The organism is Streptomyces sp. NPDC023481 (genome assembly GCF_055560195.1).
In genome coordinates, this window is the sequence record NZ_JBVHJE010000019.1 from 1 (window position 1) to 190,641 (window position 190,641).

The 190,641-nt window shown below is 72.6% G+C and carries 170 protein-coding genes, 5 pseudogenes and 5 riboswitches; of the genes and pseudogenes, 97 read left to right on the forward strand and 78 right to left on the reverse strand.

The window, feature by feature from the left end:
• The first annotated feature begins 288 nt into the window (after positions 1–288).
• On the forward strand, positions 289–858 hold the full coding sequence (locus ACZ3ZD_RS30550; RefSeq protein WP_467404293.1) for an NUDIX hydrolase: 570 nt from the start codon (positions 289–291) through the stop codon (positions 856–858).
• Positions 859–947: 89 nt separating this feature from the next.
• On the opposite strand, the pseudogene ACZ3ZD_RS30555 reads toward ACZ3ZD_RS30550, so the two are convergent.
• Positions 948–2,393: pseudogene (locus ACZ3ZD_RS30555) on the reverse strand (NF041680 family putative transposase).
• A 442-nt stretch (positions 2,394–2,835) separates the two neighbouring features.
• Positions 2,836–3,651 carry a helix-turn-helix transcriptional regulator gene (locus ACZ3ZD_RS30560; protein WP_467404297.1) on the reverse strand — a complete coding sequence of 272 codons (816 nt, stop codon included), beginning with the start codon at positions 3,649–3,651 and terminating at the stop codon, positions 2,836–2,838.
• A gap of 72 nt (positions 3,652–3,723) precedes the next feature.
• Here ACZ3ZD_RS30560 and ACZ3ZD_RS30565 point away from each other — a divergent pair, with 72 nt between their 5' ends.
• The 3 genes from ACZ3ZD_RS30565 to ACZ3ZD_RS30575 all read left to right on the forward strand — a co-directional run bounded on the left by ACZ3ZD_RS30565 (position 3,724) and on the right by ACZ3ZD_RS30575 (position 7,276).
• On the forward strand, positions 3,724–4,440 hold the full coding sequence (locus ACZ3ZD_RS30565; RefSeq protein WP_467404300.1) for an SDR family oxidoreductase: 717 nt from the start codon (positions 3,724–3,726) through the stop codon (positions 4,438–4,440).
• 285 nt (positions 4,441–4,725) lie between these two features.
• A complete protein-coding gene (gene rsgA, locus ACZ3ZD_RS30570; RefSeq protein ID WP_467404303.1) occupies positions 4,726–5,835 on the forward strand; it encodes a ribosome small subunit-dependent GTPase A in 1,110 nt (369 codons plus the stop codon).
• 226 nt (positions 5,836–6,061) lie between these two features.
• Positions 6,062–7,276, forward strand: coding sequence for a GDSL-type esterase/lipase family protein (locus tag ACZ3ZD_RS30575; protein ID WP_467404305.1), 1,215 nt, complete (start codon positions 6,062–6,064; stop codon positions 7,274–7,276).
• Positions 7,277–7,297: 21 nt separating this feature from the next.
• Here ACZ3ZD_RS30575 and ACZ3ZD_RS30580 read toward each other — a convergent pair whose 3' ends face one another.
• Complete coding sequence (locus ACZ3ZD_RS30580; RefSeq protein ID WP_467404307.1) at positions 7,298–8,290, reverse strand: helix-turn-helix domain-containing protein; 993 nt, start codon at positions 8,288–8,290, stop codon at positions 7,298–7,300.
• Between the two features lie 412 nt (positions 8,291–8,702).
• Here ACZ3ZD_RS30580 and ACZ3ZD_RS30585 point away from each other — a divergent pair, with 412 nt between their 5' ends.
• Positions 8,703–10,040: a protein phosphatase 2C domain-containing protein gene (locus ACZ3ZD_RS30585; RefSeq protein ID WP_467404310.1), complete on the forward strand. Its 1,338-nt coding sequence runs from the start codon at positions 8,703–8,705 to the stop codon at positions 10,038–10,040.
• A 462-nt stretch (positions 10,041–10,502) separates the two neighbouring features.
• Positions 10,503–10,976: an ATP-binding protein gene (locus ACZ3ZD_RS30590; protein ID WP_467404311.1), complete on the forward strand. Its 474-nt coding sequence runs from the start codon at positions 10,503–10,505 to the stop codon at positions 10,974–10,976.
• A 66-nt stretch (positions 10,977–11,042) separates the two neighbouring features.
• On the opposite strand, the gene ACZ3ZD_RS30595 is transcribed toward ACZ3ZD_RS30590, so the two are convergent.
• Positions 11,043–12,083 carry a DUF2637 domain-containing protein gene (locus ACZ3ZD_RS30595; RefSeq protein WP_467404315.1) on the reverse strand — a complete coding sequence of 347 codons (1,041 nt, stop codon included), beginning with the start codon at positions 12,081–12,083 and terminating at the stop codon, positions 11,043–11,045.
• 246 nt (positions 12,084–12,329) lie between these two features.
• Positions 12,330–13,172 carry a (2Fe-2S)-binding protein gene (locus ACZ3ZD_RS30600; RefSeq protein ID WP_467404317.1) on the reverse strand — a complete coding sequence of 281 codons (843 nt, stop codon included), beginning with the start codon at positions 13,170–13,172 and terminating at the stop codon, positions 12,330–12,332.
• 179 nt (positions 13,173–13,351) lie between these two features.
• On the opposite strand from ACZ3ZD_RS30600, the gene ACZ3ZD_RS30605 reads away from it, so the two are divergent.
• The gene (locus tag ACZ3ZD_RS30605) at positions 13,352–14,134 is read left to right on the forward strand and encodes a GntR family transcriptional regulator (RefSeq protein WP_467404320.1); all 783 of its coding nucleotides are present in this window, start codon (positions 13,352–13,354) and stop codon (positions 14,132–14,134) included.
• 361 nt (positions 14,135–14,495) lie between these two features.
• Here ACZ3ZD_RS30605 and ACZ3ZD_RS30610 read toward each other — a convergent pair whose 3' ends face one another.
• Together ACZ3ZD_RS30610 and ACZ3ZD_RS30615 are read right to left on the reverse strand one after the other, a co-directional pair.
• Positions 14,496–15,260: a hypothetical protein gene (locus tag ACZ3ZD_RS30610; protein WP_467404323.1), complete on the reverse strand. Its 765-nt coding sequence runs from the start codon at positions 15,258–15,260 to the stop codon at positions 14,496–14,498.
• A 176-nt stretch (positions 15,261–15,436) separates the two neighbouring features.
• On the reverse strand, positions 15,437–17,110 hold the full coding sequence (locus ACZ3ZD_RS30615) for a PucR family transcriptional regulator (RefSeq protein ID WP_467404326.1): 1,674 nt from the start codon (positions 17,108–17,110) through the stop codon (positions 15,437–15,439).
• Between the two features lie 362 nt (positions 17,111–17,472).
• On the opposite strand from ACZ3ZD_RS30615, the gene ACZ3ZD_RS30620 reads away from it, so the two are divergent.
• From ACZ3ZD_RS30620 to ACZ3ZD_RS30645, 6 genes are all read left to right on the forward strand, one after another.
• A complete protein-coding gene (locus ACZ3ZD_RS30620) occupies positions 17,473–18,366 on the forward strand; it encodes an FAD binding domain-containing protein (protein ID WP_467404328.1) in 894 nt (297 codons plus the stop codon).
• The gene (locus tag ACZ3ZD_RS30625; protein WP_467404332.1) at positions 18,366–18,938 is read left to right on the forward strand and encodes a (2Fe-2S)-binding protein; all 573 of its coding nucleotides are present in this window, start codon (positions 18,366–18,368) and stop codon (positions 18,936–18,938) included. Before ACZ3ZD_RS30620 ends, ACZ3ZD_RS30625 begins: the two co-directional genes overlap by 1 nt.
• Positions 18,939–18,940: 2 nt before the next feature.
• Positions 18,941–21,322: a xanthine dehydrogenase subunit D gene (gene pucD, locus ACZ3ZD_RS30630; protein WP_467404335.1), complete on the forward strand. Its 2,382-nt coding sequence runs from the start codon at positions 18,941–18,943 to the stop codon at positions 21,320–21,322.
• Positions 21,323–21,474: 152 nt separating this feature from the next.
• Positions 21,475–22,929 (forward strand): NCS2 family permease, encoded by a 1,455-nt coding sequence (locus ACZ3ZD_RS30635; RefSeq protein ID WP_467404337.1) that lies wholly within the window; start codon positions 21,475–21,477, stop codon positions 22,927–22,929.
• A 49-nt stretch (positions 22,930–22,978) separates the two neighbouring features.
• Positions 22,979–24,130 carry an XdhC family protein gene (locus ACZ3ZD_RS30640; RefSeq protein WP_467404339.1) on the forward strand — a complete coding sequence of 384 codons (1,152 nt, stop codon included), beginning with the start codon at positions 22,979–22,981 and terminating at the stop codon, positions 24,128–24,130.
• 43 nt (positions 24,131–24,173) lie between these two features.
• Positions 24,174–24,812, forward strand: coding sequence for a LysE family translocator (locus tag ACZ3ZD_RS30645; RefSeq protein ID WP_467404342.1), 639 nt, complete (start codon positions 24,174–24,176; stop codon positions 24,810–24,812).
• 146 nt (positions 24,813–24,958) lie between these two features.
• On the opposite strand, the gene ACZ3ZD_RS30650 is transcribed toward ACZ3ZD_RS30645, so the two are convergent.
• Both ACZ3ZD_RS30650 and ACZ3ZD_RS30655 read right to left on the reverse strand, forming a co-directional pair.
• Positions 24,959–25,399 carry an SRPBCC family protein gene (locus ACZ3ZD_RS30650; RefSeq protein WP_467404345.1) on the reverse strand — a complete coding sequence of 147 codons (441 nt, stop codon included), beginning with the start codon at positions 25,397–25,399 and terminating at the stop codon, positions 24,959–24,961.
• 112 nt (positions 25,400–25,511) lie between these two features.
• Positions 25,512–26,279, reverse strand: coding sequence for a polysaccharide deacetylase family protein (locus ACZ3ZD_RS30655; RefSeq protein ID WP_467404739.1), 768 nt, complete (start codon positions 26,277–26,279; stop codon positions 25,512–25,514).
• 177 nt (positions 26,280–26,456) lie between these two features.
• Here ACZ3ZD_RS30655 and ACZ3ZD_RS30660 point away from each other — a divergent pair, with 177 nt between their 5' ends.
• From ACZ3ZD_RS30660 to ACZ3ZD_RS30690, 7 genes are all read left to right on the forward strand, one after another.
• Complete coding sequence (locus tag ACZ3ZD_RS30660; RefSeq protein ID WP_467404347.1) at positions 26,457–28,148, forward strand: trypsin-like peptidase domain-containing protein; 1,692 nt, start codon at positions 26,457–26,459, stop codon at positions 28,146–28,148.
• Positions 28,149–28,348: 200 nt separating this feature from the next.
• Complete coding sequence (locus tag ACZ3ZD_RS30665) at positions 28,349–30,610, forward strand: serine/threonine protein kinase (protein WP_467404349.1); 2,262 nt, start codon at positions 28,349–28,351, stop codon at positions 30,608–30,610.
• Between the two features lie 70 nt (positions 30,611–30,680).
• On the forward strand, positions 30,681–32,249 hold the full coding sequence (locus ACZ3ZD_RS30670) for a VWA domain-containing protein (RefSeq protein WP_467404351.1): 1,569 nt from the start codon (positions 30,681–30,683) through the stop codon (positions 32,247–32,249).
• Positions 32,246–33,475, forward strand: coding sequence for a hypothetical protein (locus ACZ3ZD_RS30675; RefSeq protein WP_467404354.1), 1,230 nt, complete (start codon positions 32,246–32,248; stop codon positions 33,473–33,475). The genes ACZ3ZD_RS30670 and ACZ3ZD_RS30675 overlap by 4 nt, the downstream gene beginning before the upstream one ends.
• Positions 33,472–34,782 (forward strand): ABC transporter substrate-binding protein, encoded by a 1,311-nt coding sequence (locus tag ACZ3ZD_RS30680; protein ID WP_467404357.1) that lies wholly within the window; start codon positions 33,472–33,474, stop codon positions 34,780–34,782. Before ACZ3ZD_RS30675 ends, ACZ3ZD_RS30680 begins: the two co-directional genes overlap by 4 nt.
• Positions 34,783–34,844: 62 nt before the next feature.
• Positions 34,845–35,960: a winged helix DNA-binding domain-containing protein gene (locus tag ACZ3ZD_RS30685; protein ID WP_467404360.1), complete on the forward strand. Its 1,116-nt coding sequence runs from the start codon at positions 34,845–34,847 to the stop codon at positions 35,958–35,960.
• A 98-nt stretch (positions 35,961–36,058) separates the two neighbouring features.
• Entirely contained in the window at positions 36,059–36,763 is a 705-nt protein-coding gene (locus ACZ3ZD_RS30690) for a DUF5701 family protein (RefSeq protein ID WP_467404362.1), read from the forward strand.
• A 94-nt stretch (positions 36,764–36,857) separates the two neighbouring features.
• Here ACZ3ZD_RS30690 and ACZ3ZD_RS30695 read toward each other — a convergent pair whose 3' ends face one another.
• From ACZ3ZD_RS30695 to ACZ3ZD_RS30705, 3 genes are all read right to left on the reverse strand, one after another.
• Positions 36,858–37,649, reverse strand: coding sequence for a S1 family peptidase (locus ACZ3ZD_RS30695; protein WP_467404365.1), 792 nt, complete (start codon positions 37,647–37,649; stop codon positions 36,858–36,860).
• 216 nt (positions 37,650–37,865) lie between these two features.
• Positions 37,866–40,718, reverse strand: coding sequence for an ATP-binding protein (locus ACZ3ZD_RS30700; RefSeq protein ID WP_467404368.1), 2,853 nt, complete (start codon positions 40,716–40,718; stop codon positions 37,866–37,868).
• Positions 40,719–40,862: 144 nt separating this feature from the next.
• Positions 40,863–41,693 (reverse strand): helix-turn-helix transcriptional regulator, encoded by an 831-nt coding sequence (locus ACZ3ZD_RS30705; RefSeq protein WP_467404372.1) that lies wholly within the window; start codon positions 41,691–41,693, stop codon positions 40,863–40,865.
• Between the two features lie 157 nt (positions 41,694–41,850).
• Between ACZ3ZD_RS30705 and ACZ3ZD_RS30710 the strand changes: the two genes are divergently transcribed.
• Both ACZ3ZD_RS30710 and ACZ3ZD_RS30715 read left to right on the forward strand, forming a co-directional pair.
• The gene (locus tag ACZ3ZD_RS30710; RefSeq protein ID WP_467404376.1) at positions 41,851–43,524 is read left to right on the forward strand and encodes an AMP-binding protein; all 1,674 of its coding nucleotides are present in this window, start codon (positions 41,851–41,853) and stop codon (positions 43,522–43,524) included.
• Positions 43,521–45,113, forward strand: coding sequence for an AMP-binding protein (locus ACZ3ZD_RS30715; RefSeq protein WP_467404379.1), 1,593 nt, complete (start codon positions 43,521–43,523; stop codon positions 45,111–45,113). The genes ACZ3ZD_RS30710 and ACZ3ZD_RS30715 overlap by 4 nt, the downstream gene beginning before the upstream one ends.
• A gap of 37 nt (positions 45,114–45,150) precedes the next feature.
• On the opposite strand, the gene ACZ3ZD_RS30720 is transcribed toward ACZ3ZD_RS30715, so the two are convergent.
• A complete protein-coding gene (locus ACZ3ZD_RS30720) occupies positions 45,151–45,939 on the reverse strand; it encodes a hypothetical protein (RefSeq protein WP_467404383.1) in 789 nt (262 codons plus the stop codon).
• A gap of 247 nt (positions 45,940–46,186) precedes the next feature.
• On the opposite strand from ACZ3ZD_RS30720, the gene gcl reads away from it, so the two are divergent.
• Positions 46,187–47,974 (forward strand): glyoxylate carboligase, encoded by a 1,788-nt coding sequence (gene gcl / locus ACZ3ZD_RS30725; protein WP_467404385.1) that lies wholly within the window; start codon positions 46,187–46,189, stop codon positions 47,972–47,974.
• Positions 47,975–48,245: 271 nt separating this feature from the next.
• On the opposite strand, the gene ACZ3ZD_RS30730 is transcribed toward gcl, so the two are convergent.
• The 4 genes from ACZ3ZD_RS30730 to ACZ3ZD_RS30745 form a co-directional block, all read right to left on the reverse strand.
• Positions 48,246–48,470: a hypothetical protein gene (locus ACZ3ZD_RS30730; RefSeq protein WP_467404388.1), complete on the reverse strand. Its 225-nt coding sequence runs from the start codon at positions 48,468–48,470 to the stop codon at positions 48,246–48,248.
• A gap of 408 nt (positions 48,471–48,878) precedes the next feature.
• The gene (locus ACZ3ZD_RS30735) at positions 48,879–50,357 is read right to left on the reverse strand and encodes a catalase (RefSeq protein ID WP_467404390.1); all 1,479 of its coding nucleotides are present in this window, start codon (positions 50,355–50,357) and stop codon (positions 48,879–48,881) included.
• A gap of 170 nt (positions 50,358–50,527) precedes the next feature.
• Complete coding sequence (locus ACZ3ZD_RS30740) at positions 50,528–51,418, reverse strand: 2-hydroxy-3-oxopropionate reductase (protein WP_467404393.1); 891 nt, start codon at positions 51,416–51,418, stop codon at positions 50,528–50,530.
• 40 nt (positions 51,419–51,458) lie between these two features.
• Positions 51,459–52,316 carry a TIM barrel protein gene (locus ACZ3ZD_RS30745; RefSeq protein WP_467404396.1) on the reverse strand — a complete coding sequence of 286 codons (858 nt, stop codon included), beginning with the start codon at positions 52,314–52,316 and terminating at the stop codon, positions 51,459–51,461.
• Positions 52,317–52,464: 148 nt separating this feature from the next.
• On the opposite strand from ACZ3ZD_RS30745, the gene ACZ3ZD_RS30750 reads away from it, so the two are divergent.
• The 8 genes from ACZ3ZD_RS30750 (at position 52,465) to ACZ3ZD_RS30785 (ending at position 59,740) form a co-directional block, all read left to right on the forward strand.
• A complete protein-coding gene (locus ACZ3ZD_RS30750; protein ID WP_467404399.1) occupies positions 52,465–52,728 on the forward strand; it encodes a YkoF family thiamine-binding protein in 264 nt (87 codons plus the stop codon).
• 47 nt (positions 52,729–52,775) lie between these two features.
• Entirely contained in the window at positions 52,776–53,087 is a 312-nt protein-coding gene (locus tag ACZ3ZD_RS30755; RefSeq protein ID WP_467404743.1) for a helix-turn-helix domain-containing protein, read from the forward strand.
• 209 nt (positions 53,088–53,296) lie between these two features.
• Positions 53,297–53,809 carry a 2-oxo-4-hydroxy-4-carboxy-5-ureidoimidazoline decarboxylase gene (gene uraD / locus ACZ3ZD_RS30760; protein WP_467404401.1) on the forward strand — a complete coding sequence of 171 codons (513 nt, stop codon included), beginning with the start codon at positions 53,297–53,299 and terminating at the stop codon, positions 53,807–53,809.
• Positions 53,810–53,812: 3 nt separating this feature from the next.
• Positions 53,813–54,220 (forward strand): hydroxyisourate hydrolase, encoded by a 408-nt coding sequence (uraH, locus tag ACZ3ZD_RS30765; protein WP_467404403.1) that lies wholly within the window; start codon positions 53,813–53,815, stop codon positions 54,218–54,220.
• A gap of 6 nt (positions 54,221–54,226) precedes the next feature.
• The gene (gene pucL / locus ACZ3ZD_RS30770; protein WP_467404405.1) at positions 54,227–55,150 is read left to right on the forward strand and encodes a factor-independent urate hydroxylase; all 924 of its coding nucleotides are present in this window, start codon (positions 54,227–54,229) and stop codon (positions 55,148–55,150) included.
• Between the two features lie 64 nt (positions 55,151–55,214).
• Positions 55,215–56,663, forward strand: coding sequence for a nucleobase:cation symporter-2 family protein (locus ACZ3ZD_RS30775; RefSeq protein WP_467404408.1), 1,449 nt, complete (start codon positions 55,215–55,217; stop codon positions 56,661–56,663).
• A gap of 78 nt (positions 56,664–56,741) precedes the next feature.
• Positions 56,742–58,127 carry an 8-oxoguanine deaminase gene (locus tag ACZ3ZD_RS30780; RefSeq protein WP_467404411.1) on the forward strand — a complete coding sequence of 462 codons (1,386 nt, stop codon included), beginning with the start codon at positions 56,742–56,744 and terminating at the stop codon, positions 58,125–58,127.
• A gap of 245 nt (positions 58,128–58,372) precedes the next feature.
• Positions 58,373–59,740 carry a nucleobase:cation symporter-2 family protein gene (locus ACZ3ZD_RS30785; RefSeq protein ID WP_467404414.1) on the forward strand — a complete coding sequence of 456 codons (1,368 nt, stop codon included), beginning with the start codon at positions 58,373–58,375 and terminating at the stop codon, positions 59,738–59,740.
• Positions 59,741–59,888: 148 nt separating this feature from the next.
• Here the strand turns inward: ACZ3ZD_RS30785 and ACZ3ZD_RS30790 are convergent, their stop codons facing one another.
• From ACZ3ZD_RS30790 to ACZ3ZD_RS30815, 6 genes are all read right to left on the reverse strand, one after another.
• Complete coding sequence (locus ACZ3ZD_RS30790; RefSeq protein ID WP_467404416.1) at positions 59,889–60,869, reverse strand: SDR family oxidoreductase; 981 nt, start codon at positions 60,867–60,869, stop codon at positions 59,889–59,891.
• Positions 60,870–61,013: 144 nt separating this feature from the next.
• Positions 61,014–61,436 (reverse strand): acyl-CoA thioesterase, encoded by a 423-nt coding sequence (locus ACZ3ZD_RS30795; RefSeq protein WP_467404418.1) that lies wholly within the window; start codon positions 61,434–61,436, stop codon positions 61,014–61,016.
• 52 nt (positions 61,437–61,488) lie between these two features.
• The gene (locus ACZ3ZD_RS30800) at positions 61,489–62,112 is read right to left on the reverse strand and encodes a hypothetical protein (protein ID WP_467404421.1); all 624 of its coding nucleotides are present in this window, start codon (positions 62,110–62,112) and stop codon (positions 61,489–61,491) included.
• Positions 62,113–62,201: 89 nt separating this feature from the next.
• A complete protein-coding gene (locus tag ACZ3ZD_RS30805) occupies positions 62,202–62,801 on the reverse strand; it encodes a histidine phosphatase family protein (RefSeq protein WP_467404424.1) in 600 nt (199 codons plus the stop codon).
• Positions 62,802–62,889: 88 nt separating this feature from the next.
• A complete protein-coding gene (locus ACZ3ZD_RS30810) occupies positions 62,890–64,716 on the reverse strand; it encodes a trypsin-like serine peptidase (RefSeq protein ID WP_467404426.1) in 1,827 nt (608 codons plus the stop codon).
• A 181-nt stretch (positions 64,717–64,897) separates the two neighbouring features.
• Positions 64,898–66,106 (reverse strand): pyridoxal phosphate-dependent aminotransferase, encoded by a 1,209-nt coding sequence (locus ACZ3ZD_RS30815; RefSeq protein WP_467404430.1) that lies wholly within the window; start codon positions 66,104–66,106, stop codon positions 64,898–64,900.
• A gap of 81 nt (positions 66,107–66,187) precedes the next feature.
• On the opposite strand from ACZ3ZD_RS30815, the gene ACZ3ZD_RS30820 reads away from it, so the two are divergent.
• The gene (locus tag ACZ3ZD_RS30820) at positions 66,188–66,814 is read left to right on the forward strand and encodes a winged helix-turn-helix transcriptional regulator (RefSeq protein WP_467404432.1); all 627 of its coding nucleotides are present in this window, start codon (positions 66,188–66,190) and stop codon (positions 66,812–66,814) included.
• A 143-nt stretch (positions 66,815–66,957) separates the two neighbouring features.
• On the opposite strand, the gene ACZ3ZD_RS30825 is transcribed toward ACZ3ZD_RS30820, so the two are convergent.
• The 3 genes from ACZ3ZD_RS30825 to ACZ3ZD_RS30835 are packed head-to-tail and all read right to left on the reverse strand — an operon-like array spanning position 66,958 to position 70,541.
• Entirely contained in the window at positions 66,958–67,758 is an 801-nt protein-coding gene (locus tag ACZ3ZD_RS30825) for a hypothetical protein (protein WP_467404435.1), read from the reverse strand.
• Positions 67,758–69,020 (reverse strand): VWA domain-containing protein, encoded by a 1,263-nt coding sequence (locus tag ACZ3ZD_RS30830; RefSeq protein WP_467404438.1) that lies wholly within the window; start codon positions 69,018–69,020, stop codon positions 67,758–67,760. Before ACZ3ZD_RS30830 ends, ACZ3ZD_RS30825 begins: the two co-directional genes overlap by 1 nt.
• Positions 69,021–69,029: 9 nt before the next feature.
• Complete coding sequence (locus tag ACZ3ZD_RS30835) at positions 69,030–70,541, reverse strand: IucA/IucC family protein (protein ID WP_467404747.1); 1,512 nt, start codon at positions 70,539–70,541, stop codon at positions 69,030–69,032.
• Between the two features lie 129 nt (positions 70,542–70,670).
• Between ACZ3ZD_RS30835 and ACZ3ZD_RS30840 the strand changes: the two genes are divergently transcribed.
• Together ACZ3ZD_RS30840 and ACZ3ZD_RS30845 are read left to right on the forward strand one after the other, a co-directional pair.
• Complete coding sequence (locus ACZ3ZD_RS30840; RefSeq protein ID WP_467404440.1) at positions 70,671–72,170, forward strand: IucA/IucC family protein; 1,500 nt, start codon at positions 70,671–70,673, stop codon at positions 72,168–72,170.
• A gap of 130 nt (positions 72,171–72,300) precedes the next feature.
• Entirely contained in the window at positions 72,301–73,215 is a 915-nt protein-coding gene (locus ACZ3ZD_RS30845) for a HipA family kinase (RefSeq protein WP_467404442.1), read from the forward strand.
• 27 nt (positions 73,216–73,242) lie between these two features.
• Here ACZ3ZD_RS30845 and aceB read toward each other — a convergent pair whose 3' ends face one another.
• Together aceB and ACZ3ZD_RS30855 are read right to left on the reverse strand one after the other, a co-directional pair.
• Complete coding sequence (aceB, locus tag ACZ3ZD_RS30850) at positions 73,243–74,868, reverse strand: malate synthase A (RefSeq protein ID WP_467404445.1); 1,626 nt, start codon at positions 74,866–74,868, stop codon at positions 73,243–73,245.
• 185 nt (positions 74,869–75,053) lie between these two features.
• Positions 75,054–75,662 carry a nucleotidyltransferase family protein gene (locus ACZ3ZD_RS30855; protein ID WP_467404448.1) on the reverse strand — a complete coding sequence of 203 codons (609 nt, stop codon included), beginning with the start codon at positions 75,660–75,662 and terminating at the stop codon, positions 75,054–75,056.
• Positions 75,663–75,805: 143 nt separating this feature from the next.
• Between ACZ3ZD_RS30855 and ACZ3ZD_RS30860 the strand changes: the two genes are divergently transcribed.
• Entirely contained in the window at positions 75,806–76,120 is a 315-nt protein-coding gene (locus tag ACZ3ZD_RS30860) for a DUF5955 family protein (protein WP_467404452.1), read from the forward strand.
• A 175-nt stretch (positions 76,121–76,295) separates the two neighbouring features.
• Here ACZ3ZD_RS30860 and ACZ3ZD_RS30865 read toward each other — a convergent pair whose 3' ends face one another.
• Positions 76,296–77,093, reverse strand: coding sequence for an IclR family transcriptional regulator (locus tag ACZ3ZD_RS30865; RefSeq protein WP_467404454.1), 798 nt, complete (start codon positions 77,091–77,093; stop codon positions 76,296–76,298).
• 273 nt (positions 77,094–77,366) lie between these two features.
• Between ACZ3ZD_RS30865 and allB the strand changes: the two genes are divergently transcribed.
• From allB to ACZ3ZD_RS30900, 7 genes are all read left to right on the forward strand, one after another.
• A complete protein-coding gene (gene allB / locus ACZ3ZD_RS30870) occupies positions 77,367–78,749 on the forward strand; it encodes an allantoinase AllB (RefSeq protein ID WP_467404457.1) in 1,383 nt (460 codons plus the stop codon).
• 5 nt (positions 78,750–78,754) lie between these two features.
• Entirely contained in the window at positions 78,755–79,870 is a 1,116-nt protein-coding gene (alc, locus tag ACZ3ZD_RS30875; protein ID WP_467404459.1) for an allantoicase, read from the forward strand.
• Positions 79,871–79,996: 126 nt separating this feature from the next.
• Positions 79,997–80,806 carry an AIM24 family protein gene (locus tag ACZ3ZD_RS30880; RefSeq protein WP_467404462.1) on the forward strand — a complete coding sequence of 270 codons (810 nt, stop codon included), beginning with the start codon at positions 79,997–79,999 and terminating at the stop codon, positions 80,804–80,806.
• A 74-nt stretch (positions 80,807–80,880) separates the two neighbouring features.
• Positions 80,881–81,507, forward strand: coding sequence for a dihydrofolate reductase family protein (locus tag ACZ3ZD_RS30885; RefSeq protein WP_467404464.1), 627 nt, complete (start codon positions 80,881–80,883; stop codon positions 81,505–81,507).
• 171 nt (positions 81,508–81,678) lie between these two features.
• A complete protein-coding gene (locus tag ACZ3ZD_RS30890) occupies positions 81,679–82,074 on the forward strand; it encodes a guanyl-specific ribonuclease (RefSeq protein ID WP_467404467.1) in 396 nt (131 codons plus the stop codon).
• 217 nt (positions 82,075–82,291) lie between these two features.
• Positions 82,292–83,551 (forward strand): sensor histidine kinase, encoded by a 1,260-nt coding sequence (locus ACZ3ZD_RS30895; protein WP_467404470.1) that lies wholly within the window; start codon positions 82,292–82,294, stop codon positions 83,549–83,551.
• 91 nt (positions 83,552–83,642) lie between these two features.
• Complete coding sequence (locus tag ACZ3ZD_RS30900) at positions 83,643–84,317, forward strand: response regulator (protein WP_467404474.1); 675 nt, start codon at positions 83,643–83,645, stop codon at positions 84,315–84,317.
• Between the two features lie 119 nt (positions 84,318–84,436).
• On the opposite strand, the gene ACZ3ZD_RS30905 is transcribed toward ACZ3ZD_RS30900, so the two are convergent.
• Entirely contained in the window at positions 84,437–85,459 is a 1,023-nt protein-coding gene (locus ACZ3ZD_RS30905; RefSeq protein WP_467404477.1) for a Gfo/Idh/MocA family protein, read from the reverse strand.
• Between the two features lie 130 nt (positions 85,460–85,589).
• On the opposite strand from ACZ3ZD_RS30905, the gene ACZ3ZD_RS30910 reads away from it, so the two are divergent.
• The 8 genes from ACZ3ZD_RS30910 (at position 85,590) to ACZ3ZD_RS30945 (ending at position 96,533) form a co-directional block, all read left to right on the forward strand.
• A complete protein-coding gene (locus tag ACZ3ZD_RS30910) occupies positions 85,590–86,327 on the forward strand; it encodes a GntR family transcriptional regulator (protein ID WP_467404750.1) in 738 nt (245 codons plus the stop codon).
• Positions 86,328–86,513: 186 nt separating this feature from the next.
• On the forward strand, positions 86,514–87,518 hold the full coding sequence (locus ACZ3ZD_RS30915; RefSeq protein ID WP_467404481.1) for a sugar ABC transporter substrate-binding protein: 1,005 nt from the start codon (positions 86,514–86,516) through the stop codon (positions 87,516–87,518).
• The gene (locus ACZ3ZD_RS30920; RefSeq protein WP_467404484.1) at positions 87,515–88,558 is read left to right on the forward strand and encodes an ABC transporter permease; all 1,044 of its coding nucleotides are present in this window, start codon (positions 87,515–87,517) and stop codon (positions 88,556–88,558) included. Before ACZ3ZD_RS30915 ends, ACZ3ZD_RS30920 begins: the two co-directional genes overlap by 4 nt.
• Entirely contained in the window at positions 88,555–89,325 is a 771-nt protein-coding gene (locus tag ACZ3ZD_RS30925) for an ATP-binding cassette domain-containing protein (protein WP_467404486.1), read from the forward strand. Before ACZ3ZD_RS30920 ends, ACZ3ZD_RS30925 begins: the two co-directional genes overlap by 4 nt.
• Positions 89,326–89,596: 271 nt before the next feature.
• A complete protein-coding gene (locus ACZ3ZD_RS30930) occupies positions 89,597–90,742 on the forward strand; it encodes an ROK family glucokinase (RefSeq protein ID WP_467404489.1) in 1,146 nt (381 codons plus the stop codon).
• The gene (locus ACZ3ZD_RS30935) at positions 90,739–91,320 is read left to right on the forward strand and encodes a sugar kinase (protein ID WP_467404492.1); all 582 of its coding nucleotides are present in this window, start codon (positions 90,739–90,741) and stop codon (positions 91,318–91,320) included. The genes ACZ3ZD_RS30930 and ACZ3ZD_RS30935 overlap by 4 nt, the downstream gene beginning before the upstream one ends.
• A gap of 96 nt (positions 91,321–91,416) precedes the next feature.
• Positions 91,417–94,314, forward strand: coding sequence for a DEAD/DEAH box helicase (locus ACZ3ZD_RS30940; protein WP_467404494.1), 2,898 nt, complete (start codon positions 91,417–91,419; stop codon positions 94,312–94,314).
• Positions 94,311–96,533, forward strand: coding sequence for an SWIM zinc finger family protein (locus ACZ3ZD_RS30945; protein ID WP_467404497.1), 2,223 nt, complete (start codon positions 94,311–94,313; stop codon positions 96,531–96,533). The genes ACZ3ZD_RS30940 and ACZ3ZD_RS30945 overlap by 4 nt, the downstream gene beginning before the upstream one ends.
• 7 nt (positions 96,534–96,540) lie before the next feature.
• Here the strand turns inward: ACZ3ZD_RS30945 and ACZ3ZD_RS30950 are convergent, their stop codons facing one another.
• From ACZ3ZD_RS30950 to ACZ3ZD_RS30970, 5 genes are all read right to left on the reverse strand, one after another.
• Positions 96,541–97,752, reverse strand: coding sequence for an LLM class flavin-dependent oxidoreductase (locus ACZ3ZD_RS30950; RefSeq protein ID WP_467404499.1), 1,212 nt, complete (start codon positions 97,750–97,752; stop codon positions 96,541–96,543).
• Positions 97,749–99,113, reverse strand: coding sequence for an NtaA/DmoA family FMN-dependent monooxygenase (locus ACZ3ZD_RS30955; protein ID WP_467404501.1), 1,365 nt, complete (start codon positions 99,111–99,113; stop codon positions 97,749–97,751). Before ACZ3ZD_RS30955 ends, ACZ3ZD_RS30950 begins: the two co-directional genes overlap by 4 nt.
• A 152-nt stretch (positions 99,114–99,265) precedes the next feature.
• Complete coding sequence (locus ACZ3ZD_RS30960; RefSeq protein ID WP_467404503.1) at positions 99,266–99,955, reverse strand: response regulator transcription factor; 690 nt, start codon at positions 99,953–99,955, stop codon at positions 99,266–99,268.
• On the reverse strand, positions 99,952–101,208 hold the full coding sequence (locus tag ACZ3ZD_RS30965; RefSeq protein ID WP_467404507.1) for an IS701 family transposase: 1,257 nt from the start codon (positions 101,206–101,208) through the stop codon (positions 99,952–99,954). The genes ACZ3ZD_RS30960 and ACZ3ZD_RS30965 overlap by 4 nt, the downstream gene beginning before the upstream one ends.
• Positions 101,209–101,606: 398 nt before the next feature.
• On the reverse strand, positions 101,607–102,842 hold the full coding sequence (locus tag ACZ3ZD_RS30970) for an MFS transporter (RefSeq protein ID WP_467404509.1): 1,236 nt from the start codon (positions 102,840–102,842) through the stop codon (positions 101,607–101,609).
• A 348-nt stretch (positions 102,843–103,190) separates the two neighbouring features.
• Between ACZ3ZD_RS30970 and ACZ3ZD_RS30975 the strand changes: the two genes are divergently transcribed.
• Positions 103,191–106,553 carry an AfsR/SARP family transcriptional regulator gene (locus ACZ3ZD_RS30975; protein ID WP_467404512.1) on the forward strand — a complete coding sequence of 1,121 codons (3,363 nt, stop codon included), beginning with the start codon at positions 103,191–103,193 and terminating at the stop codon, positions 106,551–106,553.
• Positions 106,554–106,843: 290 nt separating this feature from the next.
• Here the strand turns inward: ACZ3ZD_RS30975 and ACZ3ZD_RS30980 are convergent, their stop codons facing one another.
• A complete protein-coding gene (locus ACZ3ZD_RS30980; RefSeq protein WP_467404514.1) occupies positions 106,844–107,230 on the reverse strand; it encodes a MerR family transcriptional regulator in 387 nt (128 codons plus the stop codon).
• 103 nt (positions 107,231–107,333) lie between these two features.
• Here ACZ3ZD_RS30980 and ACZ3ZD_RS30985 point away from each other — a divergent pair, with 103 nt between their 5' ends.
• The 9 genes from ACZ3ZD_RS30985 (at position 107,334) to ACZ3ZD_RS31025 (ending at position 115,900) form a co-directional block, all read left to right on the forward strand.
• Entirely contained in the window at positions 107,334–108,074 is a 741-nt protein-coding gene (locus ACZ3ZD_RS30985; protein WP_467404517.1) for an SDR family NAD(P)-dependent oxidoreductase, read from the forward strand.
• 266 nt (positions 108,075–108,340) lie between these two features.
• Positions 108,341–109,492, forward strand: coding sequence for an isopropylmalate synthase (locus tag ACZ3ZD_RS30990; RefSeq protein WP_467404521.1), 1,152 nt, complete (start codon positions 108,341–108,343; stop codon positions 109,490–109,492).
• Positions 109,493–109,560: 68 nt separating this feature from the next.
• Entirely contained in the window at positions 109,561–109,746 is a 186-nt protein-coding gene (locus tag ACZ3ZD_RS30995) for a lysine biosynthesis protein LysW (protein WP_467404525.1), read from the forward strand.
• A 1-nt stretch (position 109,747) separates the two neighbouring features.
• Positions 109,748–110,596 (forward strand): ATP-grasp domain-containing protein, encoded by an 849-nt coding sequence (locus ACZ3ZD_RS31000; protein WP_467404528.1) that lies wholly within the window; start codon positions 109,748–109,750, stop codon positions 110,594–110,596.
• The gene (gene argC / locus ACZ3ZD_RS31005; RefSeq protein WP_467404530.1) at positions 110,593–111,651 is read left to right on the forward strand and encodes an N-acetyl-gamma-glutamyl-phosphate reductase; all 1,059 of its coding nucleotides are present in this window, start codon (positions 110,593–110,595) and stop codon (positions 111,649–111,651) included. The genes ACZ3ZD_RS31000 and argC overlap by 4 nt, the downstream gene beginning before the upstream one ends.
• Positions 111,648–112,451: an amino acid kinase family protein gene (locus tag ACZ3ZD_RS31010; protein WP_467404533.1), complete on the forward strand. Its 804-nt coding sequence runs from the start codon at positions 111,648–111,650 to the stop codon at positions 112,449–112,451. The genes argC and ACZ3ZD_RS31010 overlap by 4 nt, the downstream gene beginning before the upstream one ends.
• Positions 112,452–112,462: 11 nt before the next feature.
• Positions 112,463–113,026: a type 1 glutamine amidotransferase gene (locus ACZ3ZD_RS31015; protein ID WP_467404536.1), complete on the forward strand. Its 564-nt coding sequence runs from the start codon at positions 112,463–112,465 to the stop codon at positions 113,024–113,026.
• A gap of 61 nt (positions 113,027–113,087) precedes the next feature.
• Entirely contained in the window at positions 113,088–114,209 is a 1,122-nt protein-coding gene (locus ACZ3ZD_RS31020; protein WP_467404538.1) for a Glu/Leu/Phe/Val dehydrogenase dimerization domain-containing protein, read from the forward strand.
• Positions 114,206–115,900, forward strand: coding sequence for an AMP-binding protein (locus ACZ3ZD_RS31025; protein ID WP_467404542.1), 1,695 nt, complete (start codon positions 114,206–114,208; stop codon positions 115,898–115,900). Before ACZ3ZD_RS31020 ends, ACZ3ZD_RS31025 begins: the two co-directional genes overlap by 4 nt.
• A gap of 85 nt (positions 115,901–115,985) precedes the next feature.
• Here ACZ3ZD_RS31025 and ACZ3ZD_RS31030 read toward each other — a convergent pair whose 3' ends face one another.
• The 4 genes from ACZ3ZD_RS31030 to ACZ3ZD_RS31045 form a co-directional block, all read right to left on the reverse strand.
• Positions 115,986–117,029 (reverse strand): LLM class flavin-dependent oxidoreductase, encoded by a 1,044-nt coding sequence (locus tag ACZ3ZD_RS31030; protein WP_467404545.1) that lies wholly within the window; start codon positions 117,027–117,029, stop codon positions 115,986–115,988.
• 189 nt (positions 117,030–117,218) lie between these two features.
• Positions 117,219–118,112: a fumarylacetoacetate (FAA) hydrolase gene (locus tag ACZ3ZD_RS31035; RefSeq protein ID WP_467404547.1), complete on the reverse strand. Its 894-nt coding sequence runs from the start codon at positions 118,110–118,112 to the stop codon at positions 117,219–117,221.
• Positions 118,113–118,128: 16 nt separating this feature from the next.
• Positions 118,129–119,367 (reverse strand): MFS transporter, encoded by a 1,239-nt coding sequence (locus ACZ3ZD_RS31040; RefSeq protein WP_467404550.1) that lies wholly within the window; start codon positions 119,365–119,367, stop codon positions 118,129–118,131.
• 274 nt (positions 119,368–119,641) lie between these two features.
• Positions 119,642–120,904: a pyridoxal phosphate-dependent aminotransferase gene (locus tag ACZ3ZD_RS31045; RefSeq protein ID WP_467404752.1), complete on the reverse strand. Its 1,263-nt coding sequence runs from the start codon at positions 120,902–120,904 to the stop codon at positions 119,642–119,644.
• Positions 120,905–121,172: 268 nt separating this feature from the next.
• Here ACZ3ZD_RS31045 and ACZ3ZD_RS31050 point away from each other — a divergent pair, with 268 nt between their 5' ends.
• The 5 genes from ACZ3ZD_RS31050 to ACZ3ZD_RS31070 all read left to right on the forward strand — a co-directional run bounded on the left by ACZ3ZD_RS31050 (position 121,173) and on the right by ACZ3ZD_RS31070 (position 126,218).
• A complete protein-coding gene (locus tag ACZ3ZD_RS31050; RefSeq protein WP_467404553.1) occupies positions 121,173–121,940 on the forward strand; it encodes a maleate cis-trans isomerase family protein in 768 nt (255 codons plus the stop codon).
• Between the two features lie 183 nt (positions 121,941–122,123).
• Positions 122,124–122,879, forward strand: a complete 756-nt coding sequence (locus ACZ3ZD_RS31055) for an SDR family NAD(P)-dependent oxidoreductase (RefSeq protein WP_467404556.1) — start codon at positions 122,124–122,126, stop codon at positions 122,877–122,879.
• Positions 122,880–123,018: 139 nt separating this feature from the next.
• Entirely contained in the window at positions 123,019–123,714 is a 696-nt protein-coding gene (locus ACZ3ZD_RS31060) for a GAF and ANTAR domain-containing protein (protein ID WP_467404756.1), read from the forward strand.
• Positions 123,715–123,815: 101 nt separating this feature from the next.
• Positions 123,816–125,666, forward strand: a complete 1,851-nt coding sequence (locus ACZ3ZD_RS31065) for an ABC transporter ATP-binding protein (protein ID WP_467404561.1) — start codon at positions 123,816–123,818, stop codon at positions 125,664–125,666.
• 63 nt (positions 125,667–125,729) lie between these two features.
• Entirely contained in the window at positions 125,730–126,218 is a 489-nt protein-coding gene (locus tag ACZ3ZD_RS31070) for a GNAT family N-acetyltransferase (RefSeq protein WP_467404565.1), read from the forward strand.
• Positions 126,219–126,263: 45 nt separating this feature from the next.
• On the opposite strand, the gene ACZ3ZD_RS31075 is transcribed toward ACZ3ZD_RS31070, so the two are convergent.
• The 3 genes from ACZ3ZD_RS31075 to ACZ3ZD_RS31085 form a co-directional block, all read right to left on the reverse strand.
• Complete coding sequence (locus ACZ3ZD_RS31075) at positions 126,264–127,496, reverse strand: metallophosphoesterase (RefSeq protein ID WP_467404568.1); 1,233 nt, start codon at positions 127,494–127,496, stop codon at positions 126,264–126,266.
• A 252-nt stretch (positions 127,497–127,748) separates the two neighbouring features.
• A complete protein-coding gene (locus ACZ3ZD_RS31080; RefSeq protein WP_467404572.1) occupies positions 127,749–128,588 on the reverse strand; it encodes an MBL fold metallo-hydrolase in 840 nt (279 codons plus the stop codon).
• Between the two features lie 183 nt (positions 128,589–128,771).
• Positions 128,772–129,980 (reverse strand): flavin-containing monooxygenase, encoded by a 1,209-nt coding sequence (locus tag ACZ3ZD_RS31085; protein ID WP_467404574.1) that lies wholly within the window; start codon positions 129,978–129,980, stop codon positions 128,772–128,774.
• A 289-nt stretch (positions 129,981–130,269) separates the two neighbouring features.
• Between ACZ3ZD_RS31085 and ACZ3ZD_RS31090 the strand changes: the two genes are divergently transcribed.
• Together ACZ3ZD_RS31090 and ACZ3ZD_RS31095 are read left to right on the forward strand one after the other, a co-directional pair.
• Positions 130,270–130,905, forward strand: a complete 636-nt coding sequence (locus ACZ3ZD_RS31090; protein ID WP_467404577.1) for an ABC transporter ATP-binding protein — start codon at positions 130,270–130,272, stop codon at positions 130,903–130,905.
• Complete coding sequence (locus ACZ3ZD_RS31095) at positions 130,902–131,693, forward strand: hypothetical protein (protein ID WP_467404580.1); 792 nt, start codon at positions 130,902–130,904, stop codon at positions 131,691–131,693. The genes ACZ3ZD_RS31090 and ACZ3ZD_RS31095 overlap by 4 nt, the downstream gene beginning before the upstream one ends.
• A 141-nt stretch (positions 131,694–131,834) precedes the next feature.
• Here ACZ3ZD_RS31095 and ACZ3ZD_RS31100 read toward each other — a convergent pair whose 3' ends face one another.
• Both ACZ3ZD_RS31100 and ACZ3ZD_RS31105 read right to left on the reverse strand, forming a co-directional pair.
• A complete protein-coding gene (locus ACZ3ZD_RS31100) occupies positions 131,835–132,314 on the reverse strand; it encodes an RICIN domain-containing protein (RefSeq protein ID WP_467404583.1) in 480 nt (159 codons plus the stop codon).
• Between the two features lie 684 nt (positions 132,315–132,998).
• The gene (locus ACZ3ZD_RS31105; protein WP_467404586.1) at positions 132,999–134,441 is read right to left on the reverse strand and encodes an acyl-CoA dehydrogenase family protein; all 1,443 of its coding nucleotides are present in this window, start codon (positions 134,439–134,441) and stop codon (positions 132,999–133,001) included.
• A 542-nt stretch (positions 134,442–134,983) separates the two neighbouring features.
• Between ACZ3ZD_RS31105 and ACZ3ZD_RS31110 the strand changes: the two genes are divergently transcribed.
• Together ACZ3ZD_RS31110 and ACZ3ZD_RS31115 are read left to right on the forward strand one after the other, a co-directional pair.
• Positions 134,984–135,196 carry a hypothetical protein gene (locus tag ACZ3ZD_RS31110; protein WP_467404587.1) on the forward strand — a complete coding sequence of 71 codons (213 nt, stop codon included), beginning with the start codon at positions 134,984–134,986 and terminating at the stop codon, positions 135,194–135,196.
• Positions 135,197–135,404: 208 nt separating this feature from the next.
• The gene (locus ACZ3ZD_RS31115; RefSeq protein ID WP_467404589.1) at positions 135,405–136,523 is read left to right on the forward strand and encodes a DUF6923 family protein; all 1,119 of its coding nucleotides are present in this window, start codon (positions 135,405–135,407) and stop codon (positions 136,521–136,523) included.
• A gap of 201 nt (positions 136,524–136,724) precedes the next feature.
• Here the strand turns inward: ACZ3ZD_RS31115 and ACZ3ZD_RS31120 are convergent, their stop codons facing one another.
• The 6 genes and pseudogenes from ACZ3ZD_RS31120 to ACZ3ZD_RS31145 form a co-directional block, all read right to left on the reverse strand.
• The gene (locus ACZ3ZD_RS31120; protein WP_467404593.1) at positions 136,725–137,207 is read right to left on the reverse strand and encodes an STAS domain-containing protein; all 483 of its coding nucleotides are present in this window, start codon (positions 137,205–137,207) and stop codon (positions 136,725–136,727) included.
• Positions 137,208–137,215: 8 nt separating this feature from the next.
• Positions 137,216–138,700: a PP2C family protein-serine/threonine phosphatase gene (locus ACZ3ZD_RS31125; protein ID WP_467404596.1), complete on the reverse strand. Its 1,485-nt coding sequence runs from the start codon at positions 138,698–138,700 to the stop codon at positions 137,216–137,218.
• Positions 138,701–139,104: 404 nt separating this feature from the next.
• On the reverse strand, positions 139,105–139,677 hold the full coding sequence (locus ACZ3ZD_RS31130; protein ID WP_467404599.1) for a DoxX family membrane protein: 573 nt from the start codon (positions 139,675–139,677) through the stop codon (positions 139,105–139,107).
• A gap of 303 nt (positions 139,678–139,980) precedes the next feature.
• Positions 139,981–140,952, reverse strand: a complete 972-nt coding sequence (locus ACZ3ZD_RS31135; RefSeq protein WP_467404758.1) for a cytochrome P450 — start codon at positions 140,950–140,952, stop codon at positions 139,981–139,983.
• A 282-nt stretch (positions 140,953–141,234) separates the two neighbouring features.
• A pseudogene (locus ACZ3ZD_RS31140) lies at positions 141,235–142,605 on the reverse strand (NAD(P)/FAD-dependent oxidoreductase); the annotation flags it as partial.
• Entirely contained in the window at positions 142,602–142,838 is a 237-nt protein-coding gene (locus ACZ3ZD_RS31145; RefSeq protein WP_467404601.1) for a ferredoxin, read from the reverse strand. The gene ACZ3ZD_RS31145 and the pseudogene ACZ3ZD_RS31140, both read right to left, overlap by 4 nt.
• Positions 142,839–143,157: 319 nt before the next feature.
• Here ACZ3ZD_RS31145 and ACZ3ZD_RS31150 point away from each other — a divergent pair, with 319 nt between their 5' ends.
• The gene (locus tag ACZ3ZD_RS31150; RefSeq protein WP_467404761.1) at positions 143,158–143,715 is read left to right on the forward strand and encodes a GNAT family N-acetyltransferase; all 558 of its coding nucleotides are present in this window, start codon (positions 143,158–143,160) and stop codon (positions 143,713–143,715) included.
• A 95-nt stretch (positions 143,716–143,810) separates the two neighbouring features.
• Here the strand turns inward: ACZ3ZD_RS31150 and ACZ3ZD_RS31155 are convergent, their stop codons facing one another.
• From ACZ3ZD_RS31155 to ACZ3ZD_RS31185, 7 genes are all read right to left on the reverse strand, one after another.
• Positions 143,811–145,106, reverse strand: coding sequence for a cytochrome P450 (locus ACZ3ZD_RS31155; RefSeq protein ID WP_467404604.1), 1,296 nt, complete (start codon positions 145,104–145,106; stop codon positions 143,811–143,813).
• Positions 145,107–145,571: 465 nt separating this feature from the next.
• Entirely contained in the window at positions 145,572–145,727 is a 156-nt protein-coding gene (locus tag ACZ3ZD_RS31160) for a DUF6131 family protein (RefSeq protein ID WP_167345733.1), read from the reverse strand.
• Positions 145,728–145,817: 90 nt separating this feature from the next.
• A complete protein-coding gene (locus ACZ3ZD_RS31165; protein ID WP_467404609.1) occupies positions 145,818–146,426 on the reverse strand; it encodes an alkaline shock response membrane anchor protein AmaP in 609 nt (202 codons plus the stop codon).
• A 29-nt stretch (positions 146,427–146,455) separates the two neighbouring features.
• A complete protein-coding gene (locus ACZ3ZD_RS31170) occupies positions 146,456–147,142 on the reverse strand; it encodes a DUF6286 domain-containing protein (RefSeq protein WP_467404612.1) in 687 nt (228 codons plus the stop codon).
• Between the two features lie 52 nt (positions 147,143–147,194).
• Positions 147,195–147,602, reverse strand: coding sequence for an Asp23/Gls24 family envelope stress response protein (locus tag ACZ3ZD_RS31175; RefSeq protein ID WP_467404614.1), 408 nt, complete (start codon positions 147,600–147,602; stop codon positions 147,195–147,197).
• Positions 147,599–147,769 (reverse strand): hypothetical protein, encoded by a 171-nt coding sequence (locus ACZ3ZD_RS31180; protein ID WP_467404783.1) that lies wholly within the window; start codon positions 147,767–147,769, stop codon positions 147,599–147,601. Before ACZ3ZD_RS31180 ends, ACZ3ZD_RS31175 begins: the two co-directional genes overlap by 4 nt.
• Before the next feature lie 72 nt (positions 147,770–147,841).
• Complete coding sequence (locus tag ACZ3ZD_RS31185; protein ID WP_467404763.1) at positions 147,842–148,330, reverse strand: Asp23/Gls24 family envelope stress response protein; 489 nt, start codon at positions 148,328–148,330, stop codon at positions 147,842–147,844.
• Positions 148,331–148,483: 153 nt separating this feature from the next.
• Here ACZ3ZD_RS31185 and ACZ3ZD_RS31190 point away from each other — a divergent pair, with 153 nt between their 5' ends.
• The 4 genes from ACZ3ZD_RS31190 (at position 148,484) to ACZ3ZD_RS31205 (ending at position 150,991) form a co-directional block, all read left to right on the forward strand.
• Positions 148,484–149,104 carry an RNA polymerase sigma factor gene (locus tag ACZ3ZD_RS31190; protein WP_467404616.1) on the forward strand — a complete coding sequence of 207 codons (621 nt, stop codon included), beginning with the start codon at positions 148,484–148,486 and terminating at the stop codon, positions 149,102–149,104.
• Positions 149,095–149,733, forward strand: a complete 639-nt coding sequence (locus ACZ3ZD_RS31195) for an Asp23/Gls24 family envelope stress response protein (RefSeq protein ID WP_467404619.1) — start codon at positions 149,095–149,097, stop codon at positions 149,731–149,733. The genes ACZ3ZD_RS31190 and ACZ3ZD_RS31195 overlap by 10 nt, the downstream gene beginning before the upstream one ends.
• Positions 149,733–150,095, forward strand: a complete 363-nt coding sequence (locus tag ACZ3ZD_RS31200) for a hypothetical protein (protein ID WP_467404620.1) — start codon at positions 149,733–149,735, stop codon at positions 150,093–150,095. Before ACZ3ZD_RS31195 ends, ACZ3ZD_RS31200 begins: the two co-directional genes overlap by 1 nt.
• Before the next feature lie 185 nt (positions 150,096–150,280).
• Positions 150,281–150,991: a hypothetical protein gene (locus ACZ3ZD_RS31205; protein ID WP_467404624.1), complete on the forward strand. Its 711-nt coding sequence runs from the start codon at positions 150,281–150,283 to the stop codon at positions 150,989–150,991.
• Between the two features lie 76 nt (positions 150,992–151,067).
• Here the strand turns inward: ACZ3ZD_RS31205 and ACZ3ZD_RS31210 are convergent, their stop codons facing one another.
• From ACZ3ZD_RS31210 to ACZ3ZD_RS31220, 3 genes and pseudogenes are all read right to left on the reverse strand, one after another.
• Positions 151,068–151,430 carry a hypothetical protein gene (locus ACZ3ZD_RS31210; protein ID WP_467404626.1) on the reverse strand — a complete coding sequence of 121 codons (363 nt, stop codon included), beginning with the start codon at positions 151,428–151,430 and terminating at the stop codon, positions 151,068–151,070.
• A gap of 52 nt (positions 151,431–151,482) precedes the next feature.
• A pseudogene (locus ACZ3ZD_RS31215) lies at positions 151,483–152,103 on the reverse strand (IS630 family transposase); the annotation flags it as partial.
• An 81-nt stretch (positions 152,104–152,184) separates the two neighbouring features.
• The gene (locus ACZ3ZD_RS31220) at positions 152,185–153,054 is read right to left on the reverse strand and encodes a LysR family transcriptional regulator (RefSeq protein ID WP_467404629.1); all 870 of its coding nucleotides are present in this window, start codon (positions 153,052–153,054) and stop codon (positions 152,185–152,187) included.
• Between the two features lie 68 nt (positions 153,055–153,122).
• On the opposite strand from ACZ3ZD_RS31220, the gene ACZ3ZD_RS31225 reads away from it, so the two are divergent.
• The 3 genes from ACZ3ZD_RS31225 (at position 153,123) to ACZ3ZD_RS31235 (ending at position 156,261) form a co-directional block, all read left to right on the forward strand.
• Positions 153,123–154,016: an EamA family transporter gene (locus tag ACZ3ZD_RS31225; RefSeq protein WP_467404631.1), complete on the forward strand. Its 894-nt coding sequence runs from the start codon at positions 153,123–153,125 to the stop codon at positions 154,014–154,016.
• Positions 154,017–154,401: 385 nt separating this feature from the next.
• Positions 154,402–154,845: an Rrf2 family transcriptional regulator gene (locus ACZ3ZD_RS31230; protein WP_467404634.1), complete on the forward strand. Its 444-nt coding sequence runs from the start codon at positions 154,402–154,404 to the stop codon at positions 154,843–154,845.
• A gap of 174 nt (positions 154,846–155,019) precedes the next feature.
• Positions 155,020–156,261 (forward strand): amidohydrolase family protein, encoded by a 1,242-nt coding sequence (locus ACZ3ZD_RS31235; RefSeq protein WP_467404636.1) that lies wholly within the window; start codon positions 155,020–155,022, stop codon positions 156,259–156,261.
• A 119-nt stretch (positions 156,262–156,380) separates the two neighbouring features.
• On the opposite strand, the gene ACZ3ZD_RS31240 is transcribed toward ACZ3ZD_RS31235, so the two are convergent.
• Together ACZ3ZD_RS31240 and ACZ3ZD_RS31245 are read right to left on the reverse strand one after the other, a co-directional pair.
• Positions 156,381–156,791, reverse strand: a complete 411-nt coding sequence (locus tag ACZ3ZD_RS31240; RefSeq protein WP_467404767.1) for a MarR family winged helix-turn-helix transcriptional regulator — start codon at positions 156,789–156,791, stop codon at positions 156,381–156,383.
• 117 nt (positions 156,792–156,908) lie between these two features.
• A complete protein-coding gene (locus tag ACZ3ZD_RS31245; RefSeq protein ID WP_467404638.1) occupies positions 156,909–157,790 on the reverse strand; it encodes an NmrA/HSCARG family protein in 882 nt (293 codons plus the stop codon).
• A 100-nt stretch (positions 157,791–157,890) separates the two neighbouring features.
• Between ACZ3ZD_RS31245 and ACZ3ZD_RS31250 the strand changes: the two genes are divergently transcribed.
• Positions 157,891–158,370, forward strand: coding sequence for a MarR family winged helix-turn-helix transcriptional regulator (locus ACZ3ZD_RS31250; RefSeq protein WP_467404640.1), 480 nt, complete (start codon positions 157,891–157,893; stop codon positions 158,368–158,370).
• Between the two features lie 310 nt (positions 158,371–158,680).
• Here ACZ3ZD_RS31250 and ACZ3ZD_RS31255 read toward each other — a convergent pair whose 3' ends face one another.
• From ACZ3ZD_RS31255 to ACZ3ZD_RS31265, 3 genes are all read right to left on the reverse strand, one after another.
• Positions 158,681–159,430: a 3-keto-5-aminohexanoate cleavage protein gene (locus ACZ3ZD_RS31255; RefSeq protein ID WP_467404643.1), complete on the reverse strand. Its 750-nt coding sequence runs from the start codon at positions 159,428–159,430 to the stop codon at positions 158,681–158,683.
• A gap of 115 nt (positions 159,431–159,545) precedes the next feature.
• Positions 159,546–159,824 carry a hypothetical protein gene (locus tag ACZ3ZD_RS31260; protein WP_467404648.1) on the reverse strand — a complete coding sequence of 93 codons (279 nt, stop codon included), beginning with the start codon at positions 159,822–159,824 and terminating at the stop codon, positions 159,546–159,548.
• 481 nt (positions 159,825–160,305) lie between these two features.
• Entirely contained in the window at positions 160,306–161,883 is a 1,578-nt protein-coding gene (locus ACZ3ZD_RS31265) for a YibE/F family protein (RefSeq protein WP_467404652.1), read from the reverse strand.
• A gap of 350 nt (positions 161,884–162,233) precedes the next feature.
• Here ACZ3ZD_RS31265 and ACZ3ZD_RS31270 point away from each other — a divergent pair.
• Positions 162,234–162,423 (forward strand): annotated as a pseudogene (locus tag ACZ3ZD_RS31270) (hypothetical protein); the annotation flags it as partial.
• A gap of 202 nt (positions 162,424–162,625) precedes the next feature.
• Here ACZ3ZD_RS31270 and rpsN read toward each other — a convergent pair.
• Both rpsN and rpmB read right to left on the reverse strand, forming a co-directional pair.
• Entirely contained in the window at positions 162,626–162,931 is a 306-nt protein-coding gene (gene rpsN / locus ACZ3ZD_RS31275; RefSeq protein WP_467404654.1) for a 30S ribosomal protein S14, read from the reverse strand.
• A complete protein-coding gene (gene rpmB / locus ACZ3ZD_RS31280) occupies positions 162,931–163,167 on the reverse strand; it encodes a 50S ribosomal protein L28 (RefSeq protein WP_467404657.1) in 237 nt (78 codons plus the stop codon). Before rpmB ends, rpsN begins: the two co-directional genes overlap by 1 nt.
• A gap of 81 nt (positions 163,168–163,248) precedes the next feature.
• On the opposite strand from rpmB, the gene rpmG reads away from it, so the two are divergent.
• From rpmG to rpsR, 4 genes are read left to right on the forward strand one after another with little or no spacing between them, the layout of a single operon-like run.
• Positions 163,249–163,413 carry a 50S ribosomal protein L33 gene (gene rpmG / locus ACZ3ZD_RS31285; RefSeq protein WP_161297569.1) on the forward strand — a complete coding sequence of 55 codons (165 nt, stop codon included), beginning with the start codon at positions 163,249–163,251 and terminating at the stop codon, positions 163,411–163,413.
• Positions 163,414–163,418: 5 nt separating this feature from the next.
• Positions 163,419–163,676: a type B 50S ribosomal protein L31 gene (locus tag ACZ3ZD_RS31290; RefSeq protein WP_467404664.1), complete on the forward strand. Its 258-nt coding sequence runs from the start codon at positions 163,419–163,421 to the stop codon at positions 163,674–163,676.
• Entirely contained in the window at positions 163,673–164,848 is a 1,176-nt protein-coding gene (locus ACZ3ZD_RS31295; RefSeq protein ID WP_467404666.1) for a GTP-binding protein, read from the forward strand. Before ACZ3ZD_RS31290 ends, ACZ3ZD_RS31295 begins: the two co-directional genes overlap by 4 nt.
• Before the next feature lie 20 nt (positions 164,849–164,868).
• On the forward strand, positions 164,869–165,111 hold the full coding sequence (gene rpsR, locus ACZ3ZD_RS31300; RefSeq protein WP_467404669.1) for a 30S ribosomal protein S18: 243 nt from the start codon (positions 164,869–164,871) through the stop codon (positions 165,109–165,111).
• 157 nt (positions 165,112–165,268) lie between these two features.
• Here rpsR and ACZ3ZD_RS31305 read toward each other — a convergent pair.
• The 3 genes and pseudogenes from ACZ3ZD_RS31305 to rpmF form a co-directional block, all read right to left on the reverse strand.
• A pseudogene (locus tag ACZ3ZD_RS31305) lies at positions 165,269–166,066 on the reverse strand (GNAT family N-acetyltransferase).
• Between the two features lie 249 nt (positions 166,067–166,315).
• Positions 166,316–167,497: a GTP-binding protein gene (locus ACZ3ZD_RS31310; RefSeq protein ID WP_467404672.1), complete on the reverse strand. Its 1,182-nt coding sequence runs from the start codon at positions 167,495–167,497 to the stop codon at positions 166,316–166,318.
• Between the two features lie 6 nt (positions 167,498–167,503).
• Positions 167,504–167,674: a 50S ribosomal protein L32 gene (gene rpmF / locus ACZ3ZD_RS31315; RefSeq protein ID WP_467404674.1), complete on the reverse strand. Its 171-nt coding sequence runs from the start codon at positions 167,672–167,674 to the stop codon at positions 167,504–167,506.
• A gap of 114 nt (positions 167,675–167,788) precedes the next feature.
• Between rpmF and ACZ3ZD_RS31320 the strand changes: the two genes are divergently transcribed.
• Together ACZ3ZD_RS31320 and ACZ3ZD_RS31325 are read left to right on the forward strand one after the other, a co-directional pair.
• Positions 167,789–168,124, forward strand: a complete 336-nt coding sequence (locus ACZ3ZD_RS31320) for an ArsR/SmtB family transcription factor (RefSeq protein WP_467404677.1) — start codon at positions 167,789–167,791, stop codon at positions 168,122–168,124.
• A gap of 2 nt (positions 168,125–168,126) precedes the next feature.
• Positions 168,127–168,849, forward strand: coding sequence for a cation efflux transmembrane domain-containing protein (locus tag ACZ3ZD_RS31325; RefSeq protein WP_467404681.1), 723 nt, complete (start codon positions 168,127–168,129; stop codon positions 168,847–168,849).
• Between the two features lie 35 nt (positions 168,850–168,884).
• Here ACZ3ZD_RS31325 and ACZ3ZD_RS31330 read toward each other — a convergent pair whose 3' ends face one another.
• The 5 genes from ACZ3ZD_RS31330 to ACZ3ZD_RS31350 form a co-directional block, all read right to left on the reverse strand.
• Positions 168,885–169,343, reverse strand: a complete 459-nt coding sequence (locus ACZ3ZD_RS31330) for a Fur family transcriptional regulator (RefSeq protein WP_467404685.1) — start codon at positions 169,341–169,343, stop codon at positions 168,885–168,887.
• A 13-nt stretch (positions 169,344–169,356) separates the two neighbouring features.
• Positions 169,357–170,241 (reverse strand): metal ABC transporter permease, encoded by an 885-nt coding sequence (locus ACZ3ZD_RS31335; protein WP_467404688.1) that lies wholly within the window; start codon positions 170,239–170,241, stop codon positions 169,357–169,359.
• Positions 170,238–171,149, reverse strand: a complete 912-nt coding sequence (locus ACZ3ZD_RS31340) for a metal ABC transporter permease (RefSeq protein ID WP_467404690.1) — start codon at positions 171,147–171,149, stop codon at positions 170,238–170,240. Before ACZ3ZD_RS31340 ends, ACZ3ZD_RS31335 begins: the two co-directional genes overlap by 4 nt.
• On the reverse strand, positions 171,136–171,966 hold the full coding sequence (locus ACZ3ZD_RS31345) for a metal ABC transporter ATP-binding protein (RefSeq protein ID WP_467404694.1): 831 nt from the start codon (positions 171,964–171,966) through the stop codon (positions 171,136–171,138). The genes ACZ3ZD_RS31340 and ACZ3ZD_RS31345 overlap by 14 nt, the downstream gene beginning before the upstream one ends.
• Before the next feature lie 120 nt (positions 171,967–172,086).
• Complete coding sequence (locus ACZ3ZD_RS31350; RefSeq protein WP_467404698.1) at positions 172,087–173,058, reverse strand: metal ABC transporter solute-binding protein, Zn/Mn family; 972 nt, start codon at positions 173,056–173,058, stop codon at positions 172,087–172,089.
• A gap of 309 nt (positions 173,059–173,367) precedes the next feature.
• A riboswitch (cobalamin riboswitch) is annotated at positions 173,368–173,438 on the forward strand.
• A gap of 186 nt (positions 173,439–173,624) precedes the next feature.
• On the opposite strand from ACZ3ZD_RS31350, the gene ACZ3ZD_RS31355 reads away from it, so the two are divergent.
• Complete coding sequence (locus tag ACZ3ZD_RS31355; protein ID WP_467404702.1) at positions 173,625–174,113, forward strand: DUF4430 domain-containing protein; 489 nt, start codon at positions 173,625–173,627, stop codon at positions 174,111–174,113.
• Positions 174,114–174,126: 13 nt separating this feature from the next.
• Here the strand turns inward: ACZ3ZD_RS31355 and ACZ3ZD_RS31360 are convergent, their stop codons facing one another.
• Together ACZ3ZD_RS31360 and ACZ3ZD_RS31365 are read right to left on the reverse strand one after the other, a co-directional pair.
• Positions 174,127–175,047: a cobalamin-binding protein gene (locus ACZ3ZD_RS31360; protein WP_467404706.1), complete on the reverse strand. Its 921-nt coding sequence runs from the start codon at positions 175,045–175,047 to the stop codon at positions 174,127–174,129.
• Between the two features lie 40 nt (positions 175,048–175,087).
• On the reverse strand, positions 175,088–176,500 hold the full coding sequence (locus ACZ3ZD_RS31365; RefSeq protein WP_467404708.1) for a prenyltransferase/squalene oxidase repeat-containing protein: 1,413 nt from the start codon (positions 176,498–176,500) through the stop codon (positions 175,088–175,090).
• 103 nt (positions 176,501–176,603) lie between these two features.
• Positions 176,604–176,733, reverse strand: a riboswitch (cobalamin riboswitch).
• Between the two features lie 50 nt (positions 176,734–176,783).
• Positions 176,784–176,917: riboswitch (cobalamin riboswitch) on the forward strand.
• Between the two features lie 196 nt (positions 176,918–177,113).
• Here ACZ3ZD_RS31365 and ACZ3ZD_RS31370 point away from each other — a divergent pair.
• The 11 genes from ACZ3ZD_RS31370 to ACZ3ZD_RS31420 all read left to right on the forward strand — a co-directional run.
• A complete protein-coding gene (locus ACZ3ZD_RS31370) occupies positions 177,114–179,801 on the forward strand; it encodes a prenyltransferase/squalene oxidase repeat-containing protein (protein WP_467404771.1) in 2,688 nt (895 codons plus the stop codon).
• A complete protein-coding gene (locus ACZ3ZD_RS31375) occupies positions 179,798–180,709 on the forward strand; it encodes a hypothetical protein (protein ID WP_467404710.1) in 912 nt (303 codons plus the stop codon). The genes ACZ3ZD_RS31370 and ACZ3ZD_RS31375 overlap by 4 nt, the downstream gene beginning before the upstream one ends.
• A 20-nt stretch (positions 180,710–180,729) precedes the next feature.
• A complete protein-coding gene (locus tag ACZ3ZD_RS31380; RefSeq protein WP_467404775.1) occupies positions 180,730–181,866 on the forward strand; it encodes an energy-coupling factor transporter transmembrane component T in 1,137 nt (378 codons plus the stop codon).
• Positions 181,863–183,509 (forward strand): ABC transporter ATP-binding protein, encoded by a 1,647-nt coding sequence (locus tag ACZ3ZD_RS31385; RefSeq protein ID WP_467404714.1) that lies wholly within the window; start codon positions 181,863–181,865, stop codon positions 183,507–183,509. Before ACZ3ZD_RS31380 ends, ACZ3ZD_RS31385 begins: the two co-directional genes overlap by 4 nt.
• Positions 183,506–184,330, forward strand: coding sequence for an ECF transporter S component (locus ACZ3ZD_RS31390; protein ID WP_467404716.1), 825 nt, complete (start codon positions 183,506–183,508; stop codon positions 184,328–184,330). Before ACZ3ZD_RS31385 ends, ACZ3ZD_RS31390 begins: the two co-directional genes overlap by 4 nt.
• Before the next feature lie 61 nt (positions 184,331–184,391).
• Positions 184,392–184,565: riboswitch (cobalamin riboswitch) on the forward strand.
• A gap of 227 nt (positions 184,566–184,792) precedes the next feature.
• The gene (locus tag ACZ3ZD_RS31395; RefSeq protein ID WP_467404721.1) at positions 184,793–186,316 is read left to right on the forward strand and encodes a CoA-acylating methylmalonate-semialdehyde dehydrogenase; all 1,524 of its coding nucleotides are present in this window, start codon (positions 184,793–184,795) and stop codon (positions 186,314–186,316) included.
• A 7-nt stretch (positions 186,317–186,323) separates the two neighbouring features.
• Positions 186,324–187,472: an acyl-CoA dehydrogenase family protein gene (locus ACZ3ZD_RS31400; RefSeq protein ID WP_467404724.1), complete on the forward strand. Its 1,149-nt coding sequence runs from the start codon at positions 186,324–186,326 to the stop codon at positions 187,470–187,472.
• Complete coding sequence (locus tag ACZ3ZD_RS31405) at positions 187,469–188,545, forward strand: enoyl-CoA hydratase/isomerase family protein (protein WP_467404728.1); 1,077 nt, start codon at positions 187,469–187,471, stop codon at positions 188,543–188,545. The genes ACZ3ZD_RS31400 and ACZ3ZD_RS31405 overlap by 4 nt, the downstream gene beginning before the upstream one ends.
• Positions 188,542–189,438, forward strand: coding sequence for a 3-hydroxyisobutyrate dehydrogenase (mmsB, locus tag ACZ3ZD_RS31410; protein WP_467404732.1), 897 nt, complete (start codon positions 188,542–188,544; stop codon positions 189,436–189,438). Before ACZ3ZD_RS31405 ends, mmsB begins: the two co-directional genes overlap by 4 nt.
• Positions 189,435–190,226, forward strand: a complete 792-nt coding sequence (locus ACZ3ZD_RS31415; protein ID WP_467404736.1) for an enoyl-CoA hydratase — start codon at positions 189,435–189,437, stop codon at positions 190,224–190,226. Before mmsB ends, ACZ3ZD_RS31415 begins: the two co-directional genes overlap by 4 nt.
• Positions 190,227–190,304: 78 nt before the next feature.
• A riboswitch (cobalamin riboswitch) is annotated at positions 190,305–190,449 on the forward strand.
• Positions 190,450–190,485: 36 nt separating this feature from the next.
• The coding region (locus tag ACZ3ZD_RS31420) for a CbtB domain-containing protein (RefSeq protein ID WP_467404779.1) at positions 190,486–190,641 on the forward strand (156 nt) is incomplete at its 3' end.

Sequence of the window (190,641 nt, forward strand, 5' to 3'; positions counted from 1 at the left end):
CACGGCCGGTTCCCCACACCTCACGAACGGCGGAATCGTCGTACTGGTCACGGCCGACCAGCACACATCCACAAGATCGTGTTACGAGCTCTAAGGCGGGAACAGTCCAGCTCCCGGTGGCCAACCCGCGTTGAGGGGGTTGCGGGACCGCCCGTCGCCCCGGATTTGAGATCGAAGCCGAACTCGCACTCCCGATCCGGCCCGTGCGAGTCTGGATCCCAGCGGGGGCATGCCCGAGAATGCGAGAAGGGAACACGAGTGCCATTTGCTGACGGAGAGCCCGATCCCGTGGGTGAGGCCAGGCCGAGTACCCACCAGCCGCCACTCCTTGTTGCGGCAGTTGCGAGGCGGGGCGATGAAGTCCTCGTTGTACGCCAGTACGGCCCGGATGGCCCGGATACAACGTGGGCCCTTCCGGGAGGCCGTTGCGAGCCAGGAGAGTTGGTGCTGGATGCCCTTCGGAGAGAAGTCATGGAGGAGACCGGACTTCATGTCGGGCAAGTGACCACGCTGGCCTACTGTGCTCAGCTGGACAATCCGACGCCGCACCATCGAGACCCCCACGAAATCCCCGCTCCTGGGACGACTGCGACCGTTCTCGCCTTCGAAGTGACGGTGGCGGACGGTACGCCTATCGTTGCGGACCCCGACGGATTCGTGAACCACGCCGAGTGGGTGCCCGCAGCGAAAGCGGCCCGTCTGCTGGAGCAGCATCCGTTCGTCTTCACCGGTTTGCCGGCAGCCTCACGAGTGGTCGCACCCCCCAGTGCCCCACCCCAGATTTGGCAGCTTCGGCGCGACGCGAGCGGGGCCGACAGGGTCTGTTCCGGCCCCGATTCACCGACTGATCTGCACTGACAAGGTGAGGCCGGGGCCGGTGAGTTCAGAGACCGGCCCCTCGCCTCGCTCGGCGCGCTGTCCGACACGCAGGATGCTCAGCTTGTTCTCTATGGTCTGAGTCGGTTTCGTTCGATGATGCTCTCGGGTCGTTTCACGGTCTCGCCCACGTCGTAACGGGAGGCGGGCCGCTGGTTCTTGGAGTCAAGTGACCTTTCAGGTCCGGGAGTTGCGGGTTTCGGTGCACAGGCCGGACAGTGCAGGTGCGGGCGGAGGTTCCGAAATCCCCGGCGGACTCGGGCCGGGGTGAGCCGGCCAGACTTGGCGGGCTTCTCCCACGGCCGTCGCAAGTCGACGGCGACCTCGCGCAGAAGGCGGATCTGAGTGTGGGCGGCGTTGATCAGCCAGGTCCAGCGCTCGCCGGCCTCGGGGGTTCGCAGTTTTGGGCGGGTCCACCCGAGGGTCTGCTTCATCAGCCTGACGAGGTGCTCGATGTCGGACCTCCTCAGGAAGGCCTGCCAGCGCACGTCGACGTCCTCGCTGTTCAAGCCGGTGGCGGACGACCAGAGCGGGAGCGGGTCGCCTCCGCCGGGCAGGCGGTCGATCTGGAGGCGGATCAGCGTGTCTTCGATGATGGGGAGTTCGCCGGTGTGGTCGATCCAAGCGGAGCGGGTGGTCAGACGGGGGTGGATGCGGTCCCAGGCATCGCGCGGGCGGTGCCGTACCGGTCGGTGACCTGCGTCGTGGTCGCGTCCGGATTGCCCCAGGTCTGCGGCTTGGCGAAGCGGAGCTTCTTGCCGTGCTTCGGCGGTCGCCCGCCCTGGTATAGGCCAGGGCGTACTCCTTGAGCGAGGGCGTCGGCCCTCGCATGACGCGGTCGGAGCGCATCCGCCTCAGCACCTCAACCGGGAGGCCGTCGAGGAGGTGGGCCATGCGCGGGGCGTCGTAGCCGGCGTCGAAGACGATGAGGATGTCGCGGTCGCCGAAGTGCCAGCGGCCCATCTCGATCAGGTCCGTGACCACACAGCGGAGTTGGGTGGCGGTGACCTCGGCGACGTCGTCCTCGGGTCCGAGACGGACAGTGTCCAGCAGCTGGCACCAGGACGTCCGGCCCGATTCGAGGGCGGCGACGAAGGAGAAGGGCCAGCCCTGGATGAACTGGTCCGAGGACCGTCCGCTGCGGCCGTAGACGTGGCAGAACAGGCGGTCCGCGCTGGTCGGCGCGTCGGGGCGAAGCCAGTTGCTGACGTCGACCGCCGGGACCAGGCGCCCGTCGGCGGCCCGCGGCATCGGCAGACCGGCCAGCAGCTGCCGCAGACGGGCACGTCCACGTCTCCGTGCTTCAACGCCTCGTACATCGCGCCGTGCCCACGCCGGTGCTCGGCCACCAGTGTCAGGTCCACCAGCGAGGTCACCGGCCTATCCGCACACAGCAGCGCCTCGGCCAGCTCGAACTGCTCGTCCCCGCGGGCGGTCAGACAGTCGAAGAAGTCGTCCCGGAAGCGTGACGCTTCGGCGAACGCTTTCCCCGGGACATCGAGGTGCGGCAGGCTCATCCCCACGGCCTTCGTTCTGGTTCGGTGCATTCCTTGATCGGAGTACAGAATCGGACGGGGGGCCGCCCACACGTCTGATGAACTTTCGCGTGGGGGAGCCAGTTCGACGGACAATTCGACACTACGGAGCTCGGGAGCTCAGGCAACCCGCTTGAAGTCGTGGCTGAAGGGAGCGGTAGTCAACGGGACGTGGTGGCTCACACAGGGCGACACCCCGATCGGCGAGCTACGGCAGTACGCAATTGATCAGCCAACGTTCCTCTGCCACTTCATCCCGGGGCCCGGATGGGAAGGGGTCCGTGCGCTGTTCGAGAGCTGGGCGGACCTACACGGCCCGGACCCCGACGGCTCTCGAACAGCGCAGGCCATCAAGCCCATCATGGACCTCGGCCTAGAGGGATCGCTCCTCGGCTGCCGGGTCACGGTGAGCGCGTCTTCCGTTTCAGGTCGTCTGCCTGGTCAGTCTGTGCAGGGCCCGCGAGGCGGGTGATCCGGGGTCGGCCGTGATCAGGACGACTTCCTGGTCCTCCTCGGGTACGAGCAGGACGTCACAGTTCAACCGCAGCGTGCCGGCTTCCGGGTGGTCGATGGTCTTGGTGCGGTGCCCGGGAGCGTGGACCGGACGTGCCTGCCAGATCTGCCGGAACTCCTCGCTGCTGGCGTGCAGTTCGGCCAACAGGGCGGTCAGCTGCGGGTCCTGGGGGTAGCGGTCGGCGGCCCGGCGCAGCCGCGCCACCACGATGTGCCCGAACTCCTCGGCGCCGGTGCTCTCGTACATCCGTCCCTGGCCCAGGAAGCGGCGCCGGGCCAGGTTTGTCGTCCCGCCTGCGAGGTCGCCGCCGAGCAGTGCCTGGGCCAGGGGGTTGCAGGCGACGACGCCGTACGCCGCGTCGGTGACGATGGCAGCGGTCCGCGGCAGTCGCTCCAGCATCCGGGCCACGTGCGGGCGTACCCGCCGCACGACGTTGCCGCCGGGCGGCGCGCTCGATCCCGCCAGGCGGAACAGGTGGCTGCGCTCGGCCGGTGTGAGCCGCAGCGCCTGAGCCAGCGCGTCCAGGATCCGGGCCGACGGCCGCGGTCCGCGGGCCTGCTCCAGCCGCGTGTAGTAGTCGACCGACATGTGGGCGAGGTCCGCCACCTCTTCGCGGCGCAGGCCCGGCGTGCGGCGGGCGGTGCCCGTCGTCGTCAGGCCGATCTCGTGCGGGCGCAGGCCCGCCCGGCGGTCCCGCAGGAAGCGGGCCAGTTCCTGCCGCGCCATGCCGCCTCCTGCCGCCTGCCTGGTACAGGTTGTCCCTGGCGGGGCGCCCACCGTCAGGGGACCGTAGTTGCCATGAACGATCGCACAGCTCTGGTCACCGGTGCCAACAAGGGCATCGGCAAGCACATCGCCCGGCTGCTCACCGCCGAGGGCCTCACCGTGTACGTGGGTTCACGCGACCGGGGGCGCGGACAGCGGGCCGTCGAGGAGATCGGCGCCGGCGCCCGGCTGCTGGTCCTCGACGTGACGGATCCCGACGGCATCGCCCAGGCCGCGGCTCAGGTGGACCGCCTGGACGTGCTGGTCAACAACGCCGGCATCGCCCCCTCGCCGGCCTCGCCGGCCGACACCGGCGTCGAGGAGTTCCGGCGCGCATACGAGACCAACGTGTTCGGGGTGATGGCGGTGACCAATGCCTTCCTGCCCGCACTGCGCCGGTCCCCGCACCCGCGCATCGTCAACATCTCCAGTGGCACCGCGTCGCTGACCTGGAGTACGCACCCCAATCCCCAGTTCACCCCGGGAAGCGGTGGCGCCGCCGCCTACCGGTCGTCCAAGGCCGCCCTCAACGCCCTCACCGTCTTCTACGCCCAGACGCTGGCCGAGGACGGCTTCAAGGTCAACGCGCTCGCCCCCGGCCTGCGGGCCACCGACCTCACCCCCGGGGCCGCCGCTGCCGGCGACGACCCGGCCGAGGCCGCCCATGGTGCCCTCCGCCTGGCCCTGCTGCCGGACGACGGCCCCACCAGTGGCTTCTTCTCCTGGGACGGAACGCCCGTGCCCTGGTGAATGGGCCCGCCTCGCTGCCTGGGACCCCACCCCGGCTATCTGCGCGGGCTGTAAATCGGTGGCACCGGGGCGGCTGTCGCTCTAGTGTGAGGACCGCTTCGCGCGGCGGCCATGGGTCGCCGCAGTCGGCTGAGTGAGGAACGGGAGGTGTGACCGATGGCTGTCTCTGCGATGGGCGTTGCCCGCAACCAGGTGATCATCCACTCCACCTCCGTGGCCGCCGGCTGACCTTTCCCACAGCGCACACGTGCGCGGAGCCGGGGCCGCCCTTGTGAAGGGTCCCCCTTGAACCTCTCCTCTCCTTCGGCTTCTTCCGCTTCGTCGCACCCTCTGGCCCGCTATGGCTGGGACGAGCACTGGGAAGCCGAGTTCGCTCCCTGTGCCGAGCAGAACCTCGTGCCCGGCCGCGTCGTCCGGGTCGACCGCGGCCAGTGCGACGTCGTCACCGCGGACGGAGTCGTCCGCGCCGACACCGAGTTCGTCGTGCCCCGCGATCCGATGAAGGTCGTGTGCACGGGGGACTGGGTCGCCGTCGACCCCGACGGCGACCCCCGGTATGTGCGGGCGTACCTGCCGCGCCGCACCGCGTTCGTCCGCTCCACCTCCTCCCAGCGGTCCGAGGGGCAGATCCTCGCCGCCAACATCGACCACGCCGTCGTCGCCGTGTCCCTCGCCGTGGAACTCGACCTCGGCCGCGTCGAACGCTTTCTCGCCCTCGCCTGGGAGTCCGGCGCGCAGCCCGTCGTCGTCCTCACCAAGGCCGACCTCGTGCCGGACCCGGTCACCCTGGCCCATCTCGTGCAGGACGTGGAGACCAGCGCGCCCGGCGTGCCCGTCCTCCCGATCAGCGCCCTGCACGGCGACGGCCTGGACGTGGTCGTCGCGCTGGTCGGCTCCGGTACGAGCGTGCTGCTCGGCCAGTCCGGCGCGGGCAAGTCCACCCTGGCCAACGCCCTCGTCGGCACGGACGTCATGGACGTGCGGGCGGCCCGGGACGTCGACGGCAAGGGACGGCACACCACGACTACCCGCAACCTGCTCGCGCTGCCCTCCGGCGGGGTGCTCATCGACACGCCCGGGCTTCGCGGTGTGGGCCTGTACGACGCGGAGACCGGCGTCGGGCAGGTGTTCTCCGAGATCGAGGAACTGGCCGAGCAGTGCCGGTTCCAGGACTGCGCGCACGAGACGGAGCCGGGGTGCGCGGTGCGGTCCGCCGTGGAGAGCGGGGAGCTCCCCGAGCGGCGACTGGACAGCTACCGGAAGCTGGTCCGGGAGAACCGGTGGATCGTGGCCAAGACCGACGCACGGCTCCGTGCGGAGATCCGACGGGACTGGAAACGGAAGGGAGCGGCCGGGAGGGCGGCGATGGAGGCGAAGCGGGGTCGCTGGGCGTAGGTGTGGTGCGCGGGGCGGGCGCCCGGGGAGCAGTTGCCAATCGGGCTCCTTCCCCCTCTTCTTCGGGTCGATGACCCGACCCGGGCCCCGCCCCGTGGTGGCCGCGTTGCGCCGAGTGGGTGGTTGGCTCCCGGTGTTCCGGCGGCGCGGGCCGGCCGTGTGGCACCGTCGGCTCGACGGGCCACGGGGGCGGTCCCCGACGGGACCCGGGGAAGGGCGGGCAGACATGGGCAGGGTCGTTCGGGTCCTCGCGGTCCTCCTCCCGGCGCTGCTGCCGGGCCTGACGGCACCGACCGTCGCCGAGCCGGCCCCGCTGCCCTGGACCGGCAGCTGGGAGACCGCCCCCTCCGGAACCGCGGCCGCGCTGCCCGGAGCCGCCGTCCGCAACGTCGTCCACCTCAGCGTCGGCGGTGTCGCCGTCCGCGTCCGGCTGAGCAACCGGCTCGGCACCAGGCCGCTGCGCCTCGGCGCGGTCACGGTCGCGCTGCGCGGGGCCGGCCCCGCCGCCGTACCCGGCACGCTGCGCACCGCCACCTTCCACGGCGCCCCGGAGACGACCGTCCCGCCGGGCACGGACACCGTCACCGATCCGGTGCCGCTGTCCGTACGGGCCGGGGCGGACCTGCTCGTCACCGTCTACACACCGGACGACTCCGGGCCCGCGACCTACCACCGCACCGCCCTGCAGACCAGCTATCTGACCCGGGCCGGCGCCGGCCGGGCCGCCGACGAGGACGGGGGCGGGTACCCGGCGACCACCAGCCGCTGGTACTACGTCACCGGGGTCGACGTCCGCGGGACCGCCGCCGGCAGCGTCGTCGCGTTCGGGGACTCGCTCACCGACGGCAACGGCTCCAGCCCCGACACCAACCGCCGCTGGCCCGACCGGCTCGCCGCGCGGCTGTCCCGGCACGGGCTCGGTGTGCTGAACGCGGGCCTGGCCGGCAACCGGCTGCTGCGCGACGGCACCGGACCGAGCGCCCTGGCCCGCCTGGAGGCCGACGCCCTGGACCGGGCCGGGGCACGGGTGCTGGTCGTCTTCGAGGGCATCAACGACATCAAGGGCGTCCCGTGGGCGAGCGACCCCGCCGCCTTCGCGGACGCCTACCGCACCCTGGTGGCCCGTGCCCACGCCCGCGGCATCCGGGTCGTCGGCGTCACCCTCACCCCGTACCTCGGCTACCCGGCCTGGACCGCCGCCGGCGAGGCGGTACGGCAGCGGGTGAACACCCTCATCCGCACCGGCGGCCTCTTCGACGCGGTCGCCGACGCCGACGCGGCCGTCCGGGACCCGGCCGACCCCCGGCGCATCCTGCCCGCCTACGACCCCGGCGACCATCTGCACTTCGACGACGCCGGCATGGCCGTCGTGGCCGACACCGTGCAGCACGTCCTGATCCGCCGGCCGCTCCGCTCCGGGCGGCCGGGCCACTCCGGGTGAACCACTGCGCCCGCATCTCCGTCAGCCGGCGTCGTCCCGGGTCACCCAGCCCCGTTCCCGGGCGTGCCAGCCCAGTTGGAGGCGGGTGGTCGTGCCGGCCAACTCCATCAGACGGCGCACCCGGCGCTGCACGGTCCGCAAGCCCAGGTCGAGCTGCTTGGCGACGCTCGCGTCGGTCAGGCCGGCCAGCAGCAGCGAGAGAACCTCCAGATCGATGGCGTCGGGGCCGTCCGGCTGCTGCTCCGTCACCCCCGAGGCGCCCAGCCGCAGCGGCAGCGCCTCCCGCCACACCGACTCGAACAGCCCGCCGAGCAGTTCCAGCAGCCCGTCGGCGTGCACCACCAGCGCGGCCGGTTCCGCCGTCCGCGAGGTCAGCGGTACCATCGCGAGCGAACGGTCGGCCACCACCAGCTTCGTCGGCACCCGGTCCACCACCCGGACCCGCTCGTCCCGGCCGAGCGCCGCCGTCAGCTCGGTCAGCCCGTCCGGCAGGTCCAGCACCGAGCGCTCCACCACCACCCGGTAGCGCACCCCGCGCCCGGCCGCCTGCTCCTCGGCGTCGTTCTCCATGCCGGACACCACCACCGGGTTGCCGGTGACCAGCGCGCACACCTCCTCGGTCGCGCCCAGCTGGAGCTGGAGGAAGCGCTGGGCGACCGCGGAGGCACCGGTCACCACCTCCACCAGGTCGTGCACGGCCGGCTCGGCCACCGCCGCCGCCCGGTACTCCTGCGCGAGCAGCGCCGCCGCCAGCTCCGCCTTCTCCAGCTCGTGCCGCTGCTGGGCGAGCAGCGCGCCCAGCGCCACCCCGGGCGGCGCCGCCACCCAGCGGCCCGGCCGCGCCGGGGACTGGGCCGCGAGCCCGTGCCCCTCCAGCCGGCGCAGCACCCGCTCGGTGTCCTGCTCGGCCAGGGTCAGGCGCCGCGCCAGGTCGGCCACGTCGGCCGCGCCCACGGACACCAGCGCCCGGTACGCCGCCTCGTGCGCCTCGTCCAGTCCCAGCGCTGCCAGCATCGATCTGCGTCCCTCTCTGCGAAACCGCCACGGAAGCGGCACGCCCTGGCGGAAACCGGCCACGGCGCAAACCCGCCGCCGCACATCATCGCCGTACCGGTGGCGGCTCTGCCAGGGTTGCAGCACCGAGGAGCGCGCGGCCGTGTACACGTTTCACCGCCGTGCCCCGTTTCGGTCCGGGGCCGTGGCCCGGGCCCGCACGTGCGCGAGCGCACGGAGGGGATACGGGGCCGGGCCACCTCGGTCGCCGCCGGGTGGTCCTCCCGTGGGGGGTGGGGCCGCCCGGCGGCCACCAGCCGTCACTCGTACGGGAGTTCACTGCCTCACTCGACGCGCGGATCGGCGCGCCCGATGCGCCGGATTTTCCCGATGCCCCGGTTTACCACGGCCTGTGCGGTGGACAATCGGGGGCATGAACCAGCAGGGGGGACGACCCGCCCGTCACGAGGACGACTGGTGGGGGCAGCTGTACGACGACTCACCCCAGGACACGGGTCCCACGGCGGCGCCCGATTCCCTGGACGACCGTTTCGCCTCGGCGCGGAACGCGGTGGCGAGGCGCTCCACGGACACCACGGACACCAGCGACACCACAGAGACCATCAGCACCAGGGACACCCTTGAGTCGGCGCCACCCGAGCCCTCACCCCCGCAGCCCCCACCGGCGGCCGTGCCGCCGCAGCGGACGGCGCCGGAAATCGTGTCCGAGCCCGACCGCGTCTCCGAGCCCGACCCCGTGTCCGACCCCGAGCCCGCCCCCGTACCGGAGCCGGCCCCCGTCTACGTCGGCTCCGGGCCGCCCACCTACGACCCCGAGCCCACCGCGCTGCCCCTGGCCGACCCGGACGGCCTCGGGGAACCGGTCGCGGACACCGTGCTGGACGGCGCCCGGTACGGGACGTGCACCCTGCGGGCCGTGTCGCTGCGCGGGGACTCGGCCCGTTACCGGGGCGAGCCGCGCCGGGACGCGCTGCTGACCGCGCGGTTCGGGGCGGGCGAACAGGCGCTGGTGCTGGTCGCGTTGGCGACCGGCGCGCGGGGCGTGCCGGTCGCGCACCTGGCGGCGGCCCAGGCGTGCCGGTGGATCGGGCAGGCGGTGGGCCGCAGCCACCAGCGGCTGGTGGAGGACCTGCGGGCGGCCCGGCGCGGCGACCTGAAGGCCGGTCTGCACCGGCTCACCGACCGCGCCCTCGGCAGGCTCCGGGCGAGCGCCGCCGAACAGGGCCTGGACCCCGGGGAACCCACGGCGAGCCTGCGCTGTCTGCTGCTGCCGGCCGACCCGGGCTGCCGTACCCGTGTGTTCTTCGGCGTCGGCGACGGCGGTCTGTTCCGGCTGCGGGACGGCGCCTGGCAGGACATCGAGCCGCGTACCGTGCCCGACGACGGCGCCGACGCCCCCGCCGCCGGTTCCGCTTCCCCGCCGGAGCGCACCCCCGGGGGCGACCGGCTGACCATGGACCTCGGCATCCCGGCCCCGCCGAGCCCGTTCGAGCCCGCCGAGCCGGAGCCGTGGCCGCCCCGCGAACCGTTCCGGTTCCGGGCCTCGGTGGCCCGCCCGGGTGACGCGCTGGTGATGTGCTCGGCGGGCCTGGCCGACCCGCTGCGCGGCGAGCCCGCCCTCGGCGCCCACCTGGCCCGTCGCTGGTCCGGCCGCACCCCGCCGGGTCTCGCCGCCTTCCTCGCCGACGCCCAGGTGCGGGTGAAGGGCTACGCCGACGACCGTACGGCGGCCGCCGTGTGGGAGGCCTGACGGCGGCCCCGAAGACTCCGGGACGCTGCGGGTCCGATCCCGCGGGTACGGAAAGGGAGCGGACCGACGACGCCCATCCCGACCGCGCCGCCGGCGCCCGGGCACGTGCCGCGTACAGGGTGCGGGTGGAGAAGTCGAAGCGGCTCGCCGGGGCGCCGCCGTGCCCCGGTCGTAGGGGGGTGGTTTCGGCCAGTTTCACGGGACGTGACGGCGCGGCGGCAGCCGGTGCCGGAGGCGCCCGGACCGCTGTGACGGGGCGTCCGTGGCCTCCAGCGGCGCCCGGGGAGCCCGAGGCGGGGTAGCGGCACGGCGGGGCGGCCGGACGGGGCGGGGTGCGGACATGGCCGAACCGCCGGTCATCGGGCATACCCCAGGACTGGCCCTGAGCGTGCTGGGCAAGCATCCCCCCGTGAACGTGTTCGACCAGGAAGGGCAGGGACCGGCGGCGTGCGGGCGGGGGTCATGAAGAGGCAGGCACGAGGGGGCGGTCCCTTGACCGCAGGGGCCTTCTCGGCGACTACGGGGGAAGAGACCGACACCATCACGGAGCACGCACTACGGATGCGGCGCACACTGGGCCGGGCCGACCTCAGGGCGGTGCCGGAGGCCCGCCGGGCGCTGCGCGAACTGCTGCGGCACTGGGGCAAACCGGGCCGCTCGGAGATTGCCGAACTGCTCACCAGCGAACTCGTCACCAACGCGCTCGTCCACACCGACGACGACGCCGTTCTCACAGCCGTCGTGGAGGACGGCGAACTCCACGTGGAGGTACGGGACTTCGTGGCCCGCAGACCCGAGCCGAGAGCGTGCGCCACGGACGACGACACCCACGGCCGCGGCCTGCTGCTCGTGCAGTCCCTCGCCGACGCCTGGGGCGTACGACCCCATGGCGTGGGCAAGTCGGTCTGGTTCCACCTCGACGCCGACGCGGCCTGACCGACGCCGGGGCCGGGGGCGGGGTCGTGCGGGTGCGCGCCCCGGCCCCCGGGGCGTGGTCCGTGGTCAGCCGAACTGCTGTTCCAGGTCCTTGAGTTTGCGTTCCAGGGAGTCCAGGCGGGGCAGGGCCATGGTGTCGTCCTCGGCGGTGAGGTCGACGGTCACCGGTTCAGCCCCGGTGGGCACCGGCTGAAGGGAGGGGCGAGCGCGGACGGGCAGTTGGTCCGCGCCGGCTATGGCAGGCTCCGCGGTCGCCGGCGCCGGTCCACGCTCGACCTGGACCTCGACCTCCCGGCCGGCACCCCGGCCGGCGAAGCCGCGGTGGCCCCGGCTGATCGCCTTCAACTGGGCACGCTCCACGCGCTGCTGGTCCCGCCGCCGCTGCCGGGCCTGCTCCTTCTGCCGCTTGTCCTCGCGGACCTCCTCGACGGCCTCGTCGAGGCTGCGCACGCCCTCAAGGAGCATCAGCGACCAGGCCCTGTAGGTCTCGCGGGGAGCCCGCACCCAGCGCACGATCCGGATCTGCGGCAGCGGACGCGGCACCAGGCCCTGCTCGCGCAGCGCGGCCCGGCGGGTCTGCTTCAGCGCGCGGTCGAACAGCACGGCGGCCGACAGCGACATGCCGGAGAAGAACTGCGGCGCACCGGCGTGCCCCGCGCCGCGCGGCGCGTGCACCCAGTTGAACCAGGCCGCGGCGGCCGCGAACAGCCACACCAGTATCCGGGAGCCGAGGGCCGCGTCGCCGTGGCTGGCCTCGCGCACCGCGAGGACGGAGCAGAACATCGCCGCGCCGTCCAGGCCGAACGGCACCAGGTACTGCCAGCCGTCGGTCAGCCCGAGGTTCTGCTCACCGAAGCCGACGAGGCCGTGGAAGGACAGGGCCGCCGCCACCGCCGCACAGCAGAACAGGAGGACGTAGGACGCCGTGCCGTAGACGGCCTCCTTGCGTCTGCGCCGCTCCTCGCTGCGTTCCCAGGAATCGTCCGCGCTCGCGTTCTCCCCGGAGGAGCGCTTGCCGCGCGCGAGCACCGCCACCGCCGCCAGTACGCCCAGGAGCAGTACGGCGCCCGGAAGCAACCAGTTCAGCGATATGTCGGTCAGTCTCATCAGGGGTCCCTTGCATGGGGATAGGGCGTAACGCCCGCCATAGTGGCCCACTCCCGAGGCCCCTCAGGGGGTTTCGGGGCAAGAGGCCGCCAAGAAGGTGCAAGGGGATGCCCGGGACGGCGTTCTGCTCGAACTGCCGCGTGAGGGGCGGGAGCTGAGTTCGAGTAAGACTACCCGTACGGATGGTTCCTCGGAAAGTTCCCGTGACGAGTGGGGGAGTTGTGCCTCACTTGGCGGGGTGGCCCTTCAGGCGGCCGCGGACACCGCCGTGCCGGCGAGCCGTTCGCGGGCGCAGGTGCGCGGGCAGGTGGCGCAGACGTCCTCCGGGCGGACGGTGTAGAACATGCAGCAGCTCACCCGGTCCCGGGTGCGCACCGGCGCGTCGTCCGGCCCGGTCGGCGTCCGGAACCCGGCGGAACCGGCGTACGGCAGGGTTGCCCCCGGCAGCAGCAGCCCCAGCTCCCGCTCGGCCCGCGCCGCCTCCCGCTCGCCGAACTGCCGGGCGACGTACCACAGCCCCTCCACGACCTCGTCGGTCGCCATGCCCCACAGCGCGCGCCCGCGCCGCCGCATCCGCGGCCCGAAGGCGGCGAGCACCGGCTCCAGGTGCTCGGCCACGGCCGCCCGCACCTCGGCCCGCAGCGCCTCCTCGTCCGCCACGACGACCGTGCCCGGCAGCGCGGCGGACGGGTCGCCCGGCAGGCAGGCCAGGGAGACGGGGCGGCGTACGGCCATCCGGCCGGCGGTGCGGTCGTAGGAGACGTGGGTCGCCGGCAGCCGGGGCACCCGGCGGTGCAGGAACCACGGGACGGTGATCAGCAGGCAGGCGGCCCAGGCGTAGCGGTGCAGGCCGAAGCTCGCGACGACGTCCGGGCGGGCCGGGCGGCCGTAGTCCCGCACCACCTGGGCGGCGTCCCAGGCCAGGAAGGCGTCCAGCTCCGCGCCGCCCGCCGCGAGGTCGGCGGCGGCGGTCCAGCCCGCGCCCACGGGCGCCTCCTCGTCCGGGCCCAGCTCCGTCACGGCCAGGCCCGGGAAGGCCGTGGCGAGGCGGTCGTACGCGGCGGTGAGCGGCGTGGCCGCAGCGGGCATGGCGGAACCATCCTCCTCGGACGCGTCCGCGCGCGCGGACCGGGCTGAACAGGTAAGCCTTACCTTACTCGGAGGTCGGTGGAGTTTGAACTGCCGCCCACTGCGCCTATGGTGCTTGACGGACAACCGACAACCCGTCGTCAATGACCCCAAGTGCCGACAAGCCGCCAGGAGGACCCGTGAAGCAGGGCGTGCAGGGCTCCCCGGGCGCGCCGGCCGCCGGGGTGCCGCCGCAGCAGAGTCCCGCCGCGGACTGGGTACGGGAGCGGGACGCCGCGGTGCCGGGCGCGGCGCGCGGCGAGCACACCCACGGCGAGCGGCCGGTGGTCCAGCCGCGCGAGCCGCGGGCCGCGGTGCAGCGGTCCTCGGTGCGCGGGCAGATCCTGGACGCGCTGCGCACGGCGCTGGTCACCGGCGAGCTGAGGCCGGGCGAGGTGTACTCGGCGCCGGTGCTCGGGGAACGCTTCGGCGTCTCGGCCACGCCCGTGCGGGAGGCCATGCAGCAGCTCGCGCTGGAGGGCGCCGTCGAGGTCGTGCCCAACCGCGGCTTCCGGGTGGTCGAGCGGGGGGCGCGGGAGCTGGCCGAGTTGGCGGAGGTGCGCGCGCTCATCGAGGTGCCGGTGATGCTGCGCCTCGCTCGTACGGTGCCGGCCGGCCGGTGGGCCGAGCTGCGGCCGCTCGCGGAGGAGACGGTACGCGCGGCGGCCTCCGGCTGCCCGGCGGTGTACGCCGAGTCCGACCGCGCCTTCCACCGTGCGCTGCTCGCCCTGTGCGGCAACGAGCAGCTGGTGCGGATCGCCGAGGACCTCCACCGCCGCTCGCAGTGGCCGCCGGTCCGCCGGGGCAGGGCCGAACTGGTCGCCGACGCGGCCGAACACACGGCGCTGCTCGACGCGTTGACCGCCGGCGACGTGGACGTGGTGCGGCGGCTGGTGGCAGAGCACTTCGCAGGCGCGACCTGACCCACGACCGACAGCCCACGCCGGAACCGGCCGCGCGCTCCCGGGCGTACGGCTTCCCGCGCCGACCCCGGCGGTTCGCTCCCGGCCGTATGGCTTCCGTCGGCCCCGGCCCCATGCCCACGCCGACCCCGGCGGTTCGCCCCCGGGCATACGGCTTCACGCCCCGCCCTCGGCGGTTCGCCCGCGGCCGTATGGTTTCCCGCCCCGCCCCCCGGCGGTTCTCTCCCGGCCGTATGGCTTCCCGCGCCGCCCCCGGCGGTTCGCCCCCGGCCGGACGGCTTCCCGCCCCGCCCCCCGTGGCACCCGCCCGAGCCGGGAACAGGCCTCCCCCCCCGGCCCCGGCCGGTGTCCGTCCGAGCTGCTACGCCGTCGCCGCCCCCGGCGTGGGCGGGGCCAGTTGGTGGGCCAGCCAGGTGGGGACGCCTCCCAGGAGGCGGAAGAGGCGGCCGGCCTCCTCGCGCAGGCGGGACGCCTCGGGTTCCTCCTCCGTGTCGGCCAGGGAGACCAGCGCGGGCGCCGTGCCCACCAGGTAGCCCAACTCCTCCCGGATGCGCAGGGATTCGGCGAAACCGTGCCGCGCCTGCGCCAACTCGCCGTCCCGCAGCGCGAGTCCCGCGAGATGGCGCCAGGTGAAGGACAGCAGCAGCGGGTCGGCGTTGGTCATCGCGGCGGCGTGCGCGCGGCGGAACGCGGCGAGGGCCGCCTGCGGGACGCCGGCCAGGTTCTGGGCCACCAGCCCGCGCCGGAAGTCCAGCAGGGCGCGCCCCGGAGCCCCCGGCGGGATCAGCGCCGCCGCCCGGCCCAGCGCGGCCCGCGCCTCGTCGGCCCGGTCGCGCACGCCGAGCAGGGTGGAGGCGTAGGCGAGGTAACCGCGTTCGCAGGCGGCGGCCCCCCGCTCCTCGTCGCTGTGGGCCAGCGCCTCCGCCGTACGCAGCGCGTCCTCCGCCTCCTCCCAGCCCCGTTCGGTGTACAGACACCGTTCGCCCAGCAGGGCGGCCCGCTGCAGCGCCGGGGCGGGACGGTCGGCGGGCAGCAGGGCCGCCGCGTCGGCCCAGCAGGCCCGGCTGCGCAACCGCCATACCGCGGTCTGGAGCGGATCGTCACCGGTGGTTCCGTTACCAGACATGGCGGTATGCGCCACGTTGCCCTCCCCGAGCACGCCATCGAGCTGTTGAGTGGTGGCGGCATTCCAGCACCAATCGCGGGGCCCGGCCAAGAGGGTGGGTGAAAGATTTCACAAAGTGGGGGGCGCGGCCGTGACCGGTTCTCGCCCTCGCGCGGCCCCGCCGACCTCCCCTGACCTCAGCTCATGCGCAGCGCGAGGAAGAAGTCGAGCTTGTCCTCCAGGCGGGACAGGTCGCGTCCCGTCAACTGCTCGATCCGCCCGACCCGGTAGCGCAGCGTGTTGACGTGCAGGTGGAGCCGGGTGGCGCAGCGGGTCCAGGAGCCGTCGCTGTCGAGGAACGCCTCCAGGGTCGGGATCAGCTCGGCCCGGTGCCGGCGGTCGTAGTCCTTCAGCGGGTCCAGCAGCCGGGCGGTGAAGGCGCGGCGGACGTCGTCCGGGACGAACGGCAGCAGCAGCACGTGGCTGGCCAGTTCCTGGTGGCCGGCCGCGCAGACCCGGCCGGTGCGGGCGGCGGCGACCCGGCGGGCGTGCCGGGCCTCCTCCAGGGCGCCGCGCAGGCCCTCCGCCGAGTGCACGGCCGCGCTGACGCCGAGGGTGAGCCGGCCGTCGTCGTCGAGGCCCGCCGACAGCGGCTCGCGTACCGACCGCAGCAGGGCGTCGGCGAGCAGGCCGGTCTCCGAGCCGTCGTGCTCGGTGGCGACCGCGGGCAGCGGGACCAGGGCGACCGCCTCGTCGCCGGTGTGCGCGACGGCGATCCGGTCGGACGGCTCGGGGCCGGTCGCCAGCGGGTCGACCAGCACCTCCTCCAGCAGAGCCTGGGCGACCGGGCCGCCGTCGACCTCGTCCCCGTCCCACTCCACCCGGGCCACCACGACCTGCCAGTGCGGGGCCGCCCCGAGGCCGGGCAGCAGCACCGGCGCCGCCACCCGCAGCCGGGCGGCGATCTCGGCGGGCGCGGCGCCCGTCCCCACCAGCTCCAGCACCTCCTGGGCGAGCCGGCGCCGGACCGTGCGGGCCGCGTCCCGGCGGTCCCGCTCGACGGCGATCAGCTGGGTGACGCCCTGGAGCAGGTCCAGGCGCTCCCCGGGCCAGTCGCCCGCGTCGGCCTCCACCGCCAGCAGCCAGTCCGACAGGACCGTCTCGCGCACATCGCGGGAGGCCTGCGGGGAGCGGCCGGAGGAGCGGATCGGGAAGAGGGAGTACGGGGTGCCGTGCAGCTGGACCCGGTAGGGGCCGCGGCGGCCGGTGCGGGTGGCCGCCAGGTGCTCGGCGGCGAGCCGGGCGCAGGTCTCGGCGGGCAGCGCCGGGCCCGCCGCCTTGGAGCCGGCGATCAGCCGGCCGGTGGGGGAGAGCACCCACGCGCGCAGGTCGAGGTCGGAGCCGAGCAGGTCCAGGACCACGTCCGGGCCGCCGCCGGCCGGGCCCGAGGTCATCATCCGGCGGTGCCGGTCCACGACGGCCGCGAGGTCGCCGGCCCGCTCGCCGGAGACCTGCCGGACCACGTGCTCGGTGATCGTGGCGAACGCCACCGACTCGTGCACCGCGAACAGCGGCAGCCGGTGTCGGGCGCAGGCCAGCACCAGGTCGTCCGGGATGTCGCCCAGCTCGGCCTCGCCGGCCGCGAGGGCCGCGACGCCGGCCTGTACCAGGATCCGTACGAAGGGCTCGGAGTCGTCGGCGTCCCGGCGCCAGGCCAGGCCGGTCAGCACCAGCTCGCCGCCGGAGAGGTAGCGGCTCGGGTCGCGCAGGTCGGTGGTCATGACCCCGCGGACCGTGCGGTCCAGCTCGTCCTCGCCGCCGAGCAGCCGCAGGCCCAGCGCGTCGGTGTCCAGCAGTGCGCGCAGCCGCATCTCGTCGCCGCCGTTCTTTGTCTCGAAACCTACGATGGATCTTCGGGGGCCGGGCGGGAGCCACCCCGCGCCGCCCGGAACCGGACGCCCGGGGGGCGCCGTCCGCGGTCTCCGGTCTGTTTCGCGCGTTTCCCCAGGAAAACGGAGAGGTTGCCGATGACCCCCGTTCATACGAATCTACAAGATGCTCACCCTGGCCAGCGAACTCCTTCATGGTTTCGGTGACTGACCCCGCCGGAGTACGCGGCGGTGTACTGAGTGCACTCCACGTCAACACGACATGAACGAGCCGGGCCCGCCGCACACGGATTGGCTCAATCCGCACGACTCCAAGAGCACCGAGACGAAGAAGAGAGCCGGTCATGGACTTCCTTCGCCCCGCCAGCTGGGAGGAGGCGCTCGCCGCGAAGGCCGAGCACCCCACCGCTGTGCCGATTGCGGGTGGCACCGATGTGATGGTCGAGATCAACTTCGACCACCGCCGGCCCGAGTACCTCCTCGACCTCAACCGCATCGGCGACCTCTCCGAGTGGGAGGTCGGGGAGGACACCGTACGGCTGGGTGCCTCCGTGCCGTACACGCAGATCATGGAGAACCTCCGTGCCGAGCTGCCGGGCCTCGCGCTCGCCTCGCACACGGTCGCCTCCCCGCAGATCCGCAACCGCGGCGGCGTCGGCGGCAACCTCGGCACGGCCTCGCCCGCCGGCGACGCCCACCCCGCCCTGCTCGCGGCCGGCGCCGAGGTCGAGGTGGAGTCGGCGGCCCGCGGCACCCGGCTCATCCCGATCGACGCGTTCTACACGGGCGTCAAGCGCAACGCGCTCCAGCCCGACGAGCTGATCCGCGCCGTGCACGTCGAGAAGGCCGACGGACCCCAGCAGTACTCGAAGGTCGGCACCCGCAACGCCATGGTCATCGCCGTGTGCGCGTTCGGTCTCGCCCTGCACCCGCGGACCCGGACCGTGCGCACCGGCATCGGCTCGGCCGCACCCACCCCGGTGCGGGCCAAGGCCGCCGAGGAGTTCCTGAACGCGGCACTGGAGGAGGGCGGCTTCTGGGACAACGGGAAGATCGTCACCCCGTCGGTCGCCAAGGAGTTCGCGGCCCTGTGCTCGGCCGCCTGCAACCCGATCGACGACGTCCGGGGCACCGCGAGCTACCGCCGGCACGCGGTCGGCGTGATGGCCCGCCGGACGCTGACCTGGACCTGGGAGTCGTACCGCGGCGCCCGCCGCACATCCGAGGGAGCTGCGTGATGCGTGTCAACTTCACCGTCAACGGACGTCCGCAGGAGGCCGACGACGTCTGGGAGGGCGAGTCCCTGCTGTACGTCCTGCGCGAGCGCCTCGGCCTGCCGGGCTCGAAGAACGCCTGCGAACAGGGCGAGTGCGGTTCCTGCACGGTCCGCCTGGACGGCGTACCGGTCTGCTCCTGTCTGGTCGCGGCCGGACAGGTCGAGGGCCGCGAGGTGGTGACCGTCGAGGGCCTCGCCGACTTCGCCAGGCAGCGCGCGTGCGGCACCGGCTCCTGCGGCACCTCGCTGGACGAGACCAAGGGCTGGCAGGCCAAGGGCGCCGACTCCCGGACCGGCGAGGACGCCGAACTGTCCCCCGTCCAGCAGGCGTTCATCGACGCGGGCGCCGTCCAGTGCGGCTTCTGCACCCCCGGGCTGCTCGTCGCCTCGGACGAACTCCTCGAACGCAATCCGAACCCGACCGACGCGGACATCCGCGAGGCGCTGTCGGGCAACCTGTGCCGCTGCACGGGCTACGAGAAGATCATGGACGCGGTCCGCCTCGCGGCCGCCCGCCAGTCCGAGGGGGTCTGAGCATGCCGGCCAACGGCGCACCCACGAAGATCACACAGGGCTCGCAGACCAGGGGCGGCATCGGCGAGTCCACGCTCCGCCCGGACGGCACCCTGAAGGTCACCGGCGAGTTCGCGTACTCGTCCGACATGTGGCACGAGGACATGCTGTGGGGCCAGATCCTGCGCTCCACCGTCGCGCACGCCGAGATCGTGTCCATCGACACCTCCGAGGCCCTCGCCATGCCGGGCGTGTACGCCGTCATGACGTACGACGACCTGCCCACCGAGGTGAAGAACTACGGCCTGGAGATCCAGGACACCCCGGTCCTCGCGCACCGCAGGGTCCGCCACCACGGCGAGCCGGTCGCGATCGTCGCCGCCGACCACCCGGAGACGGCCCGCCGCGCCGCCGCCAAGATCAAGGTCGACTACAGGGAGCTGCCCGTCATCACCGACGAGGCCTCCGCGACCGCCCCGGACGCGATCCTCGTCCACGAGAACCGCGACGACCACCACATCGGGCACGTCCCGCACCCCAACATCGTGCACCGCCAGCCGATCGTCCGCGGCGACGTGGCGCGGGCCCGCGAGCGGGCCGATGTGATCGTCGAGGGCGAGTACACCTTCGGCATGCAGGACCAGGCCTTCCTCGGCCCCGAGTCCGGCCTCGCCGTCCCCGAGGAGGACGGCGGCGTCCACCTCTACATCGCCACCCAGTGGCTCCACTCCGACCTGCGCCAGATCGCGCCCGTCCTCGGCCTGCCCGAGGAGAAGGTGCGGATGACGCTGGCCGGCGTCGGCGGCGCGTTCGGCGGTCGCGAGGACCTGTCGATGCAGATCCACGCCTGTCTGCTGGCGCTGCGCACCGGCAAACCGGTGAAGATCGTCTACAACCGGTTCGAGTCCTTCTTCGGGCACGTCCACCGCCACCCGGCGAAGCTGTACTACGAGCACGGCGCCACGAAGGACGGCAAGCTCACGCACCTGAAGTGCCGGATCGTCCTGGACGGCGGCGCCTACGCCTCCGCCTCCCCGGCTGTCGTCGGCAACGCCTCCTCGCTCGCCGTCGGCCCGTACGTGGTGGACGACGTCGACATCGAGGCCATCGCCCTCTACACCAACAACCCGCCCTGCGGCGCCATGCGCGGCTTCGGCGCGGTCCAGGCCTGCTTCGCCTACGAGGCGCAGATGGACAAGCTGGCGAAGCGGCTCGGCATGGACCCGGTGGAGTTCCGCCGGCTCAACGCGATGGAGCAGGGCACCCTCATGCCCACGGGCCAACCCGTCGACTCGCCCGCCCCCGTCGCCGAACTCCTGCGCCGCGTCAAGGCGATGCCCATGCCGCCGGAGCGCCAGTGGGAGTCCAGCGAGGGCGCCGACGTACGGCAGCTGCCCGGCGGCCTGTCCAACACCACGCACGGCGAAGGCGTCGTACGGGGTGTGGGGTACGCGGTCGGCATCAAGAACGTCGGCTTCTCCGAGGGTTTCGACGACTACTCCACCGCCAAGGTGCGCATGGAGGTCGTCGGCGGCGAGCCGGTCGCCACCGTGCACACCGCGATGGCGGAGGTCGGCCAGGGCGGTGTCACCGTCCACGCGCAGATCGCCCGCACCGAGCTGGGCGTCGCCCAGGTGACCATCCACCCTGCCGACACCCAGGTCGGTTCGGCCGGTTCGACGTCCGCGTCCCGGCAGACGTACGTCACCGGCGGCGCCGTGAAGAACGCCTGCGAGCTGGTCCGCGAGAAGGTCCTGGAGATCGGCCGGCGCCGGTTCGGCTCCTACCACCCGGCCTGGGCCACGGCCGAACTCCTGCTGGAGGGCGGCAAGGTCGTCACCGACGCCGGCGAGGTCCTCGCCGACCTCGCCGACGTCCTGGAGGGCGAGGCCGTGGAGGTCGAGGAGGAGTGGCGGCACCGGCCGACCGAGCCCTTCGACCTGCGCACCGGCCAGGGCAACGGACACGTCCAGTACTCCTTCGCGGCCCACCGCGCGGTGGTCGAGGTCGACACCGAACTCGGCCTGGTCAAGGTGATCGAGCTGGCCTGCGCCCAGGACGTCGGCAAGGCGCTCAACCCGCTCTCCGTCGTCGGCCAGATCCAGGGCGGTACGACCCAGGGCCTGGGCGTGGCCGTCATGGAGGAGATCGTCGTCGACCCCAGGACGGCGAAGGTCAGGAACCCCTCCTTCACGGACTACCTGATCCCCACCATCCTCGACACGCCGACCATCCCGGTCGACGTGCTCGAACTCGCCGACGACCACGCCCCGTACGGGCTGCGTGGCATCGGCGAGGCCCCGACCCTGTCGTCCACCCCGGCCGTCCTCGCGGCGATCCGGAACGCGACCGGGCTGGAGCTGAACCGCACTCCGGTAAGGCCCGAGCACCTCACGGGTACGTGAGCCTTCGGGGATCCGATCGGTGATCTCCCTGGGGGGACTCCCGTCCCCCCAGGCCCCCTGTTCGTCTCGGGCCGTCCCCCGGGTCGTCCAATCCCAAATCCCGTGCCGCACGACGCCGTACGGGTGCCCCTGTGAACCTTGGGAGTTGGCCCATGACCCAGCAGTCAGTGGAGCCGAGAACCGCAGCCGACGACGCGGGTGACGGCACCCGCGTCCCGGCCGGGCGGTCCTGGCTCGACCGGTACTTCCACATCTCCGGACGAGGATCCACGGTCGCGCGTGAGGTGCGCGGCGGCATCACCACCTTCATGGCGATGGCGTACATCCTCCTGCTCAACCCCCTCATCCTGTCCGGCAAGGACGCGGCGGGGGACACGCTCGGCCAGAAGGCGCTGATCACCGCGACCGCGTTCGCGGCGGCCTTCACCACGCTGCTGATGGGCATCGTCGGCAAGGTGCCGCTCGCCCTCGCCGCCGGCCTCTCCGTCTCCGGCGTCCTGTCCTCGCAGGTCGCCCCCAACATGACCTGGCCGCAGGCCATGGGCATGTGCGTGATGTACGGCGTGGTCATCATGCTGCTGGTCGTCACCGGCCTGCGCGAGATGATCATGAACGCGATACCGCTCGCGCTCAAGCACGGCATCACCATGGGCATCGGCCTGTTCATCGCCCTCATCGGTTTCTACAAGTCCGGCTTCGTGCACCAGGGCAAGGCCACCCCGGTCACCCTCGGCCCCGCCGGTCAACTCACCGGCTGGCCGGTCCTGCTCTTCGCCGGCACCCTGCTGCTGATCTTCATGCTGCAGGCCCGCAACGTCTCCGGCGCCATCCTCATCGGCATCGTCTCCGGCACGGTCGTCGCCGCCGTCCTCAACGGGCTCGGCGTCATCGCGCCCGACCAGTGGGCCAACGGGGCGCCCGAGCTGCACGGTGCGGTCTCGATGCCCGACTTCTCGCTCTTCGGGCACGTCGAGTTCGGCGGCTGGGGCAAGGTCGGCGCGATGACGATCGGCATGATCGTCTTCACCCTGGTGCTGGCCGGCTTCTTCGACGCGATGGCCACCATCATCGGCGTCGGCACCGAGGCGAACCTCGCCGACGACCGGGGCCGCATGCCGGGCCTGTCCAAGGCGCTGTTCATCGACGGCGCCGGCGGCGCGATCGGGGGAGTGGCGGGCGGCTCCGGCCAGACGGTGTTCATCGAGTCGGCCACCGGTGTCGGCGAGGGCGCCCGCACCGGCCTCGCCTCCGTCGTCACCGGCCTGTTCTTCGCGGCCTGTCTGTTCTTCACACCGGTCACCGCGATCGTCCCGCCGGAGGTCGCCTCCGCCGCCCTGGTCGTCATCGGCGCCCTGATGCTGATGAACGCCCGGCACGTGGACTGGACCGACCGCGCCACCGCCATCCCGGTGTTCCTGACCGTCGTCCTGATGCCGTTCACGTACACCATCACCACCGGTGTCGCCGCGGGCGTCGTCTCCTACACCGCCATCAAGACGGCCCAGGGCAAGGCCCGCGAGATCGGCGCCTTCATGTGGGGTTTGACCGCGGTGTTCCTGGTCTACTTCGCCCTCCACCCGATCGAGAGCTGGCTGGGCGTCCACTAGGGCCGCCCCCGCCCGCAGTCCTTCCCGCAACCCGTGAGGAGAACCACAGATGCTGGACATCGCCGAGGAGCTGAACCGGTGGGTCGAGCAGGGCCGTGACTTCGCCGTCGCCACCGTGGTCGACGTCGGCGGCAGCGCCCCGCGCCAGCCCGGCGCCGCCCTCGCGGTGGACGCCGACGGCACGGCGATCGGCTCGGTCTCCGGCGGGTGCGTGGAGGGCGCCGTGTACGAGCTGTGCCGTCAGGCGCTCCAGGACGGCGAGACCGTCCTGGAGCGCTTCGGCTACAGCGACGAGGACGCCTTCGCCGTCGGCCTGACCTGTGGCGGCGTCATCGACGTCCTCGTCACCTCGGTCCGGGCGGACGGTCCCGCCCGGCCGGTGTTCGCGGCCGCGCTGGCCGCCGCCGCGCGTGGGAAGGCGGCGGCGGTCGCGCGGATCGCGGAGGGCCCGGCGTCGCTGCGGGGCCGGGCCCTGCTGGTCCGCCCCGACGGGTCCTACGACGGCGGTTTCGGCGCCCATCCCGAACTGGACCGCACGGTCGCCGCCGAGGCCGGCGCCTTCCTGGACGCGGGCCGCACCGGCACCCTGGAGATCGGCGAACAGGGCTCGCGCTGCGGCGCCCCGCTCACGGTCCTGGTGGAGTCCTCCGTCCCCGCACCCCGGATGATCGTCTTCGGCGCGATCGACTTCGCCTCGGCACTGGTCCGCGTCGGCAAGTTCCTGGGCTACCACGTCACCGTGTGCGACGCCCGCCCGGTGTTCGCCACCCGCACCCGCTTCCCCGAGGCCGACGAGATCGTCGTGCAGTGGCCCCACGAGTACCTGGCGCGCACCGGCGTGGACGGCCGTACCGTGTTGTGCGTTCTCACCCACGACGCCAAGTTCGACGTACCGCTGCTGAAGCTGGCGCTGCGGCTGCCGGTCGCCTACGTCGGGGCGATGGGCTCCCGCCGCACCCACCTGGACCGCAACGAGCGCCTGCGCGCGGTCGGCGTCACCGAGCTGGAGCTGGCCCGGCTGCGCTCCCCGATCGGCCTCGACCTCGGCGCGCGGACACCCGAGGAGACGGCGCTGTCCATCGCGGCGGAGATCGTCGCGAGCCGGCGCGGTGGCGGCGGGGGGTCGCTGACCGGCGCGCACACCCCGATCCACCACGACACGGCCGTGCCGCCGGCGCTGCGGATCGGGTCCGTCGCCTGAAAAGGGTTTGCCGGCCGCCGGCACCGCTGTGTTGCATGACGGCATGGTGTCCCCCGACCGGCTCGCGGCCTTCGCGGCCCTGTCCCTCCTGCTCATCGTGGTCCCCGGCCCCAGCGTCCTGTTCGTGGTCGGACGGGCCCTCGCCCACGGCCGACGGGCCGCGCTGACCACCGTCGTCGGCAACACGCTCGGCGCGTACGCCCTCGTCGTGGCCGTGGCGTTCGGCGTCGGAGCGGTCGTCGAACGCTCGGTCCTCGTCTTCACCGCGCTCAAGCTCGCCGGTGGCGCCTACCTCGTGTTCCTCGGCGTCAAGGCGTGGCGGCAGCGCGGCTCGCTGCAGGCCGCCGCCGCGGAGCCCGGCCCGGCGCGCGGGGGTCTGCGCACCCTGGGGGAGGGGTTCGCGACCGGCGTGGCCAACCCCAAGACGACGGTGTTCTTCGCCGCCGTGCTGCCCCGGTTCGTGGACCGGGCGCAGGGGCACGTGCCGGCACAGATGCTGCTGCTCGGGCTGGTCTTCAACGCCATCGCGCTCCTCTCCGACGCCACCTGGGGCGTCGCCGCCTCCGCCGCCCGCAACCGGCTCGCCCGCTCACCCCGCCGCCTGTCCGCCATCGGCGGCGTGGGGGGTCTGACGATGATCGGGCTGGGGGTGACGGTGGCGGTTACGGGGCGGAAGGACTGAGGTGGGGGTGGGGGGCGAGTCGCGGACCCTGCTTCCGCCGTCTGTGGCCGGGCCCCCGGCGCGCCAGTCCCGCCCGTAGGCCGGCCCCCCGGCGCGCCCGTCACCTCCGTGGTCCGGCTCCCGGCACACCCCTCCCGCCCCCCCGTTCAGGCGCTGTGCAGCAGATGCCTGACCACGCGGCGGAACAGGTGGCGGGAGGATGACCTGACGGCGGGGTCGAAGGCGGCCGGCAGGTGGCGGACGCGCAGTTCCTCGCGCCAGAGCACACGGCTGCCGTCCCCGGGACCCGGGCCGACCTCGATCTCCGCCCAGCCGAGGACGGTCCGGCCGCGCTTCTCCAGGCGGCACAGGCCGGCCCCGCCGCCGGCCGGGGGGCGCCAGACCGTCACCTCCATGACGTCGTCCACGGTGAGCGGCCCGATCCTCGACCGGGCCACGAAGCGCGTGCCCTCGCGGGTCGGCGCGGGCGTGAGCACCCTGATCCGGGTCAGCGGCACCGCGTCGGCATGGCGGGGCCAGTCGGTGAGCCGGCGCCAGGCCTCCTCGGGCGGGAGGGGCGCCGTGGCCGTGAAAGAGAAGATGGGCACGGCACGATCGTAGGCAAGGAAGGCCGGTCACCTGCGTGTTCCCGCGCCGTCCGGATAGCAGGTGCCGACGGGCGGACGTCTCCCGGGCCGCCCGCGAGAGCCGGACGGTGGCCTACGGCCGGTACACCTTGCCGGGTTCCGCCCTGCCGGGCGCCAGCAGCTGAGGGACCGTCACGAAGACGTAGCCGCGCGCCTTCAGCGCGTCGATGATGCCGGGCACGGCCGGTACCGTCCCGGGATACAGGTCGTGCAGCAGGATGATCCCGTCCCGGGACGACTGGTCGAGGACGCGTCGGGTGATGAGCGCCGAGTCGTCGGTCGCGTAGTCCTTGGCGGTCACGCTCCACAGCACCTCCGCCATGCCCAGTTCCTTGCAGATCCGGTGCACATCGGCATCGGTACGGCCCTGCGGCGGGCGCATCAGCGTCGGCTTGCGCCCGGTCAGCCGCTCGATCGCGTCGTTGGGCCGCGTCAGCTCCTCCCGTATCTGCGCGTCGGATATCCGGGTGAGGATCTTGTGGTCCCAGGTGTGGCTCGCGACCTCGTGCCCCTCGGCCGCCATCCGCTTCACCAGCTCCGGGTACTTCTCGATGTGCCGCTTGCCGAGCAGGAAGAAGGTGGCCGGGACCTTCTTCTCCTTCAGGATGTCGAGCAGCCGCGCCGAGTTCTCGCTGGGCCCCGCGTCGAAGGTGAGCGCGATGCACTTGGCCTCGCGGCAGTCGGCGGTCCCCAGCTTCGCCGGCGTCCCGTGCGCCGCCGCGGCGCGTGCGGTGCTCGGCGCGGTCGTGTCGACCTCGGCGCAGCCGGTCAGCGTCAGCGCCAGGCAGGCCGCGGCGGACGCGAGTGCCCAGCCGCGGAACCTGCGGCCCGTTGTGCGCATCTTCCCGGTCGGGTGCGCCGGCGTCGAGAGGGTGTCGGTCGAAAGAGGCATGACCGGACTATACACCGCGTGTATAGTGCATATGTTCGAGTCTGGCGGTCCGGTGAACGCAGCCGTCCGCAACGTCCCCGTGCACACCAGTAGTACCGGGCGGGTACGCGGAGTAACCTCGGGAGCATGACGCGCACGGGGGAGCGAGTCGTCGCATCGCGCTTACGGACACCGTCGTGGATCGCCCGCATCGAGGCGCCCGACGGCCGTGTCCTCGGCGCCGGCGTCCTCCTCGCCCCCGAGCGGGTGCTCACCGCCGCCCACGTCGTCAGCCCCGGCCACCCCTACACCGTCCGCCTGGTCGGCGTCCCCGGCCTGGACGCCGTAACCGCCACCGTCAGCCCCGACGAACATGTGCCCCAGCGCGAGGACGCCTTCGGCGACCGCAGCGGCGACCTCGCCCTGCTCCGCCTGGCCGCACCGCTGCCCGCCGAACACGCCGCCCGGCTCTACCGGCTCGCCGCCCCGCACGGACCCGTCAGTATGTACGGCTTCCCGGCCGGCGACGACGGCGGACGCTGGCACGGCGCCACCCTGGTCGCCGCCCGCGGCCGGGACAGCCAGGTCCAGCTGCGCCCGCTCACCCCCGGCGAACTCGCCGCCCACGGCTTCAGCGGCGGGGGCGTCGTCGACCACGCCACCGACCAGGTCATCGGCATCGTCCTCAGTGTCGACGAGGGCCCCGGCTGGGCCTTCAGCTACATGAGCCCCACCGAGACCATCCTCAGCCACCTGCCCCAGGTCGCCGCCTGGACCGACGGCGCCGAGGCCGTCGACCCGCGGCTGCGCACCGGCACCGGCCCCGCCGCCGGCCGGCTCGACGTCCCCTTCGCCACCGAACTCGCCTCCTGGTTCCGCGGCGAGGGCTGGCCGGTGCTCGTCACCGTCGTCCCCGCCCCCGGCGACCGCGCCTGGACCCTGCAACGGGCCGTCACCCTCGCCGACCGCGAACTGCGCACCCACCGCAACACCAGCGCCGTCAGCCACGACCCGCCCGAGACCGTGCCGCCCGCCGGCACCCATGACCTCGCCCTGGACGTCAAGGGACTCACGACCGCCGAGGTCATGGACCGCATCGCCGAACGCCTCGGCATCCGCGACGACCCCCGGCCCGAACGGCTCGGCACCCTGCGCGTCCCGCTCACCGCCGTACTCGTCGCCGTGGATGAGGCCGCCGACCCCGACGCGCTGCTCGTCCTGCTGGACCGGCTCGCCCGCGAAGGCGCCCGGCTGCTGCTCGCGTTCCGCCACCCGGGCGAGCCCGTCACCCGGGCCGCCGACACCCTCGTCCACCGCCCGCTGCGCGACCGCTGGCACCGGCTGCACGCCGAACTCGACCGGATCACCGACGAGTTGGGGCCCGCACTGGAGGACCGCCGGCACCGGGTGCTGCCCCTGCCCGGCACCCGTGCGCTGCTCGACCAGGCCGAGGCCGGCGTCCACCGCAGCCGGATGCTGCGCGCCTGGGTCGCCCTCGCACCCGACCAGGAACGCGAACCCGCCCACACCGGGCTGCTGTTCACCTTCGAGGACGCCGTCGGCCGCCGCCGACGGCGCCTGGAGAAGGCCATCGGCCTGCTCGACGCCCGGCTGCGCCGCCGCGAGGAACTCCTCGGCCGCGTCGGCGCCGAGTGGCCGCTGTGCCGGCAGCGGGCCGCCGAGCACGGCGACCGGGTCATGGCCGCCTACCGGCTCTACGAACAGGCTGTGTCACTGCTGCGGCAGACCCCCTGCGACATCGAACGCGCCGAGACCGCCGTCGAGGACTTCGTCGCCTTCTGCTCCAGCACCGCGACCGAGGAGGAGGGCGCCTCGTGAGCCCCCGCACCGCCCGCCCCGGAGGGAGCGCGTCTCGTGAGTCCGCGCATCGCCCGGCCCGGAGAGGAGCGCGTCTCGTGAGTCCGCGCATCGCCCGGCCCGGAGAGGAGCGCGTCTCGTGAGCCTTAGCACCGCCCGCCCCGGAGACGAGGGCGTCTCGTGAGCGTCCGCACCGCCCGACCCGGAGAGGAGCGCGTCCCGTGATCTCGTGTCTGCGGCCCGGCTGCGCGGGGCACATCATGGCCACCGGCTACTGCGACACCTGCGGCCACCGGCACGCCGAACCGCGCACCGCGCCCCGGGCCGGGACCACGGCCCGCACCGACGAGGAGACCCCCGGCCCGGCCGCCGTACACGCCGTCGCCGGGATCGGCGAACTCGACCAGCACGGGCTGGTCGTCCTGCCCGAGGTTCCCGTCCCCGACGACGTGCTCGTCGAGGACCTGCGCCCGCCCACCGGCGGCCGCCGCTGCGGTGCCGGCGGCTGCACCATGACCATCGGCGTCGGCTACGGTGGCCAGCCCGCCCGCGCCACCGGCCGCTGCCCCCGCTGCGGCACGCCGTACTCCTTCCTGCCCCAACTCGCCACCGGTGACATCGTCGCCGACCACTACGAGGTCCTCGGCTGCCTCGCCCACGGCGGCCTCGGCTGGGTCTACCTCGCCGAGGACACCCGCGCCGACGGCCACCGCGTCGTCCTCAAGGGCCAGATCAACGCCAACGACGCCCTCGCCCGCCGCGCCGCCGTCGAGGAACGCCGCTCCCTGGCCGACCTGCACCACCCCGACATCGTCCGCATCATCACCTACGCCGAACACCCGGCCGCGGGCCAGGCACCCACCGGCTACCTCGTCATGGACTACATCGGGGGCCGCTCCCTGCAACGGCTCTTCGACGCCGACGACATCGAACGGATCTTCCACGGCCGCCCCCGCCTCGACCACGTCCTCACCTACGGCTGCAAGATCCTCGGCGCCCTGCAGTACATGCACGAACGCGGCCTGCTCTACTGCGACATGAAGCCCGCCAACGTCATCCACTTCGGCCGGGCCGTCAAGGTCATCGACCTCGGCGCCGTCCGCGCCGTCGGCGACCGCACCTCCACCTACGTCTACACGGCCGGATTCGCCCCGCCCAAGGAGGAGATCGACCGGCGCGGCTGGCACGTCGACAGCGACCTCTACACCGTCGGCATGACCCTCCAGGCCCTGGCCCGCGGCGCCGAACGCGCCCGCGGCCTCGCCTCCGACTCCTTCCGCCGCCTCATCGCCCGCGCCACCCACGCCGAACCCCGCGCCCGGTTCCGCTCGGCGGCCGAGATGTCCCGCCAACTGTGGGAAGTCCTCCGCGAGTTCCGCTCGCTGCAGTTCGGCGAGCAACTGCCGGAGAGCTCCACCCGGTTCCGCGCCTCCGGTGCCAGCCTCGACGCCGGACTGGGTGCCATCCCCGCCCTGGACCACTGGACCGCCCGCCCCGGCGAGCAGCCCGCCGGCCTGGACGTCTCCCCGCCCGCCGCCGCCGAGGTGGCCGGCGCCCTGCCCGAACCGGTCCCCGACCCCGACGACGGTGCCGCCCTGCTGCTGGACACCTTCCCGCCCGACGCCCCCGACCGGGTCGCCCGGCAGTGGCCCCGCGAATCCCGCCTCGGCACCCCCGAGACCGCGCTGTGGCTGTGCCGCGCCTACCTCAGGAAGGGCGAGCAGCAGGCGGCGCGGAGCTGGCTCGCCGAGGCCGAGACGCAGCTCGGCGAACGCGCCGCCCACGACTGGCGGATCGCCTGGCACCACGGCGTCCTGCACCTCAGCAAGGGCGAGGTCGAACCGGCCGGCGCCCGCTTCGACGCCGTCTACCGCGCCCTGCCCGGCGAGTACGTGCCCAAGCTCGCCCTCGGCTACTGCGCCGAACACACCGGCACCACACCGGCGGACGGCAGCCGCCCGGCCCGCGCCATGCGGTACTACGAGGCGGTCTGGGCCCGGGACTCCGCCCACACCGCCGCCGCGTTCGGGCTGGCCCGCGGCCACCTCGCCGGCGGCGACCGGGACGCCGCCGTGCACGTCCTCGACCAGGTCCCCGCCACCTCCCGGCACTACGACGCCGCCCGCATCGCGGCCGTCCGCGTCCGCGCCGGCATCCTGCACGGCCGGCCGCCCACCCCGGCCGGCCTGCGGGACGCGGCCCGGCGGCTGCCCGGACTGCGCCTGGACGGCGGCGCCGCGAACGGCGAGTCCCGGGCCCGGCTGGTCGCCGAGGTCCGCGAGAACGCCCTGCACGGCCGGCCCGCCCAGGGCTGGGGACCGGACTTCCCCGCCGGGGACCTCCTCGGACCCGGGGACGAGGACAGCATGCGCACGCTGCTGGAGCACTCCTTCCGGCAACTGGCCGCCCAGGCCCGCACCGCCGGGGAACACGGCCGGCTCCTCGACCTGGCCCACGCGGTGCGGCCCATGACCACGTTCTGACCCCGTACGACCCTCCGGGAGTACCGCCCGGAGCAGACAACGTTCCGAGACCACTTGGGAAGAGGCAGCGATGACCGTGGCCGAGGAGACCGAGGTGACGCTCGCGGTCGGCCAGCAGAAGGAACTGCCCCTCGCGCCGGACCCGGCCGGGCGGCACCCCGACCGGGCCGACCGGGAGATGCACGCCATCCTGGAGATCGGGGTCAGGGGCGGCCCCGGCCGCCCGGGACGCACCGGCGCGCCCGTGCCCGGCACCGGGCCCGCACTCGCCGAGGTGCTGATCGTCGACACCTCGCGCTCCATGCTCCACCCCGCCGCCAAACTGCACGCCGCCAAGGACGCCACCGTCGCGGCGGTGCGGATGCTGCCCGACGGCACCGCGTTCGCCGTGCTCGCCGGCCGGTTCGACGCCACCCTGGTCCACCCCGGGCCCGGCAGCGCCGTACTCGCCGTCGCCGGGCCCGCCGAACGCGAGGCGGCCGAACGGGCCGTACGGATCCTGGACGCGGACGGCGGCACCGCCATCGGCACCTGGCTCGACCTGGCCCGCCGGCTCCTCAAGGACCAGCCCGCCCCCGTCAAACACGTCCTGCTGCTCACCGACGGGCGCAACGAGCACGACCACCGGGCCGCCATGGCCCTGGACACCGCCCTCGACGCCTGCGAGGGACGGTTCGTCTGCGACGCCTGGGGCATCGGCGACGACTGGGACGCCGAACTGCTGCTGCGCATCACCCGGCGCCTGCACGGCCGCGCCCGCGCCGTCCGCGCCGAGTCGGAACTACCGGCCGCCTACGAGGAGTTGGTCGCCGGACTGCTCGGCACCGCGGTGCCGGAACTGCGCATCCGGCTCACCCCCACCCCCGGTACGGTGATCCGCCAGGTCACCCAGGTCGTGCCGAACGAGCAGGAACTGCCGCCCGCCCCGGCCGGCCCGGGCGGGCGCGGCGCCGAGTACGTCACCCGCGCCTGGGGTGAGGAGGTACGGCACTTCCAGGTCGTCCTCACCGCCGACCCGACCGGCCGCGAGACCGGTGAGGACCTCCAGCTGGCCGCCGTCGAGATCGTCGTACCCGACTTCGGCCGGCCGGTACGGCTGCCCGCACCGCAGCCCGTCCTGGTGCGCTGGACCGACAACCCGCGCGACGCCTCCCGGCCGTATCCCGGGGTCCGCCGGCACGAGCTGTACCAGCAGGCCAGCACCGCCGTCGCGCAGGCCTACCGGGCCTGGCTGCGCGGCACGGACGGCCGTGACACCGCGGACCGCGAACTCGCCCGCGCCCTCGCCCTGGCCGGCGAACTGGGCGACGCCCAACTGCTCGGCGCGCTCCGGCTGATCGAGACCGCGCCGGGCACCGGGCGGGTACGCGAGGGCCTGAAGGACGTCGACTGGCAGCACCTGATCCTCTCCAGCGCCCTGACGACCCCGCCGGAACCGGCGGCACCCGCCCGGCCGGCCCGGCCCCGCCCGAGCGGGCCGCACGCCGGCGACGGCGCCCCGCCCGGTCCCGCCGGCCCCGCCCTCCCCGTCCGCCACGACGGGCTCGTCCAGTGCCCGGACTGCCGATGGCTCGGCCCGGCCGACTCCGTCTACTGCGGGGGCGACTGCGGACGGCTGCTGAGGGGGTCGCCCGCATGAACACCGGCAGAGGTACGACCCCCGGACCGGGCCGCGGCACGGGCGCGTCCCCCGCCACGGGAGACGGCACCCGCGCACCCGCCCCCGGTGACGGCACCCGCGCGCCCGCCCCCGCCCCCGGTGACGGCACCGGTGCACCCGCCAACGCCCCCGGCGGGGGCACCCGTACGGCCGCCCCCGCCCCCGCCGCCCCGCCCTCCGCGCCGCCGCGCCCGGGCACGCCTCCAGCCGACCGCCGCGCCTCCGGCCGGGCGCGCCGCCACCTCGCTCGTCTGCTCGCCCGGCTGCCCGGTGCCGGGCCGCGCCCGCCGGCCGGCGGCAGCACGACCGCCCACGACCTCGCCGTCCGCCACCGCCTGCTGCTGACCCTGTCGGCCCTGCTCACGCTGTCCCTCTTCCTGTCGTACCAGGGCGTGCACGGCGACGCGAACCCGCTGCGCACCTCCACCGCCCCCTCGGTGCTGTCCCTCGACACCGCGCTGTACGCGCTCGGCCAGGCCCGGCAGGACGCCGGCGCGCGGGCTCCGACCAGCGACTTCCAGAAGCAGATCTCGGTCGCCGCGCAGAGCCTGTCGGCCGCCGCCGCGGACGACGACCTCGGCGGCCCGGCCGGCCGGCAGGCCCTGCAGACGATCGCCGGACTGATCACCGTCTACGCCGTCAAGGTCCAGCAGTCCCAACTCCAGCCCGACGGAAGCGTGTTGCGTGAGGCCTACCTCAGCTACGCGACCAGCATCCTCACCGAGAAGGGCTCCGGGATACAGGACCGCCTGAAGGCCCTGCAACGCAAGCAGCGGGCCGTCGTGCACCGGCAGACCTCGTTCGGGCCGCTGCTCTGGCTCGCCTGGAGTGCCACCGCGCTGCTGACCCTCGCCCTCGGTGCCGCGCTGCTGGAGACCCAGGTCTTCCTCCGCCGCCGCTTCCGGCGCCGCTACAACCGTCAACTCCTCGCCGCATCCGCCCTGATGGTGGCCGGTTTCGCGGTCGCCGTGCTGTTCACCGTGTGGACCCGGCAGGGCATGACGGACACCCGGCAGCTGCTCGACGGCCCGCTGCCCGGGCGGCTCATCCCCGACGCGGGGCGGGACACCGCCTCGCACCTGGCGCACACCGGCTTCCGCGCGGCGGCGGCGGTGTGGATCCTGATAGGAGGCGTCCTGCTCATGGCACTGGCCGAGACGGGCCTGCGGCGGCACATCGACGACTACCGGTTCAGGCCCCGGTGAGCGCGCTCCCCGGCGGCCCCCCGACGGCCGCCCCCGGCACCCGGACCCGCCCCTCGCGCCGCCTCGTCCGGATGGTCACGGCGGTCACCGGCTGCCTGGCCCTGCTGGTGGCGGCGGCCGTGGCGGGCGTACGCGCCCTCGGGAACGAGCCGACCGTCACCCTGCTGGCCAACTGGACCGGCGAGGACGAGACGCACTTCCGGCAGGCGGTCATCGAGCCGTTCCAGCGCAGGTACCACATCCACGTCGACTACCAGGGCAGCAACGCCGAGAGCCAGGTGCTCGGCGCCGACGTCGAGTCCGGGACACCGCCCGACGTCGTGGTACTCACCGGCCCCGGCGAACTCGCCGAGTACGCACGGCAGAAACAGCTCGTCCCCCTCGAACAGCTGGTGGAGACAAAGGACTTCGGCCCGTCCTGGGCCACGCCGCTCGCCGACGGGCACGTGTACTGGTTCCCGCTCAAGGCCGACCTGAAGAGCATCGTCTGGTACCCGGCCGACGTCGGCGAGCGGCAGCGCGAGGAGGCCGTACACCAGCCGGCCGCGTGGTGCCTCGGCATGGGCTCCGGCGCCACCAGCGGCTGGCCCGGCACCGACTGGATCGAGGACATCCTGCTCCAGCGGTACGGCCCCGAGGTCTACGAGAAGTGGGCGCGCGGCGACCTGCCCTGGCAGTCCCCGCAGGTGAAGGCGGCGTGGCAGGTGTGGGGCAAGCTGGTGGGGGCCGGCGGCGACCGGGACCTGGTCCGGCGGGCCCTGAAGACACCGTACGGGGACGCGTCACAGCCGGTGGCCGCGCACCCCCGGGGCTGCACACTGGAGCACCAGGCGTCCTTCATCCGCAGCCGCACCGCCTGGCAGCGGGCCGACGGCCGCTACGTCCCCTCCGCCCGGCTGATCCCCGGGGCCACCGCCGGCCACGCGTGGGAGGTCTCCGGCGACCTGGTCTCCCTGCTGCACGCCACCCCGGCGGCCAGGAAGCTCATCCGCTACCTGGCCTCCGCCGACGCCCAACGCGCCTGGAGCGACCGGAAGTCGGGCTTCTCCGTCCACACCGGCGTCCGCCCCGCCCCCGTCCCCGACTGGCGCCGCTCCCTGGCCCTCACCCTCCGCGACCCGCACGAGGTGCACTGCTTCGACGCCTCCGACGCGATGCCGCCCGCGGTACGCGACGCGTTCGCCGAGGCGACCATCGAGTTCCTGGCCGACAGAACCCGCCTGCCCGCCCTCCTGCACTCCCTGGACACCCTCGGCACCACCTCCGACCTGACCTGGCTCCCGTCGGTGTGCCACGGGACACCGTGAGCCGGACGGGCGTTGCTCCAGGCGCGCGACCCGGCCGCCGCACGGTCCGTTAGCGTGCGTCCATGACCAACAGCGGTGGGAAGCACGGCGGTGCGGTGGTGTGGGACGCGCGGGCGTTGAACCGGGCCACTCTCGGGCGGCAGTCGCTGCTGGCACGGTCCGTCGGGGAGGTCCGGGACGTGGTGGGGCATCTCGTCGGGTTGCAGGCGCAGAACACCAGGCCGCCGTACTACGCGCTCGCCGCCCGCCTGGAGGGCTTCGCGCCGGAGCGGTTGTCCGCGTTGATGGCCGGGCGGGAGGTGGCCCGGATCGTCAGTCTGCGGTCCACGATCCACACCCACACCGCCGACGACTGCCTCGGTCTGCCGGCCTTCGTGCAGCCGGCCCGGGACCGGGAGCTGGCGAACTTCCGGGCGGGGCTGGCCGGTGTCGATCTGCGGCGGCTCGCGGCCGTCGCCCGGGAGCTGGTGGAGGCCGAGCCGCGGACCATGGCCGGGCTGCGGCAGGCGCTCGGTGCGACGTGGCCGAAGGCCGATCCGCGGGCCCTCGCCGTCGCGGCCCGCTGCACGCTGCCGCTCGTCCAGGTCACCCCACGCGGGCTGTGGGAGGAGAGCGGCCAGGTCGCCCTGACCACCGTCGAGCACTGGCTGGGCCGTCCCCCCGCACCGGCCCCCGCCCCGGAGGCGGTGGTCCTGCGCTACCTCGCCGCCTTCGGTCCCGCGTCCGTGCGGGACATGCAGACCTGGGCCGGGCTCACCCGCCTCAAGGCCGCCTTCGAACGCCTGCGCCCCGGGCTGCTGACCTTCCGCGACCCGAACGGCGTGGAACTCTTCGACCTCCCCGACGCCCCGCGCCCCGACCCGGACACGCCGGCGCCGCCCCGTTTCCTGCCCGAGTTCGACAACCTGCTGCTCGCCCACGCCGACCGCACCCGCGTCGTACCGCCCGAACACCGGGGCCGTACCTGGAACGGCAACCAGGCGCACCGCACCCTGCTGGTCGACGGGTTCCTCGCCGGTCTGTGGAAGCTGGACGCGGGTGCCCTCGTCATCGAGACCTTCGACGCGCCGACCCGGGCCCGGCGGGAGGAGGTGACCGCGGAAGCGGAGCGGATGCTGGCGGTCATGCACCCGGGGGAGTCGTACGACATCCGGTTCGGGGACGTCGTACGGCGGTGAGGGCGCCCGGCGTCGGCCCCCCACATGCGGACGGGAACGTTCCGGCGGCCCGTGGCGTTGCCCCGGGGTCCACTCGTGCCGACAGCCCTGGGAGCATCGTGCCCGACACCGCGCCCGCACCCGCCGCCACCACCGTCCTTCCCGCCACCGCAGCCCCCGTTCCCGCTCTCCCGGCCCTCGCCGCGCAGGCCGAACGCCTGATCGAGCTGGGGGTGCACGAGGTCGCCGGGCTGCCCGCCGCCGAGCTGCGCGCCTTCGCCGTACGCGCCGAGGCCGCCGAAGGCTCCGGCGGCGACGTCCTGCTCGCCGTGCACCCGCACCGCGCCCCCGCCTCCGCGCTCGCGCCGCTGCTGCGCCGCGACGGCAAGCCCGGGTTCGTGGTCACCGACATGACCGACGTCGACCTCTTCGCCCCGCTGGACACGCTCGCGCTGCCCGACGCCCCGCTCTACGTCCTGACCGGGCTCGACCGCGGCGACCGGATGGCCAACTGGAGCCCCGCCGAGGCGCTGCCCGCCCTCACCGCCGAGGCCCGCACCCCGCTGCTGCTCACCGAGGGCATCCACTGGGTGGTGCAGCAGCCCGCCGCGCTGGAGCGGAACCACTGCTTCATGACCATCGGGTCCCGGCTGCGCAAGGCGAACGGCGCCCTGGACGCCCGTACCCCTGCGCTCTGGATCAGCAACGGCACCGGGCGGGACGGCCGCGAGCGCCGGAACGCGCCCAAGGTGGGCTGGTGCTGGGCCGGCAACCGGCACACCTGGCTGGGCTTCGGCTCCGCCACGGGCCGTCGGACGGTGTGAGCCGGCCGTTGGATAGGGGGCGTTGCGGGCCGCTCGTGGTGGCTCGCAACGCCCCCTGGCAGTTACCCGAGGGATGCTCGGGAAGTCTTCCGGGTCACGAGTTGACCTGCGCGGTCACCAGGTCCGAGAAGGTGGTCAGCCGGGTGTAGACACCCGGGTAACCCGCCTCCGCGCACCCCTCGCCCCAGGAAGTGATCCCTGCCAGGGCGCCCCCGATGAGCAGGGGACCGCCGCTGTCGCCCTGGCAGGTGTCAACGCCACCGGACGTGTATCCGGCGCAGACCATGTCGGACTGGACGAAGTCCGAACCGTAGGAGGTGCGGCAGCTGGAGTCGGACACGATCGGTACGGTCGCGGTCCGCAGCTGGTTGGAGGAACTGCCGCTCTCCGAGGTGGTGCCCCAGCCGAGGATGCGGGCCGTGGTGCCGGCCGCGTACACGCCCGTCTGGGACGAGGAGACGTACGACACCGGGGTGTACGGCATCGACGTCGACAGGGTCAGCACGGCCACGTCATCGCCGTTGGTGGCGTCCGTGTAGTCCGGGTTGATCCAGATCTTGCCGACCCGGCTCACCGTGCCGTTCGTGCCGTTCAGGTAGGTCCGGCCGCCGACGACACGGATGCTGCTCGTGGTCTCGCCGACCATGCAGTGCGCGGCGGTCACGACCTTCCTGGGCGCCACCAGGGTGCCGCCGCAGAACTGGTTCTGGGACGCGTCCGTGATCTGCATCATGAACGGGTACGCGGTCGTCGTGGTGGTCGTACCGCCGACGATGGGCTGGGGCGCGGCGCTCGCCGTGGGGGAGGCGAGCAGCGCGGTCGCCGCGGCCGCGGCGGTGGCCACCAGGGTCGCGGCGGTCTTTCTTGCACGTGTGAGCCCGAACATGAGTCTCCTCAGTGGGGTTGCACCGGTGGGGGTCGCGCGGGTGTGGGTGTACGGGGCGGGGGTACCCCCCGCGCGAGATGCCGAGCGTGGGGGAGGGACCGACCCCGTGTGCCCGGGCGAGCGGCACGCCCTTTACGCTAGGACCCGGAACCCTCGGCTCCCAATGAGGGAACCCCCTAGGGGGTGGGGTGAGGGAAAACCCTCGGTCCGGTTCAGTTAACTAGGGCCGTGCTCGGCGCGCCCGCGAGCCGCCGCCAATCGGACGATGTCGACGCGCGAGCGGATCCCGAGCTTGCGGTAGACCCGGGTCAGGGTCGCCTCCACCGTCTTCACACTGATGAACAGCCGGGCCGCGATCTCCCGGTTGGTGGCGCCCTCCATGACGAGCGCGGCGACCTGACGCTCCATCGCGGCCAGCACCGCCAAGGCGGTCGGCGCGTCCGGCACGGTCGGCGCCGGTTCCGGGTCGCGGGCGGTGCGGGATTCGTCCACTTGGCGCAGCCAGGGCAGCGCCCGGCAGCGCCGGAACATCCGGGCCGCCTCGTCGAGGGCCGCCGCGGCCGCACGGGCCCCCTCCGGTGTGCGCCTGCCGTGCAGCCGGGCCAGCGCGAAGGTGGCCCGCGCCTCCTCCAGGCCGTAGCCGAGCTTGCCGAGCCGGTCCTGAGCGGACGTCAGCTGGGCGAGCGCGGCCTCCAGGTCGCCCCGGGCGGCCCGGACCAGGGCCTCGGAGCGGTCCAGTACGGCGAGGACGCTCTCCCGGCCCAGCCGCAGCGCGTGTTCGCGGCTCGCGTCGATGACGGCCTGCGCCTCGGCGGGTTCACCGATGCGGACCAGTGCCTCGGCGAGGTCGCCCTGCCAGCGGCCGCGGGCCGGGTCGGTGATGCCGAGCCCCAGCTCCAGGCTGCGCACCCGGCGCAGCGAGCGCACGGTGCCCGCCGGGTCCCCGGCCACCAGCTGGGCGTACCCGAGCGCGCCCAGCGCCCGGGAGAGGTACATCTGGTCGCCGTCGCCCTCGGCGTGGTCCACCGCCTCCCGGGCGAGCGCCAGCGCGCGGTCGACGTCGCCACCGGAGGCCTCCGCCAGCGAGGTGAGCATCGCCGAGGCCGTCTCGCCGATGCCCGAGTCGCGGGCGAGCCGCAGGCTGTCGCGGGCCAGCTCCAGGGCGCGCCCGCAGTGCCCGGCGCGCAGTTCGGTCTCGGCGAGGCCGCGCAGGAAGTGCACCTCGCTCTCCACCGAGCCGCGCCGGCGGACCTCGCGCAGCAGCGCGGTGACGGTGGCCCGGGCCTCGGCCAGCTGGTCGCCCATGACCAGCCAGCGGAACCGGGCGCTGCCCGCGCCGTTGTGGTGCCAGGCCACCCGGGGGTCCTGGGGTTCCCTCAGGGCGCGTTTGATGGTGCGGGGCGCCTCCGGATGGCCCATCAGGGTCTCGGTCTGCGCCTGGAAGGCGAGGGCGAGCAGTTCGGTGCGCCGGTCCCCGCCCCGCGCGGCGAGGTCGGCGGCGTGCGCGGCGGCCTCCCGGGCCTCGGTGAAGTCGCCCTCCACGATCAGTGCCCGCCAGGCCAGCTGGTAGTGGACGAGGGCCAGCAGCCGGGGGTCGTCGCCGGCGTCGGCGAGGGCCTGCGGGAAGACGGCGTCGACCTCGGCCATGGTGTGGCCCGCGGTGTCGATGACGATGATCCAGGCCCGCACCCGGTCGGCGGGCACGCTCGCCCGGGACAGCACCTCCCGGGCGATGTCCCGGGCCAGGTCGACCTCGCCGGCGGTGATCGCGTCCTCGGCGGCGGCGAGCCGGCGCTCCTCCTGGCTCGGGGTGCCGCCGGCGGGCGTGTGCCGGGCGGCGAGCAGTCCCAGCTGGGCGGCGACGGAGGGCGCCCCGCGGTCCCGGGCGAGCGCGGCGGCCCCGGCGAGCCGGGCGGCCACCTCCGGGTCGGTGCCGGTGGTGGCGAGGGCCAGGTGCCGGGCCCGTTCGATCGGGTCGGAGGCGGCGGTGGACAGCGCCGCGTGCGCGGCCCGCCGTTCGTGCGCGGGGGCCTCCGCGTACAGCGCGGCGGAGATCAGCGGGTGCGCGAACCGTACGGCCGGTGCGTCGGGCTCGGTGGCCAGCAGCCCGAGTTCGGCGGCCTGGGCGCACTCGGCCTCGGCGTTCTCCCGGCCGGCCGCGTGCAGCAGGGCCGGGGTGGGGCGGGCGCCGGCGCTGGCCACCAGCAGGGTGCGGCGGGCCTCCACGGAGAGCATGTCGAGGCGGCTGAGGACCAGGGCGCGCAGCGAGGTCGGCACGGGCAGCGGCTCGCCGGGCCGGGGCGGGGTGGGGCTGTCGGCGAGGGCGCGGCCCAGCTCCAGGGCGAACAGCGGGTTCCCGCCGCTGGTGCGGTGTATCTCGCGGACGGTGGAGCGGGACAGGCCGCCGTGGCCGCGGTGGTCGAGCAGCTGGGCGACCTGGGTGCGGGAGAGCGGGCCGAGCCGGACCGCGCGGGTGCCCGGCGGGCAGGCGCGCAGCTGGCGGTCGTACTCCTGGCTCTCCTGTCCCTCCGTGCGGACCGCGCACAGCAGTTGCACCGGGGTGCCCTCCAGGCGCCGGGCGGCGAAGCCGAGGAGTTCGGCGCTGGCCGGGTCGAGCCACTGGAGGTCGTCGGCGACGACGAGGACCGGGCCGTGGACGGCGAGGGCGCGCAGCGCGGAGAGCACGGCCAGGCGCAGGGCGAGGCCGTCGCGCTGGAGACTGGACTCGCCGCGGCCGGTGAGCGCCGACTCCAGGGCGGTGCGCTGGGCGGCGGGCAGCCGGGCGGAGACCTCGTCGAGGACCAGGCCGAGGAGGTCGGCGAGGGCGAGGAAGGGGAGGTGGGATTCGGACTCGGTCGCCGAGCAGCGCAGGACGGTGCGCGCGGTGGCGCCGTATTCCTCGGCCAATGCCCGCAGGACGGTGGATTTCCCTATTCCGGCGGGGCCGTGGAGCAGCACACTGCCCCCCGAGGCGAGGTGCCCGAGGGCGCCGGCGAACAGCTCCTCGCGGCCGATGACCAGGTCGGGGCGGCAGCTGGCAGGCTCCTGGAAGTCCCGTCGCACGGTCACCGCTCCCCTCGTGTGTCGTGTCCGGGCCAAATTCTAGGCAACGATCCTGGAAATTCGGACGGAAGCCGTGGTGAGGGAAATAACAAACGGTCAAGCAGAGGGAAATGCAAAGCGGCGTCGGATGAATGAGGTGCCGCCTTCGGACTACGGCAGCAGCCCCGCCCTCCGGGCCGCGGTCACCGCCTCCCCTCGTGTGTGCGCGCCCAGCTTCCGCATCGCCGACCGCAGATAGCCCTTGACGGTCTCCGGGCGCAGACCGAGGCGCTCGGCCACCGCCGCGTTGGTGGCCCCCGCCGCCACCCAGGACAGCACGTCCAGCTCCCGTGGCGCCAGGGTCACGCCCCCGGTACGTGGCGGCGCGGCCAGCAGCCCGCACGCGGCCAGCAGTTCGGCCCGCAGTCCCGGGTCGGCGATCCGGGGTGCCAGCGCCCGCAGCGCCGCGTGCGCCTCCCGCACCTGTTCCCACCCGGCCCCCCGGTCGGCGCCGGCCTGCTCGGGCCGGGCCGCCGCCAGCAGCCCCCGTGCCTCGTCCCGCACCACCAGCGCCTGTTCCACGTCCCGCGCCGCCGCCACCGCCGCGCCCAGCACCCGGTCGCCGAGCGGCCGGGCGGAGCGCAGCGCGCCGTAGAGCACCCCGCGCACCCGGCGCCGGACCACCACCGGCACCGCGAGTACGGCGCGGATCCCCTCGGCGGCCACCGGTACGTCGTACTCGTGGCTGATCTGCCGGGAGCTGGAGTAGTCGGTGACCGCGCACGGCCGGCCCAGGGCCACCGCCTTGCCGCCGAGCCCGCTGCCGGAGGTCACCGCGAGCGCGCGCAGCGCGGCCGTGGTCGTGCCGCTCAGCTCGCTGATGCGGATCAGCGGCCGGCCGGAATCCACCAGACCGCCGAAGGCGACGGGGAGTCCCGTCGTGCGGCGCAGCCGGGCCAGCGCACCCCCGATCTCCACCGCCCCCACCGCGTCCGCCGTCACCTGTCCGCCCTTCCGGCCGCCCACACCCCCCGTTCGGGGGTGGTGAGACCCGCATCACGGATTAGACGATGCCAGAGAGTCGCCCGGCAATGGCCGGGAACCACGGGAGTGAGCCGGAGGGTACGCCGGCGAGCGACCACACGGGCAAGGAGGACGGATGACGACGGCGACCGAGGCCTTCCGCGGCGCGCGGGACTTCCTGCTGGAGCACCGCGAGGACTACACCACGGCCTACGAGGGCTTCCGCTGGCCCCGGCCCGAGCGGTTCAACTGGGCGCTGGACTGGTTCGACGTGATCGCCGCCGGCAACGACCGCACCGCCCTGCACATCGTCGAGGAGGACGGCGGCGAGACCCGGCTGTCCTTCGCCGAGCTGGCCGAGCGGTCGAACCGGGTCGCCCGGTGGCTGCGCGAGCGCGGGGTCGCCGCGGAGGACCGCGTCCTCGTCATGCTCGGCAACCAGGTCGAGTTGTGGGAGACCGCGCTGGCCGCGATGAAGCTGCGCGCGGTGGTCATCCCGGCCACCCCGCTGCTCGGCCCGGGCGACCTGCGCGACCGCGTGGAGCGGGGCCGGGTCAAGCACGTGGTCGTACGGGCCGAGGACACGGCGAAGTTCGCCGACGTGCCCGGCACCTACACCCGGATCTCGGTCGGCGGCCTGCCGGAAGAGGGCTGGGAGCCCTACGAGGACGCCTACCCGGAGCCGGCCGAGTTCCTGCCCGACGGTCCGACGCTGGCCGACGACCCGCTGATGCTCTACTTCACCTCGGGCACGACCGCCCGGCCCAAGCTGGTCGAGCACACCCACACCTCCTACCCCGTGGGGCACCTGGCCACGATGTACTGGATCGGTCTGCGGCCCGGCGACGTGCACCTGAACATCTCCTCGCCCGGCTGGGCCAAGCACGCCTGGTCGAACCTGTTCGCGCCGTGGAACGCGGAGGCGACCGTCTTCGTCTTCAACTACACCCGGTTCGACCCCGCCCGGCTGATGGCCGAGATGGACCGGGCCGGTGTGACCACCTTCTGCGCGCCGCCCACCGTGTGGCGGATGCTCATCCAGGCCGACCTCGGCCGGCTGGCCGCGCCGCCCCGGGAGGCGGTGGCCGCCGGCGAGCCGCTCAACCCCGAGGTCGTCGAGCGGGTCCGGGCGGCCTGGGGGGTGACGGTCCGGGACGGCTTCGGGCAGACCGAGACCGCCGTGCAGGTCGCCAACAGCCCCGGCCAGCCGCTGAAGACCGGCTCGATGGGCCGGCCCAGCCCCGGCTTCCGGGTGGAGCTGCTCGACCCGGTCTCCGGCGCGCCCGGCGCCACCGAGGGCGAGATCGCGCTCGACCTCGCCGAGCGGCCGGTCGGCGTGATGACCGGCTACCACGGCGACCCCGACCGTACGGCCGAGTCCATGGCGGGCGGCTACTACCGCACCGGGGACATCGCCTCCAGGGACGAAGACGGATATCTCACCTATATCGGACGCAGTGACGATGTGTTCAAGTCCTCGGACTACAAGGTGAGTCCCTTCGAGCTGGAGAGCGCGCTGCTGGAGCACGAGGCGGTGGCCGAGGCGGCCGTCGTCCCCGCCCCGGACGAGCTGCGGCTCGCCGTGCCCAAGGCGTACGTCGTCCTCGCCGAGGGCTGGCAGCCGGGGCCCGGCACCGCGAAGGCCCTGTTCGAGCACTCCCGCCGGGTGCTCGCCCCCTACAAGCGCATCCGTCGGCTGGAGTTCGGAGCGCTGCCCAAGACGGTGTCCGGGAAGATCCGCCGGATCGAGCTGCGCGAGGCCACGGCGGCCGGTTCGCGGGACGAGTACCGCGAGGAGGACTTCCGGTGACCGCCGCGCTGTCGTACACGCACGGGACGAGCCCGACCGCCCTGCTCGGCGACACCGTCGGCGCCAACCTGGGCCGGGCGGTGGCCACCTGGCCGGACCGCGAGGCGCTGGTCGACGTGCCGTCCGGGCGCCGCTGGACCTACGCCGAATTCGGCGCGGACGTCGACGAGTTGGCGCGGGCGCTGGCCGCGAGCGGGATCACCAAGGGCGACCGGGTGGGCATCTGGGCGGTCAACTGCCCGGAGTGGGTGCTGGTCCAGTACGCCACCGCCCGGATCGGCGCCGTCATGGTCAACATCAACCCGGCGTACCGCACGCACGAGGTCGAGTACGTCCTCAACCAGTCCGGCGTCCGTCTGCTGTTCGCCTCACTGGCCCACAAGACGAGCGACTACCGGGCGATGGCCGAGGAAGTCCGGTGCCGCTGCCCGGCGTTGCGCGAGATCGTCCACTTCGGCGACCCCGGCTGGGAGGCGCTGCTGCGACGGGCCGCCCCGGACGCCCGGTACGCGGAACTGTCCTGCGACGACCCGATCAACATCCAGTACACCTCGGGCACGACCGGTTTCCCCAAGGGCGCCACGCTCTCCCACCACAACATCCTCAACAACGGTTACTTCGTGGGCGAGTTGGTCGCCTACAGCGAGCAGGACCGGATCTGCGTCCCGGTGCCGTTCTACCACTGCTTCGGCATGGTCATGGGCAACCTCGCGGCCACCTCGCACGGCGCCTGCGTGGTCATCCCGGCCCCCTCCTTCGACCCGGCGGCCACCCTGGAGGCGGTGCAGCGGGAGCGGTGCACCTCCCTGTACGGCGTCCCGACCATGTTCATCGCGGAGCTGAACCTCCCGGACTTCGCCTCCTACGACCTCTCCAGCCTGCGCACCGGCATCATGGCCGGCTCCCCGTGCCCGGTGGAGGTGATGAAGCGCGTGGTCGCCGAGATGCACATGGAGCAGGTCTCCATCTGCTACGGCATGACGGAGACCTCCCCGGTGTCCTTGCAGACCCGGATCGAGGACGACCTGGAGCACCGCACCGCCACCGTCGGCCGGGTCCTGCCCCACCTGGAGGTCAAGGTCGTCGACCCGGCCACCGGCGTGACCCTGGAGCGGGGCACGCCGGGCGAGTTGTGCACCCGCGGCTACAGCGTGATGCTCGGCTACTGGGACGAGCCCGACAGGACCGCCGAGGCGATCGACGCGGGCCGCTGGATGCACACCGGGGACCTCGCCGTGATGCGCGAGGACGGGTACGTGGAGATCGTCGGCCGGATCAAGGACATGATCATCCGGGGCGGCGAGAACATCTACCCGCGCGAGATCGAGGAGTTCCTCTACACCCACCCCCGGATCCGGGACGTCCAGGTCGTCGGGGTGCCGCACGAGCGGTACGGCGAGGAGGTGCTCGCCTGTGTCATCCCGGGCGACCCCGCCGACCCGCTCACGCTGGAGGAGCTGCGGGACTTCTGCGCGGGCCGGCTCGCGCACTACAAGATCCCCAGCCGGCTCCGGATCCTCGACGCCTTCCCGATGACGGTCTCCGGGAAGGTCCGCAAGGTGGAACTGCGGGAGACGTACGGGGTGTGAGGCGGGACCCCGGGACCGGGGGCGGCTCGTACGGGTGTCAGTGCCGGCCGTCCCGGGCCCGCGTCCCCGGGCGTGGCGCGCCCGTACTGCGCAGGACGTCGGCGGGGTCGTTGACCGGCTGCGGGACGCCCGCCAGGTCGAGCACGAACAGCGGGACCCCGAGCGCGTCCGCGCCGGTCCGGCCGGCGTCGGTGTAGCCGGCGAGCGAGAAGTAGACGCACCCCGCGGACTCGGTCATCGCCGTCAGCCACAGGCACTCCACGTCCCGCGGGCCGGCCGGCCGCACGGTCGGGTCCACCTGGGCGAGCAGTCCGCGGGCGGCGAGCCCGATGCCGTGGGGCGGGCGCTGGTCGGCGCGGCGGATGTCCCGGTAGCCGAGCCAGCGCAGGTAGAGCGCGGCGGTGGTGACGGCGTCGCGGGCGGTGCGGATGGCGCGGGGCTGGAAGGGGGCGCTCGGCTGGAGGGGGGCGCGCGGCCCGGGCGGTGCGGCGGCGCCGGGCTCCGGCGCGGCGGCCCGTGGGTGCGCGGGATCCGCCGGGGCCGCTGACGCGGTCCCGGCGGGTGGCGGTCCGGCCACCGCAACGCGCAGGACCGTGCCGCAGGGGCAGCCCAGTTCCGGCCGGGGCCAGTGGCCGGGGCGCCCGCAGGCCGCGCACGGCACGGTGAGCCACTCCTCGTCCCAGGCCCGGTGGGCCGCCACGGCCGGCTCGGCCGCCGGATCCAGCCGCGGCGCGGTCGGCGCCCCGCACACACAGGGGTACGCCGGCGCGGTGTAGACGTGCGCACGCCGGCAGACCGGACAGCGCACCGGAACGCTCTCGGGCATGGCCCACTCCAAGGCGTCGCGTCGGGACGGCGCTCCCATGGTGGCCCTCCCCGGGCGCTCCTGTCCGGCACTTTGCGCTGTCCCGGACCGCTCTTGACGACCTTGCGCCACCCCCTTACATTGCTTCCAGATAGTAGAAGTAATTTTCCGCAATACGGAATTCAAGGTAACGCGGAAAAGCTGGACACCGTGCTCACCGCGGGGCGCGACGGGAGTGCGCAACCGACAGCCGAAGCAGGAGTACTCCATGGCTCGTATGACCGCTGCCCGCGCGGCAGTTGAGATCCTCAAGCGCGAGGGCGTCACCGACGCCTTCGGTGTGCCGGGCGCGGCGATCAACCCGTTCTACAAGGCCCTCAAGGAGGGCGGCGGCATCGGCCACACCCTCGCCCGCCATGTGGAGGGTGCCTCGCACATGGCCGAGGGCTACACCCGGACCAGGCCGGGCAACATCGGTGTCTGCATCGGCACCTCCGGACCGGCCGGCACCGACATGATCACCGGCCTGTACTCCGCCATCGGCGACTCCGTCCCGATCCTGTGCATCACGGGCCAGGCGCCCACCCACGTGATCCACAAGGAGGACTTCCAGGCCGTCGACATCGCCTCGATCGCCCGGCCGGTCACGAAGATGGCGGTCACCGTCCTGGAGGCCGCGCAGGTCCCCGGCGTCTTCCAGCAGGCGTTCCACCTGATGCGCTCCGGCCGCCCCGGCCCGGTCCTGATCGACCTGCCGATCGACGTCCAGCTCACCGAGATCGAGTTCGACCCGGAGACGTACGAGCCGCTGCCGGTCTACAAGCCCGCCGCCACCCGCGCCCAGATCGAGAAGGCCTTCACCTTTCTTCTGGAGTCGCGGCGCCCGGTCATCGTGGCCGGCGGCGGCGTCATCGGCGCCGACGCCGCCGACCTGCTGGTGGAGTTCGCCGAGCTGACCCAGACCCCGGTCGTGCCGACCCTGATGGGCTGGGGCGCGCTGCCCGACGACCACGAGCTGAACGCCGGCATGGTCGGTGTGCAGACCTCGCACCGGTACGGCAACGCCAACTTCCTGGCGTCCGACTTCGTCCTCGGTATCGGCAACCGCTGGGCCAACCGCCACACCGGTTACCAGCTGGACGTGTACCGGGGCGATCGTAAGTTCGTCCACGTCGACATCGAGCCCACCCAGATCGGCAAGATCTTCCCGCCGGACTACGGCGTCGTCTCCGACGCCAGGGCCGCGCTGGAGCTGTTCATCGAGGTGGCGAGGGAACTGAAGGCCGCCGGCGCGCTCCCGGACCGCTCCGACTGGGTCGCCTCCACCCAGGAGCGCAAGGCGACGCTGCTGCGCCGTACGCACTTCGACGACGTGCCGATGAAGCCGCAGCGCGTGTACGAGGAGATGAACAAGGCCTTCGGCCCGGACACCCGGTACGTCACCACGATCGGCCTCTCCCAGATCGCCGGCGCGCAGATGCTGCACGTCTACAAGCCGCGCCACTGGATCAACTGCGGCCAGGCCGGCCCGCTCGGCTGGACCATCCCGGCCGCGATCGGCGTCGCCAAGGCCGACCCCGACTCCCCGGTCGTCGCCCTGTCCGGCGACTACGACTTCCAGTTCCTCATCGAGGAGCTGGCCGTCGCCGCCCAGCACCGGATCCCGTACGTCCACGTCCTGGTGAACAACGCCTACCTGGGCCTGATCCGTCAGGCGCAGATCGGGCTGGACATCAACTTCCAGGTGAACCTGGAGTTCGAGAACATCAACGCGCCCGAGCTGGGTGTGTACGGCGTGGACCACGTCAGGGTCGCGGAGGGCCTGGGCTGCAAGGCCCTCCGGGTCACCGAGCCGGACCAGCTGGGCGCCGCGTTCGAGCAGGCGAAGAAACTGGCGGCGGAGTACCGGGTGCCGGTCGTGGTCGAGGCGATCCTGGAGCGGATCACCAACATCTCGATGAGCCGCACCATGGACATCAGCGACATCAGCGAGTTCGAGGACCTGGCCACCGAGCCCGGCCACGCGCCGACATCGATCAAACCGCTGAAGGTCTGAGCCCGCTGAAGGTCTGAGCCCGACGAAGTTCTGAGCCGACGAGGGGCGGCCCGCCCAGGGGGGACGGGCCGCCCCTTTCCCATGCGCTCCGGCAATCTGGCGCACGGCGCGTGAGCCGCCCCCGGACGGGGCCCGCCGCCCCCGTGCCGGCGGGCCCCGTCTGTTCCTAATCTGCCCTGGCCGACGGGGTGTTGAAGCCTCCGGCGCGGTCTTCAGAGGTTGATTTGAGGGTTGCGCACCCCGCCTACGACCGCTGCCGTAGGCGCCGCCGTCACCACTCGTGCTCGGACAGCCCGGGCCAGTCGTCCGGGCCGCCGCCCTGCCATTCGATCAGGTCGCTCTCCTCCACCTCGATCCGGTCCAGGTCGGCCAGCCGGAGGATCTCCACGACATCGTCCAGGTGCGAGGCGATCCCCAGCATCACGTCCCCCTCGGTGACCCGCCGGGAACCGTCCAGGGCCGGGGGGTGAACCACGATGTGCGGGTAGTGGGTCATGCCTTCAGCGTGCGGCGCGGCGGAGGGATCCGCACGCCGGACCGGTGCCGGGAAACGCCGAACGCTCCCTCGCCCGGAGTGACCCGGTACGGGGAGCGCTGGTGGCCGTCCGGCGGCGCGAGGCCGGGCGCGACTGGTCGTTCGCGCCGCCGGACGGGGTGGGTGGGCCCCGCGCGGGGGCCGGGTGGGACCGCGGTGGTGGCGACGGAGCCGGGTGCCCTTCCCTCTGGTCGAGAAGGGGGCCCGGTCCTTGACCACCGCACTGGCTCGCACACCACCGCGGTCCTCGCCCTGCCCGCGCACCGCGCCCGGCGGCCACCCCTCATCCGGGCCGCCGGGTGTGTGCGCGGGCCGCGTGCGGGATCATGACCTCCCGTCAGATCCCGTACGCCGCTCGTGTCCTGGTGCTCAGTCCTCGCGCAGGGCGCGGACCGCCGTCTCCACGCGCCTGCCGTACTCGGGGTCGGCGGCGTGGAAGTGGGCCAGGTTCTTCTCGATCACGTCGTCGCGGGAGACCTGCGAGAGGCTGCCTGCGATGTTCGCGACCAGACGGGACCTCTCCTCCTCGGACAGCAGCCGGTACAGCTCGCCCGCCTGGAAGAAGTCGTCGTCCTTGGTGTGCAGGGGCGCCTCGTGGGTGCCCGTGTGGCCGTGCACGGCCAGCGGGGCCGACAGCGGGCGGCCGGTCTCGACCGGGCCGTCGTAGGAGTTCGGCTCGTAGTTCCTGGCGTGCCGGCCCTGCGCGTTGAGCGCCATCAGGCCGTCGCGGCCGTAGTTCCGGGCACCGCCCGGAACCGCCTTCGGGGCGTTCACGGGGAGCAGGGTGTGGTTGACGCCGAGGCGGTAGCGCTGGGCGTCGGCGTAGGCGAACAGCCGGCCCTGGAGCATCTTGTCCGGGGAGGGGCCGATGCCGGGCACGAAGTTGTTCGGTGAGAAGGCGGCCTGCTCGACCTCGGCGAAGACGTTGTCCGGGTTGCGGTCGAGGACCAGGCGGCCCACGCGCCGCAACGGGTAGTCCTTGTGCGGCCACACCTTGGTCAGGTCGAACGGGTTGAAGCGGTAGTCGGCCGCCTCGGCCGCCGGCATGATCTGCACGTACAGCGTCCAGGACGGGTGCACGCCCCGCTCGATCGCCTGGAGCAGGTCGGTCTGGTGGGAGCTGGGGTCCTGGCCCGCCAGTTCCTGCGCCTGCTCGGTGGACAGGCAGCGGACGCCCTGGTTGGTCTTGAAGTGGTACTTGACGAAGAAGGCCTCGCCATCGGCGTTCGTCCACTGGTAGGTGTGCGAGCCGTAGCCGTTCATGTGCCGGTACGACGCCGGGATGCCGCGGTCGCCCATCAGCCAGGTCACCTGGTGCGTGGCCTCGGGGGAGTGCGCCCAGAAGTCCCAGACGTTGTCCGGCTCCTGGCGGCCGGTGAACGGGTCGCGCTTCTGCGAGTGGATGAAGTCGGGGAACTTGACCGGGTCCTTGACGAAGAACACCGGGGTGTTGTTGCCGACGAGGTCGTAGTTGCCCTCCTCGGTGTAGAACTTCACCGCGAAACCGCGCGGGTCGCGGACCGCGTCGGCGCCGCCGAGGCTGTCGGCGACCGTCGAGAAGCGTGCGAACACCTCGGTGCGCTTGCCGACCCCGCTCAGGAAGGCGGCGTGGGTGTAGCCGGTGACGTCGTCCGTCACCTCGAAGTGGCCGTACGCGCCGGAGCCGCGGGCGTGCACCACGCGCTCCGGGATCCGCTCCCGGTTGAAGCGTGCGAGCTTCTCCAGGAGGTGCTGGTCCTGGATCAGGAGCGGGCCTCCGACGCCGGCGGAGGCGGAGTTCTGGTTGTCCGCGACCGGGGCGCCGGACTCCGTGGTGAGGGTTCGCGTCGTGAGCACGCGCTTCGACATCGTGGGCCTTCCATGCGGGTTTCAGCGGAAAACTGTTTCCGCTTTGTGGAGCCTAGAAGTGGGGAGTCTGAGCGTCAACAGTTTGTTGAAATGGATTCCGGGCCGCGGCGCCGCCTGGGCGCGACAGGACAGGTGTCGGCGGCGCCGCGGCCCGGAAGTCTCGGGGGCTGTCAGACCTGGGCGCCGGACAGCCGCTCCACGGCCCGCAGCAGGGCGGAGTGGTCCAGGCCGCCGTCGCCCTGCGCGCGCAGCGAGGCCACCAGCTGGGCGACCACGGCGCCGACCGGCAGGGCCGCGCCGACCGTGCGGGCGGCATCGGTGACGATGCCCATGTCCTTGTGGTGCAGGTCGATGCGGAAGCCCGGCCTGAAGTCGCGGTTCAGGAAGTTGTCCTTCTTGCGCGTCAGCACGGTCGAGCCCGCGAGGCCGCCGTTCAGGACGTCCAGCGCGGCCGTCAGGTCCACGCCCGACTTCTCCAGGAAGACCACGGCCTCGGCGCACGCCTGGATGTTCACGGCGACGATCAGCTGGTTGGCCGCCTTCACGGTCTGGCCGGATCCGTGCGGACCGCACAGCACGATGGTCTTGCCGAGCACCTCGAAGAGGGGCCTGGCCTCCTCGAAGTCGGCCTGCTCGCCGCCGACCATGATGGACAGCACGGCCTCGACGGCGCCGGCCTCGCCGCCGGACACCGGGGCGTCCAGCACACGGACGCCCTTGTCCCCGGCGGCCTTCGCGAGGTCGACGGAGGTCTGCGGGGTGATCGAGGACATGTCGATCAGCAGGGCGCCGGACCGGACGTTCTCCAGGATGCCGTCCGGGCCGTAGGCGATGGCCTCGACCTGCGGGGAGGCGGGCACCATCGTGATGACCACGTCGGCGTCGCGCACGGCCTCGGCGATGGAGCCGGCGACCGTGCCGCCGGCGGCGGCCAGCCGGTCCAGCTTCTCCTGCTCCAGCGTGTAGCCGGTGACCTGGTAACCCGCCTTGATCAGGTTCTCGGACATGGGGGAGCCCATGATGCCGAGGCCGATCCAGGCGATCTTGGGGAGGTTGCTCATGGTCGGGGTGCCTCTCTGCTGCTCTGTGAAGTCAGGGGGTTCAGCGCGCGGCGCGCGCCGCACGCGGGAGCCAGTCGAACGCCTCGGCGCTCGGGCGGTCGCCCGGCTTGTACTCCAGGCCCACCCAGCCGTCGTAGCCGGCCTTCCGCAGCAGGCCGAGCAGCTCCTCCAGGGGGAGCGACCCGGTGCCGGGCGCGCCGCGGCCGGGGTTGTCGGCGATCTGGACGTGGCCGGTCCGCGCCGCGTACCGCTCGATCACCGAGGGCAGGTCCTCGCCGTTCATGGACAGGTGGTACAGGTCCATGAGGAACTTCGCGTTCCCGAGGCCGGTCGCCGCGTTGACCTTGTCCACCACGCCGACCGCGGCCGGCGCCGACACCAGCGGGTACCGCGGCGACTCGGGCCGGTTCAGGGCCTCGATCAGCAGGACGGCGCCGATCCGGTCGGCCGCCCGGGCCGCGAGGGTGAGGTTCTCCAGGGCGAGCGCGTCCTGCTCGGCCGGGTCCACGCCGTCGACGCGGTTGCCGTAGAGCGCGTTGAGGGCCGTACAGCCGACGGACCGCGCGAAGTCGGCGGCCACCTCGATGTTGGCGCGGAACTTCCGCGACTCCTCGCCCGGGATCGACAGGGCGCCGCGGTCCGGGCCCGGCAGTTGGCCGGCGTAGAAGTTCAGCCCCGTGAGCCGGACCCCCGCGTCCTCGATCGCCCGCTTCAGGGCGTCCAGGTCGGCCTGCTCGGGGGTGGGGGAGTCGACCCACGGCCACCACAGCTCGACCGCTGTGAAGCCCGCCGCGGCGGCGGCCGCGGGGCGCTCCAGGAGCGGGAGTTCCGTGAAGAGGATCGACAGGTTGACGTTGAAGCGCTGGTCTGCGGCGGTGCTCCACTCGAAACCTGGCATTCGGGCCGCGCTCCCTTCCGTAGGTGAAATTCCGTATCTCGGAAGTTTGTTTCTGCGTAATGGAAGATTGCAGCGGCGTGTCGGTGCTTGTCAAGAGGGGTCCGTGACCCGTCACCCGAAAAGCCCTGGCGGGCGTTAGGTTGAGCGCGTGCGATTGAGAGTGGAGTTCACGACCGAGCCCTTCGACCTGGACGAGGCGCCCGCGCACGCCCTGGTGGCGCGGGAGGTCATCGAGACGGCCGAGCTGGACGCCGTCGACGTCGGCCCCTTCGGCAACACGGCCGAGGGCGGTGCCGACCGCGTCCTCACCGCGGTCGACGCGCTGCTGCGCAAGGCCCTCCAGGCCGGTGCCACCCGGGTCTCGCTCCAGGTCAACGTGATCGACGAGGTGCTGGGGGAGGGCGGTAGGTGACCGGGGAGGAGTCGTTCATCGCGGCCGTGAAGCCGCTGGTCGACGCCATGGGCGGGGAGCTGCTGCCGCCCGACGAGGCCGGACCCGAGGACGTCGTCCTCGCCTGGGAGGGCGCCGACGCCGTCGCCGTGCGCCTGCCCCAGCTCGCCGACTCCCTCGACCACATCCTGGCCGCCATGGAACGCCGGCGGGGCCGGCCGCTGGCCGACCTGGACCGCAAGACCAAGCAGGAGATCGTACGGAGCCTGGAGGCGCGCGGCGCGTTCGCCGTGCGGCACGGCGTGGAGACCGTGGCGAGCGCGCTCGGCGTCAGCCGCTTCACCGTCTACAACTACCTCAACCGGGACAAGGGGGCCTGACCGGGGCGGGAAGCGGGAGCCGGCCGCCGGGCCGACGGGGGCTGACCGGCGCGGGGCGGGAGGGTCGCCGTACCGCCCGCCGTGCCGTCCGGGCGCGAGCCGGCTTGTTACGCGGAATTTTCAACAAAGTGTTGACGTGGTGTTTCCGAGGGCGTTAGCTGTCGGCAGCCCGTTCAGCACGACGGCCCATCGCGGCCACGGAGGCTCCCGTGACGTCGACTTCCACGCCCCCGGGCCTGGCCCGCTTCAATGCTCTGGAGGAGTCCGCGGCCCTCGCCGCCCTCCACGAGGCGTGCGCCTCCACCGAGTGGGCCCGGCGCCTGCTCGCCGCCCGGCCCTACGCCACCCCGCAGGACCTCTACGCCGCCAGCGACGCCGCCATGGCCGAGCTGACCACGGCGGACCTGCGGGAGGCGATGGCCGGGCACCCGCCGATCGGGCGCCCCGCGCCCGGCGACCCGACGTCGGCGCGGGAGCAGGCCGGCATGGCCGGCGCCACCGCGGACCTCAAGGCGGAGATGCTCGAACTCAACCTGGCCTACCAGGAGAAGTTCGGCCATGTCTTCCTCATCTGCGCCACCGGCCGGACCGGCGAGCAGATGCGGGACGCGGTCAGGGAGCGGATCGGGAACGCGCCGGAGCAGGAGCGGGAGATCGTCCGCACCGAGCTGGGCAGCATCAACCGCATCCGACTGGCCCGACTCGTCGAAGAGGACGCCTGACCCATGAGCACCAGCACTACCGCCTCCGTGTCCACGCACATCCTGGACACCTCGATCGGCCGGCCCGCCCGGGGCGTCGCCGTCCACCTCCTCGCCCGCGGCGGCCGGGAGGCCGGCTGGCAGGCGCTCGGCGGCTCCGCGACCGACGCCGACGGCCGGTGCAAGGACCTTCCGGACCTGCCGGAGGGCACCACCCACGTACGGCTCGACTTCGCCGTCGAGGCGTACTTCGAAGAGCAATCTGCGAAGAAGCAAGCCGATGCGCAGCAGGACGCCCCCGCGAACCGGGACAGCGGACCGGCGGTGTTCTTCCCGGAGGTGGCGATCACGTTCGCCGTCGTACCGGGCGAGCACTACCACGTACCGCTGCTGCTCAACCCGTTCGGCTACTCCGTTTACCGAGGGAGCTAGCTAGAGATGCCCACGATTCTGGGACAGAACCAGTACGGCAAGGCCGAGAACCGAGTCGTCAAGATCACGCGGGACGGCGCCACCCACCACATCAAGGACCTCAACGTCTCCGTCGCACTGAGCGGCGACATGGACGAGGTCCACTACTCCGGCTCCAACGCCCACGTCCTGCCGACCGACACCACCAAGAACACGGTGTTCGCGTTCGCCAAGGAGTACGGCATCGAGTCCGCCGAGCAGTTCGGCATCCACCTGGCCCGGCACTTCGTCACCAGCCAGGAGCCGATCCACCGGGCCCGCATCCGCATCGAGGAGTACGCCTGGGAGCGGATCGCGACCTCGGACGCCAACTCCAAATTCATCGGCGCCGACGAGGTCAAGCACTCCTTCGTCCGCAAGGGCCAGGAGACCCGCCTCACCCAGATCAGCTACGACGGCGAGCGGTGGGAGGTGATCTCCGGCCTGAAGGACCTGGTCGTGATGAACTCCACCAACTCCGAGTTCTGGGGCTACGTCAAGGATCGGTACACCACCCTCAAGGAGGCCTACGACCGCATCCTGGCGACCCAGGTCTCCGCGCGCTGGCGGTTCAACTGGACCGACGACGAGGAGAAGGCGCCCCACTGGGAGAAGTCCTACGAACAGGTCAGGAAGCACATGCTCCAGGCCTTCGCCGAGACCTACTCCCTCTCGCTGCAGCAGACGCTGTACCAGATGGGCGCGCGGATCATCAACAACCGCAGCGAGATCGACGAGGTCCGCTTCTCGCTGCCGAACCAGCACCACTTCCTGGTGGACCTGGAGCCGTTCGGACTGAAGAACGACAACGAGGTCTACTTCGCCGCCGACCGCCCCTACGGCCTCATCGAGGCCACCATCCTGCGGGACGGCTGTGAGGCCCGTATCCCGGTCGACATGACCAACCTCTGACGCGGGACGCGCGCCCCCGGCCCCGCCACCCGGGCCGGGGGCCCGCCACACCGGAGGGAACGAAATGGCACAGCCTGCGAAGGGGCCCGTCACCGCCCCGTGTTCCACCCCGCCGACGCACACCGAGGACGCCGTCACGTCCGTGCACACCGTCGAGTCCGTGCACGCCGTCGCATCCGTGCATCCGGTGGACGAGAAGCTGCACCTCTCGCGGCTCGTCCCCGCCGCACTCCAGCACATCGCCGCGATGTACGCCGGCGTGGTCACTCCTCCGCTCATCATCGGCCAGGCCTGCGGACTCGACCTCGCGGCCCGCACCCGGCTGATCGCCGCGAGCCTGCTCATCGCCGGCGTCGCGACCGTCCTGCAGACACTCGGCGTCAGGAACCTGGTCGGCAACCGGCTGCCCTTCGTCAACGCCGCCTCCTCCGCCGGCATCGCCCCGATCCTCGCCATCGCCGAGACCAACGGCAGGGGCCACCAACTCCCCGCGATCTACGGCGCGGTGATGGTCGCCGGCGCCTTCTGCCTGGCCCTCGGCCCCTTCTTCGGCCGGCTGCTGCGCTTCTTCCCGCCCCTGGTCACCGGCGTCGTCATCACCCTGATCGGCGTCACCCTGATGCCCGTGCCGGTCGGCTGGGCGCAGGGCGGCGACAAGACCGCCGCCGACTTCGGCGCCATGCGGCACCTCGCGCTCGCCGGGTTCACCCTCGCCGTCATCCTGCTCACCCAGCGCTTCGGCAGGGGCTTCGTCCGCCAAGTCGCCCTGCTGGTCGGGCTGCTGATCGGTACCCTGGCCGCGATCCCGTTCGGCATGGCCGACCTCGACGGCCTGAGGTCCGCGCCGCTCGCCGCGCTGCCCCGCCCGTTCGCCTTCGGCGCCCCCGAGTTCCAGCCCGCGGCCATCCTCTCCCTGTGCATCGTGATGCTGGTGCTGATGACCGAGTCCAGCGCCGGCATGCTCGCCCTCGGCGAGATCTGCGACCGCCGCGCCGACGCCGGGACCATCACCCGCGGCCTGCGCACCGACGGCCTCGCCACCCTGCTCGGCCCCGTCTTCGGCGGGTTCCCCACCTCCGCCTTCGCCCAGAACGTCGGCGTCGTCTCCCTCACCCGGGTCCGCAGCCGCTACGTCGTCGCCCTCGCCGGCGCCGCCCTGCTCGTCCTCGGCGCCTTCCCGGTGCTCGGCGCGGTGGTCTCCCTGGTCCCCATGCCGGTCCTCGGCGGCGCGGGCATCGTGCTCTTCGGCTCGATCGCCGTCAGCGGCATCCGTACGCTGTCCGAGGCGGGCCTGGACGACAGCTCCAACATCATCCTCGTGGCCGTGGCGCTCGGGGCCGGCATCATCCCGCTGGCCGCGCCGTCCTTCTACGCCGGCTTCCCCGCCTGGGCGCAGACCGTGCTCGGCTCCGGGATCAGCGCGGGCGCGCTCGCCGCGGTCCTGCTCAATCTCTTCTTCCACCATCTCGGCACCCGGGGCCGCCAACCGGCACCGGCACTCAAATCCTCCTAGGGTCCTGCCGTGCCCTCCCCGTGGACACCCTCCGGTCCCTCTGCCCACGGGTCCGCCACTGAAAGACAAGGAAGCACGATGGCACCATCGGCAGCCCAGCGCATCGTCATCGAGAACTGCGCGATCGCGACCGTGGACGCGGGCGACACGGAGTACGCCCACGGACACCTCGTCCTCGCCGGCAACCGGATCGAGTCCGTCGGTGCCGGCAAGGCCCCCGAGGGCCTGGAGAACGTGGTGCGCCGGATCGACGCCACCGGCCACCTCGCCACCCCCGGCCTGGTCAACACCCACCACCACTTCTACCAGTGGATCACCCGGGGCCTGGCCACCGACCACAACCTGTTCGACTGGCTGGTCGCCCTCTACCCCACCTGGGCGCGCATCGACGAGCAGATGACGTACGCCGCCGCGCAGGGGTCCCTCGCCATGATGGCCCGCGGCGGTGTCACCACCGCCATGGACCACCACTACGTCTACCCGCGGGGCTCCGGCGACCTGTCCGGCTCGATCATCCGGGCCGCCGCCGAGACGGGCGTCCGCTTCACCCTGGCCCGCGGCTCGATGGACCGCGGCGAGAAGGACGGCGGCCTGCCGCCGGACTTCGCCGTCGAGACCCTCGAGGACGCCCTCGCCGCCACCGAGGAGACCGTCAGGCAGCACCACGACGACTCCTTCGACGCCATGACCCAGGTGGCCGTCGCCCCCTGCTCGCCGTTCTCCGTCTCCACCGAACTCATGCGCCAGAGCGCGCAGTTGGCCCGCCGGCTCGGCGTACGGCTGCACACCCACGGCTCGGAGACGGTGGAGGAGGAGAAGTTCTGCCACGAGCTGTTCGGCATGGGCCCCACCGAGTACTTCGAGTCCACCGGCTGGCTCGGCGAGGACGTGTGGATGGCCCACTGCGTCCACATGAACGACTCCGACATCGCCGCGTTCGGCCGCACCGGGACCGGCGTCGCCCACTGCCCGTCGTCCAACGCCCGTCTCGCGGCCGGCATCGCCCGCGTCCCCGACATGCTCGCGGCGGGCGTCCCGGTCGGCCTCGGCGTCGACGGAACCGCCTCCAACGAGTCCGGCGAACTCCACACCGAACTGCGCAACGCCCTGCTGATCAACCGGCTCGGCGCCCACCGCGAGGCCGCCCTGAACGCCCGGCAGGCGCTGCGGCTCGGCACCCACGGCGGCGCCCGGGTGCTCGGCCGGGCCGCGCAGACCGGCTCACTGGAGCCCGGCAAGCTCGCCGACCTGGTGCTGTGGAAGATGGACACCCTCGCCCACGCCTCCATCGCCGACCCGGTCATCGCGCTGGTCTTCGGCGCCGCGGCCCCGGTCACCGCCTCCTTCGTCGGCGGCCGCCAGATCGTGGAGAACGGCCGCCTGCTCACCGTCGACGAGGACGCCGTCGCCGCCGCCACCCGGGCGGAGGCCCAGCGGCTGGCCCGGATCGCCGCGCAGGCCTGATCCGCACCGGAGTTCCACCAGGACTCCGGCCGGGAGGGACGGCTCCCGGCCGGCACCGTGGATCCGAGCGGGATCCACGGCAGGCCGGTTCCGGGGCGCGTGCACGCACACGCCCCGGAACCGGTCACCCCCACACCGCTGTTCGCCGCTCACGCGCCACCCCCGTCAGGTCCCGCACGACCACACGCACCACCTCCATGAAACCCACGTCGCCTACGACGTGCCACCCGCCCGGAGGAGCCGCCGTGGCCGCCCATCCAGTCGACGAGAAACTCCCCGCCGTGAAAATGGCGACCAGCGGTCTGCAACACGTGGCCGCCATGTACGCCGGGGTCGTCGCCCCACCGCTCATCGTCGGCGCGGCCATCGGCCTGTCCGCCACCGACCTGACCTTCCTCACCGGCGCCTGCCTGTTCACCGCGGGCCTCGCCACCCTCCTCCAGACGCTCGGCTTCTGGAAGATCGGCGCCCGGCTGCCGTTCGTCAACGGCGTCACCTTCGCCGGTGTCGCCCCCATGACCGCGATCGTCGCCTCCACCGAGGACAAGTCCGAGGCCCTGCCGGTCATCTTCGGCGCGGTCGTCGTCGCCGGCCTCCTCGGCTTCCTCGCCGCGCCGTTCTTCAGCAAGGCGATCCGCTTCTTCCCGCCGGTCGTCACCGGATCCGTCATCACCCTGATCGGGGTGTCCCTGCTCCCCGTCGCGTTCGGCTGGGCCCAGGGTCCCGACCCCAGGGCCGACGACTACGGTTCGACCACCTACCTCACCCTCGCCGGCGTCACCCTGCTGATCGTCCTGCTGCTGCGCCGTTTCACCCGCGGCTTCGTCAAGCAGATCGCCGTCCTGCTCGGCCTGATCGCCGGCACGCTGATCGCGATCCCGTTCGGCGTGACCGACTTCGGCCCGGTCGCCCACGCGGACGTCATCGGCTTCCCGACCCCGTTCCACTTCGGCGCGCCCCGGTTCCAGCTCGCCGCGATCCTCTCCCTGTGCGTGGTCATGGTGGTCTCCATGACCGAGTCGACCGCCGACATGCTGGCGCTCGGCGAGATCGTCGAACGTCCCGCCACCGAACGGACCATCGCGGCCGGTCTGCGCGCCGACACCCTCGGCTCCGCGCTCAGCCCGCTGTTCAACGGCTTCATGTGCAGCGCCTTCGCCCAGAACATCGGCCTGGTCGCCATGACCCGGATCCGCAGCCGGTACGTCGTCGCGACCGGCGGCGGCTTCCTGGTCCTGATGGGCCTGTGCCCGATGGCCGCCTCGCTCATCGCGGTCGTACCGCGCCCGGTCCTCGGCGGCGCCGGCGTCGTCCTGTTCGGCTCGGTCGCCGCGAGCGGCATCCAGACCCTGGTCCGGGCCGGCCTCGACCGGGACAACAACGTCCTGATCGTGGCCGTGTCCCTCGCGGTCGGCATCATCCCGATCACCGCGCCGGACTTCTACCACGCGTTCCCCGGAACAGCGAAGATCGTCCTGGACTCCGGCATCTCCACCGGCTGCGTCACGGCCGTCATCCTGAACCTCCTCTTCAACCACCTGGGCAGGCACCACGAGGCCCACGACGTCACCCACCCCATGGAGGCAGGAGAGGAGATCGCCGCCACCCACTGAAATCCCCGTCGGCCGGCGGCGCGTTGACGCCGGGAGCGCCACGGCCACCCGGCGGGCCGCCTCGGCGGCCCGCCGGGCCTGGTCGAGATCACCGGGGCGGACAGCCCGGGGTCAGGTCGCTGTAGGCGTGACCCGGGGAAGCCGAGGATCAGCGGTAGTCGTCAGGGGAGCCTTCCTTGCCGCCGTGGACGACGTCCTCGAAGTATGCCCAGGCATCCGGCCGGCTGCCGTCCACGTCCGTCACCCCGTACACCCTGGCCAGTTCCCCGCTGGAGGTGGACCTGCCGTTCCACCGCTTCGCGCGGTCCGGGTCGGCGGCCAGCGCCGCGACCGTACGGGCCAGGTAGCGCGGGGACTCCGCGATCGCGAACGTCGGCTCCTGGGCGATCGCGTCACGCCAGTTCTCCTCACTCACACCGAAGTGGGAGAGCATCTGCTCCGAACGCAGGAAGCCCGGGGACACCGCGACCGCCGTGCCCCCGTACTCCGCCAGCTCCTGAGCCAGCCCGAACGCGAGGCGGATCGGGGCGTTCTTCGCGAGGTCGTAGTAGATGTTCTCCCGGTAGCGGCGGTTGGAGTGCGCGGTACCGTCGGTGACCTCCACATGCAGCGGCGCGTCGGAGCGGATCAGCAGCGGAAGCAGCAGCGCCGCCGTGATCACGTGCGAGCGCGCGCCCAGCTCCAGGATCCGCAGGCCGTCGGCGAGCGGTGTCTCCCAGCTCTTCTTCCCGAACACCGAGGTGGCCAGGAGGTGCTCGCCGCCCCACAGGTCGTTGACGAGGATGTCGAGCCGCCCGTGCTCCCGGTCGATCCGCTCGGCGAGGGCGCGTACCTGGGCTTCGTCGAGATGGTCGGTGGGAACCGCGATTCCGGTGCCGCCCGCTGCGGTGACGAGTTCGGCGGTCTCCTCAATGGTCTCGGTCGTCCGGCCGACCTCGCTGGCCCGGGCCCGGGTGGTACGGCCCGTGACATACACGGTCGCGCCGGCCCGCCCCAGCTCCACAGCCTGAGCTCGTCCCGCCCCGCGGGTAGCACCCGCCACGAGGGCCACCCGCCCCGCGAGCGGACCCGCCGGACCGGCCTGCTCGGTGTTCTCAGTGGTCTGCCTGGTGATGTCCTCGTTGCTCATGTCATGCATCGTTCATGCCAAACCAGACAGAACACGTCACCTTTTACAGGGGATCCCGCGCAACCGGGTGTACATCGCCGAGGCGCGGGTGGCCTACGGCGCCGAGCGGTGGCCCGGGTCGCCCGACGTGTAGGCCGCGGCGGGCTACAGGCCGAACAGGGCGACGTCGGTCGTCAGCTCCTTGAACACCTCCCGCGGGTCGGGCACCAGCTTGCGCTCGGCGAGGTTCAACAGGCCGCCCACCGCGGAGACCTCCGCGGCCACGGTGCCGTCCGTCCTGCGGATCTCCTGCCGGACCCGGAACGTCTTGCCGCCGCCCCACTCGAACGCGCACGTGACGTCGACCTCGTCGCCGGCGAGCAGTTCCCGCAGGTAGCGGATGTTCGTCTCCAGCGCCACCGGGCCGACTCCCCGGGCCAGCAACCGGGTCTGGCTGATCCCGGCCGCCTGGAGCAGCGACCAGCGGGCGTGCTCCGCGTAGTTGAGGTACACCGCCTGGTTGAGGTGTCCCTGGACATCGGTCTCGTATCCGCGGACGGTCACACGGACGGAAAACGGTTCGGCCACTGCTCGCCCCTCTCGCGTTCGGTTCTGTGTTCGACCGATCCTGACACGGCGGTCACACCCGGCGCGGCGAGGCCAGCAGAAAGCGTGCTCTCGTCCGGGGCTCGGTGCACTCGCCGGCCTGCCAGCCGGCCCGCTCCAGCGTGGCCGCGCAGGCCGCCAGGGCGTCGCCGTCCGGCGCGTACACCGCGACGGCCTCCGGCTGCGGGGTCGCCCGGACCCGGTAACCGTCCGCGCCCCCGCCCGCCGGCGGGTGCCCGGCGGCCTCCAGCGCGAGCGCCGCGGCCGGCACGAGGTGCGTGCGCTCCCATCCGCAGGGCCGGTCCACGGCGCCGTCGGGATGCGTCATCCGGCGCAGCTCCAGCAGCCCCTGCCAGGCGCTGTGCACCTCGCGCCGCCGGGCCGGACCGGTGTCGGGCGGCTCCTCCTCGCCGCCGACGCGGGCGGTGAACACCCCGCTGTCCGGCGCCGGCCGGGCCGCCGGAGCGTCGGGCACCGCCTCACGTATCCGGTGGCCCGCCGGGGTGAGGAAGTGGTCGTGGGGCGGCCGGGGGTGGCGGAACGCCAGCCCCCGCTTCACCAGCGCCGCGAGCTGGGTCTCCGTACCGCGCAGCCGGCCGGTGACCGGGTCGGCACCCTCGATCACCCGCCGCTGCGCGGCGGTCGGCGGTCGGGTCACGGGACGCTCCTTCCGACACCACCCACTCCACGGAACCGCCGAAGGGACGGCCCCTTCGCAGAGTACGGCCCACCACTGACACCGCCCTGCTACTCCCCGGGCCGGATGTTCCACCCCGCCACCACCGGGCGCCCGTGCTCCGTGCCCAGGTGGCACAAGGTGCCCGTCGCGAGCTGGAAGAGGGCGCCGTGTTCGGGGCGCAGGCCCAGGCGGCGGGCGGTGAGGACGCGCAGGAGGTGGCCGTGGGCGATCAGCACGACGGCGCCGTCGGTGCCGGCGAGCGCGGCGTCGGCCTTGGCCAGCATCCGGTCGGCGCGCTCCCCGACCTGCTCCGGGGTCTCGCCCGGGTGGTCCGGCGGCCCGGGCGCGACCCCGTCGGTGAACAGGAACCAGCCGGGCCGGCTGCGCTGGATCTCCGGGGTGGTCACGCCCTCGTACCCGCCGTAGTCCCACTCGCGCAGGTCGGCGTCGACCCGGGCGTCCGGGATCCCGATCAGCCGGGCGGTCTCCCGGGCCCGTCGCAGGGGGCTGACGAAGGCCGCGCCGATCCGGTGGGAGCGGATCAGCGGCACCAGCCGCTGCGCCTCCCGGCGCCCCTGCTCGGTGAGGGGTACGTCGGTCCAGCCGGTGTGCCGCCCTGACCGGGACCACTCGGTCTCCCCGTGCCGGACGAGAAAGAGGTCACCCATGACGGCACGGTGGCACAGGGCCGCCGAGGCCCGCAGGGCGGACTGCGCCAGACGGCCGTCGCCGCGCCGGGCGCCCGCCGCCCGGGTGTCAGGTGCCGGGGTGGACCAGGGTGTGCTCGGTGCCGAGGGCCTTGGTGCCGGTGTCGGCGTACAGCGTGGTCTCGCCGTCGGACCAGCGCACGACCAGGTCGTTGCCGGCACCGTCGTACCGGAGGGCGCCCGCCGTCAGCGCCTGCGCGTGCTGCCAGAGGCTGCCCGGCCCGTGCAGCCGGGTCCTGGTGCCGAGCCCCGCGGCCGAGACGCCGGCGTACGTGTCGAGCGTGCCGTCGGCCCAGCGCACCAGCAGGTCCCCGGTGCCCGTGCCGTCGAAGTCGCCGCCGGCCGTCAGGGCGGCCTTGGTCCAGGTGGTGTTCGCCGCGAGGAGCTGTGTACCGGGGCCGAACCCGTCGGCCCCGACCTCGGGGTACAGGACGAGCGAGCCGTCGGCCCGGCGCACCAGCAGGCCGGTGCCCCCGTCGGCGCGGAACGGGCCGGCGGCGAGCTGGACGGCGTCCTTCCACGCGGAGCGGGGCGGCGCCATCCGGATCTCCCGGCCGAGCCCGGACGGGCCGGGCTGCGGGTAGAGGGTGACCTCGCCGTCGGACCAGCGCACCAGCAGCCCGGCCCGGCCGCCGCCGGTGAAGGTGCCGCCGGTCACGGCCCCGGCGTGGGTCCAGGTGGAGTTGGCCTTCTGCAGCTGCTTCTCGGCGCCGAAGCCGCCCTTGCCGTCGCCGGGCTGCAGGGTGACCGTGCCGTCGGACCAGACCACGAGCAGGTCGCCGTGCCCGTCGCCGGTGTAGTCACCGGATGCCATGAGCGTGGCCTTGCGCCAGCGCCCCGCACCGCCCGGCAGCGAGCCCTTCAGGCCCCGGTACGGCGGCAGGTCGGTGGGCGGGACCTGGTCGGCGACGGCGTCGGCGAGGAGGTTCGCGGCGTCGGCGCCGAACACGGTGCCGTAGCTGATGTAGTCGGCGCCCGCGTCGTTGCCGCCGCCGTTGTAGCCGCCGAGGTTGCCGATGACGTGCCCGGTGCGGGCGTCGTCCTTGTAGTCGGTGATCCACGGGCTGCCGGACACCCCGCCGTAGTAGCCGCCGCAGGTCATCGACAGCTGCCGGAACCCGTGCAACTGTGTGGTCGGGACCGTGCACTTGACGGCGCGGCCGGCGCTGTTGTGCCGGTAGGAGGGGTAGCCGGCGACGGTGACGTTCTTCAGGTTGTAGCCGGAGGGCCGGGTGAAGGTCAGTCCGCCGCCCACCGCGTCCTGGAGGGACTGCCCCCGCTGGTTGGGCGAGACCCGCGCGAACGCGGTGTCCAGGTCGGACGCGGTCTTCTCGGTGGTGGTCGAGCCGTGGTCGGGCACGTAGCGGGGGTCGATGACGATCCGCTGGATGTGGAAGATGCCGTACGGCTGCTGGTCGGGGGCCGCGCCCTTCACGAACTTCGGGACGAAGAGGTAGTCGCCCTTCATGCCGAGCGCGCAGTGGGCCGCGGTGAGCACGATGTTCCGGGCCTTGGTGTCGATCACGCTGCCGGTGCAGTGCCAGGTGGTGCCGCGCGGCCCGTCCGAGCCGAAGAACGTCCCCACCAGCCGGGTCCCCTTGAACAGCGTGCCCTGGGGCCGGCGCGCGGCCGCCGCGCCGCCCGGCACCGGCGAGGCCTGCCGCGCCGCGTCCAGCGGCCGCGCACCGGCCATGCGCGCCGCGGTCCAGAACCGTGCGGCCTCCCGGGCCTCCTGCCCGGCGGCCGGCCCGCCACCCGACGCGCCGGGCGCGGGTTCCGCGGTCCCCGTGGCCTCCGCGGTCCCCGCCGGGCCGGCGAGGCCGAGGAGCGCCGTGCACAGCACGACGACGGTGGCGCGGCGGCTTTGGTACGACAACACTGCTGATCCCCCTGGGACGTCCCGTCCGTCCGGTCCTTCCGGACTGCCCGGCGCCGGTCCCGGGGAGGGCGGTGCGGCACTGGTCGGGCGCGCACCGACGGCGTGCGGGCCCGTCTCGCGCGCCCCCGGTCGGCAACGGGGGTGATCTTCGCACAAACGAGCGAAACGGGCCAGGCGCCTACTGCCGGTACCCGCTGAGGAACCTGCCGATCCGGCCGATCGCCGCCTCCAGGTCCTCCGCGTACGGCAGGGTCAGGATGCGGAAGTGGTCGGGCCGGGGCCAGTTGAAGCCGGTGCCCTGCACCACCTGGATCTTCTCGCGCAGCAGCAGGTCCAGGACGAACCGCTCGTCGTCGTGGATCGGGTGCACCTTGGGGTCGATGCGCGGGAACGCGTAGAGCGCGCCCCTGGGTTTGACGCAGGACACGCCGGGGATCTCGTTGAGCTTCTCCCAGGCCACGGTCCGCTGCTCGTGCAACCGGCCGCCGGGCGCGGTGAGTTCGCGGATGGACTGGCGTCCGCCGAGCGCGGCCTGGATGGCGTACTGGGCGGGCGCGTTGGCGCACAGCCGCATGGAGGCCAGCATGGTCAGGCCCTCCAGGTAGTCCCTGGCGTGCTGCTTCGGACCGGTGACCACCAGCCAGCCGGAGCGGAAGCCCGCCACCCGGTAGGTCTTGGACAGGCCGCAGAAGGTGAGGACGACCAGGTCGGGGGCGAGCGCGGCGGCCGAGTGGTGGACGGCGTCGTCGTACAGGATCTGGTCGTAGATCTCGTCGGCGAACACCATCAGGCCGTGCCGGCGGGCCAGGTCGAGGATGCCCTCGACGATCTCCTTCGGGTAGACCGCGCCGGTCGGGTTGTTGGGGTTGATGAGGACCACGGCCTTGGTGCGGTCCGTGATCTTCGACGCCATGTCGGCCAGGTCCGGGTTCCAGTCGGCCTGTTCGTCGCACAGGTAGTGCACGGCCTTGCCGCCGGCCAGCGTGGTGACGGCCGTCCAGAGCGGGAAGTCCGGGGCGGGGATGAGGATCTCGTCGCCGTCCTCGACCAGTGCCTGCACGGCCATCGAGACCAGCTCCGAGACGCCGTTGCCCAGGAAGACGTCGTCCACGCCGACCTCCAGGCCCAGGCTCTGGTAGCGCTGGGCGACCGCGCGGCGGGCCGTGAGGACACCGCGGGAGTCCGTGTAGCCGTGCGCCTGTGGCAGCATCCGGATCATGTCCTGGACGATCTCCTCCGGCGCCTCGAACCCGAAGGCCGCGGGGTTGCCGGTGTTCAGGCGCAGCACGCTGTGCCCCGCCTCCTCCAGCGCGTTGGCGCGCTCGATCACCGGACCGCGGATCTCGTAGCACACCTCGCTGAGCTTGTTGGACTGCCGGAACTCCATGCGCCCCTCCGGAAACTCGTGATGCTTGGTTTTACCAAGTGGGAGCTTGGAAAGTCCAACAACATGTCTAGACTGCGTCGCATGCCACCTCGCCGAAGCTACGACCAGTACTGCTCCGCAGCCCGCGCGCTCGACCTCGTCGGGGACCGCTGGACCCTGCTGATCGTCCGGGAACTGCTCGCCGGCCCGCGCCGCTACACGGACCTGCACGCGGACCTGCCCGGTGTGAGCACGGACGTACTCGCCTCCCGGCTGAAGGACATGGAACGCGACGGACTGGCCACCCGGCGCCGGCTGCCCCCGCCGGGCGCGGCCTACGTCTACGAACTCACCGGACGGGGGCGCGAGTTGCTGCCCGTGTTGCAGGCGCTGGGCAGCTGGGGTGAGGGCGAACTGGGCGAACGCCGGCCCACGGACGCCGTACGCGCCCACTGGTTCGCGCTGCCGCTGCTGCGCGCCCTGGACGGCGAGGGCCTGGTCGAAGTCTGCCTGGAGGAAGGCGAGTTCCACCTCCACGTCGGCGCGCAGGACGGGCCGGTGTACGGCGACGGGCCCGCGCCCGGCGAGGCGGACGCGCGGCTGGTGATGGACGCGGCGACCTGCGAGGCCCTCGCCCGCGGGGAGACCGGCCTGCCGGAGGCGGTGCGGGACGGCCGGGTGACGGTGACCGGCGACGGCACCCTGGCCAAGGCGCTGCGGGACGCCTGAGCGGCGGCCCGCGGGCAAAGGGGGCGAGGCCGGTGAAGGCGTGATGGCCAAGGCGCCGCGGGATGCGTGGGCGGCGGCCCGCGGATAGGGGGTCGGGAACAGCGAAGGCCCGCCGGGAGGCGGGCCTTCACGTCACCTCACGCTCACGCGTTCGGCGGCACCCGCGACGGCCGGCCCGACCCCCGCGTCAGCACGTACCCGCCGATGCCGGCGAGCGCGGCCAGCACGGCGCCGACACCGGTCCACACCCAGCGGTCGGACCACCAGCCGGAGGACCAGCCGTCGTCCCGGCCGAAGCTGGACAGCACGGCCGACTTCGAACTCCCCTCGTCGTCCTGTGACTTGGCGGCGATGCCCGGGACGAGCGGCTTGCCCAGCGAGCCGTCCACCGCCGCCGCACCGCCGATGTCCCTGGAGTCGACCCGCACCTCGGCGCCCACCGGCTGCCCGAGGTCGGCGGCGGCGAGGTCCACCACCGTCAGCCGGACGTAGTACGTGCCCGGCAGCGGGTCGTTCGCCGACGGCTCCGACCAGCCGCGCACCGTGCGCAGCACACAGGCCAGCTCGACCGAGGCGGCGCCCTGGTCGGCGGTGCGGGTCTGGGCGCCGTACTGGCAGGCCTGGCGGCGCCGCAGACCGTCGTACACGTCGAGCTGCCAGGTCTCGGAGCCGTGCGTGGCGGGCAGCTTCACCGTGGCCCGGACGGTGGGGCGCTGCCCGGTGTCGGCGGGGAACGACCAGTAGAGGTAGTCGCCGGTGGAGCCGGAGGCGGTGGCCCGCTGCCCCTGCTCGATCTCGGTGGCCGTCCGGAAGGAGGAGCCCGCCCGGGTCGGCGCGTCGCTGTCGGCGGAGGCGCTCGGGGAGGGCGAGGAGTCGGCGGCGGCCGGCCCGGCGGCCGCAGCCAGCGCCAGCAGCGTGGCGCCCAGCACACGTGTGATCCGCATCAGTTCGTCCTCCAGACCGCGACCCGCCAGCGCGACAGCCAGCCCCACAGCAGACCGGCGAGGAAGCCGGTCAGCACCAGCAGACCCAGCAGCCACCAGCCGCGGCCGAGCCCGAAGGCGGCCACGTCGTGGTGGCCCGAGGGCCCGTCGACCACGTCCACGGTCAGCTCCAGCGGCAGGCCGGGGCTCGTCTTGACGCCGGCGGCGGCGGAGAAGGAGCTGGTGAGCTGGAGGCACACCGTCTCCGCGGGCGCCGTGTCGTCGTCGCTGTCCGGCTTGGGATAGCGCAGACCGGTGGAGACGACGTCGGTACGGCCGGTGCCGGCGGCCTCGCCGCGCACGATCTCCCGGCCGTGCACCGTCACCGCCCGCAGCAGCACCCCGTAGTCCGGGTTCACGGCGCGGTCGTCCGCCACGCTCGCCGCGGCCCGCAGCTCCTGGCCGGGCGCGACCTCCACCTTGTACCAGCGCTGCCGCCCGAACTCCACCCGGTCGGTGTACAGCCCGGACTTGAGCTCCGGCGCCTTCTCGCACCGGTCCGCGCCCTCGGTGGCCACCGGCGTGACCACCGGGTCGGCCGCCCGCTCGACCAGGTCGCCGACCCGGTCGGAGAGCTCCTCCTTGTGCCGTACGTCGGTGTAGGTGCCGCCGGTCGCGTCCGCGATGCAGCTGAGCTGGTCGCGGGTCTTGGCGTCCGGCACCAGGCCGAGGGTGTCGATGGTCAGCCCGACGCCCTTGGCGGCTATCTCCCGGGCGACCTCGCACGGGTCGAGCGGCTGGCAGGTGTCCTCGCCGTCACTGATCAGCACGATACGGCGGGTGCCGGAACCGCCGTCCAGATCACCGGCCGCCTTCAGCAGCGCGGGCCCGATCGGGGTCCAGCCGGTCGGCGCCAGCGTGGCCACGGCCGTCTTCGCGTCGGTCCGGTTCAGCGGGCCGACCGGATACAGCTGCTCGGTGTCCTTGCAGCCCTCCTTGCGGTCGTTGCCGCGGTAGTTGGCACCGAGCGTGCGGATACCGAGCCGGACCTCCTCGGGGGTCGCGTCCAGCACCTCGTTGAACGCCTGCTTCGCCGCGGCCATCCGGGTGCCGCCGTCGATGTCGCGGGTGCGCATGGAACCGCTGACGTCCAGCACGAGTTCGACCTTCGGGGCGGCCTGGTCCGTCTCGTCGGCGACCGCACCGGCAGGGAACGCGATCCCGGCCGTCAGGGCGGCGAGCAGAGCACAGACGCCCGCCGCCAGCCGTTGTCTTGTGATCATCGCCGGATCTTATTGATCGGACGGGCCGCGCTCCAAAACGAGCGGGTTCGGCAGCCGGGTCCACCGGTCGCCCGGCTCCTCGGGGGACAGCCGCATCAGCGTCAACGCCTTGGCCGGCAACGGCTCCTGACGCAGTGCAGACAGGTCCGGGGTCGGTGCGAGGTCCGGCAGGGCGGCCGCGAGTGCCGTGCCGAGGGCCGGTCCGGAACCCGCCGTGGCGGCCAGCGCGCCCGCCACCAGCGAGCCGAACAGCTTGCGGCGCAGGGCGGTGTCGTCGTCCGTGACCAGGCGTCCGGCGAGGTCGGGCGGGGTGATGCCGTGCCGGGCCAGCCGGGCGGGGCTGACCCGGATGTCGGCCAGGTCCCGGTAGACCAGACGCACCGGGCTGCCGTCGGCCGCCAGGACCACCAGCAGGTTCTGGCCGTGCGCCTCCAGGGCCACACCGAGGTCCAACAGCCGCAGGCCCACCGCGAGCGCCAGCCGGGTGAACGCCGCCAGCCAGCCGGGGGACCCGGGCAGCCGCGTGGTGGCGAGCGCGGCCACCGGCACGACCCGCTCACCCGGCTCCGCGTACACCTGCGGCGACTCCCGCAGCAACGCGGCGAGATCGGGGGAGTGGGCCGTGGCCGCGCCCAGCGTGCGGGTGATGTGCAGCAGACCGTCGGTGCGCGCCGCCAGCTCCTCGGCGAACGCCGACAGGGACACCGCCGAGCGCACCGAGCCCACGGAGATGTCCCGCACCGACGACGTCAGCCGGGCGCTCAGCGCCGTCTTGACGTGCGGGCCGCCGGGCAGCGCCAGCGTGCGCAGGGACATCAGCGGCCGGGCCGGGCGCCAGACGTCGTACGACCGCCCCAGCACATGTGCGGCCTGCCAGGGGTGCACCGGCAGCAACAGCCGCCCGCCGTCCCGGAGTTCGTCCGGCCAGTCGCCGGACAGCAGGCAGTCCGCCGCCGGCACCGGCACCGTCCCCAGCTCCACCACCGGCCCGTGCTCCGGACCGTACGCCAGCTGGTCCGCCACCGAGAAACCGGGCCGGGACCGGCAGTTGGGGTGGTACGGGTGCCCGTCGACCACCCGCCGCTCCCACTCCCAGTCCTCCACCGGCCACTCCCGCGGGTGATCCGCACCGGCCCGGGACAGCGCCAGCGAGGCCACGCTGTGCGCCAGTTCCGCCGCGAAGGCGGACGCGTGCCGCACCCCGAGCGCCTCCATCAGCCGCGCCGGATCGTCGTACCGCTCCCGGTCCAGGTGTACGGCGGTGACGTGCGCGGCGGTGGCGTACGGGTCCGCGGCCGGCCCGTGCAGCGTCCGGCCGTCGGCCAGGCGCAGCGCGAGACCGTGCGCGCCGGACACCCGGCCGGTCAGCCACGGCAGCGGCTCGTGGGCCAGCGCCCGCCACAGCCGGGTCAGCACGGCGGCGCGGGCACCCGGCAGCCCGGCGGTGTACCGGGGCAGCATGGCGGGCCGGACGGCGGCCAGCTCCTCGGCGATCCCGGCGTCGGCGGCGGTACGGTGCACGGTCGGCTCCTCGGGTCCACGGGGCACGCCACGATTGTCCGGGACGGCAGCCATACTGATCGTCATCGGCTCCCGGACGGCGCACCCGGCGTGCGCGGGGCAGACCGCGGGGCCCCGGACGAAGAACGAATGGATCGCGTGGACCTCACACCCCCCACCGGCGCCGTCGGCCGCCGCGCCGACGCGTACGCGACCGCGCCCCTGCTCAACTGCCTGCTGCGGGAGGTGGCCGAGCCGCTCCGGGACACCGGGGACCGGCGCGTGCACCGGCTGCCGGACGGACGGCTGCTCCGGGTACGTGCCGGGCGACGCCCCGCGGACCCCGAGCTGTACACGGCCGGGGCCTGGCGCCCGATCGGCCACCCGGAGCTGGTCAAACTGGTCGCCGAGGAGCTGCGCCGGCACACCGGGCTGCCCGGCGGCGACCTGCCCGCCGAGATGATCGACAGCCGGGAGGCGGTCGCCGCCCTGCTCACCGCCCGCGCCCGGGCCACGGCACCCGCGGACCCGTATCTGCGCTCCGAGCAGTCCCTGCTCATCGGTCACCCCTACCACCCGGCGCCCAAGGCGCGCGGCGGCGGCCCGATCGCGTCCTGGCTGCCGTACGCCCCCGAGGCGCACGCCCGCTTCCCGCTGGTCCTCCTCGGCGTCCGCGAGGACCAGGTGGCCGAGGAGGGCGACACCCGCGCCCTGGACGCCCTCGGCACCGCACCGCCCGGCTACCGGCTGCTGCCCGCCCACCCCTGGCAGCTCGACCTGGTCGCCCGCGACCTCGCCCCCGCCCTCGCCGACGGCCGGCTGCTGCGGCTCGGCACGACGGAGTCCGACACCTGGCCGACGGCCGCCGTCCGCACGGTGTACGAGCCGCACGGCGACCTGTTCCTGAAGTTCAGCCTGGACGTCCGTATCACCAACGACATCCGCCGGCTGTGGCGGCACGACCTGCACCGGCTCCGCCGCACCGACGGCGCCGCCCGGCGGGCGTTCGCGGAGATGGGCCCGCCCGCGGCCTGGCTGAGCGACCGCGGCTACCGCACCGCCGCCTTCGCCTTCGAGGAACTGGCGGTGCTGGTCCGCGACGGGCTCCGCGGCCACCTGTCGCCGGGCGCGACCCCGCTGCTCGCGGCCGGGCTCGCCGAGGGCTTCGAGGGCAGCCCGCTGGCCGCCGCCCCCGACCCGGCCGGCTGGTGGGAGGCCTACCTGCGGCAGGTCGTACCGCCCGCCCTCACCGCGTTCGACGCGCACGGCGTCGTCCTGGAGGCCCACCTGCAGAACACGCTCGTCGCCGTGGACCCGGCCGGCACCCCCGTGCAGGCCCTGTTCCGGGACGCCGAGGGCGCCAAGCTGCTGCCCGACGTGACCCGGGCCGCCGGCTGGGAGCGGCTGGTGTACTGCCTGGTCGTCAACCACCTCACCGAGATCGCCGGCGCCCTCGCCGACCACCACCCCGGCCTCGACCCCTGGCCCGCCGCCCGCCGCGAACTCGCCCGCCACCCGCTGCCCGAGATCCCCACCCTGCTCACCGCGCCCACCCTGCCGGGCAAGACCAACCTCCTGCTCCGCTGGACCGGCGCGGCCGGCGCGGCCGCCCGCTACCGGCCCCTGCCGAACCCCCTGGCCGGTGCCTGACCGGCCGCTCGTGCGCGCCCTGGGGAGCCAGGCCGATACCTCGACCTGGAACACTTCAAGCAGGAGGCCGGAAGCGAACGTGGGAGCCGGCCGTGACATGTAAGCCAATCGACCCAAGGGGCCTTCGGACATGTTGAGAGAGGTCGCCGCGACCCGATACATCGAACCCCTGCACTCCGGTGGCTCCGTCCCCGGCATCGTGGAGGCCGACGACCTCGGCACGTACGTCGTGAAGTTCACCGGCTCGGCGCAGGGGCACAAGGCGTTGGTCGCGGAGATCATCGTGGGGGAGCTGGCCCGGGCGCTCGGGCTGCGGTTCCCGGAGCTGGTGCTGGTGCACTTCGATCCGGCCGTCGCCGCCGCGGAACCGCACCAGGAGGTGCGCGACCTGCACAGCGCCAGCGCGGGCGTCAACCTCGGCATGGACTACCTGCCGGGCGCCGTGGACCTCACCCCGGAGATCGCCCGGGACTTCCCGGTGGACCCGCTGGAGGCCGGGCGGATCGTCTGGCTGGACGCGCTGACCGTGAACGTCGACCGTACGGTGCACAGTTCCAACCTGATGGTCTGGCCGACGCTCGGCACCGTGCCGCCGCGCCTGTGGCTGATCGACCACGGCGCCGCGCTCGTCTTCCACCACCGCTGGGACACCACGGACCCCGGCCGCAGGTACGACTTCCGGCATCACGCCCTCGGCCACCACGGCCCCGACGTGCGCGCCGCCGACGCCGAGCTGGCGCCCCGGGTGACGGAGGAGCTGCTGCGCCGGATCGTCGCCGAGGTGCCGGACGCCTGGCTGGCCGAGGACGCCGGGTTCGCCACGCCCGACGACGTCCGGGACGCCTACGTCGGCTACCTCCTGGACCGGGTCCGGCGCTCGGCCGAGTGGCTGCCCACCGACTTCCCGAGCCGGGAACAGCTCGCGGCCGAGGAGGCCGACCGAGCCAGGCGGACCCAGGCGGGCCGCCCGGCCTGGCTGAAGCGGGTCCCGGACCTGCACGGCAAGCCGGCGGCGGAACAGGACTGGTCGGCGCACCTCGGGTGAGCCGACCGGAGCGGGCACCGGCAGGGCTCAGCCGCGCAGTTGCCGGTACGCCGGCAGGGTGAGGAAGTCGGCGTAGTCCTCGTCCAGGGACACCTGCAGCAGCAGGTCGTGCGCCTCCTGCCAGTGCCCCGCCGCGAAGGCCTCCTCGCCGATCTCCTTGCGGATGGCGTCGAGTTCCTCCGCCGCGACCTTGCGGGCCAGCTCCGGCGTGGCCTTGTCGCCGTTCTCGAACTCGACGCCGGCGTTGATCCACTGCCAGATCTGCGAGCGGGAGATCTCGGCGGTGGCCGCGTCCTCCATCAGGTTGAAGATGGCGACCGCACCGAGCCCGCGCAGCCACGCCTCGATGTAACGGATGCCCACCTGCACGGCGTTGACGAGACCGGCGTACGTCGGCTTCGCCTCCAGCGAGTCGATCGCGATCAGGTCGGCGGCCTCCACCCGGACGTCCTCGCGCAGCCGGTCCTTCTGGTTCGGCCTGTCGCCGAGGACCCTGTCGAAGCACTCCCTGGCGATCGGCACCAGGTCGGGGTGGGCGACCCAGGAGCCGTCGAAACCGTCGTTCGCCTCACGGTCCTTGTCGGCGCGGACCTTCTCGAAGGCGACCCTGTTGACCTCCGCGTCCCGGCGGGACGGGATGAAGGCCGCCATGCCGCCGATGGCGTGCGCGCCCCGCTTGTGGCAGGTGCGGACGAGGAGTTCGGTGTACGCCCGCATGAACGGCGCGGTCATGGTGACGGCGTTGCGGTCCGGCAGCACGAACCTCGGGCCGCCGTCCCGGAAGTTCTTCACGATGGAGAACAGGTAGTCCCAGCGGCCGGCGTTCAATCCGGAGGCGTGGTCGCGGAGTTCGTAGAGGATCTCCTCCATCTCGTACGCGGCCGTGATCGTCTCGATCAGGACGGTGGCGCGGATGGTGCCCTGCGGGATGCCGATGTGGTCCTGCGCGAAGACGAACACGTCGTTCCACAGGCGGGCTTCGAGGTGCGACTCGGTCTTCGGCAGGTAGAAGTAGGGGCCCTTGCCGAGGTCGAGCAGCCGCCGGGCGTTGTGGAAGAGGTACAGGCCGAAGTCGACCAGGGCGCCGGGGACGGCGCGGCCGTCGGCGTCGGTCAGGTGCCGCTCGTCCAGGTGCCAGCCGCGCGGGCGCATGACGACGGTCGCCAGCTCCTCGTCCGGCCGCAGGGCGTACGACTTGCCGGACCCCGGGTCGGTGAAGTCGATACGGCGGCTGTAGGCGTCGATCAGGTTCAGCTGGCCCAGGACCACGTTCTCCCAGGTGGGCGCGGAGGCGTCCTCGAAGTCGGCGAGCCAGACCCTCGCGCCCGAGTTGAGCGCGTTGATGGTCATCTTGCGATCGGTGGGGCCGGTGATCTCGACGCGCCGGTCGTCGAGCGCGGGCGGGGCCGGGGCGACCTTCCAGGAGTCGTCCGCGCGGATCGCGGCCGTCTCGGGCAGGAAGTCGAGCGTGGAGGTGCGGGCGATCTCGGCGCGGCGCTCGGCCCGGCGGGCCAGGAGTTCGTCACGGCGCGGGGTGAACCGCCGGTGCAGCTCCGCCACGAAGGCGAGCGCGGCGTCCGTGAGGACCTCCTCCTGCCGGGGCAGGGGCTCGGCGTCGACGATGGCCAGCGGGGACGGCGCTGGTGCGGACATGAGCTGTCACTTCCTTCAGCGGTGGCACCGGGTGCCTGGCGGCACGAATCAGGGCGAACGGCACCGGTCGTGCGGGCAGGCGCTTCTGATCAGTGGATACTAGTTTCCTTATCGTGGAACTTCAATGGTTTGTTGATGTCGAGATTCTCCGGGTCGAGGCACCGTGGCGCCCGGTGCCACCTGCCTCAGTCCAGGCGGCCCAGGTCGGCCTCGGTGTCGATGTCGTACGGCTCGGCCACGTCCGCGCACTCCACGAGCCGGATCCCGGCCTCGTGCGCCTTCAGGTAGGCCCGCGCCCCGCGGTCCCCGGTGGCCGCCTCGGCGATGCCCGCCCAGTGCGCGGCGCCGAACAGCACGGGATGCCCGCGCACCCCGTGGTAGCCGGCCGAGACCAGCGACTTCTCGTCCTTGCACGCGCCGAGTACCCGGGCCACGGCGGCCGGTCCGATCCCGGGTTGGTCGACCAGGCTCACCAGGGCCGCTCGCGCCCCCGTCCCGGCGAGCGACGCCAGCCCCGCGCGCAGGGACGAGCCCATCCCCTCGGCCCAGTCCGGGTTGTCCACCAGCAGGCAGCCGCCCAGGTCGGCGCGGGCGCGCACCTCGTCCGCCGCGGCGCCGAGCACCACATGGATCCGGTCGCACCCGGCGGCGCGCAGCACCCCGACGGCGTGCTCGACCAGGGGCCGCCCCCGGTGCGGCAGCAGTGCCTTGGGGCGCCCGCCGAGCCGTCTGCCGCCGCCGGCGGCGAGCAGCAGCCCCGCGACGTTCCCCTGGAGATCCTGGTTGTCCGTCATGGGTCCTGCATACCCGACGGAGGCCGAACCGGACGGTCTTCCGGCGTCGATTCCGTTGGGCTGAATTTCGGTTCGCCCTGTGGCGCTCCCGCACGGCGTGGCGTTTACTGACCCGCGCACGAGGGCGTGCCAGGGGGAGGGCTGTGTTGCGGAGCTTGGGGCAGAGGCCAGTGACCGGCAGCGACGAGGACCCGAGGGTGGCGGAACTGCGGACGGCGGTGTCCCGGCTGCGCCGCGAACTCGCCACGTTACCCTCGGACTTCCCCGACCGGGCGATAGCCGAGGACGAGCTGGCGACCCTGGCCGCGATGGCCGCCGGCGGCCTGCCGGAGATCCCGCGCCTGCGCAGCTCCCTGTTGCTGATCGCCGGAGCCATAGGGTCGATGAGCGCACTGGCCCGCGGGCTGTCGCAGGTACGGGACGCCGTGAACCTGTTCGGCGAGCCGCCCCGGGACTAGGTCCTTCCTTTCGGATCGGGTCGGCTTCGGGTGGCGGTGCCTTCCGGCCGGCCCGAGCGGGGTCTGGCGCGCGGCTGCAAGGTGGAGGACTGAGGACTGCCGGCGTGGGCGTGGCGGGATCCCGAGTGCGCCGGCCGCGGCCGAGCAGCCCGGGGCTCTCGTGGCCCCGGGCCGGTTACCCGTGGTTCTGGCTGGCCAGCGCCGCGGAGAGTTCCCGGGCGATCTGCTGGAGTACCGGCACGATCTTGTCCGTGGCCGCCTCCGTGACCCGGCCCGCCGGACCGGAGATGGAGATGGCCGCCGCCGTGGGGGAGTCGGGCACGGAGACCGCGAGGCACCGCACACCGATCTCCTGCTCGTTGTCGTCCACGGCGTACCCCAGCTGTCGTACGTCCTCCAGCGCCGCGAGGAAGCCCTCCGGCGTGGTGATCGTCTTCTCCGTGGCGGCCGGCATGCCCGTACGGGCCAGCAGCGCCCGCACCTCGTCGTCCGGCACCCCGGCCAGCAGCGCCTTGCCCACGCCCGTGGAGTGCGGCAGCACCCTGCGGCCGACCTCGGTGAACATGCGCATCGAGTGCTTCGAGGGCACCTGTGCCACGTACACGATCTCGTCGCCGTCGAGCAGCGCCATGTTCGCCGTCTCGCCGGTCTCCTCCACCAGCCGGGCCAGATACGGCCGCGCCCAGGTGCCGAGCAGCCGGGCCGCGGACTCGCCGAGCCGGATCAGGCGGGGGCCGAGCGCGTACCGCCGGTTGGCCTGCTGGCGGACGTAGCCGCAGGCGACCAGGGTGCGCATCAGCCGGTGGATGGTCGGCAGCGGCAGCCCGCTGGCCGCGGACAGCTCGCTCAGGCCCACCTCGCCGCCCGCGTCCGCCATCCGCTCGAGCAGGTCGAAGGCGCGCTCCAGGGACTGCACCCCGCCTGCGGCGGAGGGCTTGGCGGAGTCGGTGGTGCTGGCGCTGGACGTCGGCACGGCGCGTTCCTTTCGGGGCGGGCGGGAGGGCAGAAGCCTACCCGGAGGCCGGTTGACTCCCCGCTTGTGCAGAGCTACGTTCTGTCTATTGGAATTCTAATTCCGCTTTGTGGAAATGTCCAGAGTGGGCGCCCCTGCCGCACTGCCCGGAAGTGTGCCTCTTGACGGCGGAGAAGCGGGAGTGAAGACTCCTTCAACAGAACGTTGAAGTCCGTTACCTGGGTGTATCACCCGTTTCGTGGGCGTACAACGGCGGTAGAGAGAGGGGTTCGGGTGTCCGACGCTGAACTGGTGCTGCGCTCCACGCGCGTGATCACTCCGGAGGGGACACGGGCCGCCACCGTCACCGTGGCCGCCGGCCGGATCACGGCCGTCCTGCCGTACGACGCCGACATCCCGGCGTCGGCACGGCTGGAGGACGTCGGCGACCACGTCCTGCTGCCCGGCCTGGTCGACACGCACGTGCACGTCAACGACCCGGGCCGCACCGAGTGGGAGGGCTTCTGGACCGCCACCCGCGCGGCCGCGGCCGGCGGTATCACCACGCTCATCGACATGCCGCTCAACTCCCTCCCGCCGACCACCACCGTCGACCACCTGCGGACCAAGCAGGACGTCGCCCGCGACAAGGCGCACATCGACGTCGGCTTCTGGGGCGGCGCCCTGCCCGACAACGTCAAGGACCTGCGCCCGCTGCACGACGCCGGCGTCTTCGGATTCAAGGCCTTCCTGTCCCCCTCCGGCGTCGACGAGTTCCCGCACCTCGACCAGGACCAGCTCGCCCGTTCCCTCGCCGAGATCGCCGCCTTCGACGGGCTGCTGATCGTGCACGCCGAGGACCCGCACCATCTGGCCGCCGCCCCCCAGCACGGCGGCCCCAGGTACGCCGACTTCCTCGCCTCCCGCCCGCGCGACGCCGAGGACACCGCCATCGCCGCCCTCATCGCGCAGGCCCGGCGGCTGCACGCGCGCGTGCACGTCCTGCACCTGTCCTCCGGCGACGCTCTGCCGCTGATCCGCGCCGCCCGCGCCGAGGGTGTGCGGATCACCGTCGAGACCTGCCCGCACTACCTCACCCTGACCGCGGAGGAGGTCCCGGACGGCGCCAGCGAGTTCAAGTGCTGCCCGCCCATCCGCGAGGCCGCCAACCAGGACCTGCTCTGGGCGGCCCTGGCCGACGGCACCATCGACTGCGTGGTCACCGACCACTCCCCGTCCACCGCCGACCTCAAGACCGACGACTTCGCCACCGCGTGGGGCGGCATCTCCGGGCTCCAGCTCAGCCTCTCCGCCGTGTGGACCGAGGCCCGCAGGCGCGGCCACGGCCTGGAGGACGTCGTCCGCTGGATGTCCACGCGTACCGCCGCCCTGGCCGGCCTCGACACGCGCAAGGGCGCCATCGCTCCCGGCCTGGACGCCGACTTCGCCGTCCTCGCCCCCGACGAGACCTTCACCGTCGACCCGGCCGGCCTCCAGCACCGCAACCGGGTCACCGCCTACGCCGGCCGGACCCTGCACGGCGTCGTGAAGTCCACCTGGCTGCGCGGCCGGCGCATCGTCTGCGACGGCGCGTTCACCGAGCCGCAGGGCACGCTGCTCAGCCGCCCCCGCCAAGCCACCCCCCGCACCGGCCCGACTCCAGAAAGGACCCCCTGATTCCCGTGACGGCGACAGCGCACTTCACCGGCGACGCGAACCCCTACGGAGGCGGCGACCCGTACGCGGACTACCGCACCGCCGACTTCCCCTTCACCCGGTACGCCAACCTCGCCGACCGGCGGCTCGGCGCCGGTGTCGTCGCCGCCAACGACGAGTTCTTCGCCGAGCGCGAGAACCTGCTGGTACCCGGGCGGGCCGAGTTCGACCCCGAGCACTTCGGCCACAAGGGCAAGATCATGGACGGCTGGGAGACCCGCCGCCGACGCGGTACCTCGGCCGACCACCCCTGGCCGACCGACGAGGACCACGACTGGGCGCTGGTCCGGCTCGGCGCGCCCGGCGTGATCCGCGGGATCGTCGTCGACACCGCCCACTTCCGCGGCAACTACCCGCAGGCCGTCTCCGTCGAGGGCACCGCCGTACCCGGCTCCCCGTCCCCCGGGGAACTGCTCGGCGACGACGTGAAGTGGACGACGCTCGTCCCGCGCACCGCCGTCGGCGGGCACGCGGCCAACGGCTTCGAGGTCACCGCCGAACAGCGCTTCACCCACCTGCGGATCAACCAGCACCCCGACGGCGGCATCGCCCGCCTGCGCGTGTACGGCGAGGTCGTACCCGACCCGGAGTGGCTCACGGCGCTCGGGACCTTCGACGTGGTCGCCCTGGAGAACGGCGGCGGGGTCGAGGACGCCTCGGACCTCTTCTACTCCCCGGCCGGCCACACCATCCAGCCGGGCCGCTCCCTCAAGATGGACGACGGCTGGGAGACCCGCCGCCGCCGCGACCGGGGCAACGACTGGATCCGCTACCGGCTGGTGGCCCACTCCCAGATCCGCGCCATCGAGATCGACACCGCCTACCTGAAGGGCAACAGCGCCGGCTGGGCGTCGGTGTCGGTCAGGGACGGCGAGGACGGCGCGTGGACCGAGATCCTCCCGCGCACCCGCCTGCAGCCCGACACCAACCACCGCTTCGTCCTGCCGGAGCCGGCGGTCGGCACCCACGCGCGGATCGACATCTTCCCCGACGGCGGCATCTCCCGACTGCGCCTGTTCGGCTCCCTGACCGAACAGGGCGCGACCAGCCTCACCGCCCGTCACCAGGAACTGGGCGGCTGACACCGCACCCACGCGCGCGGGGCGCCCCGGCCGTACGGCGGCACCGGGGCGCCCCCGTGCGTCACCCGTACGGACCCTGTTCCAGGCCGCTGGAACTCTTGCCCTCCCCCCTCGCGTTCTCCCCACGTGACCCTTCAGCAAGAGATCGTCGGCAACGCCATGCAGATGGCGGTCGTCAACCTGCACCCCGGCCAGACCGTGTACTGCGAGGCCGGGAAGTTCCTGTTCAAGACGGTCAACGTGACCATGGAGACCCGGCTGTCCGGCCCGCCCGGCAGCGGCGGGCAGCAGCAGAGCGGCGGGGGCATGGGCGGCCTGCTCCGCCAGGCCATGGGGACGGCCATGCAGGTCGGCCAGCGCATGCTCGCGGGCGAGTCGCTCGCCTTCCAGTACTTCACCGCCCAGGGCGGCGAGGGCACGGTCGGCTTCGCCGGCGTCCTCCCCGGCGAGATGCGCGCCCTGGAGCTGGACGGCACGCGCGCGTGGTTCGCCGAGAAGGACGCCTTCGTGGCCGCCGAGTCCAGCGTCGAGTTCGGCATCGCCTTCGCCGGCGGCCGCACCGGGATGAGCGGCGGCGAGGGCTTCGTCCTGGAGAAGTTCACCGGGCACGGCACGGTGATCATCGCCGGCGCGGGCAACTTCATCGACCTGAACCCGGCGGACTTCGGCGGCCGCATCGAGGTCGACACCGGCTGCGTGGTCGCCTTCGAGGAGGGCATCCAGTACGGCGTCCAGCGCGTCGGCGGCCTCAACCGGCAGGGCGTCATGAACGCCGTCTTCGGTGGCGAGGGCCTGTCCCTGGCCACCCTGGAGGGCAACGGCCGGGTGATCCTGCAGTCCCTCACCATCGAGAGCCTCGCCAACGCACTGAAGAAGGCCCAGGGCGGAGACAAGCAGGGCCCGACCGGGGGACTGTTCTCCACCCACGCCGGCTGAACCGATGAGTTCCGGGCGGACGCGGGGTCTGACCCGATGACAGCGGACCCCGCACCCGGAAGAAGGCACCTCCCATGGGCAACCTCGTCTCCAGCCTCTTCGTCACCCTCGACGGCGTCTACCAGGCGCCCGGCGGACGCGAGGAGGACACCCGCGGCGGCTTCGAGCACGGCGGCTGGACCTTCCCGTTCTCCGACGACGACTCCGGCAGGTTCATCACCGATCTCTTCTCCCGCGCGGGCGGCTTCCTGCTCGGCCGCCGCACGTACGACATCTTCGCCGGCTACTGGCCGAAGGTGACCGACCCCGCGCACCCGATCGCCGGCCCGCTCAACGCCCTGCCGAAGTACGTCGTCTCCGCCACCCTCCAGGACCCGGAGTGGGCGCACACCACCGTCGTCCCGGGCGACCTCGCCAAGGAGGTCACGGCCCTGAAGGAGCGCACGGACGGCGAACTCCAGATCCACGGCAGCGGCGCCCTGGTCCGCTCCCTGCTGGACCTGCGGCTCCTCGACACCCTGCACCTGCTGACGTTCCCGGTCGTCCTCGGCACCGGCCACCGCCTCTTCACCGACGGCGCGGTCCCCACCCGCTTCACCCACCGCTCCGGCCACGTCACCGCCACGGGCGTCTCCGTGCAGACGTACGACGTCGGGGGCAGCCCCGAGTACGGCACCTTCCCCCTGCCCGAGGAGGCGTAGGGGAGGGGCAAGGCATGCGCGGAGGGGCGCAGGGGTGGTGTGGCGCCCTGGACGGTCGCGGCCCGGTAGCGCGCTCGGCTGGTTAACTCCCCGAGAATTTCCCGGACTTGAAAGGAAAATCTTCAACGTTGACGTTGACATGTCAACGTCTACGCGCGTCATCATGGGGACATGAGATTCCCCCCACGCGCCACCCGCGTCGGCACCGCAGCCGCGCTCCTGTCCGCCCTCCTCGTGGGCGGCACCGTCACCGCCACCACCGCGGACGCCGCGGCCGCCTCGGTCGGCAGCGTCTGCTACGGCGACCTGCCGTCACAGGCCCACGACACCCTGCGCCTGATCGACCAGGGCGGCCCCTTCCCGTACGCGCAGGACGGGATCGTCTTCCAGAACCGGGAAGGCGTCCTGCCCGGGCAACCGTCGGGCTACTACCACGAGTACACGGTCAAGACCCCGGGCTCCTCCACCCGCGGCGCCCGCCGCATCGTCACGGGCGAGGAGTACGAGGAGGACTACTACACCCCCGACCACTACGCCACGTTCGACCTGATCGACTTCGACTGCTGACCCACCGCTCGACGCCCACCGCTCTCGCCCCGAGGCCTCCCCCACGAGGGCCGCGGGGCGAGAGCGCGACGCCGAACGGCCCTGCGGGCGGCGGCCGCGTCGAAAGGCTGCAACGGGCGGCGGCGGCCGCGTCGAAAGTCCCCGGCGCCGCGACTTCGGTCGGTGATCCCGCGCACGGGGCGGCGGTACGGCGGAGCCCCGCGTAGCTTGGTCGACCGTGAGCAGAGACGAACAGGCGCGGGCGCCGCAGGGGTTCGGGGGCCGCCGCTGGCTGTTCCCGTCCGCGCTGGTCCACGAACTGGACCCGGACGCGGCCGCCTCGGATCGCCGGCCCCGGCGCACGGCGCGTGACTGGGCGGTCGACTTCTGCTGCTTCCTGCTGGCCGTGTTCATCGGCCTGCTGAGCGCCGACCCCCTGCGGCACGAGGACCTCCCGGACGGCTACGCAACCCTGGACCAGGTGCTGGGCGCGCTCGCCTGCGGCGCGGTGTGGCTGCGGCGCCGGTGGCCGGTCGGCCTCGCCGTGGCGCTGGTGCCGGTCGCCTTCCTGTCGAACACCGCGGGCGGCGCGGGGGTGGTCGCCCTGTTCACGCTCGCCGTGCACCGGCCCTTCCGGTACGTGGCCTGGGTGGGCGGGGTGTCAGTGGCGCTGCTCCCGGTCTACTACCGGCTGCGGCCCGACCCCGACGTGCCGTACGCCGGGGCGATCGCCTCGGGCGTGCTGCTCACCGCCGCGATGGTCGGCTGGGGCATGTTCGTCCGGTCCAAACGGCAGCTCATGCTGAGCCTGCGCGACCGTGCCCGGCACGCCGAGGCCGAGGCCCGGCTGCGGGCGGAGCAGGCCCAGCGGCTGGCCCGCGAGGCCATCGCCCGCGAGATGCACGACGTACTGGCCCACCGGCTCACCCTGCTGAGCGTGCACGCGGGCGCCCTGGAGTTCCGGCCGGACGCGCCCCGCGAGGAGGTCGCGCGGGCCGCCGGGGTGATCCGGGAGAGCGCCCACGAGGCACTCCAGGACCTGCGGGAGATCATCGGGGTGCTGCGGGCCGGCGATTCCGACGAAGCGCCCGGCAGGCGTCCGCAGCCGTCGCTGGCCGCACTGGACGCCCTGGTCGCCGAGTGCCGCGAGGCCGGCATGAGGGTCACCCTGGACCACGGCGTCGCGGACCCGGCCGCCGTCCCCGCCTCCGTCGGCCGCACCGCCTACCGCATCGCCCAGGAGGCCCTGACCAACGCCCGCAAGCACGCCCCCGGCACCGACGTCACGGTCCGCCTCGCCGGCACCCCCGGCGACGGCCTGACGGTCACGGTCACCCACCCCGCGCCACCCGCCGAGGCGCCCCCCGTGCCCGGCTCCGGCCAGGGCCTGATCGGCCTCACCGAACGCGCCACGCTGGCCGGCGGCCACCTGCGCCACGGGCCGCGCCCCGACGGGGGCTTCGAGGTACGGGGGTGGCTGCCGTGGCCGCGCACCTGAACCTGAGCCCGGCCGCCACCGGACACCGCGCGGGAGGTGACCTCGGGCCGTTTCCGCCGCCCCGCGTCCTGGCCCGTGGTTACGTGAACCCATGACTGCGACGCCGATCAGACTCCTCCTCGTGGACGACGACCCCCTCGTCCGTGCCGGTCTCGCGCTGATGATCGGCGGGGCCGAGGACATCGAGATCGTCGGGGAGGCCGCCGACGGCGCGCAGGCCGAGGAACTGGTGCGGCGGGCCCGGCCGGACGTCGTGCTGATGGACATCAGGATGCCCTCGGTGGACGGGATCACCGCGACCCGGCGGCTGCGCGCCCGGCCGGACGCGCCGCAGGTCGTGGTGCTGACCACCTTCCACGCCGACGAACAGGTGCTGCACGCCCTGCGCGCCGGCGCCGCCGGTTTCGTGCTCAAGGACACCCCGCCGGCCGAGATCGTCGACGCCGTCCGCCGGGTCGCGGCCGGCGACCCGGTCCTGTCGCCCGCCGTCACCCGGCAGTTGATGCGGCACGCGGCCGGCAGCGCCGCCGACTCCCGGCAGGCACGCGCGCGTGACCGGCTCGCCGTGCTCAACGACCGCGAACGCGAGGTCGCCGTCGCCGTCGGCCGCGGCCTCGCCAACGCCCGGATCGCCGCGGAACTGTTCATGAGCGTGGCCACCGTCAAGGCCCACGTTTCCCGCATCCTCGCCAAGACCGGCCTCGACAACCGCGTCCAGATCGCCCTGCTCGCCTACGACGCGGGACTTGTCGAGGACGGGCACTGAACCGGCGCCGGTGAGGTGCCGGGTGGTGGGCGTGTCGATGCGCGGCGGCGACCGGCCGGGGGCGACGTTCGTCCCTCGGTTCCACGGCGGCCCGTGCCGCCCGAATCCGCGTTCGGCCCTCAGCCGTACGCCCGCCCCTCGCCGCCCGGGATGTCCGTCAGCGGTACCGGGCGGTGCTCGTGGCGGGAGCGTTCGCAGGCCTCGGCGATACGGAGGGCCTGCAACGCCTCCCGGCCGTCGCAGGGGTTGGCGCGCTCGCCGCGGACGACGTCCACGAAGGCGTTCAGCTCGGCCTCGTACGCCGGTCCGAACCGTTCCAGGAACCCCGTCCACGGTTTGTCCGCGGGCGGCGGCCCGCTCGGCTCGGTGGACGCGAGGGGCGTACGGTCGTCCAGGCCCACCACCACCGTGTCCCGTTCCCCGGCCAGCTCCATGCGGACGTCGTACCCGGCGCCGTTCAGCCGGGTCGCCGTCGCGGTGGCCAGGGTGCCGTCGTCCAGCGTGAGCAGCGCCGCGCCCGTGTCGACGTCCCCGGCCTCCCGGAACATCGCGGGACCGCCGTCCGAGCCGGTGGCGTACACGACGGTCACCTCCCGGCCGGTCACCCAGCGCAGCACGTCGAAGTCGTGGATCAGCGTGTCCCGGAACAGCCCGCCGGACAGCGGCAGCCACGCGGCAGGCGGAGGGGACTGGTCGCAGGTCATGGCCCGCACGGTGTGCAGCCGGCCGAGCCGCCCGCTGCGTACGGCGTCCCGCGCGCCCGCGTAGCCCGCGTCGAACCGCCGCTGGAAGCCCATCTGCAGCACCGTCCCGGCCGTCTCCACCTCGGCCAGCGCGTGCAGCGTGCCCGGCAGGTCGAGCGCGATCGGCTTCTCGCAGAACACCGGCAGCCCCGAGCGCGCGGCCCGCCCGATGTACTCGGCGTGGGCAGCGGTCGCCGTGGTGATCACCACCGCGTCCACGCCCCAGCGGAAGATCTCGTCCACACCCGGCGCCGCCGTCTCGCCCAGCCGGTGCGCCAGCTCCTGTGCCCGCGCCGGCTCGCTGTCCGTCAGGATCAGGGACCCGACCTCGCGGTGACGGCTGAGCGTCCTCGCGTGAAGGGTGCCGATGCGGCCCGTACCGATGACCCCGATGCGCATGGAAACAAAGTGACGGCGGACACCGCACCCTGTCAATGCGTATGTCCGGACAATCGGACTACACAACTTCCCGTCAACCGGTCACGGGGCTACGCTCGGGCCCGTGCCGAAACCAGATGTGGACCCGACCGTGCCGCTCGACCTGCGGGTGGACCGCAGCTCCCCGGTGCCGCTGTACTTCCAGCTCTCCCAGCAGCTGGAGGCCGCCATCGAGCACGGCAGCCTCACCCCGGGCAGCCTGCTGGGCAACGAGATCGAGCTGGCCGCGCGACTCGGCCTGTCCCGGCCGACCGTCCGCCAGGCCATCCAGTCCCTCGTGGACAAGGGGCTCCTCGTCCGGCGCCGGGGCGTGGGCACCCAGGTCGTGCACAGCCAGGTCAAGCGCCCCCTGGAACTGAGCAGCCTCTACGACGACCTGGAGGCGGCCGGCCAGCGCCCCGCGACGAAGGTGCTGGTCAACACGGTCGTCCCGGCCTCCGCCGCGGTCGCCGCCGCGCTCGGCGTCGCCGAGGGCAGCGACGTCCACCGCGTCGAACGGCTCCGCCTCGCGCACGGCGAACCGATGGCGTACCTGATCAACCACCTGCCCCCGGGTCTGTTCGACCTCGACACCGGCCAGCTGGAGGCCACCGGCCTGTACCGGCTGATGCGCTCGGCCGGGATCACCCTGCACAGCGCCCGCCAGTCCATCGGCGCCCGCGGCGCCACGGCCGCCGAGGCCGAGCGGCTCGGCGAGGCCGAGGGTGCCCCGCTGCTGACCATGCAGCGCACCACTTACGACGACACCGGCCGCGCGGTGGAGTTCGGCGACCACACCTACCGGCCGGACCGCTACTCCTTCGAGTTCCAGCTGCTCGTACGCCCCTGAGTGACCGCCCCGCCGCCCCTGAGCGACCGCCTCGCCTTCGTCGCAATGTCCGGACAATGCGACCCGTGGGGGCCGCCCGGCCGTGTCACGGGTGTTCGGCGTGTTCGATACTGGAGCGTTTGGGGCCGCTGACGCGATCGACGGCCCCTTGCGTCTGTACGAACACGGCAAGAAGGGCACGGCCTCGTGGCACGGTTTCGGACCTGGGTAGGCATAGCGCTGGCGGGGGCACTCTCCGTGTCCCTGGCGGCGTGCAGCAGCACCGGAGGCAAGCGGGCGGAGGACGCCCGCAAGGCCGCCGCCGCCCAGGGCAGGTCGGCGGTGAACACCCCCCGCTGGACCTTCGCGATGATCACCCACTCCGGGGACGGCGACACCTTCTGGGACATCGTGCAGAGCGGTGCCAAGCAGGCCGCCGTCAAGGACAACATCAACTTCCTGTACTCGCACGACGACGAGGCCCAGCAGCAGGCCCAGCTGGTGGACGCGGCCGTGGACAAGAAGGTCGACGGCATCATCGTCACCCTGGCCAAGCCGGACGCCCTGAAGGCGGCCGTGGCCCGCGCCGAGAAGGCCGGCATCCCGGTGATCACGGTGAACTCCGGCTCCGCGGAGTCCAAGGCCTTCGGCGCCCTCACCCACATCGGCCAGGACGAGACCGTCGCGGGCGAGGCGGTCGGCGACGAGCTGAACAAGCGCGGGCGGAAGAAGGCCCTGTGCGTGCTGCACGAGCAGGGCAACGTCGGCCACGAGCAGCGCTGCGACGGCGTCGCCAGGACCTTCCACGGCACGCTGCGCAAGCTGTACGTCAACGGCACCAACATGCCCGACGTGCAGTCCGCGATCGAGGCCAAGCTCCAGGCCGACCGGTCCCTCGACGCCGTCGTCACCCTCGGCGCGCCCTACGCCGACACCGCCGTGAAGGCGCGGACGGACGCGGGCAGCAAGGCCGAGATCGACACCTTCGACCTGAACGCCAAGGTCGCGGCCTCGCTGAAGGACGGCAGCCTCGGCTTCGCCGTGGACCAGCAGCCGTACCTCCAGGGCTACCAGGCCGTCGACCTGCTGTGGCTGTACAAGTACAACGGCGACGTCCTCGGCGGCGGCAAGCCGGTGCTGACCGGCCCGCAGATCGTCACCAAGGACCAGGCGTCCGCGCTGGCGGAGTACACCGAGCGGGGCACCCGATGAGCGCGGCCACGGACGACAACCTGCTGGACGAAAGGATTCTGCAGACCTCCGCGCTGCGGAAGCTGCTCACCCGCCCGGAACTGGGCTCGGTGGTCGGGGCCCTCGCCGTCTTCGTCTTCTTCGCCCTCGCCGCCGACGGCTTCCTGCGCGCCTCCAGCCTCAGCACGGTCCTCTACGCCTCCTCGACCATCGGCATCATGGCCGTACCCGTGGCCCTGCTGATGATCGGCGGCGAGTTCGACCTCTCGGCGGGCGTCATGGTGACGTCGTCCGCGCTGGTCTCCTCGATGTTCAGCTACCAGATGACCGCGAACACCTGGGTCGGTGTCGGCGTGTCGCTGCTGGTCACCCTCGCCGTCGGCGCCTTCAACGGCTTCATGCTGACCCGCACGAAACTGCCCAGCTTCATCGTCACGCTGGGCACCTTCCTGATGCTGACCGGCATGAACCTCGGCTTCACCAAGCTGATCGACGGCACGGTCTCCACCAAGACCATCGCCGACATGCAGGGCTTCCCCAGCGCCCACGCCGTCTTCGCCTCGACGCTCACGCTCGGCGGTGTCGACGTCAAGGTCACCATCCTGTGGTGGCTCGGCCTCGTCGCCCTCGCCTCCTGGATCCTGCTGCGCACCCGGACCGGTAACTGGATCTTCGCTGTCGGCGGCAACGCGGACGCGGCCCGCGCGGTCGGCGTCCCGGTCGCCCGGACCAAGATCGGCCTCTACATGGGCGTCGCGTTCGGCGCCTGGATCTCCGGCCAGCACCTGCTGTTCTCGTTCGACGCCGTCCAGTCCGGCGAGGGCGTCGGCAACGAGCTGATCTACATCATCGCGGCCGTCATCGGCGGCTGCCTGATCACCGGCGGTCACGGCAGCGCCATCGGCTCGGCCGTGGGCGCCCTGCTGTTCGGCATGACCAGCAAGGGCATCGTCTTCGCCGAGTGGAACCCGGACTGGTTCAAGTTCTTCCTCGGAGCGATGCTGCTCCTCGCGACCCTGCTCAACGCCTGGGTCCGCAAGCGCGCGGAGGCGACCAAGTGACACTCGTGGAGCTGACCGGCGTCAGCAAGCACTACGGCACCGTCCGCGCCCTGGAAGGGGTCTCCCTGGAGGTCCGCGCGGGCGAGATCACCTGCGTCCTCGGGGACAACGGCGCCGGCAAGTCGACCCTGATCAAGATCATCTCCGGTCTGCACCGGCACGACGGCGGCACCCTGCGCATCGAGGGCGAGGAGACGGCCCTGTCCTCCCCGCGCGAGGCCCTGGACCGCGGCATCGCCACCGTCTACCAGGACCTCGCCGTCGTCCCGCTCATGCCGGTCTGGCGCAACTTCTTCCTCGGCTCCGAGCCCCGCAGGGGCTACGGCCCCTTCAAGCGCCTGGACACCGACCTGATGCGCCGCACCACCCGCGAGGCGCTGCTGCGCATGGGCATCGACCTGAGGGACGTCGACCAGCCCATCGGCACGCTGTCCGGCGGCGAGCGCCAGTGCGTCGCCATCGCGAGGGCGGTCCACTTCGGCGCGAAGGTCCTGGTCCTGGACGAGCCGACGGCGGCACTGGGAGTGAAGCAGTCCGGTGTGGTCCTCAAATATGTGGCCGCGGCACGGGACGAGGGCCTGGGCGTTGTCTTGATCACCCACAATCCGCACCACGCGTACCTGGTGGGCGACCGTTTCGTGTTGCTCAGGCGAGGCACGATGGTGGGCCATCACACACGTGACGAGATCACCCTGGACGAGCTGACCCAGCAGATGGCGGGAGGGTCCGACCTGGACGCTCTCCGCCACGAACTGCAACGCGGCTGAAGCGCGCGGGCCGTGCCGGTGCGGGGCTGCGCCGCGTGGGCGCGACCGACCGCGACCTGCGCCGCGTGGGCGCGACCGACCGTGACCTACCGCGCCGGACCCGCACCCGGTGCCGGCCCGCACCCGGTGCCGGTCCGCAGCCATCGCCGCAACCGGGCCCGGTGCCGGCCCACACCTCGCGCCACAACGGCACCCGGCGCTGGACGCGCGCTCCCGCCCCCCCCCCGCCCCGCGCGGCACTCGGCGTGAGGGTGCGGCACAATCGAGCCCGATGAGCACCTACCGCGACCTCACGGCCCCCATCGGCTCCCGCCGAGCCCCCGTCCTGCGAACAGTGGGTACCAGGGAGCGCCGGTCACATCTGACTGCCCCCCGTGTCCCCACCGTCGGCATCGACATCGGCGGCACCAAGGTCATGGCGGGCGTCGTGGACGCCGACGGCAACATCCTGGAGAAGCTCCGCACGGAGACCCCGGACAAGTCCAAGAGCCCCAAGGTCGTCGAGGACACCATCGTCGAGCTGGTCCTGGACCTGTCCGACCGGCACGACGTGCACGCGGTCGGCATCGGCGCCGCCGGCTGGGTCGACGCCGACCGCAACCGCGTCCTGTTCGCCCCCCACCTGTCCTGGCGCAACGAACCCCTGCGCGACCGGATCGCCGCCCGGCTCGCCGTGCCCGTCCTGGTGGACAACGACGCCAACACCGCCGCCTGGGCCGAGTGGCGCTTCGGCGCCGGCCGCGGCGAGGACCACCTGGTCATGATCACCCTGGGCACCGGCATCGGCGGCGCGATCCTGGAGGACGGCCAGGTCAAGCGGGGCAAGTTCGGGGTCGCCGGGGAGTTCGGCCACATGCAGGTCGTGCCCGGCGGGCACCGCTGCCCGTGCGGCAACCGCGGCTGCTGGGAGCAGTACAGCTCCGGCAACGCGCTCGTCCGCGAGGCCAGGGAGCTGGCCGCGGCCGACTCCCCGGTGGCCTACGGGATCATCGAGCACGTCAAGGGCAACATCCACGAGATCACCGGCCCGATGATCACCGAGCTGGCCCGCGAGGGCGACGCCATGTGCGTCGAGCTGCTCCAGGACATCGGCCAGTGGCTCGGCGTCGGCATCGCCAACCTCGCCGCCGCCCTCGACCCCTCCTGCTTCGTCATCGGCGGCGGCGTCTCGGCCGCCGACGACCTGCTCATCGGCCCGGCCCGGGACGCCTTCAAGCGCCACCTCACCGGCCGCGGCTACCGCCCCGAGGCCCGCATCACCCGCGCCCAGCTCGGCCCCGAGGCGGGCATGGTGGGGGCCGCCGACCTGGCCCGGCTGGTCGCCCGCCGGTTCCGCCGGGCCAAGCGGCGCCGTGTGGAGCGCTACGAGCGCTACGAGCGGTACGCCCAGTCCCGCCGCGACCAGGACAGCGCATGACGCCGTCCCTGCCCCACCAGGGCGGACCACCGGACGAGCCCCGGCGGGCGGCCGAGGACTCCCGGCACAAGGCCAGGCGTCGGGCGCTCACCCTGCTGATCATCGTCCTGCTCATCGGCGTCCCGGCCGGCTACCTGGTGATCTCCGCGAACCAGAGCCGCAACAGCGGCAAGGACAAGGAGGCGAAGTACTCGGCGACCGGCCTCACCCCGGGCTGGCCCTCCAAGGTGCAGCGCCGCCTGTACCAGGTGGCCGTCCCGCACCCCGCCGACGACATCGCCTCCTACGAGACGAACAACTGGAAGACCAGCCGCCTCTACGTCCAGTTCGGCACCAACCCCGCGGGCCTGGACAGCTTCCTGGAGGCCATGGGCGTCCGCCGGGAGCAGCTGAAGAAGGACGACATCGCCGTCGGCGAACGGGACCGCAAGGTCAGCGGCTGGACCTTCGGCGGACCGGGCCCCTGGTGGGGCCTGACCCACGAGCAGAAGAACCCCGCGCCCACCCAGGACGTGGTCGTCAACCTGTCCGACCCGGAACATCCCATGGTGTTCGTGGTCTCCCGGACGGTGCCGTAGGCGCGGGCCCAGACCGGCGCCGGGGCCGATTGTCAGACCCCGCCCGTAGAGTCGGAGACAGCTGATCCGACACATCGGCGGGAGGTGGCAGGACGTATGAGCGGCACGGCTGCGGTGGCCGAGCGCACGGGGGGTTCCCCGGAGCCCGGGGCGGCGACGGGGACGGACACCGGGACGGTCACGGGCCCGGAGGCCGGGCTTCCGGTCCCGGTGCGCCTCGCGTCCGTCTACCTGCCCGCGCCCCTGCCCCGTGAGGGCCGCCTCGCCTTCTGGTCCCCGGACGGCGACCCGCTGCCCGCCGGCACCGGGCACGCCCCGCAGGAGCTGACGGTCGTACGACGCCATGGCGCCGGCGTGCGCCGCCGCAAGGTGCCCGCGCTGACCCTGCCGCTCGCCGACGCCCTGCCGCTGCTGGTCCGCGCCCGGCGCGACCCGGCCGCCCACCCGGCCACTGCCTGCTGGGGCGCCGCCGCCCTGCACGCGCTGCGGCTCGCCGCCCGCGGCCGACTGCTGCCCGGCCTCACCCCGGCCGGGCACGACGCCTGGCGGGCCGGCCCGCTGGAGCCCGACGACATCGCCCACCTGCGCGCCGTCGCCGCCGCCCTGCCACCCGAGGGCCACGCCGTACCCCTGCCCGGGCCGGGCCCGCTGTGCCTGCCCGAACCGGAGGCCCTGGTCCGCTCCTTCCTGGACGCGGTCGCGGACACCCTGCCCCGCACGCCCGCCGCCCCCTACACCGCCGGCCGGCCCTTCGCCGCCCGCGAACCCCAGTCCCTGCCCGAGGCGCACGCCTGGGCGGCCGAGGTCGCCGCCGGGATGGACGCCGGCGTGCGGATCTCGCTCCGCCTGGACCTGTCCGCGTACGACGTCTTCGACGCCGGCGCGCAGGAGGGCACGCGCGCCGCGGGGGCCGCGATCGTGCAGGTGCACAGCCTCGCCGACCCCACCCTGGTGGCCGACGCGGCGACCCTGTGGACGGGCGGTGCCGACCCGGCGTTCGGGACCCGCGCGCGCGTGGACGCGGCCCTCGCCGTCCGGCGCGCCGCCCGTGTGTGGCCGCCCCTGGACCGCCTCGCCGGACAGGACGTGCCCGACGTCCTCGCCCTGTCCGAGGAGGAGCTGGGCGAGCTGCTCGGCGTGGTCGCGGGCCGGCTGGCCGCCGCCGGAATCGCCGTGCACTGGCCCCGCGACCTCGCCCGCGACCTGACCGCCACCGCGGTGGTCCGCCCGGCGCCCGGTTCGGCGACCGACGGCACCGGCTTCTTCGAGAGCGAGGAACTGCTCCGGTTCCGCTGGCAGCTGGCGCTCGGCGGCGATCCGCTGAGCGAGGCCGAGATGGACACCCTCGCCGAGGCCCACCGCCCGGTCGTACGGCTCCGGGACCGCTGGGTGCTGGTCGACCCCGCCCTGGTCCGCAAGGCCCGCAAGCGTGAACTGGGACTGCTCGACCCGGTCGACGCGCTGTCCGTAGCCCTCACCGGCACCGCCGAGGTCGACGGGGAGACCGTCGAGGCCGTCCCCGCCGGCGCGCTGGCCGCCCTGCGTGACCGGCTCACCGCGGGTCTGCTCCCCGCCGAGCCCCCGCCCGCCCTCGCCGCCACCCTCCGGGACTACCAGCTGCGCGGCCTGGCCTGGCTCGACCTGATGACCTCCCTCGGCCTCGGCGGCTGCCTCGCCGACGACATGGGCCTCGGCAAGACCGTCACCCTCATCGCCCTGCACCTCAAGCGGGCCCGCACCGAACCGACGCTCGTGGTCTGCCCGGCCTCCCTGCTCGGCAACTGGCAGCGCGAGATCAACCGGTTCGCACCCGGCGTCCCCGTCCGCCGCTTCCACGGCCCGGACCGCAGCCTGGACGGACTGGACGGCGGCTTCGTCCTCACCACGTACGGCACCATGCGCTCGGCCGCGGCCCGGCTCGCCGAACAGCGCTGGGGCATGGTCGTGGCCGACGAGGCCCAGCACGTGAAGAACCCCTACTCGGCCACCGCCAAGGCGCTGCGCACCATCCCCGCCCCCGCGCGCGTGGCGCTCACCGGCACCCCGGTGGAGAACAACCTCTCCGAACTGTGGGCTCTGCTCGACTGGACCACCCCCGGGCTCCTCGGCCCGCTGAAGTCGTTCCGCGCCCGGCACGCGCGGGCGGTGGAGAACGGGGAGGACGAGGAGGCGGTCGAGCGCCTGGCCCGCCTGGTACGGCCGTTCCTGCTGCGCCGCAGGAAGTCCGACCCCGGCATCGTCCCCGAACTGCCGCCCAAGACCGAGACGGACCACCCGGTGCCGCTCACCCGCGAACAGGCCGCGCTGTACGAGGCGGTGGTGCGCGAGTCGATGCTGGCCATCGAGACCGCCGAGGGCATCGCCCGCCGGGGCCTGGTGCTGAAGCTGCTGGGCGCGCTGAAGCAGATCTGCGACCACCCGGCGCTGTATCTGAAGGAGGAGGCGCACCCCGACCGGCTCGCCGCCCGCTCCGGCAAGCTCGCGCTGCTGGACGAGCTGGTGGACACCCTGCTCGCCGAGGACGGCTCGGCGCTCGTCTTCACCCAGTACGTCGGCATGGCCCGCCTCATCACCGCCCACCTGTCCGCCCGCGCGATCCCGGTGGACCTGCTGCACGGCGGCACCCCGGTCCCGGAGCGGGAGCGCATGGTGGACCGCTTCCAGGACGGTGAGACCCCGGTCCTCGTGCTGTCTCTGAAGGCCGCCGGCACCGGCCTCAACCTCACCCGCGCGGGCCACGTCGTCCACTTCGACCGCTGGTGGAACCCGGCTGTCGAGGAACAGGCCACCGACCGCGCCTACCGCATCGGGCAGACCCAGCCCGTCCAGGTCCACCGCCTGGTCACCGAGGGCACGGTGGAGGACCGCATCGCCGAGATGCTCGCCGCCAAGCGTGCCCTGGCCGACGCCGTCCTCGGTTCCGGCGAGGCCGCGCTCACCGAGCTGACGGACCGGGAACTGTCCGACCTCGTCTCCCTGCGGAGGACGCCATGACGGGCATCGACCGTCCCCGCCCCGGCGACGCCGCCCGCCAGGCGCTGCGCGCGGCCCGGGAACGCGCCGAGGACCCTGCCGTGGAGGAGCCGGCACAGGCCGACAGCGCCGACTGCGCCGTCAGCGCCGAGCCGAGGCCGGCCGATGTGGCACGGGCGGCGCTCAGGGCGGCGGACCGGGATCACGAGGCTGCGGCACCGGAAGCCGACGACGCCGTACGCCCCGCTCCGGAACCCCGAGCCGGTGGCGGCCGCCCCGGTGACGTGGCCCGGGAGGCCCTGCGCGCCGCCCGACGGGAACGCCGGGCTCCCACGGCACCCCGGGAGGAGCCCCAGGCGGCCAAGACCAACGCCAAGGCGAAGGCGAAGGCCGTCCAGGACATGCGCCACTATCTGGCAACCGCCTTCCGCATGCCCACCTGGGCGGAAACCCCGGACGACGCTCCCCTCCTCCCTGCGCCTCCACAAGGGGAGCCGGGGGACACCACACCGCTGCCCCCACCGGCCCACGCGCCCGCGTCGGCGGAGACGCCCGCGCCCGTCATGACGCCCCCGTCGGCGGAGACGTCCGCACCGCCGTCCCCGGCCCCGGCAACCGAGCCCGCGACCCGGGCGTCCTCCAAGCCTCCGTCGGCCGAGCCGCCCGCACCGTCGCTCCCGGGCCGTACGGCCGGGCCCGCGACTCCCGCGGCCCCCACGCCCCAAGCACCCGCACCCGACTCCACCTCCGCGGCGGCGCAGACGCCCGCGCCCGCCAACACGCGCCCGTCGGCGGAGACGTCCGCACCGCCGTCCCCGGCCCCGGCGACCGAGCCCGCGAGCCCCGCGCCCCTCTCCACGCCCCCGTCGGCCGAGCCAACCACCCCGACGCTCCAAGCGCCCGCGCCAACCGCCCCCGGGCACCCGTACGCGTCGGACAGCACGGCCGCCCCCGGGCCGTCGCGCGCGCCTGTCAGCATGGGTGCCCCCCATCGGGACAGTGAGCTTCGGCGGACGTTTCCTGCGGTGGTGGGGCGCGGCGAAGAGGGGGCGTTCGCGGGGAGTTGGTGGGGGAACGCCTGGGTGGAGGCGTTGGAGCGGGGGGCGTTGGATGCCGGGCGGCTGGCGCGGGGGCGCGGGTACGCGGAGCAGGGGCGGGTGGACGCGATCACCGTCACGCCGGGACTCGTGCTGGCGTACGTGCGCGGCAGCAGGCCCCGGCCCTACCGGGTGCAGGTACGGGTGCGGATGCTGGAGGACGACGACTGGGAGCGGTTCCTGGACGCCGCGGCCGACCGGCCGGGGCACATCGCGGCGCTGCTCGACAAGGAGCTGCCCCACTCGCTCGCCGACTGCGGGGTGCCCCTGCTGCCCGGCCCCCGCGACCTCGTCCCCCGCTGCAGCTGCCCGGACTCCGGTCACCCCTGCAAGCACGCCGCCGCCCTCTGCTACCAGACGGCCCGCCTCCTCGACGTCGACCCGTTCGTCCTGCTCCTGCTGCGCGGCCGGGGCGAGAGGGAACTGCTCGACGCGCTGTCCAGGCGCAGTGCCGCCCGTGCGGCCCGTGCCGCCCGGGAACGGCAGCCGCTGACCCTGCCCGGGATCCGGGCCACCGAGGTGCTCGCCGTGGGCGAACGCCCCCCGCTGCCCCCGCCGTTGCCGCCGCTCCCGCATCCCGAGCAGCCCCCGGCCTATCCGTCGGCGCCCGGCGGCCCGGACCCGTTCGCGCTGGACCAGCTGGCGACCGACGCCGCCGCCCGCGCCCACGCCCTGCTGGGCACCGGACGTGACCCGGTCGGCGAGCTGACGCTGTGGCAGGACGCGGTACGGCTGGCCGCGGCCCGCCCCGGTTCCGGGCTGACCGCGGCCACCCGCGCGCTGTACGCCACGCTCGCCGACGCCGTCGGCCGCCCCCCGGCCGAGCTGGCACGCGCCGTCGCGGCCTGGCGGCAGGGCGGCCCGGCGGGGCTGGAGGTCCTGGAGGAGCCGTGGGACCCACCGGCCGGCCGCTTCGACCGGGCCCGCCCGCTGCTGCTCGCGGCCGACCTCCCGGCGTTCCGCCCCTGGCGCAACCGTCTCACCCACCCCCGCGGCCACGTCCAGCTGCGCCTGGGCCGCGACGGCCTGTGGTACGCCTACGAGTCGGAGCCCGGCCGGGACGACTGGTGGCCCCGCGGCACCCCCGACCTCGACCCGGTGGGCGCGCTGACCGGGCTCGGCACACCGGAGGACTGCCGGTGAACGGGGGTCAGCCGTGCCGCGCGTACCGGTTGCGGGGCACCGGCAGTCCCAGCCGGGCCCGCAGGGTCCCGGTGCCGTAGGCGCGGCGGAACGCGGCGCGGCGCTGGAGTTCCGGCACCAGCCGCCGGGTGATCGCGGTGAGGTCGTGCGGCAGGGCGCCGGGGCGCAGCCGGTAGCCGTCGAGCCCGGCGGTGCGCCAGTCGAGCAGCAGGTCGGCCAGCTCGCCGGGAGTGCCCGTGAAGACGGCGGCGTCCGAGGTGTACTCGGCGCCGTCCAGCGCGTCCAGGCGCCCCTTGCGGCGGGCGGCGGCGCCGGGCTCGTCGTCCAGGAAGACGACCAGGTCCGCGAACCGGCGCAGCGGCCGGTCCCGCAGGTCCCTGCCGACCAGGTCCACGGCCTCGTCGACCTGCGCGAGGATCGCCTTCGCGCCCGTACGGTCCCGGGGCGTGACGAAGACGACGTCGCAGCCGCGCGCCGCGAACTCGTACGGCGTCGAGGCGTGCGCGAGGCTCGCCACCACGGGCTGGCCCTGCGGCGGGCGGGGGGTGATCGAGGGGCCCTTGACGCTGAAGTGCGGGCCCTCGAAGTCGATGTGGTGCAGTTTGCGGCGGTCGAGGAAGCGGCCCGTGGCCGTGTCCCGTATCTCCGCGTCGTCCTCCCAGCTGTCCCACAGCCGGCGTGCCACCTCCACCACGTCATCGGCCTCGGCGAACAGCGGGCGCAGCCTTCTGGCGATCAGTTCGGGGTCGCGCACGTCGTCGTCGGTCAGCTGCGGGGTGGTGCGGCGGCCGAAGTGGGCGGCGTCGGCGGCGCGTGGGGCGATCTGCGGACGCCAGCCGGCCCGGCCCTCGCTTACGTGGTCGAGGGTGGCGATGCCCACGGCGACGTGGAACGGCTCGGTGTGGGTGACGTTGACGGTGGGGACCAGGCCGATGTGCGTGGTGAGCAGGGCCAGATGGGAGGCGAGCAGGGCCGCGTCCAGGCTGCCGCGGACCTGGTCGGTCCGGTCGTCGGGACGGTGCGGCCTGGCCGACTGCGGGCCGAGGGCGTCCTCGAAGGTGACGAGGTCGAGCAGGCCGCGTTCGGCCTCCGCGACCAGGTCCGCCCAGTACGCGGCGGTGAACAGGGCGTCGGGGCGGGCGTCCTCGGCCCGCCAGGCCGCGGGGTGCCAGCCGGCGCCGTCGAGGGCGACGGCGAGGTGGAGCGGGGTGTCGTTCACGATGCCTCCCGTGCGTTCCCGGACGTGCGCTCGGCGCGCGGCCGAGGGGCGAGACCGAGGTGGTGGCGCAGGGTGGTGCCGGTGTAGTCCGGGCGGTGGACGCCCTTCTCCTGAAGCAGGGGCACCACCCGGTCCACGAAGTCGTCCAGGCCGCCGGGTGTCAGGTGCGTCGCGAAGACGAACCCGTCGGCGCCGTCGCTCTGCACGAAGTGGTCGATTGCGTCGGCGACGGTGTGCGGGCTGCCGACAAAGGTCTGTCCGCCGTGCACCTCGATCATCAACTCGCGGATGCTCAGCCCGCGTTCCCCGGCGAGGGCGCGCCAGCGCCGGGCGGTCTCGGCGCGTCCGGTGCGGAACACGGAATGCCCCTTCAGGACCAGCGACTCGGGCTCCGGGTCGATGTCGGGCAGCGGCCCGTCGGGGTCGTACGCGGACAGGTCGCGGCCCCAGACGGCCTCCAGGTGGGCGAGGGCGGTCTGCGGGCTCACCTGGGCCCGGGTGATCTCGTCGGCGTAGGCCGCGGCCTCCGCGTCGGTGTCGGCGACGACGACGGTGGCGGTGGGCATGATCCGCAGGTCGTCCGGCGAGCGGCCGTACCGGGCGAGACGGCCCTTGACGTCCCGGTAGAAGGCGCGGGCCTCCGCCAGGCGGTTGTACTTGCTGAAGACGACCTCGGCGTCCGAGGCCGCGAACTCACGGCCGGGTTCGGACTCTCCGGCCTGGATGATCACCGGGTGTCCCTGCGGGGTGCGCGGGGTGGTGAACCGGCCCGAGATGTCGAAGTGTTCGCCGTGGTGGGCGAATTCACCGGCTCCGGGGCGTACGAACCGCCCGGCCGCCGCGTCGGCGCGCACGTCCCCGTCGGCCCAGCTGTCCCACAGTTCAAGCGCCGTGGCCAGGAACTCGGCGGCGCGCGTGTAGCGGTCGGCCTCGGCGAGGAAGCCGCCGCGGCGGAAGTTCTCGCCGGTGAAGGCGTCGAAGCTGGTCACCACGTTCCAGCCGGCCCGCCCGCCGCTGAGGTGGTCCAGGGTCGCGAGCCGGCGCGCCACCTCGTACGGCTCGTTGAACGTGGCGTTGACGGTGGCGGCGACCCCGAGCCGGGTGGTGACGGCGGCCAGGGCGCTCAGCATGGTCAGGTTGTCCGGGCGGCCCGCCACGTCCAACTCGTAGATCTCTCCCTTGTGTTCGCGCAGTCGCAGCCCCTCGGCGAGGAAGAAGAAGTCGAACTTGCCGCGTTCGGCGGTCCGCGCGAGGTCCACGAAGGAGCCGATGGCGATCTGGCTGCGGGAGCGCGGGTCCGACCAGACGGTGACGTTGTGGATGGCGGGCAACTGGGCGGCGAGATGGATCTGCTTCGTCAAGATGCTCCTTCGGGTGGCGCGGGTTCGCGTACGCACGGACTGGGTACGCACGGACTGGGTACGCGCGGATGCGGTTACGCACGGCTTCGGTTAAGCACGGCTTCGGTTACGCGCGGATGCGGTTATGCACGGAGACGAACGGGCCGGCCGGTTCAGCTGACGGACGTCTCGGGCACCTGCCCGACGTGTCCCATGCGGTAGCCGACCCCGCGCACCGTGATGATCCAGCGGCTGGAGCCGAGCTTCGCCCGCAGGCTGCTGACGTGGGTGTCGATGGTGCGGCTGGTGCGCACCCAGTTGCTGCCCCAGACCTTGGCCATCAGCTCCTTGCGGGAGACGACGGAGTCCGGCCGGGCGGCCAGCGTGTAGAGCAGCTCGAACTCCGTCGCGGTCACGTCGACCACGCGGTCGCGCAGCCGCACCTCCCGGGTCCGCGGATCGATGTGCAGGGGGCGCAGGGAGATGCTGTCGGCGCCGGTCGAGTGCGGCCGGGTGCGCCGGAGCACCGCTTCGATCCGCGCGCCGATCTCCCGCGGACTCCACGTCCGCAGCACACAGTCGTCCGCGCCCGCCTTGAGCGCGAGCACTCTTTCCAGTTCGTTGTCGCGGCGCGTGCAGGCGATCAGCGGGATGTCGCTCTCCGCCCGCAGCGTGCGGCACACCTCCAGTCCGTCGATGTCGGGCAGGTCCAGGGAGAGCAGCACCAGGTCGGCGTCGTGGTACGACCGCAGGATCCGCGCCCCCCTGTCGACGGTGTGCGCGGCATAGCCCTGCCGGCGCAGATCGCCCGCCGTCGTCTCGGCCGCGGCGGCGTCCGGCTCCACGACCAGCACCTTCTTCACGCGCCCAGGCCTTTCGCTCCGGCGCCCGCCCAGCAGCCCGTGGCGTCGGCGCGTACCGCGGACAGCCCTGCGCCCGGCGCGGGAACAGCGGGGACGGCGCCGTGGGTGCCGTACAGCTGCTGGTAGGCGTACGCCGCCGAGACCATGGTCATGTGGTGGTGCCAGCCCGGGAAGGAACGGCCCTCGAAGTCGAGCACGCCGAATCGTTCCCCCAGGGTGTCCACGGTCGCCCGGGCGGCCCTCTGGCTGCGGGCCAGCGCCAGGACCTCCTCCACGCCCCGGTCCATCAGGCTGGTGATCCAGTACCGGGCGGCCCGGCCGCTGTCGGCGGGAGGCCGCTCCAGGACGTGGTACGTCCGTGAGACGCCGTCCTTGGCGGCCCCGCGCTGGGACAGCCGTACCGTTCCGGTGTACACGTTCACCCGTACCGCCTTCGCGCCGCCGTGTTCCGACGGACGTGTGAGTACGTGCGGTTGCCGGGCGTGCGGCTCCTCCATCAGGTCTCCGACGGTGACCACCCGCGGTGCGGGACGGCCGACGAGCACGATCTGGCCGGGGTCGACCTCGCACACGAAGTCCAGTTCGCGGCGGGCGAGTCCGGCCATGACCCCGCTCGCGTCGTCGCACCGCTGGGTCAGGTTGAGCACCCAGGGTGCCTTGCGCAACTGCGGCTGGGCGGCGAGGACTTCGGCGGCGAAGCCGAGGACGAACGCCCCCACGGGGCGTCCGGTCTCCGCCTCCGGTATGCGCGCACGGCGCCGGCGCAGGTCGTCCCAGTCCCAGGCCCCGTCGAGGACGAGGCTCCAGTCGACGGGGAAGCAGCGGGTGCCCGTGGCCAGGAAGAGGCCCACTCCGCGCTGGCAGTTGATGACGCGTCCGGTGGCCTGGTCCAGGCGCCGGTGCACCCCCACGGAGTGCTCACCCTGCTTCGGGATGAGCAGATCGGCGACCGTCCAGGCGTACGCCGGACGGTGCGCGGTGACGGCCCGGCCCAGTGCGCGGCGCACCGGTTCCCAGGCCCACGTGCTGCTGTTGATGAACTGGTGCAGACCGTGCGCCGCTCCGGCGGGCAGCAAGCCGGCCTCGGCCATGCGCCGCGGTGTCTTCTTTCCCGGTGTGTGGATCAGTCCCCACAGGTACACCCGGGCCCAGCGGCGCTGTTCCGCGCGGTGCAGCGGATTGAATACGCTTTCCACGAATGTCTGTATGCGCTCTCGCTCGGCTGCTGCGCCGCGCACTCCCAATGACGACATGTTTAACTACGCCCCCTCGCAGTCGTGTCGCCCCACAGTGACGATGTACGGGCAGACGTACGAGGGACAAGCTACCGGCTGCATCGCCAAATTCACGCCCCGTGCTGTCACTTTGCCATTTCGGCCGCTGACCAGCGCGAACAGCCCTTTGAGGGGCAGGCGCGAAGCGGGACGAGTGGCTCCGGAAAGCCTTTCCGCACCGCTCGGGACCCGGGAAACAGTCGCTGTCCGCGCTGGTCACGCGGGCTCGGCCGGTCCGGTCGCCGTTGACCGCGGCCGTCGGCGAAGAAGGTCCGAAAGAAAACCCGCGTACCGGCACTCGCGTATGAACATCACATTGCGCACGGGGACGCACTGAATCGTTGAATGGGCGACAGTTTGCTTTTCTTTGAGGAAAGTCAGCCGCCCGGGCGCCGGGCCGGGAAGCCGTGGCGGCGGGCGGCGAGCACGACCGCGAGCACCGGCAGCAGGAGCAGCAGCACCGTCCAGGGGAACGAGCCGCTGCCCACCGCGTCCAGAAGGATCCCGCCCAGCACACCGCCGCCCGCCATGGCCACGTTCCACAGCGTGACGAGCATCGCCTGGGCCGCGTCGGCCTGTTCGCCGCCCGCGTCGGCGACCGCGGTCTGCAACAGGGTCGGCAGCCCGCCCCAGCCCAGCCCCCACAGCACGGCGGCGACGTAGACCGGGGCCCCGCCGTCGCTCAGCGCCGCGAGCAGCGCGGCGGCGGCCGCCACCAGCACGGTGCCGGCGACCGTCAGCGCGTGCAGCCGGTGCTGGATCCAGTGGCCCACGATCCAGAGGCCGAGCAGCGAGGCGACACCGAAGGCGAGCAGCACCAGGTCGGTCCGGCCGCCCATGCCCAGGCCGTCCAGGAAGGCGGCGATGTAGGCGTACAGGACCGTGTGCGCCAGCACGAACACAAGCGTCACGAAGAGCACCGGACGCACCCCGGGGACGCCCAACGCCCGCAGCATGGGCGGCCGTTCACCGCGCCGTTGTCCCGGGAAGTCGGGCACGCGGGCGGTGATCCACAGCAGCAGCACCACCGTGAGCGCCGTCATCGCCAGGAACGCCACGCGCCAGCCGAGGGCCTGGCCGAGGAAGGTCCCCGCGGGCACGCCGAGGGAGAGCGCCACCGGGATGCCCGCCATGGCGACGGCGATCGCCCGGCCCTGCAACGGCACCGGCGCCATCCGCCGCGCGTAGCCGGCGAGCAGGGCCCACGCCAGGCCCGCGGCGACGCCGGCGAGGAAACGGGCCACCATCGTCAGGCCGTAGACGGACGACACGGCCGTGACCGTGTTGGCCACGGCGAAGCCCGCCACGGCGGTGAGCAGCAGCCGCTTGCGCCGCCAGCCCGCGGTGGCCGCCGTCAGCGGGATCGCGGTGAGCGCGGTGCCGATGGCGTAGACCGTGACCGTCTGCCCGGTCGCGGACTCGCTCACCCGCAGGTCGTGGCTCATGCCGGGGAGCAGGCCCGCGGGCAGCGTCTCGGTGAGGCTGGTCAGGAACACCGCGGTGGCCAGGGCGAGCAGCGCGAGCATCGGCAGTCCCGGCGGCGGCTCCGCGCCCTCCCGCGCGGCGGGCGGCGCGGCGCCGGAAGCGGCGGCGGTCTCGGGTGAGGCGCTCATCAGGGTCGTGTACTCCGTATCGTGCCGGGCGGGTCCGCGGACGCCACGGTGGCGTCACCGCGGGGAGTACGACGGTGCGCGCGGCCACTTCGGGAAAGCTTCGGAAAACCTTCCGGGCGGCCTCGGCTCTGGACCCGGGACCGTGAGGGGAGCCGGACCCGGGATCGTGAGGGGAGCCGGACCCGAGACCGTCAGGGGAGCCGGACCCGAGACCGTCAGGGGAGCAGGATCCAGGATCGTGAGGGGAGCCGGATCCAGGACCGGAACCGGAGCCGGATCAGGACCGGAACAGGCCGATCCGATCCCGGACCGGCCTGCGACGCTCACGTAACGGGTACGGTGGCGCACATGCGGTTAGGAGTGCTGGGACCACTCGCGGTGTGGGACGACGAAGGGGAGCCGGTCCGGGTCGCCGAGACCAAGGTACGGGCGCTGCTCGCGGATCTGCTCGCGCACGAGGGCGGCCCCGTCTCCGCCGACCGGCTCATCCACGACCTGTGGGGCGACCACCTCCCCGGCAACCCGGCCGGCGCGCTGCAGGCCAAGGTCTCCCAACTGCGCCGGGTGCTCGGCCGTGAGCGGCTGGTACGGCAGCCCCCGGGATACCGGCTGCGGCTCGACCCGGCCGACGACGTGGACGCCGCACGGTTCGGCCGGCTCGTCGCCCAGGCCCGCGCCGTCACCGACCCGGGGGCCCGGGCCGTCCTGCTCACCGAGGCGCTCGGGCTGTGGCGGGGGCCGGCCTACGCGGACTTCGCCGACGAGGAGTTCGCCCGGGCGGCCCGCGAGTGCCTCACGGAACAGCGGCTGGCCGTGCTGGAGGAGTGGGCCGAGGCCCGCCTGGCGGCGGGGGACCACCTGCTGCTCACCGGAGAGCTGGCCGCGCTCGTGGCCGAGCATCCGCTGCGGGAGCGGTTGCGCGCGGTGCAGATGCGGGCGCTGTACCGGGCCGGCCACCAGGGCGAGGCGCTCGCCTCGTACGAGGACCTGCGCACCCGCCTTTCGGAGGAACTGGGCACCAGCCCGGGGCCGGCGGTGGCCGCACTGCACCAGGCACTGCTCCGACAGGACCCGACGCTGCTTCCGGCTCCACCGGCCGGCCCCGCGGTGCGGGCCGGGTCGGCGGGCCCGGGGCCGGTGTACGCCGGACCGCTGGAGGCGGGATCCCCGCACCCCGCACCCGCGCATCCCGCAGGGCAACCCCCCGAGCCCACTCCCGCCACCACGACCCCGCCAGCACCCCCCACCACCCTCCCCACCCCGCTGACCGCCCTCATCGGACGGCAGAGGGCCCTCGGGGAACTGGCCGGGCTGCTCGGGGAGCAGCGGTTGGTCACTCTCACCGGGCCCGGTGGGGTCGGGAAGACGCGGCTGGCGTTGGCCGCCGCGCAGGGCGGGGACGACGGAGCCTGGTTCGTGGAGTTCGCGGGGGTCCGTGGCGCCACCCCCGACGACCTCGCCGATCTCGTCGCCGCGACCCTCGGCATCCGGGACGCCGCCCCGCCCGCCACCGGCGCCGCCTCCCCCGTGCACCGGCTGGCCGCCGCCCTGCGCGACCGCCGTACCCTCCTCGTGCTGGACAACTGCGAGCACGTCGTCGCGGCCGCCGCCGAGCTGGTCGCGCTGCTCCTGCGCAGCGCCCCCCGGTTGCGCATCCTCACCACCAGCCAGGAACCCCTCGGGCTGGCCGGCGAGGCCGTGTTCCTGGTGGAGCCGCTGCCCACCCCGGACGCCGTACGCCTGTTCACCGAGCGGGCCGCCGCCCGCGCGCCCGGTTTCCGGCTCGGGTCTGCGGACCCCGACGACACCGGTGAGGACGCGGCGACCGGCCACGCCTCGGCAACCGGCGACACCGCGGCAACCGACCACGCCGCCGTCGCCGAGATCTGCCGGCGGCTGGACGGCATTCCGCTCGCCCTGGAGCTCGCGGCCACCCGGGTACGTGCCCTGGGCGTACGGGAGTTGGCCGCCCGGCTCGGTGACCGGTTCCGGGTGCTGAACTCCGGGCAGCGGGGCGCACCCGCCCGCCAGCAGACCCTGCGCGCGATGATCGACTGGAGCTGGGAGCTGCTGAGCGCGCCCGAACGCCTCGTCCTGAGCCGCCTCGCCGTGCACCGTGAGGGCTGCGGCCTCGACGCGGCGGAAGCGGTGTGCGCGGGCGACGGCGTGGCCCGCGGGGCGGTGCTCGACCTCGTCACCCGGCTCGTGGAGAAGTCCCTGGTCGTCGTCACCGCCGGCCCGGCCGGCCCCCGCTACCGCCTGCTGGAGTCGGTCGCCGCCTACGCCGCCGAGCGGTTGCGCGAGACCGCCGACGACGCCCCGGCCCGCGAACGCCACCTGCGACACCACCTCGCGGTCGCCGAACACGCCGAGCGGCATCTGCGCGGCCCGCGGCAACGCGACTGGCTGACCCGCCTGGACACCGAGGCGTGCAACCTGCGCGCCGCCCTGGACGAGGCGGTGCGCCGCGCCGCCGCGGGGCACAGCGAGGAGGCCGTACGGCTCGCCACCGCCCTGTCCTGGTGGTGGCTGCTGCGCGGCCGCCTCACCGAGGCCCGCCGCGCCCTGGCCGCCGTACTGACCGCCACCGCCGGCCGCTGCGACCCCGAACTCGCCCTGCTGCACAGCGGTTTCGTGCTGCTGACCGGCGAGCGCACGGTCACCTGCCAGGCCGACGACATCCCCGACCCGGTGCGCCGCGCCCGGGCGCTGTGGCTCAACGCCTACGGCCGGTTCAGCGTCGGCGACCTGGACGGCAGCCGCGCCCTGAACACCCGCGCGCTGATCCATTTCGAGGCCGCGGACGAGCAGTGGGGGATCGCCGCCGCGCTCGGACTGCGGGCGGCGCTCGCCCTGGTCCGCGGCGACCTGGACGGCCTGGCCCGCGACGGGCAGCGCAGCCGGGCCCTCTTCCGCGGCCTCGGCGACCGCTGGGGCGAGTTGCAGACCGTCTCACCCCTCGCCGCGCTCGCCGAGATCAAGGGCGAGTACGAGCAGGCCGCGCACCGGCAGCACGAAGGACTGCAGATCGCCCGCGAGTTGGCCCTGGAGGCCGAGGTGTCGGCCAGGCTCTCGGGACTCGGCCGGCTCGCGCTGCTCGCCCGCGACTTCGACCGCGCCCGCGAACTGCACGAGCAGGCCCGCCGTATCGCCGTCGACCAGGGCTACAAGTACGGCGAGATCCACGCCGACATGGGCCTCGCCCTCGGCGCGCGCCGCTCCGGCGACATCGACGCGGCCGAGGCGCACCTCTCGCGCATCCGTGACGCCCACGCCGACGTCTCCTCACCGGCCGGCGACCACCTGCTCCACGCCGAACTCGGTTTCCTCGCCGAACTCCGCGGCGACGCCGCGCGGTCCGCCGCCCACCAGCTGCGCGGCCTCGGAATCGCCCACCGCCTGGACGAGCCGCGCGCCCTCGCGCTCTCCCTGGAGGGACTCGCCGGCACGGCCACGCTGGGCGGCGACCGGTCCGGCGCCGGCTGCGCGGCGCTGCTCCTCGGCGCCGCCCACGCCGCGCGCCGCAGCGTGGGCGCGCCCCTGCCGCCCGCCGAACGCGGCGACGTCGACCGGATCACCGCGGCGGCCCGCGCCGTCCTGGGCCGGCGCGCCTTCACCGAGGCGTTCGAGCGCGGCGCGCGGCTGGGCCCCGCCGAGGCCGAGCGCCACGCCCGCACCACCCTGGCCGCCCTGACCGACCGGGCCGCCTGAGCCGCGGCGGGTCGCCTGAGCCGCGCCGCCCGGCCGGCCGCGCCGGGTGGCCTGAGCCGTGCCGGTACGCACTCACCGACGCCGGTACGGATTGGCCGACGTCAGTACGGATCAGACAGCCCTGGTACGCACTCACCGGCACCGGTACGGACTGAGCGGCCTCGGTACGCACTCACCCGCGCCGCCACGGACTCACCCGCCCCGGCACGCACTCACCCGCCCCGGTACGCACACCCCCACGCCGATACGGGCCCAGCAGCCCCGGTACCTCACCCGCCCCCGTACAGACCTCACCCGCCGGAGAGCGCGGTCGCGTCCAGGCCCGTGGACGCGGTGCTGATGATGCCGTCCAGGACGTCGCGGGAGCGGACCAGGTCGGCGATCATCCGGTCCAGCCGGTCGCGTTCGGCGCTGAGTTCGTCGACGAGCCGGGGCGTCGCGCTCGCGCTCGGTGTGCCGTCGCCGTCGCGCATGCACGGCAGCAACTGGGCGATCTTCTTGCTGTTCAGGCCCGCCGCGTACAGCGCCTGGATGCGGATGACCCGGTCGACGGCCCAGTCGCCGTAGTCCCGGTGGCCGCCGGGGGTCCGCTCCGCGTGGAGCAGGCCCTGCGCCTCGTAGTAGCGCAGCGACCGCTCGCTCACCCCGCTGCGCCTGGCCAGTTCACCGATCCGCATGGTTCGACCCCCTGTGTCCGTACAGGACTTGAATCTCACACCGGTGTCAACTTCTAGCGTAGCGGTACGGCGTACACGCGAACCGTCTACGGAGGAAGCATCGATGAGTGACCTGACCGGCAAAGTGGCGTTGGTGACCGGCGGCAGCCGCGGTATCGGCGCGGCGGTGGCGAAGCGGCTGGCCGACGCGGGAGCGGCGGTCGCGCTGACCTATGTCCAGGCGGAGGACCAGGCCCGCGAGGTCGCCAAGGCGATCGAGGCGGACGGCGGCCGGGCCGCGGTCGTCCGGGCCGACCTGACCCGGCCGAACGACGCCGCCGAGGCCGTGGAGCAGACCGTCCGGGAACTGGGCGGCATCGACATCCTGGTGAACAACGCGGGCTTCCTCGCCTACGGCCCGCTGGACGAGGTGACCCCCGAGTACCTGGACAAGGTGCTCGCCGCCGACGTCCGGTCGGTGTTCCTGGCCGCGCAGGCCGCCGCCCGGCACATGGGCGACGGCGGGCGGATCATCAGCATCGGCTCCTGCTTCAACGGCCGTGTCCCCGCGGGCAACTTCGTCCTCCAGGCGATGGCCAAGACCGCGCTCGTCGGTCTGACCAAGGGACTGGCCCGGGAGCTGGGGCCGCGCGGGATCACCGCCACGCTCGTGGACCCGGGCCCCATCGACACCGACATGAACCCGGCCGACGGCGACTCCGCCGAGTGGCAGGCCTCCCTCACCGCCCTCGGCCGGTACGGCGAGGCCGAGGACATCGCCGCGGCGGTGGCCTACCTGGCGGGACCGGCCGGCCGTTACATCACCGGCACCTCCCTCGCCGTGGACGGCGGTTACACCAGCTGAGGCGACCCCGTCCGCGACGACGGCACCGAGCACGACAAGCCCCCGCCGGGCCGCCCGGCGGGGGCTTCCTTCTGCTTTCCGGCGCACGGCGAGCGGTTCCCGGAATGGTCGGAGCCGAAGAGAACGCGCGCATTCCCTGCCCCGCGTGACATTCCCTGACAGCCCTTGACAGAGCTCTGACAGAGCGTGCAGCGGTTCTTTGCAGAGGGTCGCGCAGCATGTTCGGTGTCGAAAAGGAAGCAGGCTCTGGAAAAGGAGGGAACGCAATGGCTGAATCAGCGAACGAGGGAAGCCTTCCGCGGCCACCCCGTCTGTCCGACGCGACCCTGCGCGACTCCGCCCACATGGGAGGTGTCGAATTCGGGCCGAAGGACGCCACCGTCATCGCCGACCTGCTCGTGAAGACCGGTATCGACCTGGTCGAGGTCGGCATGGTCTCCGGTCCGGACTCCAAGGACGCCGACCTGGTCCTCGCCACGCACGAGGCGATCGGTCCCGAGCGCAGCATGACGCTCGTGGTGGTGCGCGACCGCGAACAGGTCAGGAAGGCCCTGGACGAGGCCGAACGCCTGGGCGTGCGGCACATCATGTACTCCATCCCCACCTCGGAGCAGCACGCCGCGCTGAAACTGGGCTCGCCCAGCGCCAAGCTCCTCACCGTGCTGGCGCGTTCGGCGATCTCGCAGGCCAAGGAGCGCGGCTTCCACGTCACGTTCAGCGGCGAGGACGGCGCCCGCACCCCCAGGGAGCGGCTCGTCCCCTACGTCACCGCCGGCTTCGAGGCCGGGGCCGACCGGTTCCGGCTCGCGGAGACCGTCGCGTACCTGTCGCCCTGGCGGATGGAGGAGGTCATCGCCGACCTCACCGCCATCGACGGCTCCGAGATCGAGATCCACTCGCACAACATGCTCGGCATGGCCGTCGCCAACTCCCTCGCCGCCGTCCGCGCGGGCGCGCGGTGGATCTCGGCGACCGTCGGCGGCATCGGCGAGCGCGGCGGCAACGCCCCGCTGGCCGAACTGCTCACCTCACTGCGCGTCATCCACGGCGACACCCGGTTCGACCTGACCCATCTCACGGAGCTGTCCCGGGTGGCCCTCAGGGGCGCCGGGCTCGGCAGCGCCTTCCAGTCCGGTCCGACCACCCCGCACGCCTTCGCCTACGAACTGCCGGGCCAGCTCAGCCACCCGGAGGCGTACGAGACCCTGCCGGCCGAACTCGTCGGCAACACACGCGAGTTGCGCGTGCGCACCCGGCTCACGCCCGCCCTCGTCAAGTGGGCGCTCGCCGGTTCGGGCGTCGACGTCGACATCGACGCCTTCACCGCCTGGCTCGTCGAGCGGCAGGAGCGCAACGGCGCCCCCGTCCTGGACCAGGACGCCGTCCGCAAGGCCGCCGTCGACTTCCAGGCCGCCTGAGCCCCGTACCCGCCCGCGCTCCGCCCCGACAACCCCCTCTACCCACCACCCGTGATCGGAGTTCCGCCATGAGCACCGTAGTCCTGACCGGTTCGTGCCCCGAGTGCGAGACCGACCTGACCGTGCCCGAGATGGTCGAGGGCGAGACCCTCTCCTGCCCCGAGTGCATGCTGACGCTGCGCGTCGAGAGCATCGCCGACGGCCGGCTGACCCTGGAGATGGTCGAGGTCCAGCTCCGCGACTGGGGCCAGTGACATGGCCAACCGAGTCGCCGTCGTCGCGGACCGGGTCGGCTGGGAGGAACGCCGGCTGATCGAGACCGCCCAGGACCTCGGCCTGCGCGTCGACTGGGTCAACGACGAGTCCCTGTGCGCCGGTCACCGCGACGCCCTGTCCGTCAAGGACTACGACGCGCTGCTGGTGCGCAGCCGCAGCTACACCCGCGGCGGCCTGATCGCCACCCTCGCCGAGGCCGACGGCTTCCGCGTCCTCAACACCGCCGCCGCGATCCACTCCTGCGAGAACAAGCTGGTCCTGCGCGCCGTCCTGCGCGAGGCGGGCGTCCCGGTGCCGGACTTCCGGCTCGTACTGTCCCGCAAGGACTACGCGAAGGCGCTCGACGACCTGGGCGTGCCCGTGGTGCTCAAACCGGTCTACGGCGGCATGGGCAAACGCGTCACCCTGGTCCGCGACCCCGACCTGGCGCAGTCCGTGTACGACTACGTCGAGGACCTCGGCCACGCCTTCGAGCAGGCCTGCCTGGTGGAGCCGTACCTCGGCGGCGGATCGATCCGCTGCCTGGTCGTCGGCCGGGAGATCGTCGCCGCCGCCGAGTTCGAGAGCGCGGGCGCCGACTGGCGCAGCAACGCGGCCCTGGGCAACCAGAGCCGGGCGCTGGCCCACGACCCCGACGTACAGAAGATCGTGGACGGTGTCGTGGACCGGCTCGGCGCCGGCGTCTACGGGGTCGACCTGTTCCGGACCCCGTCCGGCTATCTCGTCAACGAGGTCAACCACGCCCCCGCCTGGCGGGGAGTGGCATCGACGACCGGGGTCGACATCGCGTCGGTCGTCGTCCGTTACGTCCAGGAGACACTCGAATGATCCGTGTGGGAATCGTCGGCGCGTCCGGGCTCGCCGGCGGCGAACTCATCAGGCTGGTCACCCAGCACCCCGAGCTGGAACTGACCTACCTGGGCGGGAACTCCAGCGTCGGCCGGCGGCCCGCCGAACTGCACCCCGGGCTCCGTCTCGACCTGGGCCTGACCGTCGAACCCGTCACCGCCGACCGGGTGGCCGAGCGGTGCGACGTGGTGTTCCTCGCCACGCCCGCCCCGGCCTCCGCCCGGCTCGCCGCGGAACTCGCCGACCGGGTGCCCTGCGTCACCGACCTGAGCGGCGCCTTCCGCATCCGCACCCCGGAGGTGCACGACCGCTGGTACCCGAAGGCCGAGCGCACCACCGAGCTGGCCGACCGCTTCGTCTACGGCGTGCCGGAGCTGGTCGGCGACGCCCTGGTGGACGCCCCGCTGATCTCGGTGCCCGGCTGCTACGCCACCGCCATCACCCTCGGGCTCGCGCCACTGACCCTCGGTCTCGGCCTGCACCTCAACACGGTCGTCGTGGACGGCAAGAGCGGCTCCAGCGGCGGCGGTCTGCAACTGCGCGTGCCGGACCTGCACCCGCTGCGCAACGGCGCCATCGCGCCGTACGCCCCCACCGGCCACCGGCACGCCGCCGAGGTCGGCGACTTCCTCCAGCGCAGCAAGCCCGGCAGCGTCGGCTCGCTCGCCATGTCGGCGTACGGGGTGTCCCATGTGCGCGGGCTGCTCGCCAGCGTCTACGTGTACACCGACGAGCAGGTCGACCAGCGCGAACTCCAGCGCGCGTACCTCCGGTTCTACAAGGGGCACACCTTCGTACGGGTACGGCGGCACAACGAGACGCTGATCCCGGTGCCCGACCCGCAGGCCGTGCTCGGCTCCAACTACTGCGACGTCACCGCCCTGCACGACCCGGACGCCGGCCGCATCGTCGTCCTCGCCGCCCTGGACAACCTGGTCAAGGGCGCCGCCGGGCAGGCCGTACAGGCCGTGAACAAGCGCTTCCGCCTGCCCGAGGACACGGGCCTGACCATGCAGCCGGTGATGCCCGCATGACCACGAACCCGACCCCGCCGCCCCCGACCGTGGTCAAGCTCGGCGGCAGCTGCCTGGCCGACCTCGACGGCGGCTGGTGGGACGACCTGGCCGCGCACGGCCGGGAGCGGCCACTGGTCCTCGTCCACGGCTGGTCCAAGCCGCTCAAGCAGCTCAGCCCCCGCTACAGCGAGCCGTCGGCGATCCTGCGCGACCGCTACGGCAACCAGAGCCGCTGGACCACGCCCGAGGTCATCGAGGACATCAAGACCGTCAGCGCCGACCTGGGCCGGGAGGTGCTGGCGCGCCTCGAACAGCGCGGCATCGCCGCCGAACGGCTGCTCGGCAGCGACGGACTGGTCCGGGCCGGCGCGGGCGAACGCTGGTGGTGGAAGGACAAGCAGCTGGTCGAACTGGAGAACCTGGTCGGCCCGATCACCGGCGTGGACCCCGCGCCGCTGACCAAGCTGGAGCCGGGCCGCGCCTACCTCGTCACCCCGCTGGCCCGCAACGCCGCGGGCCAGGAGGTCAACACCGACGCCGACCGGGCCGCCGCCGCGATCGCCGGGGCCACCGGCGCCACCGACCTGATCCTCGTCACCGACGTCGCACACCTGCTGATCGACGGCGAACCGGTACGCGAGATCACCGCGGAGGCGGCGGCCGGGTTCCGCGACAAGGGCGCCACCGGCGGCATGCGCAAGAAGCTCCGGGCCGCGGGCGAGGCCCTGGACCGGGGAGTGGCACGCGTCGTCATCGGCAGCGCACCCGTCACGGACCTGCTCGCCGCCCGCACCGGCACCGTCATCACGCGAACCTGAGGAGCACCCACGTGGCGAAGTCCCGTGTGCTGGTCGTCAACAACCGCACACTCTCCCTGAAGCAGCTCCGCGGCCGCTTCGAAGCGCTCGGCTCGGACACCGACACCGTCGAACCGGACGCCGTACCCGCCCGGCTCGACGGCCGCTACCAGGCGATCGTGCTCAGCGGCACCAAGGTACGGGCGTTTGACCAGGAGTACTACAAGCCGCTCGTCGACCTCGTCATGACCGCCGACGTGCCGGTCTTCGGGATCTGCGGCGGCATGCAGATCCTCGCGGTCGCCGCCGGCGGCCGGCTGGCCGAGGGCCCGCAGCGGGTCGGCGGCTACGAGGTCCAGGTCGACAAGGATGAACCGCTCTTCACCCATGTGAAGCCGACCGTGACGGTGTTCCACCGGCACACCCTCTACCTCCAGGAGGCCCCGAAGGGCTTCCGCTCCATCGGCCGCTCCGAGCACGCGCCCGTGGAGTTCCTGCGCTCCGACGACGGCCGCATCCTCGGTTCCCAGGCCCACCTGGAGTTCCGCAGCGACGGCCTGGAGATCCTGCGCGGCTTCGCACAGCTCTACCAGTGAACGCAGCCCACGCGGTGAACGCACCCTCATGCCCTCAAGAACGGACAGGAGTATTCGGCACATGAGCCTTGTCGACGACACCACACAGGATCCCGCGCTCGTCGTGCACCTGAACGGCAGCGGCGGCGCCATCAGGAGCTGGGTCGTGATCGACACACTGGTCGACGGCCTCGCCATGGGCGGGGTGCGCATGACCCCCGGAGTGACCCGGGAGGAGGTGGCCGGCCTCGCCCGCGACATGACCCACAAGTTCACCCTCGCGGGTCTGCGCATCGGCGGCGCCAAGGGCGGCATCGTCTCCGACGGCGGCGACCGCGAGCAGACCTTCCGCACCTTCGGCCGTACGGTCAAGCCGCTGCTGCACGGCGGCATCCACCTCGGCATCGACATGGGCGTCACCCCCGCCGACCGGGCCGTGTTCTTCGACGAGGCGGGCTACGACCCGCGCTACCGGCTGGGCGCCCCGGACATGCCCATCGACTGGCGCACCTACTACGAGCCGCTCATCGACGTCACCGGGCACGGCGTCGGCGTCGCCGCCGTCACCGCCCTGGAGGCGAGCGGCCGCACCGGGCCCGCCCGGGTCGTGGTGCAGGGCTTCGGCGCCGTCGGCCGCGCGGTCGCCCGGTTCCTCGAGGACCGCGGCCACACGGTCGTGGGCGTCGCGGACGCCCGGGGCACCATCAGTGCCGACCGGCTACCGGTCGCCGAACTGATCACCATCACGGACGAGTTCGGCCTGATCGACCGCTCCCGCCTGCCGCAGCACGTCACCCTCTCCAGCGGACCGGACGCCTGGCTCGACGTCGACGCCGACCTGCTGATCCTCGCCGCCCAGAAGCACGCGCTGAACGCCGAGAACGCGCACCGGCTGCGCGCCGGCCTGGTGGTCGAGGGCGCCAACCTCGCCTCCGACGCCGAGGCGCGGGAGAAGGCGCGGGCGGCCGGCGCCACCCTGGTGCCGGGCGTCATCGCCAACATCGGCGGCGCCGGCGCGGCGGCCCTCGCCGTCACCCGGGTCGTCCCCTTCGAGCTGGCGGCCGAGGCCCGCAAGGCCTGGGTCTTCGACTGGATCGGCGACCGGGTACGGGACAACACCCGGGCCCTGCTGGAGATCGCCGCCGCCCGCGCCGGCGACCCGCTGCCGGAGCTGCTCACGGTCCGCCGCGGAGAGCTGCGATGACGACGACCCTTCCCCCGGCGCCGACACCGGCGCGGGCCCCGGCACCGGCGGTGGCGGACCGCGCGGCCGCGTACCGGGCGCGCGGCTGGTGGCGGGACGAGACGTTCCTCGACGACCTGCGCCGGCAGGCCCGGATCCGGCCGCGCAAGCTGGCCGTCGCCGGCCGCCGGCTGGGCGAGGCGCGCACCGACACCCTGGACTACGCCGAACTCTCCCTGCTGACCGACCGATTCGCCGGTGCCCTGCTCGAACTCGACGTCCGGCGGGGGGACGTCGTCGCGGTCCAGCTGCCCAACCGGTGGGAGATGGTCCCGCTGATGTTCGCCTGCATGGCCGTCGGCGCCGTCATCTGCCCCATCGCGCCGGAGTGCCAGGGCGAGGAACTGCGCCACCGCCTCGAACTCACCGAGGCCCGGCTGTGCGTCACCGTCGCCGAGTGGGAGGGCCGCCCCCTCGCCCGGGACATCGCCGCTCTGCGCCCCTCACTGCCGCTGGAGCAGGTGGTGGTGGCCGGCGGCCGCGCCCCCGAGGGCACGCTCGGCTTCCACGACCACTTCGTCGCGGTGCCCTGGGAGGACGCCCGCATGGGAGACCTGGAGGGCCGCGCCCTCGGGCCCGACGAGCCGTTCGTGGTGCTGTTCACCTCCGGTACGACCGGCTTCTCCAAGGGAGTCGTGCACACCCAGAACACCGTCCACTCGGGCGTCCGCGGCTACGTGGACACCTTCCTGCTCCGCGACGACCTGGTGGCCGTCGTCACCACCCCGCTGGTGCACTACTCCGGCTTCGGCCAGGGCGTCCTGGCCGGTGTGATGCTCGGCGGGACGGTCGCCTTCCAGGACGGCAGGAACCACACCAGCCTGCTGGACCTGGCGGAGCGCTACCGGGCCACCCTGCTGTACGGCCCGCCGGCCACCCTCTTCGGCGTGGCGGCCGCCCAGCGCGCCGACCGGCACGACGTCTCCAGCCTGCGGCACACCGTCACCGGCGCCCAACCGGTGCTCCAGGAGCTGGTGGACGAGCTGCGCGACACCTTCGACACCAGCACGTACTCGGTGTGGGGGATGTCGGAGTTCGGGCCGATCACCATCAGCCGGCTCGACTACGACCAGGACTGGTCCGCGCACAGCCACGGCCGGCCGATCGACGCCATGGAGATCCGCATCGACGGCGACGGCGACGGTGAGCCCGGCGAACCCGCCCGGGCGGGCCGGGCGCGGGTGGGCCGGCTGCGGGTGCGCGGCGCCTCCCAGGCCCTCGGCTACCACCGCAACCAGGCCGCCTTCGACGCCGAGTTGTCCGCGGACGGCTGGTTCGACACCGGCGACGTGGCGCGGGAGGACGGCCGCGGCGGCATCCGGGTGCTGGGCCGGGCCAAGGACGCGATCGTGCGGGACGGGACCGTGATCCCGATGGCCGAGCTGGAGGCGGTCCTCGGCGCGCACCCGAAGATCGCGGAGGCGACGCTGGTCGGACCCACCGGCCGGCCGGACGACCCCGTCGTGGCCGTCCTCGTGCCCCGCGGCGGCGGGGCCCGGCCCACGCTCCGGGAGATCCGCGAGCACCTGCTCGGCCGCGGCCAGGATCCCCGCTTCCTCCCGGACCGGCTGGAACTGGTCGAGGCGCTGCCCAAGACCCTCACCGGAAAGGTCCGCAAGGCCGAACTCCGCAGGCGCCTCGCCGGCTCCTGACCCGCCCGGCGCACCGGCGCGGCGGCACTGCCCTCGGGCGGTGCCGCCGCGCCGTCGCCTTGCGCGCGGGCCTGGGCCCGGCGGTTCAGGCCGGCCCGGGCGGCACGTGCGGGAGCCCGTAGCTGTCGGCGATCAGGGACAGCGACGTCAGCCGCTCCTCCAGGCCGTGCGCGTTGGAGGCGAGCATGAGTTCGTCGGCGCCCGTCCGCCTGCGCAGCTCGTCCAGCTGGTCCCGCACCGAGTCCGGTGTGCCGTGGAGGGCGTTCTCCAGCCAGCCGCCGAGGACCTCACGCTCGTACCCGGTGAACACATGCGACCTGGCCTGCTCGGGAGTCGGTACGAGCCCCGGGCGCCCGGTGCGGAACCGTACCGTGGCCAGCGCCCCGGTCAGGGCCTGCTCCCGGGCCCGCCGCTCGCTCTCCGCGGCGAACGTGAAGACGCCCACCAGGGTGTAGGGCTCGGCCAGCACCGGCGAGGGCCGGAACGTCCGCCGGTACAGCTCCAGCGCAGGGATCGTGTGGTGCGCGGCGAAGTGGTGGGCGAAGGCGAAGGGCAGGCCCAGCCGGCCCGCCAACTGCGCGCTGAACCCGGACGAGCCGAGCAGCCACACCTCGGGCCGCCCACCGGTGGGCCCCTGCACCGGGCCGGGCACGGCGTGCACCCGGCGGTAGGGGTGCCCCTCGGGGAAGTCGTCGTGGAGGAACCCGAGCAGCTCGGCCACGTCCGCGGGGAAGGAGTCGCCCGTCGCCGGCCCGGTGGTGCGCCGCAGCGCCCGCGCGGTCGCCTGGTCGGTACCCGGGGCGCGCCCGAGCCCGAGGTCCACCCGGCCGGGGGCCATCGCCTCAAGCGTGTTGAACTGCTCGGCGACGACCAGCGGGGCGTGGTTGGGCAGCATCACGCCCCCGGAACCGAGCCGTATCCGGCTGGTCTGCGCGGCCAGGTACGCCAGGATCACCGCGGGGCTGCTGCTGGCGATGCCGGGCATCGAGTGGTGCTCGGCGACCCAGTGGCGGCGGAACCCGCGGGCCTCGGCCAGGCGGGCGAGCCGCGCCGAGGTCCGCAGGGCCTCCGGCGTGGTGTGGCCCTCCCCGACGGCCACCAGGTCGAGAACGGACAGGGCGTCGACCATCGTTGCTGTCCCTCCGCAGTCGCGCACGCGTGCGCGGTCGGTCGTGGAAGTCGGTCAGTGGATCCGGCAGGAAACGGGAGACCGGAAACCGGCAGACAACGGGAATGGGGCAGGAAAAGGCCCGGGCCGGGTGCGCGGGAGCGTTCCGATCCCGCACACCCGGCCCGGGCGCCCTGGGCGTCCGGGCCGTTACCTCGGGGCCGCGGCCCCGTACCGCACCTCGTTGGCCAGCACGACCCCGTGGCTGGACACGTCGATGACCATCCGGTCGCCGTTCTCGATCCGGAACCCGTCGTGGTAGGTGGCCTTGTCGGCGCCGAGGAACAGGTAGTTGACCAGGCCCGGCCGGCGCAGCAGCGGGTGCGAGAACAGGTACCGCGCCATGTCCGGGATGCGGTGGAAGAGGGAGTCGGCGCCGCACGAGAAGCCGCCCTGCCAGGCCGCGGCGCCCTCGCGCTCGATGGTGACGCTGCCGGTGACCTTCTCCGGCGGGGTGTCGAGGAACAGCCACGGCGTGATCGAGGTCTCGCACAGCTTGGCGTACGGGGTCCACGCCCACGGGTTCTTCAGGTGCAGGCCGATGTCGTTCAGGTCGTTGCCGAAGGTGTAGCCGGCGTAGTGCGGGACTCCCTGGTCGTCGTTGGCGTACACGAGGACGACCTCGGGCTCCTCCAGCAGCCAGACGGGATCGGCCGGCGTGGTCAGCGGCTCGTCGGGCAGCCGCAGCCAGGAACCGAAGCCCTTGATGTAGTAGTTCGGCGGGGTGAACTCCTCGTCCGGTTCCGGGGCGCGGTCGAACTTGGAGCGGTGGGTGCCCATGAAGCCGTTGATCAGAGAGTTCTCGGAGGCGGTCGGCAGCAGCGGCGGGAGGAACCGCAGGCCGGTGTCGCCGGGGTCCACCTCGATCCGGCCGCTGTCGCCGGTCACGGCGGACCGCAGGTCCCCGGGGCCCCGGCCGGCGACGAGGGCCGCCGTCAACTGCCCGTCGGCGACCGGGTAGAGGGTGAGCGGGCCGTCGGGCACGGGCAGGCCGTGGCCCGCGTACCGGCGGCCCTGGTATTCGCACTCGAAGATGATGGACATGGCTGTCGGGGTCTCCTCAGGAGTGGGCGGATGGGCGGGCGGCCGGGAACCCGTGGGAGCGGGCCGCGAGCACGAGGGCGAGGACCGGCACCAGGAGCACCAGCACCGTCCAGGGGAGGGCGTCGGCGCCGACGGCACCGAGCAGCAGGCCGCCGGCGATGCCCCCGCCGGCCATGGCGACGTTCCACAGGGTCACCAGCATGGCCTGGGCCGCCTCGGCCGCCTCCCCGCCGGCCTGGCCGCCCGCGGTCTGCAGCAGGGTCGGCACCCCGCCCCAGCCGAGGCCCCACAGGGCGGCGGCGACGTAGACCAGCGCGTCGGTGCCGGAGAAGGCGCCCATGACCGCGACGGCGACACCGACCAGCAGGGTGCCGGCGACGGTCAGCGCGCGCAGGTGGCGGTGGATGAGGGCGCCGACGACCCAGATGCTGACCAGGCAGGCGACACCGAAGACCAGCAGGACCGCGTCCGTCCGGCCGCCCATGCCGATGTGGTCGAGGAACGTGGCGACGTAGGCGTACAGCAGGGTGTGGGCCAGGACGAAGACCAGGGTGACGGTCAGCACCACGGCGACGCCCGGGACGCGCAGGGTGCCGCGCACCGGGATCCTGCCGCCCGTCGGCAGGCCGGGGTGGTCGGGTGCCACGGCCGTGATCCACACCAGCAGCACCACGGTCAGGGCGGTCATCGCGAGGAAGGCGGCCTGCCAGGAGACCGCCTGCCCCAGGAAGGTGCCGGCCGGCACGCCCAGGGACAGGGCGACGGGGATCCCGGCCATGGCGATCGCGAGGGCGCGGCCCTCCTGGTGCGGGGCGACCATGCGGCGGGCGTAACCGGCCAGCAGGGCCCAGGCCAGCCCGGCGGCGACACCGGCGACGAACCGGGCGACCAGGGTCAGCGGGTAGTTCGCCGACAGGGCGGTGACGGTGTTGGCCACGGCGAAGCCGGCCATGGCCGTCAGCAGCAGGCGCTTGCGGCTCCAGCCCGCGGTCGCGGCGGACAGCGGGATGGCCGTGAGCACCGTGCCCAGCGCGTACACGGTCACCGTCTGGCCGGTGGCCGACTCGCTGGTGTGCAGGGTGGCGCTCATGTCGGGCAGCAGCCCGGCGGGCAGGGTCTCGGTGAGGCTGGTGACGAACACCGCGACGGCCAGCGCGAGCAGGGCCGCCATCGGCAGCTTCTGCCCGGCCGCCGGCGCGGTGCCGGGTGCGGGGAGGGGGGTCGCGGTGCCGGTGGACGGCTCGGCGCTGGTCATGACGGTTGCCTTCGGTGAGAGGGTCGAGGCCGGCGTGGCCGGGTCGTTCGGGGCGGTGCTTCGCAGGCGGGTGGTTCGGGACGGCCCCTTGCATACGGGCCCTTGGTGTGCGGCCCCTTTGCGCACGGGGCCTTGGTGGGCGGGGCCTTGTGGGACGGGGTCCTTCGCGGAGGGGCGGGGCCTTCGCGGAACGGGGTTCTTCGTGGCGGCCCCTCGCGAACGGCCCCCTGTGGACGCGACCTTCGCAGGCGCCCCCCGCGCGGACGGGAACCGCTCAACCCCGCCCCGTACGGGCGCCGGCGAGATCGGCCAGCGCGGAGTCGATCTGCTCCAGGTTCTCGCGGATCCACGGCAGTCGGAGCGGGTCGGCCGCCGTGAGTGCGGCGATGCGCTGATCGTCGTCCTCGCCGTACAGGCGGCTGGTCGCGGCCCGGATCCGCAAGGGGTCGCCGTCCTCGCCGAACGCGCCGGCCGGGAGCAGGCCGACACCGTGCCGCTCACCGAGGAACCGGACCAGGTCCGCGCCCCCGTGCACGTCGTGGGCCCGGGCCAGGTGGCCGCGCAGCGGTGTGAAGTCCGGGTACAGGTAGCAGGTCGCGCGGACCGGTGCGAGCAGCGCGCCCGCGTCGGTGAACCGGCCGGCGACCGCGCGGGCCACGGTCTCGTGCAGCCGGCGGGCGGCCGCCACGCGCTCGACGACCTCCGGCGGCTCGCCGAACGCGTACGCGGCGGCGGCCTGCACCGGCGCCGGCGCACTGGACCAGATCTGGCTGGCGACCGACACGAGACGCCCGTACAGGGCCCGCCCGGTCTCGCTGTCGGGCAGCCGGGCCACACCGGTGCGCCAGCCGCCGACCGCCAGGTTCTTGGTGAGCCCGGTGGTGACGACGGTGCGCTCCGGGGCGTGCGAGGCCGGGGACCCGGCGGGCGCGGAGGTGTCGTAGACGAGGTCGCAGTAGATCTCGTCCGAGACGATGACGAGGTCCAGGTCCCGGGCCGCCGCCGCGAGCCGTCGTAGCGTGCCGGGCGAGGCGACGGTGCCGGTCGGGTTGTCGGGCACGGTCACCACCACGCACCGGGGGTCCCGGCCGGCGGCACGCGCCGCGCCGACGGCCGCGCGCAGCCGCTCCGGGTCGGGCGCCCCGCCCTCGCCCGGCGCGATCGGCACGGGCACCGGACGGGCCCCCACGAGCCGGGCCTGGGCGGCGTAGCTGACCCAACTCGGCACGGGCACGACGACGTCACCGCCGAGCGCGAGCAGCAGCGCGAACAGCAGCGGCTTGCTGCCCGGCCCGGCCACGACGAGTTCGGGATCGGTGGTGAGACCGCGCCGGCCCCAGTAGCCGGCGGCGGCGGCGCGCAGCGCCCGGCTGCCGGGCACGGGCCCGTAGGCGTTCTCGTCCGCCGCGGCGGCGAGCCGCCGGCGCAGTTCGGGCAGCACGGGCAGGCCGATCTCCCCGCCGGCCATGGGCAGGACCTGTTCCCCGGCCCGCCGCCTGCGGTCCAGGGCCTCGTCGGCGGCCAGGGTGGCCGACATCGGGATGGACGGGGCACCGGACATGCCGTCACCGCCCCCGGTCACGCGGCTGGACCTTGGACATGGATCGACTCCGTTCGACGAGGTGCGGGGCGGTCCACCACCTTCCAACGCGCCACCGGAACGAGTAAAGACGAGCCTGTTAAATCTCCGTAGTCGATTGTCAAGAAATGTCAAGAAGGAAAGGAGTTGCAAGAGGGAGCTGCCGGAATGTCAAGTCCGCCGTACAGCAGGGGACGGCATTCGGAGCGGCAACTAATGTGCGGCCATGGACATTTTCCCGCTGCCCCGGCTCGGGCTGGTCGTGCCCCCGGAAAACCCGCTCGCCGAACCGGAGTTCAACCGTCTGATCGGTGCCGAACTGAATGTGTACACCGCGCGTTTCCCGTTGACTCCCGGAATGGGTGTGAAGGAAACGATGCTCCGGTACAACGACGTGCTGGCGGACACGCTCGCCACCTTCGGCCGTATGCGCCTGGATGCCGCCGTGGTGGCCTGCAACGCCTCGCACTATCTGCTGGGCCCTGACGGCGACCGGGCCTTCGTGTCCGAACTGTCCGAGGCCTTCGGTTATCCGGTGCAGTCGACGACACAGGCCATCCTCGCGGTGTGCGAGGAATTCGGGATATCCCGCCTGACCCTCGTCTCCCCCTACTGGGACTGGCTCACCGAGACCTCCCGCGCCTTCTGGGAGCAGGCCGGTGTCGTCGTCGACCGTGTCGTCCTCGCCCCGGCCGTCGTGGACCCGAAGGAGCAGGACCACGAGTTCGACCCGTACCGGGTGACCACCAGGACCCTCCTCGGCCGGATCCGCGAGGCCGGCCTGCCCGACGAGGGGGCGATCCTCTTCACCGGCACGGGCATGGGCACGCTGGCGGCCCTCGCCGAACTCGACCGCGAGTTCGGCCGGACGACGCTGCTGACGTCCAACCTCGCGGCGGCCTGGTGGACACGGCGCGCGGTCGGTGTCGCCGGCGCCGAGGCGCACCGGCTCCTGGAGCGGCTGCAGCGCGGCACCCCGCGCCGGCCCCGCTAGCCGGCCCTCCCCGAACCGGCCTCCCCGTACCGGCCTTCCTCAACGACCGTCCTTCCTCAACGACCGGTCTTCCCCAACCGGCCCTTTCCGCACCGGCCTTCCTCAAAGGCAGCCCTTCCCCCAACCCCCCGCACCCACCGACCGCACCCACCACCCGAATCCACCGTCAAGGAGGCGCCCGCCGTGGCCGTCACCAGCGAAGCACCCTCGTCCGAACCCCTCGTGGCCGTCGTGAGCGGCGGCGCGTCCGGCATCGGCGCGGCCGCCGTGGCCGCGCTCGCCGCCCGGGGCGTCCGGGTCGCCGCCCTGGACCTGAAACCCGACGAGGTCGCCGCCCCGGCCGTCGGCATCGCCTGCGACGTCACCGACGACGCGTCCGTGCGCGCCGCCGTCGTCGAGACCGCCGACCGCTTCGGCCGTATCGACATCGTCGTGAACAACGCCGGCATCGCCGCGCAGGGCGACATCACCGACAACGACGACGACGAGTGGCGACGCGTCCTGGACGTGAACGTCGTCGGCATGGTGCGCCTCGCCCGGGCCGCGTTGCCGTACCTGCGCAAGTCGCCGGCCGCCGCGATCGTCAACACCTGCTCCGTGTTCGCCTCGATGGGGGTACGGCGGCGCGTCCTCTACTCCGCGTCCAAGGGCGCCGTCCACTCCTTGACCCTGGCGATGGCCGCCGACCACGTCCGCGAGGGCATCCGGGTCAACGCCGTCGCGCCCGGCGCCGTCGACACCCCCTGGATCCAGCGGGTGCTGGCCACGGCCGCCGACCCGCGGGCGGAACGGGACGCGCTGAACGACCGCCACCCCCTGGGCCGGCTGGCCCGCCCCGAGGAGGTCGGCGAGGCCATCGCCTTCCTGGCCACCGACGCCTCCGGCACCACCGGCACGATCCTCGCCGTCGACGGCGGCATCCACGACCTGCGTCTGTAGGCCCACAGCCGGGGGAACACGGGGAACGAAACGACGAGACGGGGGTATCAGCACGACGCGGAGCCGGCCGGCCGGCGAGCGGGCCCGCGGGAGGAGACGAGAGGTGGACCGACTCGACCGCCGTCAGCACGCACTCGACATGATCGACTGGCTGCTGGAGACCGCCTCCCTGCGCGACTTCCTCCAGCTCCTGATCGAGGACGCGGTCGGCGCCACGGGCGCGGACGGCTGCGGTGTCACACTGCACCGCCGTCAGCGGCCGCTGACCGTGGTGAGCACCGGGGGAGTGGCGGACAAGCTGGACGAGAAGCAGTACGGCCAGGACGACGGTCCCTGTCTGCACGCGCTGCGCACCGGCGAGGTCGTCCACGTGCCCGACGTCCTGGAGGAGACACGCTGGGGGTCCTATCCGCGCTTCGCGGCCGGCTTGGGCGTCCGCTCCTCGCTGTCCCTGCCGATCCGGGCGCGCGACCACACGGCCGGGGCGCTGAACTTCTACGCCGCCGGCCCCGACGCCTTCTCCGAGCGCGACCGGCAGACACTGACGCTGATCGCCGCACAGGCCGGCGGCGGTATCGCGCTGGCCCAACGCCTGGCGGACGCCGAGGAGTTCACCCGGGACCTGCAGACCGCGCTCGCCTCCCGCAGCGTCATCGACCAGGCCGTCGGGAGCGTCATGCAGCAACAGCACTGTACCGCCGAGGAGGCGTTCGACCTGCTGCGCCGGCTGTCCCAGGAGACCAACCTCAAGCTCCGTGACGTCTGCACCCGCCTGCTGACCGGCCTCGCCGGCCGGCCGCCCACCGAGCAACCCCCCTTGCGCCCCCGCCCCTGACCACGCCCACAGGTGTCCGATTCTCGCCACTCCGTGGTAAATGCCTGGACTGGTCAGCCCTGTGGACGGGAGACTTCGTCCTCCGAACCACCGGGGGTGTGATGGGGACCACAGACACGCAAGGGCCGACGCCGGGCAGGAGCGCGGTCGTTCTGGCACTGCGCCGCTACGGCCGGGAACTGCTGCGCCTACGACTGCTCGCCCTGCCCGCGCTGCTGCTGCCGGCCGTGGGCAACATCGGCATCCGCTACATCGCCCCCCTGCTGATCGCCAAACTGGCGGGACAGGCCGCCGACGACGGCCTCACCCTGCACGCGGCGCTGCCGTACGTCCTGGGCTTCGGCGTGACGCTGCTGCTCGCCGAGGCCGTGTGGCGGGTCGGACAGCACTGCCTGAACCGCGTGGACGCCCTCGGCATGGAACACCTCTACGTGAGCGGCATGGACGAACTCCTGGCCCAGGACGCGGCGTTCTTCCACGACAACTTCGCCGGTTCCCTGACCAAACGGGTGCTCAGCTTCGGCAAGCGCTTCGAGGACTTCATGGACACGGTGACGTACCAGATCGTGGGCAGTCTGGTCCCCCTCGTGTTCGGTTCCGTGGTGCTGTGGGGCTACGAACCGATGCTCGTCGTCGGCCTGCTGGTGATGATCGCGCTCACCGCGGTGGCCGCGACACCCCTGATCCGTCGCCGGCAGCGGCTCGTCAACGAGCGCGAGGCCGCGATCGCCCGGGTCTCCGGCCATGTCGCCGACAGCCTCACGAACATGGAGACCATCCGGGCGTTCGCGGCGGAGCGGCGGGAGGCCGCCGAACACCGCAGCCGCGTCGCGGACTCCCGGCGCCTGACGCTCCGGTCCTGGGACTACGGCAACCTCCGCGTCGACACCTTCGTCGCCCCCATGTCCGTGCTGACCAACGTACTGGGCCTGCTGGTCGCCATCGCCTTCGGCGGCCCGGGCCAGGGGGTCGAGGAGATCGTCGTCAGCTTCACCTACTACTCCAACGCCACCCAGATCATGTTCGAGTTCAACCGGATCTACCGGCGCCTGGAAAGCTCCATGACCGAGGCCGCGCAGTTCACCGAGCTGCTGCTGGACCCGCCCACCGTGCTCGACCCGGCGACCCCCGAACCGCTCGCCCCGCGGGACACCGCCGTCCGCTTCGAGGCGGTGACCTTCGCCCACACCGGCGCGAAGCCGATCTTCCAGGGCCTCGACCTGGACGTGCCCGCGGGCGCGCGGATCGGCCTGGTCGGCAGGTCCGGCGGCGGCAAGACCACACTCACCCGGCTCCTGCTGCGGATGTCGGACCTCGACGGCGGACGCATCCTGATCGGCGGCCAGGACATCAGCCGGCTGCGCCAGACCGACCTGCGCTCCCTGATCGCCTACGTCCCGCAGGAACCCGCCATGTTCCACCGCAGCCTGCGGGACAACATCGCCTTCGCCCGGCCCGGCGCCACCGACGAGGAGATCCACGCGGCGGCAGCGGCCGCGCACGTCACGGAGTTCGCCGACCACCTCCCCGACGGCTTCGCCACCCTGGTCGGGGAGCGGGGCATCAAACTCTCCGGCGGCCAGCGCCAGCGCGTCGCCCTCGCCCGGGCCATCCTGCGCGACGCGCCGATCCTGCTGCTGGACGAGGCCACCAGCGCGCTGGACTCGGAGAGCGAACTCCTCGTCCAGGACGCCCTGTGGCGTCTGATGGACGGACGCACGGCCCTCGTGGTCGCCCACCGCCTGAGCACGGTCGCCGGCATGGACCGCCTGGTCGTCCTCGACCGCGGCACCGTCATCGAGCAGGGCACCCACGACCAGCTCCTCACCGCGGACGGCGCCTACGCGAAACTCTGGCGACACCAGTCGGGCGGCTTCCTCGGCGAAACCCCCACCCCACCGGAAACCCCCGGGACGCCATCACCGGCACGCGTGAGCGCCGGCCCTGCATGACGGAGACGCCTCCCGGCGGGACCCCACCGCCCGCCCCAGCCCCCGGTGCGGCATACTCTCCCGGTGAGTTCACGCACGTCCCCGGTCCGCCCGCCCGTCACGATACGGCGGGCCGTCGCGCGGGATGCCAAGCGGCTCACGCGTCTCGTGCGTGGTTCCGGTGCCTACGAGGGGAAGTACGCGGCCGCGGTCGCGGGCTACCGGGTGGGACCGGATTACCTCGAGGCCCACCGTGTCTTCGTGGCCGTCGGTGACGAGGCGCAGGGAGGCCGGGTCCTCGGGTTCTACTCGCTCGTCCTCGACCCACCGGAGCTCGACCTGCTGTTCGTCGCCGACGACGCGCAGGGGCGGGGGATCGGACGGCTGCTCGTCGCGCACATGCAGGGTGAGGCCCGTGCCGCCGGGCTCGACCGGGTCAAGGTCGTGTCGCACGTCCCCGCCGAGGACTTCTACCACCGCGTCGGCGCGGTGCGGACCGGGACCGCGCTCGCGGCTCCGCCCGCCGTGCCATGGGACCGCCCCGAATTCGAGTTCCGGATTCCTTCGCCATGACACGGCATCCGGCGGCCCCTCGCGCCTGCCCCTCCCCGCCCCTCGCTACGGCGTGGGGGAGCGGAGCACGAGCAGGGTGATCTCGCTCGGGGCGAAGACGCGGAACGGCGGGCCCCAGAAGCCGGTGCCGCGGCTGGTGTAGAGGAGGGTGCGTCCGCCGTGGCGGCTGAGGCCGGCGAGGGCGGGCTGGTCGAGGCGGACCAGGTGGTGAAAAGGCCAGATCTGGCCGCCGTGGGTGTGGCCGGAGAGCTGCAGGTCGACGCCGGCCGCTGCCGCCCGGCCGACGAACCCCGGCTGGTGGGCCAGGAGCAGGACGGGCAGGTCGGGGTCGGCGCCGTGCAGGGCTCCGGCGAGGTCGGCGCCGTGGCCGGCGAGTCCGGAGGAGCCGGCGGTGACGTCGTCCACACCGGCGACGACGAGCGTGTCGCCACCGCGTTCGAGCAGCAGGTGGCGGTTGCGCAGCGGCTCCCAGCCCAGCTCCTCCATCAGGTCGACCCAGCCCTGGGCCTCGCCGTAGTACTCGTGGTTGCCGGTGACGTAGACCCGGGCCCGGGTGGCCCGCACGGTGCCGAGCGGGATGGCCTGGGCGCGGCGGCGTTCGGCCGTGCCGTCCGCGATGTCACCGGTGTGGCAGACCAGGTCGGCCTCCAGCGCGTTGACCGTCTCGCAGACCCGCGCCGACCAGCGGGCGCGGTCGAGGGGGCCGTAGTGGGTGTCGGTGACGAGGACGACGCGCGTGCCGTCCAGCCCGGCTCCCAGGCGCGGAAGCCGCACCTCCAGGCGGCGTACCCGTGGCACCCGGCGGGCCTCGGCGTACCCCCAGGCGAGCAGTACGGCGACCGTGCCGAGGACCGCCCAGGTGACGATCCGGGCCCGGTCCTGGCCGTCGCCGACGCCGGCCACGGCCAGGGCGAGCCGCAGCGGGACGCCGAGCACGACGGACCAGGTGAACAGGATCCAGCTGGCGCCCAGCAGGGTGTCCCCGACGATCGCCGCCCCATCCTGTTGGCGCCGGCCGTGGCCGCGCGCCATCGCGAGCGGCATACCGAACAGGCCGAGGGCGAACAGGGCCGTGCAGCCGAGCGTGACGGGGAGCGGCCAGTGCTGGCCGGTGTGCAGCAGCAGCCAGCAGGGCACGGCCCACAGCAGCACGGGGGCGATCAGCGGGAGGTAGCGCATCACGCGGTGCAGCCCGCTCTGCCGGGCCGCGGGCGCCGTACCGTCGGCGGAACCGTCGGCGGAACCGTCGGCGGATCGGGTGTCGCTGGAGTCGGTCACGCTTCCCCTCCTTGTGCGGCCAGGCTGCCTGCCGTCGCGCACTGTATCCGGCCGCCCCGGCCCGGTCCGAAGGACGGGGGTGCGAACGGTGGTGTCCCCACGCCGGCGCCACGTGTCCCCACCGAACCCGGAAGGCCCTCAGCCGTTCAAGCACCCAGCACGCGTCACCGGGCCCCGGGACGGCGTCACCTGGGAGCCGGCCCCGTCCGGGGCGGGGCGGGCACGCCGGCGGGCGGCCGCCGACGGCCCTGCTCAGCGGACGGCGGGCCGTTCCCCGTGGGCCGTTATGCGCGCGTGCCGACCGCGAGGGCAGTGGACGAGCCGCTCCTGCAGCCCGAGACGCCGCGCCTGGGCCAGGAAGTCCGCGAGCGGGGAGCTGAAAACGGTGTAGTCGTCGTAGTGCACCGGCATGACGCGTTGGTAACCCAGGCGGCGGGCCAGTTCCGCACCCTGCGCCCCGTCCATCGTCACCAGGAAGCCGCCCGGCAGCCGGGTGCCGCCCAGGTGGAGGACGGCCAGGTCGGCGCCGGGAAAGCGCCGCGCGATCTCCCCGAGGCCGTCGTAGAGCAGCGTGTCGCCGGAGAGGTAGAGGCGCAGGTGCACGGGCCCGTCGGCGGTCCCGAACTCCAGCATGCTGCCCATGACGGGGGGCAGCAGGCCCCGCAGCACGGGATGGAGCGCGTGCCTCCCGGGCAGGGACGTCACCCGCACCTGCTGCCCGCCCCGCCGGAGGACGCAGCTCTCCCACGTGCGCAGACCGCCCGCCCGCCGGAAGCCCTGCCAGGTGCGCAGGCGGCGGGCCGCGTGCGGTGTCGTGACGATCGGGACCGCGTGGTCGAGGTGCCGGCGGGCCCGGCGGTCCCAGTGGTCGCCGTGCAGGTGGGACAGGACGACCCCGTCCAGGCGCGGAAGCTCCTGAGCCGCGAGCGCCGGCTCGGTCATCCGGCGGCTCATCAGCCCGTACCCGAGGTACGCGGGCTCGCCGCGGTGCAGGAAATTGGGGTCCGTCAGCAGGCTCAGCCCACCGTACTGGAGCAGGACCGTCGCGTTGCCGATGAAGTGGAGGTCGAGCGCGTCGTCGAAGGAAGCCATGATCGGGTCCTTGCCCGACGGGATGCTGCCCGTCTGCGGTCTTCGCGGTGCCGTGCCGTCGGCTCCGGAGTACCCCGGTCCGGACGGCCGTACCGTCTTGCCGTTCCTTTGTTGATGCCCAGAACGCCGATCCATGCTTGCCACCGCGGCGTCCGATCGCCCGGCAGGGCGAGCGCCGAAGGGTCAGACTTCCGAAACTCCGTCAGCTCGGAGCATCCCCCCGAGAAGGGTCGATCGGGCCTTCTCCCGGCGAAAAGCGTGGGCGATGGCACGCGCCTCGATGCCCGCCTGGCGGAGGACCCCGGTGAGGGGATTGGTGTAGCCGGCGAAGTACAGGCGTGGGGCTCCGGGATGGGTTTCCGACCCTACGACGAGGGGGAGTCCGTCCTCGTCGAGTACGCCCAGGGACCCCACCAGGTCGTACAGGTTGGTCCGGTACCCGGTGGCGGCGATGACCGTGTCGGGCCGCACTCGGGTGCCGTCGGCCAGTACCACGTCGGGCCCGTCGAATCCCCGGACGGCCGGGACGGGCTCGACCCGCCCGGACCGCACGGCGTCCACGAAGCCGTGGTCGAGCACCGGGTTGACCCCTTCGCGGGCGTTACGGGTGTACAGGCCCGTGCGGGGCCGCGGCAGTCCCCGCGCCGTCAGGTCGGGCACCGCGACACGTTGCGTGAGCAGGGAGGTGCGGTCGCGCCACGCCAGCGGAAGGGCTTCCGTCAGCCGGCCGACCGCGTGCCATCGGGCGCTGGAGCGGGGCAGGATGTTGGGCGGGGTACGGACCGAGATCTGTACCCGCGCGGCTCCGGCCCCGGCGAGGACGGCGGCGATCTCGGTACCGCTGTTGCCGGCGCCGACCACCAGGACGTGCTGCCCGCGGTAGGGCGCCGGAGAGCGGTAGCGGGCCGAGTGCAGCAGCGTTCCGGTGAAGCTCGCACGCCCGGGCCAGTCGGGGACGTCCGGGGCGTGGCAGCGGCCGGTGGCCACCACGACCGCGTCGGTGGGGACGGGGCCGTCCGGGGTGTGAACCAGCCAGCGGGCGTTCGGGCCGGGCCCGGCCCGCCGGACGCGCAGCACCGGCGTGGTGAGCCGGACGTCGAGCCGGTGGTGGGCGTCGTAGCTCTCCAGGTAGCGCACGTAGTCGTCGCGGCTCACCCATGGGCCGGCCTGGCGCGGCACCGGCAGGCCGGGGAGTTTCGAGGTGCCGGGGGTGGTGTGCAGGCGCAGGTGGTCGTATCTCTGCGCCCAGCTGTCTCCTACTCGGTCCGACCTTTCGAGGATCACGGTCGGTACGCCGAAGCGTTTGAGTAGCGCGGCGGCCGCCAGCCCGTGGGGGCCGGCTCCGATCACGATCGTGGGAGCGCTGAGGTCTCGCTGTGGTGTCGGGGGCATCGATCCCTACAACGGCGGACCGCGGCGCACGTCACGCCCCACTGGCGGGTGTGGAACATCGAGCCGGCGCCGTTACACCGGCCGGTATGCGGTCGTTGGGCACCGGGAGGCAGCGCGCCGCCTCGCAGGCGGGTCCGGCACGCCCAGGCCGGACCGTCCGGGCCGGACGTGGCTGAGCCGTCATGAGCCGGGCAGGCCGGCGGACGTGAGCCTGCGCGGCCCCGGCCACCGTGGCGGGCTTTCCTGCGGGTCGGCTCGCTCCACCTGTCCGATCTTCCAAGGGGCTCATGTGCAGGCAGTAACCACGCGACAGCGGCCACGGCTGCGGATCAGCGGAGTCTGCAAGGCGTACGGCCGCAGACAGGTCCTGCGCGACGTGGACCTCGAGGTGTCCGCCGGGACGCTGGTCGGGATCGTCGGCGAGAACGGCGCGGGGAAGAGCACGCTTCTCCGGGTCGCCGTAGGACACCTTGCACCCGACCGCGGCACGGTGACGCGGACCGGAGCGGTGGGGTACTGCCCGCAACGGGCCGTGCTGAACGACGCGTTCACCGTCGGACAGCATCTGCGGCTGTTCCGGACGGCCTACCGGCTGCCGACCCTGAACCGCGCCGACGAGCTGATGGAGCTGCTGGCGCTGACCGACTGCCGACGGCAGCAGGTCGGCGAACTCAGTGGCGGAACACGCCAGAAGCTGAACCTGCTGATCGCGCTCATGCACGATCCGCAACTGCTGGTCCTGGACGAGCCCTACCAGGGCTTCGACTGGGACACCCATCAGCGGTTCTGGACCCTGGCCGCCGACCTGCGTGACCGGGGCCGGTCGATCATCGTGGTGTCCCATCTGCTGCACGACCTGCACCACTTCGACGCCATCGCCCATCTGCGCCAGGGCCGGCTGCACTTCGAGGAGACCGAGCGATGAGGGTCTCCTGGACGGCGTTCACCGAACTGCTGCGCTGCACCCTGCTGGGCCACCTGCGCAACCGGCTGGCCCTCTCTCTGGCGGTCGCGTTCATCCCCGTCTGGATCACCGTGGCCCGCCTGTGCACCGCCGACCAAGTGGTGCGCATTTCGCTGCACACCATCAGCGCCCCTGTCTCCGCCCCGGCCGGCCAGGTGGGGCAGGTGGCCAGCGCGCTGGGCGCCGTCACCATGGTCGCCGGCTTCATCGCCTTCATCGAGACCTTCCTGTCCCGGCAGTTGGACCGCCGTCTGCTGCTGGCCGGCTATCCCCGGCTGCCGATGCTGACGGCGAAGCTCGCCGCCGTCGCCCTCACCGCCGCCGTACTGGCCTGCTACACCACGATCCTGCTGTGGATCTCCCTGCCCGTACGCCACCCGGCAGCCCTGGCGCTGGCCCTGGCGGGCGCCGGCCTCGCCTACGGCGGCATCGGCCTCCTGCTCGGCTCCCTGGTCCGCGGCGAGCTGGAGGGCTTCTTCCTCATCATCATGCTCAGCCTGGTCGACACCGGCCTGCAGAATCCCGTCTTCAACACGCTCATGGACGTGGCGGGCGTGTCCGCGCTGCCTCTGTACGGCGTGACCCAGCTGGCGCTCAGCTCGGCCCTCACCCCGCACGTCCCCTGGTCTCACGGCCTGCTCACCCTGACCTGGTCCGCGGCGACCGGTGCCCTGGCGCTGCTCGTCCTCCACATCCAGCGCCCTTCCCGCTCCCCGTTGCCGAGCAGGGCGAGGGCCCGGACGGTGTGAGCGCGCTTCCTCCGACCCGCCGGTGGCGCCTGCCCCGACTGCCTGCCGGAGATGACCGCATGGCGAGCCCGCCCTCCGACGGGAGGGCGGGCCTGTCCTGTACATCCGGCGTAGATGTCGTCGAAGCGTGCTCGGCGGCTGTCAGTCCTGGTCTTCTGACGAGGGGTAGATCCGCCACAGCTGGGAGAGGTTGGGGCCGCCCCACATGCGGGTCAGGCCGACCAGCCGGTCGTTGCCCTGGAGGTGATCGGCGATGGCCAGGGCGTAGCGCGGGTGCACGACCGAGACCAGGTAGAAGTCGTTGCCTCGTTCCGCATGGGCAACGAGCCGCCAGTGCTGGTTGAGGCTGTCGGTGCTCTCCCGCAGGGTCACGATGTCGGACGGGTTGGCCCCGGCGGTGAGGCAGCGGTGGTTGGCGTACGACTCGATGCGCACGGTGCCGCCGGCGTTCTGCCGCAGGAACCACCGGTGTGAGGTGTTGTCCTTGGCGAACGGGTCCTGTGCCCAGGTCTGGGTGTGGTTGCCGACGCCGTCGTGCCAGTCGTTGCACATGAAGTAGGTGCCGGTGACGTGGTGGGTCATCGTCACCGGTCCGCCCGCGAGCAGTACGAGGTCCGTCACAGCAGTGCTCCTCCGCCTCGAGTTCGTCACAGGGGCGGGCGCCCCTTGCGACCCAGCGTAAGGAGCGGCTCGCTGTTCAACAGGACGGTCAACCGGTCGTCTCCCGAGGTCAGACCCTGTCCGAAAGATCCCGAACAGGCGGACGGTCTTCCTCGAACCACTTGACCGAGCGTCACTCACATGACCAACGGCCGGCGCAGCAGTGAGGTGGGACAGCGGTCGTTTCGAACAGGCGAGGGGGCCGGCACGCGGCAGGCGAGGGCGGCAAGAACAAGAAGGGGGCAGCTGTCCCTCCAGGTGGGCTGTCTCGTTTCAGGTGCCGCTGATCAGGCAAGCCCGCCCGTGGGGCCGCCTGCTTCCCGCAGCCGGACCTTCGCCCAGCCGCAGAGGGGCGGTACGCGACTTCAGGAGTAGTCACCTGTGTCACCGCTTCCCCGGGAGGCGTCATGACCGTGATCGTTCTGATCCTGCCGGTGACCCGGGCGGTCGCAGACGTTGGTAGTGGCTGGCACCGCTTCACCAGGACGGCCACGCATCAATGCGCAAGCAGCACCAGCACCAGCACCAGCGCCGGCTGCCCGGACCGGCGTGCGGGCAGCCGGCACACCGAGGCGAACTGCGACCGGGCTGCCCGGGCCGTCGGTGACCAGAAAGGCCGAGGCCGCGGTATGTGCGGTCGAGCGGTCAGGCGTCGCAGACGCTGGGCTGGTCGGCGGGGGAGCGGGCGGCATTCCAGTGCGCCGCCGGGTGGTCGAAGTGGTCGTAGTGGCCGGCGGACGCGATCGGCCGGGCCGCGAGGACTTCTTCGGGCAGGTGGAAGCCGTCGACGAGGACGCCTGCGTGGTCCCGCAGCCGGTCAATGGCCGCATCGGCCGCTGCGGGCAACTGGTGGACGTGCCTCGTGTCGAGGTGGCCGTCTGCCAGCAGCATGCCGGTGTGGGGTGTGAGGTGGCGCAGGGCGAACAGGGTGTGCAGCGTGTGCAGCAGCATCCCTGCCAGGGGTTCGCGGGCGCGTCGTGCGGTGTCCAGCAGGGCTTGCCCGGCCAGGCGCTCGGCGCGGGCGGTGACGGCGGCCAGGGCGTCCGGTGCGGCGGCGTTCCAACGGCGCTGGCTGTCGGTGCGCGGGGCACCGCGCATCCGCGTGCGCGCCCGGGACAGGTGCTGCTGCTCGACGGTGTGCAACAGGTACTGCAGGAAGCCGGGGTCGTCCAGCCGGCGGTGGGCGGGTGCGGGTGCGGGACTGTCGTCGTCGGCGGCGAAAAGTAGTTCGGCGCCGGTCTTCGCCCACAGGGCGAGGTTGTCGCCCTCCGCGGTGATCGTTCCCTCGGCGTCGATCGCCCAGCTGATGATGCCGTTGACGGGGAGCAGTCCTTGGGCGCCGCACCGCTCCCGGCACTCGACCAGGACGCTGCGAGCCTTCCAGGTGATCCATCCCTTGGTGAGGGCGGCCAGCTGCTCGGCGCGGGCAACGGCGCGCGGATCGCTGCGGTCGTGGCCGGCGTAGTGGCCGACCGCCTGGCGGTGCAGGGCGTTCATCGCGTACGCGGTGGCCAGCGCCTCGAGCAGCGGCCCGTGGTGGGTGCGGTGTGCCCACAGCGGCACGCGCCGGCCGGCGCGGGGGCCGCTGATGGTGCGGTGCCGGCTGTAGCGCACGGCGGTCGCCAGGGCGGCGCGGCTCGCGCCGAGTGCGGCGGCGCTCATGCAGAGTTTGCCGAGGGTGACGCGGCCGATGGCGGTCAGGAAGCGTTTGCGGGGGCTGCCCAGCGTGCTGGTGAAGGCCCCGTCGTCGGCCAGGCGGCCGTGGTCACCGCTCAGCAGGGCGTCCTTCGGCAGGATCACCTGGTCGAAGGAGGTCAGGCAGTGGTCGACCGGGCTGCCCGGCCGCAACGGCAGGGGGCGGACGGTGACGCCGGGCAGCGGGCCCCGGTGGTCCGACAGCGGCGTGAGGAACAGGAAGACGCCGTGGTCCCGCCCGCCGGCCAGCAGGCGCGCGGCCACCACCGCGTCCTTCGGTCCGCCGATCGGTGAGGTGTTCGGCATGAACTTCTGCGCGGCCAGCATAACCGTGAAGCGCCCGCTCATCACCGCCGTCGTGGTCGAGGAGGCTCCCGAGGAAGAGGTTGTCATGGATGCCGCTCACCACCGTCAGCGCACCGTCCAGACAAGCCGTCCACTCGTGCAGCGCCGTCACCTCGTAAGGGCTGCGTGCCAGCCGCAGAGGGTCCACCAGCTCGTTGACGGAGCGCAGGCGCGCCGGATCAGGTCGGCGGCGGTGGCCGACGTGGCTTCGCCGGCCACCGGGCGGCTGGTTCGGGGGAAAGCAGACACCGTCGTGTCACACGAGAAGTCATTCACAGAAGGCTGAGGGCGGGTCAACGCGTTGAGGAGGCGGTGCACGCTTCCGGGTGATGAGAGCAGCCGCTTTTCCAGCCAGGGTTGTTGTGGCCGCTGGACGTTGCTGGGACTGGTGGTGCGCAGAAGACCCCTTGTGTGCCCCCGCCGCCCTCCGAGCCTCGGTGATATGCCCGGCAAACCCGCCGCATGCCTATGTCCTTGGCCCGCTCCTGGCGACTGCGCGGACTCGCGTGTCTGCGGTTCGCTTCCGCAGCGACAGGGTTCTGCCGCATACGGCAGCGGGACCGGGAAAGCCCCTCACGGGAGGAATCGACTTGGCGAACGAGCTGCGCGACGGCGACCGCATCCACCTGCAGAACCTCCACCAGGGTGACGGCGGCTACCTCGACACCCACGGCGGCGCCGGCGGCGGGGGCACCAACCACGAAAGCTCCGCCAGCGGCGCCCGCTACGACGTGGACACCAACGCCTACTCCAACCGCAGCAACTCAAACGTCGCCTTCTGGAAGGTCCTGCCCGCCACCTGACCAGGGCCCGTCACAGAGGGCCGGTGCGGTGCGGCGGCGCAACCGCCGCACCGCACCGCCTCGCCCCGTTCCGGCGAGACCGCACCGGCTCCGGTCACCGTCACCGTGACGCGCACCGGGGTCGCAGGTCAGCCGGCTGCCATACGTCCCCGCGGCGTGATCCCGGCGCCGCACTCACCGGTCTCCTCACAGGAAAGGGCCAACAAGCATGGCGAACCGGAAGGTGTACCTCGCGGTGGGCAGGACCAACACCAGGCTTTTCCGCTTCGACCCGATCGACGGTGACGTCCGCGCCATCGACAACGTCCCGGCATACCCGAGCGGCTATACCGCCATGGGCGCGCAGTACCGCGGCGATGACCACGAGCCCCTGCTGCACGCCGTCAGCGGCGACAAGCTGGTCACCATCGACGCGGAGGAGGGAACCCTGACCGACGCGGTCGTAGAGGGCCTGCCCAGCGGCAGGACCTGGTACGACGGTGACATCGCCGCCGACGGCAACTCCTTGCTCGTGGTGAGCGGCCCGACCGTCCCCAGCTACACGGTCGACGTGACCGCCAAGACGGCCAGCGCCGGGAAATCGCCCGGCGGCGGACGGTGGGACGACTACTCCTTCCACCCGAAGGACGGCCGGCTGTACGCGGTCGAGGGGGACAATGGAGACCTGCTCCACATCGACCCGGCCAAGGAGCCGATGAAGCAGATCCTCAAGCAGGCGGTCTTCCCGCCGGCCGAAGCCAGCGGCTCCGACGGCTCCCGCAAGGCTTACGCGGCCGCCTTCTTCGACCAGGACGGCATGTTCTACGTCGTCGACTCCGCGGGCAACGTGTGCTTCCTCGACCTCACCGACCCCGACACCATCCCGGACAAGGCCCGGCGCGTCGACGGCAAGATTCCCGTCGACGGTCTGGAAGTCATGAACGGCGCCGGACGCATCACACCCCTGCCGATCGACCCCGGCTACGACTACATCGTCGTCGACAAGCAGTTCAAGACGTCCTGGCCCGCCTCCTGGCCCGTCCAGGGCAGGGTGTACAGCTACACCCTCACCGTCACGGCCACCAACCCAGGCGACCCTGGCGACCGGCGGGACGTACGGACATTCCGCATCTCCTTCGACCTCCCCTCCGCCCAGGGCGCCGCGGTGGAGTCCTCCGGCGTCGAGGTGAGCGAGCACGGCGACGGACGGGTCTACGTCGAGTCCATCGGCGACCAACTGCTGCCCGCAGGCCGGTCCCGTCCCGTCGACATCCAGGTCACCGTCCCGGGCAGCGGCCTCCCCACCGAGTTCCCCCTGCAGGGCCTCAAGGCAGCGCGGCTCGCCTGACATGCCGAGCCTTCGTCCAGCGGTGAGCAGAACCGACGATCCACACCGAGGCTTGTGACAGCCTGCTCCCGGCCGTCACGGACCTCGCACGCAAGCAGCGCGCTCCCGCCGCGGTACCCGGGGAAGCGATCAACTCGAACCCGATACCCCGACGGGCGGGCCGGGCCGATCGCTGGTACGACCTCCGGCGGGTCGACGCGATCAGCTCAGGTCGGCAGCGGTGTGGTGCGCGCCCTCGCAGGCCATGGGCTCCGCCCCGGTCGGCTCACCGGTCCCGCCACCTGCGGAGGAGTGGGTGATCGAGCCGTGCTCGCCCGCGCCGGTGACCTGGTCGGCGGTCATGGTGGTGACCGCTTCGGCGGTGGTGGCATGGACCGGCAGGACTGCGTCGACACCGGTGAGGGTGAGCATCCGCATCAGGCGGTCGGGGACGTTGGCGAGTATGAGTGCCCCGTCGGCTGCCTGGGCCGTGTGCCAGAGGCCGATGAGGGCGCTCAGGCCGGCGGAGTCGCAGAAGCCGACCTGTGACAGGTCCAGGATCAGGCGCGGGCACCCTTGCTGGATGATCTCCGAGGCTTCGCGGCGCAGGATGTCCGCGGTGTGCGTGTCCACTTCGCCGGCGACCGTGGCGATCGCGAGGCCGGGACGGGGGTGCTGGACGGTCAGGTGCAGCGTGTCGTTCACGTCGGTCGTCACTCCTGGCCGAAGTGTTCGGGCGCGGCGGTGGTGTGGGCGGTGGCAGCGACACCGCCGTCGGGTGTGGTGTGGGGGTCGGGGACGGACAGGGCCAGCAGGGCCACGTCGTCGCCGGCTCCGTCGGGCAGCGAGGCCAGCAGGGTGATGCTGTCCTCGATCAGGGAGGCGGCGGTGACGGGCCCGGTGCGCTGGTGGAGGAAGCCGGTCAGGCCGTCGTCACCGAGTATGGCGCCCTCGGTGGTGCGAGCTTCGATCAGCCCGTCGGTGTAGAGGAACAGGCTTTCCCCTGCCGTCAGGGAGAACGTGGTCTGGGCGAAGGGCGCCTTGGGGAAGGCGCCGACGAGCATCCCGCCCTTGGGGCGTACGGCCCGCACCCAGACGGCGCCGCTGTCGTCGGGGCGCACGTGGTAGGCCGGCGGGTGGCCGCCGCTGGCGACGGTGACGGTGAAGCCACCGTCCTCCCGGGGCTCCAGGAGGCCGAAGAGGACGGTGCAGAAGCGGCGGCCGGCGGAGACGTCGGTGAGCAGCATGGTGTTGAGCGCGCTCAGCACGGTGACGGGGTCGGCGTTGATCTGGGCCGCGGTGCGCAGGGTGTGGCGGGCCAGGGCGGTGACGGTCGCCGCCTCGGGGCCCTTGCCGCACACGTCACCGAGGAAGAACGCCCACCGGTCACCGTCGAGGGGGAAGACGTCGTAGAAGTCGCCGCCCACGTCGTGGGCGGAGGCGGTGCGGTAATGGCAGGCCAGTTCCAGGCCCGGCACCACGGGAAGGGCCGGGGGCAGCAGGGTGCGCTGGAGGGTGGAGGCGAACGCGGCGATGGCGGCCTTGTCCTGCTCCGCCTTTTCCCGCGCCGCCCGCTCGGCCTCGGCCCGCGCACGTTCCGCCTCGGCGTGCCGCTTCTCCGCTTCCCGGCGGGCCTGCTCGTCGCGCAGGGCGCGCAGCGCCGACAGCCGCAGCTCCATCTCGTCCAGCACGATCGCGGCGAGATCGGCAAGGGTGGCGGTGTCCTCCTCGGTGATCGAGCGCGGCTTGGTGTCGAGGATGTTGACCGTGCCCAGCCGGTGCCCGTCGGGGGTGGTGATCGGTGCGGCGGCGTAGAAGCGCACCCCCATCTCTCCGGCGACGAGCGGATTGTCCACAGCGACGGGGTCCAGGAGAGTGTCGGGGATGACCATCGTGTCATCGCGCAGGATCGCCGAGCCGCACAGGCCCGGATCGCGGCCGATCTCCGCGACACCCTCCAGGCCGTGGGCGGCCTTGAACCAGATGCGGTCGGTGTCCACGATCGTGACGGTCGCCACCGGCACGTCGAAGAGGCGGGCGGCCATCGCCGCCACCCGGTCGAACGCCCCGTCGGGCGGGGTGTCGAGGATGTCGTAGCGGCGCACCGCCTCGATGCGGGCCGTCTCCGCATCCGGGTCGGGCACCAGCTCGGGGCGGCGCCCGGGAGCCGGGTCGGTGGCCGATGCCTGCTGCATCATCGGCTTTCCTCTCCGTCGATGGGCTGCCGCCGTGAACGGCACGAACCGACGCAGCCTAAATCGCCCACACGCCTGAACGCCAATGCCGCCGTCAGCCGGGCCCCCGGACGCGGCCCCCCGCGCGATGTGCCGGGTCGGCGTCGGTGGAGGGGTGAGGTCTGGGGGTTCTCACCTCATCCGGTGCTTGGCCTGCGACGGCGCGTCCGGACGTGACAACGGCCACCGGCGTCCTGGCTTCGTCGGTGGCGCCGGTGGTGACCGCGACCGGGGTGACGAAGGACTCGGGCAGGGCGGTGCCGAAGGCGGCCGGAATCACCCCCGCGCTCACACGGTGCTCCCGCGTGGTCCGCAAGGTCATGCCGGCACCCCAGGGCCGGCACCCGGAGGGGGCCGTCACGCGTGGTTCACAGGCTGAGCGTGATCGCGGCGGCGACACCGCCCAGCCCAAGGGCGCAAGCTGCCTGTGCCCAGCCGCCGTTGCCCCAGCGGAAGAAGCGGTCGGCGGCCAGCCGGCCCGGACCGATCGCGGCGACGGCCAGCGCGACGATGGCGATGCACACGCTGTATTCGACGCCGCCGCCCGTCTCCCACAGCCCGTGCGCGCCGGTGACGGTGGCCATCGCATTGATCATGACGCCGATCAGGGCGGCGGCCGCCAGTGGCGTCAGCAGTCCGAGGGCCAGACCCAGGCCGCCGAGCAGCTCGGAAAGCCCCCCGATCGCAGCGAACAGCTTGCCCGGGTGAAAGCCCAGGGCCGCGAAGCCCTTGCCGGTCGCCGTCAGGCCGTGCCCTCCGAAGAGCCCGAAGACTTTCTGGGCACCATGGCCGGCCATCAGCAGGCCGAAGGTCAGCCTGATCAACAGCAGGCCGGCATCGGCGGCGGTCGCCACGGGGGCAGGGGCCGGGGCTGTGGTGCGATGTGCTGCCGGGCCGGTGGACAGGGCAGGACGGGTCAGGATGTTCTTGATGGTCAACATGGCCGGACTCCGGTGGGAATACGGAAACGGGTATATCCCCGGCTCGGCCCGGGTGGGCGCGAGCAACCGGTTGCGGGTGCGGCCCGCGCGGTGTCGCGCACCGCGGCCATGGCGGCACCGGCCTCGAGCGGACCGGGAGCCGAAGCGGCCGTCCCCGCCGAACGGCACTTCTCGCTTGTCGTAGCGGTGGCGCACGGCCTGTTCGCAGTCGTCACCCCAATCCTGGGTTTTGCTCACCGCCCTGGGCAGCGGCGGCAGCTGACAGGACCGAGACTCGGCATCTCCACGACATCGGCCGCCGTGTCAACCGTCCCCCTGCTCGATGTCGAGATGGACCGGACCCCGGAGAACGGGGCTGGGCCGGTACGGCGGTGGGTCGGCGACCAGCCTGGGGCGGTCGAGCCGGCGTACCAACTCGGTCAGCGCGATCTGGGTTTCCCGCCGGGCGAGCGGGCCGCCGAAACACAGGTGGATGCCGCTGCCGAATCCCAGGTGCTGGTTGTCCTGCCGATCCGGGTCGAAGCGGTCCGGATCGTGGAAGCGCTTCGGATCGCGGCTGCCCGAGGCCAGCATGAGCATGACCTGCGAGCCCTGGGGGATGACGGTGCCGGCGACGGTGACGTCGCTGTACGCCACCCGCCAGGGAATGATCTGCACGGGGGGCTCGTAGCGCAGCAGTTCCTCGACCAGGGGCACGACGAGTTCCGGTTCGTCGCGCAGTCGCTGCAGCACCTGCGGGTGGCGCAGCAGGGTCAGCATGCCGTTGGTGATGAGGTTGACGAGGGTCTCGTGGCCCGCGACGAGCAGCAGTCTGGCGGTGGCGACGATGTCGGCGTCGGCCATCCGGCCGTCGGGCCCGTCGTCGTTGGCCAGCCGGCCCAACAGGCCGTCGCGCGGTCGGCCGTGGCACTGTTCCACCAGTTCGCCGAGGCACTGGTACAAGTCCTTGCGGGCCTGTACGCCCTTGTCCCGTTTCTCCTTCGGGTCGGTCTCGGGGTCGTAGTCGACCGAGTTCATGATGTCGTTCACCCAGCGGTGGAACCTCGGTTCGTCCTCGGCTGGCACGCCGAGCAGGTGACAGGTCACGGTGACCGGGAGCGGGAGGGCGAAATCGTCGACGACGTCGATTCGCTCCCTGCCCGCCAGGCCGTCGATCAGGCTGCCGACGGTGGCGGTCAGATCGCTGTCCATCCCGGTCACCAGCCCCGGGGTGTGCGGGGGGCCGAAGTGACGCATCGCCATGCGCCGCAGGCGATCGTGCTCGGGCGGATCCATGTGGATGAACGACGACGTGGCCGCTCCCTCGACCGGGGGTATCGGATGCGACAGATTGCGCAGGTCGGAGCTCAGGTGCGGGTCGTTCAGCGTTTCCGCGATCTCACGATAGGTACTGATGACGTAGCTGCCGTCCTCCTGCCGAGCCACCGGCGTCTCCCGCAACTCGGCGTACAGCGGGTACGGGTCGGCCCGGGCGGAGTAGTCGAAGATCCGTTGCAGTGTGCTGGGCGTCCCGGCCGTGGTCGCCCGGTCTTCCGCCCGCCGATGCCGGTGCACGGCCGTGACGCGGCGGCCACCCGGGTCTTGGCCGGTGACGACCACCGTGGCGCTCTGGGCGAGCAGGGTGGGGCTGGGGAGGCCGACGGGAACCGGTTCCATGTCGGCCGGCTGGTCCGGCGTGGGGCAGGGGGGCGGGAAGGGCGCGGCCGTCTCGATCAGGTGCCGGTAGTGGCCCAGCCACTTGGCGTGGTCGAAGCTCACGGCGGCCGTGACGCGGCCCCGGTAGCCGTATGCGGTGACGAAGCGGTGGTCGTCCAGCGATCCCATGGTCACGGCCACTTCGTCGGCGAAGCTCGGCACACCGACGGACTTGATGTTGACACCGAACTGGATCGACCAGAACAGCGGGACGGACACGTGGGACCGGCGGTCCTCCGGGGCGCAGACCATGTTGTGTGCCGCGACCTCCGCCTGCTCGACGGCGTTGGCCCAGTGCTCCATCGAGATGAGCCGGTTCTCGTAGACGGGGTTCGGACAGCGTGCCACGTCTCCCGCGGCGAAGACGTCGTCGGTGACGCGGCCGTTGATGTCGAGGGCGCGGCAGCCCGTGTCACAGGTGACCCCCCACTCGCCCGCCGCCAGTCCCGACCCCCGCAGCCACTCGGTGTTGCGGATGCTCCCCAGTGCCACCACCGCCACATCGGCGTCGACCGTGCTGCCGTCCGTGAAGTGAGCACGGCGAAACCGTCCCCGCGCGTCGCCCTCCAGCCGGGCGACCCTGACCCCGCACCGCAGGTCGACACCGTGAGCGCGCTGCATGCCGGCCGCAACCTCGCCGATCACGGAGCCGAGCGCCCCGACCAGCGGGGCCCGGCCGAGTTCGGCGACGGTGACCGGGATGTCCCGCTCGCGGCAGACGGAGGCGATCTCGGAGCCGGTGAATCCCGCACCGATGACCAGCACACGGGAGGGCCCGGCGCCGAGAGCCCGCCGCAGGCTCTCGGCATGCCGACGCGTACGTACGACGAACACTCCGTCCAGGGCCGCCTCCGCCTCGACGAACCAAGGCCGTGCCCGTACCCCGGTGGAGATCAGCACCCGGTCGAAGGGAACCTCGCGTCCGTCGGCGAGACGCACGTGGTTCGCCGCCAGGTCCAGCCCGCTGGCGGCCACGCCCAGCAGCCACTCCGCATCGATGCCACGACGGCGAGGCAAAGTGGTGCCCCCGGCCGGCACCCACCCGCTCAGTACCTGCTTGGACAGGGGAGGCCGGTCGTAGGGCTCGCCCCACTCGTCACCGATCATCGTCAACGATCCGGTGAAACCCTCGTCCCGCAGAGCCTCCGCGGCGCGCAGTCCCGCCAGCGAAGCACCGACGACCACGATGCGGCCATCGCGCCTGAACGCACGCAGGTCGTCGGCACCGGTCATGACGGCGACGCCTCCGCCGGTGCGTGCCGTGCGTGCCGTGCCTGAAGCTGATCGACCAGGATCGCCTGGACCGGGCACGCCGCCGCGGCGCGTAGCACCCGGTCGCGCTGGGCGTCGTCGGGGCTCGGGTCGTACAGGAGCGCTTCCTCGCCATGCATCCGGAACGCCTCCGGAGCAAGAAACGCGCACTGCGCATACCCCGCACATCGCGAAAGATCAACGACGACCCTCACCCCGGCCTCCACATGGAGAGGGAGTTGCAGACCCTCGAGCCGGCGTCACTCAACCGTCACGAAATCAGCGTAGGCAGCGGCACCGACACCGGCGAGTCCGCTGGCCCGGGGGCGGACAGCCCCGCTGAGTCCAATCCGCGGAGCAGTAGCGGGGCAGCGCCGGCACGGCCCCTTCTGACGCAGTCGGACGTGCGCCCGCTGCACGACTCCGCCGCCCCGCACGAGGACGGCGGTCAACGGTGAGACGGAGCACGGCGGGCAACGCCTGCATCGGCGTGCCTGTCGGCCTCGCGTGCACAGCAGCGTGATCAAATACGGTATGGCATCGTCCTGGACCGGTCATCGGGTACGCCTGCGCGCCGTCGAGCCCGAGGACTGGACGGCGTTCGCGCGTCTCGCCGACGAGGAGGGGCCGCGAGGGGGCCGGCTGGATCTGCCGAGGTCTGCCGAGAGCTACCGTGCCTGGGCGAAGGAGCAGGCCGTTGCCGAGTGTGATGACGACCGGTTCCGGTTGGTGGTCGAAGCGACGGCCACGGGAGAGCTGGTCGGTACGGTCGGCTCCCATCGCACCGGCCCCCGCTCGGGCTGGTTCGAGTTCGACATCACCATCAGCCCCGGCCATCGGCGCAAGGGCTACGCGACGGAAGCCGTGGTGCTGCTGCTGCGCTTCATGTTCGCCGAGCGGCGCTATCACAAATGCCTGGCGGCGGTCCTGGCCCACAATCAGGCATCGCTGGCACTGTTTCGTGGGCTCGGCTTCACCGAGGAGGGGCGCCTGCGGGAACACGTTTTCCTCGGCGGCCGACACCACGACCTCGTCATGATGGGCATGCTCGTCGACGAGTTCGACCGGCGACACACGATGAGCGGACCATGAGCCGGTGATCCGAGCGCGTGGGGAACGGCACTCGGATTGATCGACGTCCGTTGTCCGCGGGTGGAGGCGGCCTGCCACCGCGAGCAGGACTGCCCTCAGCCGCGCAAGGTGGCACGCAGGTGCAGGCCGGCGGTCGCGAGGCCTTCGAAGGTGGTGACCCGGTAGCCGGTTTCCGGTCCGGGCAGCTCGGCCAGGTGGTAGCGGCGGGCGGTCTGCGCGGTCAGGAGCGTGAGGATGGCCATGGCCAGGGTGGCTCCCTCGCAGCCGTGCGGCCCGGTACCGAAGCCGAGGAAGACCCCGGGTTTCACCGGCGAGCCCGCATCGTCGAGCCAGCGCTCGGGCCGGAACCGGTCCGGTTCTGGGTGTTCCCGTGCGTCGCGGTGGGCGGTGTAGGGGCAGACGAGAACGGTGGATCCGGCGTCGATGGTGTAGCCGGCGAGTTGAGTCTCTCGCGGGGCGCGCCGGGTGAGCAGCCAGCTCGGGGGGTGCAGTCGGAGCACTTCGCGTACCAGCGCCTGGGTGTACTGCAGGTGGTCGAGGTGGGTGCTGGTCGTCGTGGCAGGGTCGGCGGGCAGTACGGCGGCTTCGGCCGCGACGCGGTCCGCGGCCTCGGCGTATCGGGCCAGATGGAGCAGGATCCATCCCGCTGCCCGGGAGGGGGTCTCGAAGGTGGCGACGGTGATCCCGGGGAGGGTGTCGAGGATGACCTCTTCCGACAACGTGCCGTAGCGGGGGGAGGGCCGGAGCATCTGCCCCAGCACGTCGTCACCGAGCCGGCCCGAGGAACGGCGCCGGCGGACGACAGGCCGCAGAGCGTTGGTGAAGGCGACTTGCCGCCGTGTGCGGAACCGCCGTGCCGGTGTGGGGACCCAGCGCGGCCACACCCAGTGCGAGGGGCGTACGAGCACCTCCCGGGCCACGAAGAGCTGCCAGGCGAAGGGCAGCAGGGCGGGCGCGTCTTCGGAGAAGAGGTAGCGCACACCGGTCTCTGCCAGGACGGGCCGGACCAGGGGCAGAATCTCGACGTCCCGGCCCTTGGGCCACTGATCGGCAAAGCGAGCGGTCCCGGACGCGATCTCACCGGTCCGGGCCGCGATCGCCTGCGGGCGCAGTCCGCGCATACGGGCGGCGCGAGCGTGCGCCCGCTCCCCAGGTATCGGCGCTCCGCAGGCCAACGGCGGGAAGAGGGGCGAGGACGGCTTGGGGAAGTCCTGCGCACGGTGCAGGACCGCTTCACAGACCCCGGCCGTGGCGGCTACGTAGACACCCGGCTCCAGCTGCCAGACGTCCCCGCACGTGTCAGCGCCACGGCGCGCCAGTGCGAGGCGGTCGCGGCTCCAGGCCGCGAAGCTGCCTCCGGGCAACTGCGGCGGCTCATTCACTCGGCCCATGGGATCGCCCCTGACTTCTCGTACCAGTCAGGGCCGCCCGGTAGTCGCCGGCGACTACCGGCGAGCCCGCCGATATCGTCGGTCGCGGCCAGGAGCCGGCGGGAGCCCGGGGGCGCCCGCCGAACGTGTGGTCAGACCTTGTCGTCGCCGGTGTGCGTGCCCCAGTCGTGGGCCCCGTACGCACCGTAGTTGCGGGTGAAGGACAACTTGGCGAGCAGCTTGGCGATCATGAGGCACTCCTCTCGCTTGCCTTCAGCACCATGTGCCGTACGTCCAATATTTCCCATATGGCACATGGATTCAAGGCGCGTGCTCGCAGGCCGGGCCTGCGGCCTGACAGCACCTCCCGGTGCCGACGGTCGGCGCCGCGCCCGGCCGAGAGGCGTGGCGACGCGGGGCGTCCCATGCCGGTATGCGAGGGGCGCCGCCCGCGGCCCGAGCCGTCGCCGGCAGGCCTGACCCCGGTCACCAGTAATGGCGTCGACCCGCGACGGCGTGTCCCATCGCGCCGAGGATCCACAGGATGACTCCGACGACCGCCAGGATGATTCCGATGGTCCACAGGATGGATATCCCGGTGAGGAAGCCGATGACGAGCAGGATGATGCCCAAGACGATCATGGTATCTCCTCCTGGGGAGTTGAGCCGGTCACCTGCGGACTGCGAAAGACCGCAGGGGAGTTGAGCAGGGGAACGGTCGGGGCTCTCCCTTCACTCCGCACGGTGGGGCTTGTGGCGGGCGACGTCCAGGCGGACCTCGGTGGGCATGTCGGGGCGGCCGGTGGACCGGCGTGCGGTGCGGAGCGGGCCTTCGCAGAGGGCACCGAGGGTGGCGCCGGGCATGCCCTCGGGGGTGAGGGTGAGTCCGACGCGGGTGTGGTGGTGGGCAGGCCGGCCGGTGATGCGTACGGTCGCGTCGTCGACCCCCGGCAGGGCACCGGCCTCGGCCGCGATCGCGTCGGCGAGAGCGCGGTCGCGCAGTTCGACGCCCTCCTGCGGGGGTGTGCCGCCGACCGGCAGTGAGCCGGGGCGGCGCCGGCTCAGCTGGGCGAGCAGCCACCACAGGGCGAGCAGGGCGGCGAGGACGAGGGCGGCGATGACCGCGGGCCACCACCACCATCCCTGGCTGCTCCAGCGGGCCCGGTCGGCCGAGCCGAGCAGGACGTCGTCCGCGGCGGTCAGGGGCCAGCCGGCGGGCGGGACCAGATCATGTCGCCGGTAGAGATCGAGCCCGGCGAAGAGGATCAGCAGTCCGCCGCCGAGCAGGACCAGGCCGGCGAGGGCCAGCAGACTGCGGTTGAGCGCGGGTCGCGGCGTCATGGCGTGGGCTCCGGTGCTGCGGGTTGCGGTCAGTCGGTGCGTCGCCGCAGGCGTACGACGATGCGGGGAGGACGGGCGAGGGCCAGCCGGTCGCGTTCCTCGTCGAGGACGGCGGTGAGGTCGTCCTTCACCTGCTGGGGATCGCGGAAGCGGACGTCCGCACGGGCCTTGATGCGGTGGCGGCCTACCAGGACGTGCGCCGAGCCGACTCCGGGGACCCGCATCGCGGCGTCACGCAGCAGGCCGGCGGCCCCGTCACGGTCCAGGAAGGCCCGCAGCCGGCGGCAGTCGGCGGGGGAGCGCAGGGGCAGCCAGCGGCGCTGGCCAGGGGTGAGGGCCAGGACGATCAGCCAGACGCCGACGGCGGCGGCCACGGCGGCTCCCGTGAGCATCCACACGTCGTCCACGGGGCGGGTGGCCAGTTCGTCGGCCAGACGCCGTCGCCAGGCCGCCGCCGGGCGTCCCGCTCGTACGGCGACGACATCGACCAGCGCCGCGACCGCCGCCACGAGGATCACCAAGGCGACCAGCGCGGCCGGGATGCGGCGCGCGGACCACGGCCTGTGGGCTCGGTGCCCGCCGCCGCGCTCACCGGCCGTGAGGTCATCGCCGGACACGTCGCGTCCGGACGGATCGGGCTCCTTCGTCAGCGGCACCGCGGCACGGTGGGCGGACGGCGCGGAGCCGCGCCCGGGAGGACCGGGGTCTGGGGTCATCGTGCTCCTCCTTCCCGCGCGGCATGCCCGGCGCCCCGTGCCGCGCCGCCGCTCACCGGACCCGCCCCCGGCTCGCTCCGACGGCGGTCACCAGCCGTCGGACGGTGAGGGTGACCTCCCCGACACGCAAGCCGGTCAGCTCGGCCACCCGTTCGGCGACGTCCTGCTGGATCCGCTCACAGACTCGGGGGATGTCGGTGGGGTAGGGCAGGTCCAGGGCCAGGTGCAGGCGCACCGATCCGGTACGGACGGCGGCGGAGGCGCTCGGTGCCGTCGGCCCGCCCCGGTCCGGCGGTACGGCTGCACGCCGCGACTGGGCCGTGCGGGCCGCCTGCGTGGCGATACGGGCCACCACCCTGTCCGGGATGACGGTGGCGCCCCGCTCGGCCGGGGGCGGCAGGCCGGCGGCCGGCGCCGGTGGGCCCGACGCCTCGCCGGCGGAACCGGGCTGGGCCTTCACCGCCGCCTCCGTGACCGGACGTCGAGGTCGCCCTGCAGGGCGAGTCCGGCGATCAGGCCCGCCGTACCCAGGACCAGCACCAGGAGGAACGCCCAGAAGCCGCCGAAATACCCGGCGAAGCCAAGGGCCATGCCCGCCGCGAGGCCCGTCGTTGCTGCGTTCATCATGCACTCACCCGTCTCGCGCACCTGCGTCACCGTGAGCGCGATCTACCGCGCCCGCGGGGGCCCGGCGGTGGATCACCTCACGCGGCCCTCGTCCGGTGCGGCCTCTTCCTCCTCGTCGGGCAGGTGGACGTCGTCGACGGCGATGTTCACCTCGACGACCTCCAGACCCGTCATCCGCTCCACGGCGCTGATGACATTGGTGCGGACGCCGCCGGCGACGTCGACGATGGAGACGCCGTACTCGACGACGACGTCCAGGTCGACAGCGGCCTGACGCTCGCCGACCTCGACCTTCACTCCCCGCGCGACGCCTCCGCCTCCTCCACCGGGAACGCGTTCCCGCACGGCGCCGAGGGCGCGGGCCATCCCGCCGCCCAGACTGTAGATGCCCGGTACCTCACGGGCGGCCATGCCCGCGATCTTGGCCACTACGCCGTCCGCGATGGTGGTCTTCCCCCGTGTCTCGGGCGGAGTCCCGGCTCCGGTACGGCCCTTCAGCGCGCTCACGCCCGTGTCGGCGGGCCTGCCGCCCCCGCCGACGCTGGTGATGTTCTCCGTCATGGCGGTCGCCTCGATCGGTCGGTCGGACACCGGTGTGGCGCCCTCGAAACGTTGGACATGCCGGACGACGCATTCCTCACGCGTGCGGCATGTGATGTGAGTCACAGAAGCCGGGGGGTACACGGGTGGTCCGAAGCCTTGTGCGGGGGCGTCATGATCGAACACGCTGTCCCATCATTGCCGGACCGCGACCTGCCGGACCGCGACCTGCCGGACCGCGACCTGCTGGGGCGAGACCTGCCGGACGCGCTGCTGGCCGTACGGGCGGCCGAGGGGGACGAGGACTCTTTCGCCGTCCTCGTCCGGCGGCACGGGCCGTCCCTCCTCACCCTGGCCCGCTGCATGCTCGTCGATCCGCAGGATGCCGAGGAGGCCGTTCAGGACGCCTTCGTCAGCGCCTGGCGGCGACTGCCGGAATACCGCCACAGCGCGGAGTTCGGCACCTGGATGTACCGGATCACCGTCAACCGCTGCCTGACCCTGCGCCGGCGCCGGCCGCCGCCCCTCTCGCTGGACGCCGTCGCCGAGCCCGCGGCGGGAGACGCCTGGAGCCAGCCCGCCCGGTACGCCGAACAGGACGCGGCCACCGACGCCCTGTCCCGTGCGCTCCGCGAGCTGGACGCCGGGCAGCGGCTCTGCTGGGTCCTGCGGGAGGTGCAGGGCCTGTCGTACAAGGAGATCGCCCACGTGACACGGGCCACCGAACCGACCGTGCGCGGCAGGCTGTTCAGGGCACGCCGATCCCTGCAGGAGGCGATGGGCCCATGGCGCTAGACGACCCGCACCCGCGGCCCTCAGATCCGACCGAAGCCGACGGGCCCCCGTTCGAGGGCGATGAGGTACTCCCTTGCGGCCGCCTGCTGAGCCGGGTCTGGGAACAGGGGTACGACGCACTGCCGGCCACGGACCCGCACACCGTCTCCTGTCCTTACTGCCGCGAGGCAGTCGAGGCACTGGCCACGGTGAACGCGGCTGCCCGCGCGCTGCGCGCCGAGCGCGCACCCGGCCTGGCCGCCCTCACCGACCGCGTCATGAACATCGTCCGGGCAGAGGTACGGCTCGGGCGGCTACTGCCTCTGGCGGACCCGGACCGGGACCTGCGGATCGCCGAGAGTGCCGCGGCGAAGGTCCTGCGGCGGGCCACGGACACGGTCCCCGGTGCCAGGGCGGCGGGCTGCCGTCTCGCACCCGAGGGGGAGGGCACCGACGTACGGGTGACCATGACCCTGGCCGCCGCTCTCGACCGTCCGCTGCCCGACCGGGTCCACCAGGTACGCCGAGCAGTCCTCCACTCGGCCGGACAGGACCTGGGTCTCGCCGTGTCGGCCGTCGACATCACCGTGGTCGACGTACTGGAGCCGTGGCCGTCCGGCCCCGGTCCCGCGACCGGCGGGGGCACGTGATGACCGCCACCGGCACCACCGCGCTCCTCGGCGTCGCGGCCGAGGCGGCCCTCGCGGTCCCCGGTGTGGCCGGCCTGCAACCCCGTCTCGCCCACCGCCTCGCGGCAGCCGCCGCGCCTGCTCGGGCGAACACCGCGCCCCACCGCACGCCACCCGAGGCCGGCGCCCGCGCCGACGGGGCGCCGAGCGGTTCGGGATGGCACATCGAGGTGCGCTGCGTGTTGACAGGGGGACGGCGGACGCTGGACATCGCCCGGAACGTGCACGACCGGGTGACTGCCGCCGTCATCGCCCACCTCACCACCCACGGTGCAGCGGAGCCGGTCACCGTCTCCGTCACGGTGACCGGTGTCGCCGCCTGACACGAATCCCACGTTCTGGCCCGTCATCCCGCGAAAGGTGCCCGGTCACGGGCACGTGGGGCACGTCGGCCGGTTCGAGGCCGAACAAGACCCGCACTAGCTGCTGCTGTGCTCCTACACCGTCGGCCGCTGGGACCTTGCCGGTCATACCGCCGGACACAGAACCGGCCACCACGACCCGGCTCATGGCCACGGCCACCGACCCGTCGCGGACCCTCACGGCGACGGGCCTGACCCATGAGGACGAGCGCTTCCGGTCGCCCCAGTGGACTCCGTCCGATTGCCGACGCATCCCCCGAGGTGACCAGCCGACCCTGCGCCAGGAACAAGGGCTTCTGAACCGGCCGTTCGCCTCTCCGCACGCGAGTACAACCGGGTGCCGAGCGCAGGATGAGTCGCGTGTCCGGTCCTTCGAGCGCCAGGCCCGTCCTCTGAACCGAGGTGCCGAACGCATTGCTGACCAGTCCGCTCAGCAGCAGGACCGTCGACTCCGCACTGTCCTCGGCGCCGCCCATGCCCTCAAATGCGACGCGCGGGCGGCAGCAGGCGCCACGGGCGCTCTCCGGGTGGCCGGCGAGCAGCATGCGAGCCTGCTGAGTGTTCCAGGGGCGGGGGCCTGCCCGGTGCGGCGTCGGCCGTGTCGACGGATGCCGGCCACGAGTGGGCGAGAAGCCGACTTCGCGTCGCTGGCTCTGATTGGGAAGCCGGGGGCGGAAGAACGCGCCGAAGCCCAGCACATCAGGACGGCGTTCAAGCATCCGGAGGACACCAAGCCGTACATGTCGGCCAGGGAGGTGCCCGGTCAGACCGTCAAGGACCCGCTGCACCGGACAGTGAGCGCGAAACGGAACGAGGACAACTGCAAGGCGGCGAAGAAGCAGTGCAGACGCTACTGAACTTGAACTCGTGATGTCGGTCGGCTCGTGGTGACGGCGTCAGGGTCCGAGACCGCCGGATGTTGCCAGCGCGGGTTCAGGACGGTGGCTGCAGCCAGCGCCGCGCTGCGGCGAGATTCACCTCGACGTCATCGCTCCAAGAGCAGACCTCCAGCCCTGAGAGGTAGCCGCCTTGCGCGAAGACCAGGACCTCGCCAGGGCACTCGCCGGTTTCGGTGAACAGCTGTACGTCGGCAGCCACGACGGTGCCGGGGCCCGTTGGCGCGGGCTCCACCGCATCGGCGTCGACTTCGAAGTAGGCAGTGCCGCAACCGCACTTACAACGGGATCGCACCGTGAGTTGGGGCACCTGCCGTCGGAGGGCGACGTGAGCGGGCTCGTCCGGCTTCAGGACGAGGTCAAGCACGTCGGCTACGTCCTCGGGCAGGCTGTCAGTCATGCCGCCACCGTAGCTGACCAGCGGCTTTGGGATTCGGTCAATTGCGGGTCCGTCAACCCGACGCTGACAGGTCCAGGGGCAGGTCGGTACCGGCGAGGCAGCCGTCGATGACCTCCGGCCGGTACTGCAGCATCTTCAGTTTGCGCTTCACGGCACGGGTGATCTGGCCGAGGTCGGCCGCGGCGAGGTTGCCGATGTCGCGCTCGACCAGCGACCAGACGCCCTCGGTGGGGTTGAGGTCCGGCGCGTAGGTCGGCAGTTGGAACACGGTGAGCCACTCGGCGTTCGCGTCGATGAACTCCTTCATGCCAGCCGTCAGGTGGAGGCGGACGTTGTCCCAGACGAGCACGATCGGGCCGCTGAGCTGGATGCGGGCGCGGACGATCAGGTCGCGGAAGTCGCGCCAGCCGAAGCCCTTCGGTTCGTCCTTGCGGCCCCGTTACTCGCGGATCGCGTAGATCAGCCGGGACCGTTCGCCGGACTTGTAGCAGGCCATGCCCGCCATCGACACGCGCCCCGAGACCCGGCCCCTCACACTTGCGACTGGGGTCCGGCCGATCCGGCCCCAGGTCCTGGCACGCGGCGGAGTCATCGACTGCCCAGCCTCGTCCTCGAAGACGATCCAGGCACCACGTTCCGCCGCGGTGCTCTTACCCGCGGCCAGGTCTCCTTTTCCACTTGTTCGGTACGTCGATGCGCGTGGATCCATCTCTTCTGCCTCTGCCGCGAAACCGGTAGCACATGGGCTCGGGTGTCAGGCGTCTTCGCGGTAGAGGTCGGTGAGCAGGGCGACGGCGGCGTGGGTGGCCGGGTGGGGGTCCTGTCGGCCCCAGATGAGGTGGACGGGGACAGGGGCAGCGTCGCGCAGGGGGCGATAAGTGATGCCGTCGCGGCGGTACTGGGCGACGGTGGCCTGCGGGGTGACGCCGACACAGCGGCCGGCGGCAATGGTGGCGAGCCAGTCGTCGACGTCGCGGGTGTACTCCACGGCAGGGCGGGCGTCTTCGGGCCACAGTTCCAGGGTGGTGGTGCCGGTTCGGCGGTCCACCACCAGGGTGCGCTCGCGGATCTCCGCCAGGCGGATGCTGCGACGTCTGGTCCATGGGTCGTCGGAGGCGAGGGCGACGTAGCGGCGTTCGTGGCCCACGAGGGCGTGGGCGTAGCGGCGGGTGTCGACGGGGGTGCGGAGGACGGCCAGGTCGCACAGGCCCTCGGCGAGGCCGCCGGTGGGGGTGTTGTGGCGGATCAGGTGGAGTTCGACGTTGGGGTAGCGGTCGTGCCAGCGGCGCTGGAACTCGGCGGTGTGGCGGCCCATCGCGGACCAGGCGTGGCCGATGTGCAGCCGGGTGTGGCCGGTGGTGGCCTGGTGGACCAGTTCGTCGGCGTCGACCAGGAGATTCCGGGCGCGGGCGAGAACCTGCACGCCTGCGGTGGTGGGGGTGACAGTGCGGCTGGTGCGGTGCAGCAGTCGCACGCCGAGGATGCGCTCCAGTGCGAGCAGTGTGCGGGAGACCGCGGCCTGGGAGACGCCCAGCTCGATCGCGGCGTCGGTGAAGCTGCCGGTGTCGACGATCTCGACCAGGCAACGCAGGTGCCGCAGCTCCAGTTCCGTACGACCATCCATACGTCCAGCGTATAGCTGGGGGTTCGGATGCATTTTGCGTATGCGTCGCTCTGGCGGATGGTCGTGCCATGACACTCGAAGCTCGCGCAGAGACTTCGGCCGCCGCGGCGCAGGCGTCGTCGCCCCGGTGGTCCGGGGTGGCGCTGATGATGGGCAGCGGCCTGTCCAACCAGGTCGGAGCATCAATAGCCGCGCTCGCCTTCCCGGTGCTGGGGCCGGCGGGAGTGGTGGCGGTGCGCCAGTGGGTGGCCGCCGTGGTGCTGCTGAGCGCCGGCCGGCCGCACCTGCGTTCCTTCACCGCCGCGCAGTGGCGTCCGGTCCTTGGCCTCGCCGCGGTGTTCGCGACCATGAACCTCACGCTGTATGCGGCGATCGACCGGATCGGGCTCGGCTTGGCGGTCACTCTGGAGTTCCTCGGCCCGCTCGCTGTGGCGCTGGCAAGCTCTCGCCGGCGTATCGATCTGGCCTGTGCTCTCGCCGCCGCGGTGGGCGTGGTGGTCCTCACCCGCCCCCGGCCCAGCACGGACTATCCCGGCATCGGCCTGGCCCTGATCGCCGCCGTCTGCTGGGGCTGTTACATCCTGCTCAACCGCACCGTGGGCGAGCGCCTGCCCGGGCTGCAGGGATCGGCCGCCGCCGCGGCCGTCTCCGGCCTGCTCTATCTGCCCCTCGGCGCTGCGGTCCTGCGGCTCCACCCGCCCACCGTCGGCGCCCTGCTGTGCGCGCTGGCTGCCGGTGTGCTGTCCTCCGCGGTGCCGTTTCTCGCCGACCTGCTCGCGCTGCGCCGGGTCCCCGCCCGCTTCTTCGGGATCTTCATGAGCGTCAACCCGGTGTTCGCCGCTCTGATCGGCATGCTCGTCCTCGACCAGCACCTCGGTGCGGCGTCGTGGCTGGCGATCACCGTGATTGTCACCGCCAACGCCGTCTCCGTGGGCACCGCCGCCGGCCACTCGGAGAAGTAGACCCACCTCTTGCGGTGAGCCCGCGTCGACGCAGCCGAGCGCCTTGCGTGCGATGGACAGCTCGCGGTTGACGGTATCGGCGTCCATCTCGTCCGCCCGGGCCGCCGCCGGTTCGGTCGGCACCTCGGGCGGCGCCGGGTCGTCGATCGCGGTGACGGGGACGGCAGGCGGCTTCGCGCCCCGGCGGGTGGGCCCGGTCGGCGCGGTTTCGCCGGCGAGCATCCCTCCCCACCTCGCCAATGAGATCCGGTAGATCCGCGCGGAGGACGTCGCAATGCCCGCGCCGGCCGCAGTAAATCCGGCATTTACTGCGCCTCGGTTGGATTACCGATTCAACTGCAACTACTGTGGTTGCAGTTGAATCGATGACGGCAAGGAGCAGGAGATGGCGGGGCTCAGCAGTAGGAGCGCGGTCGCGATTCACGCGCTGGCGATGCTGGCGCACCGGCGTGGGGGCTCGTTGACTTCCACGGAGATCGCGGACAGCCTTGAAAGCAATCCGGTCCTCGTGCGGCGTATCCTCGGCCGCTTGCGAGACGCTCACCTGGTGTGGTCCGTCGAGGGTCGGGGAGGCGGCTGGTCCCTTGCTCGCGCCCCGCGGGATATCACTCTCTATGACGCGTACGCCGCCGTCGAGGAAGGGCAGATCTTCTCGCGGCACACCCATCCACCCAGCGGGGCCTGCGAGGTCGGACGCAGCATCGGCGATCTGCTCGACGTCGAGTTCCGGAGCGCGGAACGAGCCCTGGAGGAACAACTCGGCAGGACGACGATCGCCGGCCTACTGCATCGGATACTGGCCTCCGACAACGAGCCGAGGAATCACTGATCAGGCGCTGACGCATGCCCACCCTGCGTCATGACGCACGGCTTAACTGTAACTGGGTTAGTTGCAGTTTTTCCGGTCCGGGCCCTCCGGGCGGCTCCCGCTGTCAGCGGCCGCGTGATCCGCCCGCGTGCACTGCGGCCCGAACACCTACTCAACGCAGCAGGAGTGAGAGCGATGCCCCAGGAACCCGAAGCAATCGCGAGCACGGGGGCTCGTGGTCCCGCGACCTACGACCTCGTGATCCGCCGCGCACATGTCTTCGACGGCCGCCGGGCGCTCGCCGGTCTGTACGACGTCGCCATCAACGGCGGAGAGATCGCTTCCGTCTCGGCCGAGCCGCTCAGGGGCAGCCAGGAGGTGGATGCGGCCGAAGGATGGGTCATGCCGGGCCTGATCGACACTCATATCCACTTCTACGACGTGCGCGCGGTCTCGGATCCGGATTCGATGCGGGCCTTCGAGGAGTACGAACTTCCCGGAAGGCTCGGGCTGTTCCTCGAACACGGGATCACCACCATCAAGTCGGTGGGCGATCCGACGGACGGAATTCTGGACACGCGGGCGAAAATCGCCGCCGGCACGCTACAGGGCCCGCGACTGCTGGCGACCGGTTGCGGTATCACCGGACGCGACGGGCATCCCGCCGCCACGGTCTTCAGGGTCAACCCCTGGGCGCGCGAGCGCTTCACGGGAGAGGTCGACAGCGTGCAGCAGATCCGCGACCTGGTGCACCACCTCGCTGACCGCAAGGTGGACGCGGTCAAACTCCTGTCGGAAGGCGCGTGTGCGCACGCCGGCGGGCCGAAGTACCTCTGGCGGAATGCTGCCTTTCCTGGTGGTGTCGAGTTGGAACGGCTTCCCCTCGATCTCCTTCGGGCGGGCATCGAGACCGCGCACGAGCGGGGCCTTCGGGTTACCGTCCACACCACCCAGCAAGCCGCGGCACGCGAGGCGATCGAGGCTGGGGCGGACGGCCTGGAGCACGGTGTCACCGTCGAGCCCCTCACCGACCACTCGCTCATCGACCTGATGCTCGAAGATGGCATCACCTACACGCCCACGCTCTGGATCGACGATGCCCACCCGGACGCCCGTGGCAATCTCAAGAAGGTCGCTGAGGCCGGCGTGCACATCGCGCTGGGCAGCGACACCTTCAGCGGTCGGGGCCTGTTCGGAGCCAACACCCTGGAGGAGGCCGAACTCATGGTGGCGGCCGGGATGACGCCCACCCAGGTACTGGCCGCAGGCACCAGCGGCGCGTCGCGGCGGTGTGACCGCCCCGACCTCGGCACGGTAGCCCCCGGCAAGCGCGCCGACCTGCTCGTGCTGAACGCTGATCCCACTGCGGACATCGGCAACCTTCGCGACCTCAGCGTAGTGATCCTGAACGGCGGGCTCGTCGTAGACAAGCGCTAGGCGCGCGCGTGGCAGGACGTCCTCCCGCCGCTTCCCCCCGGGGGGGAACCACCCGTGAAAACCTGGTTTATCACCGGCTTCCGTAACAGGAGCGCGAGGGTCGGGCCCCGTATCCCCGCCTATGACGCCTCACCCTCCAGGTTGTGGCTCATGCGCTCCAGGACTCGAATGACTGTGCGGTATTCGTCCAGGGAGATGCCGGTCGTGGACAGTTCGCGGAACGTGTCGACGCGGGCAGCCACGTCGGTCAGGCGCCGGCGGCCACCAGGCGTGAGGGTGAGCCGGCCCGGTGCGGGACGCTCTGCCCAGCCGTCGGCCAGAACGGTGTCTATGGCCCCGGTCAGCACGGCGATGTCGGCGTTGGCGGTGAGGATCGAGAGGATTTCGGTGTCGGAGGCCTCTGAGGTGTCGTGGACGACGTTGAGGACCTGCCAGGCGATTCGTGTGAGGCCGAACTCCTCCAGCATGTTGTTCATGGAGCAGGTGAGGGCCTTGTCGGTGCGGTTGAGCCAGTAGCCGATCGGTTTCATGAACACGCTCTTTCAGTAGTGGGCCGGGTTGTCGGGCAGGGCGGTGCCGGTGAGCTGATACGTCAGGGGAGGGCGTTGCTGGTGGAGGCCTGCGGGCGCAGCCGCAGTCGGAGAACGTCACTGACGCTCGGGCCTCCGGGACAGGAGCGTGGGCCAGTCCTGGGCGACAGCCCAATCGGTGAAAATGTGCCAGCCGACTTCGGGGTAGTCGCGGCGGAGCCCGGTGACGTCGACCTCCAGGCCGGCGGTGATGAAGTACTCGAACATGGCTGCCAGATCATCCGATCGGGTCCGGACGTAGGCGAGGGGTACCTCCTGGTGGGCGACCGGGAGACCGATGGCTGTCGCGAGGATCTCCGCGATCTCCGCGGGGGTGCGCACGTCGGCGGCGATGTCGATGCGGTGGCCGGTGAACTCGTCACGGCGCTGGAAGACCAGGGCAGCGAAGGCTCCGATGTCGGCAGCGGGGATGAGGGAGAGGGGCCGGTCGGCGGGCATGGGCCAGGCGAAGGTGCCGGCACCCAGCCCGTCGAGGGTCCAGCCGCTGGTGTGGTTGTCCATGAACGCGGCTGGGGCGATGACGGTCCAGGGCACCCCGACGGCACGCAGGTGCTGCTCCACCAGGTGCTTGCTCTGGTAATGCGGGACGCCGGTACTCCGGTCCGCGTGGGCTGCGGAGGCGAACACGATGTGCCCGAGACGGGCCTGTGCCGCGGCATCGACGAGGGCGGTGCCCTGCCGGACTTCGGTGGCGGTGTCGGTGCCGAACGGGGTGGTGACCGCGAAGAGGGCGTCGGCTCCGGTGAGGGCGGTCTTCAGCGACGAGGGGTCGTCGAAGTCGGCGTGACGTATACGGGCACCGAGGCTGCGCAGGGCGTCGGCGGCGGGTGCGTCAGGTCTGCGGGTGAGCGCGCGAACCTGGTGGCCGGCTGCCAGCAGCGCTCGGGCGGTGGCCCCACCCTGGGCTCCGGTGGCTCCAGTGACGGCAACGGTGAGCATGGTTCTCCAACGGGTAGTATCGCTGCGTAGCGCATTAACTGCGTCAAGCAGGAGACTATCGAGAATCGCTGCTCCGCGCAGCGAATCGGAGTGTGACCCAGTGACAGACTCACATCGGGCCCGGCTCTACGAGGAGCTGTCGATGGAGTCCCGCCGCTACCTGGCGGCATACGTCCTGTTCAACCAGGCCATCGCCGACCATCTCGGACTGCACCCGACCGACGTGCAGTGCCTCAGCCTGCTGACAGCCGAACCCGGCCCACTCACGGTCAAACAGATCGCGGACATGACGGGCCTGACCACTGGCTCGGCGACCCGCCTGGTCGACCGACTCGAACGCGGCGGCTACGTGCTCCGCGCCCCCGACCCACAGGACCGCCGCCGCGTGCTGGTCAGCCCGGTCCCGGAACGCGTCGCCCGTGTCACCGCAGTATGGGACGACCTCGGCCAGGCTTGGCAGGAACTCCTGGACGACCACACCGAGGGTGAAGTCGAAGTGATCACCCGGCACATGCGGCGGGCACGCGACCTCAGCCACGCCCAGATGCAACGCTTGCGGGCCCGCCCGAAGCCGGGCTGAGAGCCCGAACGTGCCTGATGTGGCTGTACCAGGTGGAGTAGATCCGTCGGCTGATCCTGAACTACCCGGCAGCACATCGCGTGCGGGTGAGATGTCCTTCCCCCTGAGAGCAAGCTCGCCGGCGGGGGCATTCCATCGCTGGTTGCCGGTCGCAACGCCGCTGACAGTCCCGACACGGCTGCGGTGAGGGCTTCGCCCTCCCGACGGAACGCTTCGGGCACGTGGTCCCGGCTCACCCCGGACGCTACCCAGCGGGCCCGCCGGTGTCCTCCGTATCTCCGAGTCGGGATCCTTCCCCTGCGTCGCCGCGTCAGGATCCGGCGGCTTCGTGGGCCGGGCCGGCGTCCGGATGCCGGAGGGTTGCGCGGGCCTCGCGGACGAGGGCGGCGTTGTCCCGCGCGGGTGTGCCGTCGGGGAGGTGGAGCACGTCCTCGAAGCCGATGCGGGTATCGAGGCCACGGGCTGCCGCGAGCCGCAGGACGGACCAGGCGGCCTCGTCCTGGCCGTGCAGGAGGAGCGGCGCGGAGGCTGCTTCCAGCTCGCCCAGCAGACGGTTCGCGGCGTCCAGGGCCTCGCGTGGGGCGGTCTCGGTGACCTCGGCCAGGACGCGCAGTACGCGGTGGGCCTGCGGCCAGGCCAGAAACTGCCGCGCCGCCGCTGTGCCGGAGAAGATGCCGGCCTCGATGCCGACCCCGCGGTCCAGCAGCACCGCGGCGACCTCGCAGGCGCCGTCCTCGTGCCAGTTGACGGAGGCGTGGTCGGGAAGCACGGTCCATGCCGCGATCCGTGCGACGCGGTCCTGGGGGTCGGGGCTGGCCCACGCGCCTGTGGTGACACCCACGGGGATGTCCGGGACGGCGGCCCGTACGGCGCTGACGGCGGCGGCGACGGCGGCTGCCTCCAGCGTGTCCCGGCCTTCGCTGTCCCTGGCGTGCAGATGGATGTTCTCGGCACCAGCGGCGACGGCGGCACGGGCGGCCGCCGCCAGTTGTTCGGGGGTGACCGGCAGAGTGGGGGATTCGGCGCGGCCGCGAGGGCCGTTGAGACAGACCTGCAACATGCCGCCATCCTCGCAGATCATGACGAAGGGCTGATAAGCGACCAATTGCACAGGGCGCAGACGACCCCACTGGCGGCTGTCGCCTGGAGAGGCGTGGTGCCCGCGATGCGGGATGTCATGCGTCGACCCAGCCGTTCCTGACGGCCAGGACGCCGGCCTGGAACCTGCTGTTCGCGCCCAAGCGCTGTGCCATCTTGCCGATCTTCCGTTCGAGGGAGGTGAGGGCTCCTTCGGTCTCGTCCGGCCCCTGCAGCAGGGTCGCCTGCTGCCAGTGCGCCTCGAAGAGGTCGGTGAGGAGATTCACGACGGGCGAGTCGTGGAGGAGGACCGCGCCCCGGCGCGTGTCCTCGGTCTGCAGCGGGATGACAGCAGCACGTTCGTCATAGATCAGCATCCGGGTCGGCAGAGTGGTCGTCAGCCGGACGGCGCCACCGGCCTGCTGCAGACGGCGCAGGTAGCGGTGGGTGGCGGCGTGTCCGGGCGCGGTGGTCAGGGAGAGGCTGCGCGGCCGTATGCCTCGGTCGAGCAGCCGCTGGTCCAGCGGCAGGGCCGCCTGGAGGGCGGCATCGCTCTGGCCGCCCCTGGGGAGCGAAACCGCCTGGAAGCCGTGACGAGGGCGGGAAGCTGTGGGGCGCGGGGATGGGGAGGGTGCGCGAGCCGGGAGGACGCACTGTCCCCACGGTCAGGCGTGCACATCGAAGAACCCGTACGTGGACCCATGAGGGTCTCGGCAGTGCCGGGCGTGGCCGCGCCGCGAGGGTCACGAGCCGCCGGGTTCACAGGACACGGTAGTTCGCACGCGGTGGCCGGCGGAGCAGCTCTGGTGAGGGGAGCCGTGAAGTCTGGAAAGCGAACGCTGGAAATGCTAGGCGACCTCATGAACGCTTCCGTCGACGTCCGCCCTTACTGACAGGTGCTCGGCCAGTGGCCGACGCGCCCCCTGTGGCCGCCTCCGCCTGCGGCCCGGGCCGGTCTGCCGAGACCACCAGGGCGGCGAGGAGCGTGGTGACGGGCACGGAGGCGACCAGGCCGATCGAGCCCACCAGCGTGCGCACGATCTCCTCGGCCACCAGCTCGCTGTTGGCGACCGTGGTCACGCCGCTCTGGGCGATGGAGAAGAGGAGCAGCAGCGGCAGCGCGGCGCCGGCGTAGGCGAGGACGAGGGTGTTGACGACGGAGGCGATGTGGTCGCGGCCGATGCGGATGCCCGCCCGGTAGAGTCCGCGCCAGCCCATCGTGGGGTTGGCGTCGTGCAGTTCCCAGACGGCCGAGGTCTGGGTGACGGTGACGTCGTCGAGCACGCCGAGGGAGCCGATGATGACGCCGGCGAGCAGCAGGCCGCTCATGTCGAGCTTCGGATAGAGGCCGTGGATCAGGCCGGTTTGGTCGTCCGTGTTGCCGGTGAGGGCGGCCCAGCCGATGAAAGCCGAGCCCAGGATGCCGATCAGCGCCAGCGAGAGCAGGGTGCCGAGCACCGCCACCGAGGTGCGGGCCGACAGGCCGTGGCACATGTACAGGGCGATCAGCATGATGGCGCTCGATCCGACGACCGCCACGAGCAACGGGTTCGAGCCCTGGAGGACCGCGGGCAGGATGAAGAAGTTCAGCACCAGGAAGCTGATGGCCAGGGCAACCAGCGCCATCACGCCCCGCAGTCGGCCCACTACCACGACGGCGAGCGCGAAGATGCCGGCGAGCAGGCCCATGGGGAAGCGGCGGTTGACGTCGGTGACCGAGTACTGCAGGTCCTTGGGCGCGGAGGGCTCGTAGGCAGTGACGACCTTCTCGCCCTGGTGCAGCTGCCGCGCCTGGTCGGGCTGCACGATCTCGGTGAAGGTACGGCCCTTGTCCTTGCCGGTGTCGATCCGGATCGTCGCCTTGTGGCAGGTGCCGTTCGCCTCCTGCTGCGCCGAGTTGCCCTCGGCGGTGGAGGTGTCGCCGGTGGGGGTCTCACCGGAGGCGTTCACCGACTTGCAGCTCACCTCGACGACCTTGGTGACCGTCGCCTGCTGGGTCTGCTGGTCGAAGCCGACACCGGTGCGCTTGTGCGGCGGGGCTCCGCCCGGCCACAGCACGACGAGCCCCACCACGACGGCGGCGGTGAAGGGGATCAGGATCGCCGCGATGACCTTGCGCAGGTGCCGGGACACCGGCGCGGCGGGCCCGTGGCTGTGACTGTGGCCGTGCGCGTGGCCGTGGCCGTGACCGTCGGTGCCTGCCCCGGGGCCTTGTTCGGCGCCGGTCACTGGTGCGTGCCCGTGGCCTGTCGCCTGAGAGGGAGCGGGAAGGTGGCCCGCGCCGGAATCGTGTCCGTAGCCGGGGTGGGCAATCGACTCAGGAGGATTCCGGTACCCGTAGTCGTGGCCGTACTCGCTCGCACGACCACTCCTGGTCCGGGGCAGGTCGCCGGCCCCGTTCCAGTCTCCGGCACTCTGCCGGTCAGCGGGTCCCATGCCGTCTCCCTCGCGGTTGTCCGTGCCCGTCCGGAGCCGGTCCTGCGCGGCGGCTCTGAGGAAGAGTACGGGAACGGCTGTGGGGTGGTCTCAGTCCGAGCATCGCCAGAAGGCCGAGCGTTCTGCTCACACCACGCGTTGGTCACGAGCCTCTTTACCGGCCGCATCTCCCGCACCCTCCCCGGATGCCCGCCGCTGTTGGAGAGCACGGCTCCTCCGCGGGTGTGCGGCAGGGCGCGAAAGGGGCGTGGTCGGCCGTAGATCCGTTCGCTCCCGGGGCTGGAGAGCCCTTCGCGGTGCGTTCCGAACGCGGATGGCCAGAGGCGCCGCGACGGTGCGTCGAGGATGCCGAGCTGACGGTGACCGCCGGTTCGACCACCCTGGTGACGTACTCGAACCTCAACAACAACTCCGGGTACGCGCAGAAGACCTTCGACCTGCCCTCGTTCGCGGGCCAGACGGCTGAAGTTCAACGGCGTGGAGGATTCCTCGCTGCAGGCCGGCATCGTTGTGGACGACACCGGCCTGACGGCCGGCTGATCTTCCGGTACGGCCCCGGTCCCCGCACGCTGAAGCCCTCAGCGTGCGGGGACCGGGGCCATACCCACCGGCTCGTCGCAGAACGCCACGAGCCGGTGCTGCCGCCCGCCCCCGTTCACAGTGGCGGAAGGTGTGGTCGGAACCGGGCACAGATCCGGGCTGCGTCGCCGGCGCGCCCGTCGTGAGCCTCTGGCGTGCCGGGTCACCAACTGCTTTTGGTCACGCCAGGGAGCTCGCCCGCGTGGGCCATCTCGCGTACGCGGATGCGGGACAGGCCGAAGGCGCGCAGGTAGCCGCGGGGGCGGCCGTCCACGCAGTCGCGATTGCGCAGGCGGGTGGCGCTGGCGTCGCGGGGATGCCGGCGTAGTTCCCGCTGGGCGGCGGCACGGTCCTCCTCGGAGCTTCCGGGGAACGCGATGACCGCCTTCAACGCGGCGCGGCGCGCGGCGTATCGGGCCACGATGAGGCGCCGCTGTTCGTTCTTCGCGATCTTGCTCTTCTTCGCCATCAGACCTTCCCTCCCCGGGCGCGGATGCGGGCCACCGCGGCCTCGACGCCGATCGTGTCGACCGTCTTGATGCCCTTGGTGGAGAGAGTGAGCCGGATGTGGCGGCCTTCACTCGGCAGCCAGTAGCGCTTGCTCTGGATGTTGGGGTCGAAGCGGCGCTTGCTGCGCCGGTGGGAGTGGGAGATGTGATGGCCGAAGCCCGGCTTTCGGCCGGTGAGTTGACAGTGGGCGGACATGGTTGTTCCTCCTTGGTGGTGGATGCAGCAGCACACTAGCCTCTAATGAAAATGAAAACCAATCTCATGTATGGTGTGTGCATGGCCCGTAACGAACTGCGCCCGATCATCAAGCTGAGGTCCACCGCCGGCACCGGCTACACCTACGTGACCCGCAAGAACCGCCGTAACGACCCCGACCGGCTGACGCTGCGCAAGTACGACCCGGTCGTCGCCCGCCACGTCGACTTCCGTGAGGAGCGCTGAGAGCCGTGAAGCCCGGAATCCACCCCGAGTACCGCCCCGTCGTCTTCCGTGACCGGGCCGCCGACTTCGCCTTCCTCACCCGGTCCACGGCAACGAGCGACAAGACCATCGAATGGGAGGACGGCAACACCTATCCGGTCATCGACGTCGAGATCTCCTCGGCGAGCCATCCCTTCTACACCGGCACCCAACGGGTCCTGGACACCGCGGGCCGGGTCGAGCGCTTCGAGCGGCGGTACGGACGCGGACGGAGCAAGCAGTGAGCGGAGAGCAGGCGCGGCTGCCGGTCGCGATCGTCGCCGGATTGCACGCGGACGCCCGCCGGGCCGCCGTGGAGGAGATCCTGCGTACGGTTCCCGGCGCGGTCGCGCTGCACCACGATCTGACGTCCGCCGTGGACAGTGCGGTGCACCGCACGGTACGCGACGCCGATGGTCTGCTGGGCAGTGGCGACGCACCCCTGGTCAACGACTGCGCGTGCTGCGCGCTGCGTGAGGACCTGGTGCCCGAACTGCTGCGGCTCGCGGGCGAGGGCAGGCATCGGCTGGCCGTCGTGGAACTGTGGGACTCCGTCGAACCCCAGGCCATGGCCGCGGTCATCGCCGCTGCGGGCCCACCGCTGGCGCTGACCGGCGTCGCGACGGCGGTCGATCCGGCACTCGTCCTGCCGTATCTGTCCAACGGCGACGACCTGGCCGACGTCGGCCTCGCCGCCGCCCCGACCGACCAGCGCACCGTTGCCGACACCTTCGCCCGGCAGCTGGAGTACCCCACGGTGATCGCCCTGGTCGAGGACAGCTCGCGCGGAGAGGACGGCGAGGCCGCCGACGACACCGACCACGCGCTGCTCGCTCAGCTCACACCGGGCGCACGAGCAGTACGCGTGGCAGGCGGCGGTCTGGGGGCCGCTCTGCTGGCGGGCTTCGACGTCGCAGCGGCCGCCACCCGCCTGCATCCCGCCTGCGCCCTTCTGCCGCAGGAGTGCGACGAGCACGGCGTGAGCACCTTCGTCTGGCGGCGCGAACGGCCCTTCCACCCACAGCGCCTCTACGCGGCGCTCGAGGACCTGACCTGCGCCGCCGCCCGCAGCCGTGGGCGGTTCTGGTTGGCCGACCGCCCCGACACCCTGCTGTCCTGGGACGCCGCGGGCGGCGCGCTGTGCGTGGAGTCGGCCGGCCCCTGGCTGGCCGCTCTGCCCGACGCGGCCTGGGAGATGGTGCCGGCCGAACGCCGCCTCGCCGCCTCCCTGGACTGGCACCCCGAACACGGTGACCGCTGCCAGTACCTCACCTTCACCTCGCCCGGCCTGGACCGCGACGGTCTGCCCGCCTTGCTCGACTCATGTCTGCTCACCGACGAGGAGTTCGCGGCGGGCAGGGAGCGCTGGAAACAACTCCCGCACGCCTTCGACGACCTGCTCGACCCCGTGACCTGAAAGAGAGGACCGACCTCACCATGCCCCGACGTACGAACACCGGGCGGCAGACCGCCAAGCGCCAGCGCACCAACCCGCTGGACGCCGCCGGTATCACCTACATCGACTACAAGGACACCGACCTGCTGCGGAAGTTCATCTCCGACCGCGGAAAGATCCGCAGCCGTCGGGTGACCCACGTGACGCGTCAGCAGCAGCGGCAGATAGCGCAGGCCATCAAGAACGCACGCGAGATGGCGCTCCTGCCCTACAGCTCCCGATAGTCGGCGCGCGTCAGCGCTTCTTTGCGTCCGGGTCCGACGGTGCCGCAACCCGCCTGGCCGTCGTGGCACCCAGCACCGGCGGCCCTGGTCATGGTCTCTCACTTCTTTCGTTCTGCGACAGTGTCCTCGGCTTCGTTCGGTGCGCAGTGACGGATCGTCAGCGACTGACGAGTTCCAGGGTACTGGCCGCGCGGCGGGCACCGATGCTCTCGAACAGGGCGGTGGCCGCCGCCTTGGACTCGGTCACCTCGGCCCATGCCGAAGCGGTCCCGGAGTGGTGCAGCGAACCCAGCGCGTGGGCCAGCAGCGCCCGGGCGATGCCGCGGCGGTGTCCGTCGGTCCGGACGGCGATCAGCCCGATCCGTGGCTGCCGGGTCGGCGGGGCCGCCCGGACCAGTCCCACGTACTAATCCACGTGCCGTGCCACCGCGTACTTCGACGGGTCGACCAGGGTGGTCCCCGCAGGGCGGGGCAGCACCTCGGCCGGCATCGTCCGCCATCCGACGGTGGCCTCGATCTCGTCGCGGATGAGGCGGTCCAGGGCGCGCAGTGGGCCCTCCTCCGCCTCACCGGCGGGCACGATCGTCATGCCGGACGGGGGCCGTACCGAGCCGAGCCCGGTGAGCTGCGGGTCGGTGGGCACGAGATAGCCCCACTCGCGGCGTGCGATGGCGAAGCCGGCCCGCTCCCAGGCGGACCTCGAGTCGTGGTCGGCCTCGTCGACGACGGTGTACAGCGGTGTCGGCAGGTCCGCCGGCATCGCGTCGGCGATGCGGTCGAAGACCGCGCCGTGCCACGCGTCGATGCTGACGAAGAGCCGTCCGTCGGGCCGACGCGAAGCGACGCCGCGGCCGACCGTCAGGTCGTCCTCCACGGCGTGCCACTGCGTTTCCGAGACCCGCGTGACCACAACCGGATGGCTGTCCGCGCCCGGAGCGGAATGCACAAAGTCCATAGGTGTTGCCTCTCAGGAGTGCCTTGTTGGAGGCGCTCCCGGCGACACCTACGTCAATCGCCCACCGTGACGACATGGGGGAGCACCCACAGGGATACAGCCTTCATGGGTCTCACCTCATCGCGTTCTCTCAGGGCTGCCCAGACGCTATCAGCGGGGGCCGGTCGGCCCAACGCGTTTATCCGAGTCGTGGTGTCCATACCGGGCCGGGCGGCGCCGTGGCTGTGTTCGCCGCCCGGCCCGGGGTCCTCAGGGGCGCGCCACGAGTTCGGGATGCTCATGCTCGCAGGTGTCGTCGATGCCGTAGGTGTCCCAGGTGGGGAACGGGTCCGTGGGCGGCAGGCTCTCGTCGTCGGCCATGAGGCAGTCGGTCAGTGCCGCGTGCAGTGCCTCCGTGTGCAGGTGCGTGCCGATGAAGACCAGTTCCTGAGACTCGGGGCTCTCGGTGTCGCGTGCGGCGGACGGTTCGAAGCGTGCGACGGAGCCGGCCTGTGACCACAGGCCCGTCACGTGCGGACGGCTGGCGAGAGTGAAGAAGCCCTTGGAGCGCAGGATCTGTCCGTATGCGCCGCTGTCGAGTTCCTCGGTCACGAACGTCCACAACCGGCCTGGATGGAAGGGACGTTCGGCGCGGAAGACGGTGGAGGAGATGCCGTACTCCTCCGTCTCGGGGACGTGGTCACCGTTGAGCTCCCGCACCCAGCCGGGGGCCTGTTGGGCGCGTTCCAGGTCGAACAGGCCGGTGCCCAGTACGTCGCCCACCTGCACGCGGCCGTGGACGGCCGGTACGACACGTGCGGCGGGGTTGAGGCGGGTGAGTGTCGCCCGCAGCCGGTCGGCCGACTCCTTGTCCACGAGGTCGAGTTTGTTGAGGACGATGACGTCGGCGAACTCGATCTGGTCCATCAGCAGGTCGCTGACGGTGCGTTCGTCGTCCTCGTACTGCTCCAGGCCGCGCTCGGCCAGCTCGTCGCCGCTTGCCAGCTCGGGCAGGAAGTTCGCGGCGTCCACGACCGAAACCATGGTGTCCAGGCGGGCGATCTCGCCGAGGGTGGCGCCGTCGTCGCGAGCGAAGGCGAAGGTCGCGGCGACCGGCATGGGTTCGGAGATACCGGACGACTCGATGAGCAGGTAGTCGAAGCGGCCCTCGCGGGCCAGCCGGTCGACCTCCTGAAGCAGGTCGTCGCGCAGGGTGCAGCAGATGCACCCGTTGGTCATCTCGACCAGGCGTTCCTCGGTGCGCGAGAGGGCTGCCTCGCCGCCGCGCACCAGGGCGGCGTCGATGTTGACCTCGCTCATGTCGTTGACGATCACCGCGACACGCAGTCCCTCGCGGTTGCCGAGGACGTGGTTGAGGAGGGTGGTCTTGCCCGCACCGAGGAATCCGGACAGGACGGTGACGGGCAGTCGGCCGGCGGGACCGGATGGCATCAACGCTCAGCCCTCGGGGCGCAGCAGACCGCGCTCGTACGCCTTCACCAGGCGCTGCGGTACCAGGTGGGACACTCCGTCGACGGTGATCGGTACGAGTGCCGGCGTGGTCGCCTTCCACTGGGCGCGGCGGTGGCGGGTGTTGCTGCGGGACATCTTCCGCTTGGGAACGGCCATGGGGGTCCTCCTGGTTGGGGGTGGTGAGTAGAGGCTACATGAAAATGAACACCGTTACGAAATGGCTGTAGTTCATGCTTTCGTGAATTCAGGAATCTGTGTATCGTTGACGGGGTGCTGACTGTTGCCTCCGACATCGAGGTCCTGGCCCGGTTCGGCCGGGCGCTCGCCGACCCGATCCGCTGCCGCATCCTGCTCGCCCTGCGGCAAGCACCCGCCTATCCCGCGGACCTCGCCGACGCGCTGGACATCTCGCGCACCAGGCTGTCCAACCACCTCGCCTGCCTGCGCGACTGCGGCCTGGTCGTCACCGTCCCCGACGGCCGCCGCACCCGCTACGAACTCGCCGACGAACGCCTCGGCCACGCGCTCGACGACCTGCGCACCGCCGTGGTCGCCGTCGAGGGCGACCGGACGTGTGCCGACGCCGACGCCGAAGGGTGCTGCTGACCGTGAGCGCAGGGATATCACTGTCCTTCGGCCCCGACCCGGCCAGGCGCGGTGTGCTTGCCCGGCGGATACGGCTCCTGGTCGCCGCGACCATCACCTACAACGCCGTCGAGGCGGCCGTCGCCCTCACGGCCGGGACCCTGGCGTCGTCCACCGCGCTGATCGGTTTCGGCCTCGACTCCGTCATCGAGGTCTCCTCGGCCGCAACCATCGCCTGGCAGTTCTCCGCGCGCGAGCACGCGGTGCGCGAAGCCCGCGAGAAGACCGCGTTGCGGATCATCGCGCTGTCGTTCCTGGCCCTCGCCGCCTACGTCACCGTCGATGCCGTACGGGCCCTGACCGGAACAGGCGAGGCCACGCGCTCCCAGGCCGGGATCGTGCTGGCCGCTCTCTCGCTCGTGGTCATGCCGGTCCTGTCGGCGGCCCAGCGCCGCGCCGGACGGGAACTCGGATCCGCATCGGCCGTGGCCGACTCCAAGCAGACCCTGCTGTGCACCTACCTGTCGGCGGTCCTGCTGGTGGGCCTCCTCGTCAACGCCGTGCTCGGCTGGTCGTGGGCCGATCCGCTCGCTGCTCTGGTCATCGCCGCGGTCGCGGTGAAGGAGGGGCGCGACGCGTGGCGTGGGGAGGGGTGTTGTGCGGTGCCGGCGGCCGTCGTGCCGGGCGCGCCCGGCCGGGAGGCGGATGCCTGCGGCTGTGCTTCGGGGTGCGACTACTGTCCTTGACGGAGGCCATTCCTGAAAGGGAGTGGCGTCGGAGCTCACCGGCGCTCGTCCGCCTCCGGACGTCGGCCGCAGTCCGGGCACACCCCGGACAGCTCCACCGTGTGCCGAACGTTCGCGAAGCCGGAGGTCTGTGCGATGGTGTCGGCCCAGTCCTCCACCGGGCCTGAGTCGACGGGCCGGCTCAGACCGCATTCGGTGCAGATGAGGTAGTGGCGGTGTTCGGGGCCGGGGCGGTAGCGGAAGAGGCGTTCACCGCTGGTGTCGCGCACCATGTCGGCCCGGCCGGCGGAGGCCAGGGCGGTGAGCGTGCGGTAGACCGTGGAGAGGCCGACCGGTGAGCCGGCGGCGGCGAGCTGGTTGTGGAGGGCTTGGGCGCCGACGAAGCCGTCGGCCCGGATGAGTGCCTCGACCACGGTGGTGCGTTGCTGGGTGAGGCGGCCGATCAGCGTGACGTCGTGCGACGGGGTGGGGGTGCGCCGGCGGTCGGGTGCCATCGAGTGCCTTCGCTCATGTGCCGGTGGGGACGGCGGTCCGCGTAAGAGGATCAGCCGTACGAGGTTCGGAGGCGGGCCGTCGTATCAGGAACGTCGCGGCGTAAACGGCCGTGGCGGCGGCCATGATGGCGAAGCTCGGCGGCATCTTCGGCACCGAGTACGAGGCGAACAGCCCCGCCCACATCTCCAGCACCGCCAGGCCGGCGGAGAGGGCGAGTGCCCGGTAGGGGCGGTCGGTGAGGCGGATCGCGGCGCCCGCCGGGGCGGCGAGCAGGCCGAGCAGGAGCAGGGAGCCGACCGCTTGGGTGGCCTCGGCGGCGCTGATTCCGGCCAGAGCGAGGAAGCCGTACCCGAGCAGGCGGACCGGTACTCCACGGGCGGCGGCCACGGCCTCGTCGAGCGTGGCGAACAGCAGCGGTCGGGCCATGAGGACCACCAGCAGGCCGACCCCGGCCGCCACCAGAGCGGCGACGACTGCGCTACTGGAGGAGATGCCGAAGATGGAGCCGAACAGCACACTCACGCCGGCGGTGCCGTTCGTGGTGCTGCGCGAGGTGGTGTAGAGCGTGATGAAGAAGGCGCCCAGGCCCAGGATCCAGGAGAAGACGCTCCCGATGACCACGTCGTCGGGCCGGGCCTTGCGGCCGAGGGTGCCGAAGAGCAGCGCCATGGCGATGGTGGCGGCGAACAGCCCGAGGCGAAGGTCGGCACCGAAGGCGAGGGCGGCCATCGCACCGGTGAAGGCGACGTGGCTGAGCGCGTCGCCGGTGAAGACCTGTGCCCGCAGCACCAGGAAGTAGCCGACCAGTCCGCAGGCCGCGGCGATGGCGGTACCGGCGAGGAAGGCGTGCAGGAAGAAGGGGTGGGACAGCGGGGAGGTGGCGAGCAGGACGGTCATGCGATCACCTCCTTGGCAGCGGGCGTGGCCCCGGCCCGGGTGCGACCGAGTACCTCGCGCAGCGAGCGCCGGCCCAGCGCGAGCAGGTATCCGGCGAAGGCGATCGTCGTCACGAAGAAGCCCAAAGGGTAGGGCGAGTAGTAGGCGGCGGTCAGCCCCAGCCAGGTCGCGGCGAAGGCCAGCAGGACGGCCAGGGCAACACTCAACGCCGGACGGGCGGTGAGGACTTGAGCGGTGGCGGCCGGGATCACCATGAGGGCGAAGACCAGGAGGGTCCCGGTGATCTGACTCGCCTCGGCGGTGGCCGCACCGAGCAGGACGAGGAAGACCACCGACAGGGCGCGCACCGGCACCCCGCGCCCGGCGGCGACCCGCGGATCGACGGAGGCGAACAGCAGTGGCCGCCCGATCAGCGCCAGCACCGCGAGCACCACCGCACCGACCACCGTCAACACCGTCACCTGGGAGGAGGTGATCCCCAGGAAGGTGCCGAAGAGGATGGTCTGCGGGCCTTCCAGCAGCCCTCTGTACAGGGCGGTGAACAGGAACCCGGACGCGAGCAGGAACGCCTGCACGGTCCCGGTCAGCGCGGATTCCTCGTGCTCACCGCCGCCCCGCAGGGCGGCTATGACCAGTGCAGAGGCCACGCACAGGGTGAAGTAGCCGTAGACCGCGCTGAACCCGAGCAGGAGCGCCCCGGCGGCGCCGGGGAAGGCGACGGCGGAGACGGTGTGCGCGGCGAACGTCTGCCGCCGCAGCACCACGAACCACCCCACGACCGCGGAGACCACGGCCACGACCGCACCCGCGCGGAACGCGTTGACCATGAACGGGTACGACCACATCTCCTGGAAGTCGGCCAGGAGGTTCCACGACCAGACGGGTGCCGCCGTCTCAGCGAGCGTCATGACCGCTCCCCGGGGTCTCGTGCCGGTCGGTGTGCACCGCGGGCGGCTCCGGTTGGCCCACGACCACCAGCCGGCCGTCCGAGGTCCGCAGCACCTCGACCGGTGTGCCGTACAGCCGGGTCAGCGTTTCCGAGGTGATGACCTCGGTCGGTGTACCCGCGGCGGCGCCGCCCTCGGCCAGGTACACCACCCGGTCCAGGTGGTGGAGTATCGGGTTCACGTCATGGGCGACCATGACCACCGAGACGCCTTCCTCGTGGCAGATGCGCCCGATCAGCGCGGCGACCGCGCTCTGGTTGGGCAGGTCGAGGCTGTCCAGCGGCTCGTCGAGCAGGAGCTGTTCGGGCCTACGGACCAGTGCCTGGGCGATCAGCAGCCGCTGCTGCTCGCCGCCGGAGCACTGCCCGATGGGCCGGTGTGCGTACACCGACGCCCCGACCAGTTCGATCACCTCATCCACTCGCGCACGGGCGGCCCGCCGACGCTCGCTCGGGAACGGCAGCGGCACCCCCCACCGGTCGCCGTCCAGGCCCATGCGCACCACATCGACACCGCGGATGCGCAGGTGGGCGTCGAAGCTTCGCCGCTGCGGCAGATAGCCGATGCGGTCGTTGGCCTGCCCGGGCCGGGCGCCGAGCACTCGGACCTCGCCGGCCGCCGCGGGCAGGACGCCGAGCAGCACCTTGATCATGGTGGACTTGCCGACGCCGTTGGGGCCGAGCACCGCGGTGAACTCGCCAACCCCGATGCGAAGGTCCACGCCCGACCACAACGTCCGGCCGCCGACCCGCACGGCGGCCCCGCGCAGGGCGACCACTGGATCGCTTCCTGCTCCTGTGGCCGTGTCGTGACCCCCGCTTCGGCGGCCGGGGACGAGGTGGCCGCTGGTGTGTGTGACGGCTTCGCGGGCCTTCGCTATCGGGTTCATGGCTCTGGTTCACTTCCCGGTGGCCTTGGCCAGGGCCTGCTCGATGCCCTGCAGCTGGGTGGTCTGCCACTGCTGGAAGGAGGCCCCGGCGGGGGTGAGGGTCTCGGTCACCGTGGCGACCGGGATGCCCTGCGCCTTGGCCTCCTTGACCTGCGCCTGCACGTCCGGCGTGGAGTTCTGCGAGTTGTAGACGTAGACCTTGATCTTCTTGTTCTTGATCTGCTGGTCGATGGTGGCCTTGTCCCTGGCCGTGGGGTCGGAGCCCTCGCTCATCGCGTCCAGGAACGTCTCCGGGGTGAGCATCTTCAGCCCCAGGCCCTGGGCGAGCGGCGTGACGATGGACTCGGAAGCACCGATCGGCGTGCCCGCGTACTTCGCCTTGATGTCGGCGATGACCTTGTTGTAGCCGGCGAGCGTCTTCGTCTCGAAGGTCTTCTTCCGCTGGTCGAAGTAGGAGGCGTCGGCAGGGTCGATCTTCTTGTAGTCGGTGGTGATCTTCTCGATGACCTGGCGGACGTCGTCCGGGGAGTACCAGCGGTGCGGGTTGCCGCCCGGCTCGATGCCGACCAGGTCGCCGACCTTGAGCTGGGTTCGCCCGCGGCCGGGATTCGCGGCCAGGAGCTTGTCGGCCCAGGCGTCGTAGCCGATGCCATTGACGATCGTGTACTGGGCGCCGGCCACGCTGCGTGCGTCGGCGGCGGTCGGCTCGTAGTCGTGGGGGTCCGCGTCCGGGTTGTTGATGATGTTGGTCACCTTCACGTGGCCGCCGCCGATCTGGGAGGCGATGCTGCCCCAGAAGTTCTCCGCCGCCACGACCTGGATCGTCTGGCCGGAGCCGCTGCCGGTCGCGGCGGTGTCGCCGGTGTGCGAGGGGGAGGTCGAGCAGGCGGTCGCCGTCACGGCCGTCAGGGCGGCCGTCGCGGTGACCAGTGCGATCCTCGCGGTCGGTCGGGGGGAACGGCGGGCGAGGGCGGTGGACATGCGGGAGCTCCTTCGGGCGATACCGGGCGCGCGGCGCACACGCGCCGGCCGTGTGGCGACACCTTCGACGCTAGGTGGAAATGATTTTCAGATCAATGCCAGATGAAAACCGTTGCCATCTCTTGACCGTGCGTGCGGCTGCCCGGGGCGGGCGCGCGGGTCCGCGCGGGGCGCGGGCCGGCGGATTGTCGCGAAGTCTGACTGAGGTTCGTCAAATCCCCATAGACTGGGCACAGTTCGACCGCGCACAGGACGGTGATCCGTGTGCGCCCGAGCTGTCGGCACGACAACCGCATAGGCGCGTGACTGGGGGAAGCCGGTGGGAGACCGGCGCTGACCTGCAACCGTGTGCGGCCGCGTGGCCGTGAGTCGGGGTACCCGGCGCGTGCCGTGAACCGCTTCTCACTGTCATGGTCTGCAGCAAGGAGCCGAGAGCCTCGTTCGGGTCACACCCTGGCCCGGTGCGTCCAGTCGTCGTACCGCACGGCGACGGGGCCGCCTCCGCAGGTGCCGGTCCGCTCCTACGGCGATGGGCTGCGGGCCACCCCGTCAGGAAGGCTCGAGCCTTGCACCGTACATCCGCACGCCGCACCGTGATCGCCTCAACCGTCCTCGGAATCGCCCTCGCCTCCGCGCCGGCCGTCGCGCACGCCGACAGCACGCAGGGCACGAACGCTCCCGTCAAGGTGACCCTGACCGTGCAGGGACCGGACGGTCTGCTGTTCAAGGGGAAGATCAGAACCCGCGGTCATGCGGTCACCACCGCGACCGGCGGTACGCACAGATGTGACGGCACCAACGGCGGCGCCAACCCGTCCGCCGTGCCGACGCCGACGGCGGCCCTCGACGACGCCGCGCGTAAGCGGCACTTCAGCTGGGACGGCACCTGGTACGCGTCGTTCGACGACTACTCGGTCGACACGATCAAGAACGTGAGTGGTGGAGGCAGCGCCTACTGGAACATCTCGGTCAACGGCACGTCCACCCCGGTGGGCGGCTGCCAGTTCAAGCTGAACGCCGGCGACCAGGTGGCGTTCACCTGGACGGCGTTCTGACTCCTGCCCGTCGTCACCGGTCGGGGAACAGCAGCGCTTCGGCCGGTGTGACCGGTTCTCCGGTGCGGGCGCCGTGCAGCACCTGGGCGAGTACTTCGGCCCCGCGTACCACCCGTGGCCCCGGGCGGTTGAAGTAGGCGGGGCCGTCCAGCACCCACACGCGGCCGGACCGAACCGCGGGCAGTTCCGGCCAGCCCGGCAGATCTCTGAGCAACTCCGCTTCGCGCACAGTGCGGTCAGGTGGAAAGCCACACGGCAGGACCAGGACGACGTCCGGCTGTGCGGCGCGTACCGCATCCCAGGTCATCGGCTTCGTGTGCTCGCCGGGCGTGGCGAGAAGAGGTTGGCCTCCGGCGGTGCCGATCTGCTCGGGCACCCAGTGTCCGGCGGGCCACAACGGGTCGAGCCACTCGATCGCCACCACCCGGGGCCGGACGCGTCCCGCGACCGCCGCGCGGACCCGGTCCAGGCGGCCCAGCAGGGCTGCCCGTCGGTGCTCGGCGCGCTCCCGCACGCCGAGCAGTTCGCCCACGCCGACCAGGCAGTCCAGGACATCGTCGAGCGTGCGCGGCTCCAGGCTGAGGACCCGGGTGTCGGCGTCGAGCAGCCGCACCGCCCGGCTGACCTTTTCGTAGGACACGGCGCACACGTCGCACAGGTCCTGGGTGAGGATCACGTCGGGGCGCAGGGCCGCGAGAGCCTCCGTGTCGAGCGTGTACAGCGACGAGCCCGAGTGCGCCGAGCCGCCGACGGCGTCGGAGATCTCCCTGCTGGTGAGTGCGTCCTGATCCAGATCCGCTCCGGTCACGACGGGTACCGAGGCCACCTCGTGCGGAGGCCAGTCGCACTCGTGGGTACGGCCGACCAGCCGGTCCGACAGTCCGAGCTCGGCGACGATGTCGGTCGCGGCGGGCAGCAGGGAGACGATGCGCATGCCTCGACTGTAGGTCCCGCCACGGCCGACAGCGCTGGTGTCAGGCGCCCCAGCGCAACGAGACCGTGTCGCCGACACCGAGGACCGTGCCCCGCGTGGCGGAAGTGAACGCCGAGCCGTCGATGCTGACCTTCCACGTGTTCGATCCGCTGTTGGCCTTGCCGTTGACGGCGGTGATCGTGGCGGTGCCGGAGGACGGGGTGACGCTCGTGACGCAGCCGGACGGCGTGGCGGCGCTCGCTGCCGCGTCGAGGAGGGCGCCCAGCGTGGTCGTCGAGCCGGTCGGGGTGAGGGCCACGGAGCACACCTTCAGGTTTCCCGCGCCGTCGTCCACCGTGAGTCCCAGCTTCGTGGCCGTACCGGCGGTGAGGGAGGACTGGCTCACCCACTGGGGCGCACCCGGCGTCGTGGGAACCGGCGGGGTGGCCGTGAAGCCGCCGCCGGCCACGGCCCGGAGTCCGTCGATGGACGCGTACGCCGCCGGTGAGGTGTCGGACGGCAGGTACTTGAAGCCGCCGCCCGGGTTGAACTGCTGGGCGATCAGGAAGTCCACCGGTGTCCTGCCCATGGAGGTGAGGAAGTCACCGGTCTGCGGGTTGATGCCGCAGGCGTTCAGGCCGGACACCGCCCAGCCGTTGGAGTCGGTGTTGACGCCGAACATGGCGTTGAAGGCGCCGCTGTTCGGCACGAGCTTGCTCTTCAGGAACGCCTTGGCCTGTACGACGTCCGTGTCCGTGTTCGGCACGCCCGACACGCACAGGGCGGCCATCGCCGCCCCTGTCATGTCGATGTCGCTCGCGGCGGAGAGCTGGCTGGGGTTGCCCTCGGCCTTGCTGTAGTTCCAGCCGCCGTCGTTGTGCTGGTTGGCCCGGATGCGGGTGACGACCGCATCGCGCAGGGCCTGCGGGATGCGTGCCTGCCCGGACTGGGTCTTCGCACCGTTCAGGGCGAGTGCCGCGAAGACGGTGCCGTTGAAGTTGGCGGACGGGCCGATGTAGCCGGGTTCGGCGGTCTGCCAGTAGCCGTAGATGTCGGCGATCAGGTTGCGGGACGCGGAGACGCGGGAGGGGTCGATGCCCGCGGCGTAGGCGTTCAGCGTGGCGCGTTCGTAGTCTGTGACCACGGGGGAGGTGGAGGGCCAGCCGGCGGTGGAGAGCAGGTTGCGGTAGACGGTTCTCGCGTTCTTGCTCGGGTCGCCGCCGGGCGTCACGTCCACGGCGGCGGTTCCGGCCGAGGCGAACGCGCTGAAGGCCCACTCGTTGGACAGGCCGGAGCCGGCGTACGAACCGTCCGCCGCTTGCAGCGACTTGAGGTAGGTGACGCCGTTCGTCTTCGACGTGGCGATCTGCGCGGGTGTGGAGGTGGCCGCGGCGGGCAGCGTGGTGAGGGCGAAGGCGCCGAGCGCGGCGGCCGTGGCGAGGGCGGGACGGCGGTAGGACAGCGAACGGGGCATGGCCTGCTCCTTGGACGGAGGACGCCGGCCGGACCCGGTGCGGGGCCGACGGTGGCCTGCGGAGCAGCGGGCGTGGCCGCCGTCCGGAACGCGTGGACCGGCTTCCAAAGGTGCTTCACCGCTTGGGCATTCGGGCTCGGGCCGGTCCCTGCCGTCCCACACCGCTGCGCGTCAGCCCCGGATTCCCACCGGGTTCCCCCACTCGGCAGTGGGACGGTATCGGACGCGTGACCGAGCCGCCAGTGTTCACCTCGGCCGGCCGGTGGACCACCTTGACGGTGTCTGTGAGACGTGTTCAAATCCCGCTGATACGCAACAAGTTCCAGGGGAAGCCGGTCGAAGTCCGGCGCTGACCCGCAACCGTGGGCCCGGTACCGCCGGGCGAGCCGGAATGCCTGGGGCGTGTTCAACAGCAACAGACGCCGTCGTGGACTACGGCGTGGTGCGACCAGCTTCCGGCTGCGGGGAACTCCTCGTCCGACGGAGGCCCTCTGCCACGTCCGCGCCCGCGTCGGGCAGGCGCGAGGGGGCCGTGGTGCGGACGGGGAAGCGAAGAAACGGGAGAATCGGGGGCGCGCGAGGCACGGCACTCGTGTCCGCCCTGTTCATCCTGATGGCGGCCTGCGTGACGTTCTTCGCGACGGCACCTGCCGCCGCCGAGGGTGTCGGTGACTGCACCTCGGCCAAGGGTGCCGTCGTCGCCGTCGACTTCGGGGCGTTCGGCGGCGAAGTGGAGCGCGGTTGCGACACCACGCCCACCACGGGCTACGACCTGCTGCACGACGCCGGCTTCACCACCACCGGCACCCAGCACGACGGCCCCGCATTCATCTGCCGCATCGGTTACGGCGCTTTCCACTCCGGCACGCAGTACCCGACCCCGGACAAGGAGTCCTGCGTTCTGACCCCGCAGGCGACGGCGTACTGGTCGTACTGGACCGCGTCACCCGGCCAGGACGAGTGGACCTACAGCCAGTACGGCGCAAAGGACCGCAAACTCAAGGACGGCGACGTCGACGCCTGGGTCTACGGCGGCACGGACGTCGGCGGCACGACGGGCAAGCCCGCCTTCACCCCCGACGACGTACGCGCCGGCGCCACCCACACACCCGACCCGGGCGGAACGCCCACCGGCGCCCCCGGCACGGTCGACCTGACCGCTGCCGCAGCATGGCTCAAGGGCCGCCTGACCGACGGCGAGCGCATCGTCGACGACGGAGCAACCACACCGAACTACGCGCTGACCGCCGACACCGCCTACGCTCTCGCCGCGGTGGACGGCGAGAGCGCCACGCTCGACAAGGTCACCGGCTTCCTCGCCGCCCACGTCGGCGACTTCGGCTACCCGAACGGCGCCGACCAGGCGCCGGACGCCACCGCCGTCGCCCGCCTCGCCCTCCTCGCCGAGGTCACCGAACGCGATCCGCGTGCTCTCGGCGGGCGCGACCTCATCGACGTCCTCACGAAGAACGTGTGCGCGGCGGGCCCCGAATCCGGCGACGCGCACCCGGGCTGCACCGCCGAGGGCGACTTCCGGTCCGCGTCCTACACCGAGGGCCAGGCCCTGTCCGTCCTGGCCCTCCTGCGCGCCGGGGTGGCACCCCCGGCCACGACCGTCGACCGTCTCACGCAACTCCAGTGCAAGGACGGCGGCATCACCAGCATCCTCATCCGCGCCGGCGAGTACTGCGACGGTGACCCCGCCACCACCGGCTTGGTCGCCCTGGTGCTGCACAAGGCCGGAGGCCACGACGACGCCGTCACCCACGCTCGCACCTACCTGACCAAGACCCAGCGAGCGGACGGCGCCTTCCCCGGCTATACCGGATCCTCCTCCGGCAGCGTGACCGCGACGGCATACGCCGCGCAGGCCCTGCGCGCTCTCGGTGACACCGAACGCGCGGACGCGGCCGTCGGCTGGCTGTCCCGGCACCAGCTCAAGGGCGGCGGCTTCGGCTTCGAGGAGACCGACACCGACCCGGCCCTCTACGCGACTCCGCCCGCCGTCCTCGCCGGTGCGGGAACGAGCCTGGTCACCCTCACGACGAAGAAGCCCGTGCCTCCGTCCGAGCCGCCGACCACGCCCAGCGGCTCACCGAGTGCTCCTACGGGCGTGGGACCGGATCTGAAGAAGGGTGTCGCCTACCTCACCAGGGCGGCCAACCTCAAGCGGGGCCAGTACTACACCGCCGGTACCGGTTCGGCCCGCGCCGATTTCGGCCTCACCATCGACGGCGCCTATGCCCTCGCCGCCACGGGCCTGGACAACGCCAGGCTGCGCGGCATCGTCGACTTCCTCGACCACCGCGGCAAGGACGGCGAGGGCCGCACCGTCGACGACTGGACCGGCATCGGCACGCCGTACGCTGCGGGCGGCTCTCTCGGGAAGACCGCGCTGCTCGCCGAGGCCGTCGGCCGCGACCCGCGTCACTTCGCGGGGCACGACCTGATCGCCGCGCTCGCGAAGGCCGTCTGCACCAAGCCGAGCACGGGCCCCGACCGCTCCTGCGCCGCCGAGGGCGCCTACCGGTACGCGCCCTCGGTCTTCGCCCAGTCCCTGGCCGTGATGGCGCAGCTGCGTGCCGGTGAGAAGGCGGCGGCCAAGCAGCCGATCACCTACCTCGAGAGCCTCCAGCAGCCCAGCGGCGCCTGGCCGAGTCTGATTCCGTCCACCATGGACTCCGACGTGGACTCCACCGCCATCGCCGCCATGACGCTCGACCTGGCGGGCGGGGCCAAGGCGGACAAGGCCGTGGACAAGGCGCTGACCTGGATCGCGTCCAGGCAGCTGGCCGACGGCGGCTTCCCCGGCGCCGCGGGTGACTCGGTGAACTCCGCCGCCCTCGCCGTGCAGGCGCTCTCCCTGGACGCCGGCGAGTACACCTCGAAGATCACCAAGGCACGCAGGTTCCTCGCCTCCCAGCAGAACACCGACGGTGGCTTCAACGTCGCCAAGGGCGGTCAGCGCGGCTCCGACCTGCGCGCCTCCACCCAGGCCGTCGGCGGCGCCACCGGCATCTCGTTCGGCAGGCTGAAGCGCAGCCTCACCGGCACGTCACCACAGCCCACACCTACACCCACAGCCATGCCCAGCAGCAGTGGCCCGGACATCGTCACCACGGGTGAGTCCGGTGGCGGCGACGGTGGGACGACCGCGAACGGGGGTGGCGGGGGCGGTGTCCTCGCTTCCACCGGTGCCCAGGCCGGTGCCCTCGCCGCGATCGCCGCCCTGCTGGTGCTCGCCGGCCGGCGCACGGTGATCGTCGCCCGCCGTCGCACGGACACCGGGAGCGGACGATGAACCGCATCGGTCTCCTTCGCGTGCTCGCCGTACTCGGCCTGACGGCCGGGACGGTCGCGGCGACCGCCACCCGGGCGGCCGCCGACCCGCAGCCCATGGGCCGCTGCACCACCACCTCCGGCGTCGTCCTCGCCGTGGACTTCAGCCACTGGGGCGGCCCGATCCTGCGCTCCTGCGGCACCACACCGACGACGGGGTACGAGCTGCTCAACCAGGGTGGCTGGAGGACCGTCGGCACCGGTCACGACGGCCCGGCTTTCGTCTGCAGGATCGGATACAGCGGCTACAAGAGCGGTCAGCAGTACCCGACGCCCGCCCAGGACGACTGCGTGCTCACCCCGCCGGCCTCCGCGTACTGGTCGTACTGGCACGCGGATCCCGGAGCCAGGGACTGGAGCTACAGCCAGCTGGGCGCCATGCTCTACAAGCCCAGGCCCGGCAGCGTCGACCTGTGGGTCTTCGGCGGTACGAACATCCAGGGCACCGAAGGCCGCCCGAAGGTCACGCCGGACCAGTTGCGCGCCCACAACACCAGGCCGCAGGGTGACGCGGGCAGGCCCGGATCGACCCACAGGGCGCCGTCCCTGCCACCGGACGTCGACACCGGCCCGGTTCCCGTACGGCAGACGACGACACCCTCCGAGCCGCGCTCACCCGAACCCGAGAAGCCGAGGCCCGGCAAGTCGCCGAGCCCGTCGCCGTCGCCCACTGCCACCACGAGCAGCCCGGCGCCCACCGCGTCGAGCCCGGCTACCGGTAGCGGTACCCGGGTCGTGAATGCCGAGCCTGCCGCCGATGCCAGGCGCGACTCGGGCTCGCTCGTACCGGTCGCCACCGGCGCCGGGCTCGTGGTCCTGATCGGCGGCGCCGCCGGCTACGTGGCACACCGGCGTCGTCGTACCGAGTGACCGCGGTGGCCCGAACGACCATGGAGGTGTCGCCGGCCGTCACGGTGTCCGACGGCGGCGGCCGTCGCCTCCCGCGCACGCTGCATCCCGCCGCCTGGTGGGTGTGGGCCCTCGCCCTGGCCACCGCCGTCAGCCGTACCGACAACCCGCTGCTGCTGGTCCTGGTGCTCGCCGTCCTCGGCTACGTCGTCACGGCCCGGCGCACCGAGGCACCGTGGGCGCGGGGCTTCAAGTACTACCTCTACCTCGCCCTGACGGTCGTGGCGATCCGCGTCGTCTTCCGCGCCGTGTTCGCCACCGGCGTCACCCCGCACGACCACTTCCTGTTCTCCCTGCCGCACATACCCACTCCCGACTGGTACGCGGGTATCAGGATCGGCGGCCCGGTGTCGCTGGAGGCGCTGCTGTCCTCGGCCACCGACGGGCTGCGGCTGGCCTGCATGATGTGCTGCATCGGTGCCGCCAACACCCTCGCCAACCCCAAGCGTGCCCTGCGGGTGCTGCCCGGCGCTCTGTACGAACTCGGAGTGGCGGTCACCGTCGCGATCAGTGTGGCGCCGCAGCTCGTGCAGAGCGTGCAACGCGTCGGCCGCGCCAAGAAGCTGCGCGCGGCACGGACACACGGGATGAAGGCGCTGCGCGGCATCGTCGTACCCGTCCTGGAAGACGCGCTCGAACGCTCCCTGCGGCTGGCGGCCGCCATGGACGCGCGCGGCTACGGCCGGGCGGGCACCGCCACCCGGCGCTCCCGCCGCGTCACGGGTGCCCTGATGCTGCTGGGCATGTGCGGGCTGTGCGCGGGGGCGTACGGGCTGCTCGACGCCTCGGCGCCGGCGCTCCTGGGGCTGCCGGCGATGGCCGTCGGAGCCGTCCTGTGCGTCGCGGGCCTGCGACTCGGCGGCCGGCGCGTCACCCGCACCGTGTACCGGCCCGATCCCTGGAGCCTGCCCGAGTGGGCCGTCGTCGGCAGCGGAGTGTTGTCCGCGATCCTGCTCTTCAGCAACCTCGGCTACGACCCGGCCCAGCTCAACCCCACCTACTACCCGCTGACCTGGCCGGAGCTTCCCCTCGTCCCGACCGCGGCGGTCCTCCTCGCCGGAACGGCCGGTTTCCTCGCCCCTCCGCCCAGCCCCGCCCAGAGAGCCGGTACACCGTGATCACCTTCGACCAGGTCACCGTCCAGTACGAGGACGCGGCCGAGCCCGCCCTGCGCGACGTCGATCTCACGGTGGAGGAAGGCGAGCTGTGCCTCGTCGTCGGGCACACCGGCGTCGGCAAGTCCACGCTCCTCGGTGCCGTCAACGGGCTGGTGCCGCACTTCACCGGCGGCACCCTGTACGGCCGCGTCACCGTCGACGGCCGTGACACCGCCGAGAACCCCCCGCGTGAACTCGCCGACGTCGTCGGCGTCGTCGGCCAGGACCCGGCCGACGGCTTCGTCACCGACACGGTGGAGGAGGAACTGGCCTACGCGATGGAGCAGTTGGCCGTTCCAGCCACGACCATGCGCAAGCGTGTGGAGGAGACCCTCGACCTGCTCGGCCTCGCCGACCTGCGCCACCGGGCGCTGCACGAACTGTCCGGCGGCCAGCAGCAGCGCGTCGCCATCGGCTCGGTCCTCACCGCCCACCCGCGCGTCCTTGTCCTGGACGAACCCACGTCCGCCCTCGACCCCACCGCGGCCGAGGAGGTCCTCGCCGCCGTCACCCGGCTCGTCCACGACCTCGGCGTCACCGTCCTGATGGCCGAGCACCGCCTCGAACGCGTCGTCCAGTACGCGGACCGCGTCATCCACCTGCCCGGCGACGGCCGCGCCCGCATCGGCACCCCCGCCGAGATCCTGCGGACGTCCACGATCGCGCCACCGATCGTCGAACTCGGCCGGACCGCGAAGTGGTCACCGCTGCCGCTGTCCGTCCGTGACGCCCGCCGCGCCGCCGCACCACTGCGGGCCACGCTCGCCGACCGTGCGCCCGTACCCGTGCGGTCCCCGCTGACGGACGGCGAACGGACACGGCTGCTGAGCGCGCGCGGCATCACGGTCGCCTACCGGGGTGTCGCCGCCGTTCGCGAAGTCGACCTCGACCTGCACGCGGGTGAGGTCACCGCGCTGATGGGCCGCAACGGCTCCGGAAAATCCTCCCTTCTGTGGGCCCTGCAGGGCTCCGGACCGCGCCGGGCGGGAAGCGTGCGGGTGACCGGCGACACCGGCGGTACGGACCCTCACTCGGTACCGCCGGCCCAGGCCCGTCGGCTCGTCGGGCTGGTTCCGCAGACCCCGGCCGACCTGCTCTACCTGGAGAGCGTCAAACAGGAACTCGACCAGGCCGACGCCGAGTCGGGTACCGAGTCGAAGGCGCGCGCCCTCCTCGACCGGCTCGCGCCGGGCATCGACGACGCCATCCATCCCCGAGATCTCTCCGAGGGGCAGAAACTCGCGCTGGTCCTCGCCATCCAGCTCTCGGCCGCGCCCCGGGTCGTCCTGCTCGACGAACCGACCCGGGGTCTGGACTACCAGGCCAAGACGGCACTGATCGGCATCGTGGACGCCCTCGCGGCGGAAGGCCGTACGGTCGTCGTCTCCACGCACGACGTCGAATTCGTCGCCCGTGCCGCAGACCGCGTCGTGGTGATGGCCGAGGGCGATGTCGTCGCCGACGGCCCGACCACGGACGTCATCGTCTCCTCGCCGACCTTCGCCCCGCAGACGGCGAAGATCCTCTCCCCGCTGCCGTTCCTGACGGTGCACCAAGTGGCACACGAGCTCGCCACCCACTGTGACGAGGGAGCACGCCCATGAAACCACGCACCGGCGCCGCCATCCGGCTGACCCCACGCGTCGGCGTGGTCATGGGACTGGCCGCCCTCCTCGGACTGGTCGCCTTCTTCTGGCCGTTCGTGGTCGCGCCGGGCACGTTCGGCTCGAACTACGCGCCCCCGCTGATCTTCGGCGTCCTGCTGGTGCTCGTCCTGTGCGTGGTCCTCTCGGAGATCGCCGAGGGCGGCATCGACTCCAAGGCGCTCGCCATGCTGGGCGTACTCTCCGCCGTGAACGCCGCCCTGCGCCCGCTCGGCGCCGGAACGGCGGGCATCGAGACCGTCTTCTTCGTCCTGGTCCTGGCGGGGCGGGTCTACGGCCCCGGCTTCGGTTTCGTCCTCGGCTGCACGTCGCTGTTCGCCTCCGCCCTGATCACCGGGGGAGTGGGGCCGTGGATGCCGTACCAGATGTTCGGCTGCGCCTTCGTGGGGATGCTCGCCGGGTTCCTGCCCAGGGCGAGCGGCCGGCGCGAGGTGCTGATGCTGGCCATGTACGGCTCGCTGTCCGGCTACCTCTTCGGCTTCCTGCTCAACCTCTCCTTCTGGCCGTTCTCCCTGGACCCCAACAGCTCCATCGCCTACCTCCCGGGCCTGCCCTTCACCGAGCAGTGGCACCGTTACGTCGCGTTCGACCTGGCCACCTCGCTGGGCTGGGACACCGGCCGGGCGGTCACCAACTTCGTGTGCCTGCTGCTGGCCGGACCCGCCGTCCTGACCACCTTCCGGCGCGCCGCCCGCAAGGCCCGCTTCCGGGCGCCGGTGCGCTTCGCGGCCCCCCGGACGGCCGCATCCGAGCCCCGCTGACCTCGAACACCACCGGAACCCGGGCTACGGGGGTGGATTTACTAGGACGTCCAACTATATATTCGAGGGGTAGGCCCGCGGTGCAGGGAAGCCGGTGTGATTCCGGCACGGTCCCGCCACTGTGACCGGGGAGTACGCCGTCGAGCAGGACGCCACTGACGAGCTGGATGTCGGGAAGGCGGACGGCGCGCGCTGATCCGGGAGTCAGGATACCGGCCGCGGGATGTTCCGTGTTGTCCACGAGGATGGAGCTGACACGCATGGCACCGCTGCGTATTCACGATCCCGGCGGACTCGGCCGCCGGCGTCACTCACGCCGCATTCCCGTCGTCACCGCCTGACGGTTCGCCCGCCATACGCGTTCTCGCGCTGCCCCCGCACACACGTGCACGCCACCGCGTCCCTGTGTGCCGGTTCGGCGCGCCATCCCGGATCACCCGCACCTGACGAGAGCAGGCACCCATGATCCGTCCGAACGACTCCGCCAACGTACGTGAGTTGACCCACTTCATCGATGGCAGGCACACCCCGGGAACCTCGGGGAACCACGGCGACGTGTACGACCCCAACACCGGCGAGGTCCAGGCACGCGTGCCGCTGGCCGACCGGGCCGAGACCGAGGCGGCGATCAGCGTCGCCGCCGAGGCACAGCGGGAGTGGGGCGGGTGGAACCCGCAGCGCCGCGCCCGCGTCCTGCTGCGCTTCCTGCACCTCGTCGAACAGGAGAAGGACGCGCTCGCCCGGCTGTTGTCGTCCGAGCACGGGAAGACCATCGCCGATGCCCACGGTGACATCCAGCGCGGTCTGGAGGTCGTGGAGTTCGCCGCGGGCATCCCGCATCTGCTCAAGGGCGAGTTCACCGACAACGCCGGCACCGGCATCGACGTGCACTCCCTGCGCGCCCCGCTCGGAGTCGCCGCCGGCATCACACCGTTCAACTTCCCGGCGATGATTCCCCTCTGGAAGGCCGCGCCCGCCCTGGCCTGCGGCAACGCCTTCATCCTCAAGCCTTCGGAGCGCGACCCCTCCGTCCCCCTCAGGCTGGCGGAACTGTTCCTGGAGGCGGGCCTGCCGGCCGGCGTCCTCAACGTCGTCAACGGCGCCAGGGAAGCGGTCGACACCCTCCTGGAAGATCCCCGCGTCGCCGCCCTCGGCTTCGTCGGTTCCACACCCGTCGCCGCGCACGTCTACGCGACCGCCGCGGCCCACGGCAAGCGTGCCCAGTGCTTCGGCGGCGCCAAGAACCACATGATCGTGATGCCGGACGCCGATCTCGACCAGGCGGTGGACGCCCTGATCGGCGCCGGGTACGGCTCTGCGGGCGAGCGCTGCATGGCCGTCTCCGTGGCCGTCCCCGTGGGCGAGGACACCGCCGACGCGCTGGTGGCCCGGCTGAAGGAGCGCATCGGCGCGCTGCGCATCGGCCGCAGCGACGACCCCCAGGCCGACTTCGGCCCGCTGGTCGGCAGGGACGCCGTCGACAGAGTCCGCGAGTACATCGACCTCGGTGTCGCAGAGGGCGCCGAACTCGTCGTGGACGGCCGGGGCTTCGTGCTTCCCGGTCACGAGAAGGGCTTCTTCGCGGGGGCGTCGCTGTTCGACCGGGTCACCCCGGCGATGCGCATCTACCAGGAGGAGATCTTCGGGCCCGTGCTGTCGGTCGTGCGCGCCGCCGACTACGAGGAGGCCCTGCGCCTGCCCAGCGAGCACGCCTACGGAAACGGCGTCGCCCTCTTCACCCGCGACGGGGACACGGCCCGGGACTTCACCCGGCGTGTGAACACCGGCATGGTCGGCGTCAACGTGCCCATCCCGGTGCCGGTCGCCTACCACACCTTCGGCGGCTGGAAGCGGTCCGGATTCGGCGACCTGAACCAGCACGGCCCGGACTCGATCCGCTTCTACACCCGCACCAAGACCGTCACCTCCCGCTGGCCGGCCGGGCTGCGCGAGGGCGCGAGCTTCACGATCCCCACGATGGGCTGAGTGCCGTATGACCACCACCTGGCTCACCGAGGACCAGCAGGCCCTCGTCGAGACCACCCTCGACTTCGCCCAGGACCACCTGGCACCGCACGCCCTGGACTGGGACCGCGACAAGCACTTCCCCGTCGATGTGCTGCGCAAGGCGGCCGGGCTCGGACTCGGCGGCGTCTACGTCCGCGAGGAGTCCGGCGGTTCCGGCCTCACCCGCACCGACGGCGTGCTCGTCTTCGAGACCCTCGCCTCCGGCTGCCCGTCCATCGCCGGGTACCTCTCCATCCACAACATGGTCGCCTGGATGATCGACCGCTACGGCGACGACCCCCAGCGCGACCGGTGGCTGCCCCGTATCTGCGCCATGGACGACCTCGCCAGCTACTGCCTGACCGAACCGGGCGCCGGTTCCGACGCGGCAGCGCTGACCACCAGGGCCGTCCGCGACGGCGACCACTACGTCCTGACCGGCGTCAAGCAGTTCATCTCCGGCGCGGGCGCCTCCCAGGTGTACGTCGTGATGGCCCGTACCGGAGGCGCCGGCCCTGACGGCGTCTCGGCCTTCCTCGTCGACAAGGACGACCCCGGGCTCACCTTCGGCCCCGACGAACGGAAGATGGGCTGGAACGCCCAGCCGACCCGCCAGGTCGTCCTGGACGGCGTACGACTGCCCGCCGGCCGGCTCCTGGGCCGCGAGGGCGAGGGCTTCCGCATCGCCATGAACGGCCTGAACGGCGGCCGCCTCGGCATCGCCGCCTGCTCGCTCGGCGGCGCCCGCAGCGCCCTCGACCGCAGTCTCGCCCACCTCGCCGACCGGGAGGCGTTCGGCGCACGGCTCCTCGACGCCCAGGCGCTGCGCTTCCGCCTCGCCGACATGGCCACCGAGCTGGCCGCCGCCCGTGCCCTGGTCCAGCAGGCCGCGGGAGCCCTCGACCGAGGCGACCCACAGGCACCGTACCTGTGCGCCATGGCGAAGCGGTTCGCCACCGACACCGGGTACTCGGTCGCCGACCGCGCACTCCAGCTGCACGGGGGCTACGGCTACCTCAGCGAGTACGGCATCGAGAAGATCGTCCGCGACCTGCGCGTCCACCAGATCCTGGAAGGAACCAACGAGATCATGCGCGTCATCGTGGCCCGCGGCCTGACGGAGGTATGCGGATGACCGCCACCGACGAACCCGTCCTGTTCCACACCACCGGCCGGGCCGCCCACATCACCCTGAACCGGCCCAAGGCCCTCAACGCCCTCAGCCACGAGATGGTCCGCCGCATCGACGACGCGCTCGGCAACTGGGAGCGCGACCCGGCCGTGGAGACCGTCGTCCTCACCGGTGCCGGGGAGCGGGGCCTGTGCGCGGGCGGCGACATCCGCAGCATCCACGACGACGCCCGCAACGGTGACGGCTCCGCCTCGGCCGCTTTCTGGCGCGACGAGTACCGCCTCAACGCCCGGATCGCCCACTACCCGAAGTCGTACGTGGCCGTCATGGACGGCATCGTCATGGGCGGCGGGGTCGGCCTTTCCGCGCACGGCAGCGTCCGGATCGTCACCGAACGCTCGCGGATCGCCATGCCGGAGACCGGGATCGGCTTCGTCCCGGACGTCGGCGGCACCTACCTGCTCGGGTTGGCGCCGGGTGAACTGGGCACGCACCTGGCGCTGACCGGCGCACAGATCGGTGCGGGAGACGCTCTGCTCTGCGGGCTCGCCGACCACTTCGTGCCGTCCGCGGCACTGAGGGGATTCATCGACGACCTCGCCGAGATGCCTGTGCACGACGCACTCGCCCGCCATGTACAGCCGCCCCCCGAGGACGAGTTGGGCAGCCGACGGGCGTGGATCGACTCCTGCTACGCCGCTGACACGGTCGAGGAGATCGTCGACCGGTTGCTCGCCGACGGCGGCCGGGACGCCAAGGAAGCAGCCGAAACCCTCCTGGCCAAGTCCCCCACCGCCCTCAAGGTCACCCTCGCCGCCCTGTCCCGCGCCCGGCGCCTCGGCCCGCTGGAGCGAGTCCTCGACCAGGAGTACCGCGTCTCCTGCGCCGCTCTCCGGCATCCCGACCTCGTGGAGGGCATCCGCGCCCAGGTCATCGACAAGGACCGCGACCCGCACTGGTCGCCGGCCACCCTGGTCGAGGTGACCGAAGCCGACGTCGAACGCTTCTTCGCCCCGCTCGGCGAGCAGGAACTCGGACTCGCCGGACCCGACGCCGCCACGGAGGTGGCCTGGTGAGCCGTACCGTCGCATTCATCGGCCTCGGGCACATGGGCGCCCCCATGGCCGCCAATCTGGTCAAGGCGGGCCACCGTGTCCGCGGCCATGACCTGGTGCCAGACGCTCTGGACGGCGCCACGCGGACGGGGGTGGAACCCGCGCCGTCGGCGGTCGACGCGGTCGCCGACGCCGAAATGGTCATCACCATGCTTCCCATGGGCAGCCACGTCCTGGACCTCTACGACACTGTCCTGACGGCGGCCCGGCCGGGCACTCTCTTCGTCGACTGCTCCACCATCGACGTCGCCGACGCCCGCACCGCCCATGAGCGTGCGGCGGCCGCCGGAATGCGGGCCCTGGACGCACCGGTTTCCGGCGGGGTGGTCGGAGCCGAAGCGGCCACGCTCACCTTCATGGTCGGCGGGGGAGAGGCGGAGTTCGCCGAGGCGCGGCCGCTGCTGGAAGCCATGGGTAAGAAGGCTGTCCACTGCGGCGGCGCCGGTGCCGGGCAGGCTGCCAAGATCTGCAACAACATGATCCTCGGCGTCTCCATGATCGCCGTAAGCGAGGCGTTCGTCCTCGCCGAGAGCCTCGGCCTGTCCCACCAGGCCCTTTACGACGTGGCCTCCACGGCATCCGGGCAGTGCTGGGCGCTCAGCGTCAACTGTCCCGTCCCCGGGCCCGTGCCGACCAGCCCGGCCAACCGGGACTACCGTCCGGGATTCGCCGCCTCTTTGATGGCCAAGGACCTCGGGCTCGCGGCCAACGCGGTCAAGGCGGGCGGAGTGCATGCGGAACTTGGTCTGCGAGCCGCGGAGTTGTATGCCGCCTATGCAGAGCGAGCCGGTGCCGTGGAGGACTTCTCCGGCATCGTGCGCACCATCAGGAACCAGAGCGGAGAACAGGCGTGACTGCGGAACCGGCCGTCGAGTACGAGACGATCCTTGTCGAGCGGAAGGGCCGTACTGCCCTGCTGACTCTCAACCGTCCCAAGGCCCTGAACGCGCTGAACCTTCAGGTGATGAACGAGGTGGTGGCCGCCACCGAGGCCCTCGACCGGGACCCGGAGTGCGGCTGCATCGTGATCACTGGTTCGGCGAAGGCGTTCGCGGCCGGCGCCGACATCAAGGAGATGCAGCCACAGGGATACATGGACATGTACCTGGCCGACTGGTTCGCCGCCTGGGACCGCCTCGGACAACTGCGTACGCCCACCGTGGCCGCCGTCGCGGGATACGCCCTGGGAGGAGGCTGCGAGCTCGCCATGCTCTGCGACATTTTGCTCGCCGCCGACACGGCCGTCTTCGGCCAACCCGAGATCAAGCTGGGGGTGATCCCCGGCATCGGCGGCTCCCAGCGCCTGACCCGTGCCGTCGGCAAGGCCAAGGCCATGGAGCTGTGCCTGACCGGGCGCACCATGGACGCGACCGAAGCCGAGCGAGCCGGACTGGTCTCCCGCGTCATCCCTGCCGACGACCTGCTCGGCGAAGCCCTGGCCGTCGCCGAGGCGGTCGCCGGCATGTCACTGCCGGTCGCGATGATGGCGAAGGAAGCGGTCGGGCGGGCCTTCGAGACCACACTCACGGAAGGTGTCCGCTTCGAACGCCGTCTGTTCCACGCCGTGTTCGCGACCGCCGACCAGAAGGAAGGCATGGGGGCGTTCATCGGCAAACGACCACCGGTATTCCGTCACCGCTGAACCCCGAAGCCCGTCCCCGTACCGTCCGTCCGGTGGGAGAGGAAGATCACGCCGGGCGGACGCGGTCTTGGCCAGGCCCGTGACTCGCGGTACGGTCTGTCCGATATCGACGACGGCGAGACGGAAGCCGGTGGGAATCCGGCACGGTCGCGCCACTGTGTGCGAAACGCCCCGACACGGGCGGTTCGTGAGTCAGACCCGTGGCCGTCGTCCTGTGCACCACCGAGATGGGACGCGAACTCCCAGAGGAGGTACTGCCATGGCGCAGTCCGTCGCCCAGCCGACAGTCACCACCCCCGCCGTGCCCGCCAAGCTGCCGGTGAAGGCGATAGCCCCCTGGGCCGTCTTCTTCGGCATCCTCATGCTCGTCCTGCTGTACTTCGTCGGCGCCGAGCAGGGCGCCACCTCCGTCTTC

Excerpts from the sequence above, each read along its gene's own strand:
- ACZ3ZD_RS30560 (WP_467404297.1), bottom strand. The coding sequence starts at position 3,651 with ATGGCGCGGCAGGAACTGGCCCGCTTCCTGCGGGACCGCCGGGCGGGC.
- ACZ3ZD_RS30565 (WP_467404300.1), top strand. The coding sequence starts at position 3,724 with ATGAACGATCGCACAGCTCTGGTCACCGGTGCCAACAAGGGCATCGGC.
- ACZ3ZD_RS30575 (WP_467404305.1), top strand. The coding sequence starts at position 6,062 with ATGGGCAGGGTCGTTCGGGTCCTCGCGGTCCTCCTCCCGGCGCTGCTG.
- ACZ3ZD_RS30580 (WP_467404307.1), bottom strand. The coding sequence starts at position 8,290 with ATGCTGGCAGCGCTGGGACTGGACGAGGCGCACGAGGCGGCGTACCGG.
- ACZ3ZD_RS30585 (WP_467404310.1), top strand. The coding sequence starts at position 8,703 with ATGAACCAGCAGGGGGGACGACCCGCCCGTCACGAGGACGACTGGTGG.
- ACZ3ZD_RS30590 (WP_467404311.1), top strand. The coding sequence starts at position 10,503 with ATGAAGAGGCAGGCACGAGGGGGCGGTCCCTTGACCGCAGGGGCCTTC.
- ACZ3ZD_RS30595 (WP_467404315.1), bottom strand. The coding sequence starts at position 12,083 with ATGAGACTGACCGACATATCGCTGAACTGGTTGCTTCCGGGCGCCGTA.
- ACZ3ZD_RS30600 (WP_467404317.1), bottom strand. The coding sequence starts at position 13,172 with ATGCCCGCTGCGGCCACGCCGCTCACCGCCGCGTACGACCGCCTCGCC.
- ACZ3ZD_RS30610 (WP_467404323.1), bottom strand. The coding sequence starts at position 15,260 with ATGTCTGGTAACGGAACCACCGGTGACGATCCGCTCCAGACCGCGGTA.
- ACZ3ZD_RS30615 (WP_467404326.1), bottom strand. The coding sequence starts at position 17,110 with ATGCGGCTGCGCGCACTGCTGGACACCGACGCGCTGGGCCTGCGGCTG.
- ACZ3ZD_RS30620 (WP_467404328.1), top strand. The coding sequence starts at position 17,473 with ATGGACTTCCTTCGCCCCGCCAGCTGGGAGGAGGCGCTCGCCGCGAAG.
- ACZ3ZD_RS30625 (WP_467404332.1), top strand. The coding sequence starts at position 18,366 with ATGCGTGTCAACTTCACCGTCAACGGACGTCCGCAGGAGGCCGACGAC.
- pucD (WP_467404335.1), top strand. The coding sequence starts at position 18,941 with ATGCCGGCCAACGGCGCACCCACGAAGATCACACAGGGCTCGCAGACC.
- ACZ3ZD_RS30635 (WP_467404337.1), top strand. The coding sequence starts at position 21,475 with ATGACCCAGCAGTCAGTGGAGCCGAGAACCGCAGCCGACGACGCGGGT.
- ACZ3ZD_RS30640 (WP_467404339.1), top strand. The coding sequence starts at position 22,979 with ATGCTGGACATCGCCGAGGAGCTGAACCGGTGGGTCGAGCAGGGCCGT.
- ACZ3ZD_RS30645 (WP_467404342.1), top strand. The coding sequence starts at position 24,174 with ATGGTGTCCCCCGACCGGCTCGCGGCCTTCGCGGCCCTGTCCCTCCTG.
- ACZ3ZD_RS30655 (WP_467404739.1), bottom strand. The coding sequence starts at position 26,279 with ATGCGCACAACGGGCCGCAGGTTCCGCGGCTGGGCACTCGCGTCCGCC.
- ACZ3ZD_RS30660 (WP_467404347.1), top strand. The coding sequence starts at position 26,457 with ATGACGCGCACGGGGGAGCGAGTCGTCGCATCGCGCTTACGGACACCG.
- ACZ3ZD_RS30670 (WP_467404351.1), top strand. The coding sequence starts at position 30,681 with ATGACCGTGGCCGAGGAGACCGAGGTGACGCTCGCGGTCGGCCAGCAG.
- ACZ3ZD_RS30675 (WP_467404354.1), top strand. The coding sequence starts at position 32,246 with ATGAACACCGGCAGAGGTACGACCCCCGGACCGGGCCGCGGCACGGGC.
- ACZ3ZD_RS30685 (WP_467404360.1), top strand. The coding sequence starts at position 34,845 with ATGACCAACAGCGGTGGGAAGCACGGCGGTGCGGTGGTGTGGGACGCG.
- ACZ3ZD_RS30695 (WP_467404365.1), bottom strand. The coding sequence starts at position 37,649 with ATGTTCGGGCTCACACGTGCAAGAAAGACCGCCGCGACCCTGGTGGCC.
- ACZ3ZD_RS30710 (WP_467404376.1), top strand. The coding sequence starts at position 41,851 with ATGACGACGGCGACCGAGGCCTTCCGCGGCGCGCGGGACTTCCTGCTG.
- ACZ3ZD_RS30720 (WP_467404383.1), bottom strand. The coding sequence starts at position 45,939 with ATGCCCGAGAGCGTTCCGGTGCGCTGTCCGGTCTGCCGGCGTGCGCAC.
- gcl (WP_467404385.1), top strand. The coding sequence starts at position 46,187 with ATGGCTCGTATGACCGCTGCCCGCGCGGCAGTTGAGATCCTCAAGCGC.
- ACZ3ZD_RS30730 (WP_467404388.1), bottom strand. The coding sequence starts at position 48,470 with ATGACCCACTACCCGCACATCGTGGTTCACCCCCCGGCCCTGGACGGT.
- ACZ3ZD_RS30735 (WP_467404390.1), bottom strand. The coding sequence starts at position 50,357 with ATGTCGAAGCGCGTGCTCACGACGCGAACCCTCACCACGGAGTCCGGC.
- ACZ3ZD_RS30740 (WP_467404393.1), bottom strand. The coding sequence starts at position 51,418 with ATGAGCAACCTCCCCAAGATCGCCTGGATCGGCCTCGGCATCATGGGC.
- ACZ3ZD_RS30745 (WP_467404396.1), bottom strand. The coding sequence starts at position 52,316 with ATGCCAGGTTTCGAGTGGAGCACCGCCGCAGACCAGCGCTTCAACGTC.
- ACZ3ZD_RS30755 (WP_467404743.1), top strand. The coding sequence starts at position 52,776 with ATGGGCGGGGAGCTGCTGCCGCCCGACGAGGCCGGACCCGAGGACGTC.
- uraH (WP_467404403.1), top strand. The coding sequence starts at position 53,813 with ATGAGCACCAGCACTACCGCCTCCGTGTCCACGCACATCCTGGACACC.
- pucL (WP_467404405.1), top strand. The coding sequence starts at position 54,227 with ATGCCCACGATTCTGGGACAGAACCAGTACGGCAAGGCCGAGAACCGA.
- ACZ3ZD_RS30775 (WP_467404408.1), top strand. The coding sequence starts at position 55,215 with ATGGCACAGCCTGCGAAGGGGCCCGTCACCGCCCCGTGTTCCACCCCG.
- ACZ3ZD_RS30780 (WP_467404411.1), top strand. The coding sequence starts at position 56,742 with ATGGCACCATCGGCAGCCCAGCGCATCGTCATCGAGAACTGCGCGATC.
- ACZ3ZD_RS30790 (WP_467404416.1), bottom strand. The coding sequence starts at position 60,869 with ATGAGCAACGAGGACATCACCAGGCAGACCACTGAGAACACCGAGCAG.
- ACZ3ZD_RS30805 (WP_467404424.1), bottom strand. The coding sequence starts at position 62,801 with ATGGGTGACCTCTTTCTCGTCCGGCACGGGGAGACCGAGTGGTCCCGG.
- ACZ3ZD_RS30815 (WP_467404430.1), bottom strand. The coding sequence starts at position 66,106 with ATGGAGTTCCGGCAGTCCAACAAGCTCAGCGAGGTGTGCTACGAGATC.
- ACZ3ZD_RS30820 (WP_467404432.1), top strand. The coding sequence starts at position 66,188 with ATGCCACCTCGCCGAAGCTACGACCAGTACTGCTCCGCAGCCCGCGCG.
- ACZ3ZD_RS30825 (WP_467404435.1), bottom strand. The coding sequence starts at position 67,758 with ATGCGGATCACACGTGTGCTGGGCGCCACGCTGCTGGCGCTGGCTGCG.
- ACZ3ZD_RS30830 (WP_467404438.1), bottom strand. The coding sequence starts at position 69,020 with ATGATCACAAGACAACGGCTGGCGGCGGGCGTCTGTGCTCTGCTCGCC.
- ACZ3ZD_RS30840 (WP_467404440.1), top strand. The coding sequence starts at position 70,671 with ATGGATCGCGTGGACCTCACACCCCCCACCGGCGCCGTCGGCCGCCGC.
- ACZ3ZD_RS30845 (WP_467404442.1), top strand. The coding sequence starts at position 72,301 with ATGTTGAGAGAGGTCGCCGCGACCCGATACATCGAACCCCTGCACTCC.
- aceB (WP_467404445.1), bottom strand. The coding sequence starts at position 74,868 with ATGTCCGCACCAGCGCCGTCCCCGCTGGCCATCGTCGACGCCGAGCCC.
- ACZ3ZD_RS30855 (WP_467404448.1), bottom strand. The coding sequence starts at position 75,662 with ATGACGGACAACCAGGATCTCCAGGGGAACGTCGCGGGGCTGCTGCTC.
- ACZ3ZD_RS30885 (WP_467404464.1), top strand. The coding sequence starts at position 80,881 with ATGGGCAACCTCGTCTCCAGCCTCTTCGTCACCCTCGACGGCGTCTAC.
- ACZ3ZD_RS30890 (WP_467404467.1), top strand. The coding sequence starts at position 81,679 with ATGAGATTCCCCCCACGCGCCACCCGCGTCGGCACCGCAGCCGCGCTC.
- ACZ3ZD_RS30900 (WP_467404474.1), top strand. The coding sequence starts at position 83,643 with ATGACTGCGACGCCGATCAGACTCCTCCTCGTGGACGACGACCCCCTC.
- ACZ3ZD_RS30905 (WP_467404477.1), bottom strand. The coding sequence starts at position 85,459 with ATGCGCATCGGGGTCATCGGTACGGGCCGCATCGGCACCCTTCACGCG.
- ACZ3ZD_RS30920 (WP_467404484.1), top strand. The coding sequence starts at position 87,515 with ATGAGCGCGGCCACGGACGACAACCTGCTGGACGAAAGGATTCTGCAG.
- ACZ3ZD_RS30930 (WP_467404489.1), top strand. The coding sequence starts at position 89,597 with ATGAGCACCTACCGCGACCTCACGGCCCCCATCGGCTCCCGCCGAGCC.
- ACZ3ZD_RS30935 (WP_467404492.1), top strand. The coding sequence starts at position 90,739 with ATGACGCCGTCCCTGCCCCACCAGGGCGGACCACCGGACGAGCCCCGG.
- ACZ3ZD_RS30940 (WP_467404494.1), top strand. The coding sequence starts at position 91,417 with ATGAGCGGCACGGCTGCGGTGGCCGAGCGCACGGGGGGTTCCCCGGAG.
- ACZ3ZD_RS30945 (WP_467404497.1), top strand. The coding sequence starts at position 94,311 with ATGACGGGCATCGACCGTCCCCGCCCCGGCGACGCCGCCCGCCAGGCG.
- ACZ3ZD_RS30965 (WP_467404507.1), bottom strand. The coding sequence starts at position 101,208 with ATGTCGTCATTGGGAGTGCGCGGCGCAGCAGCCGAGCGAGAGCGCATA.
- ACZ3ZD_RS30970 (WP_467404509.1), bottom strand. The coding sequence starts at position 102,842 with ATGAGCGCCTCACCCGAGACCGCCGCCGCTTCCGGCGCCGCGCCGCCC.
- ACZ3ZD_RS30975 (WP_467404512.1), top strand. The coding sequence starts at position 103,191 with ATGCGGTTAGGAGTGCTGGGACCACTCGCGGTGTGGGACGACGAAGGG.
- ACZ3ZD_RS30980 (WP_467404514.1), bottom strand. The coding sequence starts at position 107,230 with ATGCGGATCGGTGAACTGGCCAGGCGCAGCGGGGTGAGCGAGCGGTCG.
- ACZ3ZD_RS30985 (WP_467404517.1), top strand. The coding sequence starts at position 107,334 with ATGAGTGACCTGACCGGCAAAGTGGCGTTGGTGACCGGCGGCAGCCGC.
- ACZ3ZD_RS30990 (WP_467404521.1), top strand. The coding sequence starts at position 108,341 with ATGGCTGAATCAGCGAACGAGGGAAGCCTTCCGCGGCCACCCCGTCTG.
- ACZ3ZD_RS30995 (WP_467404525.1), top strand. The coding sequence starts at position 109,561 with ATGAGCACCGTAGTCCTGACCGGTTCGTGCCCCGAGTGCGAGACCGAC.
- ACZ3ZD_RS31000 (WP_467404528.1), top strand. The coding sequence starts at position 109,748 with ATGGCCAACCGAGTCGCCGTCGTCGCGGACCGGGTCGGCTGGGAGGAA.
- argC (WP_467404530.1), top strand. The coding sequence starts at position 110,593 with ATGATCCGTGTGGGAATCGTCGGCGCGTCCGGGCTCGCCGGCGGCGAA.
- ACZ3ZD_RS31010 (WP_467404533.1), top strand. The coding sequence starts at position 111,648 with ATGACCACGAACCCGACCCCGCCGCCCCCGACCGTGGTCAAGCTCGGC.
- ACZ3ZD_RS31020 (WP_467404538.1), top strand. The coding sequence starts at position 113,088 with ATGAGCCTTGTCGACGACACCACACAGGATCCCGCGCTCGTCGTGCAC.
- ACZ3ZD_RS31025 (WP_467404542.1), top strand. The coding sequence starts at position 114,206 with ATGACGACGACCCTTCCCCCGGCGCCGACACCGGCGCGGGCCCCGGCA.
- ACZ3ZD_RS31030 (WP_467404545.1), bottom strand. The coding sequence starts at position 117,029 with ATGGTCGACGCCCTGTCCGTTCTCGACCTGGTGGCCGTCGGGGAGGGC.
- ACZ3ZD_RS31035 (WP_467404547.1), bottom strand. The coding sequence starts at position 118,112 with ATGTCCATCATCTTCGAGTGCGAATACCAGGGCCGCCGGTACGCGGGC.
- ACZ3ZD_RS31040 (WP_467404550.1), bottom strand. The coding sequence starts at position 119,367 with ATGACCAGCGCCGAGCCGTCCACCGGCACCGCGACCCCCCTCCCCGCA.
- ACZ3ZD_RS31045 (WP_467404752.1), bottom strand. The coding sequence starts at position 120,904 with ATGTCGGCCACCCTGGCCGCCGACGAGGCCCTGGACCGCAGGCGGCGG.
- ACZ3ZD_RS31050 (WP_467404553.1), top strand. The coding sequence starts at position 121,173 with ATGGACATTTTCCCGCTGCCCCGGCTCGGGCTGGTCGTGCCCCCGGAA.
- ACZ3ZD_RS31060 (WP_467404756.1), top strand. The coding sequence starts at position 123,019 with ATGATCGACTGGCTGCTGGAGACCGCCTCCCTGCGCGACTTCCTCCAG.
- ACZ3ZD_RS31065 (WP_467404561.1), top strand. The coding sequence starts at position 123,816 with ATGGGGACCACAGACACGCAAGGGCCGACGCCGGGCAGGAGCGCGGTC.
- ACZ3ZD_RS31080 (WP_467404572.1), bottom strand. The coding sequence starts at position 128,588 with ATGGCTTCCTTCGACGACGCGCTCGACCTCCACTTCATCGGCAACGCG.
- ACZ3ZD_RS31085 (WP_467404574.1), bottom strand. The coding sequence starts at position 129,980 with ATGCCCCCGACACCACAGCGAGACCTCAGCGCTCCCACGATCGTGATC.
- ACZ3ZD_RS31095 (WP_467404580.1), top strand. The coding sequence starts at position 130,902 with ATGAGGGTCTCCTGGACGGCGTTCACCGAACTGCTGCGCTGCACCCTG.
- ACZ3ZD_RS31105 (WP_467404586.1), bottom strand. The coding sequence starts at position 134,441 with ATGACAACCTCTTCCTCGGGAGCCTCCTCGACCACGACGGCGGTGATG.
- ACZ3ZD_RS31115 (WP_467404589.1), top strand. The coding sequence starts at position 135,405 with ATGGCGAACCGGAAGGTGTACCTCGCGGTGGGCAGGACCAACACCAGG.
- ACZ3ZD_RS31125 (WP_467404596.1), bottom strand. The coding sequence starts at position 138,700 with ATGATGCAGCAGGCATCGGCCACCGACCCGGCTCCCGGGCGCCGCCCC.
- ACZ3ZD_RS31130 (WP_467404599.1), bottom strand. The coding sequence starts at position 139,677 with ATGTTGACCATCAAGAACATCCTGACCCGTCCTGCCCTGTCCACCGGC.
- ACZ3ZD_RS31135 (WP_467404758.1), bottom strand. The coding sequence starts at position 140,952 with ATGGATCCGCCCGAGCACGATCGCCTGCGGCGCATGGCGATGCGTCAC.
- ACZ3ZD_RS31150 (WP_467404761.1), top strand. The coding sequence starts at position 143,158 with ATGGCATCGTCCTGGACCGGTCATCGGGTACGCCTGCGCGCCGTCGAG.
- ACZ3ZD_RS31155 (WP_467404604.1), bottom strand. The coding sequence starts at position 145,106 with ATGGGCCGAGTGAATGAGCCGCCGCAGTTGCCCGGAGGCAGCTTCGCG.
- ACZ3ZD_RS31160 (WP_167345733.1), bottom strand. The coding sequence starts at position 145,727 with ATGATCGTCTTGGGCATCATCCTGCTCGTCATCGGCTTCCTCACCGGG.
- ACZ3ZD_RS31165 (WP_467404609.1), bottom strand. The coding sequence starts at position 146,426 with ATGACGCCGCGACCCGCGCTCAACCGCAGTCTGCTGGCCCTCGCCGGC.
- ACZ3ZD_RS31170 (WP_467404612.1), bottom strand. The coding sequence starts at position 147,142 with ATGACCCCAGACCCCGGTCCTCCCGGGCGCGGCTCCGCGCCGTCCGCC.
- ACZ3ZD_RS31180 (WP_467404783.1), bottom strand. The coding sequence starts at position 147,769 with ATGATGAACGCAGCAACGACGGGCCTCGCGGCGGGCATGGCCCTTGGC.
- ACZ3ZD_RS31185 (WP_467404763.1), bottom strand. The coding sequence starts at position 148,330 with ATGACGGAGAACATCACCAGCGTCGGCGGGGGCGGCAGGCCCGCCGAC.
- ACZ3ZD_RS31190 (WP_467404616.1), top strand. The coding sequence starts at position 148,484 with ATGATCGAACACGCTGTCCCATCATTGCCGGACCGCGACCTGCCGGAC.
- ACZ3ZD_RS31195 (WP_467404619.1), top strand. The coding sequence starts at position 149,095 with ATGGCGCTAGACGACCCGCACCCGCGGCCCTCAGATCCGACCGAAGCC.
- ACZ3ZD_RS31200 (WP_467404620.1), top strand. The coding sequence starts at position 149,733 with ATGACCGCCACCGGCACCACCGCGCTCCTCGGCGTCGCGGCCGAGGCG.
- ACZ3ZD_RS31205 (WP_467404624.1), top strand. The coding sequence starts at position 150,281 with ATGGCCACGGCCACCGACCCGTCGCGGACCCTCACGGCGACGGGCCTG.
- ACZ3ZD_RS31210 (WP_467404626.1), bottom strand. The coding sequence starts at position 151,430 with ATGACTGACAGCCTGCCCGAGGACGTAGCCGACGTGCTTGACCTCGTC.
- ACZ3ZD_RS31220 (WP_467404629.1), bottom strand. The coding sequence starts at position 153,054 with ATGGATGGTCGTACGGAACTGGAGCTGCGGCACCTGCGTTGCCTGGTC.
- ACZ3ZD_RS31225 (WP_467404631.1), top strand. The coding sequence starts at position 153,123 with ATGACACTCGAAGCTCGCGCAGAGACTTCGGCCGCCGCGGCGCAGGCG.
- ACZ3ZD_RS31230 (WP_467404634.1), top strand. The coding sequence starts at position 154,402 with ATGGCGGGGCTCAGCAGTAGGAGCGCGGTCGCGATTCACGCGCTGGCG.
- ACZ3ZD_RS31235 (WP_467404636.1), top strand. The coding sequence starts at position 155,020 with ATGCCCCAGGAACCCGAAGCAATCGCGAGCACGGGGGCTCGTGGTCCC.
- ACZ3ZD_RS31240 (WP_467404767.1), bottom strand. The coding sequence starts at position 156,791 with ATGAAACCGATCGGCTACTGGCTCAACCGCACCGACAAGGCCCTCACC.
- ACZ3ZD_RS31245 (WP_467404638.1), bottom strand. The coding sequence starts at position 157,790 with ATGCTCACCGTTGCCGTCACTGGAGCCACCGGAGCCCAGGGTGGGGCC.
- ACZ3ZD_RS31255 (WP_467404643.1), bottom strand. The coding sequence starts at position 159,430 with ATGTTGCAGGTCTGTCTCAACGGCCCTCGCGGCCGCGCCGAATCCCCC.
- ACZ3ZD_RS31260 (WP_467404648.1), bottom strand. The coding sequence starts at position 159,824 with ATGCTGATCTATGACGAACGTGCTGCTGTCATCCCGCTGCAGACCGAG.
- ACZ3ZD_RS31265 (WP_467404652.1), bottom strand. The coding sequence starts at position 161,883 with ATGGGACCCGCTGACCGGCAGAGTGCCGGAGACTGGAACGGGGCCGGC.
- rpsN (WP_467404654.1), bottom strand. The coding sequence starts at position 162,931 with ATGGCGAAGAAGAGCAAGATCGCGAAGAACGAACAGCGGCGCCTCATC.
- rpmB (WP_467404657.1), bottom strand. The coding sequence starts at position 163,167 with ATGTCCGCCCACTGTCAACTCACCGGCCGAAAGCCGGGCTTCGGCCAT.
- rpmG (WP_161297569.1), top strand. The coding sequence starts at position 163,249 with ATGGCCCGTAACGAACTGCGCCCGATCATCAAGCTGAGGTCCACCGCC.
- rpsR (WP_467404669.1), top strand. The coding sequence starts at position 164,869 with ATGCCCCGACGTACGAACACCGGGCGGCAGACCGCCAAGCGCCAGCGC.
- ACZ3ZD_RS31310 (WP_467404672.1), bottom strand. The coding sequence starts at position 167,497 with ATGCCATCCGGTCCCGCCGGCCGACTGCCCGTCACCGTCCTGTCCGGA.
- rpmF (WP_467404674.1), bottom strand. The coding sequence starts at position 167,674 with ATGGCCGTTCCCAAGCGGAAGATGTCCCGCAGCAACACCCGCCACCGC.
- ACZ3ZD_RS31330 (WP_467404685.1), bottom strand. The coding sequence starts at position 169,343 with ATGGCACCCGACCGCCGGCGCACCCCCACCCCGTCGCACGACGTCACG.
- ACZ3ZD_RS31335 (WP_467404688.1), bottom strand. The coding sequence starts at position 170,241 with ATGACCGTCCTGCTCGCCACCTCCCCGCTGTCCCACCCCTTCTTCCTG.
- ACZ3ZD_RS31340 (WP_467404690.1), bottom strand. The coding sequence starts at position 171,149 with ATGACGCTCGCTGAGACGGCGGCACCCGTCTGGTCGTGGAACCTCCTG.
- ACZ3ZD_RS31350 (WP_467404698.1), bottom strand. The coding sequence starts at position 173,058 with ATGTCCACCGCCCTCGCCCGCCGTTCCCCCCGACCGACCGCGAGGATC.
- ACZ3ZD_RS31360 (WP_467404706.1), bottom strand. The coding sequence starts at position 175,047 with ATGCGCATCGTCTCCCTGCTGCCCGCCGCGACCGACATCGTCGCCGAG.
- ACZ3ZD_RS31365 (WP_467404708.1), bottom strand. The coding sequence starts at position 176,500 with ATGCCCCGTTCGCTGTCCTACCGCCGTCCCGCCCTCGCCACGGCCGCC.
- ACZ3ZD_RS31370 (WP_467404771.1), top strand. The coding sequence starts at position 177,114 with ATGGCGGCCTGCGTGACGTTCTTCGCGACGGCACCTGCCGCCGCCGAG.
- ACZ3ZD_RS31375 (WP_467404710.1), top strand. The coding sequence starts at position 179,798 with ATGAACCGCATCGGTCTCCTTCGCGTGCTCGCCGTACTCGGCCTGACG.
- ACZ3ZD_RS31380 (WP_467404775.1), top strand. The coding sequence starts at position 180,730 with ATGGAGGTGTCGCCGGCCGTCACGGTGTCCGACGGCGGCGGCCGTCGC.
- ACZ3ZD_RS31390 (WP_467404716.1), top strand. The coding sequence starts at position 183,506 with ATGAAACCACGCACCGGCGCCGCCATCCGGCTGACCCCACGCGTCGGC.
- ACZ3ZD_RS31395 (WP_467404721.1), top strand. The coding sequence starts at position 184,793 with ATGATCCGTCCGAACGACTCCGCCAACGTACGTGAGTTGACCCACTTC.
- ACZ3ZD_RS31400 (WP_467404724.1), top strand. The coding sequence starts at position 186,324 with ATGACCACCACCTGGCTCACCGAGGACCAGCAGGCCCTCGTCGAGACC.
- ACZ3ZD_RS31405 (WP_467404728.1), top strand. The coding sequence starts at position 187,469 with ATGACCGCCACCGACGAACCCGTCCTGTTCCACACCACCGGCCGGGCC.